Genomic DNA, 230,686 nt, shown 5'->3' on the forward strand with positions numbered 1-230,686 from the left:
ATGTGCAGATAGTAAGGGCATTAAACCTCGACTGGTAGAGAACAAAATGTTCAATGATGTTTTACCCAAAGGTGTCAATCATCAAGGAATTGCTTTAAAAGTTGCTCCTATTTTTCACAGCTTAAATATCGAAGAAATAGCTGAAGGTTCAGGTGACAGCTCTACTATAGTCATTTTAGATCAAATTACTGATACACACAATATAGGGTCGATTTTAAGAACCTCAGCTTGTTTCAACATTGATGCACTGGTTTTACCACATCACCATTCACCGAGCGAAAATGCATCTATCGCAAAAGTAGCAAGTGGAGCACTGGATATTGTTCCTCTAATATACGTTACAAACATAGTAAAAACGATGGAGTCTTTAAAAAAGATAGGCTACTGGTGTTATGGGTTTGATTGCAATGCAAAGGAAAATATAGATGAAATAAAGAATTTTGGGCAAAAAAGAGTAATTATTTTTGGTTCTGAAGAGAAAGGAATGCGGAGATTAGTGAAAGAAAGTTGTGATTATCTTTTAAAAATTCCAATGTCAAACGTAATTGATAGTCTAAATGTTTCAAACGCAGCAGCAATAGGACTATATTCCATTTACATTAAAACAAAAATCACTGCAAATTAGTTGCAATAAAACAAGGATGTCATTCCAGCATGTGATACTGGAATGACAACAGTGAATGACATCTTGCGATGTCATTCACTAGCACTTACATTACCAATCCCAAGAAAGAGGTGAACTTGAATCTGTTGGAATCTCGAAGGATGGCTGTGACACTATCTCTTTTATCTCATTTTTAAGCCATTCGCTACCATCTTCTCCAGCTTCTTTAATAGCTTTCTTGAAACTGCTCTCTAGTACAGCTTTAGCAGCTTCAGTGACGTTACCATTACCATTTATAGCATTTCCTATTGTAGTTAACTTAATTAACTCAGCGTTTAAGTCAGCAGGCATCTTATCAGTCTTAGCCTTTATAGCAGTGACATCAGCTCCTAAGGTATCTGTAATCTTATCAGTCTTAGTTTGTATTGCAGTAACCTTATCTCCTAAATTAGCAGAATTTGTAGCAGTTTCTATAGCAGTTACTTTAGCTGTTAAGTCAGCTGGAATAGTATCAGTTTTAGCCTTTATAGCAGTAACATCGGCAGATTTAGCTAAAGGAGCTAGTTCAGCAGATTTAGCTAAATTACCTAACTCAGTTCCTAAATCAGCAGGCATCTTATCAGTCTTAGCCTTTATAGCAGTGACATCAGCTCCTAAGGTATCTGTAATCTTATCAGTCTTAGTTTGTATTGCAGTAACCTTCTTTCCTAAATTAGCAGCACTTGTAGCATCTTTTATAGCAGCAACATCAGCAGTAAAGGTATCTGGAATAAATACAGTCTTAGCCTTTATATCAGTGACATCAGCTCCTAAGGTATCTGTAATCTTATCAGTTTTAGTTTGTATTGCAGTAACCTTGTCTCCTAAATTAGCAGCATTTGTAGCAGTTTCTATAGCAGTTACTTTAGCTGTTAAGTCAGCTGGAATAGTATCAGTTTTAGCCTTTATAGCAGTGACATCAGCTCCTAAGGTATCTGTAATCTTATCAGTCTTAGTTTGTATTGCAGTAACTTTATCTCCTAAATTAGCAGAATTTGTAGCAGTTTCTATAGCAGTTACTTTAGCTGTTAAGTCAGCTGGAATAGTATCAGTTTTAGCCTTTATAGCAGTAACATCAGCAGATTTAGCTAAAGGAGCTAGTTCAGCAGATTTAGCTAAATTACCTAACTCAGTTCCTAAATCAGCAGGCATCTTATCAGTCTTAGCCTTTATAGCAGTGACATCAGCTCCTAAGGTATCTGTAATCTTATCAGTCTTAGTTTGTATTGCAGTAACTTTATCTCCTAAATTAGCAGAATTTGTAGCAGTTTCTATAGCAGTTACTTTAGCTGTTAAGTCAGCTGGAATAGTATCAGTTTTAGCCTTTATAGCAGTAACATCAGCAGATTTAGCTAAAGGAGCTAGTTCAGCAGATTTAGCTAAATTACCTAACTCAGTTCCTAAATCAGCAGGCATCTTATCAGTCTTAGCCTTTATAGCAGTGACATCAGCTCCTAAGGTATCTGTAATCTTATCAGTCTTAGTTTGTATTGCAGTAACCTTATCTCCTAAATTAGCAGAATTTGTAGCAGTTTCTATAGCAGTTACTTTAGCTGTTAAGTCAGCTGGAATAGTATCAGTTTTAGCCTTTATAGCAGTAACATCAGCAGATTTAGCTAAATTACCTAACTCAGTTCCTAAATCAGCAGGCATCTTATCAGTCTTAGCCTTTATAGCAGTGACATCAGCTCCTAAGGTATCTGTAATCTTATCAGTCTTAGTTTGTATTGCAGTAACTTTATCTCCTAAATTAGCAGAATTTGTAGCAGTTTCTATAGCAGTTACTTTAGCTGTTAAGTCAGCTGGAATAGTATCAGTTTTAGCCTTTATAGCAGTGACATCAGCTCCTAAGGTATCTGTAATCTTATCAGTCTTAGCCTTTATTCCTGATATCAGATCTGTTCCGACTTGAGTTTTTATGGTAACTAAGTCAGCGCTTAAGTCAGCTGGAATAGAATCAGTCTTAGTTTTTATTGCATCTACATTAGTTCCAATACCTAATAATGTAGCAATTGCACCTCCAGTCATGAACTTTGTTGCTGTAGCACTGTAATCTATTTCAGCAGCACCATTAGGTTCATACTTAAAAGTGTTGAAAACATTAGTAGCATTGTCTACACCAAAGGTATACTTATTCTGTGCAGCATCTTCATAAATTATGCTTTTAATGTTAGGGGATGGTACATTTCCTCCAGAGTTGTCTTTAAAAGTTAAACTAGCCATATCACTTTCCGTTAATTATAAAAACCATAATGTGCATGAAAATAATATAAATTCCGTAAATACTAGATTTTGCATAAGATTTCCTTGAAGCTTTTCGCTTCAGAATTCTTCTCTTGTGATCTAAGTATGTAGCAGACGATGTCATCCTAGTAGCCCCTTTGGTGTTATTCCAGTGCTTGACACTGGAATCCATTTTTCCATCATAAGAAACGTTGATTACTTTTATACTAGCAAATTTACTGGATGCCAGTGTCTGGGCATTGGAATAACAAAAAGAGGGCAGGGCCCTCCTTATATATTAGATATAGGCTGAGTTATGATCGTGATAAACGTGATCGCTTGCGCAGTCGAACATTTTCACAAAACCATTCTCTAGATAGAGATTATATTCATGATGTTGATCTAATAACTCAAAGTTATCTTGTGTTTCTAAGCTAAAGTGACTTGAATCTGATAGCAATTCGTAATTTGGATTATCTATTTTACTAATGCTGCTTATTACTTTGCCATTACCATTTGATATAGCCAAACTATAACTATCACCATCCTTCATTATTTTGATGGATACCTTATCTTCAGGTAACACTATAAGCTTTTTCGTGTCACTATCGTGAATTAGAAATTTGCCATCTTTAAAGTAATACTTGTCTTCCGGCAAAGCACCAATCTTATAATCCGATGTATGCAGTTTGTTCCAAAAATCTAACACAGATTGCTTATCTGCTCCTTCTGCTCTATTATACAAGGCTTTCACATCATTATAATCTATGATTACATTTGCCTTATGCTTTCCTTCTACATCTCTATCATAGCTCTTTTCTATTTTCAAGATTGTGTCTTTCAACACTACCTGCTCTTTCTCCTCCACTGAAGCTGACCTTTTTGCCCTTGTTGGAATTTGTGGTTGATCAGACTATATTTCACTGTTGTCGTTTCTCTCTTCAGCAACAACATTAGTAGTACTATGAACTTCTGTCTTAGTTTCACTTACTTGCCCTTTTGGACTTTCGGTTTGTTTCTCTTTTGTGAATATTCTCTGATAGTCCGTGTAGCCTCTGTTAGTATCGCCGATATCGCCACTGCCTTGATCGAAAGTTATTTTTTTACTTCCATTTCCCATATTCTCAATTTCAACTTGAGGAGAAACAGATGCGAGGAAATCATTATAGCTGTAGTTATAATCAGCAGAAAAGAATATTTTTCCTTTGAAGTTATGGAAATTATTAGATAACATTCCTATTTCTTCATCAGTATCACCATCAAATAGTTTTACTTTAGTGAAATATCTTTGATTGTTGATTCTCACTATTTCACCACTCGAGTTTCTTTGTATCTGATAATCATTTGGATCATGTTTAATGGTAAAAAGTTTACCAGGGGCATATTTTTCTAAGTTTATAAGGCCCACATTTATATGTTTATGAGAATAATCTCTCTTTTCATATTCATGTGCAAATACTGGGTTGATATATTTGTATTCTTCTGGTATAGTATTACCTTGAGCATCATACCTATATTCATTACCACGTTCATCAGCTGGCACTAATTTGTATCCTTCATCCTTTTGCACTAACTTTAGATGAGTAACTTCTTCAGGTAACTGATAGCGTACATTTTTTCCGTGATCATGAATGAATAAGTTACTCCCATTTACAACTTCACCTCTTTCATTTTTCATCTCTTCAGTGATATAGAAGCCCATATTTTTGAATGCATGTAGATTTTCGCCTCCTTGCTTTACAACCGCTTCGTATACATCGTCGTCTGTTCTATCAGTCCCTTTATCATCCAATAATGTTCCTTTTTCTACGATTACACCGCTTTCTCTTTGCTCATCAGAATATTGAGCATGCTTTGAATCCTGATGATTTAGAATTTTGGTCCCTCTAAGAAGCAGAGAATCTAAATCTTTTTGAATGTGTCCAGTGCTAGGATGCAACAATTCATTTTCATGTAAATGTGCTTCATCAAAGTATTCATCACGTTCAACTGTTCTGCCATCTATCAGAGAAGCTTTATAATGACCATTTTCTTTTGTAATAGCCATATAAGCACCACCGTCATATTGAGTATTCAAGTTGTGCAATATGTCCTCAAAAACAAAAGTTTCTTTAGTTTGACCTTCAACTTGCTTAAAAAAGCCCGATTCGCTCGACAACTCTCCAAGCTTTGTATTCCCATCATATATAGATAGTGCACCCATATCTCCGTGACCAAGAGCTTTGATAGAGAAAACTTTACCTTCTTGTAGATTAATATGAGCACCTCTGATTAGGTTTGGATCGATATTAACCATCTCTTCTAACATCTTTTCTACGTCAATGTTCTGAGTTTCTTTTACTTGTTTCAAGCCAGCGTTTATGGTTTTATCAAGCAAATCATCTTTCAGTTGTGTATATTTGTCCTGTGTAGCATTATATAATCTCTTACCTTCATTATGATAATTAGTGCTGGCTGAATTGCATTTTTCTACAAATTTCTCATAAGAGATCTCTCCTCTTTTGTATTGCTCGTATGCATCATGACGCTGTGTTTCTTCCTGTTCACGAAGGCTTTTCAACACATCATTATATTTTATATCCTTCTGCTTATCTAAGTCTTCTTTCCCATCATAGTAAGATTTTCTAAGATCTTCACCATATTTTGATAATATCCTCAAAGCTTGCATTTTATACTCTTGACTGTTTTGATATTCATTACCTTGTTGATCAGAGTAAGTCAGCTTAACCTGCCCATCAGTAGTTTTTACTGCCTTTAAGAAATGATATTCCTTTGATATATCGAGGGTATCATTTGTTGCCCTATTAACAGCACGAGCATAATCGTAAAATGACACGTGCTCTACAGCAGAGAAACTTCCAACGTTTTCTCCATCTATTTTTTCTATATTTGCTTTATAATACGATACATCTTTAATTTCTCCACCCACTATTTCTTGACCAGTTGCTATAAAATCTCCTTTTGTAACTTGCAAAGCGTTGAGATGTTCCATTGCAGTTTCTGTATCATTCTCAGCAAGCCAACTTTTGAAGTCAGCATCATGTCCTTTTATGTCTTTCAAGAAACTTTTTGATTCATCTGAGTTACCTTGACGTAAAGCATCTAGGTAGTCTCTTAATAAACTAGGATCTTTTTCCTGTAAGTACATTATCAACGCATGACCAGTTTTATACACTAAACTGTTTTCTTCACCATTGGCTGAGTATTGTAAATTTAAAATTCCACCTAGATCCAAATTTGCGGCTTCAGTTTTATCAATGCTTGACCCTTGAGCATTGAACTTGTGATCTGAATGATGTTCAAAGTAATCTGCAATTCCCTCCATTAATACTGTAGGTAGAGATTTTCCTCCTGTAGCCAAGTAAGTTAAACCATGTGCAAATTCATGCTGAAGGTTATGAACGCCACCTTGCTGATAGACATACATCTCAGCAAAAACATCAGCTTCTCCTTTGTAGTAACATTTACCACCCTCATCTCCAAGGTAAGAACCAAAACGTTCGCTTCCGCCAAGATGAGTGTAATCAGCCTTATCATCAAACACATAAATTTTGAATGTTTGTTCTGAGCTACCAGGCTCCAGCTTAAATGCATCTTTAAAATTAGTAGCTGTTTCTCTTATCTCACTTTCAATGTGAGCAACTTTACTTGTTCTTAAATCATGAGAATGAACCTCTACTTTGATATTTAAATCTTTAACTTCTATGATATGCTTGTTGTTAAAATATTCATCTTTAGATATATTTTTATTTACTTGTCGATTGATTGTCATTACTTTAACCCCTAATTTATTAGTCTTTACAATATCAAGCATAAAGCTACTTCCGCTAAGAAAGTGTAAATTCTCATATTGATATAATTTATATCTTAATAAAAAAGTATAGATAGTTAACTCAATATGAAAAATCGAGAATATAGCTAAAATTCCATGGCTGTTAATAAGTAGCGGAATTATAATTAAGAAATTTACTGAGTAGAAAAAAAGGTAAAAAAATCCTTTAGTAGCGAGTTTTATAATGTAAATTGGCGTTGTAATAATGTCCTAACAAGCGCGATTTGGCTGAATGTAGAAAAAATAAAAAAGACATGCAGCCGCTATAATTTTTATGTAATTTGCCAATAAATATCTGAGTTTTTTACTGAATTTTTGTTGTTGAACCCGCGAGGATCAAAAACAAGGATAAGTACTCTTATTGGTATGATAAGGAAAGTGGGAAGGTTTGTCAAGGAGTTTCATTCAGCAAGAAGTCTAAAAGCAAATTGACTTTCATTTCACTGAAGCACTATACTAAAGCTACGATGGGTAATTAGCTCAGTTGGTAGAGCACTTGCTTGACGTGCAAGGGGTCGCTGGTTCGAGCCCAGTGTTACCCACGATTTTTGCTCATAAAAAGATTTTATATGACAGCAGTGCACAATGGCAAACACTCAATAGCAGAGTCCAAGCGCTTAATTTATTCCATAATAATAGTCGCAATAACAATGCTTATGGAGATAGCAGGTGGAGTAATTTCACATTCGCTTGCTCTACTATCAGATGCAGGACATATGCTCACTGATCTTTTTGCCTTGGTTTTAAGCTGGATAGCACACAAATTTTCAGCTAAGAAATCTGATTTACAGAGGTCATATGGGTATCACAGATTGCAGATAATTGCAGCATTTGTTAATGGTTTAACTCTATTTTTCATTGCAGCGGTCATTATAATTGAATCAATAAAGAGATTCATTTGTCCGGTCAATGTTGAATGGAAAGTAATGCTAATAATTGCCACACTTGGCCTGATCTCTAACATTATAGTCTTTTTTATATTACATAGTAAATGCGAAAGTAATATAAACATAAAAAGTGCTGTATTGCATGTTATCGGAGATATTTTAGGTTCTGTAGCTGCTATACTTGCATCCATAATTATCATGTTTACCGGATGGCAAATAGTGGACCCTATTTTGTCAGTATTTGTCAGTGTAATAATCTTAAACAGTGGCTATAAAATTCTCAAGAATTCTTGCCATATACTCCTTGAAGGTACACCTGAGAGTGTATCTGCTGAGGAGATAAAAAGTGAGATTGTATCTAAGTTACCTGAAGTGATAGATGTGCATCATATACATGCATGGTCACTATCTGATAATTATTTTATACTTACTATGCATGCCAAGATAAAGCAAAATGGGCAACATACTAATATTCTGTATGAGATAAAAAAAATACTATTAAATAGATTTGAAATTGCACACTCTACAGTTGAAATTGAATACGATGAGTGCGTAGACAGTAAAATACTTAAGCATTGACATCTATAGGCTATTTGTTATTACTACAATATCATAATATTATAGAGAGTAGACTATGATAGGTGTTTCCCAAATACAATTTCCTGGAAAGGATTCTTACAGATTAAAGACAGCAAGTTACTTCGCAGCTTTTGTTTCTTTAAGCATTTTAGTTAATCCTGCCAATGTCTTTTTATCTTTTGCCACATTGTTTTTTAGATCTGAAATAAAAACTTTTTACGTTTATAAAGACATAAAAGCTGCAAAGCAGGAAAAAATAAGTAAAAAGGAATATTGGGAAATATTTTTTGAGAAAAATAAAATTAAGATAGCATCTTTCCTTTTATTTTTTGCTTCTGTAACATATCTAACCTTTACAACTACTTTTCTGCTCGTTTCGTTACTTGCAACAATACCACTTGCAATGGTTTTAATTCTATTACAAAGTGAATTAAGGCCAAAGGATTTTAATCCATTTACGTTACTCAAAGCTGCTATAAGTTTCTTTTTAGAAGGCATAAAAGAAAATACTCGCAGTATGACAAATAAGTTTGATGGTACTTATGAGCATTTACTGCCCCATCAATTGAATGACGATATTAGTAATAATATTGGTAAGTTAATACGCAAATATGATCCAGTACCAGAAGACGCTATTAATAATGAGGGATTTAAAGAATTTATTGAATATATAAATCACTTACATATGCTTGATGGCCAACCATTTAGTAATGAGAATAAGGGAAAATTAGTAATGTTTTTGCAAGATTTTTGCAAAGGTAATGAGAAACATAGCTCTGGCTTCACTGGTGGACAAATTCTTCTGTTAGTTCTTAGAGCCTGCAATGATGGAGATAGAGAAGATGTAAAAAATAAAAAAGACGCGTTGATTGCAAATTTACTAGATAGCCAAACTTTCTCTAGAAAAGAACGAATTCCTAACACATGTTTTACTGGTGTTATCTACAGAATGTTAAGTACATTAGAGGGTATTCATTCCGATCCAGAGATTAAATTTACACCACCTAGACAAATGCTCCTTACAGAAGCAGAGAATGAAGCACGTAAGTTTATGTTAGACAGGCTAAAAAATAAGAAAAACAGTAAAGAAATTCTTAGGGCTTGGCATAACGCCCAAAATAATTATGAAGATGATAAAAGTCAAAAAATAGTTGATGATTTTATTGCAGAAGTAAGCATTACTTTAATGAGAAGATTACTGAGTTTTACTTCTCAATATAGTGAACAAATTGTGCTGACGTTAATGAAAAATATTAACTCTGTAAAGTTAAATAAATTAGAGCACTTTGCGCTGTCTCAGCACATAACAAATGAACTACAGGGGGATGGTTTAGACGATCAACTCGAAAACATCAAAGGAAAAGTTTTTTTGGAGCTTTTAAACCAAAATTTACTTAGAACAGATTTTTTTCTCAAGGACTCATCTTTAACTGAAGCTAAGAGAATAGCTAGCAAAATAATAAAAGAAGAAGTAAAAGAATTAAAATTGAAAGCCAAGAAGACTATTAAGGGTCAAGTGGCCAGAATGTTAGATAGTTTAAGAACGTTACCACTAGAGAAAAGGTGTTATAGGGTATACACGGAACTGAGTAAAAATAGCAGAGACGATAAAGAAGAAATAAAGAAAATTCTGCAAGAAAAGCTAGCAATAACAGAAGCAGTGATAAATAACATGTTAAAAAAAGAAGCTTCACACAAGCTAGAGATAGAGATTGAAGATATTTATAATCAAAATAAGCGCAATGTAACCACACTTTATGAAAAAATACAAGAAGTGAAGCAAAGATTCATTGAAGATGAATTTTTAATACCTCAAGAAGTAGAGAGTATAACAAGAGTAAAAATTACAATCTTAAATAAAGAAGATAAAATAATACCATCAAGCAGTTTATCTCGTAGTTTAAGTGTCAGTGATTTAACATCTCATTGCTTATAAAAACTTATGCTCTCTGCCTTGCAGAAGATTTGCAATATTTTTGTAATGCTTCAAGAAAATTAATATCGCTACAGTGAGTAGTATAAGGAATAATTCCTTTTGAAAAAAGAAAGATGCTATAACAGCTGCTGCATTAGCAGCCAAGGAAGCAAGAGAGGAGTACCGAAAGATAAAAAATACTATTAGCCAGACAAATACAAATGCTAATGCTATAGAAATGTTAAGTGCTACTAAAACTCCCAAAGTTGTTGCAACCCCCTTTCCTCCATTGAACCTTAGCCAAATAGGAAACATATGCCCTAGAACTGCTAAAATTGCAGATACATATATATAAAAATCGTTATTATCACAAAATTGTTGTGCTGTATAAACCCCGACAAATCCTTTCAAAGAGTCTAAAAATAATGCGAGGACAGCAAGTCTCTTATTTCCTGTTCTTGCAACATTTGTAGCACCAATGTTTCCTGAACCTACTTCTCTTAAATTTATACCATTTATTTTTGCAATAATTAAGCTAAACGGTATTGAACCTAGTATGTAGGATAATATAAGAATTATATATTTCTCCATTATTCTAGCATCCTCTCTCTTGTCATCCCAGTGCGTGACACTGGGATCCAGCGAACTTTATTCGCAAACGAATCTAGTAGATAAATATAAAATTTTACATTAAAATATAACACTACGGTGGAACTATATGCAAAATAGATCCCCAGTGTCACGCACTGGGATGACAAAAGGGAATTTTGCTATGAAGAGAAGATGGTGCTGGAATGACATCTGTTGTTGTACCTTCATATGCCAGAATTTAATTAATTTTATTATTCCTTAGCCTTTTTAGATAACATTGGACTTCATTGTTAATCTGATTGCTAAACAGTATAAGTGCTGTCATATTGATGAGTGCTAAACAAGAGAATAAAGCCCCACCAATATTAGCAATAGCCATTATATCTTTAGACAAACCTGACAAAAATGCAACTACCACCACCGCTATACGATATATTACTACACTTTTTACACCAAACAAATACAGCCATCCCATTTCACAACAATATACAAATGAAATTACTGAGGAAAACGCAAACAAAGGCGCAGCGATGGTTAAAAGTATAGGAAACCAAGAAGAAACTGTTTCAAATGCTTTTTGGGTGATCAATATTCCCTCGCCAATGCCAGTCTGGTATGCGCCTGTTATTACTATTGTTATTCCTGTCAAACAACAAATTAACATTGTATCGAAGCATGGTTCTATCATAGCAACTAGACCAGTCCTAACCGGCTCCTCATCTTTAGCTACAGCGTGAGTAATTGCAGCAGAACCAACACCTGCTTCACTGGCAAAAATTGCCCTTTGAATCCCAGCGACAAATGCTCCTACTACTCCACCACCAACAGCATTGAAGTCTATCATACTGGAAAACAATATTTTTAATGTATTGCTAAAATTGTGAATATTGAATGCAATAATCGTGAAACAACTCAAAATATATATGAGTGACATAATAGGCACCAGCGCAGAAGAGACTTTAGCTATTCTCCTGATTCCACCGATAATCACCAGAGCAAGTAACGTAGAAATTATGGAAGAGAGAAACCAAGGATGACCATCTATCCAATTTGAATAACCAGATAATATTGAAACCATTTGGTTAGTTTGAAACGCTACACTTCCACCAAGACCTGATAATACAAAAACCGCTGCATATATTGCAGCCAGTACGATACCAAGTTTTTTAAATCCAAATTCCTCTAGCCCATTTCTTATATATTGAAAAGGACCACTAAATAACTGCTCTTGACCTTCTGTTCTGTGTCTGAATGCTAAAGTTACTTCAGCAAACTTTGCAGACATACCAAAAAAGCCTGTGATCATCATCCAAGGTACCGCTCCTGGCCCTCCCATTGAAATTGCAATTGCAACACCAGCAACAGTTCCAAGACCTACTGTGCTTGATAGCGCGGTTACAAATGCCTGAAAATGCGTAATGTGACCATCATGATGATCTGTGTCATATTTTCCACATAAAATAGCGAACGCATGCTTAAACATCCTTATGTTGAGAAATCTAAAACGTAGTGTTAGAAATATATAACCAAAGGCCAATAAAAGAATTATAAATGGTACGTGAAAGATCTTGAAAAACAACACTTCATTCATGAAGTTGCTTACTCCATTTAATGCAGTGTCATAACTTTTATGAAAAACTGAAGCAGCGTATACATCATTAAATGGTAGGCAAAATAACACTATATAAAGCATTCTATAAATCATGTTTAATACCTTTTGTAATAAGAATCTATTGTATTTAAGACTTCCCTTCTCAGTAGATATATCGCAACAGCATTTGGAATCATAAGGCACATAAACAGGCTATCACCTAAATAAGATATAAATTCTATATTTTTTGATATACAGCTGATATACACTGAACCCACTATAAAAAACTGAAACAATATCAGTACTTTTTTGTTACCAAATAAGTACACTAGGGCAACTTCACAGTAGTAATAGTAAGCTATTATTGTGGAAAATGCAAAGGAAAACATTATCAGCGGAAGAGCTAGCTTGCTAAATAAAGGTAAGGCTGTTGAAAATGCTGAGCTAACTAACGTAATATCACCTACGGTATTAGTGATATGCATATCGGTGATAATTATCACAATACCAGTCAAAAATGAGACTAATATTGTGTCTACAAATGGTGCAATCATTGCAACACTTCCAACTTTAACTGGGTCTTTCTCTTTTACAATCGAATGTGCTATAGCTGCTGTTCCAGTACCTGCTTCATTAGCAAACACTGACCTTCTTACCCCTGCTATTAATCCACTCAATACTCCACCTCCTATAGCTGATTTGTTAAAGATATCTTGAAATATTATAGATAGAGCATTCAGTAGATTATTTCCGTTTACACAGATTAAATATATACACATGCCTATATATAACATTATCATGATCGGCCCTAAACCTGTTGCAACTAAAGCAATTCGCTTTATTCCTCCCAGTATTACAATTAATACAAATAGCGAGATAATAACAGATGTGTTGTATTCAAATAAGTTACTTGACAACGCTGCAATTTGATTTGCCTGAAATGGTATGCCGCCTAGAATCATTGCAACAAGCAGCATAACTGCGTAGATAAATGCAAGGAATTTGCCAGTCTTCATAAATCCAATCTTTGCAAGTCCATGTTCCATATAATAAAAAGCCCCACCAGTTGTGTTTTCAGAGCGATGAGTAAATGCAAGCACTACTTCAGCAAATTTTATTGACATGCCAAGTACTCCGGTAATTATCATCCAAAAAACTGCACTTGGCCCCCCTATTGTAATAGCTATTGCAACTCCTGATATTGTTCCAAGACCAACTGTTCCTGAAATTACCGTTGCAAATGCCTGAATGTGGGTGATTATGCCGTTATTATTATGGCTCTCTAGGTTGAATAGTGTTTGTATCCCATATTTGAACAACCTAAAGTTAATGAATTTGAATCGAATCGTACAAAAAACCCCAGTTGCAATTACCCAAATAATTATAAATGGTATGTTGAATATCTTTATATATAAAAAAGAGTTTAATAGATCAGTTGCTTTTACAATCATGCTGCTCACTACTTTTATATAGCTAATGAGTTTTATATGTGTAGTATATATAAAGTCCAGTGCTTATTGGAATAGTAAGTATATACAATGCGCCTAAAATTGGTAGTGTTATCCAGGGCTTGCTTATAAACAGTATGATCAATATTCCAAAAAACGACACAAATATATAGGATAGGCTTCTAGGAACATAAATGTACTTTGCAGAGAAAGTTGGAATATGACTTATCGAAAAAAATGAAATGGCCAAAAAGTAACAAGCTGTATTCTTTACGTTAAAAAATTGCTCTATAAGAAGTAAGTATTCACTCTCATGAGATTGAAAGGTAATAATTATTGGTAACAGAGCAAGTAAAGCGCATACAGGAGCTGGAACGCCGGAAAAGAAAAATTTTTTCCAGTATAATTGTTCTGAATGTAACGAAACATTGAATCTGGCAAGTCTTATTGATATGCAGATTACATATATCATTACTAAAATCCATCCTACAACTTTAATTTCATTTAACTTCCAAAAATATAAAAGAAAAGCAGGTGCTGAACCAAAATTTAGAAAATCTGCAAAAGAATCGAGTTGTGCTCCAAAATCGCTAGTTGATTTTAAAATTCTGGCTATTCTGCCATCCATTCCATCTATTATTGCTGCAATGATAATAAAAATTGCTGAAAATTCCCATTGTTCATTAAATGTGAATTTAAGTGAAGTAAGGCCAGCACATAAACCCAGTAAAGTTATAAAATTCGGAAATAACTTGGTAATAGGTAAGGATTTACCGTTACTTTCATCGTTATTCATACAATGTCAAAGGTAAGCTTCTCTTGTTTATTTAAATCTGCTATAACTGTCTCACCACCAATAACAGTTTGGCCTTCTGAGACTCTTACCTCTATTCCAGCAGGGATATAAATATTTACTCTGCTACCAAATCTTATAATTCCAAATCTTTCACCTGCTTTTACGCTCTGAGATGTCCTCAAATTACAAACAATGCGGCGTGCAATAAATCCAGCTATTTGTTCCACAATGATTTCTTTTCCCTTTTCATATTCAATCACAATAATCTGCTTTTCATTTTCATTACTGGATCTATTACTCATTGCAGAAACAAACTTGCCTTTTTTATAGTTCATTTCCTTTATCGTACCAGATATTGGTATACGATTCACATGGACATTCAAAACGCTTAGAAATATGCTGACAAGTGTAAATTTCTTTTCTTCTTCATTCTCTTCTGATAAAGAGTAACTAACTTCTTCTATCTTTGAAATCACACCATCAGCGGGGCTTAATATAAAATCCTTATTGCTTGGTACAGCTCTTGCTGGATCACGAAAAAAATAGGTACATAATAACGTTGGAAATAAGCAAGTAATTCCAGCTCCCCAAGATATAGAGAATGCTATACATGTTACGATAAAGGAAACAACTATAAATAAATAACCTTCTCTGTTTATGTTAGGTAAACCAAAGCACATAATTTATTCTCGATAATTCATTATTAACAATTTATCATTTATAATTTCTCATGAAAAGCTTTTTTTCACTTCTTCACTTTTGGAATGGTTATATAAACATTTGCTTATATAACCATTGATAGAGATTAATTTTTAATGAAAATTTAATTTCTTAGCTATTGTTAATATTATTTTAATAAAAACTTAATAATAATTCTTAATAATATATGAATTGTTGTGTTCTTAATTTCGTATGACAGGGGAAATAGAAAAAGATGAATCTCCTTCCTTATACTCTGCAATTCGGATGGGTGATATTGAAGCTACAGAGCTGCTAATAAAGTTTGGTGCAAATGTCAATGATAATTATGAACGTAATCGTACACCACTACATATTGCTATCGGGTATAAGCAGTTTGAAATAGCGAAATTGCTGATAAATAACGGAGCAAACGTTAACGCAAAAACTGGAAATCATGGCAAAGATGACTTAACACCAATGCACCTTGCAATTTTTGCAAACACGCCAGAGTTTATAGAATTGCTAGCTAGCAATGGTGCGTCAATTGATGAAAGAGAAAGCACTGAAGGACATACACCTTTTCACCTTGCTACTTTATATGGAAATAAAAGTGTAATACAAGCCTTAGTTGACAAGGGACAGAATATTGAAGATATTGATAATAATGGGCGTACAGCTTTATTTTTAGCTATTAGGCAATGCACTGAAGCAAAGGATGATAGCAGAGTAGAAGTTATCGAGTATTTGATAAATAAACTCAAAGCAGACATAACGAAAAAAGATAATAATAACAACACAATACTTTTTCCTGCTGCTAATAATTGTCCTGGAAAAGTAGTGGAACTCATCATTAAACAATATATAGAAAGCTTTGGTAGAGATCGGTTGAAGAATTTTATCAATCACAAAAATAAAGCTGGAATGGATGCCTTGGATATTGCACTCAATAGTGGGAATGAAAAGGCCATTGAAGTACTTAGCTCATATGGAGCAGATATCGAGAATAAAGTAACTCCCAAGATTACTGTAGAAAAACCAAATAGTACCTTAGATGGAGCGGAAAGTATAGAAGTGGTATCCCCAATCAAACAAAAATAAAAGCAGCTCTAAATTCCTTGCTTTATTTACATTCTTTCTATAGTATGATATGTTAATGTTAGAATAGGGTATGTTTGCAGGTCAAAATAATAATCAACAGCAAAATAGAAATAGAGCACAGGCTTTAATAGAAAGAGTGCAAAATGCTTACAACAACACTAATAAAATTAAAAGATTCATTAATATAGTTTTATTAGTAAGTATGATTCCTTCATTTTTTCTTCTTGTACAGCTCTCTTTGTATTTATCATTAGTAAATTATTTTTTCAAACCAAGGGAAAATGAAAAAAGATTATCAGCGTGGCCAAAAAATGTTATTAGAATAACATTAAGCATTTTTTTAATTATACACATTATTAATTCCTGTGTGCTTTTGGTACTGCCTATATTGTGCTTATGTTTGCTAAACAAATCACTCATTGAAGAAATACAGCAGTTTAACAATTTAATACAACAAATTCCAGAGGAAGAAAGGCCTATTTTCTTTCAAGATTTAGCAGCCATTCCTTTTATGGCACAAACTACTCATGACCCAAGTGCAGTTGCTAGTATAAACTTGAGTGTTGATAGACTCATAGAAAAGTATAAAGAGAATTTAAGCAAAGATGAATTCTATGTACAGCTAAATAGAGGCAACACAACCGACATTGAAGAGTACATCAAACAATCAAATGAATTTACAGAAGGCGATAAATCTCATGCACTTGAATGCTTAAGATTTATCAATAGAACAGGAGATAATTTTAAAGACAATCATAGTAAGTTAACATTAAAGCAAGCAGCTATTTTATGTTGGAAAGCCTGCAATGATAGAAATACAGGAACAGAGAATCAAAGAATTCCTTTGAGTGATGCAGGCATAAAAAATAGAAAGGATATGTTTGTAAAAGGTCTTGTAGACGCTGCAACAACTTATGGTAATCAAGGTCAAAGTTGTGCAGGTGGAACATACAATAAATTATTTGAGTCTTTATCTGGCTTACATCCATCAGTGGTTATTACACTCGATGGAGAAGAGGCTAGAGAAATGATAAAAGAAACGATCACACAAAAATTCCCTGAAATGGCCAGAGCCAATTTCACCAATTTCTCTGGAACAGAACAAGAAAGGATCCGTAGCGAGTTACCAGAGTTATCATCTGAAACAGTAAGGTATATTATGACTACGCATTCAGCTCTTGAGAGAAGGTGTCAAGAGTTCAGCAATAGATTAAACAATGATAAAAAGAATGAAATATTAGAAGAGTGTATGAGCAACTTATCCTGTGTTGAGCTAGAAAGTCCAATTGAAAGGAGAAGGTAAATTGTATTTGATTGTCGCCATTTATTTTAAAATATGAAGCAGAGTTTTGTATGATTATTTGAACTTAAGTTTATGTATTGAAATAACATGTAAAACCACTTCGTGTAGGTGATATGTTATGTTTTATCTACATGTCAAGGATCCTTCTCTCAACTTAAAGATGTTGCTAATCAGCACATACAAATGTAATATTAATTAATATTTATAAATAAAGCAATTCCATGGAAAGTAACTACAACGCCGACGCAATAAAAATCCTAAGAGGTCTTGATGCTGTAAGAAAGCGTCCAGGTATGTATATTGGTGACACTGATGATGGATCAGGCTTGCACCATATGGTGTATGAGGTTGTTGATAATGCGATAGATGAGTCTTTAGCTGGTTATTGTAGTAAGATTGAAGTTAGCATAAATGAAGATGGTTCAGTTTCTGTAACCGACAACGGTCGTGGCATTCCAACAGACATTCATCCAGAGGAAGGAATATCGGCAGCAGAAGTAATAATGACCCAATTGCATGCAGGAGGTAAATTTGACAGCAATACCTATAAGGTTTCCGGAGGATTACATGGTGTTGGAATTTCAGTTGTGAATGCATTATCAAGTTGGCTGGAATTAACCATCTGGCGCAATAAAAAAGAACATTTTATGCGCTTTGAAGATGGTGAGTCTATTGAATCTTTAAAGATAATTAATGAAAACACAAATAAAAGAGGAACTAGAGTAACGTTTATGCCATCAACGGGGACTTTTAGTAGTATTGATTTTAGTTACTCCACTCTTGAGAGTCGCATCAGAGAATTGGCATTTTTAAACTCAAATATTGAGATAATTTTGCGTGATCTCCGTAATAAACCACATGTAGAGTCTCATTTTAACGATAGTAAAGAGTCTGAAGATAATTTTGGTACAGCTAATTTTGTACGGTACTTAGACAAGAATAAGACACATGTTACTAAAATTGCCAGCATTAGAGATAATGTAAAAGATCTAGGTACCAGTGTAGAAATATCAATGGAGTGGAATGATTCCTACTATGAGAATATGCTATGCTTCACAAATAATATAAGACAACGGGATGGTGGTACGCATTTGGCAGGGTTTAGATCTGCACTAACCAGATGTATCAATAACTATGCAAACAATGAAGGTTTTTTGAAGAAGGCAAAAGTGAATTTGACTGGAGAAGATGTTAGAGAAGGCTTAACTTGTGTTTTATCTCTCAAGATGCCTGATCCTAAATTTTCTTCACAGACAAAAGATAAATTGGTCAGTTCTGAAGCGCGGGCAGTTGTAGAGAGCATAGTTTTTGACAAGTTGAGTACAATACTTGAAACTGACCCCAAGTTAGCAGCAAGTATAGTAGAAAGAGCGATTAGGTCAGCAAAAGGAAGAGAAGCCGCAAGAAAAGCACGAGAGTTAGTTAAAAATAAAAACAATATTAATATTGCAACTCTACCGGGAAAGCTTGCCGATTGTCAGGAAAAAGTTCCTGAGTTATCGGAATTGTTTATAGTAGAGGGTAATTCCGCAGGTGGTACTGCAAAGCAGGGACGTAATCGTAAAACACAGGCGGTACTTGCTTTAAGAGGGAAAATTCTAAACGTAGAACGTGCAGGGCTGGATCGTATTTTTTCATCTGCAGAAATTGGCTCTCTGATCACGGCAATTGGGGCTGGAATAGGGAGTGAGCACTTCGATATTGAAAAAACTAGGTATCATAAAATTATCATTATGACAGACGCAGACGTTGATGGCTCGCATATAAGAACTTTGATTCTAACTTTCTTTTTTAGACATATGCGTGAAGTAATTGAGAAAGGATATTTATACATAGCGCAGCCACCGCTCTATAAAGTTACAAAAAATGCTAAAGATACTTATATCAAAGATGATGAAACTTTTGAAGAGTATATAGTAAATTCAGCGATTAAAAGATTAACATTAAATGGTGTAGGCAAAGATTTGCGTTTCGTTTTGAATAAGTGCCTCAGTATTTCAAACATTAGCAAAAATTATGATAGGGAAATACCAAAAGATCTCTTAGAATCATTGCTAATTTTAAGCAAAAAGAATGCTCTATTGTCTGCTGATGAGATATTAAAATATTTAAAATTGATGTATAGTGAATATAATTGGGAAGTAGAAGTAAAAGATGAGGAAATTCACATTGCTAAATTGTTTCAAGGGTTAGCAGACAAATATGTATTCTCGCTTAGTATGCTTGAAAGCAAAGAAATACGGAATATATTGAGTTCTCTTGATAACATAATTGACTTATTTAATGGTGATTCATTTTTACAGTCGCAAGAAACTGAAATAAAAATAAAGTCTCCAAGTACACTCGCAAAAATAGTGATGGATTATGGTAAAAAAGGTTTAACTCTGCAGAGATTTAAAGGCCTTGGTGAAATGAATGCTGATCAGCTTTGGGAAACTACACTCAATCCAGAAACTAGAACTCTGCTAAAAGTTGAAATAAAAGATTGTGAAGAAGCAGATAGCATATTCTCGGTGCTAATGGGTGATATAGTTGAACCACGTCGTGACTTTATAAATAACAATGCACTTAACGTGCATGATGTTGATATTTGATTTTAGAAACGCTAAACCCTTATGGCTTAGCATTGTGTGCCAAACCGGCTATTTAAAACGTACTACTAACCAATCCATTTCAGAAATCTGAATTGATCTTGATTGTATTCCCGTTTTCGATCATAAATATATAGATTTTCTGTCCTATTGTTGTTATAATTAATGCCTCGCTAAAATTGAATATTAATGAATGAATTGAGAAGGCTCACTATTACAGAGATGCATGATGGACTTAGGCGGAGAGATTTTTCTGCTGTTGAGCTTGTAGAGACGCATGTTAATGCAGTTGAAAATGAGCAACTGAATGCATTTGTAACAAAAACCCCAGAAATCGCGATAAAAGCTGCTAAAATAGCAGATGAATACTTCTTGAAACAAAAAGATAATATTTCACCACTTATGGGCATACCAGTTGGTGTTAAAGATTTATTCTGTACAAAAGGAATAAAAACAACAGCATGCTCAAAAATGCTGGAAAATTTTGTCCCGACTTATGAATCTACGGTATCTAATGTGCTTTTAAAAAGTGGAGCAGCCATGCTTGGTAAACTTAATATGGATGAGTTTGCTATGGGTTCTGCGAACACAAATAGCTATTTTGGTCCTGTTAAAAATGTATGGATTAGAAAAAGTGACGGAGAAAAAGTTGTTCCTGGTGGATCATCTGGTGGATCTGCAGCATCAGTTGCTGGGTTTTTATGCGCTGGAGCATTAGGAAGCGATACTGGTGGGTCTGTACGTCAACCAGCAGCTTATTGCGGAGTAGTGGGAATAAAGCCAACTTATGGAAGGTGTTCGCGTTTTGGTATGATTGCGTTTGCAAGTTCTCTCGATCAAGCAGGAGTAATTACTCGTTCCGTTTCTGATTCAGCATTAATGCTTGAAATAATTTGTGGCTATGATGAAAAAGATTCAACATCGAGCAAAAGGACAGTGCCTAAATTTTCCAGTTTTATAAATGGTGATATTAAGGGTAAGCGCATTGGTATACCAAAAGAGTATAAGATGGATGGAATTTCAGATGAAATAGTTCATAATTGGGAAAAAGTTTCTTCCAATTTAAAAGAAAATGGTGCTGAAGTTGTTGACATTACTCTGCCTCATACTAAATATGCGATACCGGTTTACTATCTAATTTGTTCTGCTGAAACTTCATCTAATCTTGCTCGCTATGATGGTGTACGTTATGGATTCAGGGTTGATGCTGATACCCTTGAAGAAATGTATTCGCTAACAAGAGCAGAAGGTTTTGGTAAAGAAGTGAAAAGGAGAATTTTAATTGGTTCTTATGCTCTTTCTTCAGGTCATTACAATGAGTATTATGAAAAAGCACAGTGCATTAGGGCATTAATCAGAAATGATTTTATAAAAGCGTTTGAAAAAATAGATTACATACTTGTGCCATCTGCTCCAACAGAGGCTTTTGGCTTAAATGAAAAGCCAGACCCGCTAATTATGTGCATCAATGATGTGTTTACCGTGCCGGCAAGCTTAGCAGGGTTACCTGCTATTTCTGTTCCTGTTGGACTTTCCAATGCAGGCTTACCACTTGCTTTACAAGTAATTGGAAATTATTACGATGAAGCTGGAATATTAAATATGGCAAGTGTGATAGAGCAAAATTGTGGCAGAATAGTTAATTCCCTTACGTAATATGTTTTCTTATAGTAACTATAGCATTATGATTATTTTGGCTATAGGAAACAAGAGCTTGATTTTTACAGCTAAATAACAGACCATCAAAGGCACACATAAATATCTACAATGAAAGAAAAAACTTTCACAATCATTGATGGTTATGGTTTTCTTTTCAGAGCTTATTACGTTTTGCATCATTTGACTACCACAGCTGGTATTCCAGTAGGTGCTGTGTACGGTTTTCTTAATATGGTTCTGAAGTATATTTCCCATTCGGACTACTTAACTATAGCACTTGATTCTGGCAAAAAAAATTTCAGGCACAGTTTATATTCTGAGTATAAAGCAAACAGAGTAACACCTCCTGAGGATCTAATTCCACAATTTACAATACTGAGAGAAGCGGTAGAAGCTTTTAACTTCAGCTATGAAGAGATTGAAGGCTATGAAGCAGATGACATAATTGCAACACTAGCTGCAAAATATGCCAACCACGAAGACTTTAAAGTAGTAGTAGTCTCATCAGATAAAGACTTATTTCAACTTTTGAATTACAACATTCTAATATTTGATCCTATCAAAAATATATACGTAGATGAAAAACAAGTGATAGAAAAATTTGGTGTAAATTCAAATAAGCTTCTTGATTTATTTTCTCTAACTGGAGATGCATCTGATAACATTCCAGGTGTTCCAGGAATAGGCCCAAAAACTGCAGCTAAATTGCTGGATAAATTTGATTCGTTGGATAACATTATAGAAAACATCAATAACATTGAGCAAACAAGAGTTCGTAATATTCTTACTGAGCATAAGGAAAAAGCACTAATTTCAAGAGAACTTTTGTCACTATGCAAAAAAGTAGATCTTCAACATGATATTGTAAAATATGAAGTTCATCCTCCAAATATGGAAAAATTGTTATCCTTTTTGAAGAAATATGAATTTAATTCATTGATAGGAAAAGTAGAAAAGCTCTTTTCTTATAGTGGATCTAGCACAAAAGAGAAAACAGAATATAGTAGTGAAGAATTAGAAAAATTTTTGGAGCATTGCAGATATGAAGGTAAAATTGCAATTCATTGCCACTTTGAAAACAATAGATTGAACAAAATCTCCTTATCTTGTAGTGAGGATAATATTTTCTACATAGATCAAAGCTGCCTACAAGATGCACTTACTATAATAAATTCAACTTTATTTTCAAATGGGGTGCTTAAAATAGTACATGATATTAGAAAGATCAGAGAAATATTTCCTACAATAGAGAGAGTGCTAGACTCAATTGATGACCTGATGATCATGTCATACAGCCTTGACACAGGTAAGCATGATCACAGCATTCCAAACATAATTGCACACAATTTAAGTAAAAATGTAGAAACTTTCTCGGCAAAAATTTTAATAGCGATCCATGAGAAACTGACACAAAGATTATTTCAGGAAAAACTTTTTACGATTTACGAGCGCTTTGATAGACCTCTCATGAAAGTAATATTTGATATGGAGCAAAATGGAATACTGCTCAATATTCAAAAACTACAGGAATTGTCTGATAAGTTTGAGCAGCTAATTGCTGTACTTGAAAACGATATACATAATTTAGCAGGAGAAAAATTCAACATTGCATCGCCAAAACAATTAAGTGATGTTTTGTTTAATAAAATGGAGCTAAGTAAAAAGAAAAAGTCAAAATCTGGGTCGTATAGCACCAATTATGAAGTTCTAGAGGCTCTTGAAGAAGAAGGGGTAGAAATTGCAAGTAAAATTTTAAATTGGCGACATTTAAGTAAATTAAAGGGTACCTACACTGATGCGCTAATAAAGCAAGTTGATCCTATTGATGGTAGAATACACACAAGTTTCTCAACAACTGTGACTGCAACTGGAAGGCTGAGCTCGAGCAACCCTAACTTGCAGAATATTCCTATCAGGAGCGAAGAAGGAAATTTCATCAGACAAGCATTTATTGCACCAAAAGGTTGCAAGATAATTTCTGCCGACTATTCACAAATAGAATTAAAACTCCTGGCACACGTTGCAAATGTTACCGAATTTAAAGAAGCTTTTGCAAACAGGCAAGATATTCATGATATCACTGCAAGACAAGTTTTTGGAGTGCAAGAAATAGATGAGCAATTAAGACGCAAAGCAAAAACCATTAATTTTGGCATTATATATGGCATTAGTCCATTTGGCCTTGCAAAGCGACTTGGCATTACCTTTCAAGAGGCTGCTGAATACATTAATTACTATTTTTCTTGTTACCCAGAAATAAAGGTCTATATGGAAAAAGCAGTATCTATCGCGAGAAATCATGGTTATGTAGAGACTTTGTTTGGTAGAAGATGTTTTGTAAGAGACATCAACAATAAAATTCCTTATCTAAGACAATTTGCAGAAAGGGCAGCAATAAATGCACCACTGCAGGGAACTGCCGCTGATATAATAAAACGCGCGATGATTCGGCTTTTTGATCAGTTAAAGTCAGGTAAAATAATCCTCCAGGTTCATGATGAATTACTTGTAGAAGTGGAAGAGAGCAGAGTGCAAGAAACAGCAAAACTTATGAAAGATATAATGGAAAATGCAGTAGAAATTTCTATACCACTTGAAGTAGAAATAAAAATTAGCGACAACTGGGGCTTTTCTTAATTATACCGTAGACCCTAAGAACCTGTCTTGAAAGGACTTAAGTAGTATCTGTTCAGATGCATGGCTAATGTGTAAATATTGAAGCAAAAGTAATGTCATCCCAGTGCTTGACACTGGTGCTCACAAGCAACCTAATCATAGATATTAAAAGCAACGCTTTCAATGAGACTACAAAAGGCTGGATTCCAGTGGGCTTTGTTGCACAGCTCTTCGGATAGTGGGTAATGTATAATAAATTCATGAAGCTATATCAAACTTAGCCATGCCTATTTCAGTAAATTTGTTAAGCAAATAACACTTGAGTAGCAGTTCCTTCTCACGATTAATCTCAGATTTATTCCTAAAACTAAATCCAAATATTTGCTTCAGTCGCGAGAAAAAACTTTCTATATAAGATCTCTTCCAATAATTTATCTCTTTTTTCCACCTCTTCATACCATCTTCATCATATGACTTTATGAGCTTGATTGTAGAATTTCTCTCATTCATATAATCCAACTTTGGATGCTCTACTGCATTATTTTGCGGAGGAATCCTTGTCTTTATGTCAAGCTCATCGCACAGTTTGTATAACTTCTTTCGATCTATCTGCATATATCGTGCTTATGTTATACTTGGTATCCACTCTTTCAATAAGATCACAGGCTCCATAGTGGTCGGAATAAACTCCACTACTGTATTTTGCAGCTATAACTTTTTTACTACCTATCTCTAGCATTACATCTTGTTTGCTCATAGCGGCGATACTTTCTATCTGTACCATTTGCCTTACTATGGCCTGGAATATTATTGTAGATGCTGATACCTGTACTATCTATAGCAATTTCAATATCTTCCATATCGTTCTTATCAACTCTGCAGTCGTTGATTTTGATATTAAGCTTTTTAAACCTTCTTGAAGCCTGCGAATAGCTGATAATTTGCAAAATTTTCCCTATTTGCTCAAGATATTTCTCTATAAATCCCACTGTTTGCCTAAGACCAATCCTGAATAGATAGGTTATTATGTGAATTAGAATCACTACTTTGTCGCTGTAGACATTGTTGCCACCTGCTACTTTTGGACTATTTTCGTACCAATTTTCAATGGCATCGTTGATATAATGAAAAACATTTCCCCTTTCTTGAAGAAATTTGTTATATTCATTGCAGTTACTGACTTTCATTCTTATTGGCATATTTTTCCTTTGTCGGCTAAATATCTATTTTATAACAAATTCCATCAGTAACTGCCTGTTCTTTCCTTGAGTGGTGCAACAAAGCCATTCCAGTGTCTGGGCACTGCCTTATTGTTGTAAATTCACTTTTACCTTATTTTGCCACACCCCTGAACGGATGCCTTGAGTGGTTAATTTCGCAAGTATAATAGTAGTCATATTAAAGAGTTCTTGAAGTAAGGAGAGCACGTTAAGCAAACAACGTTTACCTAAAATTCTGTGACATTAGCAGCTTTCTTGCCCCGTTTTCAGTAAACAGTGATTTTTCTATATATTAGAAAAATTTTTATTTTAATTAGCGTTAAACAATAGGCGCCTATTGGTTTTTAGCTAAAGTAAAGGTCAAATATCTGGAATTCTGGACATAAAATCCCCCTGTGTAAAAAAAAGATTAGAAAAAAGTGCAGCGCACATACAACAGAGATTAAGCATATTTACATGCACTAAAGAAGATACGCTACGCTTTTTGATTAAAAATTTGACTGAAAAGTCTGCAGACAAAGATAGATTTTGAGCTCTTAAAATATCTCTAACTGTAATTATAATCAGATTTAAAATATATGGAAGCAATTTTTTACATTCCCTTATCATTTGTTACTTTTCTATTTCTTGCTTTATTCTTTTCTTTTTTCCCTTTCAAGACAGGTTCTAAGAAATTTGAATTAATGCGAAAAATATGCTATAATTATAGCATAGGTTAGTACAAATAGATCGTTATGACAGTTCCAAAAGCAAAAAATAAGCCTTTAGAGTCATCTACTCAGGTGACCGGGCAAAATGAGATGCTCTTCAAGAAGGAACATAAGGAAATTTACGATTACTTTGTAAAAGTATTAGAAGTTAAAGCCAAATTAAAGGAGAGCAAAGGAATAACTGATTATTTTATATTAGCTTATAAGAAGATACTACTAACTAATGTCAATCCGGAAAAAATAAGACCACTCAGTGAAGAGAATTTTTGTCAGTTTTTACTTTCTATATTTAAAGAAGTTAGAGAGAAAAAATTGGCTGGAGAGGAAGATAGTAAAGTAAAGCAAGTAGTAGAGGAATGCTTAGATGATGTACGTGGTACAGAAGCTAAAGATTTACTAATAAAACTTGTTGGGTTCCCATTGGGAATAAAAATAGACCCGAAAAATATTTCTGGCTCCTTTATGGATGGAGTGAAAGAAAAAATACCATTTTTAGGTGGAGATAAAAAAGAAGAGGATGAACCACTACTTAGTGATCAAGAGATGGTAACAAAGTGCTTACGTAAGGTTTTTCTTCCTATTCTTTTTTCCATTGCTTCAATATTAATTTTTGGTCCTACTACACTTGCGATAGTTGCTGCTGTTATTGGTACAATATTTGCTGTAAAGGGAGGAATTGAAGTTCTTTTTTCAAATAATAGGCCAGGTACTTTATATGACCCTAGCTCACCAGATAAAGATGATACAGAAAAGAGAGCAAAATTGAATGAAAAAATTCGCAAGGGTATTGATGATATTTTAAAAACCCCAATTGAAAGCTCTCTTGAAACAATTGCTGACGGGAGTAAAAAACAACCTACTCCGGAACAAGCTCCTCAGGTGGGAAATAAAGGGGGTGAGCAGCTTACTATGCTTGATGGAAAAATTACTATAGATCAGCCAGCCAAAAGCACAGAAAAGACAGCAGTCAAGTAAGACCTATTTGCCAAAGGTGAATTGTGTAATAGGTCTTTTATTGTTTTATAACACATACAACAGGAGTATGATCAGATGGGTTTTCTAGTTTACGCAACCTATCATCTATGTAACATGTTTCCAATTTATCTGCAGCTTGTGGCGATAGCAGCATATGATCTATTCGCATTCCTTGATTGTTTCTGAGTGAATTACCTTGATAATGCCACCAAGTGAATTGTTGTAAGTTGAGGTGAGATATTCTAAATGCATCTTTAAAACCAAGATTCAAGATCGCTCTTAATTTCTCACGCTCTTTTATATGAAAGCACACTTGGCCATTTAATAAATTTGAATCAAAAACATCAATTTCATCCAGTGCAACATTATAATCGCCAGCTATAATAGTTAACTCTTCATTTTTCAACAAAGTGCCCATCCTTTCATATAGGTTATCAAAAAACTTGAGTTTATACTCAAAAGTATGAGAGTCTGGGCTTTGACCGTTTGGAACGTATACACTTCCTACCCTTACCTTATTATTGGAGTGTTTTATCACACACTCTATATAACGTGCTTCTTGATGACTCTCTACAATATCAATTTTTAATTTTTCCAGTATTGGATATTTAGATAAAACACAAACACCATTTCTTGCAACCTGTCCATAGACAGCATATTCATATCCTAACTTTTCTATCTCTGCATAAGGAAATTGCTCTTCTGTACATTTTATCTCTTGCAGCAAAACTATATCTATCTGACTATCAACTATAAAACTACAAAGTTGGTTAATTCTTTTACGTATGGAGTTTACATTCCAAGTTGCAATCTTTAGCATCAACAATCCTTATTAATTATATCAATTAAACTCTCCCCTGTGGGCAACCTCGATGTTATAATTTTTTTCCACTTGATTAACTTTAAACTATCAGCAATGTTTTTACTCATGGTATATGCAACTGTATTATTCATCACAGGAGATAGCCCACTTTTTAGAACTAATGAACAAAATACCCTTGCAGTTTGTGAGGAAAAAAAAGCAACGCTATCAATTTTACCGTCCAATAGTAAATTTTTACACCTATTAGTTAGACTCCTTTTAGTAATTGTTTTATAGAGTACAACTTCTCTTACGTTAAAACCTTCTTCAGATAATCTTTTTTTTAGGTCACATGATACTTCTTGTCCCCTTATATATAAGAACTTTATTGTATTTGAATAATGAGATTTTATGCATGATATCAGACCATCAACGTTGCTGTCTGCTGAGATTATATCGGAAAATCCCAAATTTTTTGCAGCCTGCATGGTTGAATTACCAACCGTAATAATTGGAAAGCCATACTCTTTACATATTTGACTGAAAGCCTTTACACTGTTTTTACTTGTAGATATCACAACATCAAATTCGTGCGCGGATATATCAGGATTTAAGTACTTTATTGTGAATACTGGCTCTATAAAAACTTTGTATCCATATTTTTTTAGCGTGCTTCTTGTGCTCAACGAATCTAATAAAGGCCTTGTCAATAAAATAGACTTCATTCTGGTTTATTTCACTAGCAGTAAAATAATATCCCTTATACACAAATTATTGAATAAAAACTTTTATTTTTTAAGTTTCTTACGTAACCTATGAAAAAGGCAAGAGAAACTCCATAAATTGGCCCAGTGCTAGAAAACTGATCTTAAATAAGCGAATGTTTTTGATAAAATGAAAAAAAGATGTTACTCACTGAGTAACATCTTTTTTAAGAAGATAGATAGTTTTGTTTACTCTCTATATCTTCATTTTTGGAGCTTGATGCTCTACATCGACTTCAGCAGTTACTGTTGAAGAAGGTCCCACCAATTTGTCCAAAGAACCTGTCTTTCTTAAGTCAGCTTGGGTTTTTAACTTGCCATTTTTCTCAGTGAACATACCATGTTCCGGAGAAGAACTTGGTGAATTGAACCCACTATCAGAATTACGACGGTAACTGGCAAAGCTAGAAGTTGTAGCAGTACTGTCAGTGCTTATAGAACCCATTGAATTGCTTCTTGGCGGTTTCTCCGGAGCAACATAAAAACGGCTATTTCCTATCTCCGCAGATTGTATCTGATCCAACTCAGAATCTTGATATCTTATATAAGTAGCTTCCTCTGGCTTTTTGCCACCTTTTAGTGATGGTAACAACTTGCTCCAAAATGAAGTAGGTTCTTTTACTTCCTTATGCTCATTAGGATTTAATAATTCTGCTTTGCTGCTAACAGTACTTATAGAACTCGTTGAACTACTACCTGATAAGCTATTTTCCAGTGAATTCATAGAACTTGCTTTATGCCTTTTTGCTGACTTATTAAGCCTTTCTAAAGTATTAAAACGAGTATGCTCTTCCTTGCATTCTTTAATAACTTCCTTAATCTCATCATGATGTTCAGAAAAAATTTCATATAGGCTGCTATTATCTTTAGCTAACAAATGTTGCAACTTCTTAGCATCTAATTTATTGATAAAATCTATTTGCTGCTTCAATCGGTTGATCAACTGGTCCTTTTTGGCACTGTGTTGACCATCAACAGAATAAGCTTTCTCTAATATTTTTTCCCCCAGCTTAGAAAATATTTTCCTAGTTAAAGCAGAGCTATTCACACCTTTGTCTTCAAAAACTTCCTTGACAAACATTTCCTTTACACTATTAAAACTTCTCGTTTTTTCTTTTGTTTTCAAAATAACAGTTTGATCTTCATTACCTATTGAATATGCGATGCCATCTAAACTAGACATGCTTGCACCACTATCACTCATCTTCCTTCCAAGGTTTTGAATGTTATCCCCCATTTTTCTTAATGTAGAGCTAGCTCTCTCTTGTGTTGCCTGTTTTACAGAACTTGCAGTTTCTTTTACCGAATTCTTGGCATATACAGCACCATCTTTGATTTTTCCGCCAATATGCTTCGCTCCTTCAACTGTTTTTTCTGCTGACCATTTGAGCCCTTTATATCCAGATTGAACTGCTTTTACAGCAACTTTCGCAGCGAAAAATAGAGTAAGACCAACTATAGCACTTGGTATAGCAAGTGTTGCACCAACTGCCAAAAATGGTAACACTGCTGCAAATAATCCACTTGCTGTACCTACTACAAGGGCCTTATCTCCTTGCTTCATCTTGGAGAATTCTGTATCTCCTTTTAACAGATCCATAATTCTGTCTTTTAGCTTCTTGGGATCGTGAATGATATCTGAATTTAATGAAGAATCTTGAATCATTTTAAGATCATCTTGCTTAGTTTCAACAAAATTTGAAGAGTTTTTTTCACTAGGTGACATTTTAAACCTCACTATTAATTAAACATACTAATATTGTATATATCTGATTCTTAAGTTAGGGTTAATTCATCTAACAATGTCCACTTACTCTCAAATGATTTTGCTTGATGTGTTTTTTTGAAAGCACAGAAAATTAGTGATTATTGCAATATAATATCTCGTTTGGATTAGCTATAGTTGAAGTAAAAACTCATCATCCTAAAGGGGTAGATTTTTCCGTAGTCTTAGCAGGAACTGTGTTTGGATTTGATAGTTCTGTATTGACCTTAGTTGGTTCTAATGGAGTTTGCTGTTTTTCCGGTTTATCATTCGGAATTGGAACAGGCCAATCCATAATGTTTTGTGGTATGTTTGTTCGAGCTTCTTCTTCCTTAGTCTTTTTTTGATCTGTTGAAGATGATGCATCAACACCTGTACCTTTAGTAGCTTTTTGTCTTAGTTGTGTGTTTTCTTCTTGTAATTGTTTTAAATTTTTCTTTAACTCATCAATCTCTTTTGTTTTTTGTTTTAATTGTTCAGATATCATTAGTTTGTCCCTAGCCAAACTTTTATTTTCCTTTCCTAATTTACTAATTCTTTTGCTTGAAGATTTATCCGCAGCTTGTGTACCTTGGTCTTGTGTTTTAGGAACTGTAGTTTCGTGATCACTTGCCTGGATTCTTCTACTTTCATATTCAACTTCAGTTTGAGTTGAAGTAGCTACTTTCGCATTTACTTCACTGAACTCATCCGCAAGTGATCTTCCAGATTTAAGTTGCCAAATTTCCCTTTCTAAATTTCCCTTTTCTTTTTGCAGTTGATTTAATTCTTCAGCTAATTGATTTACTTTATCAGTCAATTTTTCGTTTTCATTTTTTGCTTCCATCCATTGTTCTACAAACTGCTTTTCGTGATTATCTTGTGAACCTTCTACCAATATTTTCTTGAGATCATTTTCAAAATTTGTATTCTTTTTTTCTAGTGTACTTAACTTAGCTTCACTTTGCTTAAATTTTTCCTGTAGTTCCGCATTTATTCTATTTGTTGACTGAATCTCACTTTCTTTATCTTTCAATTGATTAATTAAATCTTTTATTCTAGCATTTTTATCTTTTTGACTTTGTTCTAGTACGGTTACTTTTTGTGCTAATCGATCTATCTCTTTATCCTTTTCAGCTAACTCTTTTTCCTTTCTTTTCAATTCATCTTTAAGTCTTGTGACTTCTTTTGCCAAATCTTGCTTTTCCTCGATTAATTGACTTGCTTCTGCTTCACCTTCTTCTGTTATCTTCGTATTACGGCTTTTTAACTCCGCGTTTTCCTTCTTGAGATATGTGTTTTCTTCCTCTAACTCATTTCCTTCTTGTTTGTTCTCTTCTTCATCACTAAACGTATCACTCTCAAATATTTCATCTTCACCATTAAATTCACTACTAATAGACAAAGAACTTCTGCGTGAAGAAGGTGTATTAAGAGAAGAATATCCACTGCTACTTGGTGTAGCTGACTGTGGTGAATCTTTTGTAAATGTTTCCTCTGCTGGTGTTTGCTGATTGTTCACACTTTTGACCATGTCAGTGAAAGTTTGATATAGAGTTTTGCCATTGATAAAAACTTCTTTATTCTGCTCAACTAATTTTAATGCTTCTTCTGAACTCGTTATTCCTCCAAATTTTGGTTCACCAATCACTCTTTTTATGCCCTTAGAATTTACTTCTACAGTCATGCTACAATCTATGCTATTGCCTTTAGAATCCTTAGCTTGCCAGTTAATGGTCATCTCACATGAGCTTGAACCAGTAAAATCATAGTGCCTTTCGCTGCCTTTTTTGGTTGCAGTTATTTGACTATCTTTCCCTAAAGATAGGTTATAAACCTTGCCTTCGTCACTGGCTCTTAAAAGGGTGCTAATCTCTATTGGTTTTTCTTTATTTTTAAACCTAATTTGAAAGTCATTATCTTTTGTTGTATATACTAAGAAATTTTCACTTGGTAGAGATTCTGCGAATTTTTTATGTGCTGCAGTTATTGATTGCTCAAACTTTTGAAACTCATTTTCCCACTTTAAATTTATCTGTTCTTTAACGTTTTCATCTTTGCGTAAAGGGCTGATAAAGTACCAGATTAAATTTTCTTCTTCTAGTTTTCTGATAAAATCCTGAAAATTTTTGCAAGATTTAATGAAACTTAAAATATCATTTTTCTTCTGCTCATCTAAATCTAGACCTTGATTTTCAGTTACAAGTAAATTTTCTTTTGTCATAATTTTTATTTTTAGAGAACTATATTATAATATTAGCATATTTTCTTAAAAAATCAACTAATCTTATAGTTAAATAAACTTGAGTATTTGGCGGGAATGTTATATATTAACCACTCCAAGAAGTGCAGTATGGACAATACTATTATAAGAAAATACGATATTAGAGGTGTGGTAGGCAGAGACCTGCAGATCAGTGATGGGTATGAAATAGGCAGAAAATTTGGTCAAACTGCAGCTAACGTTTGTGTAGGCTATGACAGCAGGATAGATTCACCAAGTATAGAAAAAGAATTAATCAGAGGCTTAATTTTATCCGGTGCAAATGTTATACGCGTTGGGCTCTGTTCTTCACCTATGCTCTACGCTGCAACAATGAATGCAGATCTTGGGATTATGATCACTGCTTCTCATAATCCCAGAAAATATAACGGCTTTAAATTTTTCAGTAGTAAAAAAGTTTACTCAGATCAAGAAATGAAGGAAATTATAGGCAGTACAATTAAAAACAGCACGAAAATTGGAAGCTTAATTAACACGAATATATATAGCGAGTACGTTAACATATTAAAAAATGTACTCAAGAATAACACTACACAAAAACTAAAAATAGCCTGGGATTTTGGCAATAGTCCAACAATTGTAAGGTATATTGAAAAAGTTTTACCAAGTCATATACACATCATAACCAATAATTCTATCGATGGAACGTTTCCACTGCACGACCCAGATCCCATAGAAGAGAAAAATCTTGCTCAGTTAATAGATATTGTCAAGAAAGATAAATGTGATCTTGGTATTGCACTTGATGGTGATGGTGATAGGGTACGCTTGATTGATAATAAAGGTAATGTTGTTTCCAATGATCACTTGTTTATGATTTTTGCACGTGAAGTATTGGCGGAACACCCAAAAAGCAAAGTTATTGCCAACGTAAAAATGAGTATGAAAGTGCATGATTTCGTTAGCAAATTAGGGGGGCAAGTAATTACCTGTGCCACTGGACACTCACTAGTTAAGAAAAAGATGGTAAAAGAGGAGGCAAAGTTTGCCGGTGAACTGAGTGGACATTTTTTCTTCTCTGAGCTGGGCTTCGATGATGGACTATATTCTGCTGTTAAAGTCATTAACATTTTACTTAAGAAAAACCAAAGCCTATCTGAGGCGATTGAAGATTTACCAAAGTTATATATCACTCATGAAGTGAAAATTGTGGTGAAGGATGAGAAAAAATTTCAAATAATTGAATCAATCAAGGAGACACTAAAGCAGCAAAACATTGTATTTTCAGAGCTTGATGGAATTAAGGTAACTGATGATAAAGGTTGGTGGCTTCTTAGAGTATCAAATACGCAAAACTGCATAACAGCAAGATGTGAAGGAAATACCTTAGAAGATTTTGAACTCACTAAAAAAGTTTTGTTTTATTACATTGATGAACTAAAATTATACATTTAAATTTTTTTGATGATTTACTTATTCGTCAATGTTTGCAGTTTTGTTTGATTAGTAATAGGAATTGGTAACCTATGGCGCACTGCTGTGGATAATAGCTGTCTAGGCTAGTTTAGCTATAGAAAATCAACACTCACTTTTCTTTATTGTTTTGAGGTTTTTCTTGATCAACCATTTCCTCACCAATCTCTTTTATTTTTAGTATCAATGACTCTGGTACATACATGTTAATTACTTCTTCTGTTGTCACAAATAAAGCCTGATAAGAGTGTGAATTTATTATCCAATTGGGCAATATGTCTTCTGCGTCTATTTTAGACTCTCCCTCTTTTTTATCATATACTGTGTGGCAATATAAGTGCACAGCAAAAAATAGTACATAAGAAAGCAATATTCCTCTGAGTGCTCCGACAAAGATTCCAGTAACTCTATCCATTAATCCCAACCTTATAGGTGATAATATGTACATTAGCCAGTTATTCATTGTCATGAATGTAAGATTAAGTATAATAAATACAGAGATTGTAGAAAGTATGTTTTGTGTAACTTTAGAGTTAAAATACTTACTATAATTTATAATAAAAAAATCATAGTAACTAGCTGTCAAAAAGACTGATAAGAGCAAGAACATTAATGCACATAGCTCTTTTATAAAACCTCTAGTTATCGATATTATTACACACAAGACAATAATAAAGATAATTAGGCTATCGAAAAACATATTTTGTATCTATATGATTTTCAAGATATAATAGTTGTAAATAACAAAGTTGTAAAATTAATTGTATTGATATTTTATCAGCTGGTCTAAGTACCGGGCAATCATATCAACTTCTAAATTTAGGTAATTACCTGTTTTATTATGCTGAAAAGTTGTGTTTTTCCATGTATAGGGAATTATATTCACAGTGAATTCTTGATCGACAACTGAATTTACTGTAAGGGAAACTCCATCTAGCGTTACAGAACCTTTTTTTGTAATAAATTTAATTAATTCTTGTGGGCATGATAGTCTGATTTCATGAGATTCTAAATTTTGATTGATTGTTAAAATTTCTGTTGTGTCATCCACATGACCCTGAACCAAGTGGCCGTCAATTCTGTCACTCAGTTTCATTGCTTGTTCTAGGTTTATTTTTTTTCCTATTTTCCACATATTTAAGTTAGAAACCTTCATAGTTTCTTGAGATACTTGAACTGTGAATACATTGCTCATTATGTCGACAACAGTTAAACACACTCCGGAGCAGGATATTGAATCTCCTTTGTTTATAGAGGATAAATTTTGTGTCTCAATATGGAAGATTTGATCAGAGTTAGGGTGGATAGTGATATCAGTTATAGTGCCAATATCTTGGATAATTCCTTTAAACATGCAATAAAATAAATAATTATATCACAAAAGATCTTATTTGTTAGATGTGCAAAGGAAGATCTTTTTCACTTATCTGCTCAATAGATTCTACAGAATATTCAGAATATAGAAAGTAAGCCAGGTTCAAAACGCACAGTGTAATTAATATCGGTAACCCTATGTTTAATGTTAGACCGATACTTTTCCTTTTTTCTGTTGGCACCAATTCCTTTAAAATTGACACTTTTCCCAGCGGCAAGTGCCATAGCCAGAGTGCTGATATAGAAGCTGCTACTAAAAATAGACAAAGATAAGTCTCTTTCGAGGAAAATACAGTTTTTAATGGTGATTTGAGCCCAATATTAGTAGGCAATCGAGTTTTAGCTTCATTTGTTTTTGGTAAATGTTCTACAGCTTTGCTTGGCAAAATTTCATGAGAAATATTTCGAGGCTGTGGAGAAGATTGTATAGGAATGCCCGAAACTAATTTGAGCAATTGCACTGTTTTTCTATATACTTGCTTTTGTAAGTATTCTTTACCTAGAAGTGAGTTATTAGGAGGTTGTGGCCTTTTGAGTACCTCTAGCACTTCTGATATCTCATCTGATTCTAATACTTCATGTAATTGTTTATCTTGAAAGTAAACAATATTAAATATTAAGTTGAAAATATTGTGAAATGTCTCTGGGTCTTGATTTTTATATCCATTCATCACTTCAATAAATATTTCATCGAGTTTTTTTTCTCTACGCTCAATCTGGTTATCTATCATAGCTACTCTAGCATCATTTTGAGCTTGTTTTACGATAGATTGTTTTTCTTCTTCTGATAGTTCTTGAGCTTGCTTTTTTGACTTCTTTTTTCTGTTGGTTTTAAAATAATCTGTGTGCGACCTGGTTTGACCTATATCCCGCTCTGTTTCTTGAGGGACTAAATTTCCTATACTACCCTCTGTTATCCGAGTGGCTGACACTGGTTCTTTCTCTTCTTGGTCAAGTGCTGGAATAACACCAGGTGGCATATTGTTACTCTGTATAGAAAATTTGGGCAGTTGTGGGAAAAAGAATTGTGCCGTATTAAAAAAATTGAATGGCTGAAAAAGAGACCTAAACCAGGAAATATTTTCATGCATTGTAGCAACAATTACTGGTGCACGTGTAATTTGCTTTCTGTTACTTGCTATATTGTAGCCAAACGAACCTTGCACAATTTGTTTATCTTGCGTGTTTCTTTTTTCAATCACATTTTCGTTTTTATTTTCAGTTTCTTCTATTTGTAATGTATCTTGACTTTGCTCCTCACTTTTGGCTTTTTCTACATGTTTTAGCTGCTTATTCAAGAATATCTCGATTTGTTGCAAGCTATTGAGGTTGATGTTTTTAACGTTTGTTTGTAGCGTTATCGTTATGCCCTGCATGAGGATTTGAATTGGAGCATTATTTATGAATTCTTCTACAGTTTTATTAGCTTTATGGTAGTTATTATATAATTCTTCACTTTCTTTTGCTACTTTTATATTGGCTGTGAAGTTTTTCTCCTGAGAAAGGCTGGTTTCAAAAAAGTCAATCAAATGTTTTATTTGAGGTAATATTGTATTAGGGTTTACCTCTGTCAGTAGCTTGAGCTTAAATGAAAACTCTTGCGTATCACTTGTAATATTTTTTGAGCGAATGGTGCTAATCTCCAGCACTTCATTAGAAAATGCTTTACTTATTTCTTTAGATCTATCCTTAAAAAACTTAGGTAAACCCTCAATTTCGTATTTTTTCTTAGTTTCTATGTTACTACTATGCATGAGTAAATTTTTTAATGTAGAGTGAAATAAAAAACATAATTAGTCAATAAATTAATAATTATAGCGCCCTTGCATAACAGCGGCGTGTTGGATTCAATAAGAGCAGAAAAAGTTACTTTACAAATCTCATCAATCTTCTTATCATAACAATAAGAGTGTTTATCCTTGTTTTTAATCTCTGCAGATTTAACAACAAAATTCAGTAAAAAACTCAGGTATATATTGGCAGATTACATAAAATTATAGCGGCTGCATGTCTTTTTTATTTTTTCTACATTCAGCCAAAACGCGCTTTAAATAAGCGTTAGCACATTATTACAATGCCGATTTACATTATTATAGGGTCAAAACTCACTACTGGGGGATTCTTTTGCCTTTTTTTCGCTTGGTGAATTTTTTAATATTCTGGATTAGTTAGTAGTCCTATAGAGATAGCACTTGATGCTGGAATTCAGGAATTTTTTGAGCACGAAAGTTATGCTAAGTTTTTATTGTTAAGTAAAGGCTGGATTCCAGTGTCGGAGCACTGGAATGACAGAAGAAGGAAACACTCGGATAGGGGCAATTTTAATGATACCAATCATAGAGATCAGCTACTCTGATGACAACTTTTTATCCAAATAGTTTTATTGATGATATTAAAGATTGCACTATAATGAAAGTTTAAGCTAGCGTTTTTAAGGTGAATAAAGAGCTAATAAGTGAAATACCTTTACTTGAAGATAAGGCAGTTTCTGAGATTGAAAATGCTGCTTCTTTGAAGGATTTAGAAAAAGTTAGGTTGTCATACTTGGGGAGAAAGGGTGTAGTAAAAGCTTATTTCGATGACTTAAAGAATATAGATGATGCAGGAGAGAAACGCGACCTAGGTGCAGTGATTAATGTTTTACGCAATAAGATAGACCAGCTTATAACAAGCAAAGAAAATGAACTGAAAGATAAAGAAGTTAAGTTAAAACTGCAAAATGAAGCAGTTGATATCACACTGCCTGTCAGACCAGAAAGAATTGGCAAGATTCATCCACTCAGTAAAGTTATAAGTGAAGTGAAGCTCATTTTTGCGCATATGGGCTTTAAAGCAGTTGATGGTCCTGATATTGAAGATGAATTTCACGTATTTGATGCATTAAATACTCCAAGTCACCACCCTGCACGAGAGGAGCAAGATACCTTCTATTTAAGGAATAAAATAAATGATAAAAGAATGGTGCTGCGCACTCATACCTCATCTGTGCAGATTAGAACCATGGAAAAGACAAAAACTTTTCCAATTAAAATAGTGGCTGCAGGCAGGGTATACAGAAATGACTTTGATGCAACTCACACTCCTATGTTTCATCAGATAGAAGGACTTTATGTTAATGAAAATGTCAATATGGGCCAATTAAAATTTACTATTCATTGCTTCCTTAGTAAATTTTTCGGAGATAAGGGTCTAAGAATACGCTTTCGTAATAGTTTTTTCCCTTTTACTGAACCTTCTGCGGAAGTGGACATAAGCTATAAAGATAGTAAATGGATTGAAGTACTTGGATGTGGTATGGTGCATCCAAATGTCTTTAAAAATGTTGGAATAGACGATACTAAATACAGTGGCTTTGCATTTGGGATTGGTATAGAAAGGCTAGCAATGCTGAAATATCAAATTAGTGATCTAAGGAGCTTTTACGACAATAGAGTTAGTTGGCTCAACCATTATGGTTTTCATTTTTCGTCTTTAAGATAAGTGACAAATAAATCTTATACATTTGTTGTACTTGCTGCTGGGCATAGTGAACGAATGAATTCAAGCTTGCCTAAGGTTCTGCACAAAATAGGTAATTTCTCCATGCTTGAGCATGTCATTTACAATGCAAAGCAGCTGAATCCTGAAAAAATAGTTATTGTAGTCGATTTGCCTTTAACTCAAAGGCTGAAATGCTTTGAGGGTATAAAACTAATTACACAAGAGTCAACGCTCGGCACGGGAGATGCAGTCAAAATTGCAATGAGGAACCTGAAAGAATTGTCAGATATAGTTGTTGTGCAGTATGGGGATACTCCACTAATAAAAAGCAGCACAATAACTAAAATGATAAGCTGCTTAGGAGAGAGCAATGCTTTAGTTTGTCTTGGGTTTAAAACTAATAATAAAGGATACGGTAGACTAATTATTGAGAACGGTTCCCTAAGAGAAATCGTAGAAGCACAAAATGGTAGAAATAATGATGAGGAATTTCTTGCTAATGCCGGAATAATGGTTGCACGTGAAAAGAATCTACGTGAATTGGTGGAGAAAATAGAGTGTAATAACCAAGCTCATGAATATTACTTGACCGATATCGTTGCCATTGCAGTAAAGAGTAATTTAAATGTCGGCTATGTTATTGCTGATGAGGAGGAGGCAACTGGCATAAATAATAGGAATGACCTTGCAACGGCCGAGTTTTACTTTCAAGAAGAAAAAAGAAAGTTTTTCACTAACTCTGGAGTAACGCTTGTTGCTCCAGAAACTGTTTTCTTCTCTCTTGATACGCAAATTGGTATGGATTCGATTGTTTACCCATACGTTTTTTTTGGTCCTGGAGTAAAAATAGGATCTGGTGTTAGGGTTGGTCCATTTGCCAAATGTGAAAATACAACAATAGGTGATGGTGCAATCATAGGTAATTTTGTTGAAACAAAAGCAAGTGATATAGGTATAAATACTAAGATAAAGCATTTAAGTTATATAGGAAATACTCAGGTAGGGCAGGGGAGTAACATAGGTGCAGGTACCGTTATTTGTAATTATGATGGGAAAAAGAAACATAGAACAAATATTGGAAGCAATTGTTTTATTGGTGCCAATAGTTCATTAATTGCACCGCTTAATGTTCATGATGACTCTCTAGTTGCAGCAGGTAGCGTTGTAGTCAAAGATGTGCCAAAGGGAAGTCTGGCAATTGCAAGAGAAAGACAAATAACAAAAAAAATAAAATAATTCCAATTTTTTACTTGCAATTTATACTATTTTTAATATTTATATGCTTGTATATGCATATATTAATCTTTGGAGGATAAAAATGAAAAAGTTACTTACTTTGTTGGCTTGCTGTTCTTTGTCAGCACCGTCTTTTGGAGTTGATTGGGTTAAAGATAGAACCTACACCTCTTCGTCATATGGCATGCTTGGTGTTAATTATGATCTTGGCTATCATTGTACAGATAGCATTAAAATTTCATTTGGTCCTGCAGTTAAACTTGTTATGAGTGAAGGGATTTTAGACGCGGGACTTATGACAAAGCTTCATTATCATTATAAATTTGAAAATACAGATATTACTCCTTATGTTACTTTTGGTATAGGAGGAGTTGCTAAAATTCCTCTTTTAGAAAATCAAGGGCCAGACGTAGAAGAATTTTTTTCTTATCAAATAGGTTCTGGTATTAATCTTCCACTTTCTGAGAGAACAAGTGTTTTTGCTGGCTACAAGCTGCAGAAGTTTCATGAACTTTCGCATGGGGTTGAATTTGGAATGAGTTTTAATTTGTAAGCTCCGATTGAATGTTTTTAGTGAAGTCTGGTTTGAATTTTTGTTGAAAAAAAGCAAGTGATATAGGCTAAAATGATGATTGCAGTAGGTAACAAAATGTGACAAAGAGAAGTTTGGCAATTGCAAGAGAAAGGCAAGTAGCTAAGAAAGTGATTCCGATTTTATTATGTAAGTTATGTAATTTTTAACTTTTCTGTGAGTATATATGCGTATATTCATGGTTAGAGGGTAAAAATGAAAAAATTACTTACTTTAGTAGTCTGCTGTTCTCTGTCAGCACCGTCTTTTGGAGTTGATTGGATTAGAGATAGAATCTATACTTCGTCGTCATATGGCAATCTTGGTATTAATTATGAGCTTGGCTATCATTATACAGATAGCATAAAAATTTCAGCTGGTCCTGTATTGAAATCTGTTTTGTTTGGAGGATCTTTGGCAGAGTTAGGATTCATGGCAAAGCTTCATTATCATCATCAATTTGAAAGTACGGATATTACCCCTTATGTTACTTTTGGTGTAGGAGGTGGAGCTAAAGTATCTCAACCAGCACAGCAAGATCAACAGCCAGACGTAGAAAAGTTTTTTTCCTACCAGATAGGTGCTGGTATTAATCTTCCACTTTCTGAGAGAACGAATGTTTTCGCTGGCTATAAACTTCACAAGTTCAGTAATTTTTCTCATGGGTTTGAACTTGGAATGAGTTTTAATTTATAAGCTCCGATTGAATGTTTTTAGTGAAAGCTTGAGTTTTTATTAACGTCGTAAAGTTTTCATGAGACTAAGAGAATTTGAGAGTAGTCAAGTTTTAAAACTTGACTACTCTCCACGAGGAAAAGCAGATAAAGGTAGAAGTATTTCATGTTTTTATTTATATTGACAGTATGTGTGACATCATTTACGATTAGTGTTAATAACAATAATTGATATTTGTCATGTTTGCAGTAATCGAAACTGGTGGAAAGCAGTATTTAGTAAAAAAAGGCAGCATAATTAAAGTAGAAAGATTACAAGCTGAAGAAAAAGAGGAAGTGGAAATCAATAAAGTGATTTGTGTTTCAAACAATGGCTTATCTTGTTCATCTAATGCTGTTGTTAAAGCTGAAGTACTGGAGCAGTGTAGAGATAAAAAAATTATAATCTTTAAGAAAAAGAGAAGAAAAAATTACCGTAGGAAAAATGGTCATAGGCAGTATATTACTGTTCTTCGTATCAATGAAATTAGTCTTCAAAAGTAAGAGGTAAGATATGGCAACTAAAAAATCAGGTGGTAGTTCCTGTAATGGTAGAGATTCGGCAGGGCGTCGGCTCGGGATAAAGAAGAATGGTGAGGTTATTCCAGGTAACATAATTGTACGTCAAAGAGGTACAAAATTTCATCCTGGAAAGAATGTTGGTATGGGTAAAGATCATACGATTTTTGCTAAAACGAAAGGCTGGGTGAGTTTTAGAAAATCAGCAAATAAAAAGACGTTTATTGATGTTGTGCCTACAGATGATATGCAAGCCTTGGCTTGAATAGATACGGGTCTGTAGCTCAGGTGGTTAGAGCGCACGCCTGATAAGCGTGAGGTCGGAGGTTCAACTCTTCCCAGACCCACCATTTAAATTTGCAATAGTTTTGATATCGTGTAACTAAACGATGGTTTTACATAAGAATTCAGTAACCAGTGAATCAGTAGCAGCCGGTCATCCAGACAAAGTAGCAGACCAGATTTCAGATGCAATACTTGACGAATACCTTTTTAATGACTCTTCCTCTCGTACTGCAATAGAGACTTTAGTTACTAAAGATAATGTTATTATAGCTGGGGAAGTATTTGGGCCGAACATTGAAAATAGCAAGATTGAAAGTATTGTACGGAATACAATAAAAGATATTGGTTATGAGCATGATGGTTTCCACTGGGAAACAGTGAAAGTAAATATATTACTACATGAACAATCAAATGACATTGCAATAGGTGTGGATCAAGGTGCTGGGGATCAGGGCATAATGTATGGCTATGCAACAATAGAGACAGAAAGCCTCATGCCAGCACCCATTTTTTATGCACACTCGATTCTGAGAAATATCATGAGTATGGTCAAAGAGGTAAAGCTTGGTCCGGATGCAAAATCGCAAATCACTTTGGCGTATGAGAATAACCTTCCAGTGCGTGCTGAAAGTATTGTTGTTTCAATACAGCATCTTGAGGATCTGAGTCAATCGAAAGTGAAGGAAATAATTTATCCTTACATAGCTTCATCTTTACCTAAAGGGTGGATGTGCCCTAAAGAAAATCTCTTAGTCAATCCAACAGGTAGATTTGTTATTGGTGGACCAGTTGGTGATTGTGGATTAACCGGACGAAAAATTATGGTTGATACTTATGGAGGCTATATTCCACACGGTGGAGGAGCCTTTTCTGGAAAAGATGCAACAAAAGTTGATAGATCCGCAGCTTATATGGCGAGATACCTTGCTAAAAATATTGTCTTTGCAGGTTTAGCTGAACGTTGTCTTGTGCAGCTTTCTTATGCAATTGGTGTCTCAAAACCTACTTCATTTTACATTGATACATTTGGCACGAATACAATAGATGAAGAGAGGATTAAAGGGTTTATTGAAGGTAACATAGATTTATCAACTAAAGGCATAATAAGACATTTATCACTTAATCGTCCTATATATAAACGTACAGCCTGCTATGGGCATTTTGGTAAAAAGTTAGAAAGTGATGGTGGATTTTCTTGGGAAGGTGTGGACTTATCTACTGATTTTTGTAAAGAATTTAATATAGAAGAAGAAAAGAGAGAATTTCTTTAAACTATTAAACTCTTTTATTTCTAGCTTGATACTGATATAATAACTTATTATAAATTGTAAGTAACTTTTTAGTAACTATACTAGTTTTAATATTTATGAGGCTTACAAGATGTCCAACAAACCAAAAGAAGAATTTTATGATATTGCTATAAAAGAATCATCTGATCTTATTGAAGAAATAAAAGAACATCCTTTCAATGTTGAATTGATAAACAATACGCTAGATTATGAAAAGTTCAAAATTTATCTTCAGCAGGATTTTTTATATTTAGTGGACTGTACTCGTGCTTTATTGATTATTGCAGCTAAAGTTGATGACATTGAAATAATGGGCAGTTTGGTTAATGTAGCAAGGGGAACATTTGCGGTTCGAAAGCAGTATACTGAATATTTTGAGACTTGTGATTTATCCGATAATCATAAAAAATCAAAATCTTGTTCTGCTTTTACTGATTTTTTTATGCGTGCTGCATATCATAATTCTGTTGCTGAAGCTTTAGCAGCGTCTTATCCTTGTTTTAATATATACCAAATTATTATAAATCATATGGTAGGAGAGGTTATGCCTAAAAAAGTTGAAGATCACAGATATCAAGGGTGGATTGATATCTATAATAACACAGTAATGAATGCTACGATTAATCAAGTTACTGACGTTGCAAATAATCTATATGCAAAGGCTGGTGATTGTGAGAGGAAAAAGATGCGTGAGTTTTTTAAGAGAGGTCTAGAGCTAGAAATAATGTTTTGGGATGAGATGTATTCTCTAGCATAATCTGTAGTATTAACACTAAATTATATTCTAGTTTATGTGATGTTTAGTGGTATAATTAAGAGTTATTATGGGTCAAATCTTTTAAAGGATATTATTGAGCATCCTTTCAATGTTGAATTAGCAAATAATACTTTAAACATAGAAAACTTCAAATTTTATATACAACAAGATGCATTCTTTTTAGCTGATTATGTTCGTACTGTTTTAATGACTGCATCAAAAATGGAGAGTTGTAATAACATTGTTCCATTGATTGGGGTGGCTAAAGGAGGAATAGAGATTATGAGAGTGTTATACGACCACTACTTTACTGTATACTCCATAAATCGTGGAGAAAAGTCGCTTGAATGTTTCAATTTTACTAACTTTCTTTTGTCTACTTCGTATAGCGACATTTATGAAGCTGTAACAGTTCTTTACTCTTGCCATTTTATATATAAAATTATTGTTGATAATATGAGAAATAAAATTAAAAAAAATAATAGATATAAGGATTGGTTTGATTTTTTTGGCGGTAGTTTGATGGAATCTGGATGTGTTGCTTTGGAAGATATTGTTGACGAGTATTGTAACAAAGCAAGGGAAAGTGAAAGAACCAGAATGCTTGAATTATTTAAAATAACTGCACAATTTGAGTTAGACTTTTGGAATAGCGCATATAATTTTTCAAAATTTGATCAAGATTTTAAGAAATATTGACAATTTTAAGCTAATTTGTATGCTTGATATGTATTTTTGAAGGTGATATGAAAAGTAAAGAACATGATTTTCATTTAGTGGACCCAAGTCCCTGGCCAATTGCTATATCAGCAGCAATTCTTGTTCTTGCACTTGGATTAGTTGGTACACTCCATAAACAAATTTCTGGAATATTTGGTTTAGTTTTGGGAATCTCTGCGGTATCAGGAGTGCTGTTTTATTGGTGGAGAGATGTAATAAGAGAAGCAATTTATGATAAATGCCATACTGCCATTGTAAAACATGGACTCAAGCTTGCAATGTACTTATTTATCCTCTCGGAAGTTGTGTTTTTTATAGCGTTCTTTTGTTCATTCTTTAAAGCCTGGCTTGATCCGGTTTTTTTATTTGAAGCGTTTTCTCCTACAAAAAAAGTTGAATGGCCCCCTGAAGGGATTTTACCACCGGATCCGTGGTCGTTACCATTTATGAATACACTAATATTATTACTTTCTGGTACAACGATTACTTCAGCACATCATTTTTTACTTGAAAATGATCAAAAGAGCATGATTAAAATGCTGTCTATAACTATATTGCTTGGGATGTTCTTTATAATAGTGCAAGCAATTGAGTATTATGAAGCAAGTTTTTCTCTACAAGAAGCGGGAGAGAAACTTATCTATACATCCAACTTTTACATGATTACTGGTTTTCATTGTGTACATGTTATAATAGGGATAATATTCTTGTCAGTATGTTTATTTAGAGCTCGAAAAAATCAGATTACACCTCAAGATCATTTATGTTTTGAGTTTGCTTCTTGGTATTGGCACTTCGTTGATGTAGTTTGGATATTTTTATTTTTGTTTGTTTATTGGCTCAGCATTTATTAAGTGATTAAGATAATAGGTCTAGATCCAGGAATAAGCAAAACTGGTTGGGCAATTATCAATCTGGAAGAAAAAAATAGTATTGAATTTTTGGGTGGTGGTGCCATATCAACTGATAGTAAGTTGGGTACAGGTGAGCGTTTACATATAATTTTTGAAGAATTAAAGAAAGTAATTTCTCTATACTCTCCAAATGAAGCTGCAGTAGAGAAAATTTTTGTTAATAAGAACCCAAAATCTTCGCTAACTTTAGGATATGCAAGAGCGATTGCAATTTTAATATTACGAATGACGGATTTACCCATGAATGAATATGATGCAAACTATATAAAAAAGAGCATTACTGGAAATGGTCATGCTGATAAGGATCAGATTATATTTATGGTGAAGCAAATAGTTAAAAACTTAAATATAAAATGTCATCATACTGCTGATGCTCTTGCTACAGCAATTTGTCATGCTTATACGAGAAGTTCTTGTTTTATTGAATAGTTTTACATGAATTCAGTTGAAAAAACTATTTGATGGTATTTATCTTATCTAACGTTCGTTGCAGAATAATACATGCAGCAATTTTATCATCTATTTTTTTTGATTTTGTGATTGATATTCCAGTAATTTTTAGTGCGTGAGTTGCAAGAGATGTTGATAGACTTTCGTCTTGTAGGTATATGTGTACTTTGCATTTTTTTATTATTTTATTTGCAAACTGGATTATTACTTTGCACCATTCGGTCTCTTGTTCATCTATTGTGAATGGTAGTCCTATTACCATTGATCCAGCTTCATTTTCTTTAAGCACTCTATTTAGATAACCTAAATCTTTGCTCATATTTCTTCTATAATATATACTATGAGCTGTAGCTATAAGCTGTGTTTTATCACTAAATGCTATGCCTATTTGTTTTTCTCCCATATCAAGGCACATTATACGTTTATCTCTTGGAATAGACTTTAGAAATTCATCTGGATTTCTATGTAGCATCTATGAAAACATAACTTTTGTACAATTGTATTTTTGTGACAGTAAGTTATGTACAGTCTACTGGCATGATAGACATTCATCATAATTAATATCTGTTTTTTGTTGCAATATTTCACTTTTTTTGAATATGTCATGTGAGACCTTGTCAGCTCTCTGCATTGATTGTGATCTGCAATAATACAAGCTTTTTAATCCTTTTTTCCAAGCAAGCATATGTATTTTGTGTAAGTAACGTTTATGCACATTGGCAGGTAAGAACAGATTTACTGATTGAGATTGACAAATATAAGGAGTTCTATCACTTGCATGTTCTATGATCCATTGTTGATCAAGTTCGTATGCTGTTTTAAATGTCAGTTTTTCATGCTTGCTAAGAAAATCTAAATGCTGAACAGAACCCTCATTTGTTGAAATTGAGGACCATATTTCATCATTGTCTTGATTTTTTTCTGCTAGTAGTTTTTGCAAGAATTTATTTCGTACTACAAATGAACCTGTAAGTGTCTTCTGTATAAATACGTTTGCTGCATATGGCTCTATTCCAGGGGAAGTGTTGCCTGCGATAATCGAAATTGAGGCAGTTGGAGCAATAGCGAGCTTATGTGTAAACCTTTCCATTAGATCGATTTCTTTAGCATCAAGACATGGCCCTTTTTCTTCTGCTAATTTTTTAGAAACTACATCTGCTTGCTCGCGCAAATGCTTAAATACTTTTTTATTCCATTGTTGGGCTGTTACTGATTCAAAAGGAACCATTTTACTTTGTAAAAATGAATGAAAACCCATCACGCCAAGACCGATACTACGCTCTCTTATTGCGGAATATTTTGCTCGCTGTATTTCATTTGGTGCTTGATTTATGAAATCCTCTAATACATTATCAAGAAAACGCATTATATCTTCTATGAAAAGCTCATTATCTTTCCATTCTTCGTAGTATTCAAGATTTACGGATGATAAACAACATACAGCAGTGCGTGACTTTTTCAGGTGATCGTGACCTGTAGTTAAAGTTATTTCACTGCATAGGTTTGACATTTTGATGTCTAAGTTGAGTTTTTTGTAAGATTCTGGCTTATTGTTATTTGTTGCATCAAGGAAAATAATGTAAGGTTCTCCAGTTTCAACTCTTGCTGTTAATATTTTAATCCATATATCCCGTGCTTTTACTGTTGAAATAACTTTATTGTTATGAGGGCTTATTAAATCCCATTCTTGATCATCTTCAACAGCTTGCATAAACTTATCTGTTACTATTACAGCATGATGTATATTTAATGCTTTGCGATTTGGGTCACCACCAGTTGGCTTACGTAAATCTAGAAACTCTTCTATTTCTGGATGCCATACAGGAAGATAAACTGCTGAGCTTCCTCTTCTTAAGGATCCTTGGCTGATTGCAAGCGTCAGAGCATTTTGTACTACGATAAATGGCACAATTCCTGATGTTTTACCGCTACCTTTGACACTTTCACCAATTGAACGTAAATTTCCCCAATAACTACCTATTCCACCACCACGTGCAGCGAGCCAAACATTTTCATTCCATAAATCAACTATTCCCTGCAAGCTATCTTCAGTTTCGTTAAGAAAGCAGGAAATAGGCAATCCTCTCTTGGTACCACCATTACTAAGTATTGGAGTTGAAGGCATGAACCATAAATTGCTCATGTAATCATAAAGACGCTGTGCATGCTCTTTATTATCAGAGTAGTAATTGGCAATACGTATAAAGAGATCTTGATAACTTTCATTTTCTATTAAATACCTGTCCAATAGAACTGCTTTTCCAAAATCAGTTAATTTACTATCCTTTGCGTAGTTAATAGCAATGTAATTCATAAGACTCCCTTTATGATAATATAGACATTTATTTGAGCGATTTCTCGATTAAGTTGTTAAATTTTTTTGTGGATACTGTAATGCAAACAAGATACCATCAACTTGGCTGCCATATATTTTACAGTAACTCATTTGACTTATTTGCATATTTGTTTCTTTTGCAACATGCTGAATATAATCTTCTGAGTGACGAAAATAATCTCCTTTGTTTACAAAGTCAATACCTTTACCTTCCTTTCTTCTTACTAAACATACAATAACCCCTTTTTTGTTTGTCAATCCTTTTGCTAGTTCCAATTCTGCTAGAAAATCATGTAGATAGTGTAGCACTTCAGCAAAGATAATTACATCATACTGCTGGTTCTTCTCTTGTTTAAGAAACTCTTTCATTTCTGTATGTATTAACTCATCGTAAACAGGTTTACCTTTTATAAGGCATCCTCTTGCAATATTGAGCATTCTATTTGAGATGTCAACTCCTGTTATGCGACTTCTAATATTACTTATTTTTAGGAAGTGACCACATATTCCAGTACCGCAACCAAGGTCGAGTATATTCAGTTTAGAAGTGGAGTTGTTAAAGACTTTTGTAATTATCATGTGTACTAGTTCATGCCCTCTGTATTGTTTGGCAATTAGCCAATGCTCAACAAAATATTCACCTGTGTAATCAAAATATTGCTTTATGAGATTTTCAGGCAATTCCACAATATCTGATGTGTTTGTTATTTTCTTTATATAGTAAGAAGCTTCTTTATGACTACTATCTAATTTTAGGGTTTTTGTTAAATAATTATAAGCTTTGTTAGTATTGCCTACTGCAAAATGACATCTTCCGATATTATACCAGACTAGAGGTAAATTAGGGTAGAATATGCTAATTAACCAAAATCTTAACTTTGCATCTGATATATTACCTTTATAGAAGTGATATAACCCGATTTCAGTGTTGGTATTTAACAGGTTTTTAGATTTTTCAAGAAACACTACAATTTCTTTATGGAGAGTACTGTATTTATCCATAATGAAATTTTTTACTTTTTTACTATTTAATAAGCCAGTGAGCTTGGATATACAATTTAAAGCAAAGTTTTTTATAAAAGATAGATTACTTTTCATACATTAGAAATACTCCAAATGTTCATTTTCATTTTTAGGTAACTAATTTTAACACATTTTATCTTACAAAATATCTTTTTCATTAATTTTTCTGTACATATCAATTTGTCAAATATTTCTTAGATTATAATGTTTAAGATTGCTGGTATATTGTTGTTGATAATAATAGGTAAATGTTTTGTGTAAAAAGGCGTTGACATATGATTTATCAGATTGTAACATATAAAAGATTAGTTTTTAGATGTTTGAAAAGTTTTATGGTAGAGATTATTTAATCTCAATTCAATTGTAAGTTAATATTTAACTCTGCATATTCTACATATAGTCAGATAAATAAATTATTAAGAGCACTTGATGGATGCCTTGGCGTTAAGAGGCGATGAAGGACGTGGCAGGCTGCGATAAGCTGCGGGAAATTGTCAACAAATTTTGATCCGCAGATTTCCGAATGGGGAAACCCAACTAGCTTAGCTAGTTATTATATACTAAGTATATAAAGCAAACTTGGTGAACTGAAATATCTAAGTAGCCAAAGGAAAAGAAATCAACCGAGATTCTGTTAGTAGTGACGAGCGAAAGCGGAAAAGGCTAGTGATTTAAAAATAAGAATTAGAATACTCTGGAAATGGTAACCATAGAAGGTGATAGTCCTGTACAAATAGAAAGTTTTTAAATCCTTGAGTAGAGCGGGGCACGTGAAATCCTGTTTGAATATGGGGGGACCATCCTCCAAGCCTAAATACTCCTTAACGACCGATAGTGAACAAGTACCGTGAGGGAAAGGTGAAAAGAACCCCGGGAGGGGAGTGAAATAGAATCTGAAATCAAGTGCTTACAAACAGTTGGAGCTCTATATCAATTTATTGATATTTAGAGTGACAGCGTACCTTTTGCATAATGGGTCAGCGAGTTAATCTATGAAGCAAGCTTAAGCCGATAGGTGTAGGCGTAGCGAAAGCAAGTCTGAATAGGGCGTTTAGTTTTATGGATTAGACCCGAAACCAAGTGATCTAGTCATGACCAGATTGAAGGTATGGTAAAACATACTGAAGGATCGAACCAGTTAATGTTGCAACATTATTGGATGAGTTGTGATTAGGGGTGAAAGGCCAATCAAACTTGGAAATAGCTGGTTCTCCGCGAAATCTATTTAGGTAGAGCGTTGTATTTATGTTGTTGGGGGTAGAGCACTGGATAGACTAGGGGGATTCATCATCTTACCAAATCTAACCAAACTCCGAATACCAATAATTAATTATACAGCAGACACACTATGGGTGCTAAGTCCGTGGTGGAAAGGGAAACAGCCCAGATCACTATCTAAGGTCCCAAAATTACAGCTAAGTGGGAAAGGAAGTAGAAAAACCATTACAGCTAGGAGGTTGGCTTGGAAGCAGCCATCCTTTAAAGAAAGCGTAACAGCTCACTTGTCTAAATAAGTTTTTCTGCGCCGAAAATGTACCGGGGCTAAAGCTGTATACCGAAGATGTGGGTGCTTATTAATTTCGATTAATAGGCGCGGTAGCGGAGCGTTCCGTAAGTCTGTGAAGGTGGTTTGTAAAAACTGCTGGAGATATCGGAAGTGAGAATGCTGACATAAGTAGCGTAAAAGAGTGTGAAAAACACTCTCACCAAAAATCTAAGGGTTCCTACGTTAAGTTAATCTGCGTAGGGTTAGTCGGTTCCTAAGGCGAGTCCGTAAAGGAGTAGTCGATGGCAATTAGGTTAATATTCCTAAACCTCTTAAGTGTGACGGGTTTTGTATTTGTATAGGTCTTATTGGATTGATCTATGCTTAAAAGAAGCTCCAGGAAATAGCACTTATATTTATGAGGCCGTACCGTAAACCGACACTGGTGGATGAGTAGAGTATACTAAGGTGTTGAAAGAATGATGTTGAAGGAACTCGGCAAATTATACCTGTAACTTCGGAAGAAGGGTAACCTGCTTTTAGGCAACTATAAGTAGGTGGCACAAAATAGGGAGTAGCGACTGTTTACTAAAAACACAGGACTCTGCAAACACGTAAGTGGAAGTATAGGGTCTGACGCCTGCCCGGTGCTGGAAGGTTAATAGGAGGGGTGCAAGCTCTGAATTGAAGCCCCAGTAAACGGCGGCCGTAACACTGACGGTCCTAAGGTAGCGAAATTCCTTGTCGGGTAAGTTCCGACCCGCACGAATGGCGTAACGATTTCTCCACTGTCTCCAACATCACTTCAGCGAAATTGAATTCCCCGTGCAGATGCGGGGTACCCGCGGTTAGACGAAGAGACCCCGTGCACCTTTACTATAGCTTTACATTGCTATTAAAAGTGTGATGTGCAGGATAGGTGGGAGACTTTGAAGTTATGGCGCTAGCTATAATGGAGTTAACCTTGAGATACCACCCTTTACACTTTTGATATCTAACTATGTTTCATTATCTGGAACTAGGACATTGTATGGTGGGTAGTTTGACTGGGGCGGTCGCCTCCTAAAAAGTAACGGAGGCGTGCGAAGGTAAGCTAGAGCTGGTCGGAAATCAGCTTGATAGTACAATGGCATAAGCTTGCCTGACTGCGAGGCTGACAAGCCAAGCAGAGACGAAAGTCGGTCATAGTGATCCGGTAATTCTGTATGGAAGGGTTATCGCTCAACGGATAAAAGGTACGCCGGGGATAACAGGCTGATGGTGTTCGAGAGTTCATATCGACGACACCGTTTGGCACCTCGATGTCGACTCATCACATCCTGGGGCTGGAGAAGGTCCCAAGGGTTCGGCTGTTCGCCGATTAAAGTGTTACGTGAGTTGGGTTTAGAACGTCGTGAGACAGTTCGGTTTCTATCTGCCGTGGGTGAAGGAAATTTGAGAAGATCTGACTCTAGTACGAGAGGACCGAGATGTATATACCTCTGGTGTACCAGCTGTTATGCCAATAGCATCGCTGGGTAGCTATGTATAGATGGGATAATTGCTGAAAGCATATAAGCAAGAAACCCTCTTCAAAAAAATTTCCCAATTAAGGCCGTGGGAGACTACCACGTTGATAGGCTAGGTGTAGAAGCATGGTAACATGTGAAGCTAACTGGTACTAATAGCCTGATTGATTTATTTGCTTTCTATATGTGCATATGCAGTGTTAAATATTAAGTTAAAATTTATTAAGTCAGAAATTTTTGTTGACTTGGTGGCTATAGCAAAAATGAACCACCCGATCTCATTTCGAACTCGGAAGTGAAACTTTTTAGCGCCGATGATACTTAAAAAGGGAAAGTAGGTCGTTGCCAAGTTTATAAAAATTTCTTCTTATTTATATCTTTTCAGTAGAGCGATGAAACAAGGTAAACATAGAGTAGCTGTGAGGTAATATAACTGATCTTTTAGAACTCTGCGAAAACTTTAAGATAAAAGTAGAAAATTTAAAAGTAGAATTTGTCACTTATTTCCAAATTAGGAGGAGAGATAGCAACATTTAACAAATCATCAAACAATTGATCTTCCGAAAATCAAACTTTATATAATTGAATATTAATTAAGTTGTTGGAGATGAGGAGAAAGAAGAAGTAGCAAACTACCAAAAAGCAGATACATTTGGTCCAATAGTTAGGTGATAATTGTAGCACTCAGTGGATCTTATAAAAATTCAAAACGTGAAAATTATAAGTGATGTTTTTAATGTGAATTGAAAGCGTATCAAATAGTGAATATAGAATTCCCTCAAATGCAAAAAGGTGTATGAGCAAATCGAATAAGAAAAGTGAGGTTTTGCGCATCAACGTGTTATAATAAAGGTAAACTTGGTTAGTGCTGAAGCAATACTGCAAGTTTTAAAGGGAAAGAAGATTTAAAAGACAGTGTATGTTGCAATCGTAATAGTCGCTGAAAGGTACTTTGAAACATAGCTGGACTATTGAAGTTAAAATTCTAGGCTGTTACTTAAAAAACGCATCCACTGAATTATTTATGCTAAAAAAAGCTTTATTAAAAAATGAAACAGAAGTGTAAGAAAGTTGCAAAACGTATAAGGTATTACTTGAAGCTACCTATCTGAAGCAACTGGAGCTTCTCAAGTTGCGAAAAATATTTTAAAATCTGAAAGAATGATGTGAAATTTTTTAAGTAAACCAGAAAGTATTCCACTATCACGCTGAACAGCAAATTAGGCATTATATCGTTTACTGTAAAAGCTCATATTTTACGTAATCAGAGCTAGGAACTTGAAAGGATAATTTCATTATACTTAACATGGAAACAAAGAGAACTATACAATCCCCTACCTATCGTTTCTTCAACCACTTCCCTGAACGGGTACTTTTATCAAACTATTCTCTTATTGTAATGAGTTGCTTCTATATTAAAATTTAGCAATTTCCCTCTAGGATTATCTTTATTTTGTTCTAAATATTGGCTTTGTTCAAATGCCATTCCCCATTGTGTACGATAGCTAGACTTTCTATATTCATAAAAACTCTCTTCAGCATTATTTGTATCGAGCTTTTTATCTTGTTTTTTTATACTTTCTACCTCAAGCACCCACATCTATTAATTTATTTTAAAAACCTCACTTATCTTATCATAAAAAATATAGCTGTAAATACTTTAGTGAAAATTCCTTCTTATTTTATCTTTCTTTAAGCAAATATTGAGGTCTTTTTGTAAATTTTTATAGCCTGCTTGCATAATGTTTTGATGGGTTAGTATTATGTAATAGTATCCTACATTACTTATATTAGAAATGCTAACTTTAGCTAGCATTCGTAATTGCCTTTTTATTTTATTTCTTTTTGCTGCTTTTCCGACTTTTTTACTGATAGCCAGACCTACTCTAATAACATGAATATACTTTTCAGGTTCTCTTTCTTTTATAGCATATAGTGATATATATACCCCTCGATAAAAAAGACTGTAAGATGCTAATCTGTTTTTAAAAGCAAAGGAAAACTCTTTTTTTTTATGCTTACTATGCGCATAATTTATTACACCCTAATGAGCGACGCTTATTAAGAATTTTTCTTCCAGCTTTTGTTGACATACGTGAACGAAATCCATGTTTGTGCTTTTTTTTAAAATTTTTTGGTTGAAATGTTCTTTTCATTGTTTTTATATTAATATGACTATTTATTTTAAACTATTTTGCTCTATTGTCAAATAATGGTCAACTTCTGTGGCATTCTTGTTGAATAAAATTTGATATATGGAAAAATGAATTTAATTATAGGCGTACTTGTTTTACTAGTCCTTTTATTTTGTTTGAGTAAGTTTCAAGCAGTAAGTAAAGTTAAGTCTTATATATATTTGAGTTGTATGTGGATGCTACCTTGTTTGTTAGCATTCTATGATGGTTATTTTATAACTTCTATTTCTATAGCGTTACTTTTTTTTATGCTGATTTTTATCCTTAAAGGTAAAAGAAATAAGATGGTAAAATTTTTGTTATTTATGGCTTTAGCAATATCACTTTTTATCACTTTATTTATAATGCTATCTATTTTTGTTCAGTCCATTTCTTTTTTTAATAAAGTAGCTATTTCAGAATTCTTATTTTGCTTAAAATGGAAGCATAATGTAGCTATTATTGGTGAAGGAGAGGTGGGGTGTTTTGGTATAGCGCCACTTTTAGTGGGGACATTACTTATAACTATTGTAGCAATGTTAGTTGCGGTGCCGCTTGGTTTATTTTCTGCAATATATATTAGTGAGTATGCGAGTGAAAAAGTGCGTTATGTTATTAATACAGCCTTACAGGTTTTGTCTGCTATTCCTACTGTTGTATATGGATACTTCTCAGTTATATTTTTGTCTTTTTTTATAAAGCAGGTAGCAAATTTTTTTAATTTAAGTATACACTCAGAAAGTGCTTTGATTGCTGGTTTATCGATCGGGGTAATGATTCTTCCTTTTATTATTTCTTTGCTTGAAGATGCTATAAGATCTGTTCCAAAAAGTTTACGTTATGGTTTTATGGCGCTTGGCGCAACACCAGCGGAAACTATATGGCATATAACAATACCTTATGCAATGCCTACAATTTTAAGTGCAATTTTATTATCAATTTCAAGAGTAATAGGTGAAACAATGATTGTACTAATGGCTGTGGGAATCAATGCAAATTTGACCTTTAATCCTCTCAATTCAGTTACTACTATCACTGTACAAATTGCTACATTACTTACCGGAGATCAGGATTTCAATAGTGTGCAAACTCTTGCTGCTTATGCGCTTAGTTTGGTGCTGTTTGTTATTACTTGGCTATTGAATGCATTTGCATTGTTTATAATGAAACGTAACTAGTAAGTGTTTTAATATTGCAAAATTTCTGTTAATAATATAAGATTTATTTTCTTTAGAAGTTCTTTTATAGAATTGTAGTGTTAGGTGATGAAAGAGATGAGTACAGGTAAAGTAGTTAAAATAACTCAAGCAGTTGTTGATTTAAAATTTGAAGACGGGTTGCCTAAGATATTTAATGCTTTAAAAAGCAAACTAAAATATAAGGGCAAGGAGCTAGTTTTAGAGGTTTCACAGCATATAGGTGACAATATAGTTCGTTGCATTGCTATGGATAGCACAGATGGTATGTCAAGAGGTGATGAGTTTGTTGATACAGGTGCACCAATATCAGTTCCGGTTGGACGCTCAACTTTAGGAAGGATTTTTAATGTTGTAGGGGAGCTTATAGATGAGTGTGGTCCGCTAAAAGGAAAGTATGATTTAGAACCTATACATAGATCACCTCCAAGCTTTACTGAGCAGAAGATACAGGAAGAAGTTTTAGTTACAGGAATAAAGGTTATAGATCTTCTTGCTCCTTATCTTAAAGGAGGAAAAATTGGCTTATTTGGTGGAGCTGGTGTTGGTAAAACAGTTCTGATAATGGAGCTGATTAACAACATAGCAAAAGCTCATAAAGGATTTTCTGTGTTTGCTGGAGTAGGAGAGAGAACGCGTGAAGGTAATGATCTTTATAACGAGATGATTACTTCGAATGTAATAGATATAAGTGAGCACGAAAAATCTCAAGCCGTTTTGGTTTATGGTCAAATGAATGAGCCTCCTGGAGCAAGGGCTAGGGTTGCTTTAACAGCACTAACTATGGCGGAGTATTTTCGTGATCATGAAAATCAAGATGTTCTATTTTTTGTAGATAATATCTTCCGTTTTACTCAAGCTGGCTCTGAAATTTCTGCTTTGCTTGGAAGAATACCGTCGGCTGTTGGTTATCAGCCAACTCTTGCGACTGATATGGGCGCTATGCAAGAGAGAATAGCCTCAACTACTGCTGGTTCTATTACTTCTGTACAGGCTATATATGTTCCTGCAGACGATTTGACCGATCCAGCTCCAGCAACGACATTCTCTCATCTTGATGCAACCACAGTGTTGTCAAGGCAGATAGCTGAAATGGGTATATATCCTGCTGTTGATCCACTTGACTCAACTTCTCAGTCTTTATCTGCTGAAATCATTGGTGAAGAACATTATAATGTGGCTTCTGAGGTGAAACGTATATTGCAAACTTATAAGTCGCTGCAAGATATTATCGCAATACTTGGTATGGATGAACTATCTGATGAAGATAAAATTATTGTTGATAGAGCTCGTAAAATTCAGAAGTTTCTTTCTCAACCTTTTCATGTTGCGGAGGTATTTACTGGCATGTCTGGCAAATTTGTTTCACTTTCTGATACTATTTCTAGTTTTAAAGGAATTATTGAAGGTAAATATGATCATCTGCCAGAAGCTGCTTTTTATATGGTGGGAAGTATAAGTGAAGCAATAGAAAAGGCTGAATCAATAAAAGCTGAAGTTGGAGCCGGACATTAAAGATTATGAACACTTTTAAGGTGCAATTTTTTTCTCCTGATAATCGAATTTCATTCGATGAAGTAGTTTCTCTTTCAGTGAACGGGCTTAAAGGGGAATTGATGATTTTAGCCTACCATTCCCCTTATTTAATTTATTTATTGCCTGGTATAATTACTGTTCAAATGAGTAACCAGACAAAGGAAAAAATTGTAATTGATAATGGTATATTGGAGGTTGCAAATAATAATTGTAACATTGTAACAAATCAAATTCAGGTTTTTGATCATTTGACTCATGATGAGGAATCATTAAAAAATAAGAGAGTTGGTATATATTTAAGTTATCTTGATGTCAAATCTCTTTAGGGGCTCTTTTTTTGTTCAAGAAATGGGTTTACTCTTGTCATCTCAATGTTTGTCGTTCAAGTAGCTGACACACAACTGTACGAACATTAGAAGGATATCATCCCAGTGCTCAGACACTGAAATCTAGAAATTTTTACAACTAGGATCGTATGGTCAAGACTACAATTGTGCAAAAGTTGCAGCTTTGAAGGTAAAAGTACAAAAAATAGTGTCATCCCAGTGCGTGACACTGGGATCTATCTTATTTTAATCGTGGATATTATTTTAACATATGTTCCTAGAATTTGTTGTCCATTGCGTAATTCACAAATGTTTTTATCCAGTGTCACGCACTGGAATGACAAGAGTTGAATGACAGGAAAAAAAGCACTGATTTTACATGCATCTAAATAAGTATGTTTATTAAACACTTCCGTGCTGACTTTGGCTACACACCTTTGAGGGACTGCTGATGAAGTCTAGAAGTGAATTACAACAATCATCATCACTATAAAATGCACTATCAGAGCTTGAAGATCTAGATTTTCTTTCTGCATTATCAACTTCCCCTACAAGCTGATCAGATATTTTTGCACGATTGTTCAAAGGTTCCTGTTGAGAAATCTCTGTACTTAACATTTCTACTTGGTTATTTAGATGTTGCTCTTTACCGTTTAGCTCTTCTCTTTCTCCCGTTATTCTTTCAATTTCCATATCTTTAATCTTTTCTTTCAATATTTCAATCTCATTCTCATACTCTTCAAACTTTGGTTCTATAAATGAACGGTATTGATCCATTATTTCTTCTTCCATCTCCTGCCGTAACTGTTCTCTTTGCCTCTCAATTTGCTCATCTTTAGTCTCTAGCTCTCCCTCTGACGATTTAAAATCCCACTTTTCATCCCACTCTAGCTCACTTACCTCTTGTTCATCAGATTCTAAATGTGCGTTATGCTCACTTTGCAAATTTTGCATTTGAGGTTTTAAATTCGTTAAACGTTCATCCTGCCGTAACTGTTCTTCTTGACTCTTAATCTGCTTATTTTTAAGCTCTACCTCGTTCTTTAACTCTTCATATTTCCACTTTAGCTGATCTACCTCTTGTTTATAAGATTCCAGATTTGTGTTGTACTTATAATCTAAGCATTGAATTGTAGATTTTAAATTCTGTATATCTTTCCAATTTTCATCTAATATATCTCCTGCTTCCTCTTCCGCTTTTTTAAACTGTTTCAATTTATCTTCCAGTTTTTCATTTTTTGCATTAGCAATTGTTAACTTTTTCTCTAGATCTTTCTTTCCTTCATGTGCACTTTCAAGTTCTTGTATTTTCTCTTGCAGCTCTGTTGATATATTTTCTAGCTTCTCATCTTTTTGTGTTAGTCCAATTTGCAATTTTACGTTTTTTTGCTTTTCTTCTTCAAGTTTATTCTGTAAATCACTATTGCACTTCTCTAATTCTTCAATTTCTTGCTTAGCCTCCATGAGTTCCTGTTCTGATTTTTTTTGCTTTATTATGCAATTACTTAACAGCTGGTCTAATTCCTCTTGCAATTTTCTTAACTCACTTATCAACTCTTCTTTTCCTGCATTGGCAACTTCCAGCTTTTTCTTCAGGTCTTTCTTTTCTTCATATGCACCTTCAAGTTCTTGCGCTCTTTCTTGCAGCTCTGTTGACATATTTGCTAGCTTTGCATTTTTTTGCTTTTCTTCTCCAAGTTCATTCTGTAAATCACTATTATGCTTTTCAAATTCTTGCTCAGCCTTGTCGAGCCTATATTTTAAATTCGTTAAGCGCTCATTCTCTTCGATCATTATACGTTCTGCTTGCTCGCTCTCTATCTGCAATGTATCTTCCAGTTTCTTATTTTTTACATTGGCAACTTCCAGCTTTTTCTTCAGGTCTTTCTTTTCTTCATGTGCACTTTCAAGTTCTTGTATTTTCTCTTGCAGCTCTGTTGATATATTTTCTAGCTTCTCATCTTTTTGTGTTAGTCCAATTTGCAATTTTACGTTTTTTTGCTTTTCTTCTTCAAGTTTATTCTGTAAATCACTATTATGCTTTTTTAACTCTTCAAATTTTTGCTCAGCATCTTCGAGTCTACATTGTAAGTTGTTTCTCTGCTGATTTAACTCTCTAATTTCTTGCTCAGCCTCATCGAGCCTATATTGTAATTTATTCTTTTGCTCGTTTAATTCTCTAATTTCTTGCTTTTCTTCTCCAAGTTCATTCTGTAAGTCACTATTGTGCTTTTCTAACTCTTCAAGTTCTTGTTCAGCCTTGTCGAACCTATATCGTAATTCGTTCCTCTGCTCATTTAATTCTCTAATTTCTTGTTCAGCTTTTGTAAGCTTTTGATCTAGTTGTTGTGAGTTAACTTCTGTTTGCGCTGCAGCTTCTTGCAAATTAACTTCTGTCTGAGTTTCAGTTTCTTGAGAGCCAATTCCTGTTTGAGTCTTAACGTGTTGCACAGAGACCTCTGTTTGAGTTTCAGTGTGCTGTAAATTAACTTCTGTTTGAGTTGCAACTTCTTGTAAACTTTGAATTTCAGCCTGTTGAGAGCCAATTTTCGTTTGAGTTTCAGTGTGCTGTAAACTAATTCCTGTTTGAATTGCAACCTCTTGTAAATCAACTTTTGTCTGAGTTTCAGTCTGTTGAGAGCCAATTTCTGTTTGAGTCTTAACGTGTTGCACAGAGACCTCTGTTTGAGTTTCAGTGTGCTGTGAATTAACTTCTGTTTGAGTTGCAATTGCCTGAGTTGCAATCTGCTGTGGATTAACCTCTGATACATTGTTGCTAGTGAAAGAAAGAATAGGATTGCTTTTAGCATCATTTTCAAGATCTTTCATCTTTTCGTCTTGATTGATTACGATATGTTCGTTATTTTGCAGATTACTAACAGCCGGTGCAATGTTAGCATTTTTGTTCTTTTTCAATAATGCTTTTACAGCATCATGTAGAGAGAGGTCTTGAATATATAATTCCTCATTTTGTCTTATTAATTCCCAAAACTCCTCAGGTGGCGATTCAAAATCTTTACCATTAAACTGTAGTACTTTAGTTATACCAGAATTACTTACATTCATAACCATAGTACAGGTAAAAGTTTTCCCATCCTTGTCCTGCACAGGCCAAGTGCTTGTCATTTCATAATATGCACCCTCTTTAAATTCATAATGTCTTTCCTTACCTTTTCGGTAAGCGTATATGTCATGCTTTTTATTGCAATAAATATTCAATGTGCTAATATCCCTTTCTTGCTGTAAGATATCACTAATTCTTATTGGCTCACTTCTATTGTAATTAATAAGATTAATGTTTAACACTTTATCAGAATTGTTAGTTTCTACATAAAAAGCTCGAAGGTCTATGTCTTTGTCTCTAAAATACTTACTTACAGCTTTTTTTGCCTGATTTGCTAATTCTATAAAGTTTTTTTTAAAGCTCTTGTTGAAAGATAGATCTATATATGCTTGCTTAAAATTTTCATCATTTGTCAAATCCATGAGCAAGTCATAAATCTCCCATTTGTCCTGATAGTATTCTTCTAAAACAGTAATGCTATTTTTTCTTTTCAGTTCTGCTAATATGTTTTTCAATGTCAGGAAATTTGTTGACATAGTATACCCCCTATTACTATTGTTTTGATAATATATTTACTTTGGGAGTGATTAACTCCTTTTGTATTAACCTTTTTAGTTGAATTTAGTTGCGAGCGTTAAACTAGATCTTAGTCATTTTGTTTATTGTTCCCCACTATCTATTTGTGTTACTATACTAATAGTAGCACTAAGTTTTAGGCTATGCAAGAATTTCTATTGAACGTAAAGCTAGTAAACTTCAGAAATTGGTTATGCTAATTTTGTTAATAAAATGCAACCAATTAAGGAAAGCGCTATACTGTGTCTCAGTGCAATATTTTCTTTCCTAACGGACTGAAAATTGAGTTGAGTTAAAAATCCGATTTTATTTAATACTTTTCAAAGATGACAATATTTTGTAAAAATAGGTTTTTAATAGGACAATAATATGGAAATTTTTCTTGATAGTGTTGATTTGAATGAAATTAAGGAGCTAAAAGAGTTCATTGATGGTATAACAACTAATCCTTCTTTAATAGCAAAATCTGGACATAAAGATAAGTACGAAGATTTAGTAAGCGAAATATGTTCTATTATAAAAGGACCTGTTAGTGTTGAAGTTGTTGCAGATAGCCATGAAGATATGGTTAAGGAAGGCCTTAAGTTAGCGAAAATCGCTAGTAATATCGTAGTAAAGTTACCTCTTACACATGAAGGATTAATTTCTTGTAAAAAGTTGTGGACAGAACATAAAATACCTGCTAACATTACATTATGTTTTTCTCCTGGACAAGCACTGTTTGCCGCTAAGGCCGGTGCTTGTTTTATTTCTCCCTTTGTTGGTCGCCTTGATGATATAAGCTATGATGGCTTATCGCTAATAGAAGATATATGCACTATATATTCTAATTATAATTTTAAGACAAAAGTTCTTGTTGCATCAGTAAGAAGTCCAGCACATGTAATAGAAGCTGCACGGCTTGGTGCTCATTCAATTACTGTGCCAGCAAAAATACTTAGACAGTTAATTAATCATCCACTTACTGATCAAGGGCTCGCAATATTTGAAAAAGACTGGGGCGTAAAACAATAAATGACATTGCTAAAAAAGACATAAAAACACAATAATTTATATAAAAAGGACATAGGTACCATCTGTCCTTTAAAGACATGTAGGTCAATGATATGCGTAATTCAGTGTTTTAAACATGATAGTCCTCCACTAATAAAAAAGATTGAGAAAAATGTATACAGCTACGACCGAAGTATAGCTAAAATATATTTTAACTGAAGATTATAGATTAATTGAATTGAAAAGTCTGCAGACGAAGATAGATTCCGAGCTCTAGAACACCTTCACCGTGCATGGTAACAAAACTATTAGAGTTTGTCAAGTAATTTTTTATCGTAATTTTACGAACGTGCCATGCCAGTAATTATATCTAGTTAAATTTGTAAAGTAATACAGTGTTTTCGATAGTTATAAAAAAGCTGGATTTCAGTACTGGAGTAACATTTTGGAAATTGGGATGAAAAGAGGGAAAGTACTGGTTTGAAATTAAGTTTTCTGGATTCCAGTGCTGGAATGACAAGAGAGGAGCTCCAGGTACAGCTGTTACCTATAGAATGGCAGTACTAGAATGATAACAAACTGAATGACATATTTAATCTCTATACAGATGTACATCACGCACCGATTTCCATTCAAGGTAATGTTATTCCAGCATTGGAATCCAGTTAGATTTGCGAGTATAAAAGTAATACAACATTTTTGATGATGGAAGCCATTACTAGTATAACAAGAAAGGAAGTGCTGATTTCAGTGTTTATACGTTAGCCATGCATCTAAAAATTTATAAACAAAAGATTACACTTCACAACTTTGTGATGGAATAAGTTTTTCAATGCTGTTGACGCAAAACTCAGTTGTATTATTAGCTATTTCATCGAATTTATCATTTATATCCTTACCTATTTTTTCATCTTTAATATATTCATACAGAGCTAAAATAGCTATAGTTGAACATATTGCGATGAAACCAACTTTTGCTGTAATAAGTAATGATAGCCCACCTGCAAGTATGGACACTGCTCCAATAGCTAGGTTTATAATTTTATTTTGTGTTGATTGATTCTCTTTATCCTCTAAAACGTTTGATATTGCTTTTGAGGCAATTTTTATTGCTATTGCTGTAGTTGAGATTATAACAAACATCATAGCTATTTTTGCTAAGAGAAAAATTGATGGTAGCATTATTACAAGAAACAGTGAAGCACCTCCTATAAATAACCATTTCTCATTTATTTTTTTAGACTGATCTGTATTATTAGGCATTGCAACCCTCCACTTTCATTAACAGTTTATTCATATAATATGAAACATGCGATAGTCAAGATGTTTTTGTGTGGAGAAGCTTGCGATTGAGTTTTGAAGAGCTTTAGCTTTACAAGATGGTAGATTTGGTGATTATCGTAAGATTCTTGCAGTCATTTTAGTGGGAAGAATTTGTAAAATATGAAAAAATAACCGCCAGAAAATTGGAAACGCTATAACTTTCTTTCCTTTAAATATACTTTTTAAAATATATGCTGCAGCTTTTTCTGGCTCCCATATGAAGGGAAGTGGTTTATTAGACTTAAACATATCTGTTTTTACTGGCCCTGGCATTATGGTGATAAACTTTGTGCTACTGTTAGAATATTGGATTTTTAGTGATTGAAAACAACTTTTTAGTGCTGCTTTGCTGGCACAGTATGCAGAAGCATGTGGTGTTGCATGCATAGCAACAAGAGAAGATATAACCGCAAAAGTTGCCAAGGAATTATGATGAATCCATTCTTCAATCCAGTTGATAACGCCAAAATAATTGGTTTCAAATGTTTTTCTATGAATGTTGGTATGAAACTTATCTTCTATTTCGCCACATCCTGCATTAAGAAAAAAGAGATTTGGTATAATATTTTGCTTTTTTAAAAAATCAGACGAGTTTTTAATATTTTCACTTTTGCTTACATCACATGTTATAGGTAAAAAATTACTACCTAATTCTTCTTTTAATTTTTCCAGTTTTTCAGTGCGCCTTGCAATGCCAACCACAAACCATCGATCTTTAATGAGCAACCGTGCTAGACTTTCTCCAATGCCAGATGATGCTCCTGTAATGAGACAAGTTTTTCTATCCATGTGAATTTATATAACATGAAGTATGAATGTAATGACTATTGCCTATTCACACAAGTTAAGTTTGCTATAATTTTCCTAAATAATAAAAAAAGAAAGCTACTTATAATTTTGAATTTTATATAAACTTAAAGGGAAATTTAGTATTTGCTTACTTGTAATTTAAAATTCTTATATAATATTTTAAATGAGTTGAGAGAATTAAATGCAGGATGCAGCTTTAGTTTTACAAGATGGCAAGTACTTTTTGGGAAAATCGGTAGGTAAAAGAGGCAAATGTATAGGTGAAGTTTGTTTTACCACCGGTATGACAGGTTATCAGCATACTATAACAGATCCTTCTTTTGCTGATCAAATAATAGCGTTCACTTTTCCTCATATTGGTAATGTTGGAATAAATCACAAAGATAATGAAGGAGAAAAAGTTTTTGCAAGTGGTGTGGTTATGCGTGAACTTTCTCCTATGTCTCACTCTTCTTCATATATTAGTTTAAATGATTGGTTGGAGAAAAATAATGTAGTTGGGATATCGGGAATTGATACTAGAGCTTTGACGAGATATTTGAGAAAACATGGATCTCAAAATGGAATGATATGTCCGTCAAGTGAGGTACATATATTAGATGAATTGAAGAAATACAAATCTGTAAATGGAATAGAAATAACTAAGAAAGTCAGTTTAAGTAATAACTTTCAAAGCGTTCTTAATGCAAAATATAGGGTTGTAATTGTTGATTTCGGTGTAAAAAATAGTATAATCTCACGCTTAGTAGAACTTGATTGTGCGGTTGAATTAGTCAAACCAGATACAGGTTTTGCTCACAAAATATTAAGCATGAATCCAGATGGTATAGTGCTTTCAAATGGCCCTGGTGATCCACAAGAGATAGGAGAGAGTGTAACTTCAGAAATAGAAATTATTGTGAAATCTAAAATACCAGTTTTTGGCATATGCCTGGGCCATCAATTACTTGCAGTTACTTTGGGAGCAAAGACTGTCAAGATGGATATTGGTCATCGAGGGAGTAATCATCCAGTTTATGATCTGGAGAGTAAAAAAGTTGAGATAACTAGCCAAAATCATGGTTTTGTTGTTGATTCAGCTTCTCTTCCAAGTAACGTTGAAGTTACTCATATTTCTCTATTTGATAATAGTGTAGAGGGGATAATGATGAAGGATTACCCAGTCTTTTCTACTCAATACCATCCAGAAGAAGCGCCAGGTACACATGATTCACATTACTTATTTGGGCGTTTTATTGACAATATTTTGTTATATAAAAGTAAAATCTAACTGAAATCAGTTAGATTAGCTTTTATTACTTGATCTTTTGGATTTGGATGTTTAATATTAGGAATAATAAAACTTAAGTTAAGGTAGTGTTCTCTTAACAGATTTTTGTGGAGGAGTGACCGAGTGGTTAAAGGTAACAGACTGTAAATCTGTCCGCATTGCGTACGTAGGTTCGAATCCTACCTCCTCCATTGTGCGGGTATAGCTCAATGGTAGAGCTCTAGCCTTCCAAGCTAGTGACGTGGGTTCGATTCCCACTATCCGCTCTTTTTTTTGTTGTATTTATATAAAATCAACATATTATTTGTTGATGTATTTATATTTTAGGTAGAAGAGTTAAAATTATGACAGCGATAGTAGAAGCATTTGGAAAGCCGCATGTAAATGTGGGAACGATAGGACATGTGGATCATGGGAAGACAACGTTAACAGCGGCGATAACAAAGCATTATGGTAATTTTGTAGCATATGATCAAATAGATAAAGCGCCAGAAGAAAGAAAGAGAGGGATAACAATAGCAACAGCGCATGTTGAATATCAAACAGAAAAGAGACACTATGCACACGTTGATTGCCCTGGACATGCTGATTATGTAAAGAATATGATAGTAGGTGCAGCACAGATGGATGCAGCGATATTGGTAGTGTCAGGGGTTGATGGGCCGATGCCACAAACGAGAGAGCATATATTGCTGGCAAAACAGGTGGGTGTTGGATATATCGTGGTATATATAAATAAAGCTGATGTTGCTGATGCTGATATGATAGATTTGGTAGAGATGGAAGTGAGAGAGTTGCTGAGTAAGTATGGATTTCCAGGTGATGAAGTGCCTATGATAGTTGGGTCTGCGTTAAAAGCATTAGAGGATGATAGTAGTGAGTATGGAAAGAAATCAATAGATAAATTGATGGAGAAGTTAGATGAGTATGTGGCAGTACCTCCAAGGCCTATAGATTTGCCGTTTTTGTTGCCAATAGAAGATGTATTTTCAATATCGGGCCGAGGGACGGTAGTAACAGGAAGAATAGAGAAGGGGGAGATAAAGACAGGGGATGAGATAGAGATAATAGGTCTGAAAGCGACGCAAAAGACGATATGTACTGGTGTTGAGATGTTTAAGAAGTTGCTAGATAAGGGAAGTGCAGGACTCAATGTAGGAATACTACTAAGAGGAACAAAGAGAGAAGAAGTGGAGAGAGGGCAAGTATTGGCAAAACCAGGGACAATAACCCCGCATAAGAAATTTAATGCGGAGGTGTATATATTGAAGAAAGAAGAAGGAGGAAGGCATACACCATTTTTTGGAAATTATCAGCCACAGTTTTATTTAAGGACAACGGATGTAACTGGGAGCATAAAATTGCTAGATGGAAAGGAGATGGTAATGCCAGGGGACAATGTAAGTATAGAAGTGGAGTTGCAAGTACCAATAGCAATGGATAAAGGATTACGTTTTGCGATAAGAGAAGGTGGTAGAACTGTTGGTTCTGGCGTTGTTTCGGAAATTTTAGAATGAGTATAATAACTAAGATGAAGCAAGATATATATATTAGAATCAAAGCTTTCGATTGTTCTTTGTTGGAAAAGTGTATTCGCGAGTTTATTGATCAATTAAAGCAGTTTAATGCAGATTTATCTGGTCCGATTGCGTTGCCAAGAAAAGATTCTAAATTTACTGTTAATAGGTCTCCTCATGTTGATAAAAAATCTCGTGAGCAATTTGAAATGAGAATTTCTAAGCGGTTAATTATTGTACATAATCCTACTTCTACTATGATGAAGATGCTTGCAGATTTATCTTTTTCTGCTGGTGTAGAAGTGGATTTAAAGGTTAAGGAAGTCAATATTTAGGAAAAGGAAATGAAGAGAATAAATTCGCTTAGGAGAATTGGTTTGTTAATGACCAATGTTGGCCATACTGCTATGTATTTTGATAATAGTCGCATGGCTGTAACCTTATTGCATCTCAGCGAAACTTATATTATCGATATAAAAGGACAAGATAAATGTGGCTACAATTCAGTCATTTTAGGCACAGGGGATTTAAAAAAAATAGCAAAACCTCAGTTGGAATATTTAAAGAAAAAGGGTATAAATAGTAAATGTAAATTATACGAAAGTAGATTAACTGATCTATTCGGAATAGAATGTGGTAAAAAGGTGGGGGTTAATCATTTTGTAGTTGGTCAATATCTTGACATTACGGGTTATTCTTTAGGCAAAGGGTTTGCTGGTGTGATGAAGCGGCATAACTTCAGTGGGCTTAGGGCATCTCATGGCGTTTCTATTGCTCATAGATCACAAGGTTCTACTGGTCAATGTCAAGATCCTGGTAGAGTATTCAAGGGGAAGAAAATGGCTGGTCATTTAGGTAATAGCAGAGTGACTGTACAGAATATGAAAATATTATCCATTGATTATGAAAATAGCATAATTGCTGTAAAGGGTAATAATGTTCCTGGGTTTAAAAACTCTTATGTTTTTGTGAGAGATGCAGTTAAAAAGCCTTTACATAAAGATGTTCCTTTTCCAGTAGGTCTGCTGTTGAATATGAGTGATGATGCTAATAATTTGGTGAGTTAGTTATGGAATGTGAATTAGTTGATCTATCTAATAATAATGTAGGTAGTGTTGAGCTTAATCCCTTGATATTTTCTGCCAAGCAAAAATTGAGTATTTTGCATGATATAGTGAGATGGCAATTAGCAAAGAGAAGAGTTGGTGCTCATAAAACAAAGGGTATCAGTGATGTTTCTGGTACAACAGCTAAGCCGTATGGTCAAAAACGTACCGGTAGGGCGAGACAGGGGAGCTTGCGATCTCCTCAGTTTAGAGGTGGTGGAATTATTTTTGGTCCTGTTGTGAGGAGTCATGCTTATTCTCTTAATAAAAAAGTACGTAAATTTGGTTTGAAAATTGCTTTATCTCTAAAATATTTAAATAATCAAGTTGTTGTTCTTGATAGTTTAAATGTTGATGTGAAGAAAACATCTAAAATGTGTGAATATATTAAAAATTTTAAATTTTCTTCTTTTTTAATAGTTGGTGATTATGGAGATGATTTGTTACGTGCTGCTAAAAATTTGCATTATGTAGATTTAATCAAACCTATTGGGTTAAATGTTTTTGATATATTGAATCATGAATGCGTGATGTTAACAAAAGACACTTTAAAGCATCTTGAAGGTAGATTGTTATGATTAAATATAATAATATAATAAAATCTCCTGTAATCACAGAAAAGGCTTCTCTTTTAAGAGAGAAGTTTAATAAATACTCTTTGTATGTTTTTGTAAATGTAAATAAGCGTCAAATAAAATCGGCAATAGAGTCTTTATTTAATGTCAGAATTTCTTCTATAAATGTTATTAGAGTTAAACCTAAATATAGACGTTTCAGGGGTGTGGTTGGTTGTAAAAAACAGAGAAAAAAGGTTTATTTTTCTTTGATGGATGGTCAAAAATTAGATATAATGAGCGTTTAATATGGGTATGAAATTTTTTAATCCTGTTACTCCGTCTTCTCGTGGGACTATATTAATAAGTAAAATTGGTTTATCAAAAGATAAGCCGGAGAAGTCTCTTGTATTTGGCAAGAAATCCAGTGGTGGAAGAAATAATCATGGTAGAATTACAACTCGTCACAGGGGTGGTGGTCACAAGAAGAAGTATAGAGTTATAGATTTTAAACGTAATAGAAGTGATCAGGGTATAGTTGAGAAAATAGAGTATGATCCAAATAGAAGTGGGTTTTTAGCATTAATATCATATAAGGAAGATGATACTAAATCTTATATATTAGCTCCTCAAGGTATGAAGCCTGGTGATGTTGTGACAGCTGGAGATGATGCTGATATTTTGCCAGGGAATTGTTTACTACTCAAGCATATACCTGTTGGTTCTTTCGTTCATAATGTTGAGCTGAAGCCAGGTAATGGTGCTGCGATTGCTAGAGCTGCTGGTTGTTATGCACAAATCGTTGGTCGTGATGGCCAATATGTTTTATTACGACTCAGGTCTGGTCAAATTAGGTTGATTTTATCTTCTTGCAAGGCTACTATTGGTGTAGTGTCTAATCTTGATCATAAAAATAGAAAGCTGGGTAAGGCTGGGAGAAGTAGGTGGCTTGGAATTAGACCTGCTGTGCGTGGAGTTGCAATGAATCCGATTGATCACCCTCATGGAGGTGGAGAGGGAAAAACTTCTGGCGGTCGTCATCCTGTTACTCCTTGGGGTGTTGCAACAAAAGGAAAGAAAACTAGGAAAAAAAATAAATCTAGTGATAAGTATATAAAAAAATTGAAAGGTTAATTTATGAGTAGATCTGTATGGAAACCACCTTTTTTACATCCATCTGTACTAAGATTAGTTCAGAGGGCTTTAAAAGAGGGTTCTATTAATAAGGTGATAAAAATTCATTCCAGGGCTTCTGTAATTCTTCCTAATTGTTTGGGTTTAAAGTTTGCTGTTTATAATGGTAAAGATTACATTCCTGTTAGTGTTGATAATCAGAATATGATAGGTCATAAATTCGGTGAATTTTCACCTACTCGTAAATTTACTGGGCATGGTGGTGATAAAAAGGCAACAAGAAGGTAGGCAATTGATATGAAAAATAGGGATATAATAGTTGAGGCTGGTTCTAAGGTTTTAAGATCAACTCCTCGCAAATTAAATTTGGTTGCTGATTTAGTGCGTAATAAAAAAGTTTCTTTTGCTAATGTACAATTAAGATTTTGTGAAAAAAAGGCTGCCGGTTTTATAATGAAGGTGTTGAATTCTGCAATTGCTAATGCTCAAAATAATTATGGATTGAACGTTGATAATTTATATATAAAGGAAATTTTAATAGGTAAGTCACTTACTTTGCGTAGAGTATATCCAAAAGCTATGGGTAGGGCTAATAGAATGAGCAAATTTTATAGTAATATAACTATAAAATTGAAAGAAATTGTATGATTTATAGAAATGGAAAATTAATAAGGAAAGTGTAAAAATATGGGACAGAAGGTTAATCCTAAAGTATTTAGATTGCAAATAAATAGTAATACCTGGGATTCTGTTTGGTGTGCTACGGACGATTATAAACAGAAATTGCATCAAGATCTATTTATTCGCAGTTATATAAATGAATCCTTTAAGCATGCTGGTATTTCTAAAGTAACTGTAGAGCGTACAGTTACTTTAGTGTCTGTAATAATACATTCTTCTAAGCCTGGAGTTATAATAGGTAAGAAAGGTTTGGATGTTGAGAAGATAAAGCAAAAAATAGCTAAAAAAGTAGAAAGTAGTGTCGAAGTGAATGTAGTAGGAGTTAAAAAGTCTGAAATAGATGCAGTTTTAATATCAAGGAATATTACACATCAGCTAGAAAAAAGGATTTCATGTAGAAGAGCGATGAAAAAAGCTATTCAAAATTGTTTGAAGATGGGTGCTGAGGGTATTAAAGTAAGTTGCTCTGGGCGTCTTGGCAGAGCTGAAATAGCTCGTACTGAATGGTACAAAGAAGGTCGTTTGCCTTTACACACTTTGCGTGCTAATATAGATTATGCTTTTTGTGAAGCGAAGACTATATGTGGTATTATAGGAGTTAAAGTTTGGGTTTATGTTGGTAGTTAAGGTATATTGAGATGTTTGTTCCCAAAAAGAGTAAATATAAAAAGGTATTTAAGGGGAGAATAAAGGGTAATGCTAAGGGTGGTAGCACGCTGTCTTTTGGAGATTATGGATTAAAAGCTATGGAAGTAGGTAAGGTTCAGTCCAAGCATATTGAAACTGCAAGGCGCGTAATATCTAGAACGTTAAAACGCTCTGGTAAAGTATGGATAAGAATTTTTCCTGATACTCCGGTTAGTAAAAAGCCAGCAGATGTACGTATGGGTAAAGGGAAAGGTAGTGTTGAATTTTGGGTATTTAAAGCTAAGCCCGGTAGGATTTTGTTTGAAATTAGTAGTGATGTTCCCATGCATTTAGCAAGATTGGCGCTTGAAAAAGCGACTGCTAAGCTTCCTATGAAGTGTAAATTTATATCTAATCATAATTGAATGGAGTTGCAATGGATATAGTTAAATTTGAATCAGAATCTTCACAAGGATTACATGAACTTCTTGTGAGTTTGAGGAAAGAATTTGTTAATTTGGCTTTTCAAAAAAAGCTGGGCCAGTGCAACAATTTTTCGCGTTTTAGCTTAATAAGAAAGAGCATAGCTCGTAGTCTAACTGTATTAAATAGAAGAAAGAGAGAGGGAAAAAATGCCTAAGAAGGTTTTTTGTGGTGTCGTAACTAATGCTGAGTCTGATAAGACTGTAAAGGTTTCGGTGTTACAAGTGTATAAGGATAGGCTGTATAAAAAAGTTATTAAAAAATACAAGAAGTATACAGCACATGATGAGAATAATAGTTGCAAAAAGGGAGATAGGGTTTTAATACAGGAACATAAGCCTATTTCTGTTACTAAAAAATGGGTTGTTATCAATAGCTAAAAAGGAATAGGTATTTATATGATTCAAAAAAATACATTGTTAGAAGTAGCTGATAATTCTGGTGCGCGTGCAGTGCTTTGTATTGGCTTGTTAGGTGGTAGGAAATCTGCATCTGTAGGTGATACGATTATTATATCTACTAAGTCTATTAATCCAAAAGGTAAAGTTGAAAAAGGAAAAGTATATAAAGCAGTTGTTGTTAGAGTAAAAAATAGTGTTAAGAAATCTGATGGTTCTGTAATTCGTTTTTCTAGCAATGCTGTGGTTTTAATTAATGATCAAGGTGAACCACTTGGCACTCGGGTGTTTGGTCCAGTAAAAAAGTTATTATCTGGTTCTTTTATGAAAATAATGTCATTAGCTGATGAGGTTTTATAATGAGTGCTAAAATAAAAAGTGGTGATGATATTATAGTTTTAACTGGTAAAGATAAGAAAAAAATTGGTAAGGTAATCAAAGTTATAATACGTAATGCTAAAAAGAAAGTAGTTGTTTCTGGCGTAAATGTGTGTAAGAGACATACTAAACCAAGAGCTGGTAGTGGTGGTGGTATATTCAATAAAGAGTTAGCTATTGATGTATCCAATGTTGCAATATTGGATCCTAAGTATAAAACTCCAACTAAAGTAGGATTTAAGATTATAGATGGTAGAAAAGTGCGTTTTGCAAAAGTTTCTGGAGAAGTGATAGATTAGGTTGATATGTTTAAACAATTGTATAAAGATAATATAGTAAAATCCTTAAAGGATAAGTTTAATTACAGCAATGTAATGCAAGTGCCTAAACTTGTCAAGGTGTGTATCAATATGGGCGTTGGAGATGCTGCTACGGACAATAAAGCGATAAATGAGCCATTTGATAATCTACATTCGATTGCTGGGCAAAAGCCTGTGTTAACCTTTGCAAAAAAATCTATTTCTGGTTTCAAAATTAGAAAAGGTGCAACTGTAGGTTGTAAAGTGACTTTGCGTAGAAACAAAATGTATGAATTCTTAGAAAGATTAATATATATTGCTTTGCCAAGGGAAAAAGATTTTAGAGGGTTTAGTGTGAAGCAATTTGATGGTCATGGTAATTTTTCCTTTGGTATCAAGGAGCATATATCATTTTTAGAAATAGACTATGATAAAATAAGTAAAATTAGAGGTATGGATATTAATATTATAACAAGTGCAGTTAGTGATAAGGAAGCAAAGGAATTATTACTGGCTCTTAAATTCCCTTTTTTTGATAATTGAGAGAAAATATATATGGCAAAAAAATCCATGATACAGAAGAATCTTCGTAGAATAAAGTTATGCGATCAATATAGGGAGAGAAGGGAAGAATTAAAATCTATAATGAATAATAAGGATTTATCTATTGCAAAAAGGTTTGCAGCTCAAAGTAAGCTGATTAAAAAATTGCCTAGAGATTCTTCTAAAATCAGAATTAGGAATAGATGCGCTTTAACTGGTAGGCCGAGAGGAGTATATAGAAAATTTGGTTTATGTAGGATTGTTTTACGTGATTTGTGTTCTTTTGGACAAGTTCCAGGGGTTACAAAATCTAGTTGGTAAATGTGATATAAGGAGTGTAATAGTGTCGTTATCTGATGGTATTGGTGATTTTTTAACAAGAATACGTAATGCTCAATTGGCAATGCATAGGGAAACAAGAGTCCTATTCTCTAAAGTGAATTCTTCTATATTGAAGATCTTAAAAGAGGAAGGGTATATTCTTAATTATGAAAAGCAAGAGAGTGATAGTATCCCTTCCCTTGTTGTGCAGTTGAAGTATTATGATAAATCACCTGTGATTAATGATATAGCTAGGGTATCAAAGCCCGGTTGTCGTTATTATTCTAAGTGTAAGGACATTTCTAAAGCGTATAATGGTCTTGGAATTTTTATTATATCTACACCGAAAGGAGTGATGACCGATTATAATGCACGTAGATTAAAAGTTGGTGGAGAAGTTTTGTGTCGTGTATTTTAAATGATAGGAGAAATGTATGTCTCGTATAGGTGCCGCACCTATCAATATTCCTGCTGATCTTTCAGTTGAATATAATAATGGTAGGGTATTAATAAGAAGTGTTAGGGCAGAAAAAGAGCTGAACTTGTGTAGTGGCATTCTGTGTCAGATAGTTGATAACCAATTGTTACTTTCTGTTGATCAAGGCAGGGATGATTATGATAAAATAAAATCTATATGGGGCACTTATAGAAGTAATATTAATAACATGATTAACGGTATGGTTAATGATTTTTCTGTTGATCTTGAGATCAATGGTGTGGGGTATAAAGCAGAATGTGATGATAAGTATTTGACTTTATATCTTGGTTATAGTCATAATATTAAGTATAAAGTGCCTAAAGACGTTGAGATTAAGTGTATAAAGCCAACTCATTTAGTGATTCGCGGTATGGATAAGCAAAAAGTCTATATGGTGGCTTCTGATATATGCAAAATTAGAAAATATGATCCTTATAAAGGTAAGGGTATTGTAATAAAAGGCAAATTTATGCTGCGTAAGGTTGTAAATAAAAAGAAGTAATTAAAATGAAAAGATTGTATAATTTTTTAAGTAGCTATGAAAAAAGGAAACTTCGTAATAGAGCGAAGCTCGATAAGAGCGCTGGGCGTTTACGTATATCCATATTTAAGTCTAATAAACATTTCTATGTTCAGTTGATTAACGATGCAAAAGGAACAACCCTAGCTTCTGCTTCTACTTTGGATGATAAAATTAGGAATGTATGTAAAGGTAGGGTTAATGCTGAAACTATAAAACAGGTTTCTTCTTTATTGATTGAGCGTCTCCCTAGTACAAAATTGCAGCAGCGGTTCGTCTTTGATCGGGGGGCATATAAGTATACAGGATTGATTTCTCAATTTGCTGAAGCTTTAAGAAGCTCTGGATTTGAATTTTAGAAGGTTTGAAGTATGGCTGTAAAGAATTTACAAAATAATAATGATTTATCAGAACTTTTGGTTTCAGTCCGAAGGGTAACAACGGTTACTAAAGGTGGTAGAAGATTTTCATTTTCAACTTTGGTTGTTGTTGGTGATGGTAAGGGTAGGGTAGGATGTGGAATAGGTAAACACGCAGAGGTTGCTGAAGCAAGAGTGAAAGCTTTAAATGCTGCAAAGAAGTCGATGATTAGGGTGTACTTACGTGAAGGTAGAACTTTACATCATGATATTAAAGCTAAATTCTGTTCTGGTGAGATAGTTTTAAGAGCTGCAAGAGCTGGAACAGGTATTATTGCTGGTGGAGCAATGAGGTCGGTTTTTGAGGTATTAGGTATAAAGGATGTGGTAGCTAAGTCTACTAGATCAAATGATCCTCATAATATTATATGTGCAGTATTTAAGGCTTTTGATGTTATGTTATCTCCTCGCCAAGTGGCAGGTAAGAGGGGTAAAAAGATTAGTGAGATAGTTGGAAATAGGTAAACTATGAATGATGCTGTAAAATTAAATTCTATATTTACCAAATTATCTAAGAAAAAGAAGCCTAAATTATTAGGTAGAGGTATTGGTTGTGGTAAAGGTAAAACATCCGGTAGGGGGCATAAAGGGCAGAAAGCGAGAAGTGGCGTTTCTATAAATGGTTTTGAAGGTGGACAGCAGTCTATATATACTCGTTTACCTAAAAGAGGTTTTAAGCCTATACGCAAAAACTTATACTCTATATTTAATGTTGGGGATGTACAGTGCTTAATGGAAGCTAAAAAAATAGTCAAGGATTCTATCATAGATAAGGAGCTACTGCATAAGTTAGGTTTTATCAGATCTGTTAAAAGTAAAATCAAACTTCTTAATAAGGGTAAATTAAGCGAAAAATTTGTGTTTCATGTTGATTTTGCATCAGAAGCTGCAAAAAGATCTGTAGCTTCAGTTGGTGGTAGTGTAGAAATACTATCGTAAATCATGAACAGTAAATTTGCATTTAATAGTTTGGATTCTACGCTGTTATATAAAAGTGATTTACTAAAGCGTATATTTTTTACTCTAATGGCTTTAGTTTGTTATCGTTTAGGCACTTATGTTCCTATTCCTGGAATTAATCTTGATATAATCAATGATATATTTCCAAAAGAGAGTTCTGGTGTTTTTGGAGTATTTAATTTATTTTCTGGTGGCGCTTTAGCTAGAATGACGATCTTGGCGTTAAACGTTATGCCATACATAGTTGCATCCATAGTTATGCAATTATTATCTTCTGCCGTTAAAGGAATCAATGAAATTAAAAATGACGGAGAGTTGGGACGTCGAAAGATGAACTCTTATATACGCTATATGACTATAGTGTTTTGTATCTTTCAATCAATTACGATCTTAATAGGGTTAGAAAGAATGAATATAGAAGGGGTATTAGTTGTAGTTGAACCTGGTATTATGTTTCGTACTATAGGTGTCTTTAGCCTTTTAGGTGGAACTATATTTTTAATATGGCTTGGTGAGCGGATCAGTGTGAGCGGTATAGGCAATGGTATCTCATTAATCATTTTTACTGGCATAACATCTGAATTACATAATGCTTTATCATCTCTGCTAACATTAAATAAAAATGGTAGTATGTCATTTTTCATTACCCTTTTTGTTATAGCATTGTTTTTTTTACTGCTCCTTTTAGTCATTTTTACAGAATCTTCTTATAGAAAGGTAATTGTTCAATATCCCAAAAAACAGTTTAAAAAATTACATAATGATGATTTTACTTACATTCCATTGAAGATCAATTTATCTGGTGTAATACCAACTATTTTTGCTAACGCAATTCTATTAACGCCTATTTCAATTGCAAATTTCTATAAAGGTCATGCCATTGCTGATTTTATTTTAAACTACTTTATGGCAAATAAAGTGATGTACATTATAACTTACTTAATACTCATAGTGCTTTTTAATTTTTTCTATACCAATTTTATATTTAATCCAGAGGAAAATGCTGATTTTCTTAGGAAAAATGGTGGTTTTATTCCTGGTAGAGGGCCTGGAAAACATACTTCTGATTATCTTCAAGATATAGTTTTTAAATTAACATTTATTGGGTCTGCGTATTTGGTGGTAATATGTACTGTACCTGAAATTATGAGGTATCATTATGATATACCATTTATTTTTGGTGGGACGAGCTTGCTGATTATAGTTAACGTTATTACTGATACTATTATGCAAGTACAATCTTATGTTTTTTCAAATAGGTACGATAGTTGGATAAAGAAATATGAGTCTAAAACAAGGAGACTAAAGTGATTATTACAATTTTTGGTCCTCCTGGCTCTGGTAAGGGTACTCAGTCCAGTTTGTTAATAGCAAAGTATAATTTTAAATTAGTTTCAGTAGGAGATTTATTAAGGAATATTATATCTAGTGAGAGTAAATTAGGTAAAGGAATAAAGGATACTGTTGAATCTGGTAATTTAATTCAAGATGAAGTTATATGTAAATTATTGTGTGACCAGCTTGCATTAATAGATGGTGATTTTTTGTTAGATGGTTTTCCAAGAAATTTAAATCAAGCTCATTTTTTAACTCAAGTTTTGCAAAAAAGATGCAATAGGGATGTTGATCTTGTAATTGAGTTGCAGCTTGACGATAATATTGCAATTGATAGATTAAAAGATCGTCTTACTTGTTTGGATTGTAAAAGTATATATAGTATATCTTCTTTTAAGAATACTACTTGTGCTAAATGTAAAAGTACGAGATTGGAGAAGAGAATTGATGATGCTAATATGCTTGCAATTAATAAGAGGATAAGAGAATATCATTCTCAGATAGAGGGTTTGCGCGAGTATTATAAGGACAAGTTGTTAACAATTAACGCTAATTTGAGTGTTGATAGAGTAATGCAAGAGATTGAAAGTAAAATTTCTTGTAATTTGATTTGACTATAAGTTGTTTTATGGTATAAATTAAGAGTTATTATTAATAAAGTATCGAGGTATCAGTGGCACGTATTGCAGGCATAAATATTCCAGTGAAGAAGTGTGTTCCTTTTGCATTAACTTATATACATGGTATAGGTATTACTACTGCGAATATAATTTGTCGTAGCTGTAAAATTGATGAGCGTAAGCGTGTTTTAGAATTACAAGATGAAGATATAGAGAAAATTAGTAGTTTTATTAGGCAAAAATATGTCATAGAGGGTGAGCTCAGAAAAAAAGTAGCTATGGATATAAAATCTTTAATGGAAATCGGTTGCTATAGAGGATTAAGGCATAGAAAAGGTTTGCCTGTGAGGGGACAAAGAACCCATACTAATGCTAAAACTCGTAAAGGCAGATCTAAATTGCCTATTGCTGGAAAAAAATAAAATTTGTTATTATCGTGAGTTTTTATGAAAAAAGTTAAAACGGTTGGTAAGAATACAAAAAGGTTTATTACTGGTATTGTCCATATTCGTGCAACTTTTAATAATACTTTTGTAAATGTGACTGATGTTTGTGGTAATACGCTTTACCAGACTTCTGTTGGTGCATGTGGTTTTTCTGGTTCGAGAAAATCCACACCTTATGCTGCAGGTAAGGTTGCCGATTCTGCTGCGAAGAAAGTAATAGAGAGATTTGGTATGAAGGTTGTTTCTGTAATAATTCGTGGTCCTGGTTTTGGTGCAGAAGCTGCAGTTAAAGCACTTCGGAATTGTGGATTGACTGTCACTTCAATTGCAGATAAAACGGCGATACCTCATAATGGGTGTAGACTAAGGAAAAAAAGAAGAGTATAGGATATTTGGAAGGTTTTTGTATGTATTATAGTGATAATGTCTCTTTCTGTGGAAATTTAGATAGATTAACTAAGCCTAATGCGATTAAGGTAATATCAGGTGATTCAAGTAAAAAAAGTGATATAGTTCTAGAACCTTTGGAAAGTGGTTTTGCTTTAACGTTGGGTCATGCATTAAGGCGTGTAATGTTGTCTTCTCTTCGCGGTAGTGCTGTTTATGGAATAAAAATTGAAGGCGTGAATCATGAATTTACTTCGATCCAAGGAGTTAGGGAAGACATAACTGATATAGCATTAAATATGGGCATGTTGAGATGTAAGTTAAATAACACGTCTAATAAGTGCTTAAATTTGAGCGCTAAAGGGCCTTGTCAAGTATTAGCTGGAATGATAGAAACTGATGACCAATGCTCTATTGTTAATAAAGATTTGGTGATATGTACACTAGGTCAAGATGTGGAGCTTAACATTACTATATATATTGCTAGTGGAAAAGGTTATCTTTCTGTAAATAAATATAAAGAAAATGAATTTTTAAAGTCTATGAATGAACAAGATTTAATTGGTTTTATTCCAGTTAATGCTTTATATAGTCCTGTTGAGAGGGTTTCGTATAGAGTAGAGAATAGTCGTGTTGGTCAAGTTACTGATAAAGATAAGCTGATATTGTCAATTGAAACTGATGGTACAATCTCTCCAAGTCAAGCTGTTGACTATGCTGCAAGAATATTACAGGAGCAATTTCAGCCTTTTATTAGTTCTGATATGAGTTATAAAAAATCGCAAGTTTCTTTGTCTAGTGGTGCTAAAGATTTGGGCTATGATCCTGTTCTATTGCGTAAAGTAGATGAAATGGAATTATCTGTTAGATCTCATAACTGTCTGAAAAATGAAAATATCACTTATATAGGTGATCTTGTGCAAAAGACGGAAGTTGAAATGTTAAGAACTGCTAATTTTGGCCGAAAGTCTTTGAATGAAATCAAGGCAATTTTAAATAATTCAGGTTTGTCTTTGGGTATGAATATACCAAATTGGCCGCCTAAGGATATAGATGAACTGGCTAAACAACATACTGATGAGGATTAGGTAGTATATGAAACATGGAATAAAGAAAAATAAACTGTCTCGTTGTACCGAGCATAGGTTATCAATGTTAAAGAATCTATCTATCTCGTTAATTAATCATGAGCAGATTGTAACTACTTTACCAAAGGCTAAAGCACTTCGTCCATATGTGGAAAAGTTTATTACAATTGCTAAGAATAACGATTCTTTACATGGTAGAAGGCTTTTGCTTTCACGTCTTCATAATAGTAAGTTAGTAGTTGATAAATTATTAAGCGTTCTAGCTAATCGTTATCAAGACCGTAAAGGTGGATATTCTAGAATAATAAAATTTGGTACTCGAAAGGGTGATTGCGCTCCAATGGCAGTGATAGAGCTAGTTGATAGAGATATTTCAGCAAAAGGTGAGATTTATAGTAAAAATAAAAAAGGAAGCAAAGTAGTTACACAAAGCTAATTATTCTTTTTATGGTAAGTAGGTTACGCTATTTTGTAGGTTACTTTGGAGAATTGTTAGTTTCGATATATTTAAAGCTGAAATTCTATAATGTTATAAAACGTCGCTTCCGTTGTAAGTTGGGTGAAATTGACTTAATTGTATCTAAAAAAAGGGAGCTGATTTTTATAGAAGTTAAAACAAGTTTATTTGGAAAAGAAGTACCGATATCTCATTTTCAGTGTCAGTCTATTATAAATTCTTCTAAATATTTCTTAAGTAAAAATCTTGATTTTTTAGATTATTCAGTCAGATATGATTTATGTTTTCTTTCCTTAAGGAGAAGACCTATTTATATAAAAAATGCTTGGATTGAACAATGGTAGCTAAAATAATTTAGATTTACTAGAACAGGTAATTGAATATGAAAAACAATAATTTAGTTTCATCTTATGCTAGAGCACTGTTTCATGTCTCAGGAAGCAGATTAGGTATTATAAGAAAAGAAGTAGAATTTTTGTTAGCTTTTTTTAAAGATCAAGATGTTTTTGTGTATCTATCTCATCCTATGGTTTCTCTTTTGCACAAAAAAGAAGCGATACTTTCTATAAAGGAGAACTTGAGTGAAAACTTAGTCAAATTTATTATGGTTACACTTGCAAACAAGCGCTCCCGTTTATTAATCCTTATATTAGAAAAATTCTTAAATCTTGTAAGGGAAAGTGAAAATGAATTGGAAATTACTATAAAATCAGCAGAGATTTTAAAGAAACCTGATATAAAAATAATTACTGAATCTTTGAACTTTCTTGGTAAAATAATAAAAGTCAGTCATGTGGTTGATCCTTCTATACTAGGTGGCTTTGTAGTTAGGTATGGTTTTAACGTGATTGATGCTTCGCTTAAGAGTTATTTGGATAGATTGGTTGATTTGAGTAAAATGGAAATGTTGAAAATAAGGAATTGTATATGAAGAATAGCATAAATGCCTCTGAAGTAGTAAACATAATAAAAGAGAAGGTTGAGACATTTGATAATCCTATAAAACGAGAAAATATAGGTGAAGTAATTTCAGTAACCGATGGTATCACATTGGTCTATGGGCTGGAAAAAGCAAAGTTTGGTGAAAAGGTATCTTTTGCAAGCGGTGTAGAAGGAATAGTTCTTGATTTAGATCATGATACAGCTGGAATAGTTGTGCTTGGCAATGACCGTGATGTAAAAGAAGGGGACGTTGTAAAATGTAGTGGTGATGTTGTACAGGTGCCTGTAGGTCATGAATTATTAGGGAGAGTTGTAAATGCATTAGGCGATCCTATAGACGATGGCGGAGAAATTAGAGCCAAGAACAAAATGTATATAGAATCTAAAGCGCCAGGTATTATTGACCGTAAATCTGTGCATGAACCTCTGCAGACAGGAATTAAAATTATAGATTTGTTGATTCCTATAGGTAGAGGGCAACGTGAATTAATTATTGGCGATAGACAAATTGGTAAAACCACTATTGCGATTGATACTATTATCAATCAGAAGAAGATTAATGATGAGGTAAACGAAAATCAAAAAATTTACTGTGTTTATGTTGCTATTGGACAAAAAATTTCGACAGTAGCAAAAGTGGTGAATAAGCTAAAAGAAAGTGGAGCATTAGAGTATACAACCGTAGTTGTGGCTAGCGCATCTGACTGCGCGCCTATGCAATTTTTAGCACCTTATACCGGTTGCACTATTGGAGAATTTTTCCGTGATAATGGAATGCATTGCTTGGTGGTATATGATGATTTATCTAAGCATGCTGTGGCATATAGGCAGATGTCCTTATTGCTCAGACGTCCTCCTGGTCGTGAAGCTTATCCTGGAGATATATTCTATGTACACTCTCGCTTGCTTGAAAGAGCTGCCAAAATGTCTGATGAAAAAGGACAGGGATCTTTGACTGCTTTGCCGATTATTGAGACTCAGGCTGGTGATGTATCTGCATATGTTCCAACTAATGTGATTTCAATTACCGATGGACAAATTTTTCTTGAGTCTGAATTGTTTCACAAAGGATTTCGCCCTGCAGTGAATATAGGTTTATCGGTTTCTCGGGTTGGCTCTGCTGCACAATTGAAATCTGTGAAAAAAGTTGCTGGTTCTATAAAGCTGAGTTTGGCCCAATATAGAGAACTGGAAGACTTTGCTAAATTTGGTTCTGATCTTGATGCTACTGTTCAATTGTCCTTAAACAAAGGTAAATACCTTATTGAATTATTAAAGCAAAAACAGTATTCACCTATGCAAATAGAAGAGCAAGTATTGCTTATGTATATCTTTTCTAATCTGTATGGTCAATTAAATAAGGTACAGGTGAGCAACATCAATAGGTTCGAGTGTGATCTTATCAATTATTTTCAAACTGTTCACCCTGGAGTTTTAAAAAAGTTGTCGGGTGACATGAATGATGATATAAAAGATGATATTCTTGGTATTGTGAGTGATTTTGTCACTCAATTTAATTGCGTTTAGGCGGTGATTATGACTTCATCCATTGTTAACAAGTTTCCTATTACAAGGGAAGGTTTTGAGAGTATGCAAGTCGAACTTGAGAAATTAAAGGAAGAAAAACCTTCTATCATACAGGCTATTTCTGATGCTCGTGATCAAGGCGATTTATCAGAAAATGCAGAATATCATGCAGCACGGGAGAGATTAAGTTTTATTGAAGGCCGTATAATTGAGGTAGAAAGTAAACTTTCACATGCAGAAGTGATAGAAGTAAAAAATTTGTCTGGTGATACAGTAATGTTTGGTGCAACTGTTACGGTAAGCATGCTCGGTGATGATAACAGTGAAATTGAATATGTTTATAAGATTGTAGGTGGATATGAAGCTGATGCTTCAAAGCAGTTGATCTCTACGGATTCACCACTCGGTAGTGCTTTAATTGGCAAAAAAGTTGGTGAGTATGTGGAAGTGATAGTGCCAAATGGAGAGAAATTGTATAAAATAGTTAAGATTGAGTTTAAGTAAATCATGGTACAAGTAACTTATCCTTCAATTAGTCTACCTGGTATTTCTTCTGTGGAAGATGTATTGAGGGATGCTAGTTCTGGTAAATTATTCATTTTAGTTGACGATGAAAACAGAGAGAATGAAGGTGATCTGATTGTATTAGCTGAGAAATTAGAGCCAGAACATGTGGCTTTTATGGTTAGATACGGTACAGGGATTGTTTGCTTAGCAATGACTAAAGTTCACATGAAAAGGTTAGGCCTTAGTTTCATGGAAAAAAAAAATGTTGGTGAAAATCATACTGCTTTTACTACATCAATTGATGCACGTTATGGTATTACTACGGGTGTTTCAGCTGAGGATAGAACAAAAACTATACATGTTGCTATTGATAAAAATAGAACTCAGGATGACATTATAACTCCCGGTCATATTTTTCCTGTGATTGCACATGAGGGTGGAGTAGAGCAACGTGCTGGTCATACTGAAGCAAGTGTTGAGATAGCTAAGTTAGTGGGATGTAATCATTCTGCAGTTATTTGTGAATTAGTGAATGATGATGGCTCTATGATGCGCTTACCCCAGTTGCTTGAATTTGCTGAACAACATAATATTAAGTTAACTACCATTGATAAACTTATCAGTTACGTTCAAAATTTAAACTAGCGTTTATAGATTCGTATAGTTTAAGTGTTAAAATATAAAATTCCTCAAAGTTATACAAACAAGGAATTTCCATGTCTAAGCTTTTTGTTTTACTATTTTTTTTCGTATACTGTAATAGCGCTTACTCTGTTAGTATTATTAGAGATAGTGAAGTGGAAGCGGTAGTTAAGGATCTAGCGCAACCTTTATTTTCTGCTGCGGGTATTGATAATGATAAAATAAAAGTTTTTATAGTTGATGATAGATCGATTAATGCTTTTGTAATTAACAATAATAGCATTTTCATTCATTTAGGGCTTTTACAATATTCGACTGAACCTTATGTCTTACTTGGTATATTAGCACATGAAATTGCTCATATATCTGCTGGTCATGTATTACAAATGAGTAGTGCTGTAGGTTATTTTCAATCAATAGCAATGATTAGTTATATGGTAGGATTAGTTTCTAGTATTGTCATTAACCCTCAGGTTGCGAGTGCAATCTTGCTTAGTGGTGTAACGCTTAGTTCAAGGTTGTTTTTTAACTATTCTCAAGAGCAAGAGAGTGTAGCAGATAGCTATGCTTTAAGATACCTAGATGAATCTGGCTATGATAATTTGGGTATGAAAGAGATTTTTGACTATTTTAAGAGTATTGAGCATGAAAACACTGAAGAGTATTTCCGCACTCACCCACTTAGTGATAAGCGTATATTTGCTGTACAGAATTATAAGGTTAAAAACAATATAAAACCAATCCTTGCAGATAAATTGCTGAAGTTTGAGCGTATGGTTGCAAAGCTAGACTCTTTTTTTGCTCCTATTCATGTGTTATCTAATAAATATGAAGGTAGTTCTAAGTATGTAAATGCTGTAATTCACTATAGGCAAGGAAAGATAGAAGAGGCTATTACTAAAGTTAATTCATTGATTCAAGAGTCACGCAATGATCCTTATTTATATGAATTAAAAGCGGAGATGTTATACAAAGCTGGAAATTTAAGTGAAGCAATAAAAATGTATGAAGAATCACTTAGATATTTATCTGAGAAGAATAACTATTTAGTGAAACTTGCGTTATCTCATACTTTATTATTACACGGTGAAATAGAGAAGGCAATTTTTTACCTAGAGCAGGTTGCAAACGTAGAAACAAATAACGCCTTTGTCTGGAAGTATTTAAGTATTGCATATAAACGTAGCGCTGATATGGCAATGTATTATTTTGCTTTGACGAAAAAGGCTTGTATTGAAGGTAATTTAGAGAAATTTATGAAGTACGCTGAGTTAGCTATTAAAACTTTACCGAAAGACAGTCATTATTTGTTACAGATTGAAGACATGAAGGAACAATACACACAAAAACATCCTGATTTTTAAGTTATTTTTCCCCACACTTGCTCAACATACTATCTTGTTTAATGCTATCGGGTATAATTTTCATTATAATCGCTTTGGCACCAAAAAATACACCACAAAACATACCTAGGGCAAAGAGAGCTGGCCATGGCATTCTACCAAATATTGCAAGCAAAGCTGCACCTATTATGACTACAGTCATAAGTGGCCCACCTATTCCCCAAATATAACCAATAATATTGCATATTACTTGGGCAGTTGTATCATCTATATCAGTAGCAGCATTTGCGTAATCTGAAAAAGAGAGAAACAGCACTATACACAAAGCATTAAAAAATTTTTTTATTATATAGCTCATTCTTTTGCCTCCAAGTAATAAACTAACGCGAAAATAAATTTATATATATACTTATTGTAAAGTAAAACTTATAATTTGTCCATAAATAAGTGTTGCTACATAAATAGCCCACCATTGATGTTAAGCACATGTCCCGTTATATATTTTGCCTCATCGCTTGCTAAAAACAATACTCCTGCTGCTATTTCTTTTCCTGTTCCCATTCTTTTCATTGGGATGTTATCTAATATTTTTTCCTTTTGTCCTTCATTTAAAACTTCAGTCATTTTAGTATCTATAAATCCAGGAGCAATGCAATTTACTGTTACACCGCGACTTGCAACTTCTTTTGCTATAGATTTGCTCATAGCTATTATTCCAGCTTTTGATGCTGCATAATTTACTTGCCCGGCATTTCCTGTCAATCCTACTATTGAAGAAATATTTATGATTCTTCCCCAATTATTTTTAATTAATTTCTTGCATGCTTCTCTATTTAGCTTAAATGTGGAGGTCAAATTAATATCAATCACCTTTTGCCATGCTTCATCTGTCATTCTCAACAATAAGCTGTCTTGTGTAATTCCTGCATTGCATATGAGTCCATCAAAGCCTTTCATCAACTCACTTGCTTTATTTATTAGTTGATTTACCTCTTCAGGATTTGATAAGTTGCAAGGAAGTACGTGAATGTTTTTTTCATATTTTTTAGCAACTTCTTCGAGTATTTCTTTTTTTGTACTAGAAATACATAAAGTTGCTCTGGCCTTATGCATAATTTCTACAATTGCCTGGCCTATTCCGCCTGATGCACCAGTAATCAGAAATTTCTTATTCTCTAATCCAAACATAATAATTTTTATTTGTTCCAGCTCTTAACAGAATATTAAAAGACTTGCAATAGATTTTTTGCATAACTTTCATTTAATAGAAGCTTCTTGATAAATCTTGTGTTTATTGGCGAAATTATGGCGGCTGCATGCCTTTTTTTATTTTTTTCTATTCAGCCTAAACACGCTTCGTTTAAGCGTTAGCACATTATCAATTACAGTAATAAAATCAGCACCATGTGGATTCTTTTGCCTTTTTTTGATTGGTAAATTTCTTAACACTTATAGCTAAAGTAATTTAAGAGAGCCAGCGCGTGACTAGTTCTTATTACTTGATCAGTCTTCTGGATCCCAGTGTCTGGGCACTGGGATGACAGGAGTGTGAGATAAGGCTACATTCATACTCTAACAGGTATGACGGTGTCATTCCAGCACTTGACACTGGGATGGCTTTGTTGCACAGCTCTTCGGATAGTGGGTAATGTATAATAAATTCATGAAGCTATATCAAACTTAGCCATGCCTATTTCAGTAAATTTGTTAAGCAAATAACACTTGAGTAGCAGTTCCTTCTCACGATTAATCTCAGATTTATTCCTAAAACTAAATCCAAATATTTGCTTCAGTCGCGAGAAAAAACTTTCTATATAAGATCTCTTCCAATAATTTATCTCTTTTTTCCACCTCTTCATACCATCTTCATCATATGACTTTATGAGCTTGATTGTAGAATTTCTCTCATTCATATAATCCAACTTTGGATGCTCTACTGCATTATTTTGCGGAGGAATCCTTGTCTTTATGTCAAGCTCATCGCACAGTTTGTATAACTTCTTTCGATCTATCTGCATATATCGTGCTTATGTTATACTTGGTATCCACTCTTTCAATAAGATCACAGGCTCCATAGTGGTCGGAATAAACTCCACTACTGTATTTTGCAGCTATAACTTTTTTACTACCTATCTCTAGCATTACATCTTGTTTGCTCATAGCGGCGATACTTTCTATCTGTACCATTTGCCTTACTATGGCCTGGAATATTATTGTAGATGCTGATACCTGTACTATCTATAGCAATTTCAATATCTTCCATATCGTTCTTATCAACTCTGCAGTCGTTGATTTTGATATTAAGCTTTTTAAACCTTCTTGAAGCCTGCGAATAGCTGATAATTTGCAAAATTTTCCCTATTTGCTCAAGATATTTCTCTATAAATCCCACTGTTTGCCTAAGACCAATCCTGAATAGATAGGTTATTATGTGAATTAGAATCACTACTTTGTCGCTGTAGACATTGTTGCCACCTGCTACTTTTGGACTATTTTCGTACCAATTTTCAATGGCATCGTTGATATAATGAAAAACATTTCCCCTTTCTTGAAGAAATTTGTTATATTCATTGCAGTTACTGACTTTCATTCTTATTGGCATATTTTTCCTTTGTCGGCTAAATATCTATTTTATAACAAATTCCATCAGTAACTGCCTGTTCTTTCCTTGAGTGGTGCAACAAAGCCTGCTGGAATCCAGAAGTCTTTACTATAAATAAGCATATTGAGCACAAAATTATGCTAAAACACAACGTTTTTGTTGAGATTATGGACGAACTGGATTCCAGCGTCATGCGCTGGAATGACATCATAGAGGTCATTGAGATGACAGAAAAGAGTACTGGAATGAAAGGAAAAGAGGCTATTTAATTGTGCTGAATTTTACAAAATTTATTACTCCTGCCTGACAAATTTATTAGAATAGTATGTATAGTATGTTTATTAGTGAAAATCCGAAAAAAATGCAAGAAAAGTTAATATATTACTTTAGCCAAAGCAACTGTGAAGGTAATGCAGCAATGAGAAATCTACTAGGAGGGAAGGGAGCAAATCTGGCAGAGATGTGTAACATTGGCATTCCTGTTCCACCTGGTTTTACAATTTCCACTGCTGTTTGTCAGGCCTATTGTCAAGATAATGAATTGTCTTGTGATCTACGTAACGAGATAAAAAACTACATGGCGATGCTCGAAAGTGACATCGGTTGTAAATTCGGGGATTCAAATAATCCTTTATTAGTTTCCATACGCTCTGGTAGTGTGAATTCAATGCCGGGCATGCTCGATACAGTCCTAAATGTTGGCCTAAATGATGCAACCGTTGTTGGGCTTGCAAAAAAAAGTGGCGAACGTTTTGCCTATGATAGCTACTGTCGTTTCATCATGATGTACTCGAGTGTTGTACTACAGCTTGACCATCACTTATTTCAAGACATTGTTGATAGTGAACAGCAAAAAAGTGGAGCAAAAAGCTTAGCTGATCTTAATGTTGATGTTTTAAAGAAAATTGTTAATGATTTTAAAGAGATAGTATGTGAAAAAACTGGAAAGCATTTCCCGCAGAACGTTGAAGAGCAATTGTTAAACTCGGTTAATGCAGTATTTGCCTCTTGGAAAAACGATAGGGCTGTTTCCTATAGAAGAATACATAATATTCCTGAAAACCTTGGAACTGCAGTTAATGTACAAGCAATGGTTTTTGGTAATCTGAATGATAATTCAGCAACTGGTGTGATATTTACAAGGAATCCTTCAACTGGAGAAAAAAAGCTTTTTGGTGAGTTTTTAGTTAATGCTCAGGGTGAGGATGTGGTTTCTGGTGTTTATACTCCTATGCCAATTGACGGGGAGCAAGAAAGTACCATGGAGAAGTTGCTACCAAGTGTCTACCGAGAATTATGCGCGGTATGTGAAAAACTTGAAAGGCATAATAAGGACATGCAGGATATCGAATTTACTGTACAGGACGGTAAGTTATGGATTTTGCAGACCAGGTCTGGCAAGCGCACAGCCGAAGCTGCTATTCGCATAATAGTTGATATGGTAGAAGAAGGAGCGATTACAAAAGAGGAAGGAATATTGAGAATTGATCCAAAAACTTTTGACAATTTATTGCATCCAGTTCTTGATGTTAAAATCGATCAAGAAGTAATAGGCAAAGGACTGCCAGCTTCTCCAGGTGTTGCTTCTGGATATGTAGTATTCAGTGCAAGTGATGCTGAAAAAGCTGCAGAGCAGGGTAAAAAAGTAATTTTGGTAAGATCAGAGACGAGCCCTGAAGATATTAATGGAATGAATGCTGCAAGTGGAATAGTAACAGCGCGAGGAGGTATGACCTCGCATGCCGCTGTTGTAACTCGTGGAATGGGTAAACCATGCATTTGTAGTCTAAATGGACTTTATATTGATAAAGATGAAAAATTTCTTTCTATGGGGGATATAAAAGTAAATAAAGGTGAATCAATCACCATCAATGGAGGAACAGGAGAGGTTATGCTTGGTATTCTTCCTACAATTTTGCCTGAATTATCTCAAGAATTCAAAACGATAATTAACTGGGTAGATGAAATCAAAACAGTGAAGGTGAGAGCGAATGCTGATACTCCAAAAGATGCAAAAATTGCAAAAGAATTCGGTTCAGAAGGTATAGGATTATGTCGCACAGAACATATGTTTTTTGCTAGTGATAGAATCGAATTCATTCAAAAGTTGATAATAGCTGATGATGAAAATGAAAGGACAAATGCATTAAATAAACTCGAAGAAATGCAAAAGTCTGATTTCAAAGAAATATTTTCTATTATGGAGGGCAGGGAGGTTACTATACGTTTACTTGATCCACCTCTACATGAGTTTTTGCCCCACAATCAATCTATTATAGAGAAAATTGCCAAATCACTGAATAAGTCAGTTGAATCAGTAAAAAATAAAATAGCACAGTTATCAGAAAAAAATCCAATGCTTGGCCATCGAGGTTGTAGACTTGCTATTTCTCATCCTGAAATATATGGCATGCAAATTAGGGCAATACTCAGTGCTGCAAGTGAATTAAGGAAAGAAAAGAAGATAGAAGTGAAACCTGAAATCATGATTCCTTTTATCATGAGTGAGAAAGAGTTTATTCTGATATGCGAGTTAATAAAGAAAGAAGCCGAAAATTTCGATGTGAACTATTCAATTGGAACGATGATAGAACTGCCAAGAGCAGCACTTATTGCTGACAAACTCGCAAAACACGCAGAATTTTTTAGTTTTGGCACTAATGATTTAACACAAACAACTATGGGACTTTCACGAGATGATTCAGTTAATTTCCTCGATTCTTATAAGGAAAGCAACATATTCAAAAACGATCCCTTTGAGGTGCTAGATGTCGAAGGGGTAGGGGAATTAATCAGAATAGCTATCGAAAGGGGCAAAAAAACCAGAAAAGAAATTAAACTTGGTATATGTGGAGAGCATGGAGCGAATCCACAGTCCATAGAGTTTTTCATCAAATCAGGGGTTGATTATGTGTCATGCTCGCCTTATAGAGTACTGGTTGCAAAATTAGTGGCAGCACAGCTTAGCATAAGTTTGTTGGGTAAATAGCGATAACTAACTGTGCGAACATAGATTCGGCTAACAAGTAGCGGAATGATGATTTTTCAAATTGTCGATAAATCTAAGTCAGTTTAGCTATTTTGCTGCTGCTTTTTCTTTTCTTAATATCTTAAGAAAGATTGACTTTTTGTCTAAAATAATAAATATAGGATAAAATAATAGTGAGTGAGGTAAAAATGTCAATATCAAAAGAACGTAAGGAATATTTACTAGAAAAGTTTAAATATGCTGCCAAAGAATTTGGCAAGTCTGGTACAAAGTCCAATCATCTAGCAGTACCAAAGGAACAGCAACTCTCTATTGATTTAGGTAATAGAAAAGTTTTTGGTATCATAAATAAGATTCTGTATTGGATAGAGAATAATTTTACTTATTTTTTTCCACGATATAATTTGTTTCCAGAAGTTGGAGTTGAAGGAAGAAAAATTCCTGGAACTAATAAAAGGGTTAAGTATTTTAACTCTGATGAACAATTTGATCAAAGAAAATTTATTGGCGAGCAAGATGGGGAACTTAAGTTATACAACTTAGAGGGCAAATTATATGATACAACTGATAAAATTAGTAAGGGTAAAAAAGGTTGTGTAGCTTATGTTATCACGCTTGATGGAAAATTAGTAACTCATGAACATATTAATGTTAACAAAAGCGAATGGGCTTATCGTCATTCAACTCTTGCAGGCGGTAAGCCGATTTTATGTTCTGGTTTAATGAAAGTGGTAAATGGTAAAATAACTTATATAGACAATAATAGCGGGCATTATAAACCAGAATCAGCAAACTTATACAATGCAGTGAAAAAGTTAGAAGGTCTATTTTCGAAAGATGCGAAAGTTGTTTGCTTACCATATTGGATTAGCTTGAAAAAACAAATTCCGCTTATACGCAAAATTAATCTAGCCAAACGAGAGCCAGTAGAGGAATTCTTGAAAAGGATGGAGAAAAAAGGGAAAGATGGATTGACTCAATATAAAAGACATTTTGAAAAGATAAAGAAATTTAATGAGCAATATGAACAAAAATTCCTTCTTGCAAACTATAAGTCACCTACAAATGAACTGTCCTACAAACCAACTATACATAAAAAACACAGATTGAAATACTCTGAATATATTAACTTACACCTTAATTTTTTGAAAGAGTTTGATGAAAGTCCTGAAGTGCAAAAAATAGCAATAGAACATTCAATAAGAAGGGTTATTGGAGCAAATTATGGCCATAAGCCTACAGTTGCGCTTGCTAAGGCACAGGTAATAGATAAAGATGGAAAGCTGCAAGAAACGGACGAAATAGTAGGTATAAATGTTGCTTTTCACCATGAGAATGATCGTGATGGCTTTGCTAAACTTCTAGATTTTAAAAAGTATAGCTATATTTGCGAACCTCATTTGCAAGATAAAAAAAATAGAGCAGATATGGAAAAATTAATGCCCAATAAACATGCAGTTTTTATGAGTACAGACCAGGCTAATAAATTTATAAAGGGCACTTTACAAATTAAAATTGATAGTGTTGAGCAATTGGGTGTTGGTTTAGTGATGGGCTAAAGCTCTGTTTAAATATATATTTAGTTTTGTTACAATATTCTTATTTTCATCATATAATATGATGGAAATTTTATGCACAACTTTTTTATTTGATTAAAAATTGCATTTTTGCAATAAAAACTTATTTATTGTAAGAAAACTTGCTCATATAAAACTATTTATAGAGTGACAATAGCTGTGTTATACTTACACTTCTGATTCGAAAATTTATGCAGTTATTTCTAACAAGATTGGTCAATAAATTTTACTGTTTAAGGATGAGAAACAAAGTAATCATCGTTTCCGGTATTGCTCTTATTCTACTGTTTTTTATCAACAGTACATTTTTAAAAAAAGATCAGGCGGTTCATAGTGATAATCCAATTAGTAGTTTTTCATTAAAAACTCAGGATTATACTCCACAAAATCGCACTGTATATTTAAATTTTTCTGGTACGGTAAATCCCTTGCATAGGGTCAGCCTTGTCTCAAGAACAAGTGGTCAAGTTATTGCTATTTATTTGTCTGATGGTGAAAAAGTAAAAAGAGGCGATGTAATTTTAAAGATAGAAGATTATGACAGAGTTGAGCAAGTTGAAAAAGCCAAAGCTTTATTAAATCAGCGTGAAATTGAGTATGATTCCTCTCGAAAATTGAATACAAAAGGGTATGGAGCACAGATAAGAGTGGAATCAGCTTTTACTGCATTGCAGAGTGCAAAAGCTGACCTAAAAAGGCTAGAGTTGGATTTAGAAAATACTGCGATTAAATCCCCTATTGATGGTTATGTAGATAAGATCAACGTAAATGAAGGGGATTTTGTTAATCTTGGACATAAGATAACTGACATAGTTAATTTTGATCAGGTTCTTGTGGTGTTATATGTTTCAGAAAATGAAGTAAATAAAATAAAGCTAGGTAGCACAGCGCAAATTAATTTGCTAGACGGAAGGGAATTAGTAGGTGAAGTGAGTTTTATTAGTAAAATTGCTGAGCCTAAAACTGGATCTTATAGAGTGGAGGTAAAGGTAACTGATAATGAGATTATATCTTTGCAAGGACTGACTGCTAGTGTAAGCCTCCCTTCAGGTGAAAGATTTGCATATAAAATTCCTTCTTCGGCCTTAAGCTTAAATGACGATGGTATTCTTGGAATAAAGATTGTTGATGATAATAATTATGTAGTATTTACAGCAATAGAAATTGTTGATTATGAAGACGATGGAGTTTGGGTAGTCGCAAATAATGAAAGTAAGCCTATAAAGTTAATAACATTGGGTCATCTATTTGTTAAGCCTGGTGATAAGGTTTAGCTTGTATATACACTTTTAGTAAAAATCAGATAAAATTCCGTGTTAGCAATAATTATAAAAATACTTACTAATATACTTATCTAAGTATTGACAATTATTAACAAGAAAGCTAGTTGTATAAATGTTTTATAAAAAAAGAGTGTATTATATGCCACGTATTAGTGAAGAAAAGTATAAGCGTTATCGTGAGTTGAATAACCTTGACTTAAATAAAAAGTTAAAAGAAGCTATAAATGAGCTAGATTATAATAAGATAAGGAGTATTATTTTTGACAATGAATTGGAGTCAATTGACGATGAAATATATGGTGCATTATTTTTGAATAAATATCCTAGATTTCCCGAGTTTTTACTTATGCTAGGAGACAGTAGTTCAAGTGATGTAGTTAACTTTTTTATACAACATGTTCCAAGTAAATTTTTGTGTGGAGAAGGCCCTAGAAATAGTTTGGGTAATATTCCATGCATAGAATTTATCTTTAGTTACAGACAAGACGCAATACCTACTCTATTAGAGGCTGTTTCAAAATCAGACAGAGACGATACTATCGTATTTGGAAAAGGTTTAGTTTCTAGTGTAAAGAAGAGAATAGAAAACATTGAGAGTAATGGGAGTCCTTATTATAGAAATGAATCTTGTGCAGCATATTCTTGTTCTGATAATCCACAAGATTACTACGATGCAAAAGAGGCTATTGAAGAATATTGCACACAAAATGTTAATGGTGATTACGAAATCGTTCCAGACTATCTTTTTACTATAAAAGATCAACCTCGAGAGCTAAAGCGATTGTTTATAGATATTGCTGCTGCCATAAGAAGTGATAGCCTTGATAAAGTGCAAAGTGGTCTGAAAGCAATTGAAGCAAGTGTTCCTAAAGCTGATCTGCGCATTATTGATAAAATCAGTACGTCATTAAGTTCTCTAATAAAAAAGGCTAAACAAAATGTAAATATGGCACGCGCTATTAGTGATGTACAGGCAAATATTACTTGGCCTGGTACATTTCTTAAAGAGAATGTCTTATGTACAAATAGTGTACAAAAGTCAAAAAACTAAAGTTTTTAATCAGGCTAGGTGTGAGGCACGCCTATTTTTTTCTTGCTTATTTCCTTACTAAACAATCTGTTTTTCTTTCAATAAACTCTGTAATTCACCTTTTTCATACATCTCGCGGATTATGTCACAGCCACCAATAAACTCTCCCTTTATATATATTTGTGGAATTGTTGGCCAATCAGAAAAACTTTTTATGGACTGACGTATTTCATCATTCTCAAGTACGTTGATGCATTTAAACTTTACATTCAAATTTTTGAGAATTGATACGACGAGCCCAGAGAATCCGCATTGAGGAAAGTCAGAGGTGCCTTTCATATACAGCACTACATCGTTTTCTGCTATGTCTTTTTTTATTTGTTCAAAGTTGTTCATAAATATCACCTTAATTTTAAGCTCCAGTTTCTAGTTGCAATGCATGTATAGACTGACCTTCAAGAGCCTTATATACCATTCTATGTTGTTCTATTTTTGTCCTTCCAGAAAAACACTGGGAAGTTATTTTTAAATGGTAGTGATCATCATCTCCAGCAAGATCCTTAATCTTTATATCGGCACCAGGGAATGACTGTTTGATAATTTTCTCTAATTCATGAACTGCAACAACCATTGATTCACTTTAAATTACAATACTCTTATTCTAAATCTAAAACAACTGAGCGCAATAAAAAATTGCTACATAAAAAATAGAAGTATGTTAGCATAAAAGTGAAATTATGTGAGGTTTATATGGCGAATAAAAGATTTAAATTTACATACCTACTAACTTTGCTCACTTTTTCATTTAGGTGCTTATCTTATGATAGTGAAATAAATAATTTAAAGAATTTTTATATTCAAGCTAACTATTTTGGAGCATTTTTCAATGCAATAGGTTCTCTAAAAGGAAAAGAAGATGCAGGTGAAAATGTAACGGAAGGTGTTTTTAGCTTTAATGAGGAGGAGAGGATTGAGGCTGGATATAGTCCTAAATACGTTCCAGGACTTGCAGGTGGTGCTTCAATAGGATATGTATTCAAAAATATGAGAGTTGATCTTGAAGTTCTATATTCTCAGACTAACTTAGATGATGAAGATTACTCAGATAAAGGAAAAGCAAGATATATTGAACTTCGTCGTAATGATGATGTTTCTGTTGGAACAGAACGTAAATCACCTTGGAGAAGTGGAAAAGTTGATATTGAAATTCAAGAAAAGCCGCCTAATGTTCAAGTAAAGTTCAAAGCTGCATTTAAGATGAAAAATGAAGGTTTTAATAATTTGGCTGGAATGATCAATGTGTATAATGATTTTAACGTCGGAGAAATGCTCTGCATTCCATATTTTGGAGTTGGTGCAGGTGTAACTAAGGTTAAATTTTTAGGAAAAACCAGATATGCTTTGGCTTACCAAGCAAAGCTTGGTGTTAATTATCCACTTACAACAAACACTCAAGCGTTTGCTGGTTTACGCTATTTTGGTATTCTTGGTAACGAATTTAAAGGTATTCTGCCAGTAGCAAAGATACTAGCTGGCGAAAAATATATTCCTGCTGGTAAAAGCAATGAAGTTGATGAAACTGCACGTATGCAATCAACAACTACAACAATTACCAATAGGTTTGGCATATATGGCTTAGAGTTTGGATTGGTTTATCGCTTTTAAATTTATCCAATTACGTATGTGAAGACAATAAATTGAGCGTGCTGAGAGCCTTAGCGAGGCGAGATTTTAATTGACTTGCATACTCATTCCAGTCCTCTATTTCCTTTCTTGCCACACCTGAGGTAACGGCAGCTTTTGCAACAGCAGGAGATACCATAGAAATTAATCTTGGATCAAATGGAGTAGGTATTATATATTCACGTCCATAGCTCATTTTACGACCGCCATAGGCTGCAGATATCTCATTTGGCACTGGCTCACGGGCAAGCTTCGCTATTGCATCTGCAGCTGCAATTTTCATTTCTTCATTTATTGTCGTTGCATGTACATCAAGTGCTCCTCTGAATATATAAGGAAACCCCATTACGTTATTGACTTGGTTGTTATAGTCTGACCTACCAGTTGCAATTATTGCATCTGGCCTTACAGACTTTGCAAACTCAGGCCTTATTTCTGGATCAGGATTAGCAAGAGCAAAAATGATCGGGTCTTTACCCATGCTTTTTAACATCTCTTCGCTGAGCACATCCTTTGCAGAGAGTCCGATGAATACATCAGCGCCTTTTATGGCATCAAGTAGAGAACGTTCTTTAGTGTCAATTGCATATTTTTCCTTCCACTTATTCATGTCCTCTTTTCTGTCTTTGTGTATTACTCCTTGTTTGTCACATAGCACTATGTTCTTAGCGCCCATGGACTTTAGTATTTCCAAACACGCAATACCAGCTGCTCCAGAACCATTCATGATGATCTTGACATTCTCTAATTTCTTTTCAGCAATATCGAGGGCATTTTCTATACCAGCTGCAACAACTACTGCAGTGCCATGTTGATCATCGTGGAACACCGGAATATCCATCAACTCATTTAGACGTTTCTCTATTATAAAACAATCAGGAGATCTTATATCTTCTAGATTTATTCCCCCCCAACTTGGACCAAGATACCTTACTGCATTGATGAAATCTTCTATATCTTCTGTGTCAACTTCTATATCAATTGCATCAATGTCAGCAAAACGCTTAAATAAAACAGCTTTGCCTTCCATGACGGGTTTTGAAGCAAGAGGACCGATATTGCCAAGTCCCAGCACTGCGGTGCCATTTGAAATGACAGCCACATAATTGCTTTTTGCCGTGTAATCATAAACAGCTTTAGGATTTTTAGCTATTGCAAGGCATGGGGCTGCAACACCAGGGGAATAAGCAAGTGATAGGTCATGCTGTGTGGATAAGGGTTTTGTTGGTATAACTGATACCTTACCAGGTTTACCACTTTTATTATGGTACTTAAGTGCTTCTTGTTTTGTGGTGTTATCTAAATCATTATTCATGCTTTGAGCTTATTGTTAGTAATTTCCTAAGTATATGGGGTTTTTATGAATGTTCAACTATTAGCTTGTGAACTCTATTGTACTTCTGTATAAATTTATCTACTACGTAGGGTGATGTGACATGCTTAAGAAAAACGTGCCTAATTTGCTAACAATTTCTCGTGCGCTCGCAATACCGGCAATAATATCAAGCTTTTATATAGAGAGTAAGTATGCAAGTCTAATAACAATATTGATCTTTATGTTTGCGTGCATTACAGATTTTTTTGATGGTTATTTAGCGCGTGCATGGAAAGTCCAATCGAATTTTGGCAAATTATTTGATCCAATTGCCGACAAGTTAGTAGTAGCTTCAACAATAATCATGCTAGTTTATAAGCATAAGATAGATGATATTACAATTATACCGTCAGTTATAATTGTTTGTAGGGAGATATTAGTTTCAGGCTTGCGGGAGTTCTTGATAGCTACAAACGTTAGTTTACCTGTGAGTAAGGCTGGGAAAATTAAAACATTTTTGCAGATGGTTGCTATAGTAGCGTTAATAATGAGTGATTATGAAGCAACTAAATATATAGGTGTGGTTTGCTTATGGGCTGCGGCTGTTATGACTATGTGGTCAGGCTATAATTACGTTCTAGCTGGCATCAAACAGATTGACTAAATTGCTTAAGAGTATACAAAGAAAGTTAATAATTTCATAATATTGACTTAGTAATTAAAATCCTATATAATGTATTAGTTCATAAGTTGGTCTGTTCATATGACTAGTATTACAGGCACTAAGTTTTTTTTAAAAAGATCCAAAGGTAAAAAAGGTGCTAAAATGGAAGATTTTTTCTGGGATTTTTGGCCAACAGTTGATGAAGAAGTCAGAAAAGAAAGAGAGGAAGAAAAAAGCAAAAAGCTCGAACAAGAACTATTAACACTAAAAAAAAGAGAGCTACATAGGAAATGTGTATCATTGGTAACAATGGTTCCATTTGCATTATTGATGGCAATTGAGCTCGAAAAAACATGTAGCGATCAGGTATTACTTGGCCTTATAAGCAGCTCATTAGGCCATACTATATTACCTTTCACAGTCTTATCCCTTATTTGCACGCTATATTTAATTTATAATAATAGAAAAATAGCACAAAAAGAACGAGAATTGGAGAATATTGAAAGTGGGAAAACAGTAGAAAAAGAAAAGAGAGACCTTCCTTGTACCGTTGATGATTACTTTAACTATGCTGATGCTGCTTTAGTTACATTAGTTATTGTGGCTAGCATAGTAGGTGAAGCATTGGAGCAAGGAATAATAGGAGACGTAGCTTTTTCAATTTCTAGTCTATTTTACTTTGTAGCGAGTGCTACTTTCTGCTATCGCGAGTACAAGAAAAGTAAAAAATATGAAGTAGAAAAAGAGCAAGACTTTGATGAGAAGTTTGAAAAAAAGACAAGCAATATGTCTTCAGCTAAGTTAATGCTCGCTGGTTCTTCTTTATTACTAATCAGGAAAATAATATTGATTTCTGGAGTAGCATTAGCATCATCTGCTGTTGGGCCTGCTTTAGGTCTGGTAGGTATTGCTCTTTTGATGGTAGGAAGTGGATTGATCACACATTCTTATAGTAGAAAGCTAGAGAACGTAGAAGTGAGTGGAAAGGGTGTTGCAATAGGTGGTGGTGCGAGCAATATAGGTAATGGTGGCCAAGAGACGCTTTTCGTTCGATGATAATGCCAAAAATTTGTTTATTTAGGTAATATTTAGTCTATACTTTATTTTGATCAAAAAAAATCTTATGTATAAGACTTTAATCATATGCTTTTTTCTTCTGACTTGCCCCTTCACGCAGTTATATGCGAATGATCTTGAACACACTGAAACTGAACTATATGAGGAGGCAGTTAAGCTTTATGATCAGAAAAAATATAAGCAAGCTATTAGAGCATTTCAAAAGATAGAGGATTTGTATCCTTTATCTTATTGGGCAATGAAAGCAAAATTATTATCTGGAGTTTCTTACTATAATATGGGTAACTACAGCAGTGCTGCAAGTGATATGGATGATTATATATACGTTTATCCAAATGGTGAAGATTTGCCATATGTATATTACTTAAGAGTATTATCTTATTACATGCAAATTAATAAAGTGCAGCTTGGGCAACAAATTGCATATAAAACTTTAGAGCTAGCTACTGAATATATTAATCTTTTTCCGAATAGCGAATATATAGAAGAGATCAAAGAAAAAGAAAAATTAATCACAGAACATATATCAAAAAAAGAGTATTCTATTGGTGAATTTTACCTAAAGCGTGGTGAATATTTAGCAGCAATTAAGCGTTTTCAAGATATGATAAGCAATAAAGATTCTAAATATTCTTCTAGAGTTATTAGTTATTTAATAACAGCTCACTTAGCTCTTGGCCTTGACTTAGAAGCTGAGCAGTATGAAAATATGTTAGTAGAAGGGGTGAATTAGTTTTCTTATGGCTGGTCATTCACAGTTTTCAAATATAAAACATCGAAAAGGTGCTCAGGATGCAAAGCGCTCGCAAAAATTTACGAAGCTCATTAGGGAAATAACAGTTGCTGCAAAACAAGGGCTAACTGATCCCGAGCTTAATCCACGTCTTCGCTCTGCTATCTTTTCTGCGCGAAAGGAAAATCTACCAAAAGATAAAATAGAAACAGCAATAAAAAATGCAGCTGGTAACGTTGCTGGAGAAAGTTATGAAGAAATACAATATGAAGGCTGCGGACCTTCTGGTGCTGCACTTATTGTCCATGCTCTGACAAATAATCGCAACCGAACTGCTTCTGAGATACGTTATATCTTTTCTCGCAAAGGCGGTAATTTGGGAGAAACAGGATGTGTGAGTTACCTTTTCGATCATGTAGGCTTAATTGTCTATAAAGCAGAGGGTATAAATTTTGAAGATTTATTTAACTATGGAATTGAATTAGAAGTATTGAATGTTGAGGAAAATAACAAGGAAGAATTATATGTTATAACTTGTGAAGTGAAAGATTTTGGTAGAGTGCGTGATGCTTTCTATACAAAATTTGGAGAACCAGAACTTGCTCGTCTTTCATGGCAACCAAAGGACCTGATTGAAGTTAGCGACAAAGAATTAATTGATAAATTATCTATATTAGTTGAAGAGCTAGAAGATAATGATGATGTGCAGTATGTTGAAGGTAATTTTATTTTTGCTGATAAACTATGAGGCTGGTAATACTTCCACTGCTTTGTATTTTACCAGCATATGCAACTGAAACATTTGCGCAGAAATACTATTGTCATTCCAGTGCCCAGACACTGGAAATTGATTGTAAACAGCACGCTATACAACATTTTCGATTAAAAAACTGTTCAAGCACTGGAATAACAGAAAGCAACCTAAACCACTTTCCAGCGTTACTTCAGCACGGGATCAGAAAAAAAAAGCTGCTTTGGTGACAGAAAGTGATAGAAAGTTGTTATTCATATCCAGTGACATAAAATCCTCTTTTTTTGACGCAGAAGGTTTGGCGCCAAATACAGTAATGAGATTAATCGACATATATAAAGGTTATGGTGTAGATTTTAAAAAAGACATTGTGCCCAAAAGCAAGTTGGAAGTTCTGTGTGAGAGTGATCAGAAGGCTGAAGAAAAAATTTTATATACTTCACTAACAACAAGCAATAAAGCTATAAGTTTATATTATTATGAGTCACAAAACGGCAAAGAAGAGTATTTTAATAAAGAGGGGATAAGCTTAAAGAGTTTCGTAAGTCCTTTAAACGGAGATTTTCGTATATCCTCGAATTTTGGTAATAGAAAGCATCCCATTCATGGTAAAATTGCTTTTCATAAAGGAGTAGATTATGCAGCTAAACTTGGCACTCCTATACACGCCACTGCAGAAGGTGTAATAGAATATATAGGAAAGAATGGTGGCTATGGGAATTACATCAAAATAAAGCACAACAATAAATATTCAACTTGTTACGCACATATAAGCAAATTTAGTAGCGATGTAAAGTTAGGCTCTAAAGTAAAGCAGGGACAAATCATTGCTTATGTTGGCAGCACTGGTGTTGCAACAGGACCTCATTTACATTATGAAGTTATATATAATGGTAAACATATTGATCCGCTTACGATAGCTCATGGCAATGAGATAAAGTTGCCTGATTGTGAATTAAGAGAGTTTAAATTATTTGTAAGTAAGGTAGATGAAATAATCAGCAGAGAGGGTGCAAGTGAAAAAGCAATCTGATGAAGACAGTACAGATAAAAATACAATAAATGATAGAAATCTAAGTAAAATTCGGGCTTTTCCTGTACTAATAGCGCTAGGGTTAATTTTATTGGTACTTTTTGTGTATGACAGCACAATTGCACTTGGAGTTGCTGCTGTTTCAATATTGACTTTTTCTCAAGGATTTTTCGTTAATGATCCTAATGAAGCAAGAGTGATAGAGTTTTTTGGTCATTATATTGGAACTTATTTTAAGTCTGGAATATGCGTAACGCTTCCGTTTTCGAGTAAATATAGAGTTTCTTTGAAATTTCAGAATATCAATACAGAAAAAATTAAAGTTAATGATGCTAATGGAAGTCCGATAGAGATTTCAGTAGTAATTGTTTGGAGAGTGAGCAGTCCTGCGAAGGCATATTATAATGTTAATAATTATCATGATTTTGTTTTTGTGCAAAGTGACTCGGTAATTAGAGAACTGGCAAGTAATTATCCGTATGATAGCGAAAACGATGAAGAATCTTTGCGTAAAAACTCTGACAAAATTTCAAATGAATTGCGGTCAATGCTACAACAAAGATTGAATATTGCTGGAATTGAAATTGCAGAAGCAAGAATATCGCATTTGGCCTATTCATCTGAGATTGCACAAGCAATGCTGAGGCGTCAACAAGCACATGCCATCACCTCTGCAAGAAAGCATATAGTGCAAAATGCAATAGGAATTATCGAAGAAGTAATAGCCCATTTTGAAAAAAATAAAAGCTTACAATTGGATGGAAAACAAAAGGTTCAATTGATAAACAATTTGCTAGTTGCTCTGATCTCTGAGCAGGATGCACAGCCGACTATTAGTTTGGATAATAATTAGCATAGAAGCCGATTGGGTTTCATGAATGCAAGTCACTGTTAATTTCTTGATTAATAGACTAAATGATGTTATAAATTACACGCATTAGGGGTGCTCTAAAAAAGCTGAGAGTACATAAAGTACAACCCTTTGAACCTGATCTTGTTAAAACAAACGTAGGAAAATGTATGTATATAAATATTGAAGAATGCTTTGGCTTCATCGCGTTCATTACATCTCTCATTGGGTTATTGCCTCAAGTATATAGAGCATATATCACAAAACTTACTCGTGACGTATCGATGCTAATGTTGGTGAATTATCTTATTTTTTCATCATCTTGGCTTATTTACGGTATTTGTCAGGGTTTAACTTTTATGATACTCAGTAATATTGCTGGATTAGTGATCAGTATAATATCAATTGTTCAAAAATGTTACTACGATGCAAAAACTGCACGAAGCGTTTTATAACCATATGCTACATTGTAGCGTGGAGCAAGAATATCGTTCTATTGTAGTACTAAATGGAGAAATACCTGATTCATCGTTTTTTAAACAAGATATACCTGTTATTGCTGTAGATGGAGGAGCAAACAAGCTTCTATCAATTGGCGTAAAACCTGATCTTGTAATAGGAGATTTGGATAGTATAAATCCGAATTTACGTGCTAACTTAAATACAGTATATCTACCTGATCAAGATTATTGCGACTTTTCTAAAGCAATGGCTCACTTAAAAACAGTAAAGTTATTGCCATCAATAGTAACGGGTATTACTGGAGGAGCAATTGATCATATACTACAAAATATCAACATTTTTTCAAGTACAGATAGTATCTTTTATATGCCTTCGCCTTCCATGGTGGGGTACGCCTTACAAAAAGGTATTAGCTATTTTTCCTCTTTGCTAAAAAATACTAAAATATCCTTACTTGGTATACCGAAAGCTCAAATATCAACTAAAGGATTACAATGGGAACTATGCCATAGTAACCTTGCTTTTCCAGGAAAGAATTCTTGCTTTAATCGAAGTCTAGGCAATGAGTTATCTATAGAAATACACAGCGGCGTGTGTTTAGCAATGATATATTTAGAAGCAGTAAATGATGATGGTGTGTATTGAGTTAAAACATTAAGAAAAAAAAAGTAGAAAAACCGTGTTAACACTAATTCTAAAAACTACAGGCGCCTGTTGTTAGCTAAAGTAAAGGTCAAATATCTGGAATTCTGGACATAAAATCCTCCTGTATAAAAAAGATTCAGAATGTACACACAACAGATGTAGCTGAATTTTTATTGAAAAATTGGTTAAAAGGTCTGCAGACCAAGATAAATTTTGAGCTCTCTAAATATCTCTACCATCATTATAATGGCATCTTGAGTATGCGGAAGCAATTTTTTCATTAAAATAAAAAATTTTATTCTACAGCTTAAAAAGGAGTTTGCTAATTTTCACACTGAATCGGATTTCACTACTCAAACCTAGAAACTTTAATGTATCAAGGTATCTGTTCAGGGGAATGTTCAAGTCAGTGCTCCCTTTCTTGTCATTCCAGTGCTTGACACTGGAATCCATTATACTCCGTAAATTTAACTGGGTGCCAGTGTCAGCTACTTTCATGACATCAACTGATTTTCCTTTGAATGCCAGTTATGCAAGAAATCTATTATATAATATTATTGTCACCCTCTTGATAGTTTGTTAGCTCCTCTCCTCCTGAGTTACTTGGTGCAATTATTTGATCATATTCAGTTGATGGTTCATCAGATCCAAACAACCATGAAAAAAAGCCACCAAAAAATGATGCAATTAAAGAAAAGGGCTTCATAATTATATTAAGCAAATTATCGAAAAAAGAGCTCGGTTGCTCTTCATTTGTCGATACTCTATTTTGTGTAGGTTCTGCATAAGGAAGATGTCCATTATCAGCAGCTTCAATTTTTACATCACTTTCTTCTTCTGCACTGATCTCCTGTGATTCTTCCTCTTGTTCTTGTAAACTTAGTTGGGCATTACCTTCTTGCTCAGCATCTTCCTCTTGACCTACTTCATTATCTTTTGATGCTATACTGTCATCAATTTTTTTGGGGGGTTTTAGTAATAGAGTTTTTATTTCTTCTGTGCTAGCTAAATCTAAAGGAGTCTTTCCATATTTATCTTGTGCATTAACATTTGCTTCTGCGTTTATTAGAGCTTCTACTATCTCTTTTCTATCATAGTTTGCAGCCCAATGTAAAGGAGTCCTCTCATCCTTATCTACTGCGTTAACATTTACTTCTGCGTTTATTAGAGCTTTTACTATCTCTTTTCTACCATATCCTGCAGCCCAATGTAAAGGAGTCCTCTCATCCTTATCTACTGCATTAACATTTGCCTTCATTCCTATTAGAATATCGACCATCTTTTCACGGCTCCACGATACATTAGGCAATGTATTCCAGTTGTTTTTTTCAATTACCAGGTGTAAAGGAGTCTTTCCATCTATATTTTGTAAATTAACATTGATACTTTCTACTTTCAGTAGATCGTCCAATTCAGGTATCTCCATCGCTTTCTTTTTTAAAAAAAAATGCAAAGGAGTCTCTTTATTTTTATCTGTTAGATTAACATTGATGCCTTTTTTGTTCAGTAGAGTATAGAATTTATCTGTATCTATATCTAGGTCTATTTTTTGAAGAATTAAATGTAAAGGGGTTTCTCCTGCATTATTTTGTGCATTAACGTCTGCTCCTTTATCAAGTAGAAATTTTACTATCTTTTCTGTATCTTTATATCTACTTTTAGCAGCAAAATGTAAAGGGGTACTTAGATCATCACTTTGTGCATCAACCTTTGCTCCTTTGCTGAGTAGAAATTCTACTACGTCTTTATGTCCATATTTAGCAGCAAAATGTAAAGGGGTGCTTAGATCATCACTTTGTGCATCAACCTTTGCTCCTTTACTGAATAGAAATTCTACTACACCTTTATGTCCATTTTGAGCAGCCAAATGTAGAGGAGTCTCTTCAAATTCATTTTTTGCATCAATTTTTGCTCCTTTGCTGAGTAGAAATTCCACTACGTCTTTATGTCCATTTTGAGCAGATAAGTGTAGAGGGGTCTCTTCAAATTCATTTTCTGCGTTAACCTGTACTTTTTCTTCTCTATTTAACAGATTTTCTACATCATCAATATTACCGCTTTTAGCAGCTTCAAGCAATTTGTCATTGGCATCTTTTATGCTTTGTAATAGATTTTTTATTTCTTCTGTCTTAGCTAAATCTAAAGGAGTCTGTCCTTTATCATTTTTTGTATTAACATTTGCTTCTTTCTTTAATAGGTCTTCTACTACTTTCAAGTCGCCAAGTCTGGCAGCCAGATGTAGAGAAACCTTACAATGCTCAGCTTTTACTTCTTCGTATTTATTTAACACGTGGCGTTCTCGAGAAGAGTCATAAGCAATAAAATCTGCTCCATTATCTAATAGAACTTTTGCTATATAAGAATGATTATTTTTAACAGCCCAATATAGAGAATTACCTTGAGATCCATCATATGCATTAACATCAGCTTCTTCAATTATTAGGCGCTTTGCTTCATTAAGATCACCTCTTTTAGCAGCATCAAGTAAAGCAGCATCTATATTTCTGATTGAATAATTCATTTAACACTTCTCTATAAAATTGCATTACTATAGTAAGGTAATTAATAATTCATGAAATCTGGGTTGTAGAAATAATGATTATCCTTCGTGTTTTTCAGTATATTTAAGTAAACTATATATAAGAATTGCAATTATAGAACATACAACTGTTAATAGTAAATTTGGTAAAATGCCATAAGAAAAGAATTTTCCTACTATGTATATTCCAACAGCCCCAAACATCATATTGCAAAATGAGAGAACTGCACTACCAAGCCCTATACTTTTGACCGTTTCTAAAGCAGAAGTTACGTTATTGCTGATTACGAGTGCAAGCCCGATATTGCTCGGAATCCAAGTAACTTGAAGAATAAGTACACTTAACTTGTTTGTGAGATAAAAATATACCAATAAACCATCCGATATCATCGGTAATACCAAACCTATTATTAACATCTTGCTCACTCCTATTTTTGGTACGTACCTTCTATTAATTAAAGTTCCAATTATGTAAAATATAACTATGATTGATATGAGATAGCCAAAATATTGTACTTCAACGCCCATTGATTCAAATATGAACGGGTAGTTAGCAATGTATGCCCAAAGCCACATGAAAGTTAATCCATGAATGGCTGAAAACCCAAGGAAACGATAATTCTTAAATATTAATATATACTGCTTGAAGATATTAATACTGGCTTTACTTTTATTTACGGTCAGCGTTTCTTGTAGCTTCAAGTAAATAAAAATGAGCATAATAATTGCGGCAAGTGATATGATAAAAAACAAAAATTTCCAACTATAACCATGTGAAATTATATAACTGCCTACCACTGGAGCTATTCCAGGTGAAAGTGCTACTACCATATTTAACTTTGAGATTACTCTTGAGTATTCACTACCTGAGTACATATCCCTGATTGCTGCATATCCGACAACGCCTGCAACACCAGCTCCTGCTCCTTGTATAAAACGGATTAATATTAAAAGTATAATATTGTCAGCTATGCAACATACAATACTTGCCAAAGTAAAAATTGCCATGCCAATCAGCATTATTAGGCGCCTACCATAATAGTCTGACAGTGGCCCATAAATTAATCCAGATATTGCAACTCCTACTAAATTTAAACTGATCGTAAGCTGCGCTATATTACCTTTCACCTTAAAATAGTTGGCAATACTTGGCAATGCAACTGAGTATAAGTCTGTTGCCATATCAACAACTGCTACAGATAATATCATAATAAGAGAGATGATATTTTGTGAAAAAGCTGTCGACACTAATGATTTACTGGATTAAATATGTTTAATTGTAGTATATTTTTCTCATTAGTATATTAATTTAACTGCTAAAGTTTAAAATAATTATGTAAGCAATCTCTATATAAAATATGGATAAATCACAACTAGTTAAAGAGGTTTTCGATTCTGTAGCAAATTGCTACGACATCATGAATGATATAATGAGTCTTGGAATGCACAGGCTATGGAAAGAGAAGATGGTAAGTAGTGTGCATTTTAAAAAGAACTCCAAGGTTTTGGATATTGCTGGAGGAACCGGAGATATAGCTATAAGAATAGCAAGAGGTGAACCAAGTGCTCAAGTTACAGTATGTGATATAAATCAAAACATGCTGGACAAAGGGCGTGATAAAGCAATAAATTCAAATCAGCTAAATTTCAATTGGGTATGTGCAAATGCAGAGAGCTTACCATTTGAAGATTCTGAATTTGATTATTATACAGTAGCTTTTGGTATTCGAAACTTTTCTGACCGTAAAAAGGCTTTAAGTGAAGCATATAGGGTATTGAAGCAAAATGGACAATTTGTCTGCTTGGAATTTGCCCCTATGCATTATCAAAATGAGATATTCACCAAATTTTATGACTTATACTCATTTAAAGTAATTCCTAAAATTGGCAGCATAGTTGCTAAAGATAAGGGTTCTTATGAATATCTAGTAAAAAGCATAAGAGAATTTCCAACTCAGACTAACTTTAAAATGGAAATTGAAGAGGTAGGCTTTAAGAATGTTGAGTTCCACAATATGAGTTATGGAATAGTAGCATTACATATTGGAACAAAATAAACTCTGGTCTATTCAGTAGTTTTTTTGCTAACTTTCTGTAATTTCGCAGCGTTTTTCCTTCAGAAGCTAAAGTTTCTTGAACGTATTGTTCTAAGGAAGTACACTGTAGACTAATGCTGTAACTTTTTCCTGAAGCTAAATACTTAACTTTAAAATAAAATGCAATCTAACATTAAGCAGTTATTTTACTATATAAAACCTAGTTTACATTATTTTACCGTAGCGTTTATTGCAGTTCTATTTTCAGCTTTAACGATTCTTCTTTTTGGTAGGGGCTTAAGCAACATAATTGATTCTGGCGCAGAGCATAATTTTACTACTAATCTATTAGTTGCAATACTGATAGTTTTAGGCATCTCTCTCACTGCATTTATTCGGTTATATTTCATTGGCATTGGAAGCGAAAAAGTTATCGCAAGAATCAGATATGACTTATATAGCAGTATTACTGATTTACAACCAAGTTTCTTTGAGAATACAGGTGTGCAAGATGTTATCTCAGCACTCATTACTGATACCTCTGCATTGCAATCGATAATAAACAGCAGCTTATTGACAATATTGAGGAATTTTGTGGTACTAACTGGTAGTGTTGCAATGCTGTTGTATACAAATCTACATCTAACCGCATATGCAGCTGCAATAATACCTATACTGCTCATTGTCATGACTTCACTTGGGAAAAAAGTACGCAATTATGCACGCTTTGCTCAGGATAAATTAAGTGAGCTTGCATCATTTAGTGAGGAAAATTTTAGATCTATAGTAACTATCAAATCGTTTGTACTCGAAGAAAATGAAAAAATTCGTTTTCAGAAACATCTAAACTCAGTATCAAAATCATACGTAAAATTAGTACTCTTGCGTGCTATTTTAGTAACTCTAGTTATCACGTGTGTGATAGGTTCGCTAGTTGTTTTGCTTTTTTTGGGAATAAAAGAAGTCTTAAGTAATAATATGACCATTGGAGAACTCTCCTCATTTGTGTTTTATTCAGCACTTGCTGCAGGGGCTGTAAACAATCTAAGCGATAACATCAGTGATTTGCAACGAGGTCTTGGAATTGTAGAGCGTTTATTTGAATTTATGAACATGAAAAGCTCTATATTAGATAATGATAATCCTATAAGGATCAATAGTGTTCAAAAAGGAATTTCGTTTAACGATGTAACATTTTTTTATGCTGATAAGCCAGCATTAAATAACGTATCATTTTCTATAGAGGCAGGTCAAGCAGTATCAATTGTTGGACCATCTGGCAGTGGTAAAAGCACCATTTTAAAGCTTCTCCTCCGTTTTCACGATCCAAGTGAAGGCAGTATTACTATCGATGGACAGAATATTAAGACAATTGCGCTAAATGATCTAAGATCGCTGTTTGGCTTAGTACCACAAGATCACATGATATTTTCTTGCTCAATAATGGAAAATATACTATACGGCAAACCGGGTGCTGAATATGAGGAAGTCAGGCGAGCTGCTATCAGCGCTTATGCGATGGAATTTATTGATAAGCTGCCGGATAAATTTGATACATTTGTAGGAAAAAGAGGACTAAAGCTTTCCGAAGGACAAAAGCAACGTATTATAATAGCAAGAGCAATACTGAAAAATCCTCAGGTTTTAATACTGGATGAAGCAACCTCTGCCCTTGATTATAAAAGTGAGAACCTCGTGCAAAAAGCACTGAGCAAATTAATGCAAAACAGAACAACAATTATAATCACACACAGACTATCAACCGCACTCAAAACTGACAAGATTATAGTGATCAATCATGGAAGAGTAGAGGAAGTAGGAACTCATGACTCTCTAATGAGTAAAGATGGGCTGTATGCAAAATTGGTGAAGATATAGTAGAAGTTGAAAGAAAATTTGAGTCATACTTGTTGGTTGTTATGCTGAATTTAGTATCTAAATTATTATTTTATTAATTATTTTAGCTTATAATAATATCATAGTATTTTTTAAGGATCGTTATGTTTTACAATAGTCTACCAAAACTACAATCTATGGTTAATAGTTTGCCAGTACCAGTATCGAACACAGCTTATAATTTGCCAGTATCAGGCTTACAAGCACCGGTATTAAATATGCCTTATAATTTACCAACAGCTTTACAAGCACCAGTATCGAATTGTGCACAATCTTGTCCACCTACATTTGTACCTTGTGCTACTAATTCGTGCCATAATCATTTTAACTCATATAATAGCCATTATGACATATATCATAACCCTTATTGTGAAACATTTGATTATTTTTGCTAAGTTTGGATCACTTACAAATATATGTGCTGCCACTCTTGCTACACGTACTTCGAATAGCACATGGGAAACCATGTGCTTCACATTTTGCTTAAAAATATAATAAACAGATGCTTGCTTGTCATTTGCAGTGGCTATAGCAGTTCTACCAAAATTAACACAACTAATTTGACTACTGACAGCTTTTTCTTGAAATCTTAGCATTATTTTGCTGTGGCAAAGCTTTTTAGTTTCAATATCTCCTATGTTAAAGTCGTATTTAAATGTATTGTATTTGTATATGCTAATTTTAACATTGGAGTTATGAAATCGTTAACTTCTGTATCTTATAATAGTAAGATAGTTATTTTTTAGGATTTTTATGACTTACAATTTTTCTTCATGTATAGACCCTTGTACTTCCACACGTAAGAGCTTGATGATTGATCCACGACATCATCATAAATTCAATCCATGGTATCATAACTTTGATCCATGTGACCATAATCGATTTAACCCGTACGATAATGGACTTGAGTTAAATATACAGCTTCCCGATATAAATATACCATCTTGTCCACCTGCTCCTGCTTGTCCACCTGCTCCTGCTTGTCCACCTGCTCCTGCTTGTCCACCTGCTCCTACTTGTCCACCTTGTCCACAAGTTAAACCTGAACCTGAATCTAAAACAGTCGTTGATTTTTCAAAGCTTGCAATAACGGTTAACCCAATAACTGATGATATCCTTGATGTTAAGACCAAAGATCCAACAGGCTACAAGTTTAAAGAGTGTGCAAAGATTATTCATAATTCTAAAAATAATCTTAAGGTTGTAGATGGTAAACTTGCGGGTAGCTGTGAAGACAATTCTGAATGTGATAAATGTGTAGAAGTAATAAACGGTTCTATAGTAGATTCTCAAAGTGCTGCAGCCTTTCTTTCTACCTACAATACACCAGCAGAAGGAAATATTTATTTTCTATAAAAGTAATACAATGTGTGTATTGTTAGTACACACATTATTCTATGTTTAATTGTTTGATAAATTTATTTACTGATGGAGTTATTTTATGTTTAAAAGCGTCTATACTCATCCAATGCCAAATAATACATGTTATGTAAATGATATGGTAAGAGTTAATTTGTTTACAAAGTTGGATGATTGTAAAATTAATAAGAATAAGTTGATTCATGATAAATGTGGTAAAGATCTTAAGTGTAAGATTGATGACAGGACTATGAATGAACTGAAAAAATGTTTTAAGTTTGAGATTAATGATAAGACTAAAAATGAACTGATAGAAAATATTAAGAATGAACTAGAAAAAGGTCTTAAGTTTGAGATTGGTGATAAGACTAAGAATGAGCTAAAAGAAAGTATTAAGAATGAACTAGAGAAAAGTCTTAAGTTTGAGATTAGTGGTAAGACTAAGAATGAGATAAAAGAAAGTATTAAGAATGAACTAGAGAAAAGTCTTAAGTTTAAGATTAGTGATGATACTAAGGATGATCTAAAACAAACTATTAAGGATGAACTGAGGAAAGAGCTTGATACTAAGAATAAACTAGAGAAACCTGATCCTGAGAATAAACTAGAGAAACCTGATCCTGAGAATAAACTAGAGAAACCTGATCCTGAGAATAAACTAGAGAAACCTGATCCTGAGAATAAACTAGAGAAACCTGATCCTGAGAATAAACTAGAGAAACCTGATACTAAGAATGAACTAGAGAAACCTGAGACTGATAATAATGATCTTGGTTACAGCGAAGGTATGGCTTTCCCTCACTATAGTGACAGCAACGACTTAATGTAAACTATAGTTTTTCTGGGTTTCAAAAGACCCAGAAAAGGTTGCCTTACATCAAACAAAGAGTGGAGAGAAAATCATAACTTCAACTTCCCCCACTTATTCGCTATACTGCTACAGATTTTATAGCTTTTTAGTTAATGAACATTTTCAAGCAGGTTGCCTCTCTAATCTTTAGTAAATTAAATGAGTTGAAGCAAAGGGGTGTTATAAGTACGAATGCAACAAACTTTATTGTAGAACCTCCGAGCAATAGAGCACATGGTGATATCTATACAAATGTTGCTATGGTGCTTGCAAAACATGAAAAGAAGAATCCTATTGAAATCGCAGAGGTTTTAGCTAAAGAGTTTGAACTTTTTGATGAAGTTGCAAAAGTGGAAATAGCAGGTCCTGGGTTCATCAATATGCACTTGAAAATGGAAGTATGGCATGGGATTTTAAAACAAATAAATGAGCTAAAAACAGAGTTTGGCACTCTAAATATTGGAAATAATCAAGCTGTCAATGTTGAATTTGTATCGGCAAATCCAACAGGTCCTCTGCATATTGGTCATGCAAGAGGGGCAGTGTTTGGTGATGTTTTAGCAAATTTACTAAAGAAAGTTGGCTATAATGTTACTAAGGAGTACTACATTAATGACGCTGGAGCGCAGATAGATACACTAATAAAGTCAGTATATTTGCGGTATAAGGAAGTTCTGGGAGAGAAAATTAGCATCGAAAAAGGTTTATACCCAGGTGAATATTTAAAACTGATAGGGAATGGGCTGGCCAAAAAATATGGCAAGGAGCTTAGAGAAGAGGAAGATAATCGAGTAATTAGAGAATATACTTTAAGTTCCATTTTAGAGATAATAAAGGAAGACATGAACTTACTTGGAGTAAGTCATGATGTCTTTACTTCAGAGTATGAGCTACAAAAAAATGGCAAAATCGAAGAGAGTATAAAGATATTATCTGATAAGGGTCTAGTGTATGAAGGGTACCTGGAGAAACCAAAAGGCAAAGAAAGTGAAAGTTGGATTTCCAGAAAAGAAATGTTATTTTGCTCTACAAAATTTGGTGATGATGTTGACCGCGCACTAAAAAAAGAGGATGGTAGCTGGACTTATTTTGCATCGGATATTGCTTACCATTTTGATAAGATATCACGTGGTTTTAACAATATGATCGTAGAGCTCGGCAGTGACCATGGCGGTTATATTAAAAGGCTTAGAGCAGTTGTCTCTGCGCTCAGTGATGATCAAGCAAAAATAGAGGTAAAACTGCATAATATTGTGAATTTTTTCGAGAATGAAAAACCTGTTAAGATGTCCAAAAGATCAGGAAATTTTCTTACAGCTAGGGATGTAGTGGAAGAGGTTGGCAGGGATATAACTCGTTTTATAATGTTAACACGCAAGAATGATATGGTCTTGGACTTTGATTTTGCTAAAGTTAAAGAACAGTCAAAAGACAACCCTATTTTTTATGTGCAATATGCGCACGCCCGTGCTCATTCGTTAATGCGTAATGCTCCAAAAGAGCTCCCAACAGCAGACCCTTCACTTTTAAAGACAGATGGGGAGCTATTCCTCATAAAAACCTTAGCAAAGTGGCCAGATGTGGTAGAAATATCTGCAAGGCTTTGTGAGCCACATAGAATTACTTTCTACTTACTTGAAGTTGCAGAAGCGTTTCACGTTTTATGGGGATATGGCAAAAGTGATTTAAATATGAGGTTTATACTGGAGAATAACTTAAATCTCACCGCTGCAAGAATGTTTCTCGTCCAAGCCTTAGCACACGTCATTGCTTCTGGACTTTCGATTTTTAATATAGAGCCTTTGAAAGAGATGAGTTAATTTTAATGCGTAATATTAAATGTGATAATAAATTATTGATGTAAGTACAATAAGGCCAAAAATTATACAAGAGGTCTGTTAAAATCACGTATGTCGATTGTCTTGAAGTCAAACAATTGTTCTGTAGAGCTATGTCCTGTAATAATTACTGTACCGTTCTGCTCAGAGCGTATTGAGATTAGGTTCAATACTAATTCACATGTTGTGCTATCAAGATTACAGAAAGGTTCATCTATCAGCCAGATATTTGCATTAGAAATTAAAAGGCGGGCAAGCGCAACTCTTCTTTTCCAGCCTGCAGAAAGTTCACCATATCTAATGTTAAATACAGGTTGCAACTCTAAACAATAAGCAGCTGCCATAACTGATTCTCTAGTGTTCCGTATTCTTGCCCAGAATTCTATGTTTTCACCAATTGTTAAGCTATCTTTACAGGCGTTTTTATGTCCTACGTAAACCATGGAAGATATAAAGGATTTTGGATCATCATATATGTCTTTTCCGTAGTATCTTATATTGCCTGATACTGGCGGTAAGAGTCCAGATAAACTTCTGATTAAGCTGGTTTTGCCGCTACCATTTGGACCAGTGATTAAGATTTTTGATTTTGGCTCAGCTTTAAAATTGAGGTTTTTAAATAATACTTTGTTATTACGAGCACAGGATAGATTTTTACATTCAAGCATGGATTATCTGCCTTTTCCTTTATATTTACCCTTAGTTGAAGACTGAGCTTTTATAAATAGCTCCCAAAATCCTTTCTTATCACCTTCTCTGTGTATCAATTGTGCAAAATGTTTCATTAAACTATTACCCATCATAACCATCTTTGTCCATTTGCCTAACGGTTTTGCTATATCAACTATTTCTAGATCTTCTTTGTAAACTTGCATATTCTTTTGTTTCTCCCTTAGCATTTCCTGTTGTTTCATCAACTCTTTTTGCTTATTTTTTTGATACAATTCATTAAATCTTCTATTTTCTTCCCACTCTTCTTTGAGAACTTTTAGAGGAAATATAATTTTCCTAATATGATTTTTGTATATTTTTCTCAAAAAGAGAGATACTGCAATTATAGCAAGTAATATCGTGCTATATGTAATGATTTGTCCGAACGGCATTTTTATACTCAGCTTATTGGCAAGCGGTATTTACAATTATACCATAACTATAGAAATTTTACAATTTTTTTCTGGATAAAGATAGTAGACTAAAAATTTCTAAAGGACAAAAGCAACGTATTTACGTACAGGCTATCAACTACTACACTCAAAACTGACAAGTGATTAATCATTGGAGAGTAGAGGAATCACGGCTCTCTAATGAATAAAGATGGACTGTGTCAAGCTGGTGAGTAAGGTGGAAATTGAATAATTGTTGGTTATCATGCTAGATCTAAGATATAAGTTATAAAATTTTTAATCATTTTGGCTTATAATAATTTCTGAGTTAACCTGAGATTTCCTGAGCTGTGGTTTCTTTTACCCATGTTGAATTCCTAGCTTTTATACTCTAATTTAATTCCAGTTTTGACTATATAGGAGGTCACAATGTCAAACAATATCTATAGCGATCAAGTTAATAATAGTAATTTATATGCCAACAAACTTTTTTATGGTGAAGAGGGTGAGCAAGTCGAAAATCTAGGAGATCAGGTTGCGGAAAAAGAGGATGATAAATCAGAAGAAGATTTACTTCGTGACTGTAGAGATGAAACTAAGAAGGCAAAAGATAAGTTAATACAGTGTAAAAAAGATGCTGTGGAATCACAAAGAGAAATTACAAAATTAGAAGCAGAAGCTAGTGAATTAAAGTCACAGGTTCAAGAAGAAAGAGAGAAGGTAGAACAAACTAAGAATGAAGCTGAGGCAAAAGTTGATAAGTTAAAATTACAGGTTCAAGAAGAAAGAGAGAAGGTAGAACAAACTAAGAATGAAGCAAAAGCAGAAGTTGATAAGTTAAAATTACAGGTTCAAGAAGAAAGAGAGAAGGTAGAACAAACTAAGAATGAAGCAAAAGCAGAAGTTGATGAGTTAAAATTACAGATTCAAGAAGAGAAAGGGAAGGTAGAACAAACTAAGAATGAAGCTGAGGCAGCAAAAGCAGAAGTTGATGAGTTAAAATTACAGATTCAAGAAGAGAAAGGGAAGGTAGAACAAACTAAGAATGAAGCTGAGGCAGCAAAAGCAGAAGTTGATGAGTTAAAATTACAGATTCAAGAAGAGAAAGGGAAGGTAGAACAAACTAAGAATGAAGCTGAGGCAGCAAAAGCAGAAGTTGATGAGTTAAAATTACAGGTTCAAGAAGAGAAAGGGAAGGTAGAACAAACTAAGAATGAAGCAAAAGCAGAAGTTGATAAGTTAAAATTACAGTTTCAAGAAGAAAGAGAGAAGGTAGAACAAACTAAGAATGAAGCTGAGGCAACAAAAAATGAGTTAATACAGTGTAAAAAAAATGCTGAGAAGATGAAAGAAAACGGTGGACAGGCAATTAATCAGGAAAAATGTGATGATATTAAAGCAGAAGCTGAACAAGCAAAATTAGAAGCTAAACTAGCAAAAGAGGAAATTTTGAGGTACAAAATTGAACAGGAGAAAGAAGAAGTGATGCAGAGTAAGATTGAAGAAGTAAAAGAAGAACTTTTAAAGTGTAAAATTAACATGGCAAAAGCAGAGACTGAGTGGTATAAAAAAGCAGCTGAAGAATGTAAAAATGAGAAAAGAATCGGTAAAGATAAACCTAGTATTAGGGGAGAGGATGAAAATGATAGAGGCAAACATGTTACCAATGAGGACGATCGCACTGATAAAGATAAACCTAGTATTAGGGGAGAGGATGAAAATGATAGAGGCAAACATGTTACCAATGAAGGAGGGAATGAAAGTGGAGAAATTACATCTCGAGAAATAACACCAGATCTTAGCCTGCCAGAAATTTGTGGGCCTAAGGCTACTTTGTATAAATCGAATAATAAGATAGGTTGTCAAGGTTTTAATACATCTGATTTATTAAAAGAACTCTATCCTGAGATGTATAGTAATTCTAAAATTGTGCCATATATAGAAAAGGGATCAGAGGGTGTTTATGGTGCAGTAAATTTTAAATTTGCCTTTACTGATAATATTAGTTCAGCAGCCAACTTTAGTAATACGAAATGTCTTAAATGTATTGATAGTCCACTAGAGTTAGCTTGTCAGGACGAGAAGGTTAAGAGTTTCTGCCAGTTTGGCACTGATTATGATAATAAAGAATTAAACAAGAATTTTTTTTCTAGAGAATCATGTCCTGATCTCATCAAAGACCCCGGTGGAGCAAATATTGTGAAAGCGAAACAAGTTGCACCATTGATAATTGTTAATAACGCAGGGAATATGATAGATAAAGAGGGCAATAATACTCAAGTACACTATAATTCATTAAAGCCTTATCTAAAGCTTAATGGTAAAATCAGGGACTGTGGAAATGATCAAAAGTGTAAAGATTATAATGCAATTATGGAGAAAGTTGCATGGGATAGTGATAAGGAAGTACTATTAAAAACTGCTGTTAATAATACGCAAGAAGCAAATCCTTACTATTATGGAAATGAGGATAATTCTACTTCCGTTGAATTTGGTTCTATATAAGGCTGAATTTGTCTAATTTTTTCTACACTAGACACAATTTAGTCGTATCTGAACAAATACATAATCTATATAAAGAGGACGTAGGTACCATCTGTCCTTTTAAGGCATTTATGTCAATGATATGCGTAATCCATGATTTTAAACATGATGATCCTCCTAAGTAATACAAAAAAACTCAGAAAAATGTATATAGCTATGATAGAAGTTATCTATACATAAGTACAATATACTTTAACTAGAGATTATAAATTAATGAAGTTGAAAAGTCTGCAGACGAAGATAGATTTCGAGCTCTAGAATATCTTCACTATCAAAGTAACAAAGCTGTCAAAATTTGTCAAGTAATTTTTATCGCAACTGTACAAACATTGCACAGGACAAATTTAAAATGCTGTCTGTTCAGACGCATGTGAAACCAGTGCTTCTTTTCATCCCACTTCCATGCGGCTAAACCCTTTTCATAATCTCCTATCTATCATTTCTTAAACCACTCCCCTAAGTTCTCAATTTCTCAAAGAAATCTTTTAATAAAAGAGAACATTTTGTTTCTAATATTCCACCATAAACTTCAGGTATGTGGTTACAGAATTGAAATATTCTAGTGCCGTTTTCAACTCCTCCACCTTTGGGATTGTAAGCCCCGAAGTACAGACGTTTAATTTTTGCAAAAGAGATAGCTTGAGCGCACATCGGGCACGGCTCTAACGTTACGTACATTTCAGCTTCATAAAGCGTGGAAGTTGAAAATGCTTGTCTAATTGTTAACATTTCTGCATGTGCAGTTGGATCATTAGATATATTGTGTGCAGAGGAGATGATATTGTTTCCATTAACTATTACAGCGCCTATTGGCACTTCGCCATCTTTCTGAGCAAGTTTTGCTTGCTCTATGGCAAGTTCCATGTATTGGTACTTAAACATTAGGTGCTTGGGTAAATATAATTTTCTTTTCTTGGCTTTTCTATTTTTTCTAGGTTATAGAATTCACTAAGGACTATTGTCCTTTTTACAAGGCTATCTATTTCTCGCTTTAAATATTTTTTTATTTCTTCTACCGATTTTAGTTCGTTTATAGCTACAACTACTTCTTCCATTATATCCTCTATAATTTGATCCTCCTCTAATTTATATATTATTTGTTCTACATGCCTATTCAATTCCTCGAAGGTCGCAGATCCATATGTAATGCTATCTTTACTATTTCTTAGTAACATTTTTACCTCTCTATTAGAATAGAGTTTATTAAGTTCTATTAAACTCTATTGTCAATAGTTGCCTTAATAAATGATGTAAAGAGAGGATGAGGAGAAAATGGTCTTGATTGAAATTCTGGATGAAATTGCACACCAATAAACCATGAGTGATTTTTTAGCTCCACTGCCTCTATGCATGTTTTATCTTCTGATATACCACTGCATATCATTCCATTCTCTTCTAAGTTATTTTTATAATCTAAATTAACTATATATCTGTGTCTGTGTCTTTCTGAAATAGTGACACTACTATACACATTTGCCATTTTTGAATTTGGATTTACATTACACTTGTATGTTCCAAGTCTCATGGTTCCACCAAGATCAACGTTCTTACCATCAGCGAGCTTGATGATTGGGTGTTTGCAAGTATAAAATTCTTCAGAGTGTACATCTTCAAGCTTAATAACGTTACGAGCAAATTCAATCACTGCAAGCTGCATACCAAGACATATTCCTAAAAAAGGAATGTTATTTACACGGGCATAGTTTATTGCTAATATTTTACCTTCTATTCCATTATCACCAAATCCTCCTGGAACAAGGACTGAATTAGAGCTTTGTAATTTTTCTCTGATAAACTTTGCATCTATAGATTTTCCATTCTCTTCTCTTGAGTTGACCCAATTTATCTTCACTCTAGCTTTATTACTAATTGCACCATGGTTTAATGCTTCAATCAGTGATTTATATGCGTCAGGAAATTCAGTATATTTTCCTACTATGGAAACGATAACTTCTTGTGTTGGATGTTTCATAGAGTGTACTATTTGGTCCCATTCAGGTAAGCTTGGTTTTGGCTTACTTAAGTGAAAGTGATCCAAAATTTGTGCCCCGAGCCCACATTGATTATACAAGGACGGTAACTCGTATATATGGTTTACATCAGGAGCAGGTATTACGTTAGATAAAGAAACATTGCAAAGATTGGCTATCTTTTCTTTTTGATTATCGGAAATTTCTTTTTCACTGCGACATAATATAATATCTGGTTGTAACCCCGCAGAGTTTAACTCTCGAACTGAATGCTGTGTCGGTTTTGTCTTTAATTCTTGTGCTGCAGTGAGATATGGTATTAAAGTTAAGTGAATAAGGATAACTTTTTGCTTTCCTAGTTTATAATTAACTTGGCGTATAGCTTCCAAAAACGGTTGGCTTTCAATATCACCTACGGTTCCGCCTATTTCGCATATTACAAAATCTAAATCTTCTGTACCATTAAAAATGAAAGATTTGATTAAATCTGTCACATGAGGAATGATTTGCACAGTTTTGCCTAGATAATCACCACACCTTTCCTTCTTTAATAATTTATTATATACTTTACCAGTTGTTATATTGTCGTCCTTGGTTGCTTTAATTTTAGTAAAACGCTCGTAATGTCCAAGGTCTAAATCAGTTTCAGCACCATCCTCAGTAACAAATACTTCCCCGTGCTGAGCTGGGCTCATTGTTCCAGGATCAATGTTGAGATATGGGTCAAGCTTTCTGATGCGAACATTGAATCCATGAGCTTGAAGAAGTGCTCCCACACTTGAAGCAACTAAACCCTTACCAAGTGATGAAACAACTCCACCTGTAACAAAGATAAACTTGGTTTCTTTCATTAATTTTCAAATGGAACAGAAGTTGATTGGCCTTCTTGCTTCTTTTCTGATATAATCTTCTCTGCAATTGATTTTTTATGTACATCTTTTGAACATAATCCTGATAGTAACAGTGTATTTATAATGAACAGCCCAGCAACTATAGAAGTTATTCTACTGAGTGGATTTTCAGAAGACTTTACCGGAATTATTGAATTCATTCCCTGTTGTGAATTACTAAAGCCACTTAATGAACTACTTCCAGGTGGCTGCAGGAGCACTAAAATTACCAATACAACAACTAATATTATTTGAAGTACACTAAGTACTGTTACTGACATTATGAATAGAGCTAAAAATAAAGATTTTAGGAGCATAAGGATCATAAGTCAAGAATATCTTTACCCGAGTAACTTGACTACTGGAACCCAAGTATGTATTAAACCTTATTTAAATTATGAGCTATCAAATTTTAAAATACAAAGATTATGAACCAAAAATGGATGAAAGTTCTTTTATCGCAGATGGTGTGCGTATCATAGGTAACGTTGAAATAGGAAGGAATGCGAGTATCTGGTTTAATTGTGTGATCAGAGGAGATGTTGGATCAATCAAAATAGGCGATGGAACGAATATTCAAGATGGCACTGTAATTCATGTAGATAGAAACCCAGGTGGTGATACGATTATTGGTAGTATGGTGACGGTAGGACATTTTTGCGTATTACACGCATGCACGGTGCATGATAAAGCATTTATTGGTATGGGCTCTATCATAATGGATCATGCGATTGTGGAGTCTGGAGCTATGGTAGCTGCTGGCTCACTGGTGACACATGGAAAAGTGATAAAAAGTGGTGAAGTATGGGCTGGCAGGCCAGCACAATTCTTCAAAAAAATGTCAGATGAGGAAATAAAACATATTACACAATCTGCACAAAATTATATCATGCTGATGAAAGAATATAAGGCTATATGCTAGGTTGAGAAATCTTCAGCTCTGATGCACATTCTACGTTAACTACTTCAAAAGCTTCTTCAACTATAGAATGCTTATCAATATAAGCTTCTTCAACTCTAGGAATATGCTGATTAATAAAACTACCTCTGACTAGAATATCCTTTATTGGCCAGTTTGTTTCTGTTGGAGTACCTGATAATTTAGCTGCAAATTTTATCGGTGCTGACGTTAGAAAAAGAGATATAGTATTATTTGAATTAAGATAGAAGTTTACATGATCTTTACAATCTTTTAGATTTATATCTCCCGGAAAATCTGGTATTTGAGATTGTATATTTGCTTTTATGAAGTTCATCCGACCGAATTTTTCAGTAAGTATCCCTACCTCTTTTGGAACTTCTAATGGGATGATAATATCATTGCTAATTCCATTTTCTTCTTGAGAAAAAAGTTCAGTGTATGCTCCTTTTTTACTGTGTTTCTCAAAATACTTAGGAAAATAAATATTGAGATATTCAGAGTGTAATTCTATTCGACTTTTCTGATCATTTTCTAAGATAAACGTATATTTATCACCATTTTGCTTAAGTTCGCATAACTTAAATTTACTAAGGTCAGAGTCTGGAAATGGCTTTTCAATTTCAAAAGCAAGTGTAAGAGTGTGCGTTGTGTGATCAAATTCATTTTTTTCTTGTAGACCATCTTGTAGACTATAGTACTTATTTTTTTCATACTCTTTTCCTTCTATGTTAGCACTCACTTCCTCTTCATCCAAATTTTCAATAGCATCAAAAAATTCTTCTTCATCCAGATCTCTTTCTTTTTCACCTGGCTCTTGTTCTTTCAGAGAATCATACCATACATCCTCTTCATTAACTTTCTCCTCTATTGTATTTTCTACACTTATTTTTCTTGTATGATCATTTCCATTGCTAGCAGTTGTTTGATGATGTGTATCGTTAGTTTGAAAAAAGCTCTTTACTTTTGATATTAAGCTAATCCATGAAAGTCTGACTTGATTAAGTAGCCATTTAAAACTCTTCATTGTTTTACCCCAACCTAATTACTAAAAATTGTAACAGAATAAATTAAATATGTCAATAAGATACACAAATTGTACTAACTGGGAATTAGTGGCAGCACTTAACATCTGTGTAAATTTTGACATAGGCGTTTTCTGCATTTTAACCAAATCAGTAAGGAGAACACCATTGATATTCTCCTTTTAGAAGCAACTTGAATAAAACTGATAAAGTTTGAATTAAAGTGTGATTAGGAAAGTGAGTGATGAGAACTCTTTATTTGGACTTCTTTTGATTCATCTATTTTAGTATTAGGTCTTAGTGCTTCATATGTAGCACCACCAGCTACGAGTGCAGATGCTGTAGCTATGCCAATTATTGCTAATATACTTAGTCTAGTTGTATGTTCAAGTATAGTACTTGCTACCAGCCCAACAGCAAGACCAACACCAATAACAGCAGTGTACAACATTCTAGGATTATTTGAATTAGGCATATAGCTCACTAACTCTCTGCAACACTTTTCTGATTCTTTCTTTATATCCTCGAGCTTATTTAGATCTTCTTCTTCTATTTTAGCATTTAATTCTAGTTTCTTACATAATTCTTGCATTTCTTTTACTTGTTTTTCTAATTTTTTTAAAAAATTTATTATTTTTGTTCCTTGTAATTTTATTATTGTTTCCTTAAGTAGTAACGTTGATATTGGCATTGCTATTTCTTCTATCTCTTTTTCTGTTTTCCTTTCCAATTCCACTACTTTTTCTATTCCTTCGTCTGATATTTCAGTGTCTTTTTTTAGTTCTATTTCAAATTTTCTTTTTTTCAACTCTGATTTTGCTTCTTCTAATGATTCTAATGCATTCCATAGCTTTTCACCAGAATTCTGACTCCGTTTTGGTGACATAGACTGACTGCCTTTGAACTTTTTTGGTGATATGGGCTGATTTTTACCATCTTTAAGCTTTTTTGAGTTTTCACCAGCACTTACTTTAGCCATAATAAACCTCGCATATTAAATAATGCTATTACATAATATCTTTAAAGCTCAAGGTCAAATAGTATCTTTACATAATATAAATCATAAACAGAAAATTTTAGTGTAAATTGCCATATTTACTTTGTGCTACGGTTTGAGATAGAATAACAACTTGCTTCAAATATGGAAAGGCAGTACAACTCTATAATCAAGTTACTGAACTCTCATTTACTCCTCTTTTTTTGTAAAACAATCTACAATTCATTAGAAGATCTTCAGATAGACGTTGATCATTGGTTGTGTTTTTACAATGAGACAAGACCTCATTCTAGTAAATATTGTTATGGCGATGTAGACTTTCCTGAATAGAAAACATATTAGAAAAATATTAGTAGCATTACATAAGAGACTGATATTAGTTTTCAATTTTTCTGTTAGTTAATTCTTGCTTGCTAGGTTAAGTTGTGTCTGGTAACCATAATGGCAAATCTTGTTAATTTGAGGCGTGGATTTTAGCCTCTCTCATCCTTACATTAGTTACATATTCTTTCGCAGAGGGCTAATGATAGCAATGAATTTATTAGTAAAATTCAGTAATTTATAACTGACAATTAGAGCTGTTAATTAGCAACTCACTTTAAATAAGTTACTCAACTGTGACAGATTTAGCTAAATTTCTCGGACAATCTACATCTAACCCTTTTTTTTCTGCAATAGAATAAGCAAGAAATTGCATAGCAACACTGTAGATAATTGGAGAAACAAAATTGTCAACTTCTGGAAGTTGCACCACATCTATGCAAATTCCCTTTAAGAGCGGTGCTCCTTGCTTATCACTAAAGGCAATTACTTTACCTTTTCTTGCAATAATCTCTTGTATATTGGATAGCGTTTTAAAGAATAAATTATCGTAAGGAATAATTGCGATAACAAGTACAGTAGAGTCTATCAAGGCGATAGAACCGTGCTTCATTTCTCCCGCTGCAATACCAATTGTGTTGATATATGAAAGCTCTTTTATCTTCAATGCACCTTCCATTGCAACTCCATATGAGCTTCCTCTCCCAATTATAATTATATTATTGTGCTCTAATATACTGCCTGATATATGTTGTATTTCCATCACATTCAAAACATGCTCTACATGTTCGGGAATGGAATTAATAGCACCGCTTAGTTCCTTTATCCTCTCTCTACCCAGTATACCTTTTATTTTTCCAAGCTCTACAGCAAAGCATGCTAAAATTGCAAGCTGCGTAGAAAAGGTTTTTGTCGAAGCAACACCAATCTCAGGTCCAGCAAGAGTATGCAATACAATATCTGAGGCTTTTTCTATGCTGCTATTAAATGTATTAATTATGCTAATGATCATTTGTTTCTGCAATCTCGCATAACGTAGTGCTTCCATAGTATCTGCAGTTTCACCAGATTGAGAAATGAATAAGCCAATACTACCTTCTTCGAGCTTGACGCTGCTATACCTAAATTCTGACGAGATTTCTAGATATACCCGAATTTGAGCAATACTTTCCAGCCAACACTTTGCTATTAGTCCAGCAAAATAGGATGAACCGCATCCAACTATAGTAATGTAACCTAGTTCAGAAAATAATTCTTTGTTGATTTCTTTATATTGTTTATAAAATTGATTTATTGTTTTGTTTAATGCATACGGTTGCTCAAAAATTTCTTTTAGCATAAAGCTAGGGTAACCATTTTTACTAATTAGAAAATTTCTTGGACTGCTATTTTCTGTTCTGCGTTTAACTTGTATACCATTATTATATATACTGAATTCGTTAGATTTTATTACTGCAATATCATTATCTTCTAAATGCAATATTTTTTCTACAAATGAATTCAAAGTATTAGTATCAGAAGCAGCAAACACTTTATTACAGTTATATCCTATTGCTAAAGGCAAATTTCTTTTTGCAACAAATAAAGTATCTGGATATTCTGCAAATAATAAAGCCAAAGCAAGTGAACCTTGTAAATTGTTTAGACACTGTAATATAGAATCAATTGGTGATAACCCTTCATCAAGATATGAAGTTAATATGTTTGGTATCACTTCTGTATCAGTATCGGTGTGGAAAGATACTCCCTTTTCCTCCAGATCCTTTTTTAATATATTGTAATTTTCAATTATGCCATTATGAGCAACAACAACATTATTTATATAAATGGGATGAGCATTTTTAAGATTTGGAGCTCCATGTGTAGCCCAACGAGTATGTGCTATACCAACTTTGCTACTAGATATCTTGCTCTCATGAACAACTTCACACAATCTTTCAACTTTACCTTCTGATTTTTTTACTTCTATCTTACCTCTATTATTTATAATTGCTATACCTGAAGAGTCATAACCTCTGTATTCCAATTTTTGCAACGCGGTTAGTAAAGTTGGTATTACTGAATCACCGCTACTTACTATACCTAATATTCCACACACTTCTTAAATTATGAAGCATTTTTGTCTTTTTTACTTTCCTCTAGTTTATTTTTCTTGCCATTCTTTTCAACTTTGCTTTTTTCAATAGATTTAGCTACTGGCTTTTGAATTTCTTTATTTAAGATTTCAGATATAGCAGACTTTAGGATTTTTATTTCAATTTTTGGTGCTATTTCTAGTATTAGTTGTGCATTTACTTCGTCAACTTTGTTTACTTCACCTATTATTCCACTAGAAGTAATAACCGTATCACCACGTTTTATTTGATCTATCATCCTTCTATGTTCTTTTAGTTTTTTGTGATTGGGACGAATAATGAGAAAATAAAATACTACAAATATTAAAATGAGTGGAATAAAGCTAGCAACAGATGCTGATACATTGTTAGTCGCATCTGCCGCAAAAACCTCAGAAATGAACATATTTAATCCTAATTATTAACGATAAAGTTAAATAGATTAAGCAGCAATTACAATATCATGTCAAGTCTCTGAAAGAAATTAATTCAAATTAATAAGAAAGTTAAGGAATTTTAAGGTGTTTCTGCTGTAATGGCGGGAGTGATGAGACTTGAACTCACGACCTCATGCGTGACAGGCATGCGCTCTAACCAACTGAGCTACACCCCCCATTGCTTTTTAACGTTTGCAATCTTAAAGCTAATCAACGTGTTGCTACTTGTCAATATTTTTTGTTTGCGCTTTTTTGTCTTTTTTATTACTATGTAAATAACTTAATTTCACACATGGCTTATGCAAGTAGTCCCGTTAGGGTTATGCCATGGAGGATAAACTATTTGGAGGAGTAAATATGACAAATTTGCCTAAAGTCACTATACGTGATTTAGCTGAATCTGGTGTGCATTTTGGCCATAAAGTTAGTCGCTGGAATGCGAAAATGGCCCCATATATATATGGTGTACATCAACAGAATCGTATACACATAATAGACTTACGAAAAACATTACCATTGTTAGAGGCGGCAATGAAAGCTTTATACGATGTTGCATCTCAAGATGGTCGCATTTTATTTGTTGGTACGAAATTTCAAGCTTTAGATATTGTTGCAAGTGAAGCGGTTCGTTGTGGTCAATATTATGTAAATGATCGATGGCTTGGTGGTATGCTTACTAATTGGAACACTGTTTCTTCTTCGATAAAAACTTTGATACAATATGAGAAAATATTAAATGATGAAGATAGTATCTTAACAAAAAAAGAATTAGGAAATATTGAAAAGAAAAGAAAAAAGCTTGATAAAGAATTGGGTGGCATTAGAGAAATGGGAGCAGTTCCTGATATTTTATTCATTATTGATACTAACAAAGAGCATATAGCGGTTAAAGAGGCTAAAAAACTGGGTATTCCTGTAGTTGGAGTACTTGATACCAATTCTGACCCAGATGATATTGCCTATCCTATATCAGGAAATGATGATTCAAGAAAATCAATAGAGCTCTACTGTAAATTAGCTGCTGATTCTATATTAGCTGGAATAGAGTCTAGTTTGACAAGGTCTAGAGTTAAGGATGATGAGCTTATTCAAGAAAAAGAAGGGGGTATTGTGCAAACTAAAAAGAAGCGTATGAAGGATGAAACAGAAAGGGAGGTAATAGTAAGTAAATGAAGATGGATTCAAGTAGTATAAGGGAATTACGCGATAGAACAGGGCTTGGCTTAAGCGATTGTAAGAAAGCGTTAGAAGAGTGTGATGGTGATATTAAGAAAGCCGTTGATAGGTTACGTACAATAGGATTTGCTAAAGCTGACAAAAAGTCTGATAGAGTAGCTTCAGATGGGCTTATTGCTATGTGCTTGGCTAAAAATTATGGTGTATTGGTTAAAGTCAATTGTGAAACTGATTTTGTTGCTAGAAATGAGAAGTTCATAGCATTAGTTTCAAATTTAGCATCAATTGCTTGTCAAGAACGTTGTACTAGTCTTGATGAGTTAAAAAATGCCAAATATGAAGATGTTGGTACAGTACAGGAAGCTATTATAAGTGGTACATCGGTTCTTGGTGAGAAGTTAGAGTTAAGCAATCTTTGCTACCTAGAGACTAAGGATGGGATTATTGCTGGCTATGTACATGGTGATATGCATGGCTTAGGTAAGATTGGTGCTTTAGTAGCATTGCAATCATCTGGTGATAAACAAGAGATTGGAAAGCAAATAGCTATGCATGTAGTTGCTATGAAACCTGAAGCTTTATCTATAGATGATTTAGATCAAGAAAAATTAAACAATGAGCGTTCTATAATTGAGGAGCAAGTAAAGAGCTTAAATAAACCTGAAGAGGTAGCGAAAAAAATAGTAGATGGACGAATGGCTAAATACTATGAAGAAGTTGTTCTACTAGAGCAGAAGTTTATAAAAGATGATAAAATGAAGATTGCTGATTTTATAGAATCAAGTGCTGTTAAATTAGCTAATTATAAGTTACTTACTTTGGATGGTGCAAATAAGTAACAAAACTTCAGAAGTAAAGTACCCCAGAGTGTTATTCAAAATCTCTGGGGAGGCTTTGATGGGATCAAAGCTATTTGGCCATGATATGGAAGTTATAGATAAACTATCCAAAGACATAGTTGAAGTTTGTAATCTTGGAGTTCAAGTTTGTATTGTTGTTGGTGGTGGGAATATTTTTCGTGGTGCATCAGCATCTTTAAGTGGCTGTGAAAGAGCAAGCAGTGATTATATTGGAATGCTTGGTACTGTCATTAATGCTTTAATTTTGCAAAATTTTTTAGAAAAAAGCTCTATAGTCTCTAGGGTGTTGTCTGCTATACCTATGACTACTATATGTGAACCTTATATAAGAAGGAAGGCTATTCATCATTTAGAGAAAGGTAGAGTAGTCATTTTTGCAGCAGGCACAGGTAACCCATTTTTTACTACGGATACAGCTGCAGCTTTACGTGCTGTTGAAATGAATTGTGATGTTATTTTAAAAGGTACTCAAGTAAGTGGTGTATATTCTGCCGATCCAAAAAAAAATGAGAATGCTGTGATGTATGATAGGCTTTCTTATACAGATCTGCTAACTCGTGATTTAAAAGTTATGGATGCATCAGCAATTTCACTTGCTCGTGAGAATTCTATCCCAATTGTAGTTTTTTCTTTAAAAAGAGAAAAAATGGTTGATATTATTAAGGGTCAAGGCACTTATACTATAGTTTCAGATTGTAAACATTAGGTAATTTATGTTAAACGAAATAAAAGCTAAAACAAAAGAAAGAATGCTAAAAACTATTCAGTCTTTTCACGATGATATGAAAGGTGTACGTACTGGTAGAGCTAACGCATCATTACTTGATGGTATAGTTGTAAATATCTATGGTGGACATCAAAAACTGAACCAAGTTGCAGGAGTTTCAGCTATAGATAACAAAACTCTATCAGTTAAAGTTTGGGATGCTACTGCTATCGGTGAAGTAAAAAATGCGATAATCAATGCTAACCTGAATTTAAATCCTGTTGTTGAAGGAAATACTATACGTATAGTTCTTCCAGACTTAACACAAGAAACTCGTGAAAAATTAGTGAAACTATTGCATCAATTTTCTGAAAATGCACGAGTTGCAATTAGAAATATACGCAGAGATGTTATGGAAGAAATAGAGGAAATGAAGAAAAATAAGGAAATCTCAGAAGATGATTTTCATGTTGCCAAAAAGGAAATACAAAACATTACTGATGATAATGTAAAAAAAGTCGATGATGACTTATCTATTAAAGAAAAGGATATATTGCATCATTAAGTTAATATGAAAGAATTTTTCAGTATTGAAAAACATAAGAGGATTCGATATAGATACAGTTGTATGAATGCTGTGATTCAGATCTCATCATTACGCACACATTTGATCGTTATACCTTTTGAAATCTAGAAAAAAAGCTTTTCAGTTTGATTTTTTATTACGATAATTAAGTTTACACTCTTGAGCGAAAACGATGCTGAAACGCCTTTTCCTTATTTTTGCATTTGTATTACTCATCCCACTGTCAAATGTTGATGCCAGAAGATATATCAGAATTGTTGGATCTTCAACTGTTTTTCCTTTTATCTCATTTATATCTGAAGAATTCAGCCGTATATTTTCCTTTAAAACTCCAGTTGTAGAATCGATAGGAAGTGGATCAGGGTTCAAAATGTTTTGTTCAGGAATAGGGGAAGGCACACCAGATATCACTACTTCATCTCGCCCTATGAAGGAAGTAGAGAGAGAATTATGTAAAAGAAATAAAGTGAATGAAGTAATAGAGATAATAATTGGCTATGATGGAATTGTTATTGCAAATTCAAATCAAAGCCATAGATTTGATTTTACAAAAAATGACCTGTTTGAAACTTTATCTTCATATTCTGAAGACAATGATAGATTAGTAAAGAATAACAAGAAATTTTGGTCTGATGTAAATCAAGCTCTACCAAAAACAGAAATTAAAATCTATGGCCCACATCAAAATACAGGTACACATGAAACTTTGATTAATTTTATTATGCTTGATCAATATTCATGTATGAACTCAAGGATTTTCAAAGAGAATTATCAAGACCAAGAAAAAAGAAAGAAAGCATGTAGTAATATCAGAGATGATGGAAGATATATAGAAGTTGGAATTAATGAAAACATAATAATACAAAAATTGAAGAGCAATAAAAATGCTTTAGGAATATTTAGCTTCAGCTTTTTAGCGAAAAACCAAGATGAGATTCAAGGAAGCACAATCGCAGGAATTGAGCCAACTTATAAAAATATATCATCGGGGGAGTATATGTTAGCAAGGCCTTTATATCTTTATATAAAGAAAGAACACTTAGATACTGTTGATGGATTAAGGGAATTCATTAGAGAAGTTGTAGACTCTATTAGTACTGAAGGTGGATATTTATCTAGGCTTGGCTTAATTCCACTTTCAAGCGAAAATATAAAAAAAGTCTTGGAAAAGGTTCGTGATATAATATGATGACTTTGATATTTTTTTATTCTGGATACTAGGTTAAAAATAGAACGTTTAAATTTCTTGTTTTTATTGTTATCATACTTAGATTTCCTAAGAACTTATTTACTACAAAATACAACAAGTTCTATTTATTTGAGAAAGTTGTGCGTCTTGTAGAACAGATTTTGTTGTAGGTTTCTCTGTAGCTATTTCAAGGTTTTCTTCTATGGTTTTTTGTTCTCTGTAATCTTTAACTTCTTGAATGAAATCTTCAAGCCACTTCTCACTACCTATCTTGGCATGTCGTTGTTGCTCACCTTTAAGAAGTTTTATTACAGCTGCATCTTGATTTTCAGGCACTCTTTGATATTTAAGCCACAAGTCACGAATATCAGGAGGAGCTTTTTTCAAATGAGCTTCAAAGGTTGCTTTTGTGTCTTTTGTACTTTCTTCTTGTTGATCTTGATGAAATTTAAACCAGAAATTGCGAATATCAGGAGAAGCTTTATCCCAAAGAAGTTTAGTAATTTCTTTTATATTTCTCAGATCTTCTTGTTTCAATCTTTTACCATCACCTATATATCGTTTATTAAGACCAACTTGCAGAGGATAAAGTAAAAGGGTAGTTTTGCTCTGTGAATGTATAGGTCTATTTAAAATCATTGCTAGATTTGTATCACAATCTTCTAATACTGCTTTAACTTTTTTAACATCTAAATAATCTATTGCTTGACGTAATTTGTGGTGAAGATCACTTGTTCTCTTTAAGTTTTTCACTTTTTGCATATGCGAATCATCATTTCCTTTCGCTTCTTGCATAGCTATATCACACGAAATACTCTCAATTTTTTGCTCCATTTTCTGTATACATTGATTAATTTCCTTTTGATTTTTTTTGAATATAATCAACTGTGAAGTGGTACAAGGGTTAGGTAGATCGTCTTTAAACTCTTTTTGTATATTACTAGGTAATTCGCTTTTCAAAACTTCTTGTATATCGCTATCGTAATTATTTTTTATATTCTCAAAGTTGCCTTGTATAGCTTCACTAATTAATGAATCTCGAATGTTTTTTTGTCTGTCAGTTAATAACATACCTTACCTCTATCTCTTATGGCAAATTTAGCGCTATAATTATACGTATTTATAATCAAGTCAAGAGAAAAAATTAGCAAAGCGGTTGAAGTTTTAATAACATATAGCTTTCACAGTACTGTCTATGGAAAGTCTGCAAGTTTTACGTTCAATTGCGTTTATTGTGGGAATTTTTCTATTGTTGTTTGGCGTAGCAATGCTTATTCCTGCTATTACTAATAATTATCTAGGTTACGAATGGAAAAATTTTCTGGTTGGATTTATAGTTACCTGCACATTTAGTGCGATTTTTATTTTACTGGGTAAACTAAATAGGGTACATGGAATGCCGGCAATTTTTGCGATTACCAGTTGTACCTGGATTGCATTATCTCTATTTGCAGCTATTCCATTTTATCTTGATAGTTTAAGCTACATTGATGCACTGTTTGAAGCAGTATCTGGGATTACAACCACAGGAGCAACTGTTCTAAGTTACATCGAGCAACAATCTCCGGGGATACTACTGTGGAGAGCAATGCTGCACGGTATAGGTGGTTTTGGAGTAATTACAGTAGGAATTGCAATTTTTCCCATATTTAAGGTTTTGAGCTTAAATAATTTACTCTATTCTGAGTACTCAGATGCTCTTAAAAGAAAGTTACCACATACGCGAAGCGTAGTAATACATATTGCAGAAATATATTACTGCCTAATTTTATTGTGCATATTTTCCTACTATCTAGCTGGCATGCCATTATTTGACGCAGTATGTCACGGAATGTCCGCTGTATCAACTGGTGGATTTGCTAACTATAACGATTCTATAGGCTACTACAATAACCCTATATTGGAGGTCATAACAATTATCTTTATGATTTTAGGCTCTTTACCTTTTCTGAGCTATTTAAAAATTATAAGACGATTAGATGTTTGTTATGATGAACAGGTCTCTTACTTTATTAAGATAGTTGTTATCTCATCTTTGCTTGCTTGTTTTTGGTTATATAAAAATTTTGACTTAGGAGTATTTTTATCATTTAGGTACAGCACATTCACCATTACCTCCTTTATCACATCAACTGGCTATGTAATGTGCAACTACTTGAATTGGAGCTTTATTTCAGTCTTAGCTTTCTTTTTAGCCTTTATTGGTGGATGTGGTGGTTCTGCTAGTGGTGGAATCAAAATCTTCCGTTTAGTCATTTTTCTAAAATCTATAAGGAATTACTTTAGCTCTTTATTAAATCCAAGTGAAAGCGATAGAGTAAAACTCAATGGTAAAATACTGGAAAATGATGAAGTCCAATCTGTCTTTACGTTTTTTGCAATTTACATGTTAACGTTCGCTATATCATCAATAGTGATGTCTTGCTTGAGCAATGCGGACTTTATAACTAGCATCAGCTCTGTTTCTGCAATGCTTACAAATTCTGGCCCAGGATTTAGTAACCTAATAGGTCCTTCAGGTAATTATTCCTCTTTTAGTGGTGGAGTAAAGCTATTTCTATCGTTTTTGATGCTGCTTGGCAGGCTTGAAATATTGCCAATTTATTTTTGTATAGGTAGTTTATACTGGAAACTTTGCCATTCCAGAGTGTAACGCTAATTCAGGTTTACATTTAAATTCTATTACATATTATTATAAGTATTACAAAACTTTAAAGGACAATTATGGCAGTTATGCCAGATAAATGGATAAGGGAAAAGGCTGAAAACTCTAGAATGATAGAACCTTTTGTGAATCATAAAAGCAGTAAGGGTGTTGTATCTTTCGGATTATCGTCTTATGGATATGATGCGAGAGTAGATAATAAGTTTAAGGTTTTTACTAATGTTAATTCAGCTATTGTAGACCCCAAGAATTTTTCTGAGAATAGTTTCATAGATAAGGAAACAGATGTATGTATAATTCCACCAAATAGTTTTGTGCTTGCCAGCACAGTGGAGTATTTTCGTATACCAAGGAATGTACTAGTAATTTGTGTTGGCAAATCAACTTATGCAAGATGTGGTATCATAGTGAACGTCACACCTTTAGAACCTGGATGGGAAGGTCACGTCACACTTGAATTCTCTAACACTACTCCACTTCCTGCAAAAATTTACGCTAATGAAGGAGCATGCCAATTTGTGTTTTTAAGCGGCGAAAGTGAGTGTGAGAAGTCATATGATGATATGAAAGGAAAATATATGAATCAACATGGTATCACTTTGCCGTTAGTTAAGTGATTACTTTATAAAGCAAGATATTGTTGGTTTATATTGAAGATTACCAAAATGCTCTTTTATTAGTTCATCACATCTTTTATCGCCTAAAACTGCACGTGCAGAGTGATTTTTAAATGATTCTATAAAGCTAATAAAGAAATTTGTAGAAGGATTACTTAAAGCTTCTGCAACTTCTTTTTTTTCTTTATCATTGGAAAGCCGATTAAATAATTCTTCACCTTTTTTTTGTAGATCATTTTCAAACTCTTGTTTTACAGTAGCCTTATCCGCTCTTTGCAAGAAGAAAAATTCTTCAAAAGTGTACAAGGAAGAGACAATACTGTTAAAGGTACCAGTAAAACATGCACTGCCAACAAGTACTCCATATTCTGTTTGCGATTCTACTAAATGTTTAACCAGTTGATATTTTCTCTGTGATATGCGGGTATTAATATCTATATTATCATCAGCACTTTTTTTATTTTCATCTTTACAAGCTTTCCAAACCAAATTTAAAACTTGCTTCAATGTTAATCCGCTTCCACTATGTGTATCAGGGTTGTTTTTTATACGCTCCAAGCACTTAAGTGCATGTTTTTTCTCATCTTCTGTGAGTTGATCTTTATCCACAGCTTTTTGTGTACCATTTGCTATACACTCTAACTGATCAATAAATCCTTTTATTTCCTCTATAAACTTATCATCAACATCAGGCTCGCCATAGTTTTCTTTTAGCTTTTGAACGTTAATATTAATTGCATCATTTACATTAGTATCATGCGTTGTTTGTGGGACACGCACTGCCTCCATAAATGCTTCAGTTCTTTGCTCTAACCATTCTGGTAATTTGCCTCCTGCAAGAAGATATAGCTTACCCAATGCTTGAGCAACTAGAATTAACGCTATGACAAAAACAATAAATGCTATGAGTAATACTACAGCTAAACCAATGACTAGCCATCTCACAGGGGCTAGTAAAATATCTCTTGCCTTTTTAAATTTCGACATTCTTTGTATGTTACCTGGTGTATTTACTGCTACTGGCATAATTAATTTTAAATACTCTTACTACCATTAATATACTATATTTCTCTTATTTTGTCAACTCACATTTCTACTTCTCTACTTTTTCTCGGTAAGGTCAGTAATCGATAACAACAAATAGTCCTAATTTTAATTTGTTTTAAGTTTAAAGTCTTTCGTTAGGTTTGCAGAATACATTTCCTTATTATCTTGGTTATAGAAAGTAAATTTGTGATCGTCTAAACCTAATATTGCAAAGCCAAAGCCGAAAAAGTTTCTAACTTCGTGTGCTAAGTAATTTCTACTATTTGGATAGTTAAATTCTACGTTTTGATAAACAGGTTCTTGATCTTGAGCGTGTAATAATGCACCGCCGTTTCCAACTATAATCTGATCTGGAACATTATCCATTAATAAAATCTGGGCTATATGAATGTGGCCAGAAACTATGGTAGTAACATTGCTTGGAAATTTATCTCCAAAAGCTTCAATTTGTGTAAGATTACCATGGCTTTTTAATGTCAAAAATTCTTTTTTTGGAGATCTCCAAAGTGGTTTATGAGTCAAAAACCACGTGGGCTTATCTTGTATCAATTTATCAAACTGCCTCTCAAAAGCATCAACTGTGCTTTGGGTTGTAAAAATTTCCTCACCGGATGAAGAGTCGAAGATAAAAAACTTCATCGGCCCAGCATCTAAGAACCAACTGGAAATAAGATCTTCACATTTTTGAGGGGAAAAGGGGTATGAATCTAAATATCTGAACCATCCTTCATAAGCTCTATTACAACTCTCATGATTTCCACGAACAAAAAGAAGAGGAGATTGTGTTAAAATATCTTTTGCAGGCTCAAACCAATCAGCGTACCAAGCTTCTTTGCTATATCCATAAATATCGCCGCACTTTTTTGTGTTTCTACATTTTGTTTGTCTATAATGATAATCACCAACATGGATAATTAAATCTGGTTTATGAAAAGCGATTGAATCTAAATTTTTTTTCAAAGGCCAGCTATCTACAGAATTACATTCTTGCTGAAATAACATATTTATTCTACATCCTGTATCGCCAATGAAGGCAATTTTGCTGATCTTTTCCGCTAATACGGGAACTTTTATATTGTCAATACTAATGTTTTGAGCATTTGTTTCTACTATCAGTTCACAAACTGTTTCGGTATTGTTAATTGAGCTGCGACTTAGCATTTCTACTTCCTTATTATCGACGTAAGCAATGGGACACATGTTATTGTCTATAATCGCACGTATGCTTAATTTATTTTCTGGAATGATTTGAGACCATGTGTACAATATTTGTGCATGAGTGGAGTGAAAGCTAATTGTAAGAGATAGAATTAAAAAAATGAAGATATTAGCTACTTTCATTTGTATAAAGACCTAAATTAAGAATTAGTATTAAGATTATCTTAAATGATTAAAGTTTGTAACCATAAAATTCATAGCTAAATTATACAGGCATTTCCTAAATTATCCTAGTATCAGATTGACACTTTAGATGAAAAACCCTAAAATGATTAAGTAATTTAAAGTAATTATATAGAAACTAGAATAAAGTGCGGTCGTGGTGGAATTGGTAGACACGCAGCGTTGAGGTCGCTGTGGCTCACAAAGCCTTGGAAGTTCAAGTCTTCTCGACCGCACCAAGTTGTTTGGTGTAGGTGAAATGTTTATAGGAAATCAAAGTAGAAATAAAGTAGAAAGGGCCATCAGTGAAGTCAGGCGTGGTCTTCCAATTTTAATATATGATGATGAAAATAACTATCTATTGCTTGCTGCTGCTGAAACTTTAGAAAAAAATTTATTTAGTCAATATAAGCTTATATCAGGTAATGTGTATGTTACTTTGACTGCAAGTAAGGTAAAATACATATGTCAGAGTAAAGAACATAGTAGCAAACGTCTGTTGATAAGCAATTTTGATGAACTGCTCCATTTAATAAACTGTTCAAAGGAAGGTAGCATAAAAGAGTTGCAATGCTCAAAGACAATAGATGCGTATGCTGTTGCCTTGCTTAAGTTCTCAGAATTATTGCCATACGCGTTAGTGGCTGATATGACTTTTGAGAATAAACATGAAATGCGAAATTGGTGTGAAGAAAATGACATTATTGCACTAAATACGTTACTTGTGAATGATTTTCAACAAAATCATAGTGTGTATGAAGTGTGCAAAACATCATTATTTTTAAAACAGACTCAAGAAGTAGATATCATATCTTATAGAACCAAAAGTGGCGGAAGAGAACATTATGCAATTATCATTGGCAATCCAGATGAAGATAATGAGCCATTAGTGAGAATTCATTCTTCATGCTATACAGGAGACTTATTAGACAGCTTATCATGTGATTGCAGAAGCCAGTTACATCAAGCGATTCAAATAATGACCGACTTTGGGAATGGCATTATATTATACTTGATGCAAGATGGGAGAGGCATTGGTTTAACTAATAAGTTAAGAGCATACAGTATGCAAAGAAAATATAATCTTGATACTGTTGATGCAAATAGAGTATTGGGTTTTGAAGATGATGAAAGGAGCTTTGCTGTTGCAGCTAAAATACTTAAGAAATTGAACATTAACAAAATACAATTACTTACAAACAATGGTAGAAAGTTATCAGAGTTGAAAAATAACGGTATAGAAGTTACAAAGTGTATACCACTTATTATGGAACGCAATGAATATAATGATTCATATATGGAAACAAAATTTGGCAAGTTAGGCCATGGATTAAGGGTTTATTAGCTTTTTTGTTATAACTACTTTGTTAGCTTGCTATGTTAATTAATATAAGTTAAGATTTTTAAGAATATTGAGATGCTGAAATTTTTAAAACAAGAAAAAAGTAATGAGTCATTGGATAAGGATATAAATTGGAATTCAAGTCGCTATAGCACAGTTGTTGCTCAGAGAAATACTTTACTTTTATTTACATTAATATTACTAGTTGCAATTTCTATAAGCATATTAGCTATATTTAAAATTAGCACAAGTAGCACTATTGAGCCATTCGTTATAGAAATTGACAAAAAGTCAGGCATAGTGCAATTGGTTGATCCTGTTACAGTAAAACAATATTCTGCAAATGAAACGCTGAACGATTATTTTATTTCAGAGTATATAAAAGCAAGGGAGGTTTTTGACCCATATAATTATAATTATAATTATTATACAAAAGTAAGGTTGTTTTCTTCGCCTAGTGTATATAGTGAATTTAGCAACTATATAAAATCGCAGAATATGAATGACCTTTTTAATTTATATTCAGATGCTAAAGGTGAGTTGAAAATTCGTTCAATTCAAAAATTAGGTAATGATGCTCTTCAAGTGAGATTTTCTATAGAATTTACACGAAAAGATGGAAATTCCTCAAGGAAAAATAAGATAGTTGTGATGTCGTATAAATATGCATCGCTTGAAATGAATGATCAGCAAAGATATATTAACCCGTTAGGGTTTCAAGTTATTTCATATAGAGTAGATGATGAATATGTGTAGGATATTGTTAGTTTTAGCTTTACTAATAAGTGGCAACTTAAATGCATCTATTAATAATAAACCTATTTCTGTAGATAGTAGAATAAAGACTTTTGTATATAGCCCTAATGAGGTGTTTACAGTAATTTTTAGTCAAGGTTACTATTCTTATATTGAGTTTGCAGAAGGGGAAAAAGTCAAAAATATTGCTGTTGGTGATGCATCAAGTTGGAAAATTAATCCTTATGATAATAAACTGCTTGTCATGCCATTTGAAGTCAGTAGTCGCACTAACATGATTATTACGACAACTAAAAAGAGAAATTACATTTTTGATCTAATTTCAAGACCAAATTACGATAAATACCCAGATACTGATGCTAAAAAAGTGGATCATGATTATTCCGTTGAAAAGGATATATCTTACGTAATACGTTTTTATTATCCTCAAGAAGAAGATGAATTTGATGTTGATTTAGATGAGGTTTCTTTACCTACTCAAATGCAATACATTACAGAAAAGCCAGAAAAAATAATACAAGAAAATAATACGAGGTACAACTATACATATATTGATGAAGGTGGTAACATAGATATAGTTCCAATTGAGTTATTCGATGATGGTTATTTAACCTATTTAAAGTTTAGAAATAGTAATAAAATTCCTCAGATTTTTATAGAAGGCGAATCCTGTAAAAGGCTGTTATTTGATGATTATGTTGTAATAAAAGGAGTACATAAAAAGCTATTAATGCGTTATGAAGGTAGTGAAGTTGAAGTTATAAATAGGTCACTTTAGTTCTGGTACATATAATATGAGTAAAGAAAGGCATAATAGTGTAGAAGATGAATCAGAGATAGAAAGCAAGGTAGTAACAGTTGGCTCTAATCAAGGTTATAAGGCATTGATGATAGTTATGGTAGCGCTCTTAGTTGGTGGAGTGTACTATCTTTATTTTAGTCCTTCTAATAAAGAGGGTCCAGAGATTGTTAAAAAAGAGGAAACAAAGCAAAACATTCAAGAATTGAAAGGAAAGTTAGAACAAGTTCCAGATAATGTAGTAGTTTCCGAGAGGATAGCAACTGATCTCTTGCCACCCTTACCTCCTCTTCCTATCCCACAAGTCATACCAGAAGTAAAACAAATCAAAAAAGAGGAAGTGACAAAAAAAGAAGAGCAACTAAAAGAAATTCCCTTGTCAAATATACCTGTTTTACCAAAGCAAAATTTTCCTTCTGGTAATGTTATTAGCAATTTGCCTACTTCATTTCCTACAATAGGGGGTGGCGGTTATCCTAGAGACAGACGTAGTGCACAAATGTTAGCAATTTCAGGTAGTAGTGGGGAAGGTAAAGCTACAGATGCTGTTTTATCCAATACCTCAGCACAGTCGAGCAAAGCTACCAAAGCTGGAAAGCTTGGTTTAATGATTATTCAAGGTAAAGTTATTGACGCTATTCTTGAAACTGCAATAAGTTCTGACTTAAAAGGAATGCTCCGTGCTGTTGTTAGTAGAGACGTTTATGCAGAAACTGGTGATACAATTTTAATACCAAAAGGTTCAAGGTTAATAGGTGGTTATTCATTCGACTCAAATGTTGCAAAAGCCCGCGTGAACATAAATTGGAATAGGATCATTCTTCCTCATGGTATAGATGTTGCTATTGCATCATCTGGTACCGATGAGCTTGGAAGGGCAGGGATAGCTGGAATAGTTGATAATAAAATAGCAAGTGCATTATTCTCTTCAGTGGCACTTGCTGGTGTTTCGATTGGTTCAGCTGTTGTAGGACAAAAAGCCTCTAATCTTATCGATGCGCTAACTGCCATGGATGCAGTGAAGTCTATTACTGCAACTGAAATAGATATTTCTTCTCTCAAAGGGGCTATTGTTGAGGGATTGGAGGATTCTATAAAAACTGAAGTTGGGAAGGTAGGAGACGAAAAATGGAAATTGGGTATTAGGGCTATTGAAAAAATTCGAAATGCTAAAAGTGATCAGGATTTGCTGAGAATAATAAAGGAAGAAATAGTAAGTGTGATAAAAAGTTCTGGAGCTAGTGGAGTTGATACAATTACTAGTGACAATATCGGTATAACTTTAGACGATGTACGTCAACTGTTGAGGCAAACTCAGAAAAGAAGCAAATCTGTTTATGATGAAGCAATTGGGAAGTCAATCAATGATTTTTCCAAAGACATGCGAGATATAGTTGATAGGAGTGTAGATAAAAAGCCAACTATTTATGTTAATCAAGGAACTGCATTGAAAGTATTTGTTAACCAAGATATAGTATTTCCTCCACAGTCAATATTAAATAACTGAAATGAACTATGCTGCACTTGATACATACTTGGAGCCATTACAAGGGATATTTCAAGAGGAAGGTGTAAATGAAATATCAATAAATAAACCGAAGGAAGTATGGATTGAAAATCGCGGTGAAATAAGATGCGAAAAGTTAGAAATATTTGATCTTAATCATTTAAAATCTCTTAGCAGGTTGATTGCTCAAGCTACAGAACAAAAACTGAGCGAAGAGACACCGCTGCTTTCAGCTACATTACCAAATGGTTATCGTATACAGATAGTGTTTCCTCCAGCATGTGAGCCTGATAAAGTAGTCATTTCAATTCGTAAACCTTCTTCTATGCAATTGGCATTGGATGATTATGAAAAAATGGGGGCTTTTTCTAACACTGTTATAGGAGTGACCGATAATCCAGTAGATCGTCACCTAGATTTGCTACTGAAACAAAAAAAAATAAAAGAGTTTTTAGAATATGCTGTAATAAGTAAGAAAAATATCATAATTAGTGGTGGAACTTCCACTGGTAAAACCACTTTTACTAATGCTACTTTGCGTGCTATTCCATCTGAAGAAAGAATTATTACTGTTGAAGATGCAAGAGAGATAGTTTTGAATGATCATCCCAATAAAGTCCATTTAATTGCTTCTAAAGGAGGGCAAGGCAGGGCAAAAGTGACCACTCAAGATTTGATAGAGGCATGTTTACGTTTAAGACCAGATAGAATAATAGTTGGTGAGCTGCGTGGAGCAGAAGCTTTTAGTTTTCTTAGAGCAATAAACACTGGCCACCCAGGGTCAATATCAACTCTTCATGCGGATAGTCCGGCAATGGCTCTTGAGCAAATAAAACTTATGGTTATGCAAGCAAATCTTGGAATTCCCCCAGATCAGATCATACCATACATTAGAAATGTAATTGATATTGTTATTCAGCTAAAAAGAACCAGTGGAGGCAAAAGAAGCATTTCTGAGATATTATTTACTAGATCTTCAAATGAAAATACTTAAATTTATACGTAAGTTAAGAAAAAGTAGTTTATGAGTAATGGAAATCACCTACGCAATATTCTCATAGGAGGTGTAGTATCTTTTAGCATATTTGAATTTTGCTTCTATTTGTCTGGTATATTATTCTACCTGTTTGTTGACGGTCCAGATGGTGTAGATTTTAGAGCAATTAATCCTAGCTTGACACCTTTTCCTCAAGCTCTCTGGCCGACAATTTTTGATCATATACAATATTGTTGGCATCATCCAGAGCTATATAGCTTTGAGCTCAAAATTAAATTAGTTGTATCTTCTCTACTGCCTCAAATTGTTTTGATGATTATTTTGTGGAATGTGAGAGAAAGACTAATTGAGTGGCGGCCATTTAAAAAGAAAGAATCACTTCATGGAGATTCACAGTGGGCATCAGAGAAAGACATACGAAAAGCGGGATTAAGAAGCAAAAAAGGTCTATTGCTTGGTAAAGATAAGAGAGGATATTTTATTGCTGATGGGTTTCAGCATGCATTGCTCTTTGCACCTACAGGCTCTGGTAAAGGTGTTGGTTTTGTAATTCCTAATTTGTTATTTTGGAATGATTCGGTAATTGTGCATGATATAAAATTAGAAAACTATGAAATAACAAGTGGTTGGCGAGAGCGACAAGGACAAAAAGTATATGTATGGAACCCAGCGCAGCCAGATGGGGTAAGCCATTGTTATAATCCACTGGAATGGATTAGTGAAAAACCTGGACAGATGGTTGACGATGTGCAAAAAATAGCTAACCTAATCATGCCTGAACAAGATTTTTGGCAAAACGAAGCAAGAAGCTTATTTGTTGGGGTGGTACTATATTTACTTGCTGCACCAGAGAAAGTTAAATCTTTTGGTGAGGTTGTGCGTACGATGCGTAGCGATGACGTAGTTTACAATCTTGCTGTAGTTTTGGACACAATGGGTAAAATAATACATCCGGTAGCGTATATGAACATTGCAGCTTTTTTGCAAAAGGCTGACAAAGAAAGATCAGGTGTTGTGTCAACTATGAACTCGTCGCTTGAATTGTGGGCAAACCCATTGATCGATACTGCAACTGCATCAAGTGATTTTAATATTTTGGATTTTAAAAAGAAGAAAACTACAGTTTATGTTGGTTTAACTCCTGATAACTTAACTAGGCTCAGGCCTTTAATGCAGGTTTTTTACCAACAGGCAACTGAGTTTTTATGTAGAAAATTGCCATCGGATGACGAGCCTTACGGCGTATTATTTTTAATGGATGAGTTTCCAACACTTGGAAAAATGGAGCAATTTCAAACGGGCATCGCATACTTTCGTGGCTATCGAGTAAGGTTATTTTTAATTGTTCAAGATACTGAACAGCTTAAAGGAATATATGAAGAAGCAGGAATGAACTCCTTTTTATCAAACTCAACCTATAGAATAACTTTTGCAGCCAATAATATTGAAACGGCTAATTTGATATCTCAGCTTATAGGAAACAAAACTGTACAACAAGAATCATTAAACAAACCTAAATTTTTAGACTTGAATCCTGCATCAAGATCATTGCATATCTCTGAAACACAGAGAGCATTGCTCTTACCTCAAGAAATTATTATGCTGCCACGTGATGATCAGATAATTTTGATAGAATCGACTTATCCAATTAAGTCAAAGAAAATTTTGTACTATAGTGATAGCACATTCACAAGAAGGCTGATTAAACCAACACGTGTGCCTACACAAGAGCCATATGATCCAAACAAGGTCTTTTCTGCTGCTAACAAAGATAAGATTAGTAATGAAGAAGAGAGTAATGCTATTGAAGCTGCTGATTATCCTGTTGAAGCTAAAACTGAAGATGCAATATACGATGAGCCAGAGATTGAAGATGGATTTGAAGACGAGGATATTGATGATAAGTTTGAAGGTGGTGATGGGTTTGATGATGAGGAAGACGATGATGGGTTTGATGATGAAGACAGTAAGGATGAATTTGACGATGATGAATTTGAAGATGAGGACAAACTAGACGGCAATAAAATCGAGGATAGAGGTTAATTTTACCTATTTTTTAGCTTAGAAAATAATTAGTTTTTTCATATTAAATCATTTTTAATTAATTAGTACTAGATTAGCTATTTTAACTAGAGGAATAGTCATGATGAGTAAAAAAACATTAGCAGTTACAGCACTTGCTTTATTGTTGTCACAACAATCTTTTGCAAGTGAAACAGAAGGATTTTACTTTGGTGGTGGATATTACGGTCAATATTTGAACTTGGGTAAGTTGAAAGCAAAAATTGGAGGCAAAGATGCTAAAGATGATAACCGTGTATCTATAAATGACATAGACGCTCAGAGAACAGAAGGTCAGTTAATAAGTAAGTATAAAGGAGATTATAACCCACCTTTTGCTGCAAATGTAACGTTTGGTTACACAGGAGAACTAGGCAATAATAGCTATAGAGCTGAATTGGAAGGGATGTACTCTTCTGTAAAAGTAGATAATATTGGTTTATCAAGTAATCAAGTAACTGTTTCGTATCTAAAAGACGTTAGTGAGAGTGCTAATAAAAAAACTTATATGTATAAAACTGTAATTAATCATGACCAAGTAGAAAACGCATCTGTAATGGCAAATGTTTATCATTATTGGAAAAGTGATAGTTTATCTTTTTCTCCTTATGTTGGGGTTGGAGTCGGTGCAACAAGAATGACAATGTTTGAAAAATCGTCAATAAGACCTGCAGGTCAATTGAAAGCTGGCTTTGATTATCGTATAAACGAAGATGTAAATATGCACATCGGATATAGAGGTTTTGGTGTTCTTGGTAGTAATGTTGATTTTGAAGCAGAGGTGTTAGGAGAAATGAAAGCAAAGCAACCGGTAAACCCAGATGGAAAAAAGATATTAGAATTGAATAAAAGTCAAAAACCATCGGACCAGAAGTTACACAAAGAAAGTATCAGTATAGGCAATCAAGTGTTTCACACACACGGTATAGAAGCTGGTCTTACTTTTCATTTTGCAAGCAAAGCTTAACTCTGATAGAGACTATTTTCCTGGTAGCACGTCTGCGTCACACGACTGTAGCTGCTAACCAGGTGACAACTTTCTCGTTATCTGAATATTTTCTTTCTTGTAATTCAGGCTCTTTTTTTCTCAGTTCCAGCGTGTAGCGCTGGAACAACAATAAAAAGCATATGGTTATGCAAGAAGTCTACTTTTTATTCTTAATTAACTCTAAAGCCTTCTTCAGATCTATACTTTCAATATCTGCATTCTTGCCCAACGCAACGTTTGTTTTACCGCATTTTATATAGAATCCGTACCTACCGTTGCAGATAAAAACTTCTTTTCCCTTTTCATTAAAACCAAGAGATTTTAGCTCTTTGCGTGGGCTGCTCTCAATAATTTGTATAGCTTCGTTTAATTGTGTGTCTAATACCTCCTTAGAGCTTTTTTTAAGAGAAAAGTATCGACCATCATAGAGAATATAGTACCCAAATCGTCCAAGACCTATTTTTACTTCTTTTCCAGTTTCAGGGTGCTCTCCGATTATTTTCGGCAGGGAAAGTAATCGAGTGGCGGTATTTAGATCAATATCATTAACATTTATATCTTTTGGTACAGAAATCTTTTTTTTCTTTTCTGACTCACTATTAAACTCCAGATAAAGTCCAAAAGGACCTTTTTTGATCATTACCTCTTGGCCTGTCATATCATCTATACCCAAACTTTTTGGATATTCTGAATTGTCATTACTGCCCGTAATTTCTTTTGTATGATTGCATGCAGGATAGTTAGAACATCCAAGAAACACACCGGCTTTTCCAAAATTTAATTTCAATATACCACCAGAGCAATTAGGACATTTTTTACCTATTTCTTCCTTTCCTTCCTCTGAGCAAAACCAATTGACTACCAAATCATGAATACCACTAAAAATCTCATCATGTGTCATTTGCTTAACAGAATTTACATGATTAAAAAATGGCACCCAAAAATAGCCTAGTTCTTTTTTCCAATCTGCATGTCCATTTGAGATTGAATCAAGCCTTTCTTCCATTTGTGCTGTAAAGTCATACTCTACACAACGCTGAAAAAAAGTTTCCAAAAATATAGTCACGATCTTACCGCGGCTGCTTGGAATAAATCTTTTGTTATCCAATGAAACATATTCACGATCTTGTAATACCGAAATAATTGTTGCATAAGTTGATGGGCGACCTATACCGACTTCTTCCATTTTTTTTACTATACTCGCTTCACTATAACGAGGTGGCGGTTGAGTAAAATGCTGTTTCGGATCAACAGAAATCAACTTGCACGCTTCCTCTTCCTTCATGGCAGGTAGCAGGCCTTCATTTTCGGCTTCTATGTTATCTTGATAAACTTTATAAAAACCATCAAAGAATATACTTGATCCACTTGCTCGCAGAATCACTTTCTGGTCAATAGAACTAATTTCAACTACCACTTGATCAAGAATCGCCGATTCCATTTGACTTGCGATGGTTCTTTTCCAGATTAAATCGTATAATTTAAATTGCTCTGGCGTTAAGTAATCCTTAATACTACCCGGTGTTCTATTAATATCAGTTGGCCGGATTGCTTCATGTGCTTCTTGAGCATTTTTGACCTTTTTTACATATTTACGAGGAGACTGCGGTAAATATTTATCACCATATAATGACTTAATTGATCCCCTGATTGAGTTTATAGCCTCATCTGCAATATGAAACCCATCTGTACGCATGTAAGTTATCAACCCTACGGTTTCACCACCAATATTGATACCTTCATATAAATTTTGCGCTACTCGCATAACATTTTTCACATTAAAATACAGTTTATTCACTGCATCTTGCTGAAGACTTGAGGTGATAAATGGAGGAAGCGGGTTTCTCTTAACTTGCTTGCGTTCTACTGTGCTTACAGCATACTGCCTTGACTCGATCTCCCTGACTAAGTTCTTTGCCTCTTCTTCATTCTTAATATCAAATTTTTCTAGCTTTTTATTGTCATAGTGGCTTAGCATAGCAAAAAAAGCCTCATCTTTGCTATTTTGCATTTCTGCCTTTATGCTCCAATACTCCTGTGTTATAAATTTACTAATTTCATCTTCTCGTTCGCATATAAGCTTTAATGCAACAGACTGCACTCGCCCTGCAGATTTGCTTCCCGACAATTTTGTCCACAGCAGCGGTGACAAGCTAAATCCAACTAGATAATCCAAAGCTCTGCGTGCTTGCTGTGCACGCACTAAGTCCATATTAATTTCACGTGGATTTTTTATAGCTTCTTGCACTGCTCTTTTTGTTATTTCGTTAAAGACTACTCTATGAATGTTACTTTCATCATTGATTGCTTTTCTTTCCTTTAGTGCCTCTATCACATTCCAAGCTATTGCTTCCCCTTCTCTGTCTGGATCTGTTGCAAGGTATATATCTGATGTTTTACTAGCTTCCTTGACTAACTCTTTTACATACTTTTCTGCTTTTTCAATAATCTCATACTTCATGGCAAAGTCATTATCAGGATCAACAGAACCATTCTTTGCTGGCAGATCTCTGACGTGGCCAAAAGATGCAGCCACTTTGAATTCTTTACTCAAATATTTACCTATCGTCTTTGCCTTTGCTGGCGACTCAACTATTAATAATGCCATAATTATTAGTACTTAAAGGTAATATGTTGAAATATATAGAATAAAAAGTAAAAAAATATTTTAATGGTCTTTCCAATTTTTCTAAGTAATTGTTTGATGTTTGCAAAAAAACTAATGAAAGAACCTGCTTTATAAATTTTTTCAACTCCCTTACCATAAGGATAACGCTATACTATTTATCTTCGTCTGTGCAGATTAAACGACAAAAGCATAACGCAGTTGTCGTCTTATTTTTAATTTTTTGCACTATGTGCATCTTATTTCTTTACAAAACTTCCAGTTTTTTAACCATATAAGCTGAAACGGGCTGTTTAAGACAGGCCAATTTTCAGGATTAGAGCTAGCTAATAGGGGGTTTCTTTTGTCTTTTTTCTACTTGGTAAATTTCTTGATATTTGTAGCTAAAGTAATTTAAGAGAGGTGTCATCCCAGTGTCGGAGCACTGGGATGACAAGAAAAGGAGTACTGGAATGACACATTCCACCATGTCATTCCAGCGGATGACCAGATTTTTTTATTTGATCCCAGACTGGCTGGTTATGCAAGTTCCAATTTTAATAATATTTACATATAAGCCATACGCTTGAGTTGCAAAGTTCTAAAAAGCAGCCAAAATAAAAATAAGTAGACATTTACAAATTAAACTAAGTGTACAATCAACAAACAAGAGTATTGATTGCAACAATACTCTGTAGAATCGCAATATGGTATGACCATATGCTCTTTATTGATCTGGTTAATATAATTAGTAGAGAATTTTGTTATGCAAAAGATATCTACTACAGCATATTGCAATTGTTTGGAATTGCAGGAATGGGTGCAATGGTAAGACCACTTGGTGCATCTGTATTTGGTCACATTGGTGATAGGTATGGAAGGAGAATGGCGTTAACGATTGCTATCTTGCTAATATCAATTCCTTCTAGTCTCGTTGCGTTTATTCCAAGTTATAGTAAAATAGGAATAACCTCTACTATGTTGCTTCTTACAATCCATCTGATACAAGGGGTTGCACTTGGCGCTGAGCAAGGAGGTAGCTCTGTTTATCTCATAGAGCATTTACCTAATAAGAAAAAACTAGGAATGTTTTTTGGAATAATAAGTTTTGGTCGCTCTATTGGCATATTGCTCTCTGTGGTTGCAGTGATCATCTGTAAAAAAACCACTGATTTTAACGCTTGGGGTTGGAGGCTGCCGTTTATTTTTTCAGCCATTTTAGGATTAATAAGCGCATATAGTATATATACACTAGGAGAAACTCCAGTGTATGAAAAAAATCGAGAACAAAGAAATTTACCTAATTTACCAATAATAGAGCTTACAAAACGCTATAAAAGAGCCCTGATACTTGCCATTTTAATATCTGTACCTGTTAATGTTGCTGTTGGATTTACCATATTTCTTAGAACAATTGCAAAAGAAATAGTGTCTGTTGAAACTTATGTAACAACGTATGTCAACGAAGTTGTACTCATTATAACCAGTATATTAATGCCGATATCTTCAATAATGCTTGGAATTTTAGCTGATAAAACAGGAAGAGAACGCACTGCAATCTTATTTATAGTGATAACAATGGTATTATGTTGTCCTATGTTATCTATTGCATATTACTATAAAAGCTATCTTATAATCATGTTGAGTGTTATGGCTCTTTCTATAATCGAGAGGGGTATTAATCCTATAGGGATAGTTACTGCTGAGCTTTTTCCTACTAATGTTAGATTTAGTGGTGTGAGTTTATCACGTAACATTTCTTATGCCCTGCATGGTGGATTTACTCCTATGATATGCACTGGGTTTACTATAATGTTTCCTAAAATAGACTTTGCTGCTGGGCTTTATGTAATTTTTTGCTTATTAGTCAGCTTAGTAGCAATATTGCAAATAAAACCACAAGATAAAAAGTGTGATTGGTAATTTTCTCTATTTAAATTTATTTCACTTATTTAGCTAATTTTTATTAGAATTATAATTTTGGCTTTTATGAAAACTGCATACGTATGTCAATTCTGCGGTCATAGCACTGGAAGGTGGGTAGGAAGGTGTATTGCATGTGACAGTTGGGATACGGTTGTCGAAGAAATAGTACTAAAAACAGAAACGAGAAGTACATCTGCACCAATTTCAATAAAAGCGTTATCAGATAGTGAAATTATTACCCCCGATCGTTTTTTAACAGGAATAGAAGAGTTAGATAGAGTTTTTGGTGGAGGTATCGTTCAAGGTGCTAGCATTTTAATTGGTGGTGAACCTGGAATTGGCAAATCTACTCTTTTGCTTAGGATTGCAGCTAATGTTGTACAACTTTCCTCTTTTGAATGTCTTTATGTATCTGGCGAGGAATCTTTAGAGCAAGTGAGCCTCAGAGCAAAGCGTCTTAAGATAAATGAACCTAAAATTAAGCTTTTATCTACAGTATCTTTAACTGATGTAGTAGCAACAATAAGGAAAAATAAAAGTATTAAGTTCTTGATAATTGATTCTATACAAACTATGTATGATAGCAAAGTCACATCAGCACCAGGAACTGTAACTCAAGTCCGTACCTGCGCTCATGAATTGACTGTTCTTGCAAAGCAATATAGTGTTTCTCTCTTAATAGTTGGCCATATAACGAAAGATGGACAAATAGCAGGACCTAAAACCCTGGAGCATATGGTAGATACAGTACTATATTTTGAGGGTGAAAATAGTAATCAATATCGCATTTTACGCACTATTAAAAATAGATTTGGCCCTGCAAATGAAATTGGTGTTTTTGAGATGTCTGAAGCAGGACTCATGCCTGTTGATAATCCATCATCATTATTCTTGACCGTACATGATAGAGAAGTAGTTGGCAGCGCCGTATTTGCAGGAGTTGAAGGCTCAAGACCAATCTTAATGGAAGTGCAAGCATTAATAGCAAGGACTAATATGGCAACTCCAAGAAGAGCAGTAGTTGGTTGGGATATTAATAGATTAGCTATGATAATCGCGGTTCTAAGTGCTCGTTGTAAAATGTTTTTGCATGATAAAGAAGTATACCTAAACATTGCGGGAGGACTCAAAATACAGGAACCATCAGCTGATCTTGCTGTTGCTGCTTCTCTTATTTCAAGTTTAGTAAATTTACCGCTACCAACTTCTTCAATAATCTGCGGTGAGGTTGCACTTTCAGGAGAAATTAGAAATGTTTCGCATGCTGATCTCAGACTAAGGGAAGCACAAAAGTTAGGATTTAAAAAAGCGATTATGCCTAAAAATGGCAATTATTCTTCTCATGATATTGAGATAATTAAGCTTGGTCATATAAAAGAGTTAAAAGAGATCTTCAATCACAATTAAATATTATCTGCATGAACATTTTGCTTGTGAGAAGGATGTCATCCCAGCTTCCATAATGTCATTCAAGTAGGTGACACTGGCTTCTTTTTTTACTGTTTTTACTGTAATTAAAAATTCATTGGATCTTGAGCATGTATTTCATCTACTATAAATGATAATTTTATGCTATCACCAAGGAGATTGCTTGCATTAACTTCTAATTTCTTACTTAGATCATTAAACATTAATTTTTGTGAATGAGATGAGATAGAATGAGAAGACTCACATTCCTTAAGGCAGTTTTCCAATTCTGTTAGACTATTATATTTTACCAAAAATCCATCTTTACATTTTTTATCACATAAAGATTTTTGCTCTAACGTAGGACCATAACTTAATATATTTTCCGTCATAATATATTCCTTAATTAAAAGTTTAATATAATTTTAACATATAAGTGTGAATATTATGCTGATATTAGCATAATATTTTTCAAAGCAACATAGCTTTATGATACCTTATGAAAAAATTCATATCATTGAGGAATGCAAAGGTGGAATAAAGATTGATAAAAAAACCTTAATTTTGCTATTAACTATAATTGAAACAGTTTTAAATTAGATCCTTATTTCATATTCTTTAAAGTATTTCTATTTTTCGTATTTTTTTTATAAAAACCGTAGGTACCAGTTGGTTTTAAAGTAAAGGTCAAGTGTCTGGAATTCTGGACATAAAATCCTCCTGTGTAAAAAAGAGTTAGAAAAAAGATGCAGTGCACATACGACAGATATACACTGAAGAATACATTTTTTAATAAGTTTGATTAAAAAGTCTGCAGACTAAAGATAGATTTTGAGCTCTTAAAATATCTCTATTTGTAATTATAATGAGATTGAAAATATGCGGAAGTAATTTTTATACGTTAACGGCTCACCCAACCCAATAATCACTTGCAACCAGCGTCACATGCTGGAATGAGACCATCTAAAAACGGCTTCTCATGATAATTAAGCTTGGTCATATGAGAAAATTAAAGAGATCTTCAATCACATTTAAACAGCGCTTCAGCAAACTCTTTGCCAGTAAATTCCCTCAGGTCTTCTATACTTTCACCAATTCCTATAGCGTGTAATTTCACCTTATAAGCTTCTGCAAGCCCAATCACTACTCCACCTTTGGCAGTACCATCTAGCTTTGTTACAATTAACCCGGTAACACCAACCATTTTACTAAAGGCCTCTAATTGGCTATAAGCATTTTGGCCAGTAGTTGCATCAAGAACCAAAATAACATCATGAGGAGCAGTATCATCCAATTTCTTTATCGTTCTATGTATTTTTGACAGCTCTTGCATGAGATTTACATTGTTTTGTAGCCTTCCTGCTGTATCAATTAAAACAACATCAACGCTATCTTTTATCGCTTGATTTACAGCTCTATATGCCACACTTGCAGAATCGCTACCGTGTTCTCCAGTAACAATAGAGCAATCAGAACGTTCTGCCCAAATATTTAGTTGCTCACTCGCAGCAGCTCTGAATGTGTCGCACGCAACAAGCATAACGGATTTCCCTTTTTCCTTATATTTATAGGCAAGTTTACCTATAGTTGTAGTTTTTCCATTACCATTCACTCCGCACACCATTATTATGTGTGGTTTTTTATTCAAAATGAGCGGCTGCACTACAGGGTTTAATATCGACTCTATTTCGCTCATTAACTGCTGTGTGATAACGCTATGCTCAACTTCTGATTCAAATTTGATACTTGCGAGCTTATCAATAAGCAATCTAGAAGTTTTATGACCTATATCCATGCTAATCAGCAGCTCTTCCAGATCATCTAAAAGCGACTGATCTAATTTTTTTTTGCCAGAAAAAATATTTTTTACTCCACCACTAAAACGGGAGGAGGTTTTTAATAGTCCTTGATAAAGATTACTGAATAAACTCAAGAAATACTCCTTTCAAAATTACCATATAAAGAATGACATGCACTATATGTATTTGTAAAGTAAATACACTCGTAACCTATATATTTTGTGAGTAAAATGTACTGCTTGCTAGTGTATTTTACTTTAGTTTTTAACCTAAATATGTTATAATGTAAGTAATGGTTTACGGGTAGTTCTATGAGTTATAATGAGAAAATTTTAGATCATTACGAAAATCCAAGGAATGTTGGTTCTCTGGATAAAAATGATCCAAATGTTGGTACTGGTTTAGTTGGTGCACCATCATGCGGAGATGTAATGAAACTGCAAATAAAGGTCAACGATAAAGGTGTTATTGAAGACGCAAAATTTAAAACTTTTGGTTGTGGTTCTGCTATAGCTTCAAGTTCTTTGCTTACAGAAATGATCAAAGGAAAAACTATTGAGAATGTAACAAAGATAAAGAATACTCAAATAGTGGAAGAATTGTCTTTGCCGCCAGTAAAGATACACTGTTCAGTACTTGCTGAGGATGCTATAAAAGCTGCTATTCATGATTATCAAAATAAACAAAAACATTGAGGAATATGAGTGAATTTCAAGGAGTAAATTCTGTTAAAAAACCTATCACTCTAACCGCAAATGCAGTAGAGAGGGTAAGGTTTTTATTGGACAAAAAGAAGCATGCTAACCTTGAAGAAGCAATAGGAATAAGAGTTCTAATTAAGCAAAAAGGATGCTCTGGTTTAAAATATGATATTGAGTATGCATATGATGTTCGTCCTTTGGAGTCGGTAATTGAAGAAAGCTGCAGTGATGATCAAAAAGTCAAGGTGCTGATCGATCCAAAATCTATCATGTTTATCCTTGGCTCTGAAATGGATTATGTAGAGGAAAAATTCTCATCAGGTTTTATTTTCAAAAATCCTAATGAGAAAGGAAAATGTGGTTGTGGAGAGAGTTTTCATGTCTAGCAACCATTTCACATTATTTGGAATTGAACCGGCTTTTAACATCAGCTTTGATGAGCTGGAGAAAAAATATATTGAGCTAAGCAAAACTGATATAAATGAAAGAGAGTCCAAAAGTATGGAAAATATCAACAAAGCTTATCAGGTACTGAAGTCACCGCTAAAGCGTGCCGAACATTTGTTGGATCTTTTTGACGTAAAAAGCAAAAAAGAGCATCTTGATCCTGAAATATTAAATGAATCAATGGAAATAAGAGAATACTTTCTAGACTGCGATGATTTACAATTTGCAAGTAGGATGATTGATGAAAAGGTAAAAGATTGTACTAAAAACCTAATTAATGCTTTTGCTACAAAAAATTTTGATGAAGCTGCTACGCAAGTTTTTAGATTGAGATATTTATATAAGTCATTTGAGGAGATAAAGGAAAATGCGGCCAGTTCAAATTTCTGAACCAAGTTTAAATGAGGTAGTTTTTGGTATAGATCTTGGAACTACTAACTCTTTAATTGCCATGGTAAATAAAGCTGGCAATGTAGAAATATTTAAAGATGAGCAAGGTCGTGAACTATTACCTTCTGTCATTTCATATGAAAAGGATGTACTAAAAGTAGGCTACGATGTTGGCGAAAACGCTATCTGCTCTATAAAACGCTTAATGGGTAAAAGTGTTAAAGACTTGCATAAAGAAGGTATCAATTGTGAAATAGATAACGAAAGTGAAAAAGTTATTAGGGTAAAATGCTCAGAAGAAAAGTATCTCACTCCTATTGAGATCTCTGCTGAGATACTAAAAACTCTATGCAAGAGGGTAAAAAAATTCACAGGGATGAAAGTTAACAAAGCAGTGATTACTGTACCAGCTTATTTTGATGATTCAGCACGTAACGCAACCAAATATGCAGCAAAATTAGCTGGCATAGATGTTCTTCGCCTCATTAATGAACCAACCGCTGCAGCACTTTCTTACTCCATTGAAAAGAACAATAACAGTGGCATATATGCAGTTTATGACCTCGGTGGTGGAACATTTGACATTTCAATATTAAAATTACATCAAGGAGTGTTTCAAGTTCTTGCAGTTGGTGGTGATACTAAACTTGGTGGTGATGATTTTGATCATCTACTTAGTTTAATCGTGCTTGAAAAGTATAGAGAACAGGTAGGTTTAAATAAAAAATGCTCTAGTGTCATCCCAGTCTGGGATCCAGAAAGTTTGATTGCAAGTGAACACACCAGAAAGTTATATAATAAGAACTGGATTCCAGTGTCAAGCACTGCACCATCTGATACAACTACCTACAAATTACAACATTCATACACTAAAACTGGTATCTGCAATATACGTGCTATAAAAGAGTACCTAAGTGAAGATACCTCTGGCACTTTTGAATTCAGCATCAATGGTGAATTATTTAAGTGCAAAATTACCAAAGAAGAATTCGAGCAAGCAATCAGTCCTTTGGTTAATAAGACTATAAATATAGTTACTCGTACTATAAGCAACATAGATCTTAAAATCGATGATATAAAAGGGGTAATTTTAGTTGGTGGCGCAACTAGAGTGCCATTAGTGCAAAATTCACTAATCAAACTCTTTGGCAATAAAGTGCTGAATGATGTGGATCCGGACAAAGCAGTTGCCAATGGGGCAGCTTTGCAGGCTCATTATTTAACTTCAAACTCAAAAGATAGGAATATTCTCCTTGATGTGCTGCCTTTATCACTTGGCATAGAAACTATGGGGGGAATAGTTGAAAAAATTATACCAAGAAATACACCACTACCAGTTTCAGAAATAAAAGAGTTTACAACTTACGCTAACGGGCAAACAGCAATGAAAATTCACGTTTGTCAAGGAGAACGTGAAATGATAAAAGATAATAAATCTCTAGCACGATTTGAACTCAAAGGTATACCACAATTGCCTGCAGGTTCTGCAAAAGTTGAAATAGGATTTACAGTTAGCATTGATGGAATATTGACTGTCACTGCAAGAGAAAAAACTACTGGAGTCGAACAGACAGTTAAAATAAATTCAAGCTCTGGCTTAAATGAAGAAGATATTCAAGATATGGTCAATCAGTCAGTAAGTAACTTTGATGAAGACATGAAGGCTCGTTCCCTTGCAGAGGCTAAAATTAACGGTAACAAGCTCATACATCTAGTTGAAAATGTTTCTACTGAGCAAAAGTTAAAAATTTTACTACAGAACGCAAAAGACGCTTTACAGGAAAATGACTTAGACAACATTAATAATGCTATCTCTGAGTTAGAAAACTCTGCTTTAGAATTATGCGAATCAGCAGACAGATAGAGTTCATACAACTTTGTGAAGTACCCTGTCAAATCTCAGAGCAATAGGTAACCTAAAATCAAACGGCAACCAATCAACTTTGCCTAATTTAAACGATAAACCAACCATGCTTACGCGTCCAACTATATTTTCAGTTGGTATTAACCCAATTTCAGAAAACCTGCTATCAAAAGAATTATTTCTATTGTCTCCCATAACAAAAAATTGATCATCAGGCACATAATAAACTGGAGTATTGTATGATAACTTATTAGAAAGATTATCTATTAGAATTTCATGCTCCTTGCCGCTCGGGAGTGTTTCGATGTATCTTGCTATATTACGCTTTGACTCATAATCAAAAAAATTTTCAATTTGTCTTCGTTTTACTTTCTGATCATTTAAATATAACTCCCCCTCTATCATTTGCACTTTATCGCCCGGTATTCCTATTACCCGCTTAACAAATCTAATGCTGTCATTTCTTGTAGGCTTGAAAACTATTATATCACCACGCTCCGGAGGGGTATAAAAGATTCTACCGCTAAAGATGTTTGGAGAAAATGGAAAAGAGTGTTTACTATAACCATATGAATATTTACTAGTAAAAATATGATCTCCCTCAAGTAGAGTGCTTTTCATTGAACCAGAAGGAATATGAAATGGCTCAAATAAAAAACTACGTATTGATAGCGCAATTAGTAGCAAAAAAAACAGTGAAGATAAAAACTTTCTCGTTCTTGCTATCCGGTTCTCTCTCAATTCTTTCAATTTTATTTTCTTTATAAATTTAAGCTTATCATAACACATAAAAGTGGTAATGTGAAATTTTACTCATGGGTGTTATTGCTCTTTTTCGAAAGTCGAAATAAGCTCTCAAGTAATTGACAGTGATTGATAACCAATAGACATCATTTGCTATGCAATATTGTATAAATCACAATGCTAGTTTTACTAAAAATTATACTATTTTAGATATAATTATAGTATTTAAACTTAAGGTATAGGGATGAACCCTACAATTAGAAAGGTTTTTTGTATTCTACTTATAGTATTATTTATTTCTTTTTCTCATGTTGGAAGTGCTGCTAACTCTAATGACGATACAACTGCTCAAGTAATATGTAATATTATTGGCTACGTTTGGGGAATAGGTGGACCGCTTATGACCGTAGTGATAATAGGAGCAGCTTTACTTGCAATATTTGGTAGAATGCCGTGGCCTGCTCTTTTCGCCCTCGGTGTATTTTGCGCTGTGTTTTTTGGCGCTAAAACTATTGTCATAAAAGTAATGGGTGGTATAAACTCTACAAATGCCTCTTTTATGGAAGAATGTGGAACGGGAGATAAAAAAAAGAGTCAATAGGACTATTTCTTTCTAAAGCAGACTTGGTGCACAGCTTCAACTATATCTTCCACTTGTGGTAATGCTTTCTTTTCTAGGTTTGCAGCATAAGGTAAGGGGACATCCTTGCCGGTTACCCGTACAACCGGAGCGTCAAGGTAGTCAAATCCTTGTTCCATAATCATGGCTGAGAGTTCTGCTCCTATTCCTGCAAATGGCCAACCTTCTTCTATGCTTACTAATCTATTGGTCTTCTTAATAGAGTTAATAACTGTTTCAGTGTCAAGTGGTCTTAAGGTTCTGAGGTCGATAACTTCAGCTTCTATTCCTTCACTAGAGAGTAAATCTGCCGCATTTAACGCATCCATTAGTTTCAATGAAAAAGCAGTGATAGTTACATCCTTTCCTTCCCGTATAACAGCAGCTTTGCCTATCTCAAGTAGATAATCTTTATTTGATAGCTCAGAGTCAGGAACTTCATGCTCATGTCCATAAGCGATCTCGTTTTCTAGAAATATTACCGGATTAGGGTCACGAATTGCAGCTTTAAGCAGACCTCTGCAATCGGAGGCAAAGTAAGGTGCTATTACTTTCAACCCTGGAACATGCGAATACCAAGATGCAAAGCACTGAGAATGTTGTGCAGCAACTCTTGCTGCAGCTCCATTTGGTCCACGAAATACTATAGGGCATCCAAGTTGTCCACCCGACATATAATTTGTTTTTGTTGCGGAATTCACAATTTGGTCGATAGCCTGCATAGAAAAATTAAAAGTCATAAACTCCACTATTGGCCTAAGTCCAGCAAATGCTGCTCCAACAGCAAGACCAACAAATCCATGTTCGGTAATAGGTGTATCAACTACCCTATTTTCTCCGAACTCTTTCAGTAATCCTTTTGTTACTTTATAAGCACCATCATACTCTGCAACCTCTTCACCCATGATAAATACATCAGGGTCATTTTGCATTTCTTCTCTGATTGCCGTGCATAACGCTTCTCTTACACTTAAGCTTGCCATTTGTAAATCTGTAAATTTCAACTGAAATAACTATATCAAAATTACCAGGAAGCGCACAAGTTAAGTTTTACAAGCATCATGTTGCATTGAGCATTGAATACTTACTTCTTTTAATTCAGTAGGTTGCGGTGATAGTGCGTATGTAACTCCACCGACTATCAATGAAGACATCACAGAAATTGCAATCATTGATAGAATTGGTAATTGGAAAGCTACACTAAAGATAACACCTACTGTCAACATGGTTACAAGGTTTACAGAAGCAACTTTTAAGAAAGACAGTTGTCTTTTTTCTGTTTTTTCTAGTAATACTTTATTTGCTTTGGTTTTGCTTAATTCACTATTAAGTGTTGTATTTTTACTTTTTAGATCTTGTATTTGTTGTTTTAGTGATTGATTCTCTTCACTTAGTTTATCAAGTACTTCTAACCTATTCTCATGTTCAACAATGCAATTCTTTAATCTTGTTAGTTCTTTTCGCTCTTCTTTTAATGACTGAACTCCTAACATCTTCACTTTGTCATTACTGCCATTGCTCAAATTTAGCTGATCATTGCTTCTAGTTGTTCCTCCTTCTGTTGATCTAGTTTTTTTCTTCTTCTTTAAATTCCTTTTATTCTTGATTGCTTCTTGAAGAAATTCTGCTATTTTGGTACAATTATTCATGTTAGCAATATCTGATGGATACCGTTTCTGGCCATCTTGCACTTCAACATCTGCTCCTTTTTTTATCAGGTACTTTACTATTTCTATATTGTCCTGTGTAGCAGCATAATGTAAAATGCTTTGCCCATCTTTATCTTGTGCATTAACATTTGCTCCTTCTTTGATTAGGAATTTTGCTACTCCTAGATCACTACATGCAATAGCAAAATGTAAAGGAGTCCTTCCATCTTTATCTATTTCTTCAACATTTGCTCCTTTTTTTATCAGGTACTTTACTATTTCTATATTCATATGTATAGGAGCATAATGTAAAACGCTTCGCCCATCTTTATCTTGTGCATTAACATTTGCTCCATTTTCTACTAGATATTTTACCACCTCTAAGTCATTAGATACAGCAGCATGATGTAAAGAGATTCGTCCATTCTGATCTCGTGTATTGATTTCTCCTCCATCTTCTAATATAGATTGAACTAAAGTTTCAGATTCATCTTGTTGTTCTTCCTCTTGCAACTTTAGAACCTCTTCTCTTTCTAATGTATCACCTACTTTGTTTATACTGTTTTCAATGATTGAGTCTGAAGAAGTCTGTTCATCATTTCTGTAGTCTTCTGAAGCTTCATTATTAGGCTGCAATAAAGAATATCTTCCACTAGCTTTTCCTCTCGCATCAGCATAAAGTTGTTCTCCTGTCTCTAACATTTTTATTATGATATCTCCATTTTGCATATTACAAACCATAGCTCTTGGAGTTTTGTCTTCACTATTTTTTAATAGAGGATTTGCCCCAGCATCCAATAAAAGCTGTATTACCTCTTGATGACCACGCGAAGCAGCAATGTGCAAAGCAGTTAACCTAGACTTAACTCCATCAAGTTCACGTATTGGCTCATTAATAACTTTTACTCCCTTTTCTAGTAGGAGTTTTACTATTAGTACACTGTTACATTCTACAGCAAAATGTAGCAATGTGTAATTTACAATTTTGCCTGAATCAAGAATACCGAACATCTTATCTACTTTCAAATCGTTATAATTCCTATATAATTCTGAGTTAACATCTCTTAACTTACTTTCTATTCTTTTAAGCAAATTATCCTTATTCAAACCCTCACTCTTACCTACCTCATTTATTATTTCAAAAAACTTCTCCTTCTCTATTACCATAACCTTTCCCTCTAAATTTATTTTTATCGCTGCATAATCTCACAAAAAAGTTAAATTTATCAAAATTCTATATTTTATATAAAATAAAATTTCCTGTTTCCAAAAATTGGTAAGCATGTTTTTGATGAGATTGTAGAAAACATACTTTTATGACACCATTTGTTGTACGAACTAACTTGGCGAAAACAGATGTTTATATAGTTGTATGGCAAAATGTTTTGCACTAGTTGTGCTACTTCGTTTTCCGTAATAGTTGAAAAAATTAGTAGAAAGTTGTTGTAAGTTTATGTATTTTGAGGCTGTAATGGTCAAAGGTACATGAAGTATGATCAGAGTTAAAGGTGCAAGAGAGCATAATTTGCAGGGTATTGATGTCAATATACCAAAAAATAAGTTAGTTGTTATAACTGGACTAAGTGGTTCTGGTAAGTCTAGCCTCGCATTCGATACGATTTATGCAGAAGGCCAACGCCGATACGTCGAAAGTCTATCGGCTTATGCACGTCAATTTCTTAATATTCAAGATAAACCTGACGTTGAATCGATCACAGGCCTCTCTCCTGCAATATCAATTAACCAAAAATCGATCTCAAAAAATCCAAGATCAACTGTTGGAACCGTTACTGAAATTTATGACTATCTACGCTTAATATATGCGCGAATAGGCATTCCTTACTCACCCGCAACTGGATTGCCAATAACGAAACAGACTGTATCTCAAATTGTAGATACTATTACAGCATTACCTTTAGAAACTAAAGTATATATAATTGCTCCTATTGTACGTGGTAGAAAGGGAGAGCATCTAAAAGAGATACTGGAAATTAAAAAGCAGGGTTACGTAAGACTAAAAATAAACGGTGAAATATGTGATATAGATGACTTGCCTAAGCTCGATAAAAACAAGAAACATGATATTTTTGTGATTGCAGATAGAGTGTCCATATCAGATGATATAGGAAATCGACTACCAAGCAGTATAGAATCAGCATTGAGACTTGCCCATGGCTTAATGTATGCAGAAATAGTTAACTTACCTGATAACCACAATTCCGAGTATAAAAATGGTCAAACTTTAACTTTCTCAGAGAATTTTGCATGTCCTGAGTCTGGCTTTACTCTTGAAGAAATAGAGCCAAGATTGTTTTCTTTTAACAGCCCCTACGGTGCATGCAGTTCATGCAATGGGCTCGGTAAAAAGCTAAGTGTTGATGCAAAGCTAATAGTGCCAGATGAAACGCTCTCGATATCTGAAGGTGCTTTAAAGCCAATTGGATCAATATTCCTTCAAGTGCATACAAACTATGGATTGCTAAAAAATGCAATTCTGTCACTGGCTGAAAATTGCAAATTTAGTCTTGATGTTCCGTGGAAGAATATAGACCAAAAAGTGAAGGATTTAATACTTTTTGGCTCTAGAGAAATGAAATTTCAAGGTTTGGTCAGTATCCTAGAACGCCAGATGGATTACGATGCATCACTTATTGATAGGTATTGTTCTGTTACTGACTGCAAAGAATGTGCTGGCTATAGATTGAGAAAAGAAGCACTTACAGTGAAAATTGATGAAAAACACATAGGTGAAATATCAGGGCTCAGCGTCGATGAATCCCTTGATTGGTTTGAAAATTTGCCAGACAAGCTCACAGAACAACATAAGCAAATTTCAAATAAAATATTAAACGAAATAATCAAAAGGCTGACATTTTTAAAGAATGTAGGGCTAAATTACCTTACACTTGACCGTGAATCTAGCACTCTCTCTGGTGGTGAAAGCCAGAGGATCAGGCTTGCTTCGCAAATTGGCTCTGGTTTAACAGGAGTGCTATACGTGCTTGACGAACCCTCAATTGGCCTTCATCAATGTGATAATGATCGATTAATTGCCACACTTAAAAATCTGAGAGACATGGGTAATACTGTGATTGTTGTTGAACATGATGAAGACACAATAATGGCTGCTGATTATGTGATTGATATTGGTCCTGGAGCTGGTGTAAACGGAGGAAAAGTTGTTGCAGAAGGAACACCAGATCAGTTACAAAAAAATTCAGAGAGCATAACAGGACAGTATTTAAGTGGAAAGAAGGAAATTTCAATTTCAAAAAGAAGAAAGCAAACAACTCAGTTCATAAAGGTAGTTAATGCTTGTGAGAACAACTTAAAAAATATAAATGTTGAATTTCCTATAGGGAATTTTATTTGTGTTACTGGAATATCAGGAGGAGGGAAATCAAGTTTAGTGATAGAAACATTATATAAATACTCAGCACACAAGATAAATCATTCATCTGCAAGGCATGGTCAATGCGACAAAATAGAAGGCCTTGAGTATATAGATAAAATTATAGAAGTTGATCAATCGCCAATTGGTAGGACCCCAGCATCAAATCCAGCAACATATGTTGGTATGTTTACTCACATCAGAAATTGGTTTGCAGGTCTCCCAGAGTCGAAGGCACGAGGTTACAATATAGGCCGATTTTCATTTAATACCAGGGGAGGAAGATGTGAAGCTTGTAAAGGTGATGGGCATTTAAAGATCGAGATGCATTTCCTACCGGATGTTTATGTGAAATGTGAGCAATGTAGAGGACAGAGGTATAACCGAGAAACATTGGAAGTTACTTACAAGGGAAAATCAATTTCTGATGTGCTTGATATGACAATAGATCAAGCATGTGACTTTTTTGAAAATCTTCCAATGATAAAGGAAAAGTTGATTTCTTTACAGGAAGTAGGGCTTGGCTATATAACGCTTGGACAGTCGTCAACAACGTTGTCCGGGGGTGAAGCACAACGAATAAAGCTGTCTAAGGAACTATCAAAGCGATTTACCGGGAAAACATTGTATATTCTCGATGAGCCAACAACTGGGTTACATTTTGAAGATGTAAATAATTTACTGAAAATACTCCATAGGCTAGTTGATTTAGGAAATACTGTTATAGTTATTGAGCACAATTTACATGTTATAAAAACTGCTGATTACATAATAGATATTGGTCCAGAGGGTGGAGTAAAAGGTGGCGAAGTGGTTGCTGTAGGAACTCCAGAAAAAGTTGCACAGACTCCAAAAAGCGTTACAGGCAAGTATCTTAAAACATATTTATTGGATCAAGTATCGACTATTTCTTAATAATTAGGTTATGAGGAGCATTTTAAAAGGTATACCTAACATATTTAATTCATGAATCTTCTCTTATTAAAAAAAGCTACAGATCTCATATTTCCAAACGTATGCGTAAGTTGTGAACGTATAATTGATAAAAGTTATGATTTATGTAGTGAATGCAATAAAAAAATCAATTTTTTAACTAAGCATTACTGTAATGTTTGTGGTGTAGTAATTCCAGATAACATTGATACATGTGGTAAATGCATCAGTAACCCTTCACCATTTAAAGTATTAAGATCAGTTTTTGCTTATGATGAACATAGCAAAAATATGATTATAAATTTTAAATTTTTTGATAATTTAAATTATGTGAAAGTCTATGCAAAGTGGATGTACAAAGCTAACAAAGACATATTTCAAAATGCAGAGGTCATAGTTCCCATACCGCTACATAAAATACGCTTATTTAAACGTAAATATAATCAAGCAGCATTGCTCGCGAAGGAATTAAGTAAGTTATCTAATTTATCTTATACACCATTTGCAATAAAACGTATTCGTCACACCAAATCTCAAGCTGGTCTTTCACTTAAACAGCGTGAAAAAAATTTGAAAAATACTTTTAAAGTAAGTAACAGCGAAATTATCAAAAACAAAATCGTGATATTGGTTGATGATGTAGTAACAACTGGCGCAACCGCAAGGTCTTGCTCTCAGGAAATTTTAAACTCTGGTGCCAGAGAAGTGAGAGTGCTATCGCTTGCAAGAACTGTATGAAAATCAGCTTTAAGGTATAATTTTCATTTTTGAAAACTGTTTAGTGTCTTAGTACTAACTTGTGTATCATTCCTCTGAAAAAAAGTCTAGTTATAGTGTATACGGAGTCTATAATTATAGCTCTTTTTCTAATAGTTCGAATAGCTGAATATTCTTTCTGGCTAAATTTTTTATAACAAACCAATGGTTTGATTAAAATCAGGAGAATATGGAGGCAGATATATAACTTCAGCACCGACACTTTTAACAAAGTCACTTATTTTCTATGAAAAGTTGCATTATCCAAAATCACCCAGCAAAAAGCTTGAACTAGCTATTAAAAACGTCTGTATCGCAATAGCCTTCAAAAATCATAGGCGCCATAATTTTTCCCTTATTCAAAGCTGCAATCATATTTTTGAATACTCACTGCATTCAGAAAAAAATAGGTACATGCTAGTGTAATAGCACTGGATGTAATAATTGGAACAAGTAAAAAAGCCTCTATTAGTTTTCTTATAGAGCTGGCTGGTTTAATGCTGTTATTATTCAATGATGCAAAATAATTTTCACTAAGGTTGGCCATCCATTTTGCGCCAGATAAGACCCTCTCACTATTTTTTTAGATAAGTTGACTTGTATTTGCTTTCCCATGTTTATAATTATGCTAATAATAAATATGATAAGATCAGTATAAATTTTTTACTTCCGTGTTTTTTCTATTGTTGTTTATAATGACTATAGTTACATCACATATTTCTTTCAATTAAATGGATCAGTTATTTATTGCAAATCACTGACTTTTTTAATGGATTCTTTTTCTAAATAATTTCCAAAAATGTGTTTACTTTTGTTTGTAATTGTGTAGTAACTGCAACGTAAAGTTATAGGAGGTAAAGATGAATTTTGAAAATCTGAAAAAGATATTAAGTGCAATTGATAAAGATGCAAGTGTAAATAAAGATAACGTAATTAATAAAATAAAAGAGGTATTGCGAAGGGAAGATACAATAGCGTATCAAGAGTGGGAAAATAAAAATTTTAGTATAAATCATACATTCATCCAAAGTGATCCTGATGCCGAATTTACATTATTAATTGCAGCTGCAGCAGCTGGCTGTAAGGATTTAGTGAATGTTTTATTAGATAGGCATGCGGATGTTCATGTAGAAGATGAAAATAGAGAGACTGCTTTGCATCATGCCGTTTATAGTAGATGTGTAGGTGCAGTAAATGCTCTACTAAAAAAAGGTGCGGATGTTAATGTAAAAGACAGAAGTGGTAGTACTCCTTTGCATTATGCTACTATATATGAACTCATAGATGTAGTAAATGCTCTACTAAAGAGAGGTGCGGATGTTAATGTAAAAGACAGAAGTGGTAGTACTCCTTTGCATTATGCTACTATATATAAATTCATAGATGTAGTAAATGTTCTACTAAAAACAGGTGCAGATATTAATGTAAAAGACAGAAGTGGTAGTACTCCTTTGCATTATGCTACTTTAAGTAACCATGTAGAGGTAGTAGATGCTCTATTAGCTGAAGGCGCAAGTGTTCATGTAAAAGATGGAAATGGTAGTACTCCTTTGCATTATGCTGCTAAAAATGGCTATTTAGAGATAGTAGATGCTCTACTAGACAGAGGTGCAGATGTTTATGAAAAAGATAGTTTGCAGAAAACTCCTTTGTATTATGCCATTATAAATCACCAAGAAGATACGGTAGAGAGTATAAAAGGGTTTTTAAAAAATAAAGTAGTTCAAGGTAGTGTAGTTGTTGGTGGCTTAGTTGCCATGTTAGGGAATTTTGTAACATCGACGCTTTTTATAACCGAGACAATGGAAATTACATTAACGTCTGTTATGGTAGCAATAGCTGTATCTGCATCAACAGCATTAACATCTGGTTATGCTAAATATCTAATGTCAAAATTCGATAACGAAATAAAAGAAATAAAAGAGCGACAAGACGTAATGGAAGGGAGGCAAAGCTTAACAGAAGGGTGGCAAAATGTAGGTCTACAAAGCATACGTATACATAATGCTCTTTTGTAAATTTTTACTTCCGCACTTCTTTAGTGTTGCTTATAATAACTATAGATTTAGATCTTAATTAGAGGCTTTAATTACCTACTTTAAGTTATTGAATTTCTTATCATAGCATCTATCATTCCAGTACCCTGGAATGATAGAAAAAGAACACTGAATTAAAAATACAACATACCATCTTATATCTTAATACTGCATAATACCTCGATCATAGATTGATTAAGGATGCCTTAAGTTAGTCTTGCTTTACTATGAAAAGCTTGTACTCTTTAAATGTATTATTTATAAATTAACTGTTTATAAGCTAAAATATGTCTAGTAGAGCTAATATACCTTTTTTTATAGCTGGTGCTATTGCTTCTCTTACATTAATTACATCTGGAGTTTTTGCTGTAGCTCCTTACGTTGCATTTTTATCTTCAGTTGCAGCTTTAAATATAGCTCCCCCTGTTATTTTTATTTTATTTGCGCTTTCTGCAGTAGTAATTGTGTTTTCATATAAAATGATTAAACAAAGTAAAAAATCTCAAGAAAACTCGAAAGCTGAAGTCGAAGAGCCGAATAAAGGGTTAAGGAAAGAAGAAAATAAGCTAACTCCAATTAAAGAAGAATTAGAAGATGGAAAGGATAAAGAAAATAAATACGGGTTTAGTGGTCTAGAAGAAAAAGTTCATAGAATTTCAGAGAATTTTGTAACGAAAGATGAAGTGAATGGGTTAAAAAAAGAGGTTAGTGATCTTTCTGCAAGGTTAATTAATAGTCCTACAACAAAAAATGAAGTAGAAGCAAAGCTGAATATGGAATTTTACGCAAAAGGTGAAGCAAGAGGATGGAATACAACATTTGATAATATTATATTACCAAGTGACATAAAAGAAAAGTTGAGAGGAATTTGTGAGTCAAAAAGCGGAGGATATCTCTTGTACGGTCCACCAGGAACTGGTAAGACTAGTATTAGTAAGGCAATTGCAAATCAAACTAAATCTCTGTTTGCGTTTATGTCTGTTTCTGCGTCTTGCTTGTCTAGTCAAAGGAATATAGATCAAGTTTTTGAGAAAGCAGAGACAAACAGTCCTTGTATGATTTTTATAGATGAGATTGACGGAGTTGGTAAAAAGCGAACTGTTCATGAGGATGCAGGGCCTTTAACTTATTTACTCACTAAATTGGATAAAGAGTTTTTATCCTCAAAAAATATAACGGTAGTTGCTGCAACTAATCATAAGAATCATTTAGATCCTGCGCTTATTAGGGGTGGTCGTTTGGAGTGTATTGAGGTTCCTGGGCTGGATAAAGACGATACACGTCAAAAAATATTACAAGAACGGCTCGAAAAATTAAAAGATAGCGATATGAAAATTCTTGTACAGGCTAGTAAGGGATTCTCAATGGCAAATCTGATTTGCTTAATCGATAAAATAAGCGAAACTACAGAAAAGGAAGGCGAAATAAAATATCTTCGCACTTTCTGTAAAAATTTCAAGAAGGAGCATAACATAAAAGATGAGCCAGATAAGAAACATAGTAACGGGAAAACTAAAAACAAGGATATAAGGCTATCATCTGGAAGCTTATCTAGAAGTTCATCAGTAAGCTCTTCATTGAGTGATGTATCTTCTCGAGGAAGTAATCGGCAAATTGAGGAATAAGGAGAATTACTACATAGTCTGGGATGATGCCATGCAAGTCGAATCATGTCATTCCAGTGCTTGACAATAGTTTTTATCCAGAAGGGTCATTGAACTTCTAAAAGGGTGTCATTCCAGTACTGGAATCCAGGAATTTTTTGAGCACGCAAGTTATGCCAAGTTTTTTGTTGGTAAGAAAGGCTGGATCCCAGTACTGGGATGACAGGAAGAGGGCTACTCGGGTGACATCGAAGGGGCTACTTGCATGACAACAAAGGAGCTGCTTGCATAACTCAAATTCAAAGAAAAATCATTTAATGTCATTCCAGCGCGTGACGCTGAAATACAGAAATAAAGAACAATGGATCCCAGTACTGGGATGACAGGAAAAGGGCTACTCGCTTTTTTTCCTGGATACCAGTTGCATGACACTACTATACAGTAGGTCCCAATTTCATCCCAGTCTGGGATCTTCTTTCAAAAATTCAAAACAATCTATCAAAAAGGAGAATATTATGTCTACAATAATTTTATCATCAATTTTAAGTAAAGCGGGCAGTATTTTTGGTCCAATTGGCCAGATTGTCGGCTCAGGACTCGGTGCTCTGCTTGGTGCACAGCTTGATAATGCAATATTTGGTCTTGATGCCGACCAAAAGATAACGCATGGGGCGAGGCTGAAAAATCTGCAAGTTCAAACCTCAACTTATGGCAAAGCAATTCCAATTATCTATGGCACTGCTCGCGTTGCTGGAAACATTATTTGGTCACAGCCAATAAAAGAGGAGGCGATAACCACTCAAAATAAAACAGGAAGAGGTATAAATATTACATATAACTACTATGCAACACTCGCAATTGCAATTTGCAAGGGGAAAGTAGAAAAATTAAATAGAATCTGGGCGGGTACAAAATCGCTTAGCTTTGACCAAATAGATTATACTTTTTACCACGGTAGAGAAGACCAAAACCCTGATCCGTTTATGTTATCAATCGAAGGTGATATACCAGCTTACAGAGGGATATCTTACATAGTCATCAAAAATTTTCCTTTGGCAGACTATAGTAATCGTGTTCCGGTGTTTACATTTGAAGTGCAAACTGCACTGAAGCTCAGTGGATTCTCAGTAGCAGAAAACATTAAAAATATCAATATCATACCAGGTTCAGGGGAGTTTGTGTATGATACGAAAATACAGAAGAAAATTGCACGAGAAAAAATAAGCAGTAGTCAATATATTCCCTATGGACCGGCACAAAGAGTAAATCACAATAATCACACAAAAAAGAGCGATTCTATGCTTTCTTTGGACCAATTGAAGGAAAGTTTACCAAATGTTGAATGGGCATCGGTAGTGGTTAATTGGTTTGCAAGCAGTTTGAATATCAAAGATTGTAAAATATATCCTGCAGTTGAATTTCAAGACGATTCTGCTATAGTGCCTGATGATTGGCAAGTAGGAAATATAACCAGAGATAATGCCCAGCTTATTTCAAAGGATGATAATGGTAATCCAAGATATGGCGGTACGGTTAGTGATGCAGCACTAATAAGATATATAGAAGAGCTGCATAGCAGAGGTTATAAGGTAATGCTCTACCCAATGTTCTTGCTTGACACAAAAAACAAAGAGTGGCGAGGAAAATTGGGCGGTACTCCTCAGGATATAAGTGATTTTTTTGAGAATCGGTATAGCAAATTCATAGGGCATTACACGAGCATTGCCAAACAAACTAAAGTGGAAGGGTTTATCATCGGATCTGAATTTGCGCAGCTCACCAGAGTAAAAGATGTAGAGGGTAACTATCCCGCAGTAGCAGAGCTAGTTAAAGTTGCAAAGCAAGTAAAGCTTCAGCTTGGAAAAGAAGTAAACGTAACTTACGCTGCCGATTGGAGTGAGTATCATTCATATGATGGTTGGTATAATATGGATGAACTATGGTCTTCAGAGTTTATCGATGTTGTTGGCATCGATGCTTATTTTCCACTCACCGATGGCGAAGAACCTCCTTTTGGCTATTCCGCGGAAGATGTAGCGGGTGGTTGGAGCAGTGGGGTAGGGTATGATTATTTTTACGATTACTCAAAAAGTGATCCTGAGAAAATAAAGTATAATGACAGCGAATATGCGTGGAAAAATATCGAGAAATGGTGGAGTGAAGTTCATGTAAATCCAGGTGGTAGTAAAACAAAATGGCAACCAAAAATGAAGAAAATATGGTTTACCGAATATGGATTTCCCAGTATGAACGGCTGCACTAATGAGCCCAATGTGTTTGTTGATAAAGGTAGTATAGAGAGTAAATATCCACGATACTCAAACGGAGAGGTGAGCTTTCTTTCGCAGAAAACTGCAATCGAAGGAACATTAAAAAAGTGGCAAAGCTCAGAAATGGTGGAGAAAATGTTCCTCTGGGCGTGGGATGCAAGGCCATTTCCTTATTTCCCCAATTTATGTGACATGTGGGCTGACTGCCATAACTGGCAGACCGGGCACTGGATTCAGGGAAAAATTTCACAACTTAATGTTTCCGATGTTTTGTCTGATCTGTTGCAAAAGGTAGGTCTCAAAGGCGATCAGTTTGATACAAGTGATGTTAAAGGATTACTATCTGGGTATGTAATAAATGATCAGCAACCCGTACGCTCAATTATTAAAATGCTGCGAAGGTGCTATTTTTTTGATGTGGTTGAACAGAACTCAAAACTGAAATTTATTCAAAAGGGCAGGGGAGTGAAAACTGAAATACCAATTGGCGAGATGGTTACCAATAACGTTGCAAAACTTGTTAATATTAGTCAGCTAGATTTAAATAGTAAAGTCAATGTTGTCTATTTTAACCGCAATTTTGGCTATCCAATTGATGTGAAATATGCTGAACTGCCAAAGCAGGGCAATGCTGCAACAGTTAAATACCTCTCATTATGGAGGAAGGGGAGGCGCAAAATATAGCTGAAGTTTTACTTTATTCTTCGTGGCAAGAGAGAAATGTATACAACTTTAAGCTCCCGATAAAATATGCATGGCTTTTACCAAGTGATGTCATAGCAATTTCAGATGGCGAGAAAAGACATACGATGAGAATTATAAAAACAAAGTTTGAAAGCATGTCCATTCAAGTAATGGGAGTTGGTTATGATCCCTCTATATACAAGCTCTCCTTTCCTTCAACAAGATCACTTATGCTTAAAGAATACCCTCCTTCTCACATCAGTAAATCTATCGTAGAAATGATAGATTTACCGCATATTAAAGGTAATATCGCAAGTTTTACTTTAATTAGTGAAGAGGAAGGTTGGAAAGGAGCAACACTTTTTATTTCGTATGATGATAAAAATTATAAGCCCATCGCGAGCGCAAATATACAATCTACTTACGGATATGTAATCGAATTTACCGATGAGGGAATTACAGTAGTGCTACGTTTTGGTAAGCTAGACGTCATGAATCCAACTGTGTTAGCGCTGGTTGGAAAAGAGGTAATAAAATTCCAAAGTGCAAAGCTTATAGATAAGAATAAATACAAATTGAGTGGCCTAATTAGAGGTCAAAAAGGCACTAAGAAATATGAACACACTGCAGGTGAAAAATTCGTTCTGCTTGATCATTCAATAATTTCTTTCGAAGTACAAAGGGGTAAAAAGTTTTATCTCAAAGCAGTCACCTACGGTGATTCATTGGATAATACGAAAGCGAAACTATTGATCAAGAACTTCAGCTAACCAACAGGTATATTGATTTACACTTTATTAAAAAATCCACTATATTATAAATATAGCAATATAGTGAGGTAAAATTATGACTAATAGTGTAAATGAATTATCAAATAAAGCACCAATAATACTAACATGGGTGCCAAGAGTACATGGTGCATCTTTACCGAATGGTAAAAATAGTACCCTGAATTATTTAGAAATAATTAAAAATCATAAATTAACAAATAAAGAGGAGAGGGACATATATTTGGTTATAAATGGTCCTGGATTTGAAGAAAATCAAATAGATAGTTTAAAACATGAGCTGAAAGGAATTGAAGGAGTACATGTTATAGACTTGCATCAATATGACTGGAGTGAAATAGACACAGGATGGAAAATAGATGGTAAAGACATTAGCATAAAGGATTTCTTTAAGAATATGTATAATATGTCAGAGGAGCAAAGAACATATTTTGCTGTTGAAATAGATACTTTTAGATTAGTTGCTCTGGCACTCTTAAAGCAGTTTACAGGACACGAAGGTGGGATATATATAGATTTTGATTCTTTAAAAGCCATTGACTCTCATATAGGGAAGGATATAACAATCCCTGAAGGAATTTTATTAGGAAATGTTATAGCAGGTTTTCTTGATCAAGAAGGGAACATGAACTACAAAAGTGCGGTAGATATAAAGAACTCAAATCATTATGACGAATATAAAAATCTAATAATTTGTACAAATAATGATTGCATTGTGATAAATAATTCAAGTATAGCAGTTAACATTTTGTCTGATTATAAAGATAGAATACTGAGCCAAAAAGAAGCTTGTAATGAGGTTAAAAAGCGCTTATCTCTAGCTTTAGAACAAGAAGAAGAACTTGCTAAAGGAGCTTCCTTATTAACAAAAGATGAAGAACTCAAAAATGAAATAATTAAACAAGTAAAAGAAAAAATTAAAAAATGCGTTTCAGACTTTGAAAGCAATGGAATACAAGAGCTATATAATATCGAAAACTTTCAGTATATTAACACCGGGCTTGGTGAATTTAGCTTAAATTCTGCTCAAATGAGTACAGGACGAGTTCTTATTGTTCAATTATGTGATGGCGAAAAAGTGAGCAAATGTCCATCATTTTCTTTTAATTGTAATAATGGTAATTATGTTTTTAAGCAAGAGAGCGACCTATCCTGGATGAAGGGAAAAGATCTATACCGTGAACGAGTAGATAATAAGCTGGAAGGAGCAGAAGTAGACAGGGTAGCAATGGGAGAGCTATCACTTATATAGCATTGATTAAAGAACTTTCTATTTCAAGAATAGAAAGTTCTTTAAAGCAGAGACTGAAAACTTTACGGAGCAAAAGTTCTTACAGTTGACAATTAACGCAGTATATGTTAATATTATATACATATAAAGTAATTATAAAGCTTATTATGTCAAGGAAAATAGTTAATACATTAAAATCTCAAGTAAAAGAGCTCAAATATGCTGATTTAGGAGCTAAAGGATTAAGCTCAAGTGGTTGGTATGACATTTACTCTGGCAATGTAACATATAAAGATCTCAATAGATGCAGTGATATCACTATTAATGGACAAAAAGTAACTAATGATTTTATCAATACACTATTCTCAGATAATAGGGGTATGATTTTAGAAGGTGAAAATGGACAGAACAACTATCGTCCATTTCTCAAACGAGTTTTTATAGAAATGTTCGAACATGTTGGTGCAGCAACTCCCAATAACTCTATTATTGAAGAGTTGATAACTAACTATAATCAGGCAGGATATTCTAGTTGTTTGTGTTATCAGCAGCAGAGTGCTCTTAATCCGTTTGATTTGTTGATACTAGGTAATGAAAGAGAACAAACAATTGGTATGGATTGTGATAAACCTGATTGTTTAAAGTTCAGTTTTAGTCAAAGAACTAAATGTGTCTTTGATAATGGTCTGATTATAAAATGCAATTTATCCTGTTCAGCAGAGTTTAAACTAAAATGTAAGGATGGAAATGTGACATATGAAGATGGTAAAGTGTTGCTTACAATCCCTAAAGAGTTAAAAGACTACAAAGCTGGCGATGACAGTCTGCTTGATAAGCTTACTGATATTATTAATAAGCTTGTTGAATACTTTAAAAAGCTCTGCGAGAAATTGGGCTTTAAGTTTGATACAAGGATAGAGTATGATTCTGAGCATAATATAAACATAGAGCACAACCTTGGCAAGCCACTGAAGGTGATAGATGAGCCAGATGTATATGCCGTCAATGGCTTGAAGCGCAAAGCACAATAAAAGTATTTGTTTAGGGGAATGAGGACTCCCTTTATTGTTATTCAAGTAGCTAACACTGGGGTCCAGAGCAGGCAATAAGAACTGGTCACGTGCTGGAATGACAAGGAAGAAAGTGCTGGTTTGAAATTAAATTTTCTGGATTTTAGTGTCACAAATTGACCCTATAGTTTTCTTTTCTCGTCTAACTGATTCTATCACTCTGCTGAACGGATGCCAATAAAATTGTCTTCTTTTAAAAGAATGTGAAAGCAATTGGTTGAATTTTTTTACTAATGTTTTATTATGCCGTGAATGTTGTGAGGTAAAACAATGATCGGTAATATAAAAAAATTATCAAATAAAGCACCAATAATACTAACTTGGGTGCCAAGAGTATATGGTGCGTCTCTACTGAATGGTAAGAATAGTGATCTTAGTTACTTAGATATAATCAAAAATCATAAATTAACAAATGAAGAGGAGAGGGACATATATCTGGTTATAAATGGTCCTGGATTTGAAGAAAATCAAATAGATGATTTAAAGCGTGAACTGAAAGGAATGGAAGGAGTGCATGTTGTAGATTTACACCAATACGACTGGAGCGAAATAGATACAGGATGGAAGGTAGATGGTGAAGACATTAGCATAAAGGATTTCTTTAAGAATATGTATAATATGTCAGAGGAGCAAAGGATGTATTTTGCTGTTGAAATAGATACCTTTAGATTGATTGCTCTTGCTCTTTCAGAAAAAATGACAGGAGAGAAAGGTGCAATATATATAGACTTTGATTCTTTAAAAGCCATTGACACTCATATAGGAAAAGACATAACGATTTCTAAGGGAATTTTGTTAGGGCAAGTTACTGTACATGTTAATCAAGAGAGCGGCAAAATTATTAAAACGGATTTAAATAATGACTTGATTGCAGTAAGTTGTCCAAGTATAGCGATTAATATTTTAGCTCAATATAAAAGAGAAATACTGAGTCAAGAAAAAATGTGCTATGAGTTGGCAGAACGTTTATCTCGGTTTATGCAAAGAGAAGAATCACAATTTTTTACCGCATGTAAAAGATTGGAAGAAGAACAGCTGTGGGATTATGAGACGAAGAGATTAGTGAGAGTTATTAAATACGGATTAAAGAAGATAGAGTGTACAATAGGTGATCTCAAAAATGGTGAGATAAGAAAATTATATGAGCCACGGGTGTTAAGGTATATGCAACATCCTGAAGTAAGTATGAATTTGGGTCAATTTTATACTGTAGAAGTAATTCGTAGTGAATTAATTGGTCAAGACGAAAGTAAACTGAAGCTGTTTTGCTTCGAAGAGGACAATGGCAATTACGTTTATATAATAGATAGTGATCTATCTTGGGCGAGAAGAGAAAACTTATACCATAAGCAGGTAAAAAGTGAGTTAGAAAAAGTACAAGTAGATCAGATGGAATTGGAAGATCTATCGTTAAAGTAATCAAGTGCAAACCCGCAAGAAACTCAAGTTACAGTTCATAGTCTATATTAGTTAAAAATTAATGATTTATATCTATTATAGTATATATGTCAAAAAAAGTGATTAATGAGCTGAAAGATAAGGCGAGGTAGAGGAGATATGCTGATTTGAAGTCTACAGAAAGTTCTGATTATAGAACATATAAGGATTTAGATATGGACTTCAATAGTGAATATGAATTTGTTTGTGACCTTGTTATTAATGGGAAGGCAATAACTAATGATCTCATTAAAAATTTATATTTAAAACATGAAAATCTCATTACAGAAGATAAGGACAAAAAAGGGAGTTATCGTCTGTTTCTTAAGCAAATCTTCACGGAAATATTTGTACACGCCGGTGCAGCAGTTCCAAATGACTCTATTATGGAAGAATTGATAACTTATTATAACAGGTCTGGGTACAAGCAATTCTTTTCTTCTCAAAGTCAAGCACTTCGTTCTTTTGGATTGTGCATGTATTCATTCCACTATTTAATTCCTTCTTACAGAGAAAGGACCTATATAAGTTGTGAAGATCCAAATTATCTGAAGTTCAGTTTTAGCGTAAATGATGGTATATATAACGGTAATAAAATTTTAGTATGTGATTTACAAAACTCAGTGGAGTTTAAACTAAAATGTGAAGGTGAAAATGTGATATATGAAGAAGGTAAGGTTTCTCTCACTATTCCTAAGGAGCTGAAAAATTACAAAGCAAATGATAAGAATTTGTTTGACGTTATTATTGAGTATTTTCAGAAATTTTGCGAAAAATTTGGATTTCACTTTTTTGAGGAAAATTTTGAGTATAATCTGGATAAGCCACTTGGAGTATTAAGTGATATAAATACAACCAAAGACAAGAATCTAAACTTGAAGAATTTAAAATAAGATATTGAAATCTCCGCTTTTTTTAATAAGGTGAGTATAATAAAAAGTAAATCAAGTTTTACAGAAAACCTTTACTTATGATGAAAAGTACGTAATACGTATATAATATAAGATTGTGATATGTCAAAAAAAATAGTTAACGCATTGAAATCTGAAGTAAAAAAGCTCAAGTATTCTGATTTAAAATCTATACCAATGAAATCAGGTGGTTGGAGTAGCATAAACTCTGGTTACAACACATATATTGACCTTGATAGATCACACAACCTTACTATCAACAAACAAAAAATAACCAATGAGCTTATCGAGGAGCTATATTCAAAACATAAAGATCTCATTTTAGGGAATGAAAAAGGGAAAAGAAACTATTGTTTGTTTCTTAAAGTAGTCTTTATGGAAATGTTTATACGTGTTGGTGCAACAGTTCCAAATGACTCTATTATAGAAGAATTGATAACTAGTTATCATCAAGAAGGATATAATCATTTTTTGTTTCTGCATTTATTAAAGGCTCTTTTTCCACTTGGCTTGCTTGTGTTAGATTCTGATATAATAATAACTTATAGTATGGATTGCCATAGTTCCAATTGTCTAAAACTCAGTTTTAGCATGGAATGTATAAGGGTACTTAGCAGTGATCTTGCTAGTGATATCAAAACACCAGGTTTTTACAGTTCAGTAGAATTTAAACTGAACTGTAAGGGTAGAAATGTAACATATGAAGATGGTAAAGTGTCTCTTATTATTCCGAAAGAGCTGAAAAATTATAAAGCAAGTGGTAGAAGTTTGTGTGACATTACTATTGAGTATTTTCAAGAATTTTTTGGAAATTTGGGATTTAAATTTGAGACAAAAGTGGAACATAGTCTAGGGGAGCCACTGAAGGTGTTAAATGATGTAAGTGTGCTTTGCTCTCAGTTAGAATGTATCCGTTCAGCAGAGTGGTAAAATAAATTAGACGAAACTAATAAGTGGGTATCATGAAAATCCAGTCTTTTCATGCAAAAAAAAATGATGTCATTCCAGCGCGTGACCAGTTCTGATTGACTAATCAGTCTTCTGGATCCCAGTATCAAGTACTGGGATGACAAGAGTAAAGAGGAAACTGGGATGACATTATGAAGGCCTAGCAATTTATGACGGTGTCATTCCAGCGCGTGACCAGTTCTGATTGCCTGGTCAGTCCTCTTGGTTTCAGTGTTAGGCTACTCGAATAACAGGTGTTACTGAAATAACACCGATGGGCTACTGGAAGGATAAGAGGCTACTTGAATGAAAAGAAAGGGAGTGCACATTTCTTTGAACAGATAGGTTAAATTAGGTTGAAGTTTTAGCAGCAGCAAGTCTGTTAAAATCTTCTTCAGCGTGGTACGATGACCGCGTTAATGGGCTTGATGCAACTACCAAGAAGCCTTTAGAATAAGCAATATATTTATAATGCTCAAACTCTTCTGGAGTAACATATCTATCAATTTTTGCATGCTTTGGAGTTGGTTGCAGATATTGACCAATTGTAATGAAATCAACTTCGGCGCTACGTAAATCATCCATAACCTGAAAGATTTCTTCTTTTGTTTCTCCAAGACCAACCATAAGCCCTGACTTCGTGAAAAGTTTAGGATTAATCTGTTTCACCATCTTTAGCAAATATAGTGAATGAAAATAACGAGCTCTTGGTCTTATTTTTGCATACAGCCTTGGTACTGTTTCGATGTTGTGGTTATAAACATCAGGTGATGCAATAGCTATTGCTTCAAATGCTCCTTTCTTATTTAAAAAATCAGGAGTGAGAATCTCTATTGTTGTTTCCGAAGTTATCTTTCTAATTTCTTCTATACACCTTATAAACTGATTTGCACCACCATCTGATAAATCGTCACGGTCAACAGAGGTAATGACAACGTGCTTTAAATTTAACTTTTTTATTGCTTTTGCTAAATTTTCTGGTTCATGAGGATCGAGCTTATCAGGAATGCCAGTTGCAACGTTGCAAAACGCACAAGCACGAGTACAAACAGAACCGAGAATCATCACAGTAGCATGACGTTTATTCCAACATTCACCAATATTTGGACACGCAGCTTCTTCGCATACTGTATGTAAGTTATGTAGCTTAACAGTGTTTAAGGTTTCATTGAATACTTTACCAGCTGGAGCTTTTGCTCTGAGCCATGTAGGCTTACTATGCATCTGAAACAGCTAGCTCTACCTCTTGTTTTGCTAAAACTTTCTTTAGTCTTCTTTTTATCTTTTGCGCTTCTTTACTTAGTTTGATTGTTTTTGTGTTGAGCAAGAAAGCATCAAGATCACCTTTGTAATCTATAGTTCTTAAAGTTCTTGTCGCTATACGAAAGCTAAACTTTTTTTCTAATATATTACTCGTTAATGTAACCTTATGTAAATTTAAGAGAAAGGTACGCTTTGTTTTACGATTTGAGTGCGATACCTTATTACCAAAAGACTTTTTTCTATTTGTTAATTCACAAATTCTACTCACTTCAATATACCAATTTATCCTATGTAACTAGGTTAACCTTATATAGTTAAATAGTCAACTCCCTTGCTTGATTTTTATACCGTATACTGCTTTATAGCCAAAAAACACTGTAATTTTTTCTATTACAAGAGAAACCATATGCTGCATTTCTAATGCTTTACTGCCATTTGTTACTAACAGATGCAGAACACCAGAATTTACGTTTTGTGCGTATGAGATCTTTTGTGGTTTTGTACATTCTGCTAATTCCTCTCCAACTATACTTTTCCAGTTTAAAATAAGACGTATTTCATTTTTGCTGATCTTATTTTTCATGCATTTTAATGCATAGTTTTCTATTATAGATTTTAATTTCTTTGGCCCGCTATATTTAAACATCTTTCCAGTGCTTAAAATTAAATTATATTACAACTTTCTGATACAAAAAACTAACTTATTGTTTTCATGATCCTCGGCCTCACACATAAAAAGCAGTATTTGTATATTTTTGCCTAACTTGTAATCATTTTTAATTGTAATTTATTAAATTATTATGAAGCTAATTAAAATTCGAGTAAAGTATAGTATTTCCAAGAAGATTATCTTTTTACTGTATGCAGTAATTTTCTTATAGCTATCTGTTTTTTAAGATCTTTCTGCAATCCAAGCTGCTTGAATGGCCTCTAATATTTTTTCATTACAATACTTTTCATCATCATCAAACTCCTTCAAACCCAAGATCTTTTTCTTAAGTTCAGTGAATCTAATACTAATTATATCCTTATTGGGAAACTTCTCTTCTAGAGCTTCTGCAATATCTTCTATATCAAGCCATTTCATACTTTTTTGATAAATTAAACTGGTGCCCATGGGGAGACTTGAACTCCCAAGGTCGCAAAACCCACGGATTTTAAGTCCGCTGCGTCTACCGATTCCGCCACACGGGCCTTATGTTGTTTATCTAGAGTAAAATTCTACTACTAAATTGACTTCCATGTCTGCTGAATAGGGGACTTCGGAATATTGAGGCGCTCTCAAATACTTCACTGAAAGTGCTTTGCTATCTGCCTCTAAATAATCTGGAGCCTTACGTTCTTGTTTTTGTTCAGCCTCTATTAATATAGGAATTTTTGCTGCTCTTTCCCTTATTTTTACTATATCACCAGGCTTCACTCTATAACTTGATATGTTAACCACCTTATCATTAACTGTAACATGTTTATGAGATATAAGCTGTTTTGCCGAGTAAATTGTTGGCACAAAACCAGAGTGATATAAAACAGAGCTTAACCTTGATTCTAAGGCACCAATAAAATTATCAGCCGTATAACCCTTTCTTTTGTAGGCATCTAAAAATGTACGTCTAAGCTGCTTACTTGAAATTGCATAGTAGAACTTAAATTTTTTATGTGCAGCAAACTGCTTACCAAAATCAGATAACTTCTTAAATCCAAGAATACCATGCTGACCTGGAGGGTATTTTCTTTTATTGACCGAATCTTTTGCTCTACCCCATAAGTTTACACCAAGCCTGCGACTGATTCTATACTTTCTATTGATAACAGTTGTCATACAAAAATTCTCACAATCTAACTATAAATTATTAATGATTTTAACATTAAGTGTCAACTTGTTTTTGCCACTATGATATAGTATACTTCACTTTTAAGTTTTCCTATTAATACATGAATCATCTACTACTAAAATCCATGGCAAATGCTGTCCGCTTTTTATCAATTGATGCAGTACAAAAAGCAAATTCTGGACATCCAGGTATGCCACTTGGCATGGCAGATGTTGCCACTGTATTATTTGCTAAATACCTAAACCATAACCCTGATGATTCTCAATGGATCAGTAGAGATCGTTTCGTCTTATCAAATGGTCACGGTTCAATGTTGCAATACTCTATATTATATCTGACAGGCTACATTAGTATAGATGAACTAAAAAACTTCAGGCAACTTACATCAAAAACTCCAGGTCACCCAGAATTTGGCTTAACTTCTGGTATAGAAGCAACAACAGGCCCGCTTGGTCAAGGATTTGCCACTGCTGTTGGCATGGCACTTGCTGAATCGATTCTTGAAAAGCAGTTTGAAATCAGTCACTACACTTATGTAATGCTAGGAGATGGCTGTCTTATGGAAGGTATAAGCCATGAAGCAGCGTCCCTTGCTGGGCATCTTAAATTAAATAAGCTGATAGCACTTTTTGACGACAATGACATCTCTATAGACGGCTCTACTAGCCTCTCTTGTTCTGATGATGTAGAAAAGCGTTTTTCAGCGTATGGATGGAATATTGACAAAATCGATGGGCATGACTTTGATGCTATATCCCTTGCAATAGAGCAGGCACAAAAGTCTGATAAACCTACACTAATCTGTTGCAAAACTATTATCGGAAAATTTTCGAGCCGTGCTGGCACATCTTCTGCTCATAGTGGTGCCTTTACAGAGGAAGATGTAAAACAGATGAGAGAAAAATTGAATTGGAACTATGAACCATTTTATGTACCAGAAGATGTGAAAAACGCTTGGATGGAAACAGTTAAGAGGGCAAAACAAAACTATACATCCTTGATCAATGAAGAACTACAAAGAAGACTTGAGAAACGTTTGCCGAATAACATCGAGAGTGATTTGGCTAACCTGAAGAAACAAATATGTGAGCTCATGCCAAACGAAGCTACTCGATCTTCTTTCGGCAAAGTAATGGAAATATTGACTAAGTCTATGCCAGAACTAATTGGTGGCTCTGCTGATCTTACCGGTTCAAATTGTACTAAATATAAGCACATGCAGGCAATAGATAGTAATGATTATGGTGGCTCTTATGTCCACTATGGAGTGAGAGAGCACGCTATGGCAGCTTGTATGAATGGTATGGCTCTTCATGGTGGAATTATTCCTTATGGTGGAACTTTTTTAGTATTTTCCGATTACTGCCGCCCTGCTATACGTCTTTCAGCTTTGATGAAACAGCAGGTTATATATGTAATGACTCATGACTCAATTGGAGTAGGGGAGGATGGTCCAACTCACCAGCCAATAGAGCATTTAGCTTCTCTGAGAGCTATACCAAATCTGTATGTTTTTAGGCCAGCAGATGCAATTGAAACTTTGGAGTGCATTAGCATTGCATTGGAAAAAAAAGAATCTCCATCGTTATTTGCACTTTCAAGGCAAAATATTAATTACATGCACTCTTATACTGACCAATTGGCCAACCTATCAAAATTTGGTGCATATATACTATGCGAATATTCAGGGAAGCTAGAAGTGACGATATTTGCTACCGGATCTGAAGTTGAAATTGCAGTTGAGGCAAGAGAAAAATTACAGGAAAAAGGTGTAGGTACAAGGGTCATTTCTATGCCGTGTTGGAGGCTTTTTGACGAGCAAAGTGATGAATATAAAGGGGCAATATTAAATAATGACAGCATTAAAGTTGCAATTGAGGCTGGAAGTGAAGTGGGTTGGCATAAATATATAGGCTCAAACGGTATATTTATTGGCATGAAAAATTTTGGAGAATCAGCACCTTATGAAGCTCTTTATAAGCATTTTAATATTAGCGCTGATTATGTAGTAAAATGTGTTTGTGAATAACACTTTTTGTCATTACGCTGCGCATAAAATTACTTAATGAACTCAGCCAATACCGTTATTATGATAAGAAAGCTGGTGAAATGTTTCGAGTAACTTTTTCGTTTCTATGATCCACTTGGCGGCAAGAATAAAGTTTTAATCGTTCCATGGTTTCTGTATAATTTTCAAAACTTAATTGGTATATATGAAGGTAATAATAGGTAGCGCTAGTAAACGATTAGGAGATTCAATAGCAAGTGGGCTAAATGCTCAGCTATTCCCCAATCAGGTGTCAAGATTTGCCGATGGTGAGGTAAATGTAGAAGTAGCAAATGATCTACGTAATCAAGAAGTATATATAGTACAATCTCTTTCTTCCCCTGTAAATGATAACCTTATGGAGCTTCTGCTTACAATTGATGCAGCAAAGAGATCTGGAGCCAAGAGAATAACAGCTATTATTCCTTATTACGGATACAGTAGGCAGGATAGGGTTATTAAAAACAATAATATGCAATCTGCTTTAAGTGCTAAATTAACTGCAAATCTTATTCAAATAGCTGGTGCAAACAGTGTTGCTGCTATTGATTTGCATTCAAGTCAAATTGAAGGTTTTTTTGATATACCAGTTACTAATCTAAGCTGTTTTGAAGTATTTGTTAACTCTATATACAAGGAAAACTTGGCAATAGTTGCGCCTGATGTTGGAGCAATTGGCAGAGCTCGTGCTTTTGCAAAGATTTTAGAGGAAAAACACAAGTTGGATAATGATATTGTTGTAGTAGATAAATATAGAGAAAAAGCAGGTACATCTGAGGTAATGAATGTAATCGGAGAAGTTGCAAACAAAAATTGCGTCATTGTTGATGATATAGTTGACTCTGGCGGAACATTATGTAATGCAGCTCTTGCTTTAAAAAATCGAGGAGCAAAGTCTGTAGTTTCGTGCATTACACATGGAATACTTTCAGGAAATGCAGTTGAGAAAATCTCTTCCTCTTCTCTGGATAAATTAGTAATTACGGACACCGTATTTCACAAATTTGAAAAAAATGATAAGATAGAGGTTGTTTCAATTGCAAATATTTTAATTTGCTTTATGCAAGGAGGTAAAAGTGCCAGCTAGATCAACAGAAGATGTTATCACTTCGTTAATAGAATTTGCAAATAAGAGAAAAATAACAATTACTAAGGAAGAAATGCTTAAAACTGCACAGCTTGTGAGGATTAAGTTATCCGATGATGAGATTCAATACTACTCAAAAGAACTGACAATGCTGGATTGGATACATGATACTTTGTTGAAAGTTAATACTGAAGGTGTTTCTCCTATGCGTTATGGAACTATAGATAAGGATATTCATGTACGCGATGATATTATAAATTCTCAAAACATTAAAGAAGAAATATTATCCAATACAAAATCAGAGCATGGGTATTTCGTAGTACCGAAGGTTATAAACGATTAAGATAAAGCAAGATTTATACCGATTTTATAGATCTACTTTCAAAAATAAGACCAATCTGGTAAAGAAGCATTCGTTGGAGTAAAAACCATTTTTTGATTTTTCTTTACTAAATCTACTAAATATAATTTAGAGTTGCTTGGTGATTCTGCGTTAGTAAAGATAATTTCTCTGCCATTTGGTAGCCATGCCGGAGATTCAATTTTATGTCCCTCTGAAAGCAAGCGCTCTTCTTTGCCATCTGGCTTCATAACTCCTATGTAAAATTTTCCTGACTGAATTTTTGTAAAAGCTATCAGATCTCCTTTTGGCGACCAAACAGGTGTAGCATATCTTCCATTTCCAAAACTAATTCTCTTGGGTTTTTTGCTTTTTTTAGTGAAATCTATGATATATAGTTGCTGACTTCCACTTATATCAGAACTAAAAACCATGTACTTTTGATCTGGAGACAAAGAGGGAGAAGTACTTATAGCTGAACCTTTAGTAATTTTTTTTGTTCGTTTACTGCTTAAGTCTAGAGATAATATATTTGTTTCACCACTCAATGAGTGGGAAATAAAAAGAGATTTACCATCAGGAGAAAATCTTGGTGCAGAAATAACTCCTTCAAATGCGCTGATTATTGATTCAGTGTTATCTTTTAAATTTTTTAATATTATATAACTTTTACCATTTGTGTATGATATATAAACAATACCCTTTCCATTTGGTGAAAATCTTGGTGTTGACACAAATTTCTCACCATTTGTTAAGTACTTTATATTACTTCCATCTTGATTCATCACAGCAATTTTACGGACGGATTTGTAATTGCTATCTTTTTCTTCAGCGATATATGTAATTTTTGTATTGAAATGCCCTTTCTCACCAATCAATCTATCATGTATCAGATCTGAAACAAGATGACTAATTTTCCTCCAGTCTTTTGCTAGAAAAACAACCGACTGAGTAAGCAATTCTCTGTTTGTAAAGCTGTCAGATAAACGAAAAGATAGCTCTAAATTTCTGTTTGATACTTCACTTAAACTTATTGTGACTACAGTATCGCTTTTCCAAGACTCAACTTTCGCGTCACGTTTCACATTAAATAAGCCACAATTAGATAGATTTGTTTCAATTACTTTTGTGATGCTTTCACTTAGCTCATTTTCCACTTCTGTCTTGCATGCACATTTAGATACAACAAGATCAATATTACCAATATTGCTTTTTTTTATATCAACATATAAAACAGCTTTTGTGGAATAAGGAATAAATAACGAAATAAATAACACCAGTTGAACGAATAGCTTCATTAGATTTCTTGCATTACCTCCTTTCATCTCAGCAAATAGCTTACTTTTGAAGTTAAACTGCATGACAGTAGAGTAAATCAATTTCTGCAGTACTTGACACTGGAATCCAGAAATTTGACTGCAAGTAAGTGCACTGAGGTGGCAAGCATAAAAGTAGCTGTTTTATTCTAAAATAAACGTCTTTGACAAGGTTGCATGAAAAACTGGATTCCAGTGTCAGAGCACTGGGATGACACTCTACTGGTGGAGATTGCTCTAAAACTACAATGTTTGCCTGGGCGTTGAGATGGCACCCTTCTGGTAGATTCAAATCACAATGTTTGTATAGTTGTGTGATCTGACACTGATTTTTTTTTACGGATTCCAGTATTGCATGCTGAAATAACATCAAAGAATACATTGTTAACTTCTTACTCAAATAATGGTTAATAAAAAGAGGTATACTTCTATACCTGTTCTATTTGGACTTCAATTATAGGTCTTTTTAGTAAATATTCCTTTAAGATACTAAATATTGAACTTTCAATCTTATTTCTTATTTTTTTTATCGGCTGTGAGTCAAATGCTGACTCAACCTTCTTTATGATCTTTTGCATAATGGCTGCATCTTTTTGCGCTTCGAAAACACCAGGTGCAAATACTTTTGGCTTAGCAAGCAGTTTATTTTTCTTGTTTACAACTGCTGTCACTACGATAGCTCCGGCATCTCTCATTCTCTCACGCATTTTTATAACGCTGCATTCTGGATGACGGAGTAACATACCATCAATACCAAAGTAGTCGACATCAATGGAGCTAACTTTTTCCCCATTTTCCAAATTAACAATATCACCTGGTGCAATCATTATTGCTTTTTTCACACCGCACTCTTTAGCAAACTTTACATGTGCATCCGTATGAATATACTCACCATGAACCGGAATAGACATCTTAGGTTTTATCAAAGAATACATTTCCCTTAGCTCTGCTTTTACTGGATGCCCGGAAGCATGAACATTCTCTGTTTTTTCAGTAATAACTTCCACTCCCATCTCAATAAAGGCATTGAGCGTGTTATGTGCACGAGTTTCATTGCCAGGAATGATTTTTGATGAAAAGATCATGGTATCACCTTGCTGCATTTTAAATGCTTGATGACTCTTAGAGGCAAGTCTTGCGGTAGCTGCCAGTGGCTCACCTTGACAACCTGTGCAAAGTAGCACCAGCTTTTCCCTTGGAAAATTTACTGCCTCCTTTGCTTCTAGAAACTCAGGAGAATCAGTTAAATAACCACTATCCTGAGCAACTTTCACTATTCTCCATAAAGATCTGCCAAGTAAAACCACTTTTCTATTTAGTGCTTTTGCAGCTTGGCTTATTGTTTCAATTCGCGCCACATTCGAGGCAAATAGCGAGACAGCAACCAATTTTTTAGACCGCTTTATTATATTGTAAATATTATCATAAATTTCACTTTCTGATTCAGGGTCGTGTTTGCTCAGTATGTTTGTTGAATCACAAATTGCTGCAAGTAGATCACCTTTATCGCCAATTTCTTTTAAACGCTCTATATTAGAAATTAATCCAACAACAGGTTTTGGATCAAATTTCCAGTCCCCAGTATGAAGTGCACTACCTGCTTCAGTGCTAATTAATATTGAATTTGCCTCAGGAATTGAGTGAGTTACATTTATAAACTCAACGGTAAAAGGACCCAAATTTATGCTGCCATTTATGTCTACCTCTTTCACAGGTACCACACCTTCCAATCGAAACTCCTTTAGTTTCTCCTTGAGAAAATTAACTGTAAACTTTGTTGTATATATGGGACATTGCAAATCTTCCCACAGATGAGGCACTGCACCACAGTGATCTTCATGTGCATGTGTAATTATTATTCCAAGCAAATCTTTTTTTCTTTGAGCAATAAAATCTACATCAGCAATGAGTAGCTCAACACCTGGCATAGTTTCATCTGCAAAACCGATACCAAGGTCGATCATAATCCACTTGCCTTGATAATGATATAGGCTAACGTTCATCCCAATTCTTCCTACTCCTCCAAGAGGAAGAAATAAAAACTCATTTTTGTTTATGTTCATTAATTTTAAATTATTAAAATGCGAGGATAGCAAAACTTCGACCTTAAATAAAGGAATTTATCACTTTTGCATAACTTAAAAAAATCTTTTCACTAAAAGAGAAGGCTTTCAAATTGGTAAAAAGAATTAAGTGTAGACAGCTACCTCTTTATATCATTTAGCAAATTTCTCATTTTTTTTTTACTTTTCCAAAGAATCCTTCAGATTTCTGCTCTACACTTTCATGTTCCTCTTCCTCAAGCGCTTTTAATAGCTCAATCTGCTTTTGGGTTAAATTCTTTGGATTTAAAGTCTCAACTATTACCTGTACGTATAAATCACCACGAGCATGTGAGTTCATATATGGCATACCCTTTTCCCTACAACGTAGTTTGGTACCAGTTTGAGTGCCTTCAGGGACCTTTACTTTTATTTTAGCTCCATCAATTGATTGAATATCGATTTCACCACCAAGTACTGCTAGTGTCATTCTTATAGGCACTTTACAGTGTAAATCTGCTCTATTGCGAGTGAAGATCTGATGAGTAGCTATTTTCACACATACGTATAAATCTCCGCTTTTTCCACCTCTTGCTCCAGCTTCTCCTTTACCACTGACCCTTACCTTAGCTCCTTCTTCTATGCCTTTTGGAATTGAAACGGAGATATTTACTTCATCTCTTTTACGCCCACTTCCACCGCATTTCTTACATTTATTTTGTATTATTTCTCCTTCCCCATAGCATGTAGTACACGTTCTTTCAATGGTAAAAAAGCCCTGTTGAGTTCTAATTCTACCGCTTCCCTGGCATGTGTTGCACTGAACTGGTTTGATTGCTCCTTCGCTACCTGTGCCTTGGCATGTATTACATTTTATATTTGTCACATAATGTATAGGTGCTTGTATTCCTTTAAATGCATCTTCCAAGGTAATTTTAAGGTCGTAGCGCAGATCTGCTCCAGATACTCCTGTTGTACTTCTTTTTGTTCTTGACCTACTTGTACTGCCGCCGAATCCTCCACCAAAAAAATCGTTAAATATATCACTAAAATCCCCTCCAGCTTGGCTGAAATCAAATCCACCGGAAGCACCATCGTGACCATAACGATCATAACCTGCTCTTTTTTCAGAGTCAGATAGAACTTCATATGCAGCTGTTACTTCTTTAAATTTTTCCTCTGCTTCCTTATTACCAGGATTTCTGTCAGGATGATATTTTAATGCTAGTTTTTTATATGCTTTTTTTATCTCGTCAGTACTAGCATTTCTGCTCACTTCTAGCAGGTCATAGTAGTCTTTTTTGTTCATATATAATAGCTCAGTATTTTACCTTTAAAGATAGGTATTACATATATGAATTTCAAGTATGACCTCTATTTCCTATAAAATATGGTGCACCCTGAGCGACTTGAACGCCCGACCTTTTGATCCGTAGTCAAATGCTCTAATCCAACTGAGCTAAGGGTGCTTGCACAAAGCTGACTTTAACAGATTTTATAGCTTATTTCAATTGGTTTAGCTAAAAATAAAACTCTTATCATGTATGAAACCTGTAAGAAATTGTACTAGCTCTCTTAAAGGATAACTTAAGTTAACAGTTTCCAATTACTTTGATTTTAGAACCGCTATCCGAATAAGAGCTTTTCACATTATACTGCCAAGCTGCTAACAAATAGCGGAATGACGGTTATAGTTAAATCTAAACTATTTTGGCTATATCAGAAGACGGGTTATGCAGAAACCTTAAAATACTTCTTGCTTGCCAAGGAGAATAAATACATTCCTACAAACAAGCAGATACTCAATATCGATGCATAGGAAAACTTGAAAATTAAATCTTTAATATATATTGATAAGCATTTACCTGCAGAAATTTTGTATAGTAGTCCAACACAAATAATCGTACTATCAATGACCGATGCTATAATTAAAGTGATGAAATTTGCCATATGAAAATTCAATTTCGACTTTAATTCTTCAAAAACAACTATGCTTGAGAGAAGAGAGATTAAAATTGGAGTATATAGAACCAGTATCATAAAACCAAAATTTTGCAATTTAAAAAGACAGCATATCACTGTACACACTATTAAGCTGTAAGTAGCTTTGCTTCTACCATAAAACTCAACCATTGAGTTTACAACTAAAGTAGCTCCCACAAATAAGGCAGCACATATCATTAATTTATTTGAAGTGTTAAGTAAAGAAAGACTGATAAGCAAGAGTATTGATAAAATGGACATAATCACCTACCCAAATTTAATAATATGCATTTATTTTAATCAAACATTACACATAATGAAAAATTTGTCTAGCGTAATCAAAAGTTATTTAAACTAGTACCTAAGTCTTTCAAATCTATTCTTATAATATCCTTTATATTGAGAGCTTTCTCCTCTGTCACTTTTCCAATACATGAAAAAACTATACCTTTAAACAATTCTTCAAACTTCCGCTGATTTTGCGGGGCAATGGTTACTAATATTCTACTTTGCGATTCAGAAAACATTATTATCTTGTTTATTATGTCTGTATTTTGTGTTTTTCCTATTGGTACTAGTGAAAGATCAATTTCAGCACCAAGGTCTCCTGCAATTAGCGATTTTGCCAAAGCAATAATTAAGCCGCCTAAGTTTGGTGCAATTGCAGAGACAATTATGCCATCTTTTATTGCCTGGTTGTAACGTTCATACAACTTCCTAGCGCTCTTTGCATTAACTTTTGGCACGTTGTTATTATCTATTCCACTATATAACTGATATTCAGATCTACCAAGCTCATCGTAGGTTGTACCAAGCACATATATCAAGTCCCCTGGCATTTTCACATCAAGCGATACCGCATTTTCAATATTGTCTATAATTCCAATTGCTGAAATGAGTAGTGAAGGTGGTGCAGATATCATCACTTTCTCGCCATTTTCATCATATCCCTTGAAGTCATTGAACATACTGTCTTTTCCGGATATGAATGGTGTTTTAAATGCAGTTGCAAAGTCGTAACAAGCCTCTGCAGCTCTCTTTAGTTGCCACAATCTTTCTGGATTATAAGCATCACACCAGCAAAAATTATCGAGCAACGCTAGATGATTTATATTTCCTCCTGCAGCTACGTAGTTGCGTATGGCAGTGTCAATCGCACATGCTGCCATGTGATAAGTGTCAATTTCTCCATAACTTGAGCCAAATCCCTGCGATTTTACAACACCTTTGTTTGAAGAAAGGACTGGCCTCGAGACAACAGCTTCGCTGCACACTCTTCCCTTGCCTTGCAGTGGTTTCAGTATTGACGATCCTTGAACCTCATGGTCATATTGCACCACTATAAACTCTTTGCTGCGTATGTTTGGTCTGCTTAGCATTTCTTTTAGTTCAAAGGTGTCATGCAAGTAGCTGAGACTGGAATCCATTTCACGCTCAGCTCTACCATCGTATGGGTTTTGGCGTAAAATGTTTGCAGGCTTTACCTGCTGGATCCCAGTGTCAAGCACTGGGATGACAGGAAAGGATACAGCAGACTCCTTAGACCACGGTTTCGTCTGTAAATGCACTTTGGGATTACCGTCATGCAGAAATTCAGTTTCGATGTCCATTATTACTTCTCCTGGGGGACATTTAACAACGGCTTTGCCACTTTTGTTGAATTCTCCAATTACACAGACCTCCACATCATGTGTTTTCATGATTTGCTTAAACGCAGGAAGATTTTCTTCTGGCACTGCTAAGGTCATTCTCTCTTGTGATTCTGATATCCATATTTCCCACGGAGCCATACCATCGTTTTTAAGGAGAACCTTGCTCAAATCAACTTCAAATCCGTCTTTTCCCATTTCACCAATGGACGATGATAGACCGCCTGCTCCATTATCCGTTATTGCATTATAAAGACCAAGATCTCTTGCTTTTACGACGGCGTTGGATAATTTTTTTTGTGTTATAGGATCACCAATTTGCACAATTGTTGAAGGGCTGTTTCCCGACAATGCCTCTGAAGAAAAAGTTGCACCGTGAATTCCGTCCCTTCCAACTCTTCCACCAATAATTACGATTTTATCACCGTTTTTGGGTTCTTTTATGTGTGAAGGTGCATTATTTATATTCCGTGGAATAATTCCGATGCTTCCAACAAAAACTAATGGCTTTCCACAGAATCTATCGTCAAAGTATACCGATCCAAGTTGCGTTGGAATACCGGAGCAATTACCAGCAACATTAACACCGTGAATCACTTCTTTCATTATATATTTTGGTGGTAAGATTTTATCAGTACGCTTTTTATCTCTATAAAGTTTGCCTTTTGATTCTTTGGCAAAGCAAAAGTAATAAGTATTCATGATAGGTTCTGCACCTTTGCCAAAACCGACTATATCTCGATTAACTCCAAGCACTCCAGTCATTGCTCCACCGAACGGATCGAGAGCTGAAGGACTATTGTGAGTTTCAACTTTATCTACAATCAAGTAATCGTCATCAAAAATTATTCCTCCTGCGTTGTCGGAGAAAACTGACACGCATATGTTAGAATTTATCTCACGCGTTGCACGCTTAATATAATGAGCATATAGACCATCTTTTATTTCATCAATAGGGGAGCAAAAAATATTGTGTTTACAATGTTCAGACCAAGTCTGTGCCAGAGACTCAAGTTCAATATCATATGGATTTCTACCGAGTTTTTTAAAGTAATCCTTTATAGCTTTCATTGCTGCCAGCGAGAGCCCTAAAGTGCCATTACCATCGATTCCATCTCTGCTGATTTTTTCAAGCTCTTGGTCACTTACATTGAGTTTGACAGATTTTGCTCCATTATTACCTGGTGTCATCCCAGTGCTTGACACTGGAATCCATTCTTTTTTTTCCTGGTCACGCGCTGTAATGACACCAACTGGGGTATTTTGTTTACTGTAATACTTCCAATGGCAATTGCCGTTTTCTTTATGGAAAAGTGTGCAATATTCAGTAATAGGATTGAATTCCTGTTTTATGTCATCTTCGGTTGGAAAACCTCCTTGACTTAGAATCAATTTTGAACTTCTTGCCTTGATAGAAACACTTTCATCAATGTGGCGTTTGCTCATTAGATATTCTCTAACAATTTGTTTTGCCGTGTTTCCTACGTTATCGGTCATGCCAGGTAAAAAGCTTATCTCCAAGCCCCACTTTGCTTGTGATTCTATGAAGTTATATTGAACTTCTTCAAGGTTTTCATTGTAGGAATAATAACGGCAGTCTTGTATGGCTTTATTATAAAATAGCCCACAAATTTCTTCATGTAATTTTGATGGTAATTCTTTGCTTATGTAAATCAAGTAAACATTAACTACCCTTCTGCGGCTAACTTGTTCACATTTATTAAAAACTTCTATTCTGATGTTTGCCATGTAATATTGTGAAAGACTTTAATATATCATAGCATAAGAAACTGCGAGCACATTTATATTTTAAATAATTTCTATACAATAAAAGTGTTGTATTAATTGTTACTGTTAGTGGGAAGAGTTTTTACTGTTAATGTGAATGAGTCCCTTTTTGATGTGCTGGTTCAGCACATATTTTCTGAATATGAAAGAGAAAAAATTCCCGAGATAAAGATCATACTTCCCTGCAAGAGGGATGTTATAGCATTGCTGAGTGCATTCAAGAATTACAGAACTATAATTTTGCCAGAGATAGTTTCACTAGAAAACATTGATGAAGAAGATTTAATATTAAATCTTGATAGAGTTAAAGTTATCAACCCAACAAAAAGAACACTGCTACTCATTCAATTTATATTGGAGTGGAATAAAAAAAACAATGATAATTTTCCAATCGATCTGGTTTACAGTTTGCCGTCATTGCTTCAATATACCCAAATAGAGGGTGATTATCAACTTGATGAGCACTCAAAAAAAGTAGCGAATTTCATAAATTTACTTATCAAAACTTGGAGTAAAACTTTAAAAGGTTTGGGAGTAATAGATATACTAAAGCATAAGAATGACTACATAAACAATATGATAAACTTCCTGCAGAAAGATCAGCATATGATCTTTATTGGAATTGGAAAGGGTGAAATCTACAAGTTATTGATTAAGGCTATATATGACCTGCCATTTGGAAAGATAATTCTACCTAACCTGAATTTGAAAATGAACGAAAAAGATTGGAAATCACTTGATAAAAAACACTATCAACATTGCCTGAAAGATTTACTCGATTATTTAAAAGTGGATAGAAGGGATGTTAGTTTTCTGTCAGAAGCGTGTTCTGGTGTCATCCCAGTGTCAAGCACTGGGATGACAGAAGAAAGGGCTGGGATAACAGGAAGTCCTGAGGAATATCTTGATTATATCTTCGATACAACTGCTGATCTAAGTGAAGTTGGTGGCGGATCAATTGAAAATATTGAAGTCATCACTTGTGATTCAAGGGAGGAAGAAGCACAAGTGACGTCACTAATTATAAAGAATGAAGGTTATGAAAACGCTTCTTTGTTTGTCTTTGATAAATTACTTGCAGATCGTATGGCGTGTACCATATCGGAAAACTATTCTTATGTGACGCTTCTGCTTTATAGTATTGAGATTTTGAACTCAAAATGGAACGGTGTGGCATTGCTTTCTCTTCTTAAACATAGGCTAGTGACTTTTGGTTACGCTCAAGAAGAGTACACTCGTATTTTATCTGAGTTTGAGATAGAAGTATTGCGTAGCTTTAATACAAATGGTCTTAAGGATATTATTAACGCTATTAATACTTGTAAAAAGCTAAGACATAAAGAAGATATATTAATTATTATCAGTAAGTTAAAGATTATATTTAATCCTTTACTGTATCTTGTAAATTATCCCATTTTTGATGTGGCATCAGCTCATTTGCAGTGTGTTAATGTCCTTTCTAATATCAATTTTTTAGAGCTAAATGGTGAAATAGGTAATTTTACTCGTGATTTCTTAAATGCATGTGAAGATGTAGCAATAAAATGCTCCTTAGAGTTATATAGCCAAATCCTGATATTATTTTTAAAAAGGAAGTTTTTTTCTCCAGAAAATAACTTAGATAAATTCAGCTTATATCACAATAAGGTTGTAGTACTTGCTGGATTTAATGATATACCAAATTTTCAGAATCCGTTTTTGAGTGCACTGAATAGAGAAAAATTTAACCTTCCTTCTGTGCAAGAAGAGCAAGGGTACTTTTTGTATACTTTGCGCAATTTATTTGGTGCCGGCAAGGTTTATATTACGAGGCTAGTGAGTGATAGAAAATCAATTCTATTGCGCCGTTTGGAAGTTCTGTTACAAGAACCAAAATATCCTTATCGCAATTGGCTAAGAATATTAAATACACCTGAGTGCATTGTTCCATGTACTCAGCCTATGCCAAAACCTAAAACTGAAGTGAGGCAAGCAAAAATGCAAGTGATGTCTTGCAGTGCGGTAGAAAAACTGATTCGTAACCCTTATTCATTTTATGTTGAATACATACTGAACCTTAGACAGTTGAAAGACTTAAATTTTAAGCCATCGATATTGGAGTTTGGCACTATGGTACACAATATTCTTGCAAGATATTTACGCAACGAAAAGTCGCTGATGAATATTGCACGAGAAATATTCTCGTCTAATCGATTCCACTTTTCAAATATGTGGTGGGTAAGGTTGCAGAGGATAATTCAATCTTTTGTTGAGCTTGATAGGACTGGAAACAATCAAGTTGAGTTGGAGAAGAGCTTTTCCTATCCGATATTTCATATTCCAGCGCGTGACACACAACTGCGCGGATGCTGTACAACTTCCACTAAGAATAAGGGTGTCATCCCAGTGCTTGACTACTTGGATCCAAAAAATTTGATTGCAAATGAACACACCAGACAATTGTGTAATAAGAGCTGGTCAGATACTCGAATGACAGAAGAAATTTTATTGACAGCAAGATGTGATAGAGTTGAGTATCTACCAGGTGGGCAAGTAGCAATTATAGACTATAAACTTGGTTCACCACCTTCCAATGAGGAAGTTATGTCAGGATTTTTCCCGCAATTAATTTTACAAGCTTTAGCAGTGGAATACACAACAAAAAAAGAAGTCTCGGAGCTTGCTTATTGGAAACTTGATTATGATAAAATAAAGGTTGTTGCTTTGAAAGATTATAGACAAAAAATGCATGAATTTCAGAATATTCTACCAGATTTCTTATCTAATTATTTAAGAGATACTACTCCCTTCATTGCCTCTCCTTATTTTGATAAATTCCTGAGATTTAACATCTACAAACAACTAGAAAGGATAGGGGAGTGGTTATAAATTATATCTCCTCTCATCCAGATCAAAATAGCTGGTTGTACAGCTGGTTTACTAAGTGCAGTAGGAGAATTACTAGATTGTGATATAGACTCATCTTTGCTAGACTCAAACAACCATAAAAAAACACTAAAAAGTGATTCAATCAATTTTAGCCATTAAAACTTGAATAGTGGCTAAAATAGCTTTAAATTGTATATTTATTTTAGAGGGGTATATGCCATCACAAAAACAGCTAAATGCGCAGCTAATTGATGCTGCTAAAAAAGGACAGCTAGATTTTGTTCAGCAAGCTATACAGAGTGGAGCAATTATTAATACAATAGATGATGATTATGGGAGAACTGCTTTAATATGGGCTGCTGACAATGGTCAACTAGAGATATTACAATACTTGATAGAAGAGGGAGCAAATGTTAATGCAGAATCTCCGGGAAACATAACTGCTCTAATTCATGCTGCTGCCCATGGTCATCTTGAGGTAGTACAACTTCTAATAGCAAATGGAGCTGATTTAAATGTGAAACGTCAAGGTCAATTCTCTGCCCTAACATATGCTATTGTAAATGGCCATACGGAGATAGCAAAGCTTCTAACTAGATATCATTTAATAGCTAATCTTGATATGTCAATACCTCGCTTGCCTCTTCCTACTTGTATACCAGAGTTATCATCTTATTGGTATGACTGTAAGGATGAGCTCAATAAAATGAAGGAAGAAGATAGTGAATTATATAATTTTCTTGTAAGTAAGAGAATTAATGAACAGGTAAGAATTTGGACAGAGAGTGAGACAATACGAAATATTGCACAAGATAGATTAAATATAGAATACTCAATCTATGCTAAAGATTTAACAGGTAAAATAGAATTAGTGATATTTTTTCTTAACAACAGGGAAATAATCAATTCTTTATCGTGGTATTATAAGGTAAGAATTCAAACAATTGATCAGGTAAAAAGGCTACTTGATCGTTTCACAAGAGAACATGTAGAGCTTGAAGTAGAAATTGTTCCAGCACAATTAAACTTTAATACTCAAGAGTTACAACCCCCTAAACTAAAAACATTATCATTTGCACAAATGATTAACAATCATGCAGGATTATTTTCAGCTGCCAAAAATGGTCAATTAGAAACAGTAAGATACCTGATAGAAAAACAGAAAGAAGATATTAATTCAACAGATCACTATGGAAGAACTGCTCTAATGTGGGCTGCTGGAAGTGGCTATTTAGAGGTAGTAAAGTACCTGATAGAAACAGCAAAAGCAAATGTTAATGTGAAAGATGGCTATGAAAACACTGCTCTGAATTATGCTACTAGAAACGGGCATTTAGATGTAAAAGAATATCTGAAAAGTCATATACAAAAAGAGCTACGGAAGAAATACGTCTGCATTGGTGTTAGTGGTATAGTAGGTTATGTTGCAGGTATGACAATATCATGTTCTGCGGGAGCAGTGATTACAGTTTGTGCAGCATCAGCGACCGTTAGTCTAGCGTTAGGTGCAATGTTGGGTTATATGATTGTAGAAGTAAAAAAAGAGAAAGCAAACAAAGGTATAGCTTCTGCGCTTAAAGATGTTTTCACTATTCAAGCTCTAAGTAGAATAGCCTTATAGAGAGTGAAAGTAGGTTTATTGCTTAAGGTTGCATGATTGCCTTAATAACAATAAAAAAATAATAGAAGCAAAAGATATGGCTTGAAAATTTTCTAAGGTCTTCACTAAAAATGTCTCAACTTGACACTGAAATACAATTTGATTTAATTAATTCATATATGTAGGTAACGTCAAGCACTAGAAGGAGGAAATATGGATAAAAAAATTAGGATAGAATCAGATAGCTTAGGAGAAGTAAAAGTACCAAGTGAACGTTACTGGGGAGCTCAGACTCAGCGTTCTTTGGAAAATTTCAAAATTGGTACAGAGAAAATGCCAGAGCCCCTGATTAAAGCGCTAGCAATAGTAAAACTTGCAGCAGCACGTGTTAACATGAAACAGGGTAGCATAGATAATAGAGTAGGGGATGCAATCTGCACAGCGGCACAGGAGGTAATAGACGGTAAATTTAATAATCAATTTCCGCTTGTTGTTTGGCAAACCGGTTCTGGAACGCAGACCAATATGAATGTGAATGAAGTGATCAGCAATCGTGCAATAGAAATTTTGGGCGGTGATTTAGGTAGTAAGTCTCCAGTGCATCCAAATGATCATGTAAACTGTGGTCAGTCATCAAATGACACTTTTCCAACAGCAATGCATATAGCAGTAGCAGAGCAAATAAACCGCTTGCTTATTCCCAATCTTGAAGAATTATATAAAGCGCTAAATAATAAGGTTCATGAATTTAAAGATATAATAAAAGTAGGGCGTACTCATCTGCAAGATGCAACTCCTCTAACACTTGGGCAGGAATTTTCTGGCTATGCAGTTCAGATTAAAAAGGGAATAGAGAGAGTAAAGTCAACTCTAAGCAATGTATATGAACTTGCACAAGGTGGTACCGCGGTTGGCACGGGAATCAATACTAAAAAGGGTTTTGCTGAGGATTTTGCTAAAGAAGTGGCAAAAATCACTAATTTTCCATTTATTTCAGCAAAAAATAAGTTTGAAGCACTAGCAGCAAATGATGCTTTAGTTGAGCTCAGTGGAGCACTCAATACAGTAGCAGTAAGCTTGATGAAAATTGCAAATGATATAAGGCTACTTGGTTCTGGTCCAAGATGCGGGATTGGAGAAATAATGTTACCAGAAAATGAGCCTGGCTCTTCAATCATGCCGGGTAAGGTGAATCCAACTCAATGCGAAGCAGTGACTATGGTATGTGCTCAAGTTATGGGAAATCATGTTGCAGTGACAATTGGTGGCTCAAATGGTCACTTTGAATTGAACGTGTTTAAGCCGGTGATAATTTACAATGTTTTGCAGTCTATAAGACTTTTAGCTGATGCAAGTTTAAATTTTGCAGAGAAATGCGTAGTTGATATTAAAGCAAACGAAGAAAGAATAAAGGATTTACTAAATCAGTCGTTAATGCTAGTTACTATATTAAATACGCATATAGGATATGACAATGCAGCAAAAATAGCGAAGCTTGCTTATAAAGAAAATATCACTCTAAAAGAAGCAGCAGCAAAACTTCAACTGCTCACTGAGGAGGAGTTTGAAAGGATAGTGAAACCAGAGGAGATGGTAGGTTAATCTACCACCTTTTTTTGTCCCTAGTTAATTGTGGTAATATGTATGGAACTTTGCTGGTTGCTCTACATATACCTCTTCTAAATCACTTAGAGCGTGGTCATTGTGATTAAAGCCATATCTCTTAACCATCTCATCTAGCGTAACAGAGCTTAGAGAGAAACTGAACTCTGGCAATGGATTCACATTTGAGGATTGCAGACTAGTGAATGGCTCTCCGCCATTTATTTGAGAGTCTAGGAAAGTTAGCTCACCTTCCAGGCTAGTATGTTCTTCTGGCACTGCACTATCATTAACTATTGAATCTTCTGGTACTATATTGCAGAATTGATTATGGAATTCAGCAAAACCCTCAAATGGAGGTACTGATATGCACTGGCGCTTTGCTGGTGGCTCCACTGTGCATATTTCTTCTAATTCACATTCTGTAAGACTATTATACGCTGTAAAATATAAGTCTTGTGATCGCTGTTTTCCAGTTATTGAACGAATTATTTGGCTATATAATTGATTCTCTTCAGCTCTTTTTCTTTTGTTTACTAACGGTTCATTTTCATAAGAAAAGTCTGGTCTACTATCAAATGTATGTTCAACAATTGTTTCCTCGAATGCAGGAGTTATAGGAGATAAATTTAACTCTGGCAAATCATCCACAATTGAGGATTGCAGACTAGTTACTCCATTTATCAAATAGTTATAATACTCTGGGGATAATTGCTCACCTTCTAGGCTATCTGATATATGCTCATTCGACGTTAAACTACTACTAACTGTTGAATTTTCTGTTACAGTATTGCAGAATTGATTATCGAATTCAGCAAAACCCAGAAATGGAATTACTGTTTGGCTACATGATTGATTCTCTTTGTCAGAAGAAAGTTCTAGTCTAGTATCAAATGTATGTTCAACAACTGTTTCCTCGAACGCAGGAGATATAAGAGAGAAATGTGCTGCTGGCAAATCATCTCTGTTTTGTATTAACGGTTCATTGGAGTTTTCAGTACTTAAGTTGCTTGAACTCTCTTTATTGCTTAAGTAAACATTCTTTAGGACAAGCTTAGCTTTGACAGTTGATTTTGTCTCTAAATTTACTTTATAGTCTTCTTTTTGCTGGGGATTCAGTTGATTAAATAGGGTTTTAAATAAAGTAGATTGGGGAGAAATACAATCGAGTGTATTGAAAGAAAATTTTTTATTGTCCCAAATTTGGGAGAAAAACCCTGGACTTGAAGTCCATCCTTTTAAGAATATAATTTTAAGGTGAAAAATCTGAAAGAATGTGGAATATTATAGAAAAAGCAGTCACTCTGTATATATATCACATAGTGTGGATAACAAAATATCGATATCCAGTACTAGTTGGAGATATTGGACAGAAAGCTAAAGAAGTTGTACAAGAAGTATGTGCAAATAATCAAGTAGAAATTATCAGAGGTAGAGTTGCGTCAAGTCATGTACACGTATACGTTTCTGTACCCCCATACTTAAGTATTAGTAAGTTAGTGCAGTTAATAAAAGGAAAAAGTTCCAGAAAAATCCAGCAAAACTTTCCAGAGCTAAAAAAGAGATATTGGGTTGTGGGCAGTAGGCTAGTTTGTCAGGACTAGCGGAAATGTAACTGACGAAATGATAAAAAATTATATTGAAAATCACTCTAAAAAAGAAGATAAATTTGGTGACTTTCAAGTCGAAAGTTAGCATTCTATGCTCTCTCTCAATCTTTGGATTTTAATCCATAGTGGTTGAATTTGATCAGAAATTTTGCCTTCTAATGTAGTTTGAGATTTTTTATTACTTTCAAACTCTGCAACTTTTTTACTTGTAAAAACGTCTTTTCCTTCGAATTTTTGTTTAAATCCAGCAATCTTTTTAAAATCTTCAGCTATTTTTTTTTGCTGCACGATCCATTCGACCTTCAAGATTATGAATCAATTTTTTAATAATCTTCACTTCATCTTTACGCCCTTTTTGAGCTTTAAGCTCTCGGTGCAATTTAACAATAATTTTTACTTTATCTTCCAATGAAGAATTTTCTGGAAAAACATCTTTAAGTTCCCGATTCAACTCGACGATCTTTTCAAAATCTTTAGCTACTTTTTTAGCTGCACGGTTCATTCGATCTCTAAGACTACGATTTAATTTTGCACTGGCCTTCACTTTATCTTCCAATGCAGAAATATCTTCAAACTTTTTCTCGAGACTTTGTCTAGTTACTTGCCTTTTGTAAGCTTTAAGATCTAGACGCAACTCATTGATAATCTTCACTTTATCTTTCAGCGACGTGCTTTCTGGAAAAGCGCCTGCAAAAGCATCTTGAAATTTCTTCTCAATATTTGATATATCTTGAAGCTGTATCATACCTACTATATAAAAGCTTATGCTAAAATAAGTATACTAGGTAATTATGTAAAAATGATTAACATAGAAGCTTTATCATCAAAATATTATTTACTTATTAGCTTAAAATACGTAACAATATAAAAATGAAAAATAGCCGATTAGCGGTAGTATTCGATTGGGATAATACCTTAGTTGATACTCAAGATAATATTTCTAATGCCATTAAGCATACTTTAGATTTGATGGGATCTGGCAGTAAGGTTGTTGATAGAAATTCTCATGAATCAAGAAAGAGCTACATGGTCAATTTGTTTGGTGATCAGTGGAAAAAAGCGAATCAGATATATCAAAAATACCTAGATAATGCATTGTTACAAAATATTACTCTGAATGAAGGAGTAGAGAAAATGCTGCAGACACTGAAAAGCCACAATATTTACCTAGCGATAGTTAGCAATAAGAAAAATACTAATTTACGTCAAGAAGTTGCCTACTTTAAACTAGATTCTTACTTTGAAAGAATAGTTGGATCATGTGATACTGCAGAAGATAAACCATCTGCAACTCCACTGCTATTTGCACTAGAGGAGAGTACGCTACCTGTAAATAGAGAAAATGTGTTTTTTGTTGGTGACAGCATCACAGATATTCTATGTGCACAAAATGCAAATTGCTTACCTATTGTATACGGACAATCAATAAGAGGTTATGAAGATTTGTTATATTTTCAACATTTTAATAAACTTACAGAATTCATAGTAAAGTATTTGAAAGATAGGTGGTAATGACAGAGATCGCTAGTGTACACAGGCGCTTTTGCGCATATTTAATAGATGTAGCAATTTTATTAATTCCAACCTTACTAATTGTGTTGTCATTAGGGGATTTTCCATTAATTTTACACCTGTCATACATGTGTATAAATTGTGGATACTTTACATATTTTATATCTTCAACAGCTCAAGCAACTCCTGGTCAACAGTTAATGAATATATATACTATCACTTTAGATAGTTCTAAAATAGGTTTGAGCTTAGCATTTGATCGCACTATCTCTCAGTTTTTCCTTCCTATGCTAAATAATTCAATTATCACCTTTATCAAACTTTTTCAAACATCAGTAAATGCTTTAAGTATACTAGAAGTGATTATAGTGATGCTTACCTTCAGTTGGTATTTAGTTGCTTGCTTCTCTCAGAGGAAACAGGCATTTCATGATGTGCTATTTGATACGATTGTTGTGAGAAAAATGAATTGATGTTGCCTTGATTGTTATGTAGATTACATTGGTATATTAGCTAAAGAAAGGTTATGAATAAAGAAATAGTAGAACATTTAAATAAATTACTTACAAATGAGCTGACTTCTGTACGCCAGTATCTTTTGCATTCTGCGATTCTTAAAAATAGCGGAATTAATAAACTTGCAGAAAAGATGAAAAACGAGCTTAATGAAGAACTTGAGCATGCAAATAGGTTGGCAGAAAGAATTTTACTGCTTAAGGGCATGCCAAATTTTCAAGATACAAATAAAATCTCAAAGTATGAAGGAAAGTTCACAAAAGATACAATGCAGAAAATCTTAGAAGATAATTCTAACTTAGAAGAAGAAGGTATCAAGGGCATCAAAGAGGCAATTTCCGTTGCTGAAAAAGAAAAGGATTTCGTGAGTGTAATGTTATTAGAAGGACTACTGAAAAATGAGGAAGAGCACTTACATTGGATCAAAGAACAGATTGACCTTATTGAGCTTATGGGTATTGAAAATTACTTGAGAACACAAATATAGAGTGTTAAGAAAAACAGTATTTATTTTCATTATACCTTTTTTACTTCTTTTTTCACTCGGGTTATGGCAGTTATTTAGATTGAGCTGGAAGAATAATATTATCAAAAATATGGATCTTCCAGTTATTCATCTACTGCCTAGTGATAATCTTTCAAAGTTTAACTACAGAAACGTTAAAATCGACGGAATTTTAAGTGATATAGAACTATATGTTTTCGCAGGTCAACGTGGCTATCATGTGCTGTCTCCTATGTTGCTTATCAATGGACATTACATGTTAATAAATAAAGGAATAGTCAGAGAAAAAAAAGAAGAAAAAGCAAAAATTGAAAAAGTAGCTGCTGATGGCGTTTTGTATTGTGATGGTAGCAAAAATTGGTTTATCAAAAATGATATTGCTTCAAATACATGGTTTACCTTAAGTACAGAAGAAATCTCCAATGATCTAGGTATTAAGCTAGAGAAATGTATATTGTGGCAAGACAATTTTGGTGGCAAATTGACTATACAGCCAATAAAGCATCTTGAATACGCAATTACTTGGTTTGCACTTTCCTTGATTTGGCTCATTATGTGCGTATTTTACTATAGGCAAAATATATATAAGTCGTAGAGATACAGTGTGGAAAAAGAAAAGCTACAAATAGAAAAAATGCAACAAAGTGGAAGAAAATACTTATTACAAGGGTTAGTGATATGTCAGTGTTGCAAATCCGTTTATTATGGAATGAGTAATGCTAAGGGAGGAAGAAGTTACTATCGTTGTCCTGGAAAACGTTTTGGTGAATGTAACAGCAAATCAATACGCGCAGATATACTAGAAGGGGTAGTATGGGAAGAAGTGAAGATGTTAAGAGGGCATATAACGAAGGAAAAGTGTGATTTATCAGAGGTAGATTGGGAGACTAAATTTAATATAATTAGAAAGTTAGTTCAGCGTATTGAAATTGATGATGATAATGTACATATGGTGTTTCGATTAAAAGAACTCGCTCTCGAAAGACAAAAAGAAGATATTCAACCTTGTACCAGAATTATAAAGAATGTAGTGCTATCAAATGCAATAGGAATGCATAAAGTTAGCAATGCCCTGGCTGCAATATCAGTTGCAGTGAAACTTGGAATTAGTGATGAAGAGATTAAAAAAGGTCTTTTGGAATTTAAAGGAGTAGCAAGGAGATTTTCTTTAATTGCCGATATTAAAGGTGTTAAGTTAATTGAGGACTATGCTCATCATCCAAATGAAATACAGGCAACCCTGTCAGCAGCACGTTTGACCACTAAAGGAAAGGTAACAGGAATTATCGAGCCGCTTCGTTTTGCTCGTATTCGTAATTTTTTTGATGAGTTCGTACGAATTTTCATGATGTTTGATTATGTAATTCTCACTCCTGTCCATCCTCCAGAAGATAAGCCTATTCCTGGCTGTGGAATTGATGATATACAAAAAACCTTGATCAGTAATGGGTTTAATGATGTGAAGATTATGAATGATGCTTTACTCATTTCACATTTTATTAGTAATTCGACAAGTTCAGGAGATGTAGTATTATTTATTGGTGCTGGTAGTAATATAGCTAAACTAGCGAAAGAAACTGCAAAGCTGCTGCTAGTAAAATAAACTTAAGCATTGGTGATTTATATGATAAAATTGTGTAGTAAAACTGGATCCCAGTGTCTAGGCAAACAACTGTACAGACATTGCGATATGGGGATAGCTTCCATTAAGAATGGTGTCATCCCAGTGCCCAGACACTGGGATCCAGAAGACTTAACTTTAAATAAGTGGCTGTATAATAAAAACTGGATTCCAGTGTCAAGCACTGACCATCCGCTACTCAAATTACCTGTATATTGCAATGTTCGTACACTGAAATGTTACAGCGCTGGGGTGACATTTCCCGAACGTGAACACAATTGTGAATCTAGTGGAGGTTTAGCATGATGAAAAAGACGATCAGCAGTGTATTTGCAAGAGAAATTTTAGATAGCAGGGGTTACCCAACAATTGAGGTGGAAATAGAACTATGTGATGGAGCAACAGGTAGAGCCGCTGTCCCTTCTGGGGCTTCGACCGGTAAACTAGAAGCATTGGAGCTGAGAGATCAAGATGAAAAAAGGTATTGTGGTAAAGGAGTGCTGAAAGCTGTTCAATCTGTGAGTGGAGTGATAGCAAATAAAATCATTGGCATGGATGCAGCAAACCAGAGTGCAATTGATAAAGTTTTAATTGAACTAGATGGAACAAAAAATAAATCTAAACTTGGAGCAAATGCAACTTTGGGTGTGTCTCTTGCTGTTGCAAAAGCAGCAGCAAACAGCTTTAAAATGCCGTTATATAAGTATTTGGGAGTAGGGGAAGAGCAGATGCCAGTTCCGCTAATTAACGTCATTAATGGTGGAGTACATGCAGATAATAAACTCGATTTTCAAGAATTTATGATTCTTCCGGTTGGTGCTGAAACTTTCAGTGAAGCAATCAGAATATCTGCAGAGGTATTTCATAACTTGCGCAGCATTCTTAAGAAAAAAGGTTATAGCACAAACGTAGGAGATGAAGGTGGTTTTGCACCAAACATTGGAAGCACTGAAGAAGCTCTTAATTTGATAATTCAGGCTGTTGAATCTGCCGGTTATTCGATGAAAAATCACTTTGCACTGGGTCTTGATGTTGCTGCATCTACTTTTTATGAAGATGGAGTTTATAAATTTGAAAACAGAGAACTCACTTCAGAGGAATTGGTTCAGTATTATTTTGACCTTGTAGGCAAATATCCAATAATTTCTATAGAAGATGCAATGAATGAAGACGACTATGAAGGTTGGAAATTACTTACTGCAAAATTGGGAAGTAAAATTCAATTAGTCGGGGATGATTTATTTGTTACAAATTGTGAACTAATAAGTAAGGGAATAAAGGAAAAAATGGCAAATTCTGTACTAATTAAACCAAATCAAATAGGAACACTTACGGAAACTTTTGCTGCTATTGAAATGGCAAAATCAAATGGCTATAGGGCTATTATTTCGCATCGCTCAGGTGAAACAGAAGATACAACGATATCCCACATAGCGGTTGCATCGAATTGTGGACAAATCAAGACTGGCTCGCTGTCGCGTTCTGATAGGCTTGCAAAGTATAATGAATTAATGAGAATAGAAAGTTCATTAGGAGAAAATGCTAAATATTATTGTGGGTTAGCATGGACTTCATAGACGAAGTTAAATTATATTTAAAAGCAGGTGATGGTGGCGATGGTTGCGCGAGTTTTCGTCGAGAAAAATTCGTTGAATTTGGTGGCCCAAACGGTGGTAATGGAGGCAGGGGAGGAGACATAATTTTCATCAGTGATGCAAATCTCAACACTTTGCTTAATTTTCGTTGTCGAAGACATATTAAAGCAAGTAGTGGAAAAAGTGGTACGAGTAGAGATAGATCTGGCACGGCAGGAAAAGATATTATACTTAAAGTTCCAGTTGGTACACAAATAATCGATGAAGAAAGTGAGGAAATAATAGTAGATCTTGATAAACCTGACATGGAATTTCAAGTAGTACAAGGTGGAAAAGGTGGACTTGGAAATACTAACTTTAAATCTTCCACCAATAGGGCACCAAGGCATTTTACTCATGGTCAGCCTGGTGAGGAAAGAAACATAGTATTGAAGCTAAAAGTTTTATCTGATGTTGGCATTATTGGTATGCCAAATGTAGGTAAATCTAAATTTTTAACCCGCTGCTCGAATTCTGATACGAAAGTAGGCGATTATGAATTTACTACTATAAGACCACATTTAGGTGTAGCAAAAGTGGATTATAGCGAAATTGTAATAGCAGATATTCCTGGAATAATCGCTGATGCTCATCTTGGAGTTGGGCTCGGACACAAATTTTTAAAGCACATAGAAAGGTGCAAAATTTTACTGCATTTAATTGATGTAACTCACGATGAAATTATTTCAGCTTATAATTGTACGCATAATGAACTGAAGCTTTACAATAGCGATCTTGTTGAAAAAGAGGAAATTGTAGTGTTAAATAAATGTGACTTATTGGAAGAAACAGAAATTCTTGAGAAGAAGAATCATTTAGCCAATTATCTTGATAGAGAAGTACTGTGCTTATCAATCGACGATGATTTACAGCCCATCTTAAGATTATTAAATGAAAAAGTGAAAATTAAGGAAATTAATGTATATGATCCTTTTAAGATGTGAATTTTTTATTTGACAATCAAAGTCTGGATTCCAGTGGGTAATTTTCCACAGTTGTCTGCATTTTTTGTTCCACAACTTATCTTTTTTTCGGCTTGTGCCATTTCTCACACTGTCTCTTGCCTTCTTGAACTCAGAAATTCAATAGCTACAAAAGCATTTGAGTAGTTTTTTGTTAAGAATTAGGCATAGAATCCCCCATATTTATTAATAAAGAACAGAAAAAATGTAACGTACATACGACAGAGATTAAGCATATGTGTGCACCCATGTGCGCTGAAGAAGATACGCTACATTCTTTACTTAGTTTGATTATTTGATAGAAAAGTCTGCAGACGAAGATAGATTTTGAGCTCTAAAAATACCTCTACTGTGAGTATACTAAGATTAGATAAATAGGCGAAGTAATTTTTATATTAGTTTTTTAGTTGCCAATCAATTTGGAGTTCAATAACTTGACATTTATTCAATACTACTGTATAATAAGCATGTGTATTTTTTATACACTATGGCAATAAAATTACCTTGTAATAGGTGTATTGGACCCGAGGGCAGTACTCGGCGCCTCCACCATATTTTTTGATTGATACGGGGGCGAGTAAGGATCGACATGCATAGTAAAGATGGTAGCTTTGCTCGGTTAGATACCACCGCTAAGAGTTCACAATTTAGATGCAAACGATAACTTTGCTGCTGAAGACAATGTTGCATTAGCTGCTTAATTTAGGCACTATAACTTCATTGCTATAAGCACGGTTTAGGGAACGCCGGGTAACAGAAGTTCCCCCAAACATGTAAGGGTTATATGGATAAAACAGATTATCAGAAGTCGCTTAGTTATGCTAAATTTCAAGTTATCAAAAAGGCTTTGAATACTATATTAGATAATGTTTTTACTCCTCACTTAGAAATAGTATTTTTTACGCGCTTTAATGGTGTTGTCATGCCAGACTACTTGAAAGAATCATACCCTACTCAAATGCTTATTATATTACAGCATCAATTTTTTGGTCTAAAAGTTCTTGAAGATAAGTTTAGCGTCAGTTTGAGCTTTCGTGGAAAACAAGAACAAGTCACTGTACCGTTTTTTGCTATTAGTGAGTTTCATGATAAAATTTCAGGAGATACTTTAGTATTTAGCGTTGATTCTGATAAAGAATATGAAAGTGAGAAATGTGCTGAAAAGTCATCAAATGGTAGTATTATATCTATAGATCAACTTTACGATAAGTAGTTACTTCATTTTATAAATAAAAAATATTGTATCTGTTCAGGATATCGACAAGACCATAGAGTAAAAGTGAGTTTATAACAAATGGTATCATTTGAGTAGCTGACATTAGCTTTCACATCAAAAACGTTATAAAGCGCTTTCATGTTTACCAACTTAGTGCCAATCTGGATCCCAGTGGGCTTTGTTGCACAGCTCTTCGGATAGTGGGTAATGTATAATAAATTCATGAAGCTATATCAAACTTAGCCATGCCTATTTCAGTAAATTTGTTAAGCAAATAACACTTGAGTAGCAGTTCCTTCTCACGATTAATCTCAGATTTATTCCTAAAACTAAATCCAAATATTTGCTTCAGTCGCGAGAAAAAACTTTCTATATAAGATCTCTTCCAATAATTTATCTCTTTTTTCCACCTCTTCATACCATCTTCATCATATGACTTTATGAGCTTGATTGTAGAATTTCTCTCATTCATATAATCCAACTTTGGATGCTCTACTGCATTATTTTGCGGAGGAATCCTTGTCTTTATGTCAAGCTCATCGCACAGTTTGTATAACTTCTTTCGATCTATCTGCATATATCGTGCTTATGTTATACTTGGTATCCACTCTTTCAATAAGATCACAGGCTCCATAGTGGTCGGAATAAACTCCACTACTGTATTTTGCAGCTATAACTTTTTTACTACCTATCTCTAGCATTACATCTTGTTTGCTCATAGCGGCGATACTTTCTATCTGTACCATTTGCCTTACTATGGCCTGGAATATTATTGTAGATGCTGATACCTGTACTATCTATAGCAATTTCAATATCTTCCATATCGTTCTTATCAACTCTGCAGTCGTTGATTTTGATATTAAGCTTTTTAAACCTTCTTGAAGCCTGCGAATAGCTGATAATTTGCAAAATTTTCCCTATTTGCTCAAGATATTTCTCTATAAATCCCACTGTTTGCCTAAGACCAATCCTGAATAGATAGGTTATTATGTGAATTAGAATCACTACTTTGTCGCTGTAGACATTGTTGCCACCTGCTACTTTTGGACTATTTTCGTACCAATTTTCAATGGCATCGTTGATATAATGAAAAACATTTCCCCTTTCTTGAAGAAATTTGTTATATTCATTGCAGTTACTGACTTTCATTCTTATTGGCATATTTTTCCTTTGTCGGCTAAATATCTATTTTATAACAAATTCCATCAGTAACTGCCTGTTCTTTCCTTGAGTGGTGCAACAAAGCCATCCCAGTGTCTGGGCACTGGGATGACAACAAAGGGGCTACTTGAACAGAGGCTATTTAGGTAACAAGAGGTGACAAGAAAAGAAGCGCTGGTTTCATACGTACCTGAACACTTATCCTGCATGTAATAAACATGATCAAAAAGCTATTCATACAGTACACATCTCTCCGTTAATTTATCAATAAGTTTTTTATCCACGTGGAATCAAAGGGTATAATATCTTATAGCTTATTGTTTACACCTATTTCAGCATAAAAATTATTGTGGGGCTTGATTTTATACATATCACTACACATAATAGGTTTTAGTGTAAATTAGTAATATGCATCCAATCATATACTTACTTAACCTGTTACTTGATCTTTACAGCTTCGTTCTAATATGCTCAATTGCTCTCGATTTGTTGATTAAATTGAATGTAGTTAACATGTATAATGAGATTGTAAGCAGCATAATGCAAACTTTAAACAGACTCACTTATCCTCCACTAAAGGTTATCAGAAGGTATATACAACCATTCAATGGATTAGATTTATCCGTGATGATATTGATAATAGCAATTCACTTTGTAAAATATACAATTACTTATTACTTTAAGTAGATGTTAAAAAAACAGCTAAAATCAGCGATATACTTGTCACTATTAATGTATATATATATATCGGTTTTTAGCTATAATTATAAAGATCCATCCTTAAATACAGCTACAAATCAGGAAGTAACAAATTTGGGCGGAGTAGTAGGTTCATATTTAGCTGATATATTGGTTCAATTTCTTGGACTCGCTAGTATTACAATAGCTACAACCATAGTTTACTTTTTAATTTTCAGAGCATCATTGCTGAAAATTATCTACCTAACGTTAATCAATGTAGCAATATATGCTATATTGTCGCAACTTTCGCTTGGCATTACTGCTAGATACATGCACGGTGGAATAGTCGGTAATGCTCTAATTGACCACTGCCCGTTTTACATATTCACAGTAGTAGCATCAATAGGTATTGTAGGATTGATTGGTTGGAAGAGAACGGTTTATTCTTTGCTTTTCCTATGTAAAAAAATATTTTCCCTTTTTACAAAGGTTCTGTTTTTCAGGTTACGTAAAACTACTGATTATTCAATAGCACCATTAGTAGTAGAGGAAAAATATATAACCACTAAACAACAACCGAAAGAAAGAAAGAAAAAAGCTGCCGAAGAAATTGTTAAACCACCTTCTAGCGAGTTTGAGTTTCCAAGCATTCACTTACTTTCCAAAGCAGAAGAATCTTTGCAGAGAAAACAGTTGAATGCATTAGAGAGCAATAAGAATTTATCTCTGCTCGAACAGGTTCTGAGTGATTTTGGCGTGCAAGGAAAAATTATAAGTGTATGTTATGGACCGGTTGTGACTTTATACAAACTTGAACCACAAGCAGGTACAAAATCTGCAAGAGTGATTGGTCTTGCAGATGATATTGCACGTTCAATGAGTGCACTTTCTGCACGTATTTCAATAATTCGTGGACAAAATGCCATGGGAATAGAATTGCCAAACAAGGAGCGAGAGATTGTAATGCTGCGTGATTTACTTGAATCGCCAGAATACCAAAATGCAAACTTAAATCTTCCAATTGCGCTTGGCAAGGAAATAAGCGGAAAACCAGTTATTGCAGATCTGACTAAAATGCCCCACTTGCTTGTTGCCGGAACTACAGGGTCAGGTAAGTCGGTTGCAATTAACACGATGATTCTGTCGCTTGTTTATCGACTAAGTCCTGATGAATGCAAGATGATAATGATCGACCCCAAAATGCTCGAGCTTTCAATATATGATGCAATACCGCATCTAATAACGCCAGTGGTAACAGAGCCAAAAAAAGCTGTTATTGCTCTTAAGTGGATAGTGAAAGAGATGGAAAATCGCTATCGCATGATGTCATATTTAAATGTGCGCAATGTAATAAACTATAATCAAAAAATTACAGAAGCGATGAATAGCGGAATAGAGTTGGAGCGCGTTGTACAGATTGGCTTTAACTCAACAACGGGTAAACCTTTATTTGAAAAAATACCACTTAAAATGGAGACATTTCCGTATATTGTGGTGATCGTAGATGAAATGGCAGATTTAATGCTTGTTGCTGGCAAAGATATAGAATGCTCTATTCAACGTTTAGCTCAGATGGCTCGTGCTGCAGGAATACACATCATAATGGCAACACAACGCCCATCTGTAGATGTGATAACAGGTGTGATAAAAGCAAACTTTCCAACGAGAATTAGTTTTGCTGTTACTTCTAAGATAGATAGCCGTACAATACTTGGTGAACAAGGGGCCGAACAGTTACTCGGTATGGGTGATATGCTTTATATGGCCTCTGGTGGTAAGATTATTCGAGTGCACGGTCCATTTGTAAGTGATGATGAGGTGCAAAATATAGTTGATCATCTGAAAACGCAAGGTGAGCCAAACTACATGGAGGAAATCACTCAAGAAGATGAAAATTCTTTCGCGGAATCAGAAGGTGAAACAGAAGATGAAGAGAACGATCTATACAAGCAAGCAGTGGCCATCATTCAGAGAGATCAAAAGGTTTCAACTAGTTACATTCAAAGGCAACTTAGAATAGGCTATAACAGAGCTGCAAATATTGTTGAAAGAATGGAGAAAGAAGGTATTGTCAGTGCTCCGAGTTACTCAGGAAAGAGAGAGATATTGGTAGAATAACCCTTAACTTAAACCAAAGAAAGTTATTTTAAGATCAATAGATCTCTTGCATAACTGGAATTCAAAAGTTCCAGCGCATGACCAGATATTTCTTATTGGATCCCAGTTGTATAGTGTTTAATACTAAATTAACTACTAAAAACGTACAATAGTAATATATTAATTAGCTAGGGGGTTAAAAATGGGTATAACCAAATTTGTATTCGGTTTTGATAAATCGGATGTAACAGCATTGCAGGAAAGTCAAAATATTGATGCTAAAAAGTTTCAAGAAGTATTTAGCGCATTAAAAGAATGGCAAGAAGCTCAAAAGATAGATGCTAAACAGTTTGAAGAGGTATTTAGTGCATTAAAAGAGTGGCAAGAAGCTCAAAAGATAGATGTTGAGCAGTTTGAAAAAGTTTTTGGTGCATTAGAAGACAAGATTGGTACTGAGCAGTTTCAAGCTATGCAAGAGCACTTAAGCGGCTTGCAAGAAAAATTTACAGGCTTAGAAGAAAAAGTAGAAACATTTGCAGACATGGTAGGGGGACAAGAACAAGCAATACTAACTTGTGCCATAGTCAGTGCTGTTGCTGCAATAGCTGTAACTAGTTTTGTTGCATTCTGTATCTATCAGGGAGTTAAGCTTGATAAAGAGAAGAAAAACGACTTGTCTCAAGATATGCCAAGCGGAAAGTTTAATAATGTGAATGATACCGAAAAACTGAAGAATAACTTACAGCAAGGAAGAGTGTAATGCTCTTCTTGAAAGGGTGTTACGTAAAATTTGTAACACCTTAAATTTCCTTTAGATTATGTAGGTTTTGGTAGTAAATTTTTTAGAAAGATGTTTGTATTATAAAGTTGGTAGAGATTCTGATTTACTTGAAGTTTGTTAATTGGTATCTTTTAAAGCACAATATTCACTATAGTATGCTTAAGATCTTTTCTAAAGTTTTATTTATATTAATACTTTTGGTTTCTAGTTTCTTTACTGTACATAATGTTGAAGCGAAGTCTAAGGTAAAGTTCAGTAAGAGGTACATACCTCCTGGTAACCCTGGTGGTGCAAACTTTCATGCAGACGAGGATTTTGCTGAGTCATATAAACTGTATGAGAAGCGTAGGGAGCTCCTCAAGAAAAAAAAGTTACAAGATCTAGCTATGAATAAAGAAGATCTAATCAAAAAATTAAAAGAAAAAAAAATTGCTAGCCTTGATAACGAGCCAAACAACGTGGGAGCTTGCATAGTTGAAGATGGGGAGGATGCTATGATCAATCAGCATGGTATTAATCTTGCACGTTTAAAGGGTGCTGTATTTATAGATCAAGAGCCAGTTTCTCAGTATGAAAGTAAGCAGCATAAAAAAAGTGAACAACAAAAAGGGAAAAAAGTTACTTCAACACGAGAAAAAAAAGTTTCCCCTATAAATGTTACTATAAAAGAAACTCCATCAAGAAGAACGTGCTCTCATGATTCTATTACTGATCTAAATAGAACACCACAGCATAGTTTAAATGGTTCAAGTTCATTTGGCAGTGTAGTTGACACAGTAAAATAGTGTCACGATTAATAATATGCTAGATAGAGACCTGACATTGAGTGATGATGCATATGAGTCATCGCCGGTTTCCAGGCATAAAACTCATACTGTAAAAGTTGGACAAGTGAAGATAGGTGGAAATAATCCTATAGTTGTTCAATCCATGGCACTTGGTGCACATATAGATTCTGACAACATAAAAAGTAGTGCTCAGAAATATGCAAAAGAAGTAATAGAACTAGCGCATGCAGGTTCAGAATTGGTGCGAATTGCTTTGAACTCAGAGGAAGTAGCAAAAGCAATACCTTATATAGTAGAGGAAATAAATAAAGAAGGCTTTGATGGTAAGATATTAGTAGGCTGTGGACAATATGAGCTCTACAGGCTGATTCAGGATTATCCAGACAACATTAAAATTCTGGGTAAAATTAGGATAAATCCAGGTAATATAGGCTTTGGTGATAAACGTGATGAAAAATTCGAAAAAATTATAGAGTATGCAATAACGCATGATCTTCCTGTCAGAATTGGAGTAAATTGGGGTAGTCTTGATAAGTACCTTTCACAAAAATTAATGGATGAAAACTCCTTATCTAGTAATCCAAAAACTTCTGATGTTATATTACGTAAGACGCTTGTAATGTCTGCTCTTGGTAGTGCAAAAAAAGCTGAAAAGATTGGCCTTAATGCAGAGAAAATAATCATTTCATGTAAAGTCAGTAGAGTGCAGGATTTAATTTTAGTTTATACGGCACTTGCAAAATCTTCCAATTATGCGCTGCATTTGGGTTTAACCGAAGCTGGTATGGGTAACAAAGGCGTAGTAAATACCACAGCAGGGCTTACTTATTTATTGCAAAATGGTATTGGAGACACTATCCGGGCTTCTTTAACTCAGCGCCCTGGTGAATCACGCACTAATGAGGTGGTAGTATGTCAGGAAATACTGCAGTCTATAGGTTTGTGCTACTTTAACCCTCAGGTGAGTTCATGTCCTGGTTGTGGACGCACAAGTAGCGATCGTTTTCGTATATTAACTGAGGAAGTAAATGGCTACATAAAAACTCATATGCCGGTATGGAAGAAAAAGAATCCTGGTGTAGAGTATATGAAAGTTGCTGTTATGGGATGCATAGTAAATGGTCCTGGAGAGAGCAAACATGCAAATCTGGGGATCAGCCTGCCTGGGTATGGAGAAAAACCTGTTTCAGCAGTCTACAAAGACGGCAAATATTTCAAAACTTTACAAGGTGATAATATTTTTGAAGAATTTAAGGAAATTATTAGTGATTATGTGGAGAAGCATTACACATAAGCCTTTCACAAGTTTGTACTTAGACTACATTCTGTTTAGTGAACGTCAAATGAGACAATAAAGAACGTAAATTTAAAAAATAGATAATAGGGTTTCTTCTGCCTTTTTTTTATATGGTAAATTTCTTAATATTTAGATTGGCCCGGAGTAGTATAGAGATGTTATTCCAGTATCAAGGACTGAAGTTTCCTGATCTACAATATTTGTACAGTTATGAAATAGATGCAATTTGACATAAAAGCTTTACTTTTTGAAATTTTGGGTTACGTTTAATTTAACATATTTCAGTGGGGAATTTATTGTAGGTAGAAAGGAAGCTTTAAAAATATTAGGTTTTCAATCAAGCGATGCGCCCAGTGAACAAGAAATTAAATCAGCGTATAGAAAATTAGCCTTGAAATATCATCCTGATAAACATTCAGGTAAAAATGAGGTTGTGAAGAAACAAAATGAAGAAAAATTTAAGCAGCTAGGTTCTGCATATGAATTTCTTACTAAGGAAAGCATAGAAGAGGTTACAAATCTAACTGACGAAAATTTAAATGAAATTAATTCGCCTGGAGATTTGAGGTTTTACTTAAGTAGGGCTCTATATAATCAGGATATAAAGTTTCTTGAAAAGCTTTTTTCCAAATTCAAAAGCAGTAAAGATGGAAGATTTGGTGATTACATCAATGAAAAACTTATTTATATTTACTTTCCATTATCTATTGCTTTAATGCAAGCTAAAGATTCAAGAAATTATAGTATTTTGAAACTTCTTTTAGAAAATGGTGCTGATCCTAATATAAAGCTATTACATAATGAAGCTTCGTTATACTATTGTAGGGTTATCGATGACAGCAGAATTGTAGAGTTATTGTTACAATATGGTGCTGATTCTAATATGTTAGATAAAAATGGTAAAAATCCGTTGTTTAAAGCGTTTTTGTGTGATGATGATCATACTATGGAAATACTTTTGAAATATGGTGCTAATCCTAATATGTTAGATAAAAATGGTCGAGTTCCATTATATCAAGCAATCAATTGTGACAACGATAAACGCGAAAAATATGTAGAGTTGCTTCTAAAGTATGGTGCAGATCCTAATCAGAAGGTTAATGGCTCCAGAGTTATAGAGTGTGCTCCATATTTCACTAATAATTGTGTAATGAATTTGATTAAAACGCTTACTCTGCCATACGGCAGCAATAACAAAGTTAGAAAATTAATGGCCGAGTATGGTGGTGTTGATAGACAGTATATTATGCTTCAAGCAATATTTACTTGTTGTTGCTTAACAGTAGCTTCTGCTACTTTTTTTAGTATAGCTTCTCCTTGGTGTTATATACCAACAGCAATATTTGCACTTGCCGCGTGTTTTTTCATTAAAAATGCTGTACATGCTGCATTTTTTGCAAAAGAACCTTCTACTGAGTTTACCGAAGCTAGAGCTTGTCCAGAGATTAGTAAAAGGCTATAATATCTAAAGTTTTAGTGCTGGGTAAAGATGAGAAAAAAGCATCCAGCAGACCTAAGTCAAAGGGAATGGACAAGAATAGAAAGCTATTCCAGAGTATCATACAGGAAAGTAAGAAAAAAATATACTATAGTTAAAAAAATGTGATGGGATACCAAGGAGAAAATTTAAAAATCATATAAAGGAAGAATATGGTATGGATATTGAGATTGTCAAAAGGCCTTCATGTAGGTTCTAAGTCAACAAAGACACACCGCCTTAGCTACTACCAATGAGGGGTTTAAAGTACAGCCAAGAAGGTGGGTTGTAGAAAGGACTTTTGCTTTAGGAATAGAAGACTATCGAAAGAATAAGATTTACTCACTGAAAATTTCATATATCTGGCTATGAGTAGAGTTATGTTAAGGAGAGAAATATGCTTGAATTCGCGAACAAGTTCTAATCATTAATGTTATACACGTTCTTTTCTTTTTCTATTCTCTCTTGTTCTTCAATACAATACATAGCAAGCGGATTAGCTTTAAGTCTTTCGACTCCTATTTCTTCTCCCGTTCCATCGCAGTAACCATAAATGCCTAATTTTATTTTTTCCAACGCCTCCTTAATTTTTTCTTTTCTATCTTTTCGGCGCTTAATTAATTCTCCATTTTCACTATCAGAATAAATACTACTATCTTCTAGATCTTGTTTCTCCAGTTCAGAGAGTATTGATTGTAACTTTAAGCTAAAGTATTCCAGTTGTTTTACGTTCATATATTCTTCATTTTCTGAAGGAACGTAATCTTCCGGTAACTTTATTTTTATTAATTTTTCCATAGCATTATCAATAAAATATATTAAAACTTATATAACTTGTAAACACAAAAAATTATACTACCCTCAAAGTAAACACTATAATTTATAATAAACATTTAAAATCCTGGTATGATTAGTTTGGTAAAAAAATTAGTAATAAATGATAATAATCTTACTTATATAGTATGTATTTTTATTATAATGTTAAGTTTATCTTCATATACACTTGAAAACAACAGTAAACAAGAAGTCATATTAACATTAACATGGATATGTGCTACATTTGTTTTGCAGATCTCTACAAATAATTTATTTACATCTGATTATCATGATGGAATATTAGAGCAAATCTTTTTACAGCCACTCTCTTCTAGGCTGATAGTTGCTTATAAAATCTTCGCTCACTGGTTGTTATTTGGGTTACCGATTTCAGTGATTTCTTTCATGTTCAGCTTTGCAATTCTAGGCAATAATATTGAACATTCAATAGCAGTTGGAGTGTCTTTATTATTTAATACGCTGATAATCATTAATATTTCAGCTACTGGAAATGCATTGATGATTGGTCGAAATAACTTAGCATCAGGAGTGTCGCAAATTCTTGTTTTGCCAATGATAATGCCAACTTTTGTATATTTCAAATTGCTAACTCAATTTGAAAATTTATCCTTGAATATTTATACACTACTAATCACCATCTTAGTTTTTGTCATTTTAATTGTTAACAGCACTATAACTACTCACATAGCATTAAAATTTGCTGTGGAGCAGGATTGAAAAAACTTACTAGTTATAGCACTTCTCATAATAGTCCAAAAAAGGTAAGATATGGATTTATAGTAGTGATGGTAAGCATGCCAGCAGCATATAGTTATGACTTAAGGAAAAAGGTAATGGAAGCATTGGATGAAGGAGAGAGTGGAGAAACTGTTGCCAAGAGATTTAAGATTGGAGAAACAACTTTATATGAGTGGAAGAAAAGACGTGAGAAAACGGGAGATTTTCAATCAAAAAAGCTTGGAAGCGTGGCATAAAATTACCGACTGGAATGCATTTGCCGAATTTGCAAATGAGCAAGGTGGCAAAACTCAGTCAGAGATGCTGGGGCAATATTAGTAGACAAACAATTCATCGAGCACTTAAAAATATAGGATTCACAAGAAAAAAAAGACCTACGGATATAAAGAAAGAAATGAAGAAAAGCGAGCTCAATTTTCAAAGGTTATAGCAACAAAAGAACCTAAAGAATTAGTGTATATAGATGAGTCTGGCATTGATAACACTGAACCTATGGGTATTGCCAGAAAGGACAGCGGTTTTATGCCCTAAAATCTGGAAAGAAAACTCAACGAATTAGCATGGTTGCAGCCTTAAGTGGAAGAAAAATAATTGCTCCGTTAACCTTTAAAGGCCACTGCAATATGGATATCTTTAATAAATGGTTTGAGCAGTTTCTGACACCGATTTTGGAACCTGGACAAACTGTTATCCTTGATAATGCTACTTTTCATAAGTCTAATAAGATTTGCTAAAGGAGTTGGTGCAGAAATTTTATATCTTCCTCCATATTCTCCAGATTTCAACAAAATTGAGCATTATTGGTTTGCTATAAAAAACAGAACCAGAAAAAACATTCCTTTATTCAAATCTTTTCGTCATGCTGTCGATTCTTCTTTCTTATGACCTTTTTGGACTATTATGGGAAGGGCTATATTTACTTGTATCTGCTTAGTTAAGGGTGTTAACTTAAGTAGAGATGGAGACATTAGACTTCTTGCATGAATTACAGCGTGTGAAACCATTATTGGATTTCAGACTGGCTGGTTATGCAAGAAATCTAATATCTATCGAAGAGTCAGAAACTTTTATAACTTACCTTTAATCAACCTAACCCATGCGTGCCAATCTCTCTCACCAAGATTGCTTTCGAAAGACAGAAGATCCTTTACGGCTTTTGAGCAAATTTCTTCACTTGGAATTGACAACTCCCTATTCATTGCTAGCATCAGGCATTGAGTTTTACAAGCTTGTTCTAAGTGATACGTATAAAACATTGCTTCTTGTATAGTCTGACCACATGTTATAGATCCATGATTGCGCATTAACATCACAAAATTTTCTTTCAAATCAGCTATTAATCTTTTTCCTTCTGTATCATCAAGTGCCAGGGAATTATAATCATGGTAAGATACCTTATTATAAAAGTGCAGCGCCCACTGACTTATTGGGAGTAATCCATCCTTGAGAGAAGAAACTGCTACAATAGAAGGTGTATGTAGATGAAAAATTGCTTGAATATCTTTCCTTGCTTGATAAATGAAGCCATGGATTACATAGCCAGTTTTATTATATTGATATTCTTTGCCTTCAATTATATTCCCATCAAACGATACTTTCATCAATGAACTTTCATCTACTTCATAAAAACGTATACCAAACGGATAAACATAAAATGACTTTTTATCTTCAGAACGTACAGAGAGATGAGTATACGTATGATCATCTAATTTAAGATAAGATAAAATTTGATAGGCGTTAACTAGGTCTCTTTTCAACTCACTATTTGTTAATAACATAGCTCTTGACTAAAATTTTCTAAAGATTTATACGTAAAAAAAAGTTTATTACAAACTAAAAGGTGAACCTACGTTAAAATACTAAGCACTTTTACTTGCCTTAGGTGATTAGAGTTTACATTTCTAGATTACATAGTATTTTAACTATAAAAGCGACTTTTTATGTAATGTTTCATATGTTTTAAAGCCTTGTTTTTATGTTATTATAATTGTAGGTTTTAATATTAAAAATAATATGATAAACGTTGAGATAAAAAAACAGCTAACAAAATTTTTCATATATATCACTGGTCTTCCAGGAAGTGGTAAACTTTCTACAGCAATAGTATTATCTAGTATGATAAATGCAGTAATTGTAAGTGGACTTGAATATAATCAAACTTCCAAAGAAGCTCGAGATAGAATATATAACACTACACATGTTATGTTTCAGGCAATAGAAGCCTATCCTATTGACTCAAAAAATTATATATTTGTTGATGAATTAATTAAAAATAATGATTACAACATAAGAATATATAACTCAGTAGTAGAACTTAGTAAAAAAATGAGCACAAAAATCCTCCCTATAGTACTTAGGTGCAATCCATTGATATTACAAGAGCGTACTAATCAAAAAAGCAAAGAAAAAATAGGAAGGTTACTAATATAAATAGTATTAAATTTAGGGAGGAAGATTTATTTGTACCACAAAATGCTATAGAGGTAGAAAATTCAAATATGAGTATAAAAGAAGTAGCAGAAGAAATAGTAAGTCAGATGTACAAACTTGGCCAAATTAATAGTGTTTACGCAATAGGCAACGATTTCATATACTGAGGCTCATTTAAATATAGAGCCTCAACTCCATTTAATTTTTGTTTATTTTTTAGTCTATAACGGACTAATAGCCCTGCATGGCTAGCATCCAACTTTGGTAAACTGCAATCCATATATGTAATGCAGTGCGTTTCAGGCTGGAGTTCACTTACTACAGCAGGATTTGATAGCGGTAACAAATTGAAATCAAATAACTGCGTATAAAACTTTTGATCATCTTCGATTATAGCTTTAATATTTTTTTTGCTATTTGTACAAAGTAGCGATATTGCATATGCTTGAGCTTCCAGGGCACTAACCCCATATAACGGCTTATTTGTAGCAAGATTTATACCTTGTGCAGTTGATATACCAACTCTGATTCCAGTAAAACTTCCTGGTCCAACTATCACTGCTAAATGGTCTATTTTATCGTAGCTGTAATTATGCTTATCAAACAAAGTATTCAGTATTTGAAAAAATGATTCTGCATGACTATTGTTTGCAGAATTGCGTTCTACAAAACAATTACCATCGTAATCAATTACTGCTATTGAACTACCAGCACCTACAGTATTAATTGCTAGAATGGACATCACTTAAGCTTATCATAGAGCTTTGTAAACATCATAGTGAACGCACCGTTACCCATAACATTTGCTGAAGTTATTATTGGGTCAAACACTATATACAATGCTGTAATTAATGAAAGCATCTCTGGGGAGAATTTAAGATACTTCTCAAGAACGGGCAACATTACCATAATCCCTCCCGCTGGAACTGCAACAATAGCAAATTTAAATAACAGAAAGTAGAGAAGGAAAGTCACATAGTCTGTTGCAGACAATGCACCACCAAAAGTCATTATCATTGATAGTATTATAATAAAAAAGCAATCACCTACTAAATGAAAGCTAGCGGTTATTGGCACAACAGACGATGCTATATCATGCTGCTTTACATTTTTTTTGCTTCCTTCAAGAGTAAGCGGCATAGCTGCATTACTAGACATTGTGCTCATTGCAGTAATAAATGCTGGTATCATATTACCTATACTAGCTATCCAGCTTGTGATCTTGAACGAATTTGCTGCTCCATATAAGAGAAAAACATAAAGGTAGGTTGCAGATGATATAATAATAAAAATTATTGAGTAATCCTTAAATATTATGGGTAAAACCTGATCATGTTCCATTTTTAAAGCAAGACCAAGTACAAACATTGGAATAATTGGCGTCAAAAATGTCTTCAAAATAAAGAGAGTTAAATCTAACATTTTGTTCGAGAGCTCTTTGCTTTTTTTTGGTAATATTGTGGACACTAATATGCTTAACACAAATCCACAAGCAAGGGCATAAAAATTAGAAAGCAATGCAGGTATCCTAAATGACCATAAAGGAACAATTGTTTCTTCATATGTTATATCTTGTATTGAATAAGTGTTTTGTGTGATGAAATGCCCAACAGAATAAGCTATTAAACTTGAAGCTAGATTCGACAAGAAAATCGTTATAATAAGTAACAATATAAACTTTATAGCCGACTGCTTAAGATTGTTAACACTACTAAAGATTAATGCAAAAACAATAAAAGGCATTATAAATAGTAAGATCTCTTTTATACTAAGGCTTATTGAATACAAGAAGGTTTTCACTTCCATTGGAACTAGATGACCAAAGAATACAACCGAAGTGATAACAGCAAGTAAGGTTAGTAATTGTAACATATTCTAATATAGCGATACCCTATGGAAATACATATGATAAATTAGCTGCTAAGTAAAGTAAAACTGCCTAGAATATTTGCATTACCTTCTAGTACTTGAATGAGATTTCAAATTACAACGTTTCCACAAAGTATATAATTAACATCCACACCTTTGGTCAAGTTCCATTCACGCTTTATTACATTATATTCCATACCAGTCATATCTTGTAGTGTTACATTGTTCTCTCTTAGATGATTTGCAATTTCTGATGGCTTGAGAAATTTATTCCAATTATGTGTGCCTTTTGGCAGCCAGTTTAATATGTACTCTGCGCCGACTATTGCAAGACAGAAGGATTTAATAGTTCTATTTATCGTCGATATAAAAATTAGCCCTTCTGGCTTCAACAGCTCTATTGCTTTTTTCATGAAAAACTCTAAATTATCGACATGTTCAACCACTTCCATCAACAAAACCACGTCATACTTCTTGTCATTGCTTAGCTCTTCAATGCTAGTGTGTGTGTATTCTATATTTAACCCTACTTTCTTCGCATGCAACTGTGCCACTTTTATGTTTTCCTCACATACATCTATTCCTGCAACGCTAATACCAATACGCGCCATTGACTCTGACAAAATGCCACCACCACAACCAACATCGAGCAATGATAGTTCTTTTAAATCGCATTTTTTTAATTCTTTTATTTTCTCAACGATGTATGATACTCTCACAGGATTCATCATGTGCAATGGCTTGAATTTGCCATTCTCATTCCACCATTCACCTGCTATTTTAGCGAATTTTGATATTTCATCTTCGTTATAAGTTTTTGTGGTTTTTTTCTTGCTAATATTGCTAAGTTTATCAAGGCGTTCTTTATGTCTACTTTCTTTTGAAAATTCTGTTTCGAGGAATTGTTTGACTATGTCTTTTGCTAATCCACTCGCAGTAAACCCTGCACCAAGACAAAGTATATTCGCGTTGCCATGCTCGCGAGCTAATTTTGCGATCTCAACACTATTACATAAAGCAGCGTAGATTCCTTCAAAACGATTTGCCACAGTACTCATGCCCAAACCTGTACCGCAAATTAATATTCCATAATTTGCTTTTTTGTTTGTTATATCTTCTACAACTTCAGCAGCATAGTCAGGGTAGTCTACACTCTTTTGTTCAGCAGTGCAGCCACGGTCTATCACTGTATAATCTAAAGTTTCCAAGTAAGCCTTTATTTCTGATTTTAGTTCATAACCTGCGTGGTCTGAAGCAACTGATATCACATCTGACATATAAGAAATTGCAACTTAAGGGTATTTATATGGGTAATTTATTTTGAGCTTTTTGTCAAGCTCTCCTGATCTTTCTGAATAAATTTCGAGTCAGATATGCATAAATTCTATATAATTTTTATCCTACCACTACTCATTCGGTAAAATGGATCATATAGATATTATAAAGTCAAAATTATTGTTGTCCGACATAGTAGGAAAAAAAGTTAGGTTAATAAAAAGAGGAGATAGTTTTGTTGGACTCTGCCCATTTCATAACGAAAAAACTCCATCTTTTTCGGTCAGCAATGTTAAGGGCTTATATTACTGTTTCGGTTGCTCAGCTCATGGTGATGCGTTTGAATTTATTTCACAAACTGAGGGCTTAAGTTTTAAGGAAGCGTTGGAAAATTTGGCATCTGTTGCAGGTGTTGAGTTACCCAAAAACCTCAGCTTTGCTAAAGAAAATGACAAACTGTTTTCAGCACTGAATTTAGCTGCAAGTTGGTTCGCGCAGAAAAATCGAGGTGTTATGGCTTATTTAAGGCAGCGCAAGATCTCACTCAAAATCATAGATAAATTTAGAATAGGTTATGCACCAAGTTCTGGCTTGAAGGAATATTTGAACTCCTCTGGTATTAAAGACGAGATTTTGATCGATGTTGGGTTAATAAATAAGAATTCTCGTGATTATTTCTATGATCGGCTGATATTTCCTATACACAACATCACGGGCAAAGTTATTGGTTTTGGCGGACGTGCGCTGAACTCTGAGCAACAGCCGAAGTATCTAAACAGCCCAGAGAGTCAGCTCTTTAAGAAAAGAGAAAATTTATATGGATTAAACTTTGCTTTGAGTGAAATACGCAAAAAACAGCATCTATTTGTTGTTGAAGGATATATGGATGTAATAGCACTACATCAAGCGGGAATTAGCAATACAGTTGCTCCGCTTGGTACCGCAATTTCTGCAGAGCAGATAAAAAATCTATGGAAATTTGCTAAAGAAATTTCCATCTGTATGGATGGCGATAGTGCCGGACGTCATGCTGCTATTCGAATTGCAGAACTTGTTCTACCGATACTGGAGCCTGGATACACATTGAAGTTCGTAACTTTGCCAAACAATAAGGACCCATACGATATATGCAATGAGCTAGAATATAAGACAGAAGACGTACTCTCTGCTTTTAACCACTCAACAGAACTGCACTCTGAATATTTATGGCATCACATAATTGGTAGCAATTTGCAAAATTATGAAAAATTTGCTCCGGAAAAATATTCAATTCTTGAGCACAAGTTCATGAAATATGTCAATGCTATCGGTAACAGCAGTATTAGAAGGTATTATAGAGATTATTTTTACAATAAGGTCAGTGAATTAAGAAGAAACTTTAAAAAGCTGATTTTTAATAGCAAAGCAACAAAAGGTGAGTATCTTTACAATAAATCTCCAGAGCTAATTGAAGCAGAGCAAAATCAGGCCATAATTTTGCGTATAGCCGTAGAATTTCCTGAAATCTTGAACCGTCCTATATTTTTTGAGCAATTTTCTCATTTCGAATTTACTAATGAGATGAAAAAATTACAACAGTGCGTAATTAATATGGTAACTAATGAGAGCAACTTTAATAAAGAAATTCTGCTACAGGAGTCTAGTGTTATAAAGTTTATATTTGAAAAAACTAGCGTACTAAATAGTCAATTAAGTGAGAAGAGATCGGCAGAAACTGTCTGGAATAACATAGTATTACGGAAAGAATTAAATGTATTACAAGAAGAAAAAATTAAAGCAAGGCTGGGCGGTAATTTTGACTTAGAGGAAAGGCTAATAGAACAAATAAAGCAAATAGAGGATAGTATACAAGAAATGCAAATGGAATTTATTCAAAAGTAGATGGCTTAAGATGTTCAAAATTATTAGAAAAACACTGTATTAGTATTTGCTTAAAATAGCTTATTCTAGTATATTTCTGGTTTGTTCAACTACGATAAGTGTTTTCATTTCTTCCTCTTATTATCTTTCTAGCCTTATACCTTGGAAGTGGTATTTATTTTTCTTTTATCGGACTTGGTAATCCTCTTCATCAAATTTCACCGTTAGTTTGCTTATTACCAGCATTATTTTTTGCTGTTCTATTCAATAAAAACAAAATTCAACATAGTATTGATACTCTTATAAAAGGTATGGGTAATAAAACTACTCTTACCGTATGTTTGATTTTTCTATTTGCTGGAGCATTTTCTACTGTTACTGAATCGCTTGGTAGTATAAATGTTATTACTAACTTAACTATTCGATTTCTTCCAGCAAGATTATTACTTCCTGGAATGTTTTTACTTTCTACTTTTATTTCAAGTGCAATCGGCACATCAATCGGAGTTATTGCACTTATAACACCAATAGCTGTTAATTTAGCACAAAATGGAGCTTTTGATTGTGCAGTGGGTGTTGGAGCTGTGATAGGTGGGTCTATGTTTGGCAGCAACCTTTCAATGATATCTGACACTACTATTGCTGCTACTTCTTCACAAGGAGCTTCAGTAAAGGATAAAATAAAACTCACTTTCAAGACAGGATCTGTTACAGGTCTTATAATACTTATTTATCTAGTAATAATTTCAAATAGTACAGAAGTTGTTTCTATCTCAAGTCTGAATTATTTATCCATAGTCAAAATTATCCCTTATATATCTTTAATAATTATGGGTTTATTTGAAATAAACACTCTAGTAACATTAGCTATTAATATGGTTATTGCTGGGATATTAGGAATAGCTTTTTTTGATTATTCTCTTATTGAATATTCTCGTGACATATATAGGGGTTTTTATAAGATGAATGAAGTAATGATATTTATTCTCTTCAGTAGTGGATTAAGCCACTTAATGTACGAATACAGTCAGAAAAAGATAGATATATTCACCGATAAGGTGAATATGACAAAAACTCAAGCTGAATTTATGATTGCGGGAATATCATCTCTGTTTACTATTTTAGTTTCCAGCAATGTTGTTGCTATTTTATTAACTAGTAATATTGCGAAAAGACTTGCACAAAGATATAACATTGCACCACACCGTAGTGCGTATTTATTAGAAATATTTACTTCTATCACAAAAAGTATCTTACCTTATGGTTCTCACGTATTACTAGCAAGCAGCATTGCCTCTCTGTCACCTATCATCGTACTAACAAAAGTATATTATTGTTTTGTTTTTGCAGCAGTTGCAATAAGTGAAATAGTGATTAATGGCAGACGTCATGCGGTTGTAGCTCCTCAATTACCATAAACAACTCTTTAAATTTTCACTCAATTTGTTGATAAATTAACAAATATTATAATCTTTGCTAAAATACTTATATAGTACCAATTCTTTTAAAGACATAGTATTACTAATGTTATAAAAAATGTATCAAAATAGTGGAGAAAAAAATGCCTGATTATTATGAAATATTAGGAGTAAAAAGAGATGCTACTCATGGTGAGATAAAAAAAGCATATCGCAAATTAGCATTGAAGCTTCATCCAGATAAATTGCTTGAGGAAGTGAAAGAGCTAGATAGGCTAGAAGGAAAGAAGAAGGACGGAAGGCTACTATCACAGTCGGAAGAAGATCAACGGGCTCAACTTGAAGAGAAATTGACAAAGTTCAAGGAAATATCAGTAGCACGCAAAGTGTTATCTGACCCAACAAAAAAAAGCCAGTACGATAGAGGAAAGTATGAGTATGGGGATTGTAGTGATGAACTGGAGTTGTTGCGGGAAGAGATGAGTAAACTTAAACAAGAAGAGAAAAGAGAAAAATTTTTTAATGAAATATATATTATGTATTGTTCGAAAAGTCAAAAATTAATCGAAGAGAAAATAGAAAGGCTAAAGAAGAGTTTAAAAGAAATAGGCAAGATGGGCAAAGCTAAAGAGACTGAAGAACCAACTGAATCCGAATATGTAAGAACTATTCTGGGATTGTTGTTACATATCCAGTCAAATAAGTATGAAGAGTGTGATGATATAATAAAGAAAGTTACAATTGATGCTGGTGACATTACATTTCTAGTGCAAATTGCTATTATGTACGATCGTGTGGCATTTTTCAAGCTCTTTGAAGGAAGGATAGAAATATCACGAAATGAAATCTTAAGCTATGCTTATGAATACCAATCTGAAGAGTTTTTGGATTATTTTTTTAATAAGTACTTAGATAAATTAGATATCAACTATAAAGATAAAGAAGGAAATACAGCTTTACATCATACATTAAAATGGTTGGATTTGGGTAAATCGAAATACCAAGGTTTTGTCAAGTCACTTCTTAGTAAAGGTGCAAGGCTTGATGTTAAAAATAGCAAAGATGAAACTCCATTTGATCTCTTGGTCAATTATGCTACATACTTCTCTCGTAAGGAAAAAGTAGTAGAAAAATTAAATAATCTTTCGGTGGTGCTTAGTGGTTGTAAAACCGATGAGCTAAAGAAGCTAGAAGGTACTTCTGCGTTGAATGAACTAGTAGATACTATTGTTAGATATAAGCATAAAAAAGCTCTAGATCTTCTAGTTGAAAATAACATAAAGATTTCAAGTACTATTTTAGAAGGTATTGTTAAACACAATTGGAAAAAAGAGATTTTTGATTGCTTTTTACATAGAAAGAAATATAATTTTCAGGATGAAAATGGGAATACACCTCTACATCATGCTTTAAGAAACTTACAGCCCTATACGTCAATGCTTCGCAAAGTTGAATCACTTGTGAGTGCAGGTGCGAGATTTGATGTTAACAATGACCAAGGTGAAACTCCGTTTGATCTCTTGGTTGAATATGTTGAGAAGGGGTTTTATGGTCAAGCGTCAAGGTTAAGTTATGCTTGGAAGTTGTTTAACAAATGTGAAAATAAAGATGTACTAAGAGAGCTAAAATATAAAGATGGTACTCCTGCATTAGATAAACTAAATGAGCTTCGTATTAAGTGTCGTAATACTTCTATCATAGTTGCTTCTACGTTAGCAGTAGTAGGAGTTGCTTTAGAAGTAGCTATTGCAGTCTACTCAGGAATGTTAGCGTTAGGGATAGGAATTGGAGTTTGTTGTCTTGTTGTTGCTGCAATCACATACCATTGTAATAGTCCTGCAAATTTATTGAAAGATAGCAATGCTGAAGTTGCAATTAATCAAATGGCATTAGTAAAATTATAACTTAAGATCAGAAGAAATGGCAGATCAAGTTTAATAATGTTAATTCAGTAATATATTTAGTAAAATCTAAAACTAAGAAAATTCTATACTTGCAACTCTGTGAGATGCTGGTGGTATCTATCTTACTTTCTTGATAGGAATACAGATTACAAGAGATAGGCGATGGAATTTCAAAGAGTTTGCAAATAATAGTTATTATTTGTAGAATATAGAAAAGTTAATAGAGATTTTAATAGTATGCCATCCGTTACTTTTATTTTACCTGATGGAAGTAAGAAAAGCTATGAAGCTGCAGAAGGAGAAACTCTGCTTAATTTAGCCCACAGAAGTGATCCAGATCTGCTTGAAGGTGCATGTGAAGGCTCTCTTGCTTGTTCTACATGCCATGTGATTGTTGATTCAAAATTTTATGATGTTGTAGAAACACATAACCCTATATCTGATGAGGAAAATGATATGCTGGACCTAGCTTTCGGTTTAACAGAGACATCGAGGCTTGGATGCCAAATAAAAATCACAAAAGATATTGACGGTTTGTGCGTAACCGTGCCCAGAGGTACAAGAAATATATCATTAGATAAATAAGAGGATAATGCGTAAAATTTTTATCTATATTCTTATCTCCTTACCTTTGTTTATTCCTCTAGCTTATAGTGG

At 34.1% G+C, this 230,686-nt stretch carries 212 protein-coding genes, 8 tRNA genes, 2 rRNA genes, 1 other RNA gene, 10 pseudogenes and 1 riboswitch (2 of these 234 running past the window's edge); of the genes and pseudogenes, 152 read left to right on the forward strand and 81 right to left on the reverse strand.

All coding sequences use genetic code 11. The features are described from left to right. Positions 1-625: the 3' portion of a 23S rRNA (guanosine(2251)-2'-O)-methyltransferase RlmB gene (rlmB, locus tag ABWU35_RS03070; RefSeq protein WP_264685508.1), read on the forward strand. The gene continues 143 nt to the left of window position 1, outside the view; the window shows 625 of its 768 coding nt (coding positions 144-768); the start codon falls outside the window, past its left edge; the stop codon is at positions 623-625. Between the two features lie 90 nt (positions 626-715). Here the strand turns inward: rlmB and ABWU35_RS03075 are convergent, their stop codons facing one another. Together ABWU35_RS03075 and ABWU35_RS03085 are read right to left on the reverse strand one after the other, a co-directional pair. Continuing rightward, positions 716-2,866 carry a hypothetical protein gene (locus ABWU35_RS03075; RefSeq protein ID WP_265014475.1) on the reverse strand — a complete coding sequence of 717 codons (2,151 nt, stop codon included), beginning with the start codon at positions 2,864-2,866 and terminating at the stop codon, positions 716-718. A 298-nt stretch (positions 2,867-3,164) separates the two neighbouring features. Continuing rightward, positions 3,165-6,638: pseudogene (locus ABWU35_RS03085) on the reverse strand (peptidase M2). A 529-nt stretch (positions 6,639-7,167) separates the two neighbouring features. Here ABWU35_RS03085 and ABWU35_RS03090 point away from each other — a divergent pair. The 3 genes from ABWU35_RS03090 to ABWU35_RS03100 all read left to right on the forward strand — a co-directional run bounded on the left by ABWU35_RS03090 (position 7,168) and on the right by ABWU35_RS03100 (position 10,100). After that, positions 7,168-7,240 (forward strand) — tRNA-Val (locus tag ABWU35_RS03090). A gap of 27 nt (positions 7,241-7,267) precedes the next feature. Beyond that, positions 7,268-8,164 (forward strand): cation diffusion facilitator family transporter, encoded by an 897-nt coding sequence (locus tag ABWU35_RS03095; RefSeq protein ID WP_007302486.1) that lies wholly within the window; start codon positions 7,268-7,270, stop codon positions 8,162-8,164. A gap of 55 nt (positions 8,165-8,219) precedes the next feature. Continuing rightward, complete coding sequence (locus ABWU35_RS03100) at positions 8,220-10,100, forward strand: hypothetical protein (RefSeq protein WP_264685505.1); 1,881 nt, start codon at positions 8,220-8,222, stop codon at positions 10,098-10,100. Here the strand turns inward: ABWU35_RS03100 and plsY are convergent. From plsY to ABWU35_RS03125, 5 genes are all read right to left on the reverse strand, one after another. Further along, positions 10,095-10,670, reverse strand: a complete 576-nt coding sequence (gene plsY, locus ABWU35_RS03105; RefSeq protein WP_029237657.1) for a glycerol-3-phosphate 1-O-acyltransferase PlsY — start codon at positions 10,668-10,670, stop codon at positions 10,095-10,097. The two genes, ABWU35_RS03100 and plsY, sit on opposite strands and share 6 nt — an antisense overlap. A gap of 238 nt (positions 10,671-10,908) precedes the next feature. Then, positions 10,909-12,375: an alanine/glycine:cation symporter family protein gene (locus ABWU35_RS03110; RefSeq protein WP_264686263.1), complete on the reverse strand. Its 1,467-nt coding sequence runs from the start codon at positions 12,373-12,375 to the stop codon at positions 10,909-10,911. A gap of 2 nt (positions 12,376-12,377) precedes the next feature. Then, complete coding sequence (locus tag ABWU35_RS03115; RefSeq protein WP_010404445.1) at positions 12,378-13,712, reverse strand: alanine/glycine:cation symporter family protein; 1,335 nt, start codon at positions 13,710-13,712, stop codon at positions 12,378-12,380. A 22-nt stretch (positions 13,713-13,734) separates the two neighbouring features. Next, on the reverse strand, positions 13,735-14,505 hold the full coding sequence (locus ABWU35_RS03120; RefSeq protein WP_019236894.1) for a CDP-alcohol phosphatidyltransferase family protein: 771 nt from the start codon (positions 14,503-14,505) through the stop codon (positions 13,735-13,737). Beyond that, positions 14,502-15,185, reverse strand: a complete 684-nt coding sequence (locus ABWU35_RS03125; protein WP_264686264.1) for a phosphatidylserine decarboxylase — start codon at positions 15,183-15,185, stop codon at positions 14,502-14,504. The genes ABWU35_RS03120 and ABWU35_RS03125 overlap by 4 nt, the downstream gene beginning before the upstream one ends. A gap of 232 nt (positions 15,186-15,417) precedes the next feature. On the opposite strand from ABWU35_RS03125, the gene ABWU35_RS03130 reads away from it, so the two are divergent. The 5 genes from ABWU35_RS03130 (at position 15,418) to polA (ending at position 24,474) form a co-directional block, all read left to right on the forward strand. Continuing rightward, positions 15,418-16,284: an ankyrin repeat domain-containing protein gene (locus tag ABWU35_RS03130; RefSeq protein WP_019236893.1), complete on the forward strand. Its 867-nt coding sequence runs from the start codon at positions 15,418-15,420 to the stop codon at positions 16,282-16,284. Positions 16,285-16,354: 70 nt separating this feature from the next. Further along, a complete protein-coding gene (locus ABWU35_RS03135) occupies positions 16,355-17,587 on the forward strand; it encodes a hypothetical protein (RefSeq protein WP_264685502.1) in 1,233 nt (410 codons plus the stop codon). A 221-nt stretch (positions 17,588-17,808) separates the two neighbouring features. Then, positions 17,809-20,181, forward strand: a complete 2,373-nt coding sequence (gene gyrB / locus ABWU35_RS03140) for a DNA topoisomerase (ATP-hydrolyzing) subunit B (protein ID WP_007302477.1) — start codon at positions 17,809-17,811, stop codon at positions 20,179-20,181. A gap of 186 nt (positions 20,182-20,367) precedes the next feature. Continuing rightward, complete coding sequence (gatA, locus tag ABWU35_RS03145; RefSeq protein ID WP_262986199.1) at positions 20,368-21,834, forward strand: Asp-tRNA(Asn)/Glu-tRNA(Gln) amidotransferase subunit GatA; 1,467 nt, start codon at positions 20,368-20,370, stop codon at positions 21,832-21,834. Positions 21,835-21,945: 111 nt separating this feature from the next. Next, positions 21,946-24,474 (forward strand): DNA polymerase I, encoded by a 2,529-nt coding sequence (gene polA, locus ABWU35_RS03150; protein WP_264685501.1) that lies wholly within the window; start codon positions 21,946-21,948, stop codon positions 24,472-24,474. A 237-nt stretch (positions 24,475-24,711) separates the two neighbouring features. Here polA and ABWU35_RS03155 read toward each other — a convergent pair whose 3' ends face one another. The 3 genes from ABWU35_RS03155 to ABWU35_RS03165 are packed head-to-tail and all read right to left on the reverse strand — an operon-like array spanning position 24,712 to position 25,652. Next, positions 24,712-25,068, reverse strand: coding sequence for a transposase (locus ABWU35_RS03155; protein ID WP_007301972.1), 357 nt, complete (start codon positions 25,066-25,068; stop codon positions 24,712-24,714). After that, positions 25,028-25,210, reverse strand: coding sequence for a hypothetical protein (locus ABWU35_RS03160; RefSeq protein WP_038227351.1), 183 nt, complete (start codon positions 25,208-25,210; stop codon positions 25,028-25,030). Before ABWU35_RS03160 ends, ABWU35_RS03155 begins: the two co-directional genes overlap by 41 nt. Beyond that, positions 25,176-25,652, reverse strand: a complete 477-nt coding sequence (locus ABWU35_RS03165; protein ID WP_019236989.1) for a transposase — start codon at positions 25,650-25,652, stop codon at positions 25,176-25,178. The genes ABWU35_RS03160 and ABWU35_RS03165 overlap by 35 nt, the downstream gene beginning before the upstream one ends. Before the next feature lie 755 nt (positions 25,653-26,407). On the opposite strand from ABWU35_RS03165, the gene ABWU35_RS03170 reads away from it, so the two are divergent. Beyond that, positions 26,408-27,358: a hypothetical protein gene (locus ABWU35_RS03170; RefSeq protein WP_007302496.1), complete on the forward strand. Its 951-nt coding sequence runs from the start codon at positions 26,408-26,410 to the stop codon at positions 27,356-27,358. A gap of 37 nt (positions 27,359-27,395) precedes the next feature. Here the strand turns inward: ABWU35_RS03170 and ABWU35_RS03175 are convergent, their stop codons facing one another. The 4 genes from ABWU35_RS03175 to ABWU35_RS03190 form a co-directional block, all read right to left on the reverse strand. Then, a complete protein-coding gene (locus ABWU35_RS03175) occupies positions 27,396-28,178 on the reverse strand; it encodes an exodeoxyribonuclease III (RefSeq protein ID WP_007302497.1) in 783 nt (260 codons plus the stop codon). Continuing rightward, entirely contained in the window at positions 28,178-28,885 is a 708-nt protein-coding gene (locus ABWU35_RS03180; RefSeq protein WP_007302498.1) for a uroporphyrinogen-III synthase, read from the reverse strand. Before ABWU35_RS03180 ends, ABWU35_RS03175 begins: the two co-directional genes overlap by 1 nt. 235 nt (positions 28,886-29,120) lie before the next feature. Further along, positions 29,121-30,650: a hypothetical protein gene (locus ABWU35_RS03185; protein WP_007302499.1), complete on the reverse strand. Its 1,530-nt coding sequence runs from the start codon at positions 30,648-30,650 to the stop codon at positions 29,121-29,123. A 193-nt stretch (positions 30,651-30,843) separates the two neighbouring features. Further along, on the reverse strand, positions 30,844-32,892 hold the full coding sequence (locus ABWU35_RS03190; RefSeq protein WP_007302500.1) for a hypothetical protein: 2,049 nt from the start codon (positions 32,890-32,892) through the stop codon (positions 30,844-30,846). Between the two features lie 129 nt (positions 32,893-33,021). On the opposite strand from ABWU35_RS03190, the gene ABWU35_RS03195 reads away from it, so the two are divergent. Further along, a complete protein-coding gene (locus ABWU35_RS03195) occupies positions 33,022-34,347 on the forward strand; it encodes a phosphomannomutase/phosphoglucomutase (RefSeq protein ID WP_264685500.1) in 1,326 nt (441 codons plus the stop codon). A gap of 130 nt (positions 34,348-34,477) precedes the next feature. Here the strand turns inward: ABWU35_RS03195 and ABWU35_RS03200 are convergent, their stop codons facing one another. Genes ABWU35_RS03200 through ABWU35_RS03210 form a run of 3 tightly spaced genes read right to left on the reverse strand, consistent with a single transcriptional unit; the run spans position 34,478 to position 37,493 of the window. Then, positions 34,478-35,065 (reverse strand): CvpA family protein, encoded by a 588-nt coding sequence (locus tag ABWU35_RS03200; protein ID WP_007302502.1) that lies wholly within the window; start codon positions 35,063-35,065, stop codon positions 34,478-34,480. Between the two features lie 57 nt (positions 35,066-35,122). After that, a complete protein-coding gene (locus ABWU35_RS03205) occupies positions 35,123-35,719 on the reverse strand; it encodes a riboflavin synthase (RefSeq protein ID WP_007302503.1) in 597 nt (198 codons plus the stop codon). 40 nt (positions 35,720-35,759) lie between these two features. Then, positions 35,760-37,493, reverse strand: coding sequence for a hypothetical protein (locus ABWU35_RS03210; protein ID WP_007302504.1), 1,734 nt, complete (start codon positions 37,491-37,493; stop codon positions 35,760-35,762). A gap of 682 nt (positions 37,494-38,175) precedes the next feature. On the opposite strand from ABWU35_RS03210, the gene pheS reads away from it, so the two are divergent. The 12 genes from pheS (at position 38,176) to ruvC (ending at position 46,652) form a co-directional block, all read left to right on the forward strand. After that, on the forward strand, positions 38,176-39,219 hold the full coding sequence (gene pheS / locus ABWU35_RS03215; RefSeq protein WP_019236907.1) for a phenylalanine--tRNA ligase subunit alpha: 1,044 nt from the start codon (positions 38,176-38,178) through the stop codon (positions 39,217-39,219). Beyond that, the gene (locus ABWU35_RS03220) at positions 39,220-40,455 is read left to right on the forward strand and encodes an NTP transferase domain-containing protein (RefSeq protein ID WP_019236908.1); all 1,236 of its coding nucleotides are present in this window, start codon (positions 39,220-39,222) and stop codon (positions 40,453-40,455) included. 82 nt (positions 40,456-40,537) lie between these two features. Beyond that, entirely contained in the window at positions 40,538-41,008 is a 471-nt protein-coding gene (locus tag ABWU35_RS03225) for a P44/Msp2 family outer membrane protein (protein ID WP_019236909.1), read from the forward strand. A gap of 234 nt (positions 41,009-41,242) precedes the next feature. After that, on the forward strand, positions 41,243-41,722 hold the full coding sequence (locus ABWU35_RS03230) for an outer membrane protein (protein ID WP_019236910.1): 480 nt from the start codon (positions 41,243-41,245) through the stop codon (positions 41,720-41,722). A 218-nt stretch (positions 41,723-41,940) separates the two neighbouring features. Next, positions 41,941-42,243, forward strand: a complete 303-nt coding sequence (gene rplU, locus ABWU35_RS03235) for a 50S ribosomal protein L21 (protein WP_007302510.1) — start codon at positions 41,941-41,943, stop codon at positions 42,241-42,243. Positions 42,244-42,253: 10 nt separating this feature from the next. Continuing rightward, entirely contained in the window at positions 42,254-42,523 is a 270-nt protein-coding gene (gene rpmA / locus ABWU35_RS03240) for a 50S ribosomal protein L27 (protein ID WP_006012184.1), read from the forward strand. 8 nt (positions 42,524-42,531) lie between these two features. Continuing rightward, positions 42,532-42,608, forward strand: a tRNA-Ile gene (locus ABWU35_RS03245). Between the two features lie 39 nt (positions 42,609-42,647). Continuing rightward, positions 42,648-43,814, forward strand: coding sequence for a methionine adenosyltransferase (gene metK / locus ABWU35_RS03250; RefSeq protein WP_007302511.1), 1,167 nt, complete (start codon positions 42,648-42,650; stop codon positions 43,812-43,814). A 109-nt stretch (positions 43,815-43,923) separates the two neighbouring features. After that, entirely contained in the window at positions 43,924-44,589 is a 666-nt protein-coding gene (locus ABWU35_RS03255) for a TenA family protein (RefSeq protein ID WP_007302512.1), read from the forward strand. Between the two features lie 39 nt (positions 44,590-44,628). After that, positions 44,629-45,288 (forward strand): TenA family protein, encoded by a 660-nt coding sequence (locus ABWU35_RS03260; RefSeq protein ID WP_007302513.1) that lies wholly within the window; start codon positions 44,629-44,631, stop codon positions 45,286-45,288. Between the two features lie 47 nt (positions 45,289-45,335). Further along, the gene (locus tag ABWU35_RS03265; protein WP_019236912.1) at positions 45,336-46,163 is read left to right on the forward strand and encodes a cytochrome c oxidase subunit 3; all 828 of its coding nucleotides are present in this window, start codon (positions 45,336-45,338) and stop codon (positions 46,161-46,163) included. Continuing rightward, positions 46,164-46,652: a crossover junction endodeoxyribonuclease RuvC gene (gene ruvC, locus ABWU35_RS03270; protein ID WP_019236913.1), complete on the forward strand. Its 489-nt coding sequence runs from the start codon at positions 46,164-46,166 to the stop codon at positions 46,650-46,652. It begins immediately after the preceding gene. Positions 46,653-46,677: 25 nt separating this feature from the next. On the opposite strand, the gene ruvX is transcribed toward ruvC, so the two are convergent. From ruvX to ABWU35_RS03285, 3 genes are read right to left on the reverse strand one after another with little or no spacing between them, the layout of a single operon-like run. Then, the gene (gene ruvX / locus ABWU35_RS03275) at positions 46,678-47,145 is read right to left on the reverse strand and encodes a Holliday junction resolvase RuvX (protein ID WP_149168797.1); all 468 of its coding nucleotides are present in this window, start codon (positions 47,143-47,145) and stop codon (positions 46,678-46,680) included. A gap of 57 nt (positions 47,146-47,202) precedes the next feature. Next, entirely contained in the window at positions 47,203-48,987 is a 1,785-nt protein-coding gene (locus ABWU35_RS03280; protein WP_264685499.1) for a ribonucleoside-diphosphate reductase subunit alpha, read from the reverse strand. Between the two features lie 48 nt (positions 48,988-49,035). Continuing rightward, a complete protein-coding gene (locus ABWU35_RS03285) occupies positions 49,036-50,106 on the reverse strand; it encodes a methyltransferase domain-containing protein (RefSeq protein ID WP_007302520.1) in 1,071 nt (356 codons plus the stop codon). 331 nt (positions 50,107-50,437) lie between these two features. Between ABWU35_RS03285 and ABWU35_RS03290 the strand changes: the two genes are divergently transcribed. The 3 genes and pseudogenes from ABWU35_RS03290 to ABWU35_RS03300 form a co-directional block, all read left to right on the forward strand. Then, positions 50,438-53,202: ribosomal RNA gene (locus ABWU35_RS03290) — 23S ribosomal RNA — on the forward strand. Between the two features lie 67 nt (positions 53,203-53,269). Next, positions 53,270-53,376, forward strand: a 5S ribosomal RNA gene (gene rrf, locus ABWU35_RS03295). A gap of 191 nt (positions 53,377-53,567) precedes the next feature. Then, positions 53,568-54,425, forward strand: a pseudogene (locus tag ABWU35_RS03300) (IS66 family transposase); the annotation flags it as partial. Here ABWU35_RS03300 and ABWU35_RS03305 read toward each other — a convergent pair. From ABWU35_RS03305 to rpmH, 3 genes are read right to left on the reverse strand one after another with little or no spacing between them, the layout of a single operon-like run. Further along, positions 54,404-54,625: a hypothetical protein gene (locus tag ABWU35_RS03305; RefSeq protein WP_007302521.1), complete on the reverse strand. Its 222-nt coding sequence runs from the start codon at positions 54,623-54,625 to the stop codon at positions 54,404-54,406. The pseudogene ABWU35_RS03300 and the gene ABWU35_RS03305 sit on opposite strands and share 22 nt — an antisense overlap. A gap of 60 nt (positions 54,626-54,685) precedes the next feature. Then, positions 54,686-55,063: a ribonuclease P protein component gene (gene rnpA / locus ABWU35_RS03310; RefSeq protein WP_081439702.1), complete on the reverse strand. Its 378-nt coding sequence runs from the start codon at positions 55,061-55,063 to the stop codon at positions 54,686-54,688. Beyond that, positions 55,047-55,181, reverse strand: a complete 135-nt coding sequence (gene rpmH / locus ABWU35_RS03315; protein ID WP_080600798.1) for a 50S ribosomal protein L34 — start codon at positions 55,179-55,181, stop codon at positions 55,047-55,049. Before rpmH ends, rnpA begins: the two co-directional genes overlap by 17 nt. 107 nt (positions 55,182-55,288) lie before the next feature. Between rpmH and pstC the strand changes: the two genes are divergently transcribed. The 3 genes from pstC to ABWU35_RS03330 all read left to right on the forward strand — a co-directional run bounded on the left by pstC (position 55,289) and on the right by ABWU35_RS03330 (position 58,257). Beyond that, positions 55,289-56,377: a phosphate ABC transporter permease subunit PstC gene (gene pstC / locus ABWU35_RS03320; protein ID WP_012482001.1), complete on the forward strand. Its 1,089-nt coding sequence runs from the start codon at positions 55,289-55,291 to the stop codon at positions 56,375-56,377. Between the two features lie 96 nt (positions 56,378-56,473). Then, positions 56,474-57,910, forward strand: a complete 1,437-nt coding sequence (gene atpD / locus ABWU35_RS03325; RefSeq protein ID WP_026097268.1) for a F0F1 ATP synthase subunit beta — start codon at positions 56,474-56,476, stop codon at positions 57,908-57,910. 5 nt (positions 57,911-57,915) lie between these two features. After that, the gene (locus ABWU35_RS03330) at positions 57,916-58,257 is read left to right on the forward strand and encodes a F0F1 ATP synthase subunit epsilon (protein ID WP_265028082.1); all 342 of its coding nucleotides are present in this window, start codon (positions 57,916-57,918) and stop codon (positions 58,255-58,257) included. Positions 58,258-58,659: 402 nt separating this feature from the next. On the opposite strand, the gene ABWU35_RS03335 is transcribed toward ABWU35_RS03330, so the two are convergent. Beyond that, a complete protein-coding gene (locus tag ABWU35_RS03335; RefSeq protein WP_214303486.1) occupies positions 58,660-61,857 on the reverse strand; it encodes a hypothetical protein in 3,198 nt (1,065 codons plus the stop codon). A gap of 409 nt (positions 61,858-62,266) precedes the next feature. Between ABWU35_RS03335 and fsa the strand changes: the two genes are divergently transcribed. After that, a complete protein-coding gene (gene fsa / locus ABWU35_RS03340) occupies positions 62,267-62,911 on the forward strand; it encodes a fructose-6-phosphate aldolase (RefSeq protein WP_007302527.1) in 645 nt (214 codons plus the stop codon). A gap of 774 nt (positions 62,912-63,685) precedes the next feature. Here fsa and ABWU35_RS03345 read toward each other — a convergent pair. Together ABWU35_RS03345 and ABWU35_RS03350 are read right to left on the reverse strand one after the other, a co-directional pair. After that, entirely contained in the window at positions 63,686-64,153 is a 468-nt protein-coding gene (locus ABWU35_RS03345) for a hypothetical protein (RefSeq protein ID WP_007302528.1), read from the reverse strand. A 132-nt stretch (positions 64,154-64,285) separates the two neighbouring features. Then, the gene (locus ABWU35_RS03350; protein WP_007302529.1) at positions 64,286-65,002 is read right to left on the reverse strand and encodes an SDR family NAD(P)-dependent oxidoreductase; all 717 of its coding nucleotides are present in this window, start codon (positions 65,000-65,002) and stop codon (positions 64,286-64,288) included. Positions 65,003-65,204: 202 nt separating this feature from the next. Here ABWU35_RS03350 and carA point away from each other — a divergent pair, with 202 nt between their 5' ends. From carA to ABWU35_RS03530, 36 genes are all read left to right on the forward strand, one after another. After that, entirely contained in the window at positions 65,205-66,293 is a 1,089-nt protein-coding gene (gene carA / locus ABWU35_RS03355) for a glutamine-hydrolyzing carbamoyl-phosphate synthase small subunit (protein WP_007302530.1), read from the forward strand. Positions 66,294-66,402: 109 nt separating this feature from the next. Next, positions 66,403-66,484: transfer RNA gene (locus ABWU35_RS03360), tRNA-Tyr, on the forward strand. 4 nt (positions 66,485-66,488) lie between these two features. Further along, a tRNA-Gly gene (locus ABWU35_RS03365) sits at positions 66,489-66,559 on the forward strand. Positions 66,560-66,637: 78 nt separating this feature from the next. Beyond that, positions 66,638-67,810, forward strand: coding sequence for an elongation factor Tu (gene tuf / locus ABWU35_RS03370; protein ID WP_007301992.1), 1,173 nt, complete (start codon positions 66,638-66,640; stop codon positions 67,808-67,810). Between the two features lie 14 nt (positions 67,811-67,824). After that, positions 67,825-68,145, forward strand: coding sequence for a 30S ribosomal protein S10 (gene rpsJ, locus ABWU35_RS03375; protein WP_012482004.1), 321 nt, complete (start codon positions 67,825-67,827; stop codon positions 68,143-68,145). Between the two features lie 9 nt (positions 68,146-68,154). Next, positions 68,155-68,877: a 50S ribosomal protein L3 gene (rplC, locus tag ABWU35_RS03380; RefSeq protein ID WP_012482005.1), complete on the forward strand. Its 723-nt coding sequence runs from the start codon at positions 68,155-68,157 to the stop codon at positions 68,875-68,877. A 2-nt stretch (positions 68,878-68,879) separates the two neighbouring features. Continuing rightward, entirely contained in the window at positions 68,880-69,494 is a 615-nt protein-coding gene (gene rplD, locus ABWU35_RS03385) for a 50S ribosomal protein L4 (RefSeq protein WP_007302533.1), read from the forward strand. Further along, positions 69,491-69,778, forward strand: coding sequence for a 50S ribosomal protein L23 (locus ABWU35_RS03390; protein WP_007302534.1), 288 nt, complete (start codon positions 69,491-69,493; stop codon positions 69,776-69,778). Before rplD ends, ABWU35_RS03390 begins: the two co-directional genes overlap by 4 nt. A 1-nt stretch (position 69,779) precedes the next feature. Then, complete coding sequence (gene rplB, locus ABWU35_RS03395; RefSeq protein WP_264685497.1) at positions 69,780-70,604, forward strand: 50S ribosomal protein L2; 825 nt, start codon at positions 69,780-69,782, stop codon at positions 70,602-70,604. 3 nt (positions 70,605-70,607) lie between these two features. Next, entirely contained in the window at positions 70,608-70,892 is a 285-nt protein-coding gene (gene rpsS / locus ABWU35_RS03400; RefSeq protein ID WP_010404687.1) for a 30S ribosomal protein S19, read from the forward strand. A 9-nt stretch (positions 70,893-70,901) separates the two neighbouring features. After that, positions 70,902-71,252: a 50S ribosomal protein L22 gene (rplV, locus tag ABWU35_RS03405; protein WP_007302537.1), complete on the forward strand. Its 351-nt coding sequence runs from the start codon at positions 70,902-70,904 to the stop codon at positions 71,250-71,252. A gap of 39 nt (positions 71,253-71,291) precedes the next feature. Further along, complete coding sequence (gene rpsC / locus ABWU35_RS03410) at positions 71,292-71,912, forward strand: 30S ribosomal protein S3 (RefSeq protein ID WP_353275855.1); 621 nt, start codon at positions 71,292-71,294, stop codon at positions 71,910-71,912. An 11-nt stretch (positions 71,913-71,923) separates the two neighbouring features. After that, positions 71,924-72,337 (forward strand): 50S ribosomal protein L16, encoded by a 414-nt coding sequence (gene rplP / locus ABWU35_RS03415; protein WP_019236922.1) that lies wholly within the window; start codon positions 71,924-71,926, stop codon positions 72,335-72,337. A gap of 11 nt (positions 72,338-72,348) precedes the next feature. After that, a complete protein-coding gene (gene rpmC / locus ABWU35_RS03420) occupies positions 72,349-72,552 on the forward strand; it encodes a 50S ribosomal protein L29 (protein WP_038198186.1) in 204 nt (67 codons plus the stop codon). Further along, the gene (gene rpsQ, locus ABWU35_RS03425) at positions 72,545-72,775 is read left to right on the forward strand and encodes a 30S ribosomal protein S17 (RefSeq protein WP_010404696.1); all 231 of its coding nucleotides are present in this window, start codon (positions 72,545-72,547) and stop codon (positions 72,773-72,775) included. Before rpmC ends, rpsQ begins: the two co-directional genes overlap by 8 nt. An 18-nt stretch (positions 72,776-72,793) precedes the next feature. Beyond that, entirely contained in the window at positions 72,794-73,153 is a 360-nt protein-coding gene (gene rplN, locus ABWU35_RS03430) for a 50S ribosomal protein L14 (RefSeq protein WP_007302542.1), read from the forward strand. Next, positions 73,153-73,470: a 50S ribosomal protein L24 gene (rplX, locus tag ABWU35_RS03435; RefSeq protein WP_007302543.1), complete on the forward strand. Its 318-nt coding sequence runs from the start codon at positions 73,153-73,155 to the stop codon at positions 73,468-73,470. The genes rplN and rplX overlap by 1 nt, the downstream gene beginning before the upstream one ends. A 6-nt stretch (positions 73,471-73,476) precedes the next feature. Beyond that, entirely contained in the window at positions 73,477-74,013 is a 537-nt protein-coding gene (gene rplE, locus ABWU35_RS03440) for a 50S ribosomal protein L5 (protein WP_007302544.1), read from the forward strand. Between the two features lie 12 nt (positions 74,014-74,025). After that, positions 74,026-74,334 (forward strand): 30S ribosomal protein S14, encoded by a 309-nt coding sequence (gene rpsN, locus ABWU35_RS03445; protein ID WP_007302545.1) that lies wholly within the window; start codon positions 74,026-74,028, stop codon positions 74,332-74,334. 22 nt (positions 74,335-74,356) lie between these two features. Beyond that, on the forward strand, positions 74,357-74,752 hold the full coding sequence (rpsH, locus tag ABWU35_RS03450; protein ID WP_007302546.1) for a 30S ribosomal protein S8: 396 nt from the start codon (positions 74,357-74,359) through the stop codon (positions 74,750-74,752). 16 nt (positions 74,753-74,768) lie between these two features. Further along, positions 74,769-75,314 (forward strand): 50S ribosomal protein L6, encoded by a 546-nt coding sequence (rplF, locus tag ABWU35_RS03455; protein WP_007302547.1) that lies wholly within the window; start codon positions 74,769-74,771, stop codon positions 75,312-75,314. 5 nt (positions 75,315-75,319) lie between these two features. Beyond that, positions 75,320-75,691 carry a 50S ribosomal protein L18 gene (gene rplR / locus ABWU35_RS03460; RefSeq protein ID WP_213863922.1) on the forward strand — a complete coding sequence of 124 codons (372 nt, stop codon included), beginning with the start codon at positions 75,320-75,322 and terminating at the stop codon, positions 75,689-75,691. A 12-nt stretch (positions 75,692-75,703) separates the two neighbouring features. Next, entirely contained in the window at positions 75,704-76,216 is a 513-nt protein-coding gene (rpsE, locus tag ABWU35_RS03465) for a 30S ribosomal protein S5 (protein ID WP_007302549.1), read from the forward strand. 3 nt (positions 76,217-76,219) lie between these two features. Then, positions 76,220-76,690, forward strand: coding sequence for a 50S ribosomal protein L15 (gene rplO / locus ABWU35_RS03470; RefSeq protein ID WP_019236927.1), 471 nt, complete (start codon positions 76,220-76,222; stop codon positions 76,688-76,690). Positions 76,691-76,693: 3 nt separating this feature from the next. Further along, entirely contained in the window at positions 76,694-78,022 is a 1,329-nt protein-coding gene (gene secY, locus ABWU35_RS03475; RefSeq protein WP_264685496.1) for a preprotein translocase subunit SecY, read from the forward strand. Beyond that, entirely contained in the window at positions 78,019-78,660 is a 642-nt protein-coding gene (locus tag ABWU35_RS03480) for an adenylate kinase family protein (RefSeq protein WP_007302552.1), read from the forward strand. Before secY ends, ABWU35_RS03480 begins: the two co-directional genes overlap by 4 nt. A gap of 59 nt (positions 78,661-78,719) precedes the next feature. Next, positions 78,720-79,088, forward strand: a complete 369-nt coding sequence (gene rpsM / locus ABWU35_RS03485) for a 30S ribosomal protein S13 (protein ID WP_213863924.1) — start codon at positions 78,720-78,722, stop codon at positions 79,086-79,088. 24 nt (positions 79,089-79,112) lie between these two features. Beyond that, entirely contained in the window at positions 79,113-79,499 is a 387-nt protein-coding gene (gene rpsK / locus ABWU35_RS03490) for a 30S ribosomal protein S11 (RefSeq protein ID WP_006012273.1), read from the forward strand. A gap of 20 nt (positions 79,500-79,519) precedes the next feature. After that, positions 79,520-80,587 (forward strand): DNA-directed RNA polymerase subunit alpha, encoded by a 1,068-nt coding sequence (locus ABWU35_RS03495; RefSeq protein WP_007302554.1) that lies wholly within the window; start codon positions 79,520-79,522, stop codon positions 80,585-80,587. Positions 80,588-80,594: 7 nt separating this feature from the next. Further along, the gene (gene rplQ, locus ABWU35_RS03500) at positions 80,595-81,023 is read left to right on the forward strand and encodes a 50S ribosomal protein L17 (RefSeq protein ID WP_010404731.1); all 429 of its coding nucleotides are present in this window, start codon (positions 80,595-80,597) and stop codon (positions 81,021-81,023) included. Positions 81,024-81,034: 11 nt separating this feature from the next. Further along, the gene (locus ABWU35_RS03505) at positions 81,035-81,388 is read left to right on the forward strand and encodes a YraN family protein (RefSeq protein ID WP_010404733.1); all 354 of its coding nucleotides are present in this window, start codon (positions 81,035-81,037) and stop codon (positions 81,386-81,388) included. A gap of 38 nt (positions 81,389-81,426) precedes the next feature. Further along, on the forward strand, positions 81,427-81,975 hold the full coding sequence (atpH, locus tag ABWU35_RS03510) for an ATP synthase F1 subunit delta (protein ID WP_007302557.1): 549 nt from the start codon (positions 81,427-81,429) through the stop codon (positions 81,973-81,975). Further along, positions 81,972-83,513: a F0F1 ATP synthase subunit alpha gene (atpA, locus tag ABWU35_RS03515; protein ID WP_007302558.1), complete on the forward strand. Its 1,542-nt coding sequence runs from the start codon at positions 81,972-81,974 to the stop codon at positions 83,511-83,513. Before atpH ends, atpA begins: the two co-directional genes overlap by 4 nt. Before the next feature lie 9 nt (positions 83,514-83,522). Further along, complete coding sequence (gene greA, locus ABWU35_RS03520) at positions 83,523-84,017, forward strand: transcription elongation factor GreA (RefSeq protein WP_007302559.1); 495 nt, start codon at positions 83,523-83,525, stop codon at positions 84,015-84,017. Between the two features lie 3 nt (positions 84,018-84,020). Next, positions 84,021-84,665 carry a 3,4-dihydroxy-2-butanone-4-phosphate synthase gene (gene ribB, locus ABWU35_RS03525; protein WP_007302560.1) on the forward strand — a complete coding sequence of 215 codons (645 nt, stop codon included), beginning with the start codon at positions 84,021-84,023 and terminating at the stop codon, positions 84,663-84,665. Between the two features lie 71 nt (positions 84,666-84,736). Further along, the gene (locus ABWU35_RS03530; RefSeq protein WP_007302561.1) at positions 84,737-86,026 is read left to right on the forward strand and encodes a M48 family metalloprotease; all 1,290 of its coding nucleotides are present in this window, start codon (positions 84,737-84,739) and stop codon (positions 86,024-86,026) included. A 1-nt stretch (position 86,027) separates the two neighbouring features. Here the strand turns inward: ABWU35_RS03530 and ABWU35_RS03535 are convergent, their stop codons facing one another. The 5 genes from ABWU35_RS03535 to ABWU35_RS03555 form a co-directional block, all read right to left on the reverse strand. Further along, complete coding sequence (locus tag ABWU35_RS03535) at positions 86,028-86,363, reverse strand: TrbC/VirB2 family protein (RefSeq protein WP_007302562.1); 336 nt, start codon at positions 86,361-86,363, stop codon at positions 86,028-86,030. Between the two features lie 95 nt (positions 86,364-86,458). Further along, complete coding sequence (gene fabG, locus ABWU35_RS03540) at positions 86,459-87,193, reverse strand: 3-oxoacyl-[acyl-carrier-protein] reductase (RefSeq protein ID WP_007302563.1); 735 nt, start codon at positions 87,191-87,193, stop codon at positions 86,459-86,461. Positions 87,194-87,666: 473 nt separating this feature from the next. Continuing rightward, positions 87,667-88,023, reverse strand: a complete 357-nt coding sequence (locus ABWU35_RS03545; RefSeq protein WP_007301972.1) for a transposase — start codon at positions 88,021-88,023, stop codon at positions 87,667-87,669. After that, positions 87,983-88,165: a hypothetical protein gene (locus ABWU35_RS03550; protein ID WP_038227351.1), complete on the reverse strand. Its 183-nt coding sequence runs from the start codon at positions 88,163-88,165 to the stop codon at positions 87,983-87,985. The genes ABWU35_RS03545 and ABWU35_RS03550 overlap by 41 nt, the downstream gene beginning before the upstream one ends. Beyond that, positions 88,131-88,607 carry a transposase gene (locus tag ABWU35_RS03555; protein WP_019236989.1) on the reverse strand — a complete coding sequence of 159 codons (477 nt, stop codon included), beginning with the start codon at positions 88,605-88,607 and terminating at the stop codon, positions 88,131-88,133. The genes ABWU35_RS03550 and ABWU35_RS03555 overlap by 35 nt, the downstream gene beginning before the upstream one ends. Positions 88,608-88,744: 137 nt before the next feature. On the opposite strand from ABWU35_RS03555, the gene ABWU35_RS03560 reads away from it, so the two are divergent. The 5 genes from ABWU35_RS03560 to ABWU35_RS03580 all read left to right on the forward strand — a co-directional run bounded on the left by ABWU35_RS03560 (position 88,745) and on the right by ABWU35_RS03580 (position 95,507). Next, positions 88,745-88,876: a hypothetical protein gene (locus ABWU35_RS03560; protein ID WP_007302564.1), complete on the forward strand. Its 132-nt coding sequence runs from the start codon at positions 88,745-88,747 to the stop codon at positions 88,874-88,876. Between the two features lie 65 nt (positions 88,877-88,941). Further along, positions 88,942-91,596: a pyruvate, phosphate dikinase gene (gene ppdK / locus ABWU35_RS03565; RefSeq protein ID WP_007302565.1), complete on the forward strand. Its 2,655-nt coding sequence runs from the start codon at positions 88,942-88,944 to the stop codon at positions 91,594-91,596. 188 nt (positions 91,597-91,784) lie between these two features. After that, positions 91,785-93,155, forward strand: coding sequence for a hypothetical protein (locus tag ABWU35_RS03570; RefSeq protein WP_353275858.1), 1,371 nt, complete (start codon positions 91,785-91,787; stop codon positions 93,153-93,155). 209 nt (positions 93,156-93,364) lie between these two features. Next, complete coding sequence (locus tag ABWU35_RS03575) at positions 93,365-94,447, forward strand: efflux RND transporter periplasmic adaptor subunit (RefSeq protein WP_213863928.1); 1,083 nt, start codon at positions 93,365-93,367, stop codon at positions 94,445-94,447. A gap of 148 nt (positions 94,448-94,595) precedes the next feature. Beyond that, positions 94,596-95,507, forward strand: coding sequence for a hypothetical protein (locus ABWU35_RS03580; RefSeq protein WP_231834404.1), 912 nt, complete (start codon positions 94,596-94,598; stop codon positions 95,505-95,507). Between the two features lie 57 nt (positions 95,508-95,564). On the opposite strand, the gene grxD is transcribed toward ABWU35_RS03580, so the two are convergent. Together grxD and ABWU35_RS03590 are read right to left on the reverse strand one after the other, a co-directional pair. Further along, entirely contained in the window at positions 95,565-95,882 is a 318-nt protein-coding gene (gene grxD, locus ABWU35_RS03585; protein ID WP_007302570.1) for a Grx4 family monothiol glutaredoxin, read from the reverse strand. Between the two features lie 16 nt (positions 95,883-95,898). Further along, the gene (locus tag ABWU35_RS03590; RefSeq protein WP_007302571.1) at positions 95,899-96,117 is read right to left on the reverse strand and encodes a BolA/IbaG family iron-sulfur metabolism protein; all 219 of its coding nucleotides are present in this window, start codon (positions 96,115-96,117) and stop codon (positions 95,899-95,901) included. A gap of 119 nt (positions 96,118-96,236) precedes the next feature. Between ABWU35_RS03590 and ABWU35_RS03595 the strand changes: the two genes are divergently transcribed. Beyond that, positions 96,237-97,151, forward strand: a complete 915-nt coding sequence (locus ABWU35_RS03595; RefSeq protein ID WP_019236934.1) for a P44/Msp2 family outer membrane protein — start codon at positions 96,237-96,239, stop codon at positions 97,149-97,151. 10 nt (positions 97,152-97,161) lie between these two features. Here ABWU35_RS03595 and ABWU35_RS03600 read toward each other — a convergent pair whose 3' ends face one another. Continuing rightward, positions 97,162-98,484, reverse strand: a complete 1,323-nt coding sequence (locus ABWU35_RS03600; RefSeq protein WP_007302575.1) for a malic enzyme-like NAD(P)-binding protein — start codon at positions 98,482-98,484, stop codon at positions 97,162-97,164. 121 nt (positions 98,485-98,605) lie between these two features. Between ABWU35_RS03600 and pgsA the strand changes: the two genes are divergently transcribed. The 8 genes and pseudogenes from pgsA (at position 98,606) to ABWU35_RS03640 (ending at position 104,699) form a co-directional block, all read left to right on the forward strand. After that, entirely contained in the window at positions 98,606-99,148 is a 543-nt protein-coding gene (gene pgsA, locus ABWU35_RS03605; RefSeq protein ID WP_006012406.1) for a CDP-diacylglycerol--glycerol-3-phosphate 3-phosphatidyltransferase, read from the forward strand. Positions 99,149-99,247: 99 nt separating this feature from the next. Further along, entirely contained in the window at positions 99,248-100,204 is a 957-nt protein-coding gene (locus tag ABWU35_RS03610) for a hypothetical protein (RefSeq protein WP_007302576.1), read from the forward strand. A gap of 67 nt (positions 100,205-100,271) precedes the next feature. Then, positions 100,272-100,958: an outer membrane protein assembly factor BamD gene (gene bamD, locus ABWU35_RS03615; protein WP_007302577.1), complete on the forward strand. Its 687-nt coding sequence runs from the start codon at positions 100,272-100,274 to the stop codon at positions 100,956-100,958. A gap of 7 nt (positions 100,959-100,965) precedes the next feature. Beyond that, the gene (locus tag ABWU35_RS03620) at positions 100,966-101,706 is read left to right on the forward strand and encodes a YebC/PmpR family DNA-binding transcriptional regulator (protein ID WP_019236937.1); all 741 of its coding nucleotides are present in this window, start codon (positions 100,966-100,968) and stop codon (positions 101,704-101,706) included. Next, positions 101,703-102,742 (forward strand): annotated as a pseudogene (locus tag ABWU35_RS03625) (M23 family metallopeptidase). The gene ABWU35_RS03620 and the pseudogene ABWU35_RS03625 overlap by 4 nt, the downstream one beginning before the upstream one ends. Further along, entirely contained in the window at positions 102,726-103,595 is an 870-nt protein-coding gene (locus ABWU35_RS03630) for an SPFH domain-containing protein (RefSeq protein ID WP_019236939.1), read from the forward strand. Before ABWU35_RS03625 ends, ABWU35_RS03630 begins: the two are co-directional and overlap by 17 nt. Before the next feature lie 76 nt (positions 103,596-103,671). Then, positions 103,672-103,774, forward strand: a riboswitch (TPP riboswitch). Beyond that, on the forward strand, positions 103,763-104,047 hold the full coding sequence (locus tag ABWU35_RS03635; RefSeq protein WP_026097271.1) for a SemiSWEET family sugar transporter: 285 nt from the start codon (positions 103,763-103,765) through the stop codon (positions 104,045-104,047). It overlaps the preceding riboswitch by 12 nt. Beyond that, entirely contained in the window at positions 104,019-104,699 is a 681-nt protein-coding gene (locus ABWU35_RS03640; protein ID WP_213863930.1) for a thiamine diphosphokinase, read from the forward strand. Before ABWU35_RS03635 ends, ABWU35_RS03640 begins: the two co-directional genes overlap by 29 nt. A 544-nt stretch (positions 104,700-105,243) precedes the next feature. Here the strand turns inward: ABWU35_RS03640 and ABWU35_RS03645 are convergent. Further along, positions 105,244-107,220 carry an ankyrin repeat domain-containing protein gene (locus tag ABWU35_RS03645; protein WP_264685494.1) on the reverse strand — a complete coding sequence of 659 codons (1,977 nt, stop codon included), beginning with the start codon at positions 107,218-107,220 and terminating at the stop codon, positions 105,244-105,246. A gap of 78 nt (positions 107,221-107,298) precedes the next feature. After that, positions 107,299-108,447 carry a Bcr/CflA family efflux MFS transporter gene (locus ABWU35_RS03650; RefSeq protein WP_213863931.1) on the reverse strand — a complete coding sequence of 383 codons (1,149 nt, stop codon included), beginning with the start codon at positions 108,445-108,447 and terminating at the stop codon, positions 107,299-107,301. A 149-nt stretch (positions 108,448-108,596) separates the two neighbouring features. On the opposite strand from ABWU35_RS03650, the gene ubiE reads away from it, so the two are divergent. Next, positions 108,597-109,295 carry a bifunctional demethylmenaquinone methyltransferase/2-methoxy-6-polyprenyl-1,4-benzoquinol methylase UbiE gene (ubiE, locus tag ABWU35_RS03655; protein ID WP_006012444.1) on the forward strand — a complete coding sequence of 233 codons (699 nt, stop codon included), beginning with the start codon at positions 108,597-108,599 and terminating at the stop codon, positions 109,293-109,295. A gap of 159 nt (positions 109,296-109,454) precedes the next feature. Next, on the forward strand, positions 109,455-111,152 hold the full coding sequence (locus ABWU35_RS03660) for an ABC transporter ATP-binding protein (RefSeq protein WP_019236942.1): 1,698 nt from the start codon (positions 109,455-109,457) through the stop codon (positions 111,150-111,152). A 347-nt stretch (positions 111,153-111,499) separates the two neighbouring features. Here ABWU35_RS03660 and ABWU35_RS03665 read toward each other — a convergent pair whose 3' ends face one another. After that, positions 111,500-111,766 carry a hypothetical protein gene (locus ABWU35_RS03665; protein WP_019236943.1) on the reverse strand — a complete coding sequence of 89 codons (267 nt, stop codon included), beginning with the start codon at positions 111,764-111,766 and terminating at the stop codon, positions 111,500-111,502. A gap of 157 nt (positions 111,767-111,923) precedes the next feature. Between ABWU35_RS03665 and ABWU35_RS03670 the strand changes: the two genes are divergently transcribed. The 3 genes from ABWU35_RS03670 (at position 111,924) to argS (ending at position 115,199) form a co-directional block, all read left to right on the forward strand. Next, positions 111,924-112,526 (forward strand): hypothetical protein, encoded by a 603-nt coding sequence (locus tag ABWU35_RS03670; RefSeq protein WP_264687287.1) that lies wholly within the window; start codon positions 111,924-111,926, stop codon positions 112,524-112,526. An 85-nt stretch (positions 112,527-112,611) separates the two neighbouring features. Beyond that, the gene (locus tag ABWU35_RS03675; protein ID WP_264685493.1) at positions 112,612-113,358 is read left to right on the forward strand and encodes a hypothetical protein; all 747 of its coding nucleotides are present in this window, start codon (positions 112,612-112,614) and stop codon (positions 113,356-113,358) included. 134 nt (positions 113,359-113,492) lie between these two features. Beyond that, on the forward strand, positions 113,493-115,199 hold the full coding sequence (argS, locus tag ABWU35_RS03680; RefSeq protein WP_264685492.1) for an arginine--tRNA ligase: 1,707 nt from the start codon (positions 113,493-113,495) through the stop codon (positions 115,197-115,199). A 62-nt stretch (positions 115,200-115,261) separates the two neighbouring features. Here the strand turns inward: argS and ccmA are convergent, their stop codons facing one another. Then, complete coding sequence (ccmA, locus tag ABWU35_RS03685) at positions 115,262-115,885, reverse strand: heme ABC exporter ATP-binding protein CcmA (RefSeq protein ID WP_264685491.1); 624 nt, start codon at positions 115,883-115,885, stop codon at positions 115,262-115,264. 3 nt (positions 115,886-115,888) lie between these two features. After that, positions 115,889-116,320, reverse strand: coding sequence for a hypothetical protein (locus tag ABWU35_RS03690; protein WP_052265043.1), 432 nt, complete (start codon positions 116,318-116,320; stop codon positions 115,889-115,891). Between the two features lie 429 nt (positions 116,321-116,749). Between ABWU35_RS03690 and ABWU35_RS03695 the strand changes: the two genes are divergently transcribed. Continuing rightward, a complete protein-coding gene (locus tag ABWU35_RS03695; RefSeq protein WP_265028079.1) occupies positions 116,750-118,825 on the forward strand; it encodes a hypothetical protein in 2,076 nt (691 codons plus the stop codon). Positions 118,826-119,320: 495 nt separating this feature from the next. Here ABWU35_RS03695 and ABWU35_RS03700 read toward each other — a convergent pair whose 3' ends face one another. Genes ABWU35_RS03700 through secG form a run of 4 tightly spaced genes read right to left on the reverse strand, consistent with a single transcriptional unit; the run spans position 119,321 to position 122,005 of the window. Next, the gene (locus ABWU35_RS03700) at positions 119,321-119,728 is read right to left on the reverse strand and encodes a nucleoside deaminase (protein ID WP_010404879.1); all 408 of its coding nucleotides are present in this window, start codon (positions 119,726-119,728) and stop codon (positions 119,321-119,323) included. Between the two features lie 17 nt (positions 119,729-119,745). Continuing rightward, positions 119,746-120,039 carry a hypothetical protein gene (locus ABWU35_RS03705; RefSeq protein WP_007302591.1) on the reverse strand — a complete coding sequence of 98 codons (294 nt, stop codon included), beginning with the start codon at positions 120,037-120,039 and terminating at the stop codon, positions 119,746-119,748. Positions 120,040-120,077: 38 nt separating this feature from the next. Then, positions 120,078-121,685: a CTP synthase gene (locus tag ABWU35_RS03710; protein ID WP_007302592.1), complete on the reverse strand. Its 1,608-nt coding sequence runs from the start codon at positions 121,683-121,685 to the stop codon at positions 120,078-120,080. Continuing rightward, positions 121,685-122,005 (reverse strand): preprotein translocase subunit SecG, encoded by a 321-nt coding sequence (gene secG, locus ABWU35_RS03715; protein WP_007302593.1) that lies wholly within the window; start codon positions 122,003-122,005, stop codon positions 121,685-121,687. Before secG ends, ABWU35_RS03710 begins: the two co-directional genes overlap by 1 nt. A gap of 116 nt (positions 122,006-122,121) precedes the next feature. Between secG and ABWU35_RS03720 the strand changes: the two genes are divergently transcribed. Then, complete coding sequence (locus ABWU35_RS03720) at positions 122,122-122,646, forward strand: gamma carbonic anhydrase family protein (RefSeq protein ID WP_007302594.1); 525 nt, start codon at positions 122,122-122,124, stop codon at positions 122,644-122,646. Here the strand turns inward: ABWU35_RS03720 and ABWU35_RS03725 are convergent. Together ABWU35_RS03725 and ABWU35_RS03730 are read right to left on the reverse strand one after the other, a co-directional pair. Then, complete coding sequence (locus ABWU35_RS03725; RefSeq protein ID WP_007302595.1) at positions 122,636-123,670, reverse strand: hypothetical protein; 1,035 nt, start codon at positions 123,668-123,670, stop codon at positions 122,636-122,638. The two genes, ABWU35_RS03720 and ABWU35_RS03725, sit on opposite strands and share 11 nt — an antisense overlap. A gap of 227 nt (positions 123,671-123,897) precedes the next feature. Then, positions 123,898-124,647, reverse strand: a complete 750-nt coding sequence (locus ABWU35_RS03730; protein ID WP_007302596.1) for a hypothetical protein — start codon at positions 124,645-124,647, stop codon at positions 123,898-123,900. A 213-nt stretch (positions 124,648-124,860) separates the two neighbouring features. Between ABWU35_RS03730 and ABWU35_RS06135 the strand changes: the two are divergent. Continuing rightward, positions 124,861-124,974 (forward strand): annotated as a pseudogene (locus tag ABWU35_RS06135) (IS481 family transposase); the annotation flags it as partial. Between the two features lie 298 nt (positions 124,975-125,272). Here the strand turns inward: ABWU35_RS06135 and glmS are convergent. The 3 genes from glmS to ABWU35_RS03745 all read right to left on the reverse strand — a co-directional run bounded on the left by glmS (position 125,273) and on the right by ABWU35_RS03745 (position 127,713). After that, positions 125,273-127,084 (reverse strand): glutamine--fructose-6-phosphate transaminase (isomerizing), encoded by a 1,812-nt coding sequence (glmS, locus tag ABWU35_RS03735; protein ID WP_007302597.1) that lies wholly within the window; start codon positions 127,082-127,084, stop codon positions 125,273-125,275. Between the two features lie 8 nt (positions 127,085-127,092). Next, on the reverse strand, positions 127,093-127,506 hold the full coding sequence (gene yajC / locus ABWU35_RS03740; RefSeq protein WP_006012489.1) for a preprotein translocase subunit YajC: 414 nt from the start codon (positions 127,504-127,506) through the stop codon (positions 127,093-127,095). A 130-nt stretch (positions 127,507-127,636) separates the two neighbouring features. Next, positions 127,637-127,713 (reverse strand) — tRNA-Asp (locus ABWU35_RS03745). Positions 127,714-127,894: 181 nt separating this feature from the next. Here ABWU35_RS03745 and rpsB point away from each other — a divergent pair. The 5 genes from rpsB to ABWU35_RS03770 all read left to right on the forward strand — a co-directional run bounded on the left by rpsB (position 127,895) and on the right by ABWU35_RS03770 (position 132,054). Beyond that, positions 127,895-128,710 carry a 30S ribosomal protein S2 gene (rpsB, locus tag ABWU35_RS03750; protein ID WP_012482019.1) on the forward strand — a complete coding sequence of 272 codons (816 nt, stop codon included), beginning with the start codon at positions 127,895-127,897 and terminating at the stop codon, positions 128,708-128,710. After that, a complete protein-coding gene (gene tsf, locus ABWU35_RS03755) occupies positions 128,707-129,552 on the forward strand; it encodes a translation elongation factor Ts (RefSeq protein WP_007302599.1) in 846 nt (281 codons plus the stop codon). The genes rpsB and tsf overlap by 4 nt, the downstream gene beginning before the upstream one ends. Beyond that, entirely contained in the window at positions 129,536-130,279 is a 744-nt protein-coding gene (pyrH, locus tag ABWU35_RS03760; protein WP_010407219.1) for a UMP kinase, read from the forward strand. The genes tsf and pyrH overlap by 17 nt, the downstream gene beginning before the upstream one ends. Positions 130,280-130,286: 7 nt before the next feature. Further along, entirely contained in the window at positions 130,287-130,844 is a 558-nt protein-coding gene (frr, locus tag ABWU35_RS03765; RefSeq protein WP_007302601.1) for a ribosome recycling factor, read from the forward strand. Between the two features lie 193 nt (positions 130,845-131,037). Beyond that, positions 131,038-132,054, forward strand: a complete 1,017-nt coding sequence (locus ABWU35_RS03770) for a substrate-binding domain-containing protein (RefSeq protein WP_012482020.1) — start codon at positions 131,038-131,040, stop codon at positions 132,052-132,054. A 102-nt stretch (positions 132,055-132,156) separates the two neighbouring features. Here the strand turns inward: ABWU35_RS03770 and ABWU35_RS03775 are convergent, their stop codons facing one another. Beyond that, entirely contained in the window at positions 132,157-133,125 is a 969-nt protein-coding gene (locus ABWU35_RS03775) for a hypothetical protein (protein WP_007302603.1), read from the reverse strand. Between the two features lie 124 nt (positions 133,126-133,249). Here ABWU35_RS03775 and ABWU35_RS03780 point away from each other — a divergent pair, with 124 nt between their 5' ends. Continuing rightward, entirely contained in the window at positions 133,250-134,707 is a 1,458-nt protein-coding gene (locus ABWU35_RS03780) for a TrkH family potassium uptake protein (RefSeq protein WP_007302604.1), read from the forward strand. Between the two features lie 71 nt (positions 134,708-134,778). Then, on the forward strand, positions 134,779-135,336 hold the full coding sequence (gene dcd / locus ABWU35_RS03785) for a dCTP deaminase (protein WP_007302605.1): 558 nt from the start codon (positions 134,779-134,781) through the stop codon (positions 135,334-135,336). Here dcd and ABWU35_RS03790 read toward each other — a convergent pair whose 3' ends face one another. Both ABWU35_RS03790 and ABWU35_RS03795 read right to left on the reverse strand, forming a co-directional pair. After that, positions 135,337-136,362: a hypothetical protein gene (locus ABWU35_RS03790; RefSeq protein WP_007302606.1), complete on the reverse strand. Its 1,026-nt coding sequence runs from the start codon at positions 136,360-136,362 to the stop codon at positions 135,337-135,339. Between the two features lie 126 nt (positions 136,363-136,488). Continuing rightward, positions 136,489-137,724, reverse strand: a complete 1,236-nt coding sequence (locus ABWU35_RS03795) for a metallophosphoesterase family protein (protein WP_353275867.1) — start codon at positions 137,722-137,724, stop codon at positions 136,489-136,491. 190 nt (positions 137,725-137,914) lie between these two features. Here ABWU35_RS03795 and ABWU35_RS03800 point away from each other — a divergent pair. From ABWU35_RS03800 to ABWU35_RS03835, 8 genes are all read left to right on the forward strand, one after another. After that, a tRNA-Leu gene (locus ABWU35_RS03800) sits at positions 137,915-138,002 on the forward strand. 20 nt (positions 138,003-138,022) lie between these two features. Beyond that, the gene (locus ABWU35_RS03805) at positions 138,023-139,108 is read left to right on the forward strand and encodes a GTP cyclohydrolase II (protein ID WP_264685489.1); all 1,086 of its coding nucleotides are present in this window, start codon (positions 138,023-138,025) and stop codon (positions 139,106-139,108) included. 72 nt (positions 139,109-139,180) lie between these two features. After that, on the forward strand, positions 139,181-139,861 hold the full coding sequence (locus tag ABWU35_RS03810; protein WP_007302609.1) for a virB8 family protein: 681 nt from the start codon (positions 139,181-139,183) through the stop codon (positions 139,859-139,861). Further along, the gene (gene virB9, locus ABWU35_RS03815; RefSeq protein WP_029237539.1) at positions 139,848-140,639 is read left to right on the forward strand and encodes a P-type conjugative transfer protein VirB9; all 792 of its coding nucleotides are present in this window, start codon (positions 139,848-139,850) and stop codon (positions 140,637-140,639) included. The genes ABWU35_RS03810 and virB9 overlap by 14 nt, the downstream gene beginning before the upstream one ends. Positions 140,640-140,655: 16 nt before the next feature. Continuing rightward, a complete protein-coding gene (locus ABWU35_RS03820; RefSeq protein WP_264685488.1) occupies positions 140,656-142,167 on the forward strand; it encodes a TrbI/VirB10 family protein in 1,512 nt (503 codons plus the stop codon). A 1-nt stretch (position 142,168) separates the two neighbouring features. Then, positions 142,169-143,161 (forward strand): P-type DNA transfer ATPase VirB11, encoded by a 993-nt coding sequence (gene virB11 / locus ABWU35_RS03825; RefSeq protein WP_149168821.1) that lies wholly within the window; start codon positions 142,169-142,171, stop codon positions 143,159-143,161. Between the two features lie 30 nt (positions 143,162-143,191). After that, a complete protein-coding gene (locus tag ABWU35_RS03830) occupies positions 143,192-145,207 on the forward strand; it encodes a type IV secretory system conjugative DNA transfer family protein (protein ID WP_264685487.1) in 2,016 nt (671 codons plus the stop codon). A gap of 100 nt (positions 145,208-145,307) precedes the next feature. Then, positions 145,308-146,192, forward strand: coding sequence for a P44/Msp2 family outer membrane protein (locus ABWU35_RS03835; protein WP_213863946.1), 885 nt, complete (start codon positions 145,308-145,310; stop codon positions 146,190-146,192). 178 nt (positions 146,193-146,370) lie between these two features. Here ABWU35_RS03835 and topA read toward each other — a convergent pair whose 3' ends face one another. Continuing rightward, positions 146,371-148,821 carry a type I DNA topoisomerase gene (gene topA, locus ABWU35_RS03840; RefSeq protein ID WP_019236955.1) on the reverse strand — a complete coding sequence of 817 codons (2,451 nt, stop codon included), beginning with the start codon at positions 148,819-148,821 and terminating at the stop codon, positions 146,371-146,373. A 648-nt stretch (positions 148,822-149,469) separates the two neighbouring features. On the opposite strand from topA, the gene ABWU35_RS03845 reads away from it, so the two are divergent. Continuing rightward, on the forward strand, positions 149,470-150,741 hold the full coding sequence (locus ABWU35_RS03845) for an MFS transporter (RefSeq protein WP_012482023.1): 1,272 nt from the start codon (positions 149,470-149,472) through the stop codon (positions 150,739-150,741). Positions 150,742-150,807: 66 nt separating this feature from the next. Beyond that, entirely contained in the window at positions 150,808-152,151 is a 1,344-nt protein-coding gene (gene radA / locus ABWU35_RS03850) for a DNA repair protein RadA (RefSeq protein WP_007302617.1), read from the forward strand. 107 nt (positions 152,152-152,258) lie between these two features. On the opposite strand, the gene ABWU35_RS03855 is transcribed toward radA, so the two are convergent. Together ABWU35_RS03855 and ftsY are read right to left on the reverse strand one after the other, a co-directional pair. Beyond that, positions 152,259-152,543 (reverse strand): hypothetical protein, encoded by a 285-nt coding sequence (locus ABWU35_RS03855; protein ID WP_007302618.1) that lies wholly within the window; start codon positions 152,541-152,543, stop codon positions 152,259-152,261. A 629-nt stretch (positions 152,544-153,172) separates the two neighbouring features. Beyond that, on the reverse strand, positions 153,173-154,084 hold the full coding sequence (gene ftsY / locus ABWU35_RS03860; RefSeq protein WP_007302619.1) for a signal recognition particle-docking protein FtsY: 912 nt from the start codon (positions 154,082-154,084) through the stop codon (positions 153,173-153,175). A 177-nt stretch (positions 154,085-154,261) separates the two neighbouring features. On the opposite strand from ftsY, the gene iscU reads away from it, so the two are divergent. The 4 genes from iscU to ABWU35_RS03880 are packed head-to-tail and all read left to right on the forward strand — an operon-like array spanning position 154,262 to position 157,352. After that, the gene (gene iscU / locus ABWU35_RS03865; protein WP_007302620.1) at positions 154,262-154,645 is read left to right on the forward strand and encodes a Fe-S cluster assembly scaffold IscU; all 384 of its coding nucleotides are present in this window, start codon (positions 154,262-154,264) and stop codon (positions 154,643-154,645) included. A gap of 5 nt (positions 154,646-154,650) precedes the next feature. Further along, entirely contained in the window at positions 154,651-155,037 is a 387-nt protein-coding gene (locus ABWU35_RS03870; RefSeq protein WP_006012614.1) for a HesB/IscA family protein, read from the forward strand. After that, the gene (locus ABWU35_RS03875) at positions 155,030-155,488 is read left to right on the forward strand and encodes an iron-sulfur cluster co-chaperone HscB C-terminal domain-containing protein (protein ID WP_007302621.1); all 459 of its coding nucleotides are present in this window, start codon (positions 155,030-155,032) and stop codon (positions 155,486-155,488) included. Before ABWU35_RS03870 ends, ABWU35_RS03875 begins: the two co-directional genes overlap by 8 nt. After that, positions 155,466-157,352: an Hsp70 family protein gene (locus ABWU35_RS03880; protein WP_007302622.1), complete on the forward strand. Its 1,887-nt coding sequence runs from the start codon at positions 155,466-155,468 to the stop codon at positions 157,350-157,352. The genes ABWU35_RS03875 and ABWU35_RS03880 overlap by 23 nt, the downstream gene beginning before the upstream one ends. Before the next feature lie 3 nt (positions 157,353-157,355). On the opposite strand, the gene lepB is transcribed toward ABWU35_RS03880, so the two are convergent. After that, positions 157,356-158,141 (reverse strand): signal peptidase I, encoded by a 786-nt coding sequence (gene lepB / locus ABWU35_RS03885; protein WP_264685486.1) that lies wholly within the window; start codon positions 158,139-158,141, stop codon positions 157,356-157,358. A gap of 199 nt (positions 158,142-158,340) precedes the next feature. Here lepB and ABWU35_RS03890 point away from each other — a divergent pair, with 199 nt between their 5' ends. Further along, complete coding sequence (locus ABWU35_RS03890) at positions 158,341-158,697, forward strand: TrbC/VirB2 family protein (protein WP_007302624.1); 357 nt, start codon at positions 158,341-158,343, stop codon at positions 158,695-158,697. A 2-nt stretch (positions 158,698-158,699) separates the two neighbouring features. Here ABWU35_RS03890 and ABWU35_RS03895 read toward each other — a convergent pair whose 3' ends face one another. After that, a complete protein-coding gene (locus ABWU35_RS03895; protein WP_149168828.1) occupies positions 158,700-159,698 on the reverse strand; it encodes a pyruvate dehydrogenase complex E1 component subunit beta in 999 nt (332 codons plus the stop codon). A 60-nt stretch (positions 159,699-159,758) separates the two neighbouring features. Next, complete coding sequence (locus ABWU35_RS03900) at positions 159,759-161,531, reverse strand: ankyrin repeat domain-containing protein (protein WP_264685485.1); 1,773 nt, start codon at positions 161,529-161,531, stop codon at positions 159,759-159,761. A 325-nt stretch (positions 161,532-161,856) separates the two neighbouring features. Between ABWU35_RS03900 and uvrA the strand changes: the two genes are divergently transcribed. Next, complete coding sequence (gene uvrA / locus ABWU35_RS03905) at positions 161,857-164,670, forward strand: excinuclease ABC subunit UvrA (RefSeq protein WP_007302627.1); 2,814 nt, start codon at positions 161,857-161,859, stop codon at positions 164,668-164,670. Between the two features lie 51 nt (positions 164,671-164,721). After that, positions 164,722-165,426: a ComF family protein gene (locus tag ABWU35_RS03910; RefSeq protein WP_149168831.1), complete on the forward strand. Its 705-nt coding sequence runs from the start codon at positions 164,722-164,724 to the stop codon at positions 165,424-165,426. 114 nt (positions 165,427-165,540) lie between these two features. Here the strand turns inward: ABWU35_RS03910 and ABWU35_RS03915 are convergent. Continuing rightward, positions 165,541-165,822: pseudogene (locus ABWU35_RS03915) on the reverse strand (transposase); the annotation flags it as partial. A gap of 482 nt (positions 165,823-166,304) precedes the next feature. On the opposite strand from ABWU35_RS03915, the gene ABWU35_RS03920 reads away from it, so the two are divergent. The 8 genes and pseudogenes from ABWU35_RS03920 to ABWU35_RS03960 all read left to right on the forward strand — a co-directional run bounded on the left by ABWU35_RS03920 (position 166,305) and on the right by ABWU35_RS03960 (position 178,405). Beyond that, positions 166,305-167,462 carry an ankyrin repeat domain-containing protein gene (locus ABWU35_RS03920; protein WP_007302630.1) on the forward strand — a complete coding sequence of 386 codons (1,158 nt, stop codon included), beginning with the start codon at positions 166,305-166,307 and terminating at the stop codon, positions 167,460-167,462. A 305-nt stretch (positions 167,463-167,767) separates the two neighbouring features. Further along, positions 167,768-169,105, forward strand: a complete 1,338-nt coding sequence (locus tag ABWU35_RS03925) for an ATP-binding protein (protein WP_007302631.1) — start codon at positions 167,768-167,770, stop codon at positions 169,103-169,105. Positions 169,106-169,599: 494 nt separating this feature from the next. Beyond that, positions 169,600-172,808, forward strand: a pseudogene (locus tag ABWU35_RS03930) (glycoside hydrolase TIM-barrel-like domain-containing protein). 76 nt (positions 172,809-172,884) lie between these two features. After that, a complete protein-coding gene (locus ABWU35_RS03940; RefSeq protein WP_007302634.1) occupies positions 172,885-174,078 on the forward strand; it encodes a hypothetical protein in 1,194 nt (397 codons plus the stop codon). Positions 174,079-174,224: 146 nt separating this feature from the next. Then, positions 174,225-175,088 (forward strand): hypothetical protein, encoded by an 864-nt coding sequence (locus ABWU35_RS03945; protein ID WP_007302635.1) that lies wholly within the window; start codon positions 174,225-174,227, stop codon positions 175,086-175,088. A gap of 309 nt (positions 175,089-175,397) precedes the next feature. Then, entirely contained in the window at positions 175,398-176,546 is a 1,149-nt protein-coding gene (locus ABWU35_RS03950) for a hypothetical protein (RefSeq protein WP_264685484.1), read from the forward strand. A gap of 194 nt (positions 176,547-176,740) precedes the next feature. Next, on the forward strand, positions 176,741-177,457 hold the full coding sequence (locus ABWU35_RS03955) for a hypothetical protein (protein WP_319803453.1): 717 nt from the start codon (positions 176,741-176,743) through the stop codon (positions 177,455-177,457). 120 nt (positions 177,458-177,577) lie between these two features. Next, complete coding sequence (locus ABWU35_RS03960) at positions 177,578-178,405, forward strand: hypothetical protein (RefSeq protein ID WP_007302638.1); 828 nt, start codon at positions 177,578-177,580, stop codon at positions 178,403-178,405. Between the two features lie 369 nt (positions 178,406-178,774). On the opposite strand, the gene lipA is transcribed toward ABWU35_RS03960, so the two are convergent. The 6 genes from lipA to rpsD all read right to left on the reverse strand — a co-directional run bounded on the left by lipA (position 178,775) and on the right by rpsD (position 181,505). Continuing rightward, complete coding sequence (gene lipA, locus ABWU35_RS03965) at positions 178,775-179,647, reverse strand: lipoyl synthase (protein ID WP_007302639.1); 873 nt, start codon at positions 179,645-179,647, stop codon at positions 178,775-178,777. After that, a complete protein-coding gene (gene rpmB, locus ABWU35_RS03970; RefSeq protein WP_007302640.1) occupies positions 179,640-179,954 on the reverse strand; it encodes a 50S ribosomal protein L28 in 315 nt (104 codons plus the stop codon). The genes lipA and rpmB overlap by 8 nt, the downstream gene beginning before the upstream one ends. Before the next feature lie 54 nt (positions 179,955-180,008). Continuing rightward, positions 180,009-180,332 carry a DUF721 domain-containing protein gene (locus ABWU35_RS03975; RefSeq protein ID WP_006012687.1) on the reverse strand — a complete coding sequence of 108 codons (324 nt, stop codon included), beginning with the start codon at positions 180,330-180,332 and terminating at the stop codon, positions 180,009-180,011. Positions 180,333-180,578: 246 nt separating this feature from the next. Beyond that, a complete protein-coding gene (gene iscX / locus ABWU35_RS03980) occupies positions 180,579-180,773 on the reverse strand; it encodes a Fe-S cluster assembly protein IscX (protein ID WP_026097274.1) in 195 nt (64 codons plus the stop codon). Positions 180,774-180,793: 20 nt separating this feature from the next. After that, positions 180,794-180,880, reverse strand: a tRNA-Leu gene (locus ABWU35_RS03985). Positions 180,881-180,890: 10 nt separating this feature from the next. Next, a complete protein-coding gene (gene rpsD, locus ABWU35_RS03990) occupies positions 180,891-181,505 on the reverse strand; it encodes a 30S ribosomal protein S4 (protein WP_006012690.1) in 615 nt (204 codons plus the stop codon). A 113-nt stretch (positions 181,506-181,618) separates the two neighbouring features. On the opposite strand from rpsD, the gene tkt reads away from it, so the two are divergent. From tkt to gatC, 3 genes are all read left to right on the forward strand, one after another. After that, on the forward strand, positions 181,619-183,547 hold the full coding sequence (gene tkt / locus ABWU35_RS03995) for a transketolase (RefSeq protein ID WP_264685482.1): 1,929 nt from the start codon (positions 181,619-181,621) through the stop codon (positions 183,545-183,547). A 184-nt stretch (positions 183,548-183,731) separates the two neighbouring features. Further along, complete coding sequence (locus ABWU35_RS04000) at positions 183,732-184,652, forward strand: ribose-phosphate diphosphokinase (protein ID WP_019236386.1); 921 nt, start codon at positions 183,732-183,734, stop codon at positions 184,650-184,652. After that, on the forward strand, positions 184,642-184,995 hold the full coding sequence (gene gatC, locus ABWU35_RS04005; protein WP_007302647.1) for an Asp-tRNA(Asn)/Glu-tRNA(Gln) amidotransferase subunit GatC: 354 nt from the start codon (positions 184,642-184,644) through the stop codon (positions 184,993-184,995). The genes ABWU35_RS04000 and gatC overlap by 11 nt, the downstream gene beginning before the upstream one ends. A gap of 38 nt (positions 184,996-185,033) precedes the next feature. On the opposite strand, the gene ABWU35_RS04010 is transcribed toward gatC, so the two are convergent. The 6 genes from ABWU35_RS04010 to ABWU35_RS04035 form a co-directional block, all read right to left on the reverse strand. Continuing rightward, entirely contained in the window at positions 185,034-186,290 is a 1,257-nt protein-coding gene (locus ABWU35_RS04010; protein ID WP_012481764.1) for a Tol-Pal system protein TolB, read from the reverse strand. Between the two features lie 446 nt (positions 186,291-186,736). Next, on the reverse strand, positions 186,737-188,371 hold the full coding sequence (locus ABWU35_RS04015; protein WP_012481763.1) for a ribonuclease J: 1,635 nt from the start codon (positions 188,369-188,371) through the stop codon (positions 186,737-186,739). A gap of 169 nt (positions 188,372-188,540) precedes the next feature. Next, positions 188,541-189,659 carry a molecular chaperone DnaJ gene (gene dnaJ / locus ABWU35_RS04020; RefSeq protein WP_012481762.1) on the reverse strand — a complete coding sequence of 373 codons (1,119 nt, stop codon included), beginning with the start codon at positions 189,657-189,659 and terminating at the stop codon, positions 188,541-188,543. Positions 189,660-189,741: 82 nt separating this feature from the next. Continuing rightward, positions 189,742-189,819, reverse strand: a tRNA-Arg gene (locus ABWU35_RS04025). Between the two features lie 262 nt (positions 189,820-190,081). After that, positions 190,082-190,594 (reverse strand): hypothetical protein, encoded by a 513-nt coding sequence (locus ABWU35_RS04030; RefSeq protein WP_007302651.1) that lies wholly within the window; start codon positions 190,592-190,594, stop codon positions 190,082-190,084. Positions 190,595-190,671: 77 nt separating this feature from the next. Continuing rightward, a complete protein-coding gene (locus tag ABWU35_RS04035) occupies positions 190,672-193,731 on the reverse strand; it encodes a phosphoribosylformylglycinamidine synthase subunit PurL (RefSeq protein ID WP_264685481.1) in 3,060 nt (1,019 codons plus the stop codon). A gap of 108 nt (positions 193,732-193,839) precedes the next feature. On the opposite strand from ABWU35_RS04035, the gene ABWU35_RS04040 reads away from it, so the two are divergent. The 3 genes from ABWU35_RS04040 to fumC all read left to right on the forward strand — a co-directional run bounded on the left by ABWU35_RS04040 (position 193,840) and on the right by fumC (position 199,840). Beyond that, positions 193,840-196,638 (forward strand): PD-(D/E)XK nuclease family protein, encoded by a 2,799-nt coding sequence (locus tag ABWU35_RS04040; protein ID WP_264685654.1) that lies wholly within the window; start codon positions 193,840-193,842, stop codon positions 196,636-196,638. A gap of 214 nt (positions 196,639-196,852) precedes the next feature. Next, positions 196,853-198,259 (forward strand): ankyrin repeat domain-containing protein, encoded by a 1,407-nt coding sequence (locus ABWU35_RS04045; RefSeq protein ID WP_264686255.1) that lies wholly within the window; start codon positions 196,853-196,855, stop codon positions 198,257-198,259. 192 nt (positions 198,260-198,451) lie between these two features. Then, positions 198,452-199,840 (forward strand): class II fumarate hydratase, encoded by a 1,389-nt coding sequence (gene fumC / locus ABWU35_RS04050; RefSeq protein WP_017532669.1) that lies wholly within the window; start codon positions 198,452-198,454, stop codon positions 199,838-199,840. A gap of 24 nt (positions 199,841-199,864) precedes the next feature. Here fumC and ABWU35_RS04055 read toward each other — a convergent pair whose 3' ends face one another. Beyond that, entirely contained in the window at positions 199,865-200,797 is a 933-nt protein-coding gene (locus ABWU35_RS04055) for a hypothetical protein (protein ID WP_250147235.1), read from the reverse strand. Between the two features lie 319 nt (positions 200,798-201,116). Here ABWU35_RS04055 and tnpA point away from each other — a divergent pair. After that, a pseudogene (tnpA, locus tag ABWU35_RS04060) lies at positions 201,117-201,535 on the forward strand (IS200/IS605 family transposase). Here the strand turns inward: tnpA and ABWU35_RS04065 are convergent. Beyond that, entirely contained in the window at positions 201,532-201,738 is a 207-nt protein-coding gene (locus tag ABWU35_RS04065) for a hypothetical protein (protein WP_264685479.1), read from the reverse strand. The pseudogene tnpA and the gene ABWU35_RS04065 sit on opposite strands and share 4 nt — an antisense overlap. Continuing rightward, positions 201,716-202,195 carry a hypothetical protein gene (locus ABWU35_RS04070; RefSeq protein ID WP_264685478.1) on the reverse strand — a complete coding sequence of 160 codons (480 nt, stop codon included), beginning with the start codon at positions 202,193-202,195 and terminating at the stop codon, positions 201,716-201,718. Before ABWU35_RS04070 ends, ABWU35_RS04065 begins: the two co-directional genes overlap by 23 nt. A gap of 125 nt (positions 202,196-202,320) precedes the next feature. On the opposite strand from ABWU35_RS04070, the gene ABWU35_RS04075 reads away from it, so the two are divergent. From ABWU35_RS04075 to ABWU35_RS04120, 10 genes are all read left to right on the forward strand, one after another. Then, a complete protein-coding gene (locus tag ABWU35_RS04075) occupies positions 202,321-202,962 on the forward strand; it encodes an HAD family hydrolase (protein WP_010401658.1) in 642 nt (213 codons plus the stop codon). Beyond that, the gene (locus tag ABWU35_RS04080; RefSeq protein ID WP_213863732.1) at positions 202,962-203,435 is read left to right on the forward strand and encodes an RDD family protein; all 474 of its coding nucleotides are present in this window, start codon (positions 202,962-202,964) and stop codon (positions 203,433-203,435) included. Before ABWU35_RS04075 ends, ABWU35_RS04080 begins: the two co-directional genes overlap by 1 nt. 53 nt (positions 203,436-203,488) lie before the next feature. Continuing rightward, complete coding sequence (gene bfr / locus ABWU35_RS04085) at positions 203,489-203,965, forward strand: bacterioferritin (protein ID WP_213863731.1); 477 nt, start codon at positions 203,489-203,491, stop codon at positions 203,963-203,965. Position 203,966: 1 nt separating this feature from the next. Beyond that, on the forward strand, positions 203,967-204,578 hold the full coding sequence (locus tag ABWU35_RS04090; RefSeq protein ID WP_052264983.1) for an SURF1 family protein: 612 nt from the start codon (positions 203,967-203,969) through the stop codon (positions 204,576-204,578). 9 nt (positions 204,579-204,587) lie between these two features. Beyond that, positions 204,588-205,586, forward strand: coding sequence for a recombinase zinc beta ribbon domain-containing protein (locus tag ABWU35_RS04095; RefSeq protein WP_179943897.1), 999 nt, complete (start codon positions 204,588-204,590; stop codon positions 205,584-205,586). Between the two features lie 87 nt (positions 205,587-205,673). After that, entirely contained in the window at positions 205,674-205,910 is a 237-nt protein-coding gene (locus tag ABWU35_RS04100) for a WPE palindromic element domain-containing protein (RefSeq protein ID WP_230440369.1), read from the forward strand. Continuing rightward, on the forward strand, positions 205,907-207,181 hold the full coding sequence (gene eno / locus ABWU35_RS04105; protein ID WP_264684809.1) for a phosphopyruvate hydratase: 1,275 nt from the start codon (positions 205,907-205,909) through the stop codon (positions 207,179-207,181). Before ABWU35_RS04100 ends, eno begins: the two co-directional genes overlap by 4 nt. Continuing rightward, positions 207,169-208,182: an Obg family GTPase CgtA gene (gene cgtA / locus ABWU35_RS04110; protein WP_264685477.1), complete on the forward strand. Its 1,014-nt coding sequence runs from the start codon at positions 207,169-207,171 to the stop codon at positions 208,180-208,182. The genes eno and cgtA overlap by 13 nt, the downstream gene beginning before the upstream one ends. A gap of 448 nt (positions 208,183-208,630) precedes the next feature. Further along, positions 208,631-208,970: a transfer-messenger RNA gene (ssrA, locus tag ABWU35_RS04115) on the forward strand. 14 nt (positions 208,971-208,984) lie between these two features. Continuing rightward, a complete protein-coding gene (locus ABWU35_RS04120) occupies positions 208,985-209,413 on the forward strand; it encodes a ClpXP protease specificity-enhancing factor SspB (RefSeq protein WP_007302665.1) in 429 nt (142 codons plus the stop codon). 223 nt (positions 209,414-209,636) lie between these two features. On the opposite strand, the gene ABWU35_RS04125 is transcribed toward ABWU35_RS04120, so the two are convergent. From ABWU35_RS04125 to ABWU35_RS04135, 3 genes are read right to left on the reverse strand one after another with little or no spacing between them, the layout of a single operon-like run. Next, positions 209,637-209,993 carry a transposase gene (locus ABWU35_RS04125; protein WP_007301972.1) on the reverse strand — a complete coding sequence of 119 codons (357 nt, stop codon included), beginning with the start codon at positions 209,991-209,993 and terminating at the stop codon, positions 209,637-209,639. Beyond that, the gene (locus ABWU35_RS04130) at positions 209,953-210,135 is read right to left on the reverse strand and encodes a hypothetical protein (protein WP_038227351.1); all 183 of its coding nucleotides are present in this window, start codon (positions 210,133-210,135) and stop codon (positions 209,953-209,955) included. Before ABWU35_RS04130 ends, ABWU35_RS04125 begins: the two co-directional genes overlap by 41 nt. Next, positions 210,101-210,577 (reverse strand): transposase, encoded by a 477-nt coding sequence (locus ABWU35_RS04135; protein WP_019236989.1) that lies wholly within the window; start codon positions 210,575-210,577, stop codon positions 210,101-210,103. The genes ABWU35_RS04130 and ABWU35_RS04135 overlap by 35 nt, the downstream gene beginning before the upstream one ends. A 408-nt stretch (positions 210,578-210,985) precedes the next feature. On the opposite strand from ABWU35_RS04135, the gene ABWU35_RS04140 reads away from it, so the two are divergent. The 7 genes and pseudogenes from ABWU35_RS04140 to ABWU35_RS04170 form a co-directional block, all read left to right on the forward strand. After that, positions 210,986-211,264 (forward strand): YggT family protein, encoded by a 279-nt coding sequence (locus tag ABWU35_RS04140; RefSeq protein WP_012481756.1) that lies wholly within the window; start codon positions 210,986-210,988, stop codon positions 211,262-211,264. After that, positions 211,265-213,376, forward strand: a complete 2,112-nt coding sequence (locus ABWU35_RS04145) for a DNA translocase FtsK (protein ID WP_012481755.1) — start codon at positions 211,265-211,267, stop codon at positions 213,374-213,376. It abuts the gene before it with no gap. A 181-nt stretch (positions 213,377-213,557) separates the two neighbouring features. Continuing rightward, positions 213,558-214,115 carry a hypothetical protein gene (locus ABWU35_RS04150; RefSeq protein WP_007302667.1) on the forward strand — a complete coding sequence of 186 codons (558 nt, stop codon included), beginning with the start codon at positions 213,558-213,560 and terminating at the stop codon, positions 214,113-214,115. Positions 214,116-214,291: 176 nt separating this feature from the next. Next, complete coding sequence (locus ABWU35_RS04155) at positions 214,292-214,921, forward strand: TRP75-related protein (protein WP_012481754.1); 630 nt, start codon at positions 214,292-214,294, stop codon at positions 214,919-214,921. A 16-nt stretch (positions 214,922-214,937) separates the two neighbouring features. Further along, positions 214,938-216,218, forward strand: coding sequence for a flavodoxin-dependent (E)-4-hydroxy-3-methylbut-2-enyl-diphosphate synthase (ispG, locus tag ABWU35_RS04160; RefSeq protein WP_007302669.1), 1,281 nt, complete (start codon positions 214,938-214,940; stop codon positions 216,216-216,218). A gap of 298 nt (positions 216,219-216,516) precedes the next feature. After that, positions 216,517-217,683, forward strand: coding sequence for an ankyrin repeat domain-containing protein (locus ABWU35_RS04165; protein WP_399489224.1), 1,167 nt, complete (start codon positions 216,517-216,519; stop codon positions 217,681-217,683). Positions 217,684-217,794: 111 nt separating this feature from the next. After that, positions 217,795-218,129, forward strand: a pseudogene (locus tag ABWU35_RS04170) (IS5 family transposase); the annotation flags it as partial. Here the strand turns inward: ABWU35_RS04170 and ABWU35_RS04175 are convergent. After that, positions 218,119-218,496, reverse strand: a complete 378-nt coding sequence (locus ABWU35_RS04175) for a TraR/DksA family transcriptional regulator (protein ID WP_007302671.1) — start codon at positions 218,494-218,496, stop codon at positions 218,119-218,121. The pseudogene ABWU35_RS04170 and the gene ABWU35_RS04175 sit on opposite strands and share 11 nt — an antisense overlap. 108 nt (positions 218,497-218,604) lie before the next feature. On the opposite strand from ABWU35_RS04175, the gene ABWU35_RS04180 reads away from it, so the two are divergent. Together ABWU35_RS04180 and ABWU35_RS04185 are read left to right on the forward strand one after the other, a co-directional pair. Then, positions 218,605-219,252 (forward strand): heme exporter protein CcmB, encoded by a 648-nt coding sequence (locus ABWU35_RS04180; protein ID WP_007302672.1) that lies wholly within the window; start codon positions 218,605-218,607, stop codon positions 219,250-219,252. A 77-nt stretch (positions 219,253-219,329) separates the two neighbouring features. Then, a pseudogene (locus tag ABWU35_RS04185) lies at positions 219,330-220,158 on the forward strand (IS630 family transposase). A gap of 182 nt (positions 220,159-220,340) precedes the next feature. Here the strand turns inward: ABWU35_RS04185 and ABWU35_RS04190 are convergent. Next, positions 220,341-221,051, reverse strand: coding sequence for a class II aldolase/adducin family protein (locus ABWU35_RS04190; RefSeq protein WP_007302673.1), 711 nt, complete (start codon positions 221,049-221,051; stop codon positions 220,341-220,343). A gap of 235 nt (positions 221,052-221,286) precedes the next feature. Here ABWU35_RS04190 and ABWU35_RS04195 point away from each other — a divergent pair. Further along, a pseudogene (locus ABWU35_RS04195) lies at positions 221,287-221,870 on the forward strand (AAA family ATPase). Here the strand turns inward: ABWU35_RS04195 and tsaB are convergent. The 3 genes from tsaB to ubiG all read right to left on the reverse strand — a co-directional run bounded on the left by tsaB (position 221,840) and on the right by ubiG (position 224,849). Then, positions 221,840-222,445, reverse strand: coding sequence for a tRNA (adenosine(37)-N6)-threonylcarbamoyltransferase complex dimerization subunit type 1 TsaB (gene tsaB, locus ABWU35_RS04200; protein WP_007302675.1), 606 nt, complete (start codon positions 222,443-222,445; stop codon positions 221,840-221,842). The pseudogene ABWU35_RS04195 and the gene tsaB overlap by 31 nt on opposite strands. Continuing rightward, on the reverse strand, positions 222,445-223,575 hold the full coding sequence (locus ABWU35_RS04205) for a cation:dicarboxylate symporter family transporter (protein WP_007302676.1): 1,131 nt from the start codon (positions 223,573-223,575) through the stop codon (positions 222,445-222,447). The genes tsaB and ABWU35_RS04205 overlap by 1 nt, the downstream gene beginning before the upstream one ends. A gap of 107 nt (positions 223,576-223,682) precedes the next feature. Continuing rightward, positions 223,683-224,849, reverse strand: coding sequence for a bifunctional 2-polyprenyl-6-hydroxyphenol methylase/3-demethylubiquinol 3-O-methyltransferase UbiG (ubiG, locus tag ABWU35_RS04210; protein ID WP_052264730.1), 1,167 nt, complete (start codon positions 224,847-224,849; stop codon positions 223,683-223,685). Between the two features lie 145 nt (positions 224,850-224,994). Here ubiG and dnaG point away from each other — a divergent pair, with 145 nt between their 5' ends. The 5 genes from dnaG to ABWU35_RS04235 all read left to right on the forward strand — a co-directional run. Beyond that, positions 224,995-226,728, forward strand: a complete 1,734-nt coding sequence (gene dnaG / locus ABWU35_RS04215) for a DNA primase (RefSeq protein WP_019236374.1) — start codon at positions 224,995-224,997, stop codon at positions 226,726-226,728. Positions 226,729-226,826: 98 nt separating this feature from the next. Then, positions 226,827-228,125: a Na+/H+ antiporter NhaC family protein gene (locus ABWU35_RS04220; RefSeq protein WP_007302679.1), complete on the forward strand. Its 1,299-nt coding sequence runs from the start codon at positions 226,827-226,829 to the stop codon at positions 228,123-228,125. Positions 228,126-228,268: 143 nt separating this feature from the next. Beyond that, positions 228,269-230,029 carry a DnaJ domain-containing protein gene (locus tag ABWU35_RS04225; RefSeq protein ID WP_319606735.1) on the forward strand — a complete coding sequence of 587 codons (1,761 nt, stop codon included), beginning with the start codon at positions 228,269-228,271 and terminating at the stop codon, positions 230,027-230,029. 237 nt (positions 230,030-230,266) lie between these two features. Further along, on the forward strand, positions 230,267-230,614 hold the full coding sequence (locus ABWU35_RS04230) for a ferredoxin family 2Fe-2S iron-sulfur cluster binding protein (RefSeq protein WP_007302681.1): 348 nt from the start codon (positions 230,267-230,269) through the stop codon (positions 230,612-230,614). 7 nt (positions 230,615-230,621) lie between these two features. Beyond that, positions 230,622-230,686, forward strand: the 5' portion of a protein-coding gene (locus tag ABWU35_RS04235) for a hypothetical protein (protein WP_007302682.1). 949 nt of this gene lie beyond the right edge of the window; 65 of the gene's 1,014 nt are visible here — the first part of the coding sequence; it begins with the start codon at positions 230,622-230,624; the stop codon falls past the right edge of the window.

Source organism: Wolbachia endosymbiont (group B) of Xylocampa areola, assembly GCF_964028205.1.
GTDB lineage: Bacteria > Pseudomonadota > Alphaproteobacteria > Rickettsiales > Anaplasmataceae > Wolbachia.

Excerpts from the sequence above, each read along its gene's own strand:
- grxD (WP_007302570.1), bottom strand. The coding sequence starts at position 95,882 with ATGAACAACTTTGAACAAATAAAAAAAGACATAGCAGAAAACGATGTA.
- ABWU35_RS03550 (WP_038227351.1), bottom strand. The coding sequence starts at position 88,165 with ATGAGCAAACAAGATGTAATGCTAGAGATAGGTAGTAAAAAAGTTATA.
- polA (WP_264685501.1), top strand. The coding sequence starts at position 21,946 with ATGAAAGAAAAAACTTTCACAATCATTGATGGTTATGGTTTTCTTTTC.
- ABWU35_RS03775 (WP_007302603.1), bottom strand. The coding sequence starts at position 133,125 with ATGTTATTAACTGACAGACAAAAAAACATTCGAGATTCATTAATTAGT.
- ABWU35_RS04205 (WP_007302676.1), bottom strand. The coding sequence starts at position 223,575 with ATGTTACAATTACTAACCTTACTTGCTGTTATCACTTCGGTTGTATTC.
- ppdK (WP_007302565.1), top strand. The coding sequence starts at position 88,942 with ATGTTTATTAGTGAAAATCCGAAAAAAATGCAAGAAAAGTTAATATAT.
- ABWU35_RS03390 (WP_007302534.1), top strand. The coding sequence starts at position 69,491 with ATGATTAAATATAATAATATAATAAAATCTCCTGTAATCACAGAAAAG.
- ABWU35_RS03780 (WP_007302604.1), top strand. The coding sequence starts at position 133,250 with ATGGAAAGTCTGCAAGTTTTACGTTCAATTGCGTTTATTGTGGGAATT.
- cgtA (WP_264685477.1), top strand. The coding sequence starts at position 207,169 with ATGGACTTCATAGACGAAGTTAAATTATATTTAAAAGCAGGTGATGGT.
- ABWU35_RS04035 (WP_264685481.1), bottom strand. The coding sequence starts at position 193,731 with ATGGCAAACATCAGAATAGAAGTTTTTAATAAATGTGAACAAGTTAGC.
- ABWU35_RS03580 (WP_231834404.1), top strand. The coding sequence starts at position 94,596 with ATGCCACGTATTAGTGAAGAAAAGTATAAGCGTTATCGTGAGTTGAAT.
- bfr (WP_213863731.1), top strand. The coding sequence starts at position 203,489 with ATGAATAAAGAAATAGTAGAACATTTAAATAAATTACTTACAAATGAG.
- ABWU35_RS03210 (WP_007302504.1), bottom strand. The coding sequence starts at position 37,493 with ATGCATAGTAGTAACATAGAAACTAAGAAAAAATACGAAATTGAGGGT.
- ABWU35_RS03200 (WP_007302502.1), bottom strand. The coding sequence starts at position 35,065 with ATGTTTTTCGATAGCCTAATTATCTTTATTATTGTCTTGTGTGTAATA.
- fabG (WP_007302563.1), bottom strand. The coding sequence starts at position 87,193 with ATGTTTGGATTAGAGAATAAGAAATTTCTGATTACTGGTGCATCAGGC.
- ABWU35_RS03195 (WP_264685500.1), top strand. The coding sequence starts at position 33,022 with ATGGACAATACTATTATAAGAAAATACGATATTAGAGGTGTGGTAGGC.
- ABWU35_RS03590 (WP_007302571.1), bottom strand. The coding sequence starts at position 96,117 with ATGGTTGTTGCAGTTCATGAATTAGAGAAAATTATCAAACAGTCATTC.
- rplF (WP_007302547.1), top strand. The coding sequence starts at position 74,769 with ATGTCTCGTATAGGTGCCGCACCTATCAATATTCCTGCTGATCTTTCA.
- tuf (WP_007301992.1), top strand. The coding sequence starts at position 66,638 with ATGACAGCGATAGTAGAAGCATTTGGAAAGCCGCATGTAAATGTGGGA.
- ABWU35_RS03350 (WP_007302529.1), bottom strand. The coding sequence starts at position 65,002 with ATGGATAGAAAAACTTGTCTCATTACAGGAGCATCATCTGGCATTGGA.
- tkt (WP_264685482.1), top strand. The coding sequence starts at position 181,619 with ATGAATCATCTACTACTAAAATCCATGGCAAATGCTGTCCGCTTTTTA.
- rpmH (WP_080600798.1), bottom strand. The coding sequence starts at position 55,181 with ATGAAAAGAACATTTCAACCAAAAAATTTTAAAAAAAAGCACAAACAT.
- ABWU35_RS04190 (WP_007302673.1), bottom strand. The coding sequence starts at position 221,051 with ATGTTATTAACAAATAGTGAGTTGAAAAGAGACCTAGTTAACGCCTAT.
- ABWU35_RS03900 (WP_264685485.1), bottom strand. The coding sequence starts at position 161,531 with ATGGTAATAGAGAAGGAGAAGTTTTTTGAAATAATAAATGAGGTAGGT.
- ABWU35_RS03810 (WP_007302609.1), top strand. The coding sequence starts at position 139,181 with ATGCTGAAATTTTTAAAACAAGAAAAAAGTAATGAGTCATTGGATAAG.
- rplQ (WP_010404731.1), top strand. The coding sequence starts at position 80,595 with ATGAAACATGGAATAAAGAAAAATAAACTGTCTCGTTGTACCGAGCAT.
- tsf (WP_007302599.1), top strand. The coding sequence starts at position 128,707 with ATGAAGATGGATTCAAGTAGTATAAGGGAATTACGCGATAGAACAGGG.
- fsa (WP_007302527.1), top strand. The coding sequence starts at position 62,267 with ATGGAAATTTTTCTTGATAGTGTTGATTTGAATGAAATTAAGGAGCTA.
- ABWU35_RS04080 (WP_213863732.1), top strand. The coding sequence starts at position 202,962 with ATGACAGAGATCGCTAGTGTACACAGGCGCTTTTGCGCATATTTAATA.
- ABWU35_RS03945 (WP_007302635.1), top strand. The coding sequence starts at position 174,225 with ATGTCAAGGAAAATAGTTAATACATTAAAATCTCAAGTAAAAGAGCTC.
- ABWU35_RS03110 (WP_264686263.1), bottom strand. The coding sequence starts at position 12,375 with ATGATTTATAGAATGCTTTATATAGTGTTATTTTGCCTACCATTTAAT.
- ABWU35_RS03225 (WP_019236909.1), top strand. The coding sequence starts at position 40,538 with ATGAAAAAGTTACTTACTTTGTTGGCTTGCTGTTCTTTGTCAGCACCG.
- ABWU35_RS03650 (WP_213863931.1), bottom strand. The coding sequence starts at position 108,447 with ATGATATTATCTGTAGCAGTTGTTGATATGGCAACAGACTTATACTCA.
- ABWU35_RS03505 (WP_010404733.1), top strand. The coding sequence starts at position 81,035 with ATGGTAAGTAGGTTACGCTATTTTGTAGGTTACTTTGGAGAATTGTTA.
- ABWU35_RS03830 (WP_264685487.1), top strand. The coding sequence starts at position 143,192 with ATGAGTAATGGAAATCACCTACGCAATATTCTCATAGGAGGTGTAGTA.
- argS (WP_264685492.1), top strand. The coding sequence starts at position 113,493 with ATGAACATTTTCAAGCAGGTTGCCTCTCTAATCTTTAGTAAATTAAAT.
- ABWU35_RS03695 (WP_265028079.1), top strand. The coding sequence starts at position 116,750 with ATGTCAAACAATATCTATAGCGATCAAGTTAATAATAGTAATTTATAT.
- ABWU35_RS03595 (WP_019236934.1), top strand. The coding sequence starts at position 96,237 with ATGGCGAATAAAAGATTTAAATTTACATACCTACTAACTTTGCTCACT.
- ABWU35_RS04180 (WP_007302672.1), top strand. The coding sequence starts at position 218,605 with ATGATTAGTTTGGTAAAAAAATTAGTAATAAATGATAATAATCTTACT.
- pgsA (WP_006012406.1), top strand. The coding sequence starts at position 98,606 with ATGCTTAAGAAAAACGTGCCTAATTTGCTAACAATTTCTCGTGCGCTC.
- ABWU35_RS03165 (WP_019236989.1), bottom strand. The coding sequence starts at position 25,652 with ATGCCAATAAGAATGAAAGTCAGTAACTGCAATGAATATAACAAATTT.
- yajC (WP_006012489.1), bottom strand. The coding sequence starts at position 127,506 with ATGTTCATTTCTGAGGTTTTTGCGGCAGATGCGACTAACAATGTATCA.
- rplU (WP_007302510.1), top strand. The coding sequence starts at position 41,941 with ATGTTTGCAGTAATCGAAACTGGTGGAAAGCAGTATTTAGTAAAAAAA.
- ABWU35_RS03330 (WP_265028082.1), top strand. The coding sequence starts at position 57,916 with ATGAACACTTTTAAGGTGCAATTTTTTTCTCCTGATAATCGAATTTCA.
- ABWU35_RS03705 (WP_007302591.1), bottom strand. The coding sequence starts at position 120,039 with ATGTTACTAAGAAATAGTAAAGATAGCATTACATATGGATCTGCGACC.
- ABWU35_RS04010 (WP_012481764.1), bottom strand. The coding sequence starts at position 186,290 with ATGAAGCTATTCGTTCAACTGGTGTTATTTATTTCGTTATTTATTCCT.
- ABWU35_RS03555 (WP_019236989.1), bottom strand. The coding sequence starts at position 88,607 with ATGCCAATAAGAATGAAAGTCAGTAACTGCAATGAATATAACAAATTT.
- ABWU35_RS03230 (WP_019236910.1), top strand. The coding sequence starts at position 41,243 with ATGAAAAAATTACTTACTTTAGTAGTCTGCTGTTCTCTGTCAGCACCG.
- ABWU35_RS03700 (WP_010404879.1), bottom strand. The coding sequence starts at position 119,728 with ATGGAACTTGCCATAGAGCAAGCAAAACTTGCTCAGAAAGATGGCGAA.
- rpmA (WP_006012184.1), top strand. The coding sequence starts at position 42,254 with ATGGCAACTAAAAAATCAGGTGGTAGTTCCTGTAATGGTAGAGATTCG.
- secY (WP_264685496.1), top strand. The coding sequence starts at position 76,694 with ATGAACAGTAAATTTGCATTTAATAGTTTGGATTCTACGCTGTTATAT.
- ABWU35_RS04030 (WP_007302651.1), bottom strand. The coding sequence starts at position 190,594 with ATGTCCATTTTATCAATACTCTTGCTTATCAGTCTTTCTTTACTTAAC.
- rplE (WP_007302544.1), top strand. The coding sequence starts at position 73,477 with ATGTTTAAACAATTGTATAAAGATAATATAGTAAAATCCTTAAAGGAT.
- pyrH (WP_010407219.1), top strand. The coding sequence starts at position 129,536 with ATGGTGCAAATAAGTAACAAAACTTCAGAAGTAAAGTACCCCAGAGTG.
- ABWU35_RS03790 (WP_007302606.1), bottom strand. The coding sequence starts at position 136,362 with ATGCCAGTAGCAGTAAATACACCAGGTAACATACAAAGAATGTCGAAA.
- ABWU35_RS03255 (WP_007302512.1), top strand. The coding sequence starts at position 43,924 with ATGTCCAACAAACCAAAAGAAGAATTTTATGATATTGCTATAAAAGAA.
- ABWU35_RS03870 (WP_006012614.1), top strand. The coding sequence starts at position 154,651 with ATGAGTGAATTTCAAGGAGTAAATTCTGTTAAAAAACCTATCACTCTA.
- topA (WP_019236955.1), bottom strand. The coding sequence starts at position 148,821 with ATGGCATTATTAATAGTTGAGTCGCCAGCAAAGGCAAAGACGATAGGT.
- ABWU35_RS03925 (WP_007302631.1), top strand. The coding sequence starts at position 167,768 with ATGTCTAGTAGAGCTAATATACCTTTTTTTATAGCTGGTGCTATTGCT.
- dnaG (WP_019236374.1), top strand. The coding sequence starts at position 224,995 with ATGGATCATATAGATATTATAAAGTCAAAATTATTGTTGTCCGACATA.
- ABWU35_RS03600 (WP_007302575.1), bottom strand. The coding sequence starts at position 98,484 with ATGAATAATGATTTAGATAACACCACAAAACAAGAAGCACTTAAGTAC.
- rpsB (WP_012482019.1), top strand. The coding sequence starts at position 127,895 with ATGACAAATTTGCCTAAAGTCACTATACGTGATTTAGCTGAATCTGGT.
- ABWU35_RS04175 (WP_007302671.1), bottom strand. The coding sequence starts at position 218,496 with ATGGAAAAATTAATAAAAATAAAGTTACCGGAAGATTACGTTCCTTCA.
- ABWU35_RS03280 (WP_264685499.1), bottom strand. The coding sequence starts at position 48,987 with ATGAATTACATTGCTATTAACTACGCAAAGGATAGTAAATTAACTGAT.
- ABWU35_RS04140 (WP_012481756.1), top strand. The coding sequence starts at position 210,986 with ATGCATCCAATCATATACTTACTTAACCTGTTACTTGATCTTTACAGC.
- ABWU35_RS04225 (WP_319606735.1), top strand. The coding sequence starts at position 228,269 with ATGCCTGATTATTATGAAATATTAGGAGTAAAAAGAGATGCTACTCAT.
- rpsJ (WP_012482004.1), top strand. The coding sequence starts at position 67,825 with ATGAAGCAAGATATATATATTAGAATCAAAGCTTTCGATTGTTCTTTG.
- carA (WP_007302530.1), top strand. The coding sequence starts at position 65,205 with ATGCAGGATGCAGCTTTAGTTTTACAAGATGGCAAGTACTTTTTGGGA.
- rpsD (WP_006012690.1), bottom strand. The coding sequence starts at position 181,505 with ATGACAACTGTTATCAATAGAAAGTATAGAATCAGTCGCAGGCTTGGT.
- radA (WP_007302617.1), top strand. The coding sequence starts at position 150,808 with ATGAAAACTGCATACGTATGTCAATTCTGCGGTCATAGCACTGGAAGG.
- atpA (WP_007302558.1), top strand. The coding sequence starts at position 81,972 with ATGAAGAATAGCATAAATGCCTCTGAAGTAGTAAACATAATAAAAGAG.
- ABWU35_RS04120 (WP_007302665.1), top strand. The coding sequence starts at position 208,985 with ATGGATAAAACAGATTATCAGAAGTCGCTTAGTTATGCTAAATTTCAA.
- atpH (WP_007302557.1), top strand. The coding sequence starts at position 81,427 with ATGAAAAACAATAATTTAGTTTCATCTTATGCTAGAGCACTGTTTCAT.
- ubiE (WP_006012444.1), top strand. The coding sequence starts at position 108,597 with ATGGATAAATCACAACTAGTTAAAGAGGTTTTCGATTCTGTAGCAAAT.
- ABWU35_RS04230 (WP_007302681.1), top strand. The coding sequence starts at position 230,267 with ATGCCATCCGTTACTTTTATTTTACCTGATGGAAGTAAGAAAAGCTAT.
- ABWU35_RS03820 (WP_264685488.1), top strand. The coding sequence starts at position 140,656 with ATGAGTAAAGAAAGGCATAATAGTGTAGAAGATGAATCAGAGATAGAA.
- tsaB (WP_007302675.1), bottom strand. The coding sequence starts at position 222,445 with ATGTCCATTCTAGCAATTAATACTGTAGGTGCTGGTAGTTCAATAGCA.
- ABWU35_RS04000 (WP_019236386.1), top strand. The coding sequence starts at position 183,732 with ATGAAGGTAATAATAGGTAGCGCTAGTAAACGATTAGGAGATTCAATA.
- ABWU35_RS04145 (WP_012481755.1), top strand. The coding sequence starts at position 211,265 with ATGTTAAAAAAACAGCTAAAATCAGCGATATACTTGTCACTATTAATG.
- ABWU35_RS03895 (WP_149168828.1), bottom strand. The coding sequence starts at position 159,698 with ATGGCAAGCTTAAGTGTAAGAGAAGCGTTATGCACGGCAATCAGAGAA.
- ABWU35_RS03640 (WP_213863930.1), top strand. The coding sequence starts at position 104,019 with ATGCAAAAACTGCACGAAGCGTTTTATAACCATATGCTACATTGTAGC.
- rplX (WP_007302543.1), top strand. The coding sequence starts at position 73,153 with ATGAGTGCTAAAATAAAAAGTGGTGATGATATTATAGTTTTAACTGGT.
- atpD (WP_026097268.1), top strand. The coding sequence starts at position 56,474 with ATGAGTACAGGTAAAGTAGTTAAAATAACTCAAGCAGTTGTTGATTTA.
- ABWU35_RS03125 (WP_264686264.1), bottom strand. The coding sequence starts at position 15,185 with ATGTGCTTTGGTTTACCTAACATAAACAGAGAAGGTTATTTATTTATA.
- ABWU35_RS03185 (WP_007302499.1), bottom strand. The coding sequence starts at position 30,650 with ATGTCACCTAGTGAAAAAAACTCTTCAAATTTTGTTGAAACTAAGCAA.
- ABWU35_RS03660 (WP_019236942.1), top strand. The coding sequence starts at position 109,455 with ATGCAATCTAACATTAAGCAGTTATTTTACTATATAAAACCTAGTTTA.
- ABWU35_RS03285 (WP_007302520.1), bottom strand. The coding sequence starts at position 50,106 with ATGAAAAGTAATCTATCTTTTATAAAAAACTTTGCTTTAAATTGTATA.
- rplP (WP_019236922.1), top strand. The coding sequence starts at position 71,924 with ATGTTTGTTCCCAAAAAGAGTAAATATAAAAAGGTATTTAAGGGGAGA.
- ABWU35_RS03675 (WP_264685493.1), top strand. The coding sequence starts at position 112,612 with ATGTTTAAAAGCGTCTATACTCATCCAATGCCAAATAATACATGTTAT.
- rpmC (WP_038198186.1), top strand. The coding sequence starts at position 72,349 with ATGGATATAGTTAAATTTGAATCAGAATCTTCACAAGGATTACATGAA.
- ABWU35_RS03560 (WP_007302564.1), top strand. The coding sequence starts at position 88,745 with ATGCTAAAACACAACGTTTTTGTTGAGATTATGGACGAACTGGATTCC.
- greA (WP_007302559.1), top strand. The coding sequence starts at position 83,523 with ATGACTTCATCCATTGTTAACAAGTTTCCTATTACAAGGGAAGGTTTT.
- ABWU35_RS03920 (WP_007302630.1), top strand. The coding sequence starts at position 166,305 with ATGAATTTTGAAAATCTGAAAAAGATATTAAGTGCAATTGATAAAGAT.
- ABWU35_RS03095 (WP_007302486.1), top strand. The coding sequence starts at position 7,268 with ATGACAGCAGTGCACAATGGCAAACACTCAATAGCAGAGTCCAAGCGC.
- rplV (WP_007302537.1), top strand. The coding sequence starts at position 70,902 with ATGAAAAATAGGGATATAATAGTTGAGGCTGGTTCTAAGGTTTTAAGA.
- rplD (WP_007302533.1), top strand. The coding sequence starts at position 68,880 with ATGGAATGTGAATTAGTTGATCTATCTAATAATAATGTAGGTAGTGTT.
- ABWU35_RS03795 (WP_353275867.1), bottom strand. The coding sequence starts at position 137,724 with ATGAAAGTAGCTAATATCTTCATTTTTTTAATTCTATCTCTTACAATT.
- ABWU35_RS03835 (WP_213863946.1), top strand. The coding sequence starts at position 145,308 with ATGATGAGTAAAAAAACATTAGCAGTTACAGCACTTGCTTTATTGTTG.
- uvrA (WP_007302627.1), top strand. The coding sequence starts at position 161,857 with ATGATCAGAGTTAAAGGTGCAAGAGAGCATAATTTGCAGGGTATTGAT.
- ABWU35_RS03880 (WP_007302622.1), top strand. The coding sequence starts at position 155,466 with ATGCGGCCAGTTCAAATTTCTGAACCAAGTTTAAATGAGGTAGTTTTT.
- ABWU35_RS03875 (WP_007302621.1), top strand. The coding sequence starts at position 155,030 with ATGTCTAGCAACCATTTCACATTATTTGGAATTGAACCGGCTTTTAAC.
- rplO (WP_019236927.1), top strand. The coding sequence starts at position 76,220 with ATGAATGATGCTGTAAAATTAAATTCTATATTTACCAAATTATCTAAG.
- ABWU35_RS04150 (WP_007302667.1), top strand. The coding sequence starts at position 213,558 with ATGGGTATAACCAAATTTGTATTCGGTTTTGATAAATCGGATGTAACA.
- ABWU35_RS04045 (WP_264686255.1), top strand. The coding sequence starts at position 196,853 with ATGCCATCACAAAAACAGCTAAATGCGCAGCTAATTGATGCTGCTAAA.
- secG (WP_007302593.1), bottom strand. The coding sequence starts at position 122,005 with ATGTCAGTAACAGTACTTAGTGTACTTCAAATAATATTAGTTGTTGTA.
- ABWU35_RS03950 (WP_264685484.1), top strand. The coding sequence starts at position 175,398 with ATGATCGGTAATATAAAAAAATTATCAAATAAAGCACCAATAATACTA.
- ABWU35_RS04015 (WP_012481763.1), bottom strand. The coding sequence starts at position 188,371 with ATGAACATAAACAAAAATGAGTTTTTATTTCTTCCTCTTGGAGGAGTA.
- ABWU35_RS03645 (WP_264685494.1), bottom strand. The coding sequence starts at position 107,220 with ATGAATTATTCAATCAGAAATATAGATGCTGCTTTACTTGATGCTGCT.
- rpsN (WP_007302545.1), top strand. The coding sequence starts at position 74,026 with ATGGCAAAAAAATCCATGATACAGAAGAATCTTCGTAGAATAAAGTTA.
- ABWU35_RS03190 (WP_007302500.1), bottom strand. The coding sequence starts at position 32,892 with ATGACAAAAGAAAATTTACTTGTAACTGAAAATCAAGGTCTAGATTTA.
- pstC (WP_012482001.1), top strand. The coding sequence starts at position 55,289 with ATGAATTTAATTATAGGCGTACTTGTTTTACTAGTCCTTTTATTTTGT.
- ABWU35_RS03575 (WP_213863928.1), top strand. The coding sequence starts at position 93,365 with ATGCAGTTATTTCTAACAAGATTGGTCAATAAATTTTACTGTTTAAGG.
- ABWU35_RS04125 (WP_007301972.1), bottom strand. The coding sequence starts at position 209,993 with ATGCAGATAGATCGAAAGAAGTTATACAAACTGTGCGATGAGCTTGAC.
- ABWU35_RS03890 (WP_007302624.1), top strand. The coding sequence starts at position 158,341 with ATGAACCCTACAATTAGAAAGGTTTTTTGTATTCTACTTATAGTATTA.
- ABWU35_RS03265 (WP_019236912.1), top strand. The coding sequence starts at position 45,336 with ATGAAAAGTAAAGAACATGATTTTCATTTAGTGGACCCAAGTCCCTGG.
- ABWU35_RS03535 (WP_007302562.1), bottom strand. The coding sequence starts at position 86,363 with ATGAGCTATATAATAAAAAAATTTTTTAATGCTTTGTGTATAGTGCTG.
- lepB (WP_264685486.1), bottom strand. The coding sequence starts at position 158,141 with ATGTGTTATGATAAGCTTAAATTTATAAAGAAAATAAAATTGAAAGAA.
- ABWU35_RS03135 (WP_264685502.1), top strand. The coding sequence starts at position 16,355 with ATGTTTGCAGGTCAAAATAATAATCAACAGCAAAATAGAAATAGAGCA.
- ABWU35_RS04135 (WP_019236989.1), bottom strand. The coding sequence starts at position 210,577 with ATGCCAATAAGAATGAAAGTCAGTAACTGCAATGAATATAACAAATTT.
- ruvX (WP_149168797.1), bottom strand. The coding sequence starts at position 47,145 with ATGCTACATAGAAATCCAGATGAATTTCTAAAGTCTATTCCAAGAGAT.
- ABWU35_RS03730 (WP_007302596.1), bottom strand. The coding sequence starts at position 124,647 with ATGGCTAAAGTAAGTGCTGGTGAAAACTCAAAAAAGCTTAAAGATGGT.
- bamD (WP_007302577.1), top strand. The coding sequence starts at position 100,272 with ATGTATAAGACTTTAATCATATGCTTTTTTCTTCTGACTTGCCCCTTC.
- ABWU35_RS03690 (WP_052265043.1), bottom strand. The coding sequence starts at position 116,320 with ATGCCGTTCGGACAAATCATTACATATAGCACGATATTACTTGCTATA.
- rpsE (WP_007302549.1), top strand. The coding sequence starts at position 75,704 with ATGGCTGTAAAGAATTTACAAAATAATAATGATTTATCAGAACTTTTG.
- ABWU35_RS04155 (WP_012481754.1), top strand. The coding sequence starts at position 214,292 with ATGCTTAAGATCTTTTCTAAAGTTTTATTTATATTAATACTTTTGGTT.
- ABWU35_RS03530 (WP_007302561.1), top strand. The coding sequence starts at position 84,737 with ATGTCTAAGCTTTTTGTTTTACTATTTTTTTTCGTATACTGTAATAGC.
- ABWU35_RS03115 (WP_010404445.1), bottom strand. The coding sequence starts at position 13,712 with ATGATTGTAAAAGCAACTGATCTATTAAACTCTTTTTTATATATAAAG.
- rpsS (WP_010404687.1), top strand. The coding sequence starts at position 70,608 with ATGAGTAGATCTGTATGGAAACCACCTTTTTTACATCCATCTGTACTA.
- rplC (WP_012482005.1), top strand. The coding sequence starts at position 68,155 with ATGAAGAGAATAAATTCGCTTAGGAGAATTGGTTTGTTAATGACCAAT.
- ispG (WP_007302669.1), top strand. The coding sequence starts at position 214,938 with ATGCTAGATAGAGACCTGACATTGAGTGATGATGCATATGAGTCATCG.
- ABWU35_RS03075 (WP_265014475.1), bottom strand. The coding sequence starts at position 2,866 with ATGGCTAGTTTAACTTTTAAAGACAACTCTGGAGGAAATGTACCATCC.
- rplR (WP_213863922.1), top strand. The coding sequence starts at position 75,320 with ATGAAAAGATTGTATAATTTTTTAAGTAGCTATGAAAAAAGGAAACTT.
- ABWU35_RS03175 (WP_007302497.1), bottom strand. The coding sequence starts at position 28,178 with ATGCTAAAGATTGCAACTTGGAATGTAAACTCCATACGTAAAAGAATT.
- ABWU35_RS03170 (WP_007302496.1), top strand. The coding sequence starts at position 26,408 with ATGACAGTTCCAAAAGCAAAAAATAAGCCTTTAGAGTCATCTACTCAG.
- ABWU35_RS04070 (WP_264685478.1), bottom strand. The coding sequence starts at position 202,195 with ATGATACAGCTTCAAGATATATCAAATATTGAGAAGAAATTTCAAGAT.
- ABWU35_RS03155 (WP_007301972.1), bottom strand. The coding sequence starts at position 25,068 with ATGCAGATAGATCGAAAGAAGTTATACAAACTGTGCGATGAGCTTGAC.
- iscU (WP_007302620.1), top strand. The coding sequence starts at position 154,262 with ATGAGTTATAATGAGAAAATTTTAGATCATTACGAAAATCCAAGGAAT.
- ccmA (WP_264685491.1), bottom strand. The coding sequence starts at position 115,885 with ATGCTTGAATGTAAAAATCTATCCTGTGCTCGTAATAACAAAGTATTA.
- ABWU35_RS03955 (WP_319803453.1), top strand. The coding sequence starts at position 176,741 with ATGGACTTCAATAGTGAATATGAATTTGTTTGTGACCTTGTTATTAAT.
- ABWU35_RS03610 (WP_007302576.1), top strand. The coding sequence starts at position 99,248 with ATGACTAGTATTACAGGCACTAAGTTTTTTTTAAAAAGATCCAAAGGT.
- ABWU35_RS04130 (WP_038227351.1), bottom strand. The coding sequence starts at position 210,135 with ATGAGCAAACAAGATGTAATGCTAGAGATAGGTAGTAAAAAAGTTATA.
- frr (WP_007302601.1), top strand. The coding sequence starts at position 130,287 with ATGTTAAACGAAATAAAAGCTAAAACAAAAGAAAGAATGCTAAAAACT.
- ABWU35_RS03120 (WP_019236894.1), bottom strand. The coding sequence starts at position 14,505 with ATGAATAACGATGAAAGTAACGGTAAATCCTTACCTATTACCAAGTTA.
- rpsQ (WP_010404696.1), top strand. The coding sequence starts at position 72,545 with ATGCCTAAGAAGGTTTTTTGTGGTGTCGTAACTAATGCTGAGTCTGAT.
- ABWU35_RS03345 (WP_007302528.1), bottom strand. The coding sequence starts at position 64,153 with ATGCCTAATAATACAGATCAGTCTAAAAAAATAAATGAGAAATGGTTA.
- rpsC (WP_353275855.1), top strand. The coding sequence starts at position 71,292 with ATGGGACAGAAGGTTAATCCTAAAGTATTTAGATTGCAAATAAATAGT.
- ABWU35_RS03910 (WP_149168831.1), top strand. The coding sequence starts at position 164,722 with ATGAATCTTCTCTTATTAAAAAAAGCTACAGATCTCATATTTCCAAAC.
- rplN (WP_007302542.1), top strand. The coding sequence starts at position 72,794 with ATGATTCAAAAAAATACATTGTTAGAAGTAGCTGATAATTCTGGTGCG.
- ABWU35_RS03130 (WP_019236893.1), top strand. The coding sequence starts at position 15,418 with ATGACAGGGGAAATAGAAAAAGATGAATCTCCTTCCTTATACTCTGCA.
- ABWU35_RS03495 (WP_007302554.1), top strand. The coding sequence starts at position 79,520 with ATGTATTATAGTGATAATGTCTCTTTCTGTGGAAATTTAGATAGATTA.
- ABWU35_RS04075 (WP_010401658.1), top strand. The coding sequence starts at position 202,321 with ATGAAAAATAGCCGATTAGCGGTAGTATTCGATTGGGATAATACCTTA.
- ABWU35_RS03100 (WP_264685505.1), top strand. The coding sequence starts at position 8,220 with ATGATAGGTGTTTCCCAAATACAATTTCCTGGAAAGGATTCTTACAGA.
- ribB (WP_007302560.1), top strand. The coding sequence starts at position 84,021 with ATGGTACAAGTAACTTATCCTTCAATTAGTCTACCTGGTATTTCTTCT.
- plsY (WP_029237657.1), bottom strand. The coding sequence starts at position 10,670 with ATGGAGAAATATATAATTCTTATATTATCCTACATACTAGGTTCAATA.
- ABWU35_RS03960 (WP_007302638.1), top strand. The coding sequence starts at position 177,578 with ATGTCAAAAAAAATAGTTAACGCATTGAAATCTGAAGTAAAAAAGCTC.
- ABWU35_RS03665 (WP_019236943.1), bottom strand. The coding sequence starts at position 111,766 with ATGCTAAGATTTCAAGAAAAAGCTGTCAGTAGTCAAATTAGTTGTGTT.
- ABWU35_RS03180 (WP_007302498.1), bottom strand. The coding sequence starts at position 28,885 with ATGAAGTCTATTTTATTGACAAGGCCTTTATTAGATTCGTTGAGCACA.
- ABWU35_RS03570 (WP_353275858.1), top strand. The coding sequence starts at position 91,785 with ATGTCAATATCAAAAGAACGTAAGGAATATTTACTAGAAAAGTTTAAA.
- ABWU35_RS03725 (WP_007302595.1), bottom strand. The coding sequence starts at position 123,670 with ATGAAGAGTTTTAAATGGCTACTTAATCAAGTCAGACTTTCATGGATT.
- ABWU35_RS04100 (WP_230440369.1), top strand. The coding sequence starts at position 205,674 with ATGGGGATAGCTTCCATTAAGAATGGTGTCATCCCAGTGCCCAGACAC.
- eno (WP_264684809.1), top strand. The coding sequence starts at position 205,907 with ATGATGAAAAAGACGATCAGCAGTGTATTTGCAAGAGAAATTTTAGAT.
- dcd (WP_007302605.1), top strand. The coding sequence starts at position 134,779 with ATGGCAGTTATGCCAGATAAATGGATAAGGGAAAAGGCTGAAAACTCT.
- ABWU35_RS03670 (WP_264687287.1), top strand. The coding sequence starts at position 111,924 with ATGACTTACAATTTTTCTTCATGTATAGACCCTTGTACTTCCACACGT.
- metK (WP_007302511.1), top strand. The coding sequence starts at position 42,648 with ATGGTTTTACATAAGAATTCAGTAACCAGTGAATCAGTAGCAGCCGGT.
- fumC (WP_017532669.1), top strand. The coding sequence starts at position 198,452 with ATGGATAAAAAAATTAGGATAGAATCAGATAGCTTAGGAGAAGTAAAA.
- gyrB (WP_007302477.1), top strand. The coding sequence starts at position 17,809 with ATGGAAAGTAACTACAACGCCGACGCAATAAAAATCCTAAGAGGTCTT.
- ABWU35_RS03335 (WP_214303486.1), bottom strand. The coding sequence starts at position 61,857 with ATGTCAACAAATTTCCTGACATTGAAAAACATATTAGCAGAACTGAAA.
- ABWU35_RS03260 (WP_007302513.1), top strand. The coding sequence starts at position 44,629 with ATGTTTAGTGGTATAATTAAGAGTTATTATGGGTCAAATCTTTTAAAG.
- ABWU35_RS03855 (WP_007302618.1), bottom strand. The coding sequence starts at position 152,543 with ATGACGGAAAATATATTAAGTTATGGTCCTACGTTAGAGCAAAAATCT.
- virB11 (WP_149168821.1), top strand. The coding sequence starts at position 142,169 with ATGAACTATGCTGCACTTGATACATACTTGGAGCCATTACAAGGGATA.
- ABWU35_RS03770 (WP_012482020.1), top strand. The coding sequence starts at position 131,038 with ATGCTGAAACGCCTTTTCCTTATTTTTGCATTTGTATTACTCATCCCA.
- dnaJ (WP_012481762.1), bottom strand. The coding sequence starts at position 189,659 with ATGAACAAAAAAGACTACTATGACCTGCTAGAAGTGAGCAGAAATGCT.
- rpsK (WP_006012273.1), top strand. The coding sequence starts at position 79,113 with ATGAAAAAAGTTAAAACGGTTGGTAAGAATACAAAAAGGTTTATTACT.
- virB9 (WP_029237539.1), top strand. The coding sequence starts at position 139,848 with ATGAATATGTGTAGGATATTGTTAGTTTTAGCTTTACTAATAAGTGGC.
- lipA (WP_007302639.1), bottom strand. The coding sequence starts at position 179,647 with ATGCATAGTAAGCCTACATGGCTCAGAGCAAAAGCTCCAGCTGGTAAA.
- ABWU35_RS03305 (WP_007302521.1), bottom strand. The coding sequence starts at position 54,625 with ATGTGGGTGCTTGAGGTAGAAAGTATAAAAAAACAAGATAAAAAGCTC.
- ABWU35_RS03940 (WP_007302634.1), top strand. The coding sequence starts at position 172,885 with ATGACTAATAGTGTAAATGAATTATCAAATAAAGCACCAATAATACTA.
- ABWU35_RS03545 (WP_007301972.1), bottom strand. The coding sequence starts at position 88,023 with ATGCAGATAGATCGAAAGAAGTTATACAAACTGTGCGATGAGCTTGAC.
- ubiG (WP_052264730.1), bottom strand. The coding sequence starts at position 224,849 with ATGTCAGATGTGATATCAGTTGCTTCAGACCACGCAGGTTATGAACTA.
- gatA (WP_262986199.1), top strand. The coding sequence starts at position 20,368 with ATGAATGAATTGAGAAGGCTCACTATTACAGAGATGCATGATGGACTT.
- ABWU35_RS03805 (WP_264685489.1), top strand. The coding sequence starts at position 138,023 with ATGTTTATAGGAAATCAAAGTAGAAATAAAGTAGAAAGGGCCATCAGT.
- ABWU35_RS03720 (WP_007302594.1), top strand. The coding sequence starts at position 122,122 with ATGAGCTATCAAATTTTAAAATACAAAGATTATGAACCAAAAATGGAT.
- ABWU35_RS03160 (WP_038227351.1), bottom strand. The coding sequence starts at position 25,210 with ATGAGCAAACAAGATGTAATGCTAGAGATAGGTAGTAAAAAAGTTATA.
- iscX (WP_026097274.1), bottom strand. The coding sequence starts at position 180,773 with ATGAAATGGCTTGATATAGAAGATATTGCAGAAGCTCTAGAAGAGAAG.
- rplB (WP_264685497.1), top strand. The coding sequence starts at position 69,780 with ATGGGTATGAAATTTTTTAATCCTGTTACTCCGTCTTCTCGTGGGACT.
- ABWU35_RS03620 (WP_019236937.1), top strand. The coding sequence starts at position 100,966 with ATGGCTGGTCATTCACAGTTTTCAAATATAAAACATCGAAAAGGTGCT.
- ABWU35_RS03975 (WP_006012687.1), bottom strand. The coding sequence starts at position 180,332 with ATGTTTAAATATAGCGGGCCAAAGAAATTAAAATCTATAATAGAAAAC.
- ABWU35_RS03710 (WP_007302592.1), bottom strand. The coding sequence starts at position 121,685 with ATGAAAGAAACCAAGTTTATCTTTGTTACAGGTGGAGTTGTTTCATCA.
- ABWU35_RS03205 (WP_007302503.1), bottom strand. The coding sequence starts at position 35,719 with ATGTTTAAAGGAATTATCCAAGATATTGGCACTATAACTGATATCACT.
- ABWU35_RS03635 (WP_026097271.1), top strand. The coding sequence starts at position 103,763 with ATGTATATAAATATTGAAGAATGCTTTGGCTTCATCGCGTTCATTACA.